209 protein-coding genes and 3 tRNA genes (2 of these 212 running past the window's edge) are annotated in these 225,957 nt (G+C 74.4%); 107 read left to right on the plus strand and 105 right to left on the minus strand.

Annotation, left to right across the window (positions count from 1 at the left end; genetic code table 11):
- Window positions 1–810, plus strand: partial view of an acyl-CoA dehydrogenase family protein gene (locus tag H505_RS0101150; protein WP_034516116.1) — the 3' end only. Its footprint begins 816 nt before the window's first position; 810 of the gene's 1,626 nt are visible here — the last part of the coding sequence; its start codon lies off the left edge, out of view; it ends in the stop codon at window positions 808–810.
- A 110-nt stretch (window positions 811–920) separates the two neighbouring features.
- Here H505_RS0101150 and H505_RS0101155 read toward each other — a convergent pair whose 3' ends face one another.
- Both H505_RS0101155 and H505_RS0101160 read right to left on the minus strand, forming a co-directional pair.
- On the minus strand, window positions 921–1,616 hold the full coding sequence (locus tag H505_RS0101155; RefSeq protein WP_026400491.1) for a response regulator transcription factor: 696 nt from the start codon (window positions 1,614–1,616) through the stop codon (window positions 921–923).
- Window positions 1,613–2,839: a sensor histidine kinase gene (locus tag H505_RS0101160; RefSeq protein WP_051299999.1), complete on the minus strand. Its 1,227-nt coding sequence runs from the start codon at window positions 2,837–2,839 to the stop codon at window positions 1,613–1,615. Before H505_RS0101160 ends, H505_RS0101155 begins: the two co-directional genes overlap by 4 nt.
- Before the next feature lie 239 nt (window positions 2,840–3,078).
- Between H505_RS0101160 and H505_RS39215 the strand changes: the two genes are divergently transcribed.
- Complete coding sequence (locus tag H505_RS39215; protein WP_034516118.1) at window positions 3,079–5,259, plus strand: MMPL family transporter; 2,181 nt, start codon at window positions 3,079–3,081, stop codon at window positions 5,257–5,259.
- A 234-nt stretch (window positions 5,260–5,493) separates the two neighbouring features.
- Window positions 5,494–6,666: an epoxide hydrolase family protein gene (locus tag H505_RS0101170; RefSeq protein WP_026400493.1), complete on the plus strand. Its 1,173-nt coding sequence runs from the start codon at window positions 5,494–5,496 to the stop codon at window positions 6,664–6,666.
- Here H505_RS0101170 and H505_RS0101175 read toward each other — a convergent pair whose 3' ends face one another.
- From H505_RS0101175 to H505_RS0101185, 3 genes are read right to left on the minus strand one after another with little or no spacing between them, the layout of a single operon-like run.
- Window positions 6,667–7,863 carry a hypothetical protein gene (locus H505_RS0101175; protein WP_026400494.1) on the minus strand — a complete coding sequence of 399 codons (1,197 nt, stop codon included), beginning with the start codon at window positions 7,861–7,863 and terminating at the stop codon, window positions 6,667–6,669. It abuts the gene before it with no gap.
- Window positions 7,860–8,708 (minus strand): phosphate/phosphite/phosphonate ABC transporter substrate-binding protein, encoded by an 849-nt coding sequence (locus H505_RS0101180; RefSeq protein WP_034516120.1) that lies wholly within the window; start codon window positions 8,706–8,708, stop codon window positions 7,860–7,862. The genes H505_RS0101175 and H505_RS0101180 overlap by 4 nt, the downstream gene beginning before the upstream one ends.
- Complete coding sequence (locus H505_RS0101185) at window positions 8,699–9,874, minus strand: acyl-CoA dehydrogenase family protein (protein ID WP_245592400.1); 1,176 nt, start codon at window positions 9,872–9,874, stop codon at window positions 8,699–8,701. Before H505_RS0101185 ends, H505_RS0101180 begins: the two co-directional genes overlap by 10 nt.
- A gap of 128 nt (window positions 9,875–10,002) precedes the next feature.
- Between H505_RS0101185 and H505_RS0101190 the strand changes: the two genes are divergently transcribed.
- From H505_RS0101190 to glgX, 5 genes are all read left to right on the plus strand, one after another.
- Complete coding sequence (locus tag H505_RS0101190; protein ID WP_026400497.1) at window positions 10,003–10,551, plus strand: DUF4262 domain-containing protein; 549 nt, start codon at window positions 10,003–10,005, stop codon at window positions 10,549–10,551.
- A 31-nt stretch (window positions 10,552–10,582) separates the two neighbouring features.
- Window positions 10,583–11,164 (plus strand): GNAT family N-acetyltransferase, encoded by a 582-nt coding sequence (locus H505_RS0101195; RefSeq protein WP_026400498.1) that lies wholly within the window; start codon window positions 10,583–10,585, stop codon window positions 11,162–11,164.
- A 284-nt stretch (window positions 11,165–11,448) separates the two neighbouring features.
- Window positions 11,449–12,051: a hypothetical protein gene (locus tag H505_RS0101200; protein WP_245592401.1), complete on the plus strand. Its 603-nt coding sequence runs from the start codon at window positions 11,449–11,451 to the stop codon at window positions 12,049–12,051.
- An 11-nt stretch (window positions 12,052–12,062) separates the two neighbouring features.
- Window positions 12,063–14,369, plus strand: coding sequence for an N-6 DNA methylase (locus H505_RS0101205; RefSeq protein ID WP_026400500.1), 2,307 nt, complete (start codon window positions 12,063–12,065; stop codon window positions 14,367–14,369).
- Window positions 14,370–14,481: 112 nt separating this feature from the next.
- The gene (gene glgX / locus H505_RS0101210; protein ID WP_026400501.1) at window positions 14,482–16,572 is read left to right on the plus strand and encodes a glycogen debranching protein GlgX; all 2,091 of its coding nucleotides are present in this window, start codon (window positions 14,482–14,484) and stop codon (window positions 16,570–16,572) included.
- 13 nt (window positions 16,573–16,585) lie between these two features.
- Here the strand turns inward: glgX and H505_RS0101215 are convergent, their stop codons facing one another.
- The gene (locus H505_RS0101215) at window positions 16,586–16,987 is read right to left on the minus strand and encodes a hypothetical protein (RefSeq protein WP_026400502.1); all 402 of its coding nucleotides are present in this window, start codon (window positions 16,985–16,987) and stop codon (window positions 16,586–16,588) included.
- A gap of 117 nt (window positions 16,988–17,104) precedes the next feature.
- Between H505_RS0101215 and H505_RS0101220 the strand changes: the two genes are divergently transcribed.
- Window positions 17,105–17,839 carry a pyrimidine reductase family protein gene (locus tag H505_RS0101220; protein ID WP_026400503.1) on the plus strand — a complete coding sequence of 245 codons (735 nt, stop codon included), beginning with the start codon at window positions 17,105–17,107 and terminating at the stop codon, window positions 17,837–17,839.
- Here H505_RS0101220 and H505_RS0101225 read toward each other — a convergent pair.
- Window positions 17,818–18,513, minus strand: coding sequence for a dihydrofolate reductase family protein (locus H505_RS0101225; protein WP_026400504.1), 696 nt, complete (start codon window positions 18,511–18,513; stop codon window positions 17,818–17,820). The two genes, H505_RS0101220 and H505_RS0101225, sit on opposite strands and share 22 nt — an antisense overlap.
- Before the next feature lie 62 nt (window positions 18,514–18,575).
- On the opposite strand from H505_RS0101225, the gene H505_RS0101230 reads away from it, so the two are divergent.
- The 3 genes from H505_RS0101230 to H505_RS0101240 all read left to right on the plus strand — a co-directional run bounded on the left by H505_RS0101230 (window position 18,576) and on the right by H505_RS0101240 (window position 22,183).
- Entirely contained in the window at window positions 18,576–19,667 is a 1,092-nt protein-coding gene (locus tag H505_RS0101230) for an ATP-dependent DNA ligase (protein WP_026400505.1), read from the plus strand.
- A 58-nt stretch (window positions 19,668–19,725) separates the two neighbouring features.
- Window positions 19,726–20,298 carry a TetR/AcrR family transcriptional regulator gene (locus tag H505_RS0101235; RefSeq protein WP_026400506.1) on the plus strand — a complete coding sequence of 191 codons (573 nt, stop codon included), beginning with the start codon at window positions 19,726–19,728 and terminating at the stop codon, window positions 20,296–20,298.
- A gap of 70 nt (window positions 20,299–20,368) precedes the next feature.
- Entirely contained in the window at window positions 20,369–22,183 is a 1,815-nt protein-coding gene (locus H505_RS0101240) for an alpha/beta fold hydrolase (RefSeq protein ID WP_026400507.1), read from the plus strand.
- 63 nt (window positions 22,184–22,246) lie between these two features.
- On the opposite strand, the gene H505_RS0101245 is transcribed toward H505_RS0101240, so the two are convergent.
- Window positions 22,247–23,926, minus strand: coding sequence for an alkaline phosphatase D family protein (locus tag H505_RS0101245; RefSeq protein WP_026400508.1), 1,680 nt, complete (start codon window positions 23,924–23,926; stop codon window positions 22,247–22,249).
- A 209-nt stretch (window positions 23,927–24,135) separates the two neighbouring features.
- Between H505_RS0101245 and H505_RS0101250 the strand changes: the two genes are divergently transcribed.
- Entirely contained in the window at window positions 24,136–26,526 is a 2,391-nt protein-coding gene (locus tag H505_RS0101250) for a HelD family protein (protein ID WP_026400509.1), read from the plus strand.
- 6 nt (window positions 26,527–26,532) lie between these two features.
- Here H505_RS0101250 and H505_RS0101255 read toward each other — a convergent pair whose 3' ends face one another.
- Window positions 26,533–27,240 (minus strand): FadR/GntR family transcriptional regulator, encoded by a 708-nt coding sequence (locus H505_RS0101255; RefSeq protein WP_026400510.1) that lies wholly within the window; start codon window positions 27,238–27,240, stop codon window positions 26,533–26,535.
- Between the two features lie 287 nt (window positions 27,241–27,527).
- Between H505_RS0101255 and leuA the strand changes: the two genes are divergently transcribed.
- Entirely contained in the window at window positions 27,528–29,213 is a 1,686-nt protein-coding gene (leuA, locus tag H505_RS0101260; protein ID WP_157432873.1) for a 2-isopropylmalate synthase, read from the plus strand.
- A gap of 210 nt (window positions 29,214–29,423) precedes the next feature.
- On the opposite strand, the gene H505_RS48660 is transcribed toward leuA, so the two are convergent.
- Window positions 29,424–29,678, minus strand: a complete 255-nt coding sequence (locus H505_RS48660; RefSeq protein WP_341849552.1) for a DUF4236 domain-containing protein — start codon at window positions 29,676–29,678, stop codon at window positions 29,424–29,426.
- Window positions 29,679–29,810: 132 nt separating this feature from the next.
- Here H505_RS48660 and H505_RS39220 point away from each other — a divergent pair, with 132 nt between their 5' ends.
- Window positions 29,811–31,775 (plus strand): Xaa-Pro dipeptidyl-peptidase, encoded by a 1,965-nt coding sequence (locus tag H505_RS39220; protein ID WP_034516122.1) that lies wholly within the window; start codon window positions 29,811–29,813, stop codon window positions 31,773–31,775.
- 71 nt (window positions 31,776–31,846) lie between these two features.
- Here the strand turns inward: H505_RS39220 and H505_RS0101275 are convergent, their stop codons facing one another.
- A complete protein-coding gene (locus H505_RS0101275) occupies window positions 31,847–32,929 on the minus strand; it encodes a DNA polymerase domain-containing protein (RefSeq protein WP_026400513.1) in 1,083 nt (360 codons plus the stop codon).
- 60 nt (window positions 32,930–32,989) lie between these two features.
- Between H505_RS0101275 and msrB the strand changes: the two genes are divergently transcribed.
- Both msrB and H505_RS0101285 read left to right on the plus strand, forming a co-directional pair.
- Window positions 32,990–33,391 carry a peptide-methionine (R)-S-oxide reductase MsrB gene (gene msrB / locus H505_RS0101280; protein ID WP_026400514.1) on the plus strand — a complete coding sequence of 134 codons (402 nt, stop codon included), beginning with the start codon at window positions 32,990–32,992 and terminating at the stop codon, window positions 33,389–33,391.
- 44 nt (window positions 33,392–33,435) lie between these two features.
- Entirely contained in the window at window positions 33,436–34,098 is a 663-nt protein-coding gene (locus H505_RS0101285; protein ID WP_281173397.1) for a TIGR04222 domain-containing membrane protein, read from the plus strand.
- A 52-nt stretch (window positions 34,099–34,150) separates the two neighbouring features.
- On the opposite strand, the gene hemQ is transcribed toward H505_RS0101285, so the two are convergent.
- Window positions 34,151–34,849, minus strand: a complete 699-nt coding sequence (hemQ, locus tag H505_RS0101290; RefSeq protein WP_026400516.1) for a hydrogen peroxide-dependent heme synthase — start codon at window positions 34,847–34,849, stop codon at window positions 34,151–34,153.
- Window positions 34,846–36,264: a protoporphyrinogen oxidase gene (gene hemG / locus H505_RS0101295; RefSeq protein WP_026400517.1), complete on the minus strand. Its 1,419-nt coding sequence runs from the start codon at window positions 36,262–36,264 to the stop codon at window positions 34,846–34,848. Before hemG ends, hemQ begins: the two co-directional genes overlap by 4 nt.
- Window positions 36,265–36,388: 124 nt before the next feature.
- Here hemG and H505_RS0101300 point away from each other — a divergent pair, with 124 nt between their 5' ends.
- Together H505_RS0101300 and H505_RS39225 are read left to right on the plus strand one after the other, a co-directional pair.
- A complete protein-coding gene (locus H505_RS0101300) occupies window positions 36,389–37,573 on the plus strand; it encodes a hypothetical protein (RefSeq protein ID WP_026400518.1) in 1,185 nt (394 codons plus the stop codon).
- A gap of 164 nt (window positions 37,574–37,737) precedes the next feature.
- Window positions 37,738–38,811 carry a DUF4349 domain-containing protein gene (locus tag H505_RS39225; protein WP_211238372.1) on the plus strand — a complete coding sequence of 358 codons (1,074 nt, stop codon included), beginning with the start codon at window positions 37,738–37,740 and terminating at the stop codon, window positions 38,809–38,811.
- A 12-nt stretch (window positions 38,812–38,823) separates the two neighbouring features.
- Here the strand turns inward: H505_RS39225 and hemE are convergent, their stop codons facing one another.
- Window positions 38,824–39,840 (minus strand): uroporphyrinogen decarboxylase, encoded by a 1,017-nt coding sequence (gene hemE, locus H505_RS0101310; protein WP_267898555.1) that lies wholly within the window; start codon window positions 39,838–39,840, stop codon window positions 38,824–38,826.
- Window positions 39,841–40,087: 247 nt separating this feature from the next.
- Between hemE and H505_RS39230 the strand changes: the two genes are divergently transcribed.
- The 3 genes from H505_RS39230 (at window position 40,088) to H505_RS39235 (ending at window position 42,504) form a co-directional block, all read left to right on the plus strand.
- Window positions 40,088–40,291, plus strand: a complete 204-nt coding sequence (locus H505_RS39230) for a hypothetical protein (RefSeq protein WP_064743435.1) — start codon at window positions 40,088–40,090, stop codon at window positions 40,289–40,291.
- Between the two features lie 136 nt (window positions 40,292–40,427).
- Window positions 40,428–40,994: a DUF3000 domain-containing protein gene (locus H505_RS0101325; RefSeq protein WP_026400520.1), complete on the plus strand. Its 567-nt coding sequence runs from the start codon at window positions 40,428–40,430 to the stop codon at window positions 40,992–40,994.
- A gap of 73 nt (window positions 40,995–41,067) precedes the next feature.
- Entirely contained in the window at window positions 41,068–42,504 is a 1,437-nt protein-coding gene (locus tag H505_RS39235; RefSeq protein ID WP_084549706.1) for a ribonuclease D, read from the plus strand.
- Between the two features lie 42 nt (window positions 42,505–42,546).
- Here H505_RS39235 and H505_RS0101335 read toward each other — a convergent pair whose 3' ends face one another.
- The 5 genes from H505_RS0101335 to H505_RS0101355 all read right to left on the minus strand — a co-directional run bounded on the left by H505_RS0101335 (window position 42,547) and on the right by H505_RS0101355 (window position 46,362).
- On the minus strand, window positions 42,547–42,909 hold the full coding sequence (locus H505_RS0101335) for a hypothetical protein (RefSeq protein WP_026400521.1): 363 nt from the start codon (window positions 42,907–42,909) through the stop codon (window positions 42,547–42,549).
- 63 nt (window positions 42,910–42,972) lie between these two features.
- Window positions 42,973–44,166, minus strand: coding sequence for an ABC transporter permease (locus H505_RS0101340; protein WP_026400522.1), 1,194 nt, complete (start codon window positions 44,164–44,166; stop codon window positions 42,973–42,975).
- Window positions 44,163–44,852, minus strand: a complete 690-nt coding sequence (locus tag H505_RS0101345) for an ABC transporter ATP-binding protein (protein WP_026400523.1) — start codon at window positions 44,850–44,852, stop codon at window positions 44,163–44,165. Before H505_RS0101345 ends, H505_RS0101340 begins: the two co-directional genes overlap by 4 nt.
- The gene (locus tag H505_RS0101350; protein WP_026400524.1) at window positions 44,849–45,883 is read right to left on the minus strand and encodes a peptidoglycan-binding protein; all 1,035 of its coding nucleotides are present in this window, start codon (window positions 45,881–45,883) and stop codon (window positions 44,849–44,851) included. The genes H505_RS0101345 and H505_RS0101350 overlap by 4 nt, the downstream gene beginning before the upstream one ends.
- Complete coding sequence (locus H505_RS0101355) at window positions 45,880–46,362, minus strand: hypothetical protein (protein WP_064743439.1); 483 nt, start codon at window positions 46,360–46,362, stop codon at window positions 45,880–45,882. Before H505_RS0101355 ends, H505_RS0101350 begins: the two co-directional genes overlap by 4 nt.
- A gap of 102 nt (window positions 46,363–46,464) precedes the next feature.
- Between H505_RS0101355 and H505_RS0101360 the strand changes: the two genes are divergently transcribed.
- Entirely contained in the window at window positions 46,465–47,412 is a 948-nt protein-coding gene (locus H505_RS0101360) for an aminoglycoside phosphotransferase family protein (RefSeq protein WP_026400526.1), read from the plus strand.
- Here H505_RS0101360 and H505_RS0101365 read toward each other — a convergent pair.
- On the minus strand, window positions 47,378–48,163 hold the full coding sequence (locus H505_RS0101365; RefSeq protein WP_026400527.1) for an MmyB family transcriptional regulator: 786 nt from the start codon (window positions 48,161–48,163) through the stop codon (window positions 47,378–47,380). The genes H505_RS0101360 and H505_RS0101365 overlap by 35 nt on opposite strands.
- An 87-nt stretch (window positions 48,164–48,250) precedes the next feature.
- Here H505_RS0101365 and H505_RS0101370 point away from each other — a divergent pair, with 87 nt between their 5' ends.
- Window positions 48,251–48,631, plus strand: a complete 381-nt coding sequence (locus tag H505_RS0101370; protein ID WP_026400528.1) for a nuclear transport factor 2 family protein — start codon at window positions 48,251–48,253, stop codon at window positions 48,629–48,631.
- On the opposite strand, the gene H505_RS0101375 is transcribed toward H505_RS0101370, so the two are convergent.
- Window positions 48,628–49,140 (minus strand): hypothetical protein, encoded by a 513-nt coding sequence (locus H505_RS0101375; RefSeq protein WP_026400529.1) that lies wholly within the window; start codon window positions 49,138–49,140, stop codon window positions 48,628–48,630. The two genes, H505_RS0101370 and H505_RS0101375, sit on opposite strands and share 4 nt — an antisense overlap.
- Before the next feature lie 66 nt (window positions 49,141–49,206).
- On the opposite strand from H505_RS0101375, the gene H505_RS0101380 reads away from it, so the two are divergent.
- The 8 genes from H505_RS0101380 to H505_RS0101415 all read left to right on the plus strand — a co-directional run bounded on the left by H505_RS0101380 (window position 49,207) and on the right by H505_RS0101415 (window position 58,183).
- Entirely contained in the window at window positions 49,207–49,443 is a 237-nt protein-coding gene (locus H505_RS0101380; protein ID WP_026400530.1) for a hypothetical protein, read from the plus strand.
- 25 nt (window positions 49,444–49,468) lie between these two features.
- A complete protein-coding gene (locus H505_RS0101385; RefSeq protein ID WP_026400531.1) occupies window positions 49,469–50,131 on the plus strand; it encodes a response regulator transcription factor in 663 nt (220 codons plus the stop codon).
- Window positions 50,128–51,276, plus strand: coding sequence for a sensor histidine kinase (locus H505_RS39240; RefSeq protein ID WP_245592402.1), 1,149 nt, complete (start codon window positions 50,128–50,130; stop codon window positions 51,274–51,276). Before H505_RS0101385 ends, H505_RS39240 begins: the two co-directional genes overlap by 4 nt.
- Before the next feature lie 181 nt (window positions 51,277–51,457).
- Window positions 51,458–52,660 (plus strand): thiolase family protein, encoded by a 1,203-nt coding sequence (locus tag H505_RS0101395; protein WP_026400532.1) that lies wholly within the window; start codon window positions 51,458–51,460, stop codon window positions 52,658–52,660.
- Entirely contained in the window at window positions 52,657–54,747 is a 2,091-nt protein-coding gene (locus tag H505_RS0101400) for a 3-hydroxyacyl-CoA dehydrogenase NAD-binding domain-containing protein (RefSeq protein ID WP_026400533.1), read from the plus strand. Before H505_RS0101395 ends, H505_RS0101400 begins: the two co-directional genes overlap by 4 nt.
- A 148-nt stretch (window positions 54,748–54,895) precedes the next feature.
- Window positions 54,896–56,377: an amino acid permease gene (locus H505_RS0101405; RefSeq protein WP_026400534.1), complete on the plus strand. Its 1,482-nt coding sequence runs from the start codon at window positions 54,896–54,898 to the stop codon at window positions 56,375–56,377.
- Between the two features lie 48 nt (window positions 56,378–56,425).
- Entirely contained in the window at window positions 56,426–57,781 is a 1,356-nt protein-coding gene (locus H505_RS0101410) for an FAD-dependent oxidoreductase (RefSeq protein ID WP_125616435.1), read from the plus strand.
- A 114-nt stretch (window positions 57,782–57,895) separates the two neighbouring features.
- Window positions 57,896–58,183: a hypothetical protein gene (locus H505_RS0101415; RefSeq protein WP_233617679.1), complete on the plus strand. Its 288-nt coding sequence runs from the start codon at window positions 57,896–57,898 to the stop codon at window positions 58,181–58,183.
- A gap of 640 nt (window positions 58,184–58,823) precedes the next feature.
- Here the strand turns inward: H505_RS0101415 and dxs are convergent.
- Window positions 58,824–60,743, minus strand: coding sequence for a 1-deoxy-D-xylulose-5-phosphate synthase (gene dxs / locus H505_RS0101420; protein ID WP_026400537.1), 1,920 nt, complete (start codon window positions 60,741–60,743; stop codon window positions 58,824–58,826).
- 365 nt (window positions 60,744–61,108) lie between these two features.
- On the opposite strand from dxs, the gene tnpB reads away from it, so the two are divergent.
- The 6 genes from tnpB to H505_RS0101450 all read left to right on the plus strand — a co-directional run bounded on the left by tnpB (window position 61,109) and on the right by H505_RS0101450 (window position 67,102).
- Complete coding sequence (gene tnpB, locus H505_RS39245) at window positions 61,109–62,482, plus strand: IS607 family element RNA-guided endonuclease TnpB (RefSeq protein ID WP_051300008.1); 1,374 nt, start codon at window positions 61,109–61,111, stop codon at window positions 62,480–62,482.
- Between the two features lie 192 nt (window positions 62,483–62,674).
- Window positions 62,675–63,253 (plus strand): isopentenyl-diphosphate Delta-isomerase, encoded by a 579-nt coding sequence (idi, locus tag H505_RS0101430; protein WP_026400538.1) that lies wholly within the window; start codon window positions 62,675–62,677, stop codon window positions 63,251–63,253.
- 111 nt (window positions 63,254–63,364) lie between these two features.
- A complete protein-coding gene (locus H505_RS0101435) occupies window positions 63,365–64,678 on the plus strand; it encodes an ABC transporter substrate-binding protein (protein WP_026400539.1) in 1,314 nt (437 codons plus the stop codon).
- On the plus strand, window positions 64,675–65,568 hold the full coding sequence (locus H505_RS0101440; RefSeq protein WP_245592403.1) for a carbohydrate ABC transporter permease: 894 nt from the start codon (window positions 64,675–64,677) through the stop codon (window positions 65,566–65,568). The genes H505_RS0101435 and H505_RS0101440 overlap by 4 nt, the downstream gene beginning before the upstream one ends.
- The gene (locus H505_RS0101445) at window positions 65,565–66,386 is read left to right on the plus strand and encodes a carbohydrate ABC transporter permease (RefSeq protein ID WP_425248237.1); all 822 of its coding nucleotides are present in this window, start codon (window positions 65,565–65,567) and stop codon (window positions 66,384–66,386) included. The genes H505_RS0101440 and H505_RS0101445 overlap by 4 nt, the downstream gene beginning before the upstream one ends.
- Before the next feature lie 242 nt (window positions 66,387–66,628).
- The gene (locus H505_RS0101450; protein ID WP_026400542.1) at window positions 66,629–67,102 is read left to right on the plus strand and encodes an ASCH domain-containing protein; all 474 of its coding nucleotides are present in this window, start codon (window positions 66,629–66,631) and stop codon (window positions 67,100–67,102) included.
- Here H505_RS0101450 and mug read toward each other — a convergent pair.
- Genes mug through H505_RS0101465 form a run of 3 tightly spaced genes read right to left on the minus strand, consistent with a single transcriptional unit; the run spans window position 67,099 to window position 69,353 of the window.
- On the minus strand, window positions 67,099–67,677 hold the full coding sequence (gene mug / locus H505_RS0101455) for a G/U mismatch-specific DNA glycosylase (protein WP_199747887.1): 579 nt from the start codon (window positions 67,675–67,677) through the stop codon (window positions 67,099–67,101). The two genes, H505_RS0101450 and mug, sit on opposite strands and share 4 nt — an antisense overlap.
- Window positions 67,677–68,393, minus strand: coding sequence for a sulfite exporter TauE/SafE family protein (locus H505_RS0101460; RefSeq protein ID WP_026400544.1), 717 nt, complete (start codon window positions 68,391–68,393; stop codon window positions 67,677–67,679). The genes mug and H505_RS0101460 overlap by 1 nt, the downstream gene beginning before the upstream one ends.
- An 18-nt stretch (window positions 68,394–68,411) precedes the next feature.
- The gene (locus H505_RS0101465; protein ID WP_034516129.1) at window positions 68,412–69,353 is read right to left on the minus strand and encodes an aldo/keto reductase; all 942 of its coding nucleotides are present in this window, start codon (window positions 69,351–69,353) and stop codon (window positions 68,412–68,414) included.
- Between the two features lie 69 nt (window positions 69,354–69,422).
- Between H505_RS0101465 and H505_RS0101475 the strand changes: the two genes are divergently transcribed.
- Window positions 69,423–70,043, plus strand: a complete 621-nt coding sequence (locus tag H505_RS0101475; RefSeq protein ID WP_026400545.1) for a LysE family translocator — start codon at window positions 69,423–69,425, stop codon at window positions 70,041–70,043.
- Window positions 70,044–70,055: 12 nt separating this feature from the next.
- On the opposite strand, the gene H505_RS0101480 is transcribed toward H505_RS0101475, so the two are convergent.
- From H505_RS0101480 to acnA, 5 genes are all read right to left on the minus strand, one after another.
- Window positions 70,056–70,715 (minus strand): response regulator, encoded by a 660-nt coding sequence (locus tag H505_RS0101480; RefSeq protein ID WP_026400546.1) that lies wholly within the window; start codon window positions 70,713–70,715, stop codon window positions 70,056–70,058.
- On the minus strand, window positions 70,712–71,959 hold the full coding sequence (locus H505_RS39250) for a sensor histidine kinase (RefSeq protein WP_051300010.1): 1,248 nt from the start codon (window positions 71,957–71,959) through the stop codon (window positions 70,712–70,714). Before H505_RS39250 ends, H505_RS0101480 begins: the two co-directional genes overlap by 4 nt.
- Window positions 71,960–71,987: 28 nt before the next feature.
- Window positions 71,988–72,794: an ABC transporter permease subunit gene (locus H505_RS39255; RefSeq protein WP_084549708.1), complete on the minus strand. Its 807-nt coding sequence runs from the start codon at window positions 72,792–72,794 to the stop codon at window positions 71,988–71,990.
- Entirely contained in the window at window positions 72,791–73,717 is a 927-nt protein-coding gene (locus tag H505_RS0101495) for an ATP-binding cassette domain-containing protein (RefSeq protein ID WP_026400547.1), read from the minus strand. The genes H505_RS39255 and H505_RS0101495 overlap by 4 nt, the downstream gene beginning before the upstream one ends.
- Window positions 73,718–73,948: 231 nt before the next feature.
- The gene (gene acnA / locus H505_RS0101500; protein WP_026400548.1) at window positions 73,949–76,714 is read right to left on the minus strand and encodes an aconitate hydratase AcnA; all 2,766 of its coding nucleotides are present in this window, start codon (window positions 76,712–76,714) and stop codon (window positions 73,949–73,951) included.
- Window positions 76,715–77,239: 525 nt separating this feature from the next.
- On the opposite strand from acnA, the gene H505_RS50870 reads away from it, so the two are divergent.
- Together H505_RS50870 and H505_RS0101515 are read left to right on the plus strand one after the other, a co-directional pair.
- Window positions 77,240–78,883: an alkaline phosphatase D family protein gene (locus tag H505_RS50870; RefSeq protein ID WP_051300012.1), complete on the plus strand. Its 1,644-nt coding sequence runs from the start codon at window positions 77,240–77,242 to the stop codon at window positions 78,881–78,883.
- A gap of 80 nt (window positions 78,884–78,963) precedes the next feature.
- Entirely contained in the window at window positions 78,964–79,290 is a 327-nt protein-coding gene (locus H505_RS0101515; protein WP_026400549.1) for a DUF4286 family protein, read from the plus strand.
- Between the two features lie 31 nt (window positions 79,291–79,321).
- Here the strand turns inward: H505_RS0101515 and H505_RS0101520 are convergent, their stop codons facing one another.
- On the minus strand, window positions 79,322–79,762 hold the full coding sequence (locus H505_RS0101520) for a hypothetical protein (RefSeq protein ID WP_026400550.1): 441 nt from the start codon (window positions 79,760–79,762) through the stop codon (window positions 79,322–79,324).
- Between the two features lie 132 nt (window positions 79,763–79,894).
- Here H505_RS0101520 and H505_RS0101525 point away from each other — a divergent pair, with 132 nt between their 5' ends.
- On the plus strand, window positions 79,895–80,467 hold the full coding sequence (locus tag H505_RS0101525; protein WP_026400551.1) for a dihydrofolate reductase family protein: 573 nt from the start codon (window positions 79,895–79,897) through the stop codon (window positions 80,465–80,467).
- Window positions 80,468–80,532: 65 nt separating this feature from the next.
- Here H505_RS0101525 and H505_RS39265 read toward each other — a convergent pair whose 3' ends face one another.
- The 3 genes from H505_RS39265 to H505_RS0101540 all read right to left on the minus strand — a co-directional run bounded on the left by H505_RS39265 (window position 80,533) and on the right by H505_RS0101540 (window position 84,365).
- Window positions 80,533–82,719, minus strand: a complete 2,187-nt coding sequence (locus H505_RS39265) for a DUF4132 domain-containing protein (RefSeq protein WP_157432854.1) — start codon at window positions 82,717–82,719, stop codon at window positions 80,533–80,535.
- Window positions 82,720–82,900: 181 nt separating this feature from the next.
- Window positions 82,901–83,878 (minus strand): hypothetical protein, encoded by a 978-nt coding sequence (locus tag H505_RS39270; protein ID WP_051300016.1) that lies wholly within the window; start codon window positions 83,876–83,878, stop codon window positions 82,901–82,903.
- A gap of 130 nt (window positions 83,879–84,008) precedes the next feature.
- The gene (locus H505_RS0101540) at window positions 84,009–84,365 is read right to left on the minus strand and encodes an ATP-binding protein (RefSeq protein WP_051300017.1); all 357 of its coding nucleotides are present in this window, start codon (window positions 84,363–84,365) and stop codon (window positions 84,009–84,011) included.
- A 141-nt stretch (window positions 84,366–84,506) separates the two neighbouring features.
- On the opposite strand from H505_RS0101540, the gene H505_RS0101545 reads away from it, so the two are divergent.
- From H505_RS0101545 to H505_RS39275, 3 genes are all read left to right on the plus strand, one after another.
- A complete protein-coding gene (locus H505_RS0101545; protein WP_084549709.1) occupies window positions 84,507–85,199 on the plus strand; it encodes a helix-turn-helix domain-containing protein in 693 nt (230 codons plus the stop codon).
- Window positions 85,200–85,287: 88 nt separating this feature from the next.
- Window positions 85,288–85,473 carry a DUF397 domain-containing protein gene (locus tag H505_RS48670; RefSeq protein WP_084549711.1) on the plus strand — a complete coding sequence of 62 codons (186 nt, stop codon included), beginning with the start codon at window positions 85,288–85,290 and terminating at the stop codon, window positions 85,471–85,473.
- A gap of 97 nt (window positions 85,474–85,570) precedes the next feature.
- The gene (locus H505_RS39275) at window positions 85,571–85,894 is read left to right on the plus strand and encodes a DUF397 domain-containing protein (RefSeq protein WP_034516133.1); all 324 of its coding nucleotides are present in this window, start codon (window positions 85,571–85,573) and stop codon (window positions 85,892–85,894) included.
- A gap of 111 nt (window positions 85,895–86,005) precedes the next feature.
- Here H505_RS39275 and H505_RS0101555 read toward each other — a convergent pair whose 3' ends face one another.
- Complete coding sequence (locus H505_RS0101555) at window positions 86,006–86,599, minus strand: DUF4333 domain-containing protein (RefSeq protein ID WP_233617676.1); 594 nt, start codon at window positions 86,597–86,599, stop codon at window positions 86,006–86,008.
- Window positions 86,600–86,822: 223 nt separating this feature from the next.
- On the minus strand, window positions 86,823–87,794 hold the full coding sequence (locus H505_RS0101560) for a hypothetical protein (RefSeq protein WP_026400555.1): 972 nt from the start codon (window positions 87,792–87,794) through the stop codon (window positions 86,823–86,825).
- 482 nt (window positions 87,795–88,276) lie between these two features.
- Here H505_RS0101560 and H505_RS0101565 point away from each other — a divergent pair, with 482 nt between their 5' ends.
- The 5 genes from H505_RS0101565 to H505_RS0101585 all read left to right on the plus strand — a co-directional run bounded on the left by H505_RS0101565 (window position 88,277) and on the right by H505_RS0101585 (window position 90,839).
- Window positions 88,277–88,795: a lytic polysaccharide monooxygenase auxiliary activity family 9 protein gene (locus tag H505_RS0101565; RefSeq protein WP_026400556.1), complete on the plus strand. Its 519-nt coding sequence runs from the start codon at window positions 88,277–88,279 to the stop codon at window positions 88,793–88,795.
- A 118-nt stretch (window positions 88,796–88,913) separates the two neighbouring features.
- Window positions 88,914–89,288, plus strand: a complete 375-nt coding sequence (locus H505_RS0101570) for a VOC family protein (RefSeq protein WP_026400557.1) — start codon at window positions 88,914–88,916, stop codon at window positions 89,286–89,288.
- A 109-nt stretch (window positions 89,289–89,397) separates the two neighbouring features.
- Complete coding sequence (locus tag H505_RS48675) at window positions 89,398–89,556, plus strand: ATP-binding cassette domain-containing protein (RefSeq protein WP_482146143.1); 159 nt, start codon at window positions 89,398–89,400, stop codon at window positions 89,554–89,556.
- 490 nt (window positions 89,557–90,046) lie between these two features.
- Window positions 90,047–90,421 (plus strand): helix-turn-helix domain-containing protein, encoded by a 375-nt coding sequence (locus tag H505_RS39280; protein WP_034516135.1) that lies wholly within the window; start codon window positions 90,047–90,049, stop codon window positions 90,419–90,421.
- Between the two features lie 55 nt (window positions 90,422–90,476).
- A complete protein-coding gene (locus H505_RS0101585) occupies window positions 90,477–90,839 on the plus strand; it encodes a hypothetical protein (RefSeq protein WP_026400558.1) in 363 nt (120 codons plus the stop codon).
- Between the two features lie 424 nt (window positions 90,840–91,263).
- On the opposite strand, the gene H505_RS0101590 is transcribed toward H505_RS0101585, so the two are convergent.
- Entirely contained in the window at window positions 91,264–91,899 is a 636-nt protein-coding gene (locus H505_RS0101590) for a DNA alkylation repair protein (RefSeq protein WP_211238384.1), read from the minus strand.
- 220 nt (window positions 91,900–92,119) lie between these two features.
- On the opposite strand from H505_RS0101590, the gene H505_RS0101595 reads away from it, so the two are divergent.
- Window positions 92,120–92,743 carry a TetR/AcrR family transcriptional regulator gene (locus tag H505_RS0101595; protein WP_026400560.1) on the plus strand — a complete coding sequence of 208 codons (624 nt, stop codon included), beginning with the start codon at window positions 92,120–92,122 and terminating at the stop codon, window positions 92,741–92,743.
- Between the two features lie 9 nt (window positions 92,744–92,752).
- Here H505_RS0101595 and H505_RS0101600 read toward each other — a convergent pair whose 3' ends face one another.
- Window positions 92,753–93,604: an SDR family NAD(P)-dependent oxidoreductase gene (locus H505_RS0101600; protein ID WP_026400561.1), complete on the minus strand. Its 852-nt coding sequence runs from the start codon at window positions 93,602–93,604 to the stop codon at window positions 92,753–92,755.
- Window positions 93,605–93,666: 62 nt separating this feature from the next.
- Here H505_RS0101600 and H505_RS0101605 point away from each other — a divergent pair, with 62 nt between their 5' ends.
- Window positions 93,667–94,257: a TetR family transcriptional regulator gene (locus H505_RS0101605; RefSeq protein WP_026400562.1), complete on the plus strand. Its 591-nt coding sequence runs from the start codon at window positions 93,667–93,669 to the stop codon at window positions 94,255–94,257.
- 101 nt (window positions 94,258–94,358) lie between these two features.
- On the opposite strand, the gene H505_RS0101610 is transcribed toward H505_RS0101605, so the two are convergent.
- The 3 genes from H505_RS0101610 to H505_RS0101620 form a co-directional block, all read right to left on the minus strand.
- Complete coding sequence (locus H505_RS0101610) at window positions 94,359–95,507, minus strand: NDMA-dependent alcohol dehydrogenase (RefSeq protein WP_026400563.1); 1,149 nt, start codon at window positions 95,505–95,507, stop codon at window positions 94,359–94,361.
- A gap of 161 nt (window positions 95,508–95,668) precedes the next feature.
- Window positions 95,669–95,851, minus strand: coding sequence for a hypothetical protein (locus tag H505_RS0101615; RefSeq protein WP_026400564.1), 183 nt, complete (start codon window positions 95,849–95,851; stop codon window positions 95,669–95,671).
- Between the two features lie 43 nt (window positions 95,852–95,894).
- Window positions 95,895–97,349, minus strand: coding sequence for a sialidase family protein (locus H505_RS0101620; RefSeq protein ID WP_026400565.1), 1,455 nt, complete (start codon window positions 97,347–97,349; stop codon window positions 95,895–95,897).
- 148 nt (window positions 97,350–97,497) lie between these two features.
- Between H505_RS0101620 and H505_RS0101625 the strand changes: the two genes are divergently transcribed.
- Window positions 97,498–98,010 carry a GNAT family N-acetyltransferase gene (locus H505_RS0101625; protein ID WP_026400566.1) on the plus strand — a complete coding sequence of 171 codons (513 nt, stop codon included), beginning with the start codon at window positions 97,498–97,500 and terminating at the stop codon, window positions 98,008–98,010.
- A gap of 12 nt (window positions 98,011–98,022) precedes the next feature.
- On the opposite strand, the gene H505_RS0101630 is transcribed toward H505_RS0101625, so the two are convergent.
- From H505_RS0101630 to H505_RS0101645, 4 genes are all read right to left on the minus strand, one after another.
- The gene (locus H505_RS0101630; protein ID WP_026400567.1) at window positions 98,023–98,994 is read right to left on the minus strand and encodes an Lrp/AsnC family transcriptional regulator; all 972 of its coding nucleotides are present in this window, start codon (window positions 98,992–98,994) and stop codon (window positions 98,023–98,025) included.
- Window positions 98,995–99,021: 27 nt separating this feature from the next.
- Window positions 99,022–100,587 (minus strand): MFS transporter, encoded by a 1,566-nt coding sequence (locus H505_RS39285; RefSeq protein WP_051300019.1) that lies wholly within the window; start codon window positions 100,585–100,587, stop codon window positions 99,022–99,024.
- A 177-nt stretch (window positions 100,588–100,764) separates the two neighbouring features.
- A complete protein-coding gene (locus tag H505_RS0101640) occupies window positions 100,765–101,592 on the minus strand; it encodes an ABC transporter permease (protein WP_026400568.1) in 828 nt (275 codons plus the stop codon).
- Window positions 101,589–102,581 carry a daunorubicin resistance protein DrrA family ABC transporter ATP-binding protein gene (locus H505_RS0101645; RefSeq protein ID WP_026400569.1) on the minus strand — a complete coding sequence of 331 codons (993 nt, stop codon included), beginning with the start codon at window positions 102,579–102,581 and terminating at the stop codon, window positions 101,589–101,591. Before H505_RS0101645 ends, H505_RS0101640 begins: the two co-directional genes overlap by 4 nt.
- A 146-nt stretch (window positions 102,582–102,727) precedes the next feature.
- On the opposite strand from H505_RS0101645, the gene H505_RS0101650 reads away from it, so the two are divergent.
- Window positions 102,728–103,492 carry a TetR/AcrR family transcriptional regulator gene (locus H505_RS0101650; protein ID WP_026400570.1) on the plus strand — a complete coding sequence of 255 codons (765 nt, stop codon included), beginning with the start codon at window positions 102,728–102,730 and terminating at the stop codon, window positions 103,490–103,492.
- Between the two features lie 14 nt (window positions 103,493–103,506).
- Here H505_RS0101650 and H505_RS0101655 read toward each other — a convergent pair whose 3' ends face one another.
- A complete protein-coding gene (locus H505_RS0101655; RefSeq protein WP_245592404.1) occupies window positions 103,507–104,484 on the minus strand; it encodes a GlxA family transcriptional regulator in 978 nt (325 codons plus the stop codon).
- A gap of 76 nt (window positions 104,485–104,560) precedes the next feature.
- On the opposite strand from H505_RS0101655, the gene H505_RS0101660 reads away from it, so the two are divergent.
- On the plus strand, window positions 104,561–104,965 hold the full coding sequence (locus tag H505_RS0101660; protein WP_026400572.1) for a cupin domain-containing protein: 405 nt from the start codon (window positions 104,561–104,563) through the stop codon (window positions 104,963–104,965).
- Between the two features lie 205 nt (window positions 104,966–105,170).
- Window positions 105,171–106,316: a glycosyltransferase gene (locus tag H505_RS0101665; protein ID WP_026400573.1), complete on the plus strand. Its 1,146-nt coding sequence runs from the start codon at window positions 105,171–105,173 to the stop codon at window positions 106,314–106,316.
- Here the strand turns inward: H505_RS0101665 and H505_RS0101670 are convergent.
- Window positions 106,303–106,905 carry a TetR/AcrR family transcriptional regulator gene (locus H505_RS0101670; protein WP_026400574.1) on the minus strand — a complete coding sequence of 201 codons (603 nt, stop codon included), beginning with the start codon at window positions 106,903–106,905 and terminating at the stop codon, window positions 106,303–106,305. The genes H505_RS0101665 and H505_RS0101670 overlap by 14 nt on opposite strands.
- Window positions 106,906–107,161: 256 nt before the next feature.
- Here H505_RS0101670 and H505_RS39290 point away from each other — a divergent pair, with 256 nt between their 5' ends.
- The 5 genes from H505_RS39290 (at window position 107,162) to H505_RS0101695 (ending at window position 113,024) form a co-directional block, all read left to right on the plus strand.
- Window positions 107,162–107,617, plus strand: a complete 456-nt coding sequence (locus H505_RS39290; protein ID WP_157432857.1) for a hypothetical protein — start codon at window positions 107,162–107,164, stop codon at window positions 107,615–107,617.
- Window positions 107,614–109,902 (plus strand): NACHT domain-containing protein, encoded by a 2,289-nt coding sequence (locus H505_RS0101680; RefSeq protein WP_026400575.1) that lies wholly within the window; start codon window positions 107,614–107,616, stop codon window positions 109,900–109,902. The genes H505_RS39290 and H505_RS0101680 overlap by 4 nt, the downstream gene beginning before the upstream one ends.
- Before the next feature lie 24 nt (window positions 109,903–109,926).
- Window positions 109,927–110,844, plus strand: coding sequence for an aminoglycoside phosphotransferase family protein (locus tag H505_RS39295; RefSeq protein WP_169528782.1), 918 nt, complete (start codon window positions 109,927–109,929; stop codon window positions 110,842–110,844).
- Between the two features lie 219 nt (window positions 110,845–111,063).
- The gene (locus H505_RS49630) at window positions 111,064–111,294 is read left to right on the plus strand and encodes a hypothetical protein (protein ID WP_157432858.1); all 231 of its coding nucleotides are present in this window, start codon (window positions 111,064–111,066) and stop codon (window positions 111,292–111,294) included.
- A complete protein-coding gene (locus tag H505_RS0101695; RefSeq protein ID WP_026400576.1) occupies window positions 111,291–113,024 on the plus strand; it encodes a glycoside hydrolase family 2 protein in 1,734 nt (577 codons plus the stop codon). Before H505_RS49630 ends, H505_RS0101695 begins: the two co-directional genes overlap by 4 nt.
- A gap of 3 nt (window positions 113,025–113,027) precedes the next feature.
- Here H505_RS0101695 and H505_RS0101700 read toward each other — a convergent pair whose 3' ends face one another.
- The gene (locus H505_RS0101700; protein ID WP_026400577.1) at window positions 113,028–114,011 is read right to left on the minus strand and encodes a DUF2804 domain-containing protein; all 984 of its coding nucleotides are present in this window, start codon (window positions 114,009–114,011) and stop codon (window positions 113,028–113,030) included.
- A 118-nt stretch (window positions 114,012–114,129) separates the two neighbouring features.
- Between H505_RS0101700 and hpnC the strand changes: the two genes are divergently transcribed.
- The 6 genes from hpnC to hpnH are packed head-to-tail and all read left to right on the plus strand — an operon-like array spanning window position 114,130 to window position 121,242.
- The gene (gene hpnC / locus H505_RS0101705; RefSeq protein WP_245592405.1) at window positions 114,130–114,993 is read left to right on the plus strand and encodes a squalene synthase HpnC; all 864 of its coding nucleotides are present in this window, start codon (window positions 114,130–114,132) and stop codon (window positions 114,991–114,993) included.
- A complete protein-coding gene (hpnD, locus tag H505_RS0101710) occupies window positions 114,990–115,907 on the plus strand; it encodes a presqualene diphosphate synthase HpnD (RefSeq protein ID WP_051300026.1) in 918 nt (305 codons plus the stop codon). Before hpnC ends, hpnD begins: the two co-directional genes overlap by 4 nt.
- On the plus strand, window positions 115,904–117,223 hold the full coding sequence (hpnE, locus tag H505_RS39300) for a hydroxysqualene dehydroxylase HpnE (protein WP_233617895.1): 1,320 nt from the start codon (window positions 115,904–115,906) through the stop codon (window positions 117,221–117,223). The genes hpnD and hpnE overlap by 4 nt, the downstream gene beginning before the upstream one ends.
- Window positions 117,220–118,299, plus strand: a complete 1,080-nt coding sequence (locus H505_RS0101720) for a polyprenyl synthetase family protein (protein WP_026400580.1) — start codon at window positions 117,220–117,222, stop codon at window positions 118,297–118,299. The genes hpnE and H505_RS0101720 overlap by 4 nt, the downstream gene beginning before the upstream one ends.
- Window positions 118,299–120,236, plus strand: coding sequence for a squalene--hopene cyclase (shc, locus tag H505_RS0101725; RefSeq protein WP_026400581.1), 1,938 nt, complete (start codon window positions 118,299–118,301; stop codon window positions 120,234–120,236). Before H505_RS0101720 ends, shc begins: the two co-directional genes overlap by 1 nt.
- Window position 120,237: 1 nt before the next feature.
- Window positions 120,238–121,242 (plus strand): adenosyl-hopene transferase HpnH, encoded by a 1,005-nt coding sequence (gene hpnH / locus H505_RS0101730; protein ID WP_026400582.1) that lies wholly within the window; start codon window positions 120,238–120,240, stop codon window positions 121,240–121,242.
- Window positions 121,243–121,359: 117 nt separating this feature from the next.
- Here hpnH and H505_RS47205 read toward each other — a convergent pair whose 3' ends face one another.
- Window positions 121,360–123,420, minus strand: coding sequence for a bifunctional phosphatase PAP2/O-acyltransferase family protein (locus tag H505_RS47205; protein ID WP_051300028.1), 2,061 nt, complete (start codon window positions 123,418–123,420; stop codon window positions 121,360–121,362).
- Window positions 123,421–123,659: 239 nt separating this feature from the next.
- Between H505_RS47205 and H505_RS39310 the strand changes: the two genes are divergently transcribed.
- From H505_RS39310 to H505_RS50480, 3 genes are all read left to right on the plus strand, one after another.
- The gene (locus tag H505_RS39310; protein WP_245592406.1) at window positions 123,660–124,316 is read left to right on the plus strand and encodes a PadR family transcriptional regulator; all 657 of its coding nucleotides are present in this window, start codon (window positions 123,660–123,662) and stop codon (window positions 124,314–124,316) included.
- The gene (locus tag H505_RS50875) at window positions 124,313–124,849 is read left to right on the plus strand and encodes a DUF1707 SHOCT-like domain-containing protein (RefSeq protein ID WP_051300033.1); all 537 of its coding nucleotides are present in this window, start codon (window positions 124,313–124,315) and stop codon (window positions 124,847–124,849) included. The genes H505_RS39310 and H505_RS50875 overlap by 4 nt, the downstream gene beginning before the upstream one ends.
- Before the next feature lie 266 nt (window positions 124,850–125,115).
- Window positions 125,116–125,292, plus strand: coding sequence for a hypothetical protein (locus tag H505_RS50480; protein WP_169528784.1), 177 nt, complete (start codon window positions 125,116–125,118; stop codon window positions 125,290–125,292).
- Here the strand turns inward: H505_RS50480 and eda are convergent.
- From eda to edd, 3 genes are read right to left on the minus strand one after another with little or no spacing between them, the layout of a single operon-like run.
- A complete protein-coding gene (gene eda / locus H505_RS0101760) occupies window positions 125,289–125,909 on the minus strand; it encodes a bifunctional 4-hydroxy-2-oxoglutarate aldolase/2-dehydro-3-deoxy-phosphogluconate aldolase (RefSeq protein WP_026400584.1) in 621 nt (206 codons plus the stop codon). The two genes, H505_RS50480 and eda, sit on opposite strands and share 4 nt — an antisense overlap.
- The gene (gene glk / locus H505_RS0101765) at window positions 125,906–126,892 is read right to left on the minus strand and encodes a glucokinase (RefSeq protein WP_026400585.1); all 987 of its coding nucleotides are present in this window, start codon (window positions 126,890–126,892) and stop codon (window positions 125,906–125,908) included. Before glk ends, eda begins: the two co-directional genes overlap by 4 nt.
- The gene (gene edd / locus H505_RS0101770; RefSeq protein ID WP_026400586.1) at window positions 126,889–128,706 is read right to left on the minus strand and encodes a phosphogluconate dehydratase; all 1,818 of its coding nucleotides are present in this window, start codon (window positions 128,704–128,706) and stop codon (window positions 126,889–126,891) included. The genes glk and edd overlap by 4 nt, the downstream gene beginning before the upstream one ends.
- A gap of 157 nt (window positions 128,707–128,863) precedes the next feature.
- Here edd and H505_RS0101775 point away from each other — a divergent pair, with 157 nt between their 5' ends.
- A complete protein-coding gene (locus tag H505_RS0101775; RefSeq protein WP_026400587.1) occupies window positions 128,864–129,976 on the plus strand; it encodes an ROK family transcriptional regulator in 1,113 nt (370 codons plus the stop codon).
- 13 nt (window positions 129,977–129,989) lie between these two features.
- On the opposite strand, the gene H505_RS0101780 is transcribed toward H505_RS0101775, so the two are convergent.
- Window positions 129,990–130,397 carry a hypothetical protein gene (locus H505_RS0101780; protein ID WP_026400588.1) on the minus strand — a complete coding sequence of 136 codons (408 nt, stop codon included), beginning with the start codon at window positions 130,395–130,397 and terminating at the stop codon, window positions 129,990–129,992.
- Window positions 130,397–130,951: a hypothetical protein gene (locus tag H505_RS0101785; protein WP_157432859.1), complete on the minus strand. Its 555-nt coding sequence runs from the start codon at window positions 130,949–130,951 to the stop codon at window positions 130,397–130,399. The genes H505_RS0101780 and H505_RS0101785 overlap by 1 nt, the downstream gene beginning before the upstream one ends.
- A gap of 349 nt (window positions 130,952–131,300) precedes the next feature.
- On the opposite strand from H505_RS0101785, the gene H505_RS39325 reads away from it, so the two are divergent.
- Together H505_RS39325 and H505_RS0101795 are read left to right on the plus strand one after the other, a co-directional pair.
- The gene (locus tag H505_RS39325; protein ID WP_051300035.1) at window positions 131,301–132,020 is read left to right on the plus strand and encodes a hypothetical protein; all 720 of its coding nucleotides are present in this window, start codon (window positions 131,301–131,303) and stop codon (window positions 132,018–132,020) included.
- Window positions 132,021–132,022: 2 nt separating this feature from the next.
- Window positions 132,023–133,018 (plus strand): J domain-containing protein, encoded by a 996-nt coding sequence (locus H505_RS0101795; RefSeq protein ID WP_026400590.1) that lies wholly within the window; start codon window positions 132,023–132,025, stop codon window positions 133,016–133,018.
- Window positions 133,019–133,052: 34 nt separating this feature from the next.
- On the opposite strand, the gene H505_RS0101800 is transcribed toward H505_RS0101795, so the two are convergent.
- The gene (locus H505_RS0101800) at window positions 133,053–133,922 is read right to left on the minus strand and encodes an alpha/beta fold hydrolase (protein ID WP_026400591.1); all 870 of its coding nucleotides are present in this window, start codon (window positions 133,920–133,922) and stop codon (window positions 133,053–133,055) included.
- Window positions 133,923–134,090: 168 nt separating this feature from the next.
- Here H505_RS0101800 and H505_RS0101805 point away from each other — a divergent pair, with 168 nt between their 5' ends.
- A complete protein-coding gene (locus tag H505_RS0101805; protein WP_026400592.1) occupies window positions 134,091–134,939 on the plus strand; it encodes a glycoside hydrolase family 26 protein in 849 nt (282 codons plus the stop codon).
- 49 nt (window positions 134,940–134,988) lie between these two features.
- Window positions 134,989–135,600 carry a hypothetical protein gene (locus H505_RS0101810; RefSeq protein ID WP_026400593.1) on the plus strand — a complete coding sequence of 204 codons (612 nt, stop codon included), beginning with the start codon at window positions 134,989–134,991 and terminating at the stop codon, window positions 135,598–135,600.
- Here the strand turns inward: H505_RS0101810 and H505_RS0101815 are convergent.
- Both H505_RS0101815 and H505_RS0101820 read right to left on the minus strand, forming a co-directional pair.
- On the minus strand, window positions 135,569–136,132 hold the full coding sequence (locus tag H505_RS0101815) for a DUF1349 domain-containing protein (protein ID WP_026400594.1): 564 nt from the start codon (window positions 136,130–136,132) through the stop codon (window positions 135,569–135,571). The genes H505_RS0101810 and H505_RS0101815 overlap by 32 nt on opposite strands.
- Before the next feature lie 28 nt (window positions 136,133–136,160).
- Window positions 136,161–137,159 (minus strand): oxygenase MpaB family protein, encoded by a 999-nt coding sequence (locus tag H505_RS0101820; RefSeq protein ID WP_026400595.1) that lies wholly within the window; start codon window positions 137,157–137,159, stop codon window positions 136,161–136,163.
- A gap of 83 nt (window positions 137,160–137,242) precedes the next feature.
- On the opposite strand from H505_RS0101820, the gene H505_RS39330 reads away from it, so the two are divergent.
- Window positions 137,243–137,851, plus strand: coding sequence for a TetR/AcrR family transcriptional regulator (locus H505_RS39330; RefSeq protein WP_034516145.1), 609 nt, complete (start codon window positions 137,243–137,245; stop codon window positions 137,849–137,851).
- A gap of 32 nt (window positions 137,852–137,883) precedes the next feature.
- Here H505_RS39330 and H505_RS0101830 read toward each other — a convergent pair whose 3' ends face one another.
- From H505_RS0101830 to H505_RS0101845, 4 genes are all read right to left on the minus strand, one after another.
- A complete protein-coding gene (locus H505_RS0101830; protein WP_034516148.1) occupies window positions 137,884–138,852 on the minus strand; it encodes an alpha/beta hydrolase in 969 nt (322 codons plus the stop codon).
- Window positions 138,853–138,911: 59 nt separating this feature from the next.
- A complete protein-coding gene (locus tag H505_RS0101835; RefSeq protein WP_026400597.1) occupies window positions 138,912–139,703 on the minus strand; it encodes a hypothetical protein in 792 nt (263 codons plus the stop codon).
- Between the two features lie 85 nt (window positions 139,704–139,788).
- Window positions 139,789–140,553, minus strand: a complete 765-nt coding sequence (locus H505_RS0101840) for a nucleotidyltransferase domain-containing protein (protein ID WP_026400598.1) — start codon at window positions 140,551–140,553, stop codon at window positions 139,789–139,791.
- Complete coding sequence (locus H505_RS0101845; protein ID WP_026400599.1) at window positions 140,547–141,233, minus strand: nucleotidyltransferase domain-containing protein; 687 nt, start codon at window positions 141,231–141,233, stop codon at window positions 140,547–140,549. Before H505_RS0101845 ends, H505_RS0101840 begins: the two co-directional genes overlap by 7 nt.
- 209 nt (window positions 141,234–141,442) lie before the next feature.
- On the opposite strand from H505_RS0101845, the gene H505_RS0101850 reads away from it, so the two are divergent.
- The 11 genes from H505_RS0101850 to H505_RS0101900 all read left to right on the plus strand — a co-directional run bounded on the left by H505_RS0101850 (window position 141,443) and on the right by H505_RS0101900 (window position 154,025).
- Window positions 141,443–142,747 carry an ABC transporter substrate-binding protein gene (locus tag H505_RS0101850; protein WP_034516150.1) on the plus strand — a complete coding sequence of 435 codons (1,305 nt, stop codon included), beginning with the start codon at window positions 141,443–141,445 and terminating at the stop codon, window positions 142,745–142,747.
- A 5-nt stretch (window positions 142,748–142,752) separates the two neighbouring features.
- A complete protein-coding gene (locus tag H505_RS39335; protein WP_064743454.1) occupies window positions 142,753–143,811 on the plus strand; it encodes a carbohydrate ABC transporter permease in 1,059 nt (352 codons plus the stop codon).
- On the plus strand, window positions 143,808–144,638 hold the full coding sequence (locus H505_RS0101860) for a carbohydrate ABC transporter permease (protein WP_026400601.1): 831 nt from the start codon (window positions 143,808–143,810) through the stop codon (window positions 144,636–144,638). The genes H505_RS39335 and H505_RS0101860 overlap by 4 nt, the downstream gene beginning before the upstream one ends.
- Window positions 144,639–144,696: 58 nt before the next feature.
- Window positions 144,697–146,334 carry a glycoside hydrolase family 13 protein gene (locus H505_RS0101865; RefSeq protein ID WP_026400602.1) on the plus strand — a complete coding sequence of 546 codons (1,638 nt, stop codon included), beginning with the start codon at window positions 144,697–144,699 and terminating at the stop codon, window positions 146,332–146,334.
- Between the two features lie 10 nt (window positions 146,335–146,344).
- A complete protein-coding gene (locus H505_RS39340; RefSeq protein WP_084549723.1) occupies window positions 146,345–147,448 on the plus strand; it encodes a LacI family DNA-binding transcriptional regulator in 1,104 nt (367 codons plus the stop codon).
- Between the two features lie 174 nt (window positions 147,449–147,622).
- On the plus strand, window positions 147,623–148,918 hold the full coding sequence (locus H505_RS0101875) for an ABC transporter substrate-binding protein (RefSeq protein WP_026400603.1): 1,296 nt from the start codon (window positions 147,623–147,625) through the stop codon (window positions 148,916–148,918).
- Between the two features lie 177 nt (window positions 148,919–149,095).
- Window positions 149,096–150,082 (plus strand): carbohydrate ABC transporter permease, encoded by a 987-nt coding sequence (locus H505_RS0101880; RefSeq protein ID WP_026400604.1) that lies wholly within the window; start codon window positions 149,096–149,098, stop codon window positions 150,080–150,082.
- A complete protein-coding gene (locus H505_RS0101885; protein WP_084549725.1) occupies window positions 150,079–150,969 on the plus strand; it encodes a carbohydrate ABC transporter permease in 891 nt (296 codons plus the stop codon). The genes H505_RS0101880 and H505_RS0101885 overlap by 4 nt, the downstream gene beginning before the upstream one ends.
- Window positions 150,966–152,396, plus strand: a complete 1,431-nt coding sequence (locus H505_RS0101890; protein ID WP_026400606.1) for a GH1 family beta-glucosidase — start codon at window positions 150,966–150,968, stop codon at window positions 152,394–152,396. Before H505_RS0101885 ends, H505_RS0101890 begins: the two co-directional genes overlap by 4 nt.
- A gap of 100 nt (window positions 152,397–152,496) precedes the next feature.
- Window positions 152,497–153,507 (plus strand): LacI family DNA-binding transcriptional regulator, encoded by a 1,011-nt coding sequence (locus tag H505_RS0101895; protein WP_026400607.1) that lies wholly within the window; start codon window positions 152,497–152,499, stop codon window positions 153,505–153,507.
- A gap of 35 nt (window positions 153,508–153,542) precedes the next feature.
- Window positions 153,543–154,025 (plus strand): nucleoside deaminase, encoded by a 483-nt coding sequence (locus H505_RS0101900; protein ID WP_026400608.1) that lies wholly within the window; start codon window positions 153,543–153,545, stop codon window positions 154,023–154,025.
- Window positions 154,026–154,028: 3 nt separating this feature from the next.
- On the opposite strand, the gene H505_RS39345 is transcribed toward H505_RS0101900, so the two are convergent.
- Window positions 154,029–154,304: an eL43 family ribosomal protein gene (locus tag H505_RS39345; RefSeq protein ID WP_034516152.1), complete on the minus strand. Its 276-nt coding sequence runs from the start codon at window positions 154,302–154,304 to the stop codon at window positions 154,029–154,031.
- 10 nt (window positions 154,305–154,314) lie between these two features.
- Window positions 154,315–156,396: a polymorphic toxin-type HINT domain-containing protein gene (locus tag H505_RS0101910; RefSeq protein ID WP_157432860.1), complete on the minus strand. Its 2,082-nt coding sequence runs from the start codon at window positions 156,394–156,396 to the stop codon at window positions 154,315–154,317.
- 484 nt (window positions 156,397–156,880) lie between these two features.
- Here H505_RS0101910 and H505_RS0101915 point away from each other — a divergent pair, with 484 nt between their 5' ends.
- Window positions 156,881–157,498 (plus strand): class I SAM-dependent methyltransferase, encoded by a 618-nt coding sequence (locus H505_RS0101915; RefSeq protein ID WP_026400610.1) that lies wholly within the window; start codon window positions 156,881–156,883, stop codon window positions 157,496–157,498.
- On the opposite strand, the gene H505_RS0101920 is transcribed toward H505_RS0101915, so the two are convergent.
- Window positions 157,473–160,649, minus strand: a complete 3,177-nt coding sequence (locus H505_RS0101920; protein WP_026400611.1) for an AfsR/SARP family transcriptional regulator — start codon at window positions 160,647–160,649, stop codon at window positions 157,473–157,475. The genes H505_RS0101915 and H505_RS0101920 overlap by 26 nt on opposite strands.
- Window positions 160,650–160,724: 75 nt before the next feature.
- Between H505_RS0101920 and H505_RS0101925 the strand changes: the two genes are divergently transcribed.
- Entirely contained in the window at window positions 160,725–161,630 is a 906-nt protein-coding gene (locus tag H505_RS0101925) for an NAD(P)-dependent oxidoreductase (RefSeq protein WP_064743442.1), read from the plus strand.
- Between the two features lie 85 nt (window positions 161,631–161,715).
- Here the strand turns inward: H505_RS0101925 and H505_RS0101930 are convergent, their stop codons facing one another.
- From H505_RS0101930 to H505_RS0101985, 12 genes are all read right to left on the minus strand, one after another.
- A complete protein-coding gene (locus H505_RS0101930; RefSeq protein WP_245592407.1) occupies window positions 161,716–164,691 on the minus strand; it encodes a glycoside hydrolase family 3 protein in 2,976 nt (991 codons plus the stop codon).
- Window positions 164,692–164,882: 191 nt separating this feature from the next.
- Window positions 164,883–165,890, minus strand: coding sequence for a LacI family DNA-binding transcriptional regulator (locus tag H505_RS0101935; RefSeq protein WP_026400614.1), 1,008 nt, complete (start codon window positions 165,888–165,890; stop codon window positions 164,883–164,885).
- Between the two features lie 11 nt (window positions 165,891–165,901).
- Complete coding sequence (locus H505_RS0101940; RefSeq protein WP_034516156.1) at window positions 165,902–167,293, minus strand: GH1 family beta-glucosidase; 1,392 nt, start codon at window positions 167,291–167,293, stop codon at window positions 165,902–165,904.
- Entirely contained in the window at window positions 167,293–169,629 is a 2,337-nt protein-coding gene (yicI, locus tag H505_RS0101945) for an alpha-xylosidase (protein ID WP_026400616.1), read from the minus strand. The genes H505_RS0101940 and yicI overlap by 1 nt, the downstream gene beginning before the upstream one ends.
- Before the next feature lie 2 nt (window positions 169,630–169,631).
- A complete protein-coding gene (locus H505_RS0101950; protein WP_233617521.1) occupies window positions 169,632–170,528 on the minus strand; it encodes a carbohydrate ABC transporter permease in 897 nt (298 codons plus the stop codon).
- Window positions 170,525–171,451: a carbohydrate ABC transporter permease gene (locus H505_RS0101955; RefSeq protein ID WP_026400618.1), complete on the minus strand. Its 927-nt coding sequence runs from the start codon at window positions 171,449–171,451 to the stop codon at window positions 170,525–170,527. Before H505_RS0101955 ends, H505_RS0101950 begins: the two co-directional genes overlap by 4 nt.
- Window positions 171,448–172,731 (minus strand): ABC transporter substrate-binding protein, encoded by a 1,284-nt coding sequence (locus H505_RS0101960; protein WP_026400619.1) that lies wholly within the window; start codon window positions 172,729–172,731, stop codon window positions 171,448–171,450. Before H505_RS0101960 ends, H505_RS0101955 begins: the two co-directional genes overlap by 4 nt.
- 237 nt (window positions 172,732–172,968) lie before the next feature.
- Window positions 172,969–174,336 carry a protein kinase domain-containing protein gene (locus H505_RS39350; protein WP_051300037.1) on the minus strand — a complete coding sequence of 456 codons (1,368 nt, stop codon included), beginning with the start codon at window positions 174,334–174,336 and terminating at the stop codon, window positions 172,969–172,971.
- A gap of 57 nt (window positions 174,337–174,393) precedes the next feature.
- Window positions 174,394–175,191 (minus strand): putative hydro-lyase, encoded by a 798-nt coding sequence (locus H505_RS0101970; RefSeq protein ID WP_026400620.1) that lies wholly within the window; start codon window positions 175,189–175,191, stop codon window positions 174,394–174,396.
- Window positions 175,188–176,078, minus strand: coding sequence for a 5-oxoprolinase subunit C family protein (locus H505_RS0101975; RefSeq protein ID WP_026400621.1), 891 nt, complete (start codon window positions 176,076–176,078; stop codon window positions 175,188–175,190). The genes H505_RS0101970 and H505_RS0101975 overlap by 4 nt, the downstream gene beginning before the upstream one ends.
- Window positions 176,075–176,701, minus strand: a complete 627-nt coding sequence (locus H505_RS0101980; protein ID WP_026400622.1) for a 5-oxoprolinase subunit B family protein — start codon at window positions 176,699–176,701, stop codon at window positions 176,075–176,077. The genes H505_RS0101975 and H505_RS0101980 overlap by 4 nt, the downstream gene beginning before the upstream one ends.
- Window positions 176,702–176,708: 7 nt before the next feature.
- On the minus strand, window positions 176,709–177,938 hold the full coding sequence (locus H505_RS0101985; RefSeq protein WP_026400623.1) for an NRAMP family divalent metal transporter: 1,230 nt from the start codon (window positions 177,936–177,938) through the stop codon (window positions 176,709–176,711).
- Between the two features lie 95 nt (window positions 177,939–178,033).
- Between H505_RS0101985 and H505_RS0101990 the strand changes: the two genes are divergently transcribed.
- A complete protein-coding gene (locus H505_RS0101990) occupies window positions 178,034–178,717 on the plus strand; it encodes a GntR family transcriptional regulator (RefSeq protein WP_026400624.1) in 684 nt (227 codons plus the stop codon).
- A gap of 25 nt (window positions 178,718–178,742) precedes the next feature.
- Here the strand turns inward: H505_RS0101990 and H505_RS0101995 are convergent, their stop codons facing one another.
- Window positions 178,743–179,375, minus strand: a complete 633-nt coding sequence (locus H505_RS0101995; RefSeq protein WP_026400625.1) for a GntR family transcriptional regulator — start codon at window positions 179,373–179,375, stop codon at window positions 178,743–178,745.
- Between the two features lie 170 nt (window positions 179,376–179,545).
- On the opposite strand from H505_RS0101995, the gene pdhA reads away from it, so the two are divergent.
- From pdhA to H505_RS0102020, 5 genes are all read left to right on the plus strand, one after another.
- The gene (pdhA, locus tag H505_RS0102000; protein WP_026400626.1) at window positions 179,546–180,700 is read left to right on the plus strand and encodes a pyruvate dehydrogenase (acetyl-transferring) E1 component subunit alpha; all 1,155 of its coding nucleotides are present in this window, start codon (window positions 179,546–179,548) and stop codon (window positions 180,698–180,700) included.
- A gap of 11 nt (window positions 180,701–180,711) precedes the next feature.
- A complete protein-coding gene (locus H505_RS0102005; RefSeq protein ID WP_026400627.1) occupies window positions 180,712–181,731 on the plus strand; it encodes an alpha-ketoacid dehydrogenase subunit beta in 1,020 nt (339 codons plus the stop codon).
- Entirely contained in the window at window positions 181,728–183,047 is a 1,320-nt protein-coding gene (locus H505_RS0102010) for a dihydrolipoamide acetyltransferase family protein (protein WP_026400628.1), read from the plus strand. The genes H505_RS0102005 and H505_RS0102010 overlap by 4 nt, the downstream gene beginning before the upstream one ends.
- Before the next feature lie 89 nt (window positions 183,048–183,136).
- Window positions 183,137–183,790, plus strand: a complete 654-nt coding sequence (gene pnuC / locus H505_RS0102015) for a nicotinamide riboside transporter PnuC (RefSeq protein ID WP_026400629.1) — start codon at window positions 183,137–183,139, stop codon at window positions 183,788–183,790.
- Window positions 183,787–184,902 carry an AAA family ATPase gene (locus H505_RS0102020; RefSeq protein ID WP_026400630.1) on the plus strand — a complete coding sequence of 372 codons (1,116 nt, stop codon included), beginning with the start codon at window positions 183,787–183,789 and terminating at the stop codon, window positions 184,900–184,902. Before pnuC ends, H505_RS0102020 begins: the two co-directional genes overlap by 4 nt.
- Here the strand turns inward: H505_RS0102020 and H505_RS0102025 are convergent.
- The 3 genes from H505_RS0102025 to H505_RS0102035 form a co-directional block, all read right to left on the minus strand.
- Window positions 184,899–185,201, minus strand: coding sequence for a hypothetical protein (locus tag H505_RS0102025; protein ID WP_026400631.1), 303 nt, complete (start codon window positions 185,199–185,201; stop codon window positions 184,899–184,901). The two genes, H505_RS0102020 and H505_RS0102025, sit on opposite strands and share 4 nt — an antisense overlap.
- Entirely contained in the window at window positions 185,198–185,494 is a 297-nt protein-coding gene (locus H505_RS0102030; protein WP_026400632.1) for a hypothetical protein, read from the minus strand. The genes H505_RS0102025 and H505_RS0102030 overlap by 4 nt, the downstream gene beginning before the upstream one ends.
- 88 nt (window positions 185,495–185,582) lie before the next feature.
- Window positions 185,583–186,641, minus strand: coding sequence for an ROK family transcriptional regulator (locus tag H505_RS0102035; RefSeq protein ID WP_026400633.1), 1,059 nt, complete (start codon window positions 186,639–186,641; stop codon window positions 185,583–185,585).
- A 107-nt stretch (window positions 186,642–186,748) separates the two neighbouring features.
- Between H505_RS0102035 and H505_RS0102040 the strand changes: the two genes are divergently transcribed.
- Complete coding sequence (locus tag H505_RS0102040; protein ID WP_026400634.1) at window positions 186,749–187,999, plus strand: Gfo/Idh/MocA family protein; 1,251 nt, start codon at window positions 186,749–186,751, stop codon at window positions 187,997–187,999.
- A complete protein-coding gene (locus tag H505_RS0102045) occupies window positions 187,996–189,276 on the plus strand; it encodes an ABC transporter substrate-binding protein (RefSeq protein ID WP_026400635.1) in 1,281 nt (426 codons plus the stop codon). The genes H505_RS0102040 and H505_RS0102045 overlap by 4 nt, the downstream gene beginning before the upstream one ends.
- Here H505_RS0102045 and H505_RS0102050 read toward each other — a convergent pair.
- Entirely contained in the window at window positions 189,257–190,207 is a 951-nt protein-coding gene (locus tag H505_RS0102050; protein WP_026400636.1) for a GlxA family transcriptional regulator, read from the minus strand. The genes H505_RS0102045 and H505_RS0102050 overlap by 20 nt on opposite strands.
- Before the next feature lie 122 nt (window positions 190,208–190,329).
- Here H505_RS0102050 and H505_RS50485 point away from each other — a divergent pair, with 122 nt between their 5' ends.
- The gene (locus tag H505_RS50485; protein ID WP_026400637.1) at window positions 190,330–191,244 is read left to right on the plus strand and encodes an NAD-dependent epimerase/dehydratase family protein; all 915 of its coding nucleotides are present in this window, start codon (window positions 190,330–190,332) and stop codon (window positions 191,242–191,244) included.
- Here the strand turns inward: H505_RS50485 and H505_RS0102060 are convergent.
- The 4 genes from H505_RS0102060 to H505_RS0102070 form a co-directional block, all read right to left on the minus strand.
- Window positions 191,235–193,190 (minus strand): glycoside hydrolase family 3 protein, encoded by a 1,956-nt coding sequence (locus tag H505_RS0102060; RefSeq protein ID WP_245592408.1) that lies wholly within the window; start codon window positions 193,188–193,190, stop codon window positions 191,235–191,237. The two genes, H505_RS50485 and H505_RS0102060, sit on opposite strands and share 10 nt — an antisense overlap.
- 107 nt (window positions 193,191–193,297) lie before the next feature.
- Window positions 193,298–193,372 (minus strand) — tRNA-His (locus H505_RS0102065).
- A gap of 19 nt (window positions 193,373–193,391) precedes the next feature.
- Window positions 193,392–193,464 (minus strand) — tRNA-Met (locus H505_RS49640).
- Between the two features lies 1 nt (window position 193,465).
- A tRNA-Ser gene (locus H505_RS0102070) sits at window positions 193,466–193,548 on the minus strand.
- Between the two features lie 348 nt (window positions 193,549–193,896).
- Here H505_RS0102070 and H505_RS0102075 point away from each other — a divergent pair.
- On the plus strand, window positions 193,897–194,217 hold the full coding sequence (locus tag H505_RS0102075; protein WP_026400639.1) for a hypothetical protein: 321 nt from the start codon (window positions 193,897–193,899) through the stop codon (window positions 194,215–194,217).
- A gap of 118 nt (window positions 194,218–194,335) precedes the next feature.
- Here the strand turns inward: H505_RS0102075 and H505_RS0102080 are convergent, their stop codons facing one another.
- Window positions 194,336–195,163, minus strand: a complete 828-nt coding sequence (locus H505_RS0102080) for an MBL fold metallo-hydrolase (protein ID WP_026400640.1) — start codon at window positions 195,161–195,163, stop codon at window positions 194,336–194,338.
- 94 nt (window positions 195,164–195,257) lie between these two features.
- Between H505_RS0102080 and H505_RS0102085 the strand changes: the two genes are divergently transcribed.
- From H505_RS0102085 to H505_RS0102100, 4 genes are all read left to right on the plus strand, one after another.
- The gene (locus H505_RS0102085) at window positions 195,258–195,785 is read left to right on the plus strand and encodes a DinB family protein (RefSeq protein WP_026400641.1); all 528 of its coding nucleotides are present in this window, start codon (window positions 195,258–195,260) and stop codon (window positions 195,783–195,785) included.
- Between the two features lie 29 nt (window positions 195,786–195,814).
- A complete protein-coding gene (locus H505_RS39355) occupies window positions 195,815–197,164 on the plus strand; it encodes an MFS transporter (RefSeq protein ID WP_281173401.1) in 1,350 nt (449 codons plus the stop codon).
- Window positions 197,165–197,172: 8 nt separating this feature from the next.
- Entirely contained in the window at window positions 197,173–198,105 is a 933-nt protein-coding gene (locus tag H505_RS39360; protein ID WP_084549729.1) for a phosphotransferase family protein, read from the plus strand.
- 68 nt (window positions 198,106–198,173) lie between these two features.
- On the plus strand, window positions 198,174–198,461 hold the full coding sequence (locus H505_RS0102100; protein WP_034516159.1) for a TFIIB-type zinc ribbon-containing protein: 288 nt from the start codon (window positions 198,174–198,176) through the stop codon (window positions 198,459–198,461).
- Between the two features lie 117 nt (window positions 198,462–198,578).
- Here the strand turns inward: H505_RS0102100 and H505_RS0102105 are convergent, their stop codons facing one another.
- From H505_RS0102105 to H505_RS39365, 3 genes are read right to left on the minus strand one after another with little or no spacing between them, the layout of a single operon-like run.
- Window positions 198,579–201,152, minus strand: a complete 2,574-nt coding sequence (locus tag H505_RS0102105) for a polynucleotide kinase-phosphatase (RefSeq protein ID WP_026400643.1) — start codon at window positions 201,150–201,152, stop codon at window positions 198,579–198,581.
- Window positions 201,149–202,630, minus strand: a complete 1,482-nt coding sequence (locus H505_RS0102110; protein WP_026400644.1) for a 3' terminal RNA ribose 2'-O-methyltransferase Hen1 — start codon at window positions 202,628–202,630, stop codon at window positions 201,149–201,151. The genes H505_RS0102105 and H505_RS0102110 overlap by 4 nt, the downstream gene beginning before the upstream one ends.
- Window positions 202,631–202,680: 50 nt before the next feature.
- Entirely contained in the window at window positions 202,681–203,808 is a 1,128-nt protein-coding gene (locus H505_RS39365; protein ID WP_051300039.1) for a DUF3152 domain-containing protein, read from the minus strand.
- A gap of 174 nt (window positions 203,809–203,982) precedes the next feature.
- Between H505_RS39365 and H505_RS0102120 the strand changes: the two genes are divergently transcribed.
- A complete protein-coding gene (locus tag H505_RS0102120; RefSeq protein WP_026400645.1) occupies window positions 203,983–204,813 on the plus strand; it encodes a TIGR02452 family protein in 831 nt (276 codons plus the stop codon).
- Window positions 204,814–204,900: 87 nt separating this feature from the next.
- Here H505_RS0102120 and H505_RS0102125 read toward each other — a convergent pair whose 3' ends face one another.
- From H505_RS0102125 to H505_RS0102165, 9 genes are all read right to left on the minus strand, one after another.
- The gene (locus tag H505_RS0102125) at window positions 204,901–205,827 is read right to left on the minus strand and encodes an LLM class F420-dependent oxidoreductase (protein ID WP_026400646.1); all 927 of its coding nucleotides are present in this window, start codon (window positions 205,825–205,827) and stop codon (window positions 204,901–204,903) included.
- Window positions 205,828–205,869: 42 nt separating this feature from the next.
- Window positions 205,870–207,165, minus strand: coding sequence for a sensor histidine kinase (locus H505_RS39370; protein WP_211238373.1), 1,296 nt, complete (start codon window positions 207,163–207,165; stop codon window positions 205,870–205,872).
- Window positions 207,165–207,869, minus strand: coding sequence for a response regulator transcription factor (locus H505_RS0102135; protein WP_026400647.1), 705 nt, complete (start codon window positions 207,867–207,869; stop codon window positions 207,165–207,167). The genes H505_RS39370 and H505_RS0102135 overlap by 1 nt, the downstream gene beginning before the upstream one ends.
- Before the next feature lie 41 nt (window positions 207,870–207,910).
- Complete coding sequence (locus tag H505_RS0102140; protein WP_084549730.1) at window positions 207,911–208,969, minus strand: S1C family serine protease; 1,059 nt, start codon at window positions 208,967–208,969, stop codon at window positions 207,911–207,913.
- 18 nt (window positions 208,970–208,987) lie between these two features.
- Complete coding sequence (locus tag H505_RS0102145; RefSeq protein WP_026400649.1) at window positions 208,988–209,935, minus strand: VWA domain-containing protein; 948 nt, start codon at window positions 209,933–209,935, stop codon at window positions 208,988–208,990.
- On the minus strand, window positions 209,932–210,879 hold the full coding sequence (locus tag H505_RS0102150; RefSeq protein WP_026400650.1) for a DUF58 domain-containing protein: 948 nt from the start codon (window positions 210,877–210,879) through the stop codon (window positions 209,932–209,934). The genes H505_RS0102145 and H505_RS0102150 overlap by 4 nt, the downstream gene beginning before the upstream one ends.
- Window positions 210,876–211,991, minus strand: a complete 1,116-nt coding sequence (locus H505_RS0102155) for an AAA family ATPase (RefSeq protein WP_026400651.1) — start codon at window positions 211,989–211,991, stop codon at window positions 210,876–210,878. The genes H505_RS0102150 and H505_RS0102155 overlap by 4 nt, the downstream gene beginning before the upstream one ends.
- Window positions 211,988–212,242 (minus strand): hypothetical protein, encoded by a 255-nt coding sequence (locus H505_RS0102160; RefSeq protein ID WP_026400652.1) that lies wholly within the window; start codon window positions 212,240–212,242, stop codon window positions 211,988–211,990. The genes H505_RS0102155 and H505_RS0102160 overlap by 4 nt, the downstream gene beginning before the upstream one ends.
- Before the next feature lie 75 nt (window positions 212,243–212,317).
- On the minus strand, window positions 212,318–212,797 hold the full coding sequence (locus H505_RS0102165; RefSeq protein ID WP_169528785.1) for a DUF11 domain-containing protein: 480 nt from the start codon (window positions 212,795–212,797) through the stop codon (window positions 212,318–212,320).
- Between the two features lie 252 nt (window positions 212,798–213,049).
- On the opposite strand from H505_RS0102165, the gene H505_RS47215 reads away from it, so the two are divergent.
- Window positions 213,050–214,057: a glycoside hydrolase domain-containing protein gene (locus H505_RS47215; protein ID WP_051300041.1), complete on the plus strand. Its 1,008-nt coding sequence runs from the start codon at window positions 213,050–213,052 to the stop codon at window positions 214,055–214,057.
- Window positions 214,058–214,127: 70 nt separating this feature from the next.
- Here the strand turns inward: H505_RS47215 and H505_RS0102175 are convergent, their stop codons facing one another.
- Genes H505_RS0102175 through H505_RS0102185 form a run of 3 tightly spaced genes read right to left on the minus strand, consistent with a single transcriptional unit; the run spans window position 214,128 to window position 218,773 of the window.
- Window positions 214,128–215,318: a GNAT family N-acetyltransferase gene (locus H505_RS0102175; RefSeq protein ID WP_211238374.1), complete on the minus strand. Its 1,191-nt coding sequence runs from the start codon at window positions 215,316–215,318 to the stop codon at window positions 214,128–214,130.
- A gap of 43 nt (window positions 215,319–215,361) precedes the next feature.
- Entirely contained in the window at window positions 215,362–216,723 is a 1,362-nt protein-coding gene (locus tag H505_RS0102180) for a class I SAM-dependent RNA methyltransferase (RefSeq protein ID WP_026400655.1), read from the minus strand.
- Entirely contained in the window at window positions 216,716–218,773 is a 2,058-nt protein-coding gene (locus H505_RS0102185; protein WP_026400656.1) for an APC family permease, read from the minus strand. Before H505_RS0102185 ends, H505_RS0102180 begins: the two co-directional genes overlap by 8 nt.
- 266 nt (window positions 218,774–219,039) lie before the next feature.
- On the opposite strand from H505_RS0102185, the gene H505_RS0102190 reads away from it, so the two are divergent.
- Both H505_RS0102190 and H505_RS0102195 read left to right on the plus strand, forming a co-directional pair.
- Window positions 219,040–219,705: a potassium channel family protein gene (locus tag H505_RS0102190; protein WP_026400657.1), complete on the plus strand. Its 666-nt coding sequence runs from the start codon at window positions 219,040–219,042 to the stop codon at window positions 219,703–219,705.
- On the plus strand, window positions 219,705–220,364 hold the full coding sequence (locus tag H505_RS0102195) for a potassium channel family protein (RefSeq protein ID WP_026400658.1): 660 nt from the start codon (window positions 219,705–219,707) through the stop codon (window positions 220,362–220,364). Before H505_RS0102190 ends, H505_RS0102195 begins: the two co-directional genes overlap by 1 nt.
- 2 nt (window positions 220,365–220,366) lie before the next feature.
- Here H505_RS0102195 and H505_RS39380 read toward each other — a convergent pair whose 3' ends face one another.
- The 4 genes from H505_RS39380 to H505_RS39390 all read right to left on the minus strand — a co-directional run.
- Window positions 220,367–221,086: a DUF3159 domain-containing protein gene (locus H505_RS39380; RefSeq protein WP_051300042.1), complete on the minus strand. Its 720-nt coding sequence runs from the start codon at window positions 221,084–221,086 to the stop codon at window positions 220,367–220,369.
- Window positions 221,087–221,108: 22 nt separating this feature from the next.
- On the minus strand, window positions 221,109–221,519 hold the full coding sequence (locus tag H505_RS0102205) for an OB-fold nucleic acid binding domain-containing protein (protein WP_026400659.1): 411 nt from the start codon (window positions 221,517–221,519) through the stop codon (window positions 221,109–221,111).
- Between the two features lie 146 nt (window positions 221,520–221,665).
- The gene (locus H505_RS39385) at window positions 221,666–222,007 is read right to left on the minus strand and encodes an SdpI family protein (protein ID WP_169528786.1); all 342 of its coding nucleotides are present in this window, start codon (window positions 222,005–222,007) and stop codon (window positions 221,666–221,668) included.
- A 20-nt stretch (window positions 222,008–222,027) separates the two neighbouring features.
- On the minus strand, window positions 222,028–225,957 hold the 3' portion of the coding sequence (locus tag H505_RS39390) for a HEAT repeat domain-containing protein (protein WP_051300045.1). Its footprint extends 213 nt past the window's final position; 3,930 of the gene's 4,143 nt are visible here — the last part of the coding sequence; the start codon falls outside the window, past its right edge; it ends in the stop codon at window positions 222,028–222,030.

The following is a 225,957-nucleotide window of genomic DNA, read 5'->3' on the forward strand; positions in this document are numbered from 1 at the left end:
CGCGTCGGGGACGAGGGGCGCGGCGTCCGCACCATCATCGAGATGGTGAACATGACCCGGCTGGACTGCGTGATCGGCGCGGCGGCCGGGATGCGGCACGGGGCGACGACGGCCGCGCACCACGCCGCGCACCGCGCCGCGTTCGGCCGCCCCCTGATCGACCAGCCGCTGATGCGCAACGTCCTGGCCGACCTCGCGATCGAGTCCGAGGCCGCCACGACCCTGATGCTGCGGCTCGCCGGGGCGACCGACCGGTCGGTGCGCGGCGACGAGGGCGAGGCGGCGGTCAAGCGGCTCGGCCTCGCGGTCGGCAAGTACTGGGTGTGCAAGCGCTGGCCCGCCCACGCCGCCGAGGCCCTGGAGTGCCTGGGCGGCAACGGCTACGTCGAAGAATCCGGAATGCCGCGCCTTTTCCGCGAATCTCCCCTCAACGGCATCTGGGAGGGCTCCGGCAACGTCGCGGCGCTCGATCTCCTCCGCGCCATTCTTCGCGAGCCGCACACGCTGGACGCGTTCTTCGACGAGGTCGGCCTCGCCGCCGGCGCCGACCGCCGCCTCGACGCCGCCGTCAAGGAGACGAAGGACGCCTTCGCCGACGCCGCGACGCTCGAATTCCGCGCCCGCCGCGTCGCCGAGCGCCTGGCCCTCGTGTTCCAGGCGTCCCTGCTGGTCAGGCACGGCCACCCGGCCGTGGCCGACGCCTTCTGCGCGTCCCGCCTCGCCGGCGACCGGGGCACCGCCTTCGGCACCCTCCCCCCGGGCCTCGACCTCGACCCCGTCATCGACCGCACCGTCCCGAAGATCGCCTGACCCCGCTGAGTTCGGCGAAGGCGGCCCAACGTGTCAGACCGGGGGCGATGCGGGGACGACGGTCATCTGCGGCCGGGCCGGCCGAGCGTGCTGCCGCGTCGTGCCGCGGGTCACACGTCGGGGGCGACCAGTCCCGTCTGGTAGGCGATGACGACCAGTTGGGCTCGGTCGCGTGCCCCGAGCTTCGCCATCGCGCGGCTGACGTGGGTGCGCGCGGTGGCCGGACTGATGACCAGTTCGGCGCCGATCTCCTGGTTGCTCAGGCCCCGTCCGATCAGCGTCAGCACTTGCCGTTCGCGGTCGGTGAGGAGCGCGAGGCGGTCCTCCGCCGCCTCGACGGCGGCGCGTCGGGCCGTGAACTGGCCGATGAGGCGTCTGGTGATCCGCGGTGCGAGCAGCGCTTCTCCCGCCGCGATCACTCGGACGGCGTGCAGGAGTTCGGCCGGTCCGGCGTCCTTGAGGAGGAAGCCGCTCGCCCCGGCCTGCAGAGCCTCGAAGACGTTGGCGTCGGTGTCGTAGGTGGTGAGGATGAGGATCCGGACGTCGTCGAGCCCGCGCATCCCGGTGATCTGGGCCGTGGCCCGGATCCCGTCGAGTCGCGGCATGCGGATGTCCATGAGGACGACGTCGGGGCGGGTGGCGCGGGCCAGTTCGACGGCTCGGGCGCCGTCGGCGGCCTCCGCGACCACGGTGATGTCGTCCTCGACGTCGATGAGCAGCCTGAACCCCGATCGCACAAGCCCTTCGTCGTCGGCGATCAGCACCTTGATCGGGTCGGTGGGCGGCGACGCGGAGAACGCGTTCACCGCCGCGGTCCCGTCGGCGCGAGGGGCAACCGGGCCGTCACCCGGAACCCTCCGCCCGGCGTGGGCTCGGCCTCGAACTCGCCGCCGAGCAGGCGGCAGCGCTCGCGCATGCCGAGGATTCCCCGGCCCGGCTCGGCCGGGCCGTTCGCGCCGCCGGACGGGCGGTCCGCGGCGTCGTCCCAGGATCCGGTCCTGCGGCCCTCATCGGTCACGCGGATCTCCAGAAGGTCGGCTCCCGGGTTCAGTGCGACCGTCACCCGGGTGGGGCCGACGTGCCGGATCACATTGGTGATCGACTCTTGCAGGATCCGGTAGGCGGCACTGTCCACGGTGCCGGGCAGCGGCGCCGCGGGCGGGGCCGACTCGACGGTGACGTCCAAACCGGCTTCGCGCGCCTTGGCCGCGAGTTCGCCGACCTGTTCCAGACCGGGGTTGGGTGTGCGGCCGCCGTCCTCGTCACGGAGCACGCCGAGGATGGCCCGCATCTCCTGCAGTGCCCGGGAACTGGTCTGCTCGATGGCCCGCAACGCGTCGCGCGCCCGTTCCGGCCGCTTGTCGAGCACGTGGGCGGTGACCCCGGACTGCACGTTGATGACGGCGATCGCGTGCGCGACGGTGTCGTGGACCTCGCGGGCGATGCGGAGCCGCTCGGCGTCGACCCGCGCGCGTGCCACCTCCTCGCGGGTCCGTTCGGCCAGTTCGGCGCGCGCCTGGGCTTCGGCCGCGATCACCCGGCGCGACCGTACGGACTCGCCGAGAGCCGCGCTCATGATGGACGCGCCGATGCGGAAGAACACCCAGCCGATGGCGGCGCGCGGCTCGATGTCGGCCGCGGTGTACAGCCATACGGCGGTCAGGACGGCGATACCCGCCCCTGCGGTCACCAGGGAGCGGCGGCCGTCGCCGTAGGCCGTGAGGGTGTACAGGGAGACGAAGAGCCCGAGCCAGCCGGGCCCGTCCGGGAAGTCGAGCGCGTAGTAGGCGAGGCTGGCGAGAGCGGCGGTGGCGAACACCGGCGCCGGCCACCGGCGGCGGACGGCCACGGCCAGCCCGCTCACCATCAGCAGCGCGTACCCGAGGTTTCCCAGGTCGGTGAGCGGGCGCGTGGCTCCTTCGTGGACGCGGGTGACCGTTCCCTGAACCTGCATCACGGTCACGAAGAGCGCGAGCAGCGTGTCGTGCGTGACCACACGCAAGGAGAACGACCCGGTGCGGCGTTCCATGTCGGGATCCTACTGAGATGTCGCGCGGGCGCCGCTGCGCTCAGATGCGCGACTCCGTACTCCGGCGGGCGTAGCGCGGTCCGAGCGCCGTACGTCCGATCGCGCACATGCCGCCGTCCGCTGACCGACGCGACGGCTGCCCCGGCGGCGCGACGATCGCCGCCATGAGCGATCACCCGTCCCCAAACCGCATCCGGTCCTCGGATCCCACGGAGCCGGAGGAAGGACCGGAGAACACGATGACGGCGGCCGAGACTCCCCGAACGGACGGCGGTCTCGCGGCGCCGGCCCGGTTCTGCTTTCGGCGCCGCCGCCTGGTTCTTCTCGTCTGGGTCGCCGGCGTCATCGCCGTGGCGTTCGCCGGCTTCGGCTACGGCGCCGCCCCCGACAACGATTTCTCCGGGGGAGACTCGCAGTCGGCCAAGGCGCAGAAGCTGATCGAGAAGCATTTCCCGGAGCGGCAAGGGGACACGCTGACCCTCGCGATCAAGGCCGAGAAGGGGATCGACGATCCCGCCGCCCGGCAGAAGATCGACGGGATCATCGCGCATCTCGCCGCCTCGCCCGTCACCGGACCCGTGGTCTCCCCGTACCGGGACGAGGACCTGGTGACCGAGGACCGCCGCATCGCCCGCACGACCATCCCGCTGAGCGACCAGGACGTAGAAAAGTCCCAGGTCAAACCCTTGGTCGACGTCGTCAAGGACGCCTCCGGCAACGGCGTCACGATGGGGCTGGGCGGTTACATGGCCGAGAAGGCCGAGACACCGCCGCAGGGTTCGGCCGAAAGCGTCGGCATCGCGGCCGCAGCGGTGATCCTGTTCATCGCCTTCGGGTCACTGGTGGCGATGGGCCTGCCGATCGTGACCGCGCTCATGGCGATCGCGGCCGGTCTCGCGCTGACGAAGCTGCTGGGGCACGCGGTCCCCGCACCGGACTTCACCGCGATCTTCGGTGCGATGATCGGCCTCGGCGTCGGCATCGACTACGCCCTGTTCATCGTGACCCGCTACAAGGACGCCCTCCGGGACGGCGACGGACCCGAGGGCGCCGCGGTGAAGGCCATCGCCACCGCCGGCCGCGCGGTGCTGTTCGCCGGCACGACCGTCGTCATCGCGTTGCTGGGCCTGCTCGTCATGGGACAGCGCCTGATGACCGGGGTGGCCGTCGCCACGTCGATCACCGTGCTGATCACCATGATCGCCGCGGTGACGCTGCTCCCCGCCTTCCTCGGCTTCACCGGACACAAGATCAACTCCCTGCGCCTCCCCCGTCGCCCGTCCCGCCGGGACAAGGACGCCGGCGCACCGTCCCGGAAGCGGCGCACGCTCGCCGAGCGCTGGGCCGGCGTGGTGCAGCGCAGGCCGCTGACCGCCGCCCTCCTCGCCGGCGCGAGCCTGCTGGTGCTGGCCGCACCCACGCTGTCGATGCGGTTGAGCCAGCCCGACGCCAGCGTCCAGCCCCGCGACAGGAGCAGCTACATCTCGCACGAGATCCTCTCCGAAGGCTTCGGCCCCGGCTACGGCGCACCCCTGGTCTTCGTCACCGAAACGGACGCCGAGGACGCCGACCTGCGTCCCGTCGTCGACGCGGTCGGCAAGACCGGCGGCATCGCGCACACCACACCGCCCCGGGCCGGCGAGGACGGGCGGGCCGCCACCTTCATGGCCTTCCCCACGACCGGATACCAGGACGAGGCCACCACCGACCTGGTGCACGAACTGCGCAACGAGGTGCTGCCCCGGACACCCGGCGGCGACCAGGTCCTCGTCGGCGGACCGAACGCCGCCACCATCGACGCCGCCGACGAGGCCGGCTCACGCCTGCCCCTGATGATCGCGGTCGTCATCGCGATGTCCATGGTGCTGCTCACCGCACTGGTCCGGTCGGTCACGATCGCGCTGCAGGCCGCGGTGATGAACCTGCTGTCGATCGGTGCCGCCTACGGCGTGGTGGTCGCGGTCGTGCAGTGGGGATGGCTCGGCCCCGCCCTCGGTTTCCCCGCCGCCATGCCGGTCACAACCTGGGTGCCGATGATGATGTTCCCGGTCCTGTTCGGGCTGTCGATGGACTACCAGGTCTTCCTGATCTCGCGGGTGCGGGAGGAGTACGAGCGGACGGGCGACACCCGTGAGGCCGTCGCCCGGGGACTGGCGCGGACCGCCAAGGTCATCACGGCCGCGGCCGCCATCATGATCGCCGTCTTCACCACCTCCCTGCTCGGCCCCGACCTCGCGGTCAAGCAAGGAGGCTTGGGCATGGCCGTCGCCGTGCTCATCGACGCCACCATCGTCCGGCTCGTCCTCGTCCCCGCCGTGATGGAACTGTTCGGCAAGGGCAACTGGTGGATGCCCGGGCGCGGCGCCGCGCGAAGGAGTCCGGCCTCCTCGACCGAGATCGGGCGAGGGATCCGCGTCTGAGCCCGCCCTCAGCCGCCGGCGTCCGCCTGCGGTGCCCTACGCTGATCTTGTGGTCGCTGCGCGACGACCTCGAGGAGCTGTACGGTGACCCGCTCGGCATCTGGCGCGCGTGGGCCGACGACGTCCGCGGGCACGGCATCGACTCCGGGTGGCCGAAGACGCTCCCGGCGCCGCCGCCCTCGACGGCTTCTTCGCGGCCCGCTGACCGCGTTCCCCCGATGACCAGGAGGTCGCATGCCCCGTCCGACCGGCGATGTGAGAGCGTTCGAGACCCGCGCGAGCGACGCCGACCTCGACGATCTGCGCGCGCGGCTGGCCGCGGCGCGGCTGCCGGAGGCCGAGACGGTCCATCGCGCCGCGCCCGGCCCCCGCCGATGGGACCAGGGCGTCCCCCTGGCCGACCTCGTCGACGTCGTCGACTACTGGCGCACCGGGTACGACTGGCGGTCGTTCGAAGAACGCCTCGGCCGCGTCGGCCAGTTCCGCACGACCATCGATGGTCTGGGGATCCACTTCCTGCACCGCCGGTCCGCCCGCCCCGACGCCGTACCGCTGATCCTGACGCACGGCTGGCCGGACAGCATCGTCCGGTTCATCGATGTGGTGGACGAGCTGGCGGCCCCGAAGGACGCGGACACGCCGGCGTTCCACGTCGTGGTCCCGTCGCTGCCGGGGTTCGGGTACAGCGACAAGCCGGCCTCCACCGGTTGGGGGACCGAGAAGATCGCGGCCGCCTGGGTGGAGCTGATGGAAAGGCTCGGCTACGGCAGGTTCGCGGCCCACGGCGGCGACTGGGGAGGCAACATCACCACGGTCCTCGGCGGCCGGTTCCCCGCGCACGTCATCGGCATCCACACGACGTTCGCGGAGGCGCCGCCCGGGTTGCCGACGGACGGGCTGACGGCGGACGAGCGCGCGTGGATCGACGAGACCCGCGATTTCTGGAGCCACCGCGCGGGATACGCGAAGCAGCAGGCGGCCCGACCGCAGACCATCGGCTACTCGCTCGTCGACTCGCCGGTCGGGCTGCTCGCCTGGATCCTCGACAAGTTCGCCGAGTGGTCGGACACCGAGGACAGCCCGTTCGAGACGATCTCCAAGGACCGCGTTCTCGACGACGTCACCCTCTACTGGCTGACGCGGACCGGCGCATCGGCGGCCCGCATCTACTACGAGAGCCACAACTCGCTCGATCCCGAACTCCGCGTGGACGTCCCGTCGGCGCTCACCATGTACCCCCGCGACGTCGAGAAGTGCCCGCGCCCCTGGGCACAGGAGCGGTACCGGCGGATCGTCCGATGGAACCGCCCCGGGAAGGGCGGGCATTTCCCGTCGCTGGAGGTCCCCGAGTATTTCGTCGAAGACCTGCAGGAGGGGCTCGCGGCGGTGCTCGCCGCCGATCGGTGACTACATGAAGTTGCGGGTGTGGAGGGCGGACAGCTCCGCCGCCTCGTCCGGCGGGAAGCCGAGGCGTTCCAGCCGGTGCCGCCGCCCCTCGTCCATCTCCTCCCGGAGCCGCCGCACCGCGCGGTGACCGGACGCGACCGCGGCGGGCGTCCACTCCCCCGCCGCGAGGACGACGAGCGCGTCGAACACGTCCGCGTTCAGCCCGGCCGTGTCGCGCAGCGCGTCGTGGCGCCGCTCGACGGCGCCGCGCAGCCGGCCGCGCAGCCCCGGGTCGAGCCTCGCGCGGTGCTCCAGGTGGGCGACGCCGAACGCGACGTGCCGCGCCTCGTCCTGCCGGGCCAGCCGGACGGCCGCGCGGGTGACGGGGTCGGGCGCGTGCCGGTCGAGGAACGACAGCAGGTTGAGGAACGCGCCCTCGCCGAGGACCGACAGCAGGAACGAGGCGAGCGAGAAGTCCGGTTCCGCGAGCAGCGTCGCGAGCGACGCGCGGCCGCCCGCCGAGGACGTGCCCATCTCCCCGCCGCGCAGCAGCGCCCGCCGGGTGAACACCTCCACGTGCCGCGCCTCGTCGGCCGCCTGGACGGCCAGCAGCTGCAGGACCTCCCGGAAGTGCGGGTGGACGCGGGCGAGCAGCCGCGCCGGGACGACCAGCGCCGCCTGCTCGTTCTCGACCAGGTACGTCATCACCTGGACGACCGCCCGCTCGACCTCGGCCGGGACGTCGAACTCGGCGTCCCACGGGACGGCCGCCGCGGGGTCCCACTGGGCGGACGCGGCGTGCGCGTAGAGGCGGGGGGCGACGTCGGCCCACACGACGTCGCGGTCGGCCAGGTCGCTGCCGAGCGGGGGGCCGCCCGGTTCGACGAGCGCCCCGCGCGCCGCGAGCCCCCAGCGGGGGTCGGGGCGCCGCGCGACGCCGCCGGGCGCCGGTGCGCCCGCCCGCTCGGCGCCCGCCCACCGGTCGAGGTCCGCCCGGCCCCGGACGATCCGGCCCCGGACGGGGGTGGCGGCCGGGTCCTCCGGCGGGGCGAAGCGGTGGCCTTCGGCGCGGCACCAGGCGGCCAGGTGGACGGTCAGGGCCGGGTCGGTGCCCGCGACGGCCAGTTCCTCCCCGGGCGCGAGACCGGACAGGGCGCGCCGGACGAGCAGGTGCGCGCCGCGCTCGAAGCCGAGTCCGCCCAGGTCGAGAGCCCTCACGGGGTGTAGCCGCGCGCGGTCACCCGTCCGTCCGCGTCGTAGAAGCCGGTCTCGTCGACGGCCCGCTCCAGCGCCGCGTAGCCGTCGTCGCGGCCGTCCTGCCATGCCTTGAGCCCTTCGAGGTCGAGCAGCGGGCGGGCGTCCGGGTCGGCGAAGCTCATCGACAGCAGCAGCCCGGCGAACCGCTCCGCGGCCCGCTCCGGCACCGAGTCGGACACCGTCAAGTTGCAGTGGTCGTAGGGCGGCGTCTGCGCGAGCACCCGGGTGCCTCCGGGCGGCAGGACGCCCTCGGTGCCGAACAGGAGGTGGTTCGCGTCGACCATGCAGGCGGCGGCGACCTCCCCGGACGCCAGCGCCCGGGCCGCGTCCCGCTCCCCGCCGATGTCGTCGCCGTGCAGGCCCGCGCCGGTGTCGAACCGGCGGACGTCGACGTCCGCCCCAGGGATCAGGCCGTGCGCCCGCAGGTGCGACAGCGGCAGCAGCGTGGCCTGCGGCGAGTCGGCGGCGCCGACCGCGACGGTCTCGCCCCGCAGGTCGGCGACGGACGCGAACGGCGAGCCCTCGCGCACGACGACCACCGAGGTGAGGTCGCGGTCGGTGTCCCGCATGACGAGCGGGCGCACGCGGCGGCCGCGGGCCTCGGCGAGGCGGCGGGCCCGGATCCAGGCGAGCGGCGAGTTCCACGCCGCGTGGATCCGGCCGAGGGCCAGGTCCTCGACCTGCCGCTCGTAGTTCGAGTACAGGACGAAGTCGAACGCGAACCCGCGCGCGGCGAGCCACGCCCGGAACCCGGTCCAGATCGTCACGACCTTCGGGTCGTAGGCGACCGCCCCCATCAGCAGCATCGGGTCTCCTCTCCGAACAGCGGCAGGCCGAGGCCCGCCCGGGCGACGAAGTCGTGCAGCGCCTCGGTCGTCGGCGCCATGACGCGGGAGGCGAGCGCGTCCCGGAAGCGGCGCTCGACGGGCGTGCCGCGGACGAACGCCGACCCGCCGCACAGCCGCAGCACCCCGTCGGCGACCTCCGCGGCCGCCTCCCCCGCGACGGCCTTGACCTGCAGGACCCGCAGCGTCGCGTCCGCGCGTCCGGTGCCGAGCGCGTCGAGGGTGTCGCGCAGGAACGCGCGGGCCCCGTCGACCCGGATGCGGAGCCGGGCGTAGGCGGCGCGGGCCCCGGGGTCGTCCGCGGGGGTCCGCCCGAGGTGCTCGTAGCGGGTGCCGGTCATGCGGTCGCGGGCGGCGTCCATCAGCGCCTCCATGACGCCGAGCGAGAACGCCCCGCCGAGCACGAGGAACGCCGGGAGCGCCGTGCCGAGCGCGATGTCGAGCCCGGCGCCGTCCGCGCCCAGCATCGCGCCGTGCGGGACCCGGACGCCGTCGGCGGTGACCGGGCTCGACGCGTTGCCGCGCAGGCCCAGCCCGTCGAACGGCCCGGCGACGGCCAGACCGGACGCGCCGGACGGCACGTGCCACAGCGTCATCGGGCCCTCCGCGGACAGCGGGCGGCTCGACCACACGTACCCGTCGGCCTCCCCGGCGGAGGTGACGAAGCTCTTGCGGGCGTCCAGCCGGACGTCCGGGCCCGCGGGGGACGCGGTGCCGAGCGGCGCCCAGAAGTGGCTGCGCGACCCGGTCTCGGAGAACGCGAGGGTGGTGAGGTGCTCGCCCGCGGCGATCGCGCGGCGGACGTCGTCCGGTCCGTGCGCCTCGAGCACCGCGGTCGCCGCGTAGTGCATGAGGACGACCATCGCCGTGGACCCGCACGCCCCGGCGATCCGCTCGACGACCCGGGCGGCGTCCGCGAGGCCGCGCCCCGCGCCGCCCGCCTCCGGGGCGCTCAGCAGGCCGAGGGCGCCCGCGGCGGCGAGCGCCGCCACGCCCTCGCGGGGGAACGCCCCGGACTCGTCCACCGCGGCGGCGTTCGGGGCGACCACCTCGGCGACCGCGGCGTCGATGCCGCGGTCGGGCGCCGCGTCGGCGGCGCGGGGTTCGGGCATGACGGCAGAGGTCACAGGATGCTCCCACGTGTCGGCGGGCCGCGGCGCATGATCATCGGCGGCCGTAGGGTGCTGTTCCTCCGTGCGCGCGGTTCAAACGGCTCGCCGCCCGCGGCGTCCGCGGGTCGCCGTAAGCTTGCGGCATGTCCGACGGTCCGCCCCCCTGCGCGTGCTTGCTCTGCCACGACTACGGCGACCGCGACCGGCTGGACAACTTCCTCCTCCGCACGATGGTCCACATCACCCAGTACGGGTGGAGCGTCGTGCTGCACCACGCGGACGACATCGGCCCCGGCTGGGCGTACACGATCGGGCTGTGGCACACCCACCGGGTGCCCGAACTGGCCATGTTCGGCGGCGACGTGTACGAGATGGAGGAGTCGCTGGACCTGCTCGGCCGGCGGTCCGCCGAGGGCCGCCCGCCCGCCGACGGCGAGCGCCGCGACGGCGTCGTCCGGGACGGGCCCGCCGGGATCCGCACCGTCGACCACCGCTGGTACGAGCCGCTGCTGCACGGCGCCGTCGCGTTCTACCGGCGGACGCCGCCGCCGTTCCTGCAGGTCCTGTGGCCGAACGCCGACGGCCTGTTCCCCTGGCAGCCCGGCACCGACCTTCCGTTCCGGCGCTCGCAGCCCTGGCTGTGGCTGTCCCCCGGCCAGCACTCCCCCGGCGTGTGGACCCGACGGCTCTGAGCGGGCACGGGGCGTGACGTAGGATCGCCGGGTGTACGGGCCGATCGCGGAGACCATCCGGACGCAGCGGCTCGTGCTGGAGCCGCCGGCGCCGCACCACGCCGACGAGATGGCCCCCGTCCTGGACGACCGCCGCCTGCACCGCTACATCGGCGGCGAGCCCCCGACCCGCGACGAGCTCCGCGACCGCTATGCGCGGCTGGCCGCCGGCCCGGCCCCGTTCCACCAGGAGTACTGGCTGTACTGGATCGTCCGCCGCGTCCGCGACGGCCGCGCCGTCGGCTACGTCCAGGCGACGGTGCGTCCGGCGCCGGGCCGCTACACCGTCGCGCCGTCCGCGTCGGGCTCGACGGTCACCCCGGCGCCGCCCGCCACGGTCGCGTCGGTCGCGTGGGTGATCGGCATGCCCTACCAGGGGTTCGGGTTCGCGACCGAGGCCGCCCGCGCCCTGCTCGGCTGGCTCCGCGACCGCGGCGTCGACGAGGTCGTCGCGCTGATCCACCCCGCGAACCGGCCGTCCGCCGCCGTCGCCGCCCGGCTCGGCCTGCACCCCACCGCCGAGACCGCCGACGACGAAACCGTCTGGCGCCTCCCTGGGACGGGCGAGGGTTAACAAAACACAGCATTGCCAATGCAGTTGCATTCGGTGGCGCGCCGAGGCTACGGTGAGATCACCAAGGCAGATCGCGGCCGCCGGCCTGCGCGTCAGGACGGCGGCGGACAAAGCTGTGCCCCGGGCGGCATGCGATGCAGAGGCGGACCCGGGGCTTCCGCCCGCAAGTGTAGCACCATTCCGTTCCATGCTCATGAGGCGAAAGGGCAGCCGTGAACAGCCGACCCCCGATCTGGCTCCACCGAGCGCTCTCCCCGGCCCGTTTTGCCCCCTACCTCAGCGCCGTGAACGGTGACGTGGACGCCGCCATGCGGCTCTACTGGTGGAACGTGGAGGTTTCGTCCGCTTTCTACGGCCCTCTTCACTGCCTGGAGATCGTGCTTCGCAACGCTCTGCACGAACGGCTCCGCGAGCGGTACGACCGCGACGCATGGTGGACCGCCGCACCGCTCGGAGCCGAAAGCCTCCGGAAGGTGGACCGAGCGAAGGAGAAGGCGCGTCGCAAACTGACCAGGGAGGGCTCCCGTACGCTGGTGCCCGACGACGTGGTGGCCGAACTGACCTTCGGCTTCTGGGTCGAACTGTTCAGCCGCCGAAACGACCGGAACTTCTGGGTGCCGACGCTGCACCGCGCCTTCACCGGTTACTCCGGCCGGCGCAACGTGCTCCACAGGGAGTTCCTTTCGATGGTCCTCTTCCGCAACCGGATCATGCACTACGAGCCGATCCACCACCGTGAACTCGATGAGGACCATCTGACGGTCTACCGACTCATGGGATACATCGAGCAGGATCTCGCCAAGAACGTGCAGCGGCTCGACCGCGTGCCCGCCGTGCTCGCCCGCAGGGGCGACGTCTGCGGCGGCGACGGCCGGTCGAGCTTCTGACGGAGTCGAGCATGATCGAGGCGGGCACGCTCGTATCGATGAGCGACATCGCGCAGCGGACCGGGGTGCGGCGTCCGGCCGTCTCCAACTGGAGGCGGCGGCACGCGAACTTCCCCGCCCCGGTCCGGCACTCCCCCGGAGAGTTGTTCGATGCCGCTCAGGTCGCCGACTGGCTGGACTCGCGGATGATCCCCGCCGGCAACGTCCGGCCGGACGAGCCGAGCGGCACCACGTTCGGCGACCGCTTCCGCGCGACCTTCGCACGCCCGGGCCGGGGCGGCGCAGCGGACGGCCCGCCCGCCGAGCCCCAGGCCGGCCCCCGTTCTCCGCATCGCTCCGGACGACCGCGCCGCCACGACCGGGCAGCGCGCGACGAGCGGGCGGGTCGCGAGATCACGGCGCGGCTCATGGAATGGACGAGGCCGCTGCGCACCCTCGGCGACCCGGCCGCCCACGTGGACGTTCTTCTGACGCTGCTCTACTTGCGGTCGGCCGACCCGCACGGGTGGGACGGCCTCGTGGAACGGTGGCGGGGGCATCGCCCGGTGTCCGTGAACGACCTGGAACACGGCCTCCACGAACGGCTGGCCGGCGATCCGGTACTCCTGCGCATGCTGTGGGAACCGCGGCGTTGGGCGGAGAGCCCTTTCATCGGCCCCCGGGAACTCCTCGCACTGATCGAACTCCTCGACAGGGAAACCGAACTGAGCGACAGGACGGTGGCGAGCGATGTCGCCACCGAGTTGCTGGAGCGGATCGCCGCCTGGGAGGGGCATCGCGGCGGCGAGTTCCATACCCCGGCGCCGGTCGCCGACCTCGTCGCGCGCCTTGTCGAGCCCGGCCCCGGAGAGCGCGTCCACGACCCTTGCTGCGGCACCGGTGACCTGCTGGTCGCGGCCGCCGCTCTTTCGCCCCCCGGTTCCGCCCCCGTCCTGAGCGGAAGCGCTCTCTCGCCGCGGCCGCTTCTGCGAGCAGGGCTCAACCTCGCCTTCCACGGTCTCCGAGCCGACCTCGCCCCGGACGCCCTCGGCCGCTTGCGAAGCGGCCCCGACTCCGCGGCCGCGTTCGATCGTGTCGTCTCCAATCCCCCCTTCGCCGTGCGGGACTGGACGGCGTCCGGCTCATCCTCATCCGGTAGGTGGCCGTACGGCGTTCCTCCCGAACGCAACGCGGACTTCGCCTGGCTCCAGCTCGTCGCCGGGTCGCTGTCCCCGCGAGGCCGCGCCGCGGTGGTCATGGCCCCCGGCACCACCTTCCGGGGAGGCCGGGAGCAAAAGATCCGGGAGGCGATGGTCAAGGACGGCGTCGTCTCCGGCGTGATCCTTCTCCCCCGGGCCCTGTTCCCGAACACCGGCATCGCCGTCACCGTATGGCTTCTGGAGAAGGGACGCAGACCAGGATCGGACGTTCTGCTCATCGACGCCGGCGACGTCGCCCCGGTCGACTTCGGCGAGATCGTCGACACGTACCGTGCCTGGCGGGCGGGTCACCGAACGAAGTGGAGCGTTCCGGCTCGTGCTTGTTCGGTGGTCGAGCTGCACGATGCCGATTACCGGCTCCATCCGCCCGCGCTCGTCGGCGCGCGGAAGGGCGGTCCCGCCGACCGCGAGCACGCCGACCACCTGGTCAACGGCGAGGCCATCGAGCGGATCCGGCGGCGGATCGCCCACCTCGACTCGGAGATCTTCCGGCGGCTTCCGACGGCGGCGAGGAATGCGGGCGGCCACGGCGCACCGGATGGGGTTACCCGCCCGCTCGGTGAACTGTGCCTGATCCGGATGGGCCCGCCCCGGATCGCCTCGGGGGCCGGCGACGGGGTCCCCCTCGTGACCGCCAAGCAGATCAAAGACCGTCGCATCCACGAGAAGGATCTGCAGTACGCCTCTCACCGGTTCGTCGAGACGTCTCCTCAGTACCGGCTGCGTTCCGGCGATATCGTCTGTGTCCGCACGGGAGCGATCAATCGTGCCGCCCTCGTGAGCACCGCTCACGAGGGGTGGGTGCTCGGGGGCGGCTGCCTGCTGCTGCGCCCGGGACCCGACGTGCGCCCCGGCTATCTTCTGCATTATCTGAACCACCCTCAGGCGGTCGACTGGGTGGTGCGCAGGGCGTCCGGCAGCGTCATGCCCACCATCAGCGTGCAGCAGCTCCGGAGACTCCCCGTGCCGCTGCCGCCGCCGGAGCGGCAGCAAGAGATCTGCGAGTTGCTCGACGCCATCGATGAGAAGGCCGCGCTGCACGCCGAGATCGTCCAGCGAACACGGGAACTGCACGGACGCGCTCTGACCGCGCTGCTCGGGGACACTCCGGCAGGATGACACTCTGATATCGGGCGGTGGCGGGCGGGGCGGACACGGGTAGGTCAGAATCGGCTGCGCGGTGGCGCGCGGGACGAGACGGCCGGGACGAGACGGCGGGGAGTGGGAGAGCATGCTGGAGGTCTGGCCCGGGGATCCGTACCCGCTGGGCGCCACCTGGGACGGCACGGGCACCAACTTCGCACTGTTCTCGGAGGTGGCGCGGCGGGTCGAGCTGTGCCTGTTCGACGAGCGGGGCCGCGAGACGCGGTACGAGCTGCCCGAGGTGGACGGGTTCGTCTGGCACGGGTACCTGCCGGGCGTCGGCCCCGGACGCCGGTACGGGTACCGGGTGCACGGGCCGTTCGACCCGCGCGAGGGGCACCGCTGCAACCCGGCGAAGCTGCTGCTGGACCCGTACGGGAAGGCCGTCGAGGGCAACGTGCGGTGGCACGAGTCGCTGTTCTCGTACCGCTTCACCGACCCGGACGTCCTCAACGAGGACGACAGCGCCCCCTACATGCCGAAGAACGTGGTGGTGAACCCGTTCTTCGACTGGGGCGACGACCGGCCGCCGCGCGTCCCGTACCACGAGAGCGTCATCTACGAGGCGCACGTCAAGGGCCTGACGCGGCTGCACCCGGGGATCCCGGAGGAGCAGCGCGGGACGTACGCGGGGCTGGCGCACCCGGTGATGATCGACCATCTGCTCGACCTCGGCGTGACGGCCGTCGAGCTGATGCCGGTGCACCAGTCGGTGCCCGAGCACGCGCTGGTCGCGCGGGGCCTCGACAACTACTGGGGCTACAACACGATCGGGTTCCTCGCGCCGCACAACTCCTACAGCTCGTCCGGGCAGCACGGCGAGCAGGTGCTGGAGTTCAAGGCGATGGTCCGCGCCCTGCACGAGGCGGGCATCGAGGTGATCCTGGACGTCGTCTACAACCACACCGCCGAGGGCGACCACCTGGGGCCCACGCTGTCGTTCCGCGGGATCGACAACGCGTCCTACTACCGGCTGCGCGACGACGACAAGCGCTACCACCTCGACTACACCGGCTGCGGGAACTCGCTGAACGTGCGGAGCCCGCACGCCCTGCAGCTCATCATGGACTCGCTGCGGTACTGGATCCTGGACATGCACGTGGACGGGTTCCGCTTCGACCTCGCTTCCGCGCTGGCCCGCGAGCTGCACGACGTCGACCGGCTCGCCGCGTTCTTCGACCTCGTCCAGCAGGACCCGGTCGTCTCGCAGGTGAAGCTGATCGCCGAACCGTGGGACGTGGGCGAGGGCGGCTACCAGGTGGGGAACTTCCCGCCGCTGTGGACCGAGTGGAACGGCAAGTACCGCGACACCGTCCGCGACTTCTGGCGCGGCTCGTACGCGACGATGCCGGAGTTCGCGTCCCGGCTGACCGGTTCGTCCGACCTGTACGAGCACAGCGCGCGGCGCCCGTTCGCGTCCGTCAACTTCGTGACGTGCCACGACGGGTTCACGCTGCACGACCTCGTCTCGTACGACCACAAGCACAACGAGGCGAACGGCGAGGACAACCGGGACGGCACCGACGACAACCGCTCGTGGAACTGCGGGCACGAGGGGCCCGCGCGAGACCCGGCCGTCCGGCGGCTGCGGGCCCGGCAGAAGCGCAACTTCCTGGCCACGCTGTTCCTGTCGCAGGGCGTGCCGATGCTGTCGCACGGCGACGAGCTGGGCCGCACCCAGCGGGGCAACAACAACGCCTACTGCCAGGACAACGAGCTCGCGTGGGTGCACTGGGACGACGCCGAGGACGTCGCGTTCGTCCGGTCCCTGTCGCGCCTGCGCCGCGACCACCCGGTGTTCCGGCGCCGCCGGTTCTTCACCGGGACCGGGACGGGCGCCGCCGCCGACATCGCCTGGCTCACCCCCGCCGGGGAGATCATGACCGACCAGGACTGGAACGTCGGGTTCGCGAAGTGCCTCGGGGTGTTCCTCAACGGCGACGCCATCACCGAACCCGACCGGCGCGGGCGCCGGGTCCGGGACGACTCGTTCCTCCTGCTGATCAACGCCGGTCCCGACCCGCAGGAGTTCACCCTCCCGAGGGCCGAGTACGGCGAACGGTGGGCCCCCACGCTGGACACCGCCGAGCCCGGCGGGGTCGGGGAGCGTCCGCTCGCCAAGGCCCGCGCGACCCTGAAGATCGCCGACCGGTCCCTGTCGGTGCTGCGGCGCGTCTAGCCGGGGCGAGGGGTCAGGGCGCGGCGGTCACCTCCATCGCGGTCAGGAACACCAGGACGACCGTCGCGACGGCCACCGCGCCGTGCACGGCCACGGCCGCCGCCGGGAACGCCTGCTCCGCGCCGCGCGCGTGCCTGCCCCGGCCGACGAGCCAGCGGGTGAACAGCAGGAAGCCCTGCATGACGACGACGATGAGCGCGGCGAACGCCCACCAGGCGTAGACCGGGTCCCCGGTGGCCAGGTGCCCGATCCAGAGCGCGAGGCCGCCTCCGGCGGCCAGCGGATGCCCCGCGACGGCGAGTCGCGGGAAGCGCGTCACCTTGGTCGCGAGCCCCCCGTTCGCGAACCAGGTGATCAGTAGGTACCCGCCCGCGAGTGCGGCGAGGACCCATGCTGCGAGCGCGGCGAACTCCACCCCCTGCTCCTTTCTGAGATTCTCATGTCCCCGACGGCAGTGTCGCCCCCGCATGACGCGGAAATGAGGAATTCGCACAGATTGCCGCTCGCGACCGTGTACTACCGTGAGATCCCTATGCGGCCACTGACGTCTTCTGCCGAGCCCGCCGACCTCGCCGAGCGGTACGCCTACCCGGCCGATCCCCCGCCCGGGGGGATGTGGCTGCGCGCCAACATGGTCGCCGGCCTCGACGGCGCCGCCCAGCGCGACGAGCGCAGCGGCGGCCTCGGCAACGCGGCCGACCGGCGGCTGTTCCTGCTGCTGCGCGGCCTCGCCGACGCGGTCGTCGTCGGCGCGGGGACCGTCCGCGCCGAGGGCTACGGGCCGGTCCGGCCCGTCCCCGAGTGGGACGGCGTGCGGGACGGACGTCCGCCGGTGCCGCCGCTCGTGATCGTCTCCCGCTCCCTCGGCCTGGACTTCGACGGCCCGGTGTTCACCGAGGCGCCCGTCCCGACGATCGTGCTGACCTGCGCGGACGCCGACCCGGACCGGCTGCGGACGGCCCGCGCGCACGCCGACGTGATCATCGCCGGGGAGCGGGCCCTCGACTTCGGCGTCGCGTTCCGGGCGCTCGCCGCGCGCGGCCACCGGCGGCTGCTGTGCGAGGGCGGCCCCGCCGTCCTCGGCCAGATCGCCGCCGCCGGCCTCCTCGACGAGCTGTGCCTGACGCTCAGCCCGATGCTGCTCGGCGGCGACGCGCTGCGGATCCTCGACGGCCCGAGCGTGCCCGACCCGGCGCGCTGGCGGCTCGCGGACGCCCTCACCGACGAGGACTACCTCTTCCTCCGCTACACCCGCGCCACCCGGTAGCGGACGAACAGCACGCCCTCGTCCAGGTACAGCGCCGCCGGCTCCAGCGGGATCTCGGCGGGCAGCGCGGCGAGCAGCGGCGTGCGCGGGCCGTGCAGCGCGGGGGCGATGTTGAGGCACAGCTCGTCGACCAGCGACGCGCGGAGCAGCGCGGTGGCGAGGCCGGGCCCGCCCTCGCAGAGCAGGCGCGGCCCCAGCTCGGCGTGCAGGAGCCGGACGGCCTCCGGCAGGTCGACGTCGTCCTCTCCGGCGGCGATCACGCGGATCCCGGACGGGACGTGCGCGCGCGCACGCTCGGTGGTGACGACCACGGTCGGGGTCTCGGCCTCGGTGAACAGCGGGAGCGTCCAGTCGAAGCCGAGCGAACGGCTCACGACCACGATGGGCGCGGGCGGGCCGCCCCGGCGCGCGCGCAGGTCGGAGCGGAGCCGCGCGGGGCCGAGCCGTCCCGTCCGGACGGTCCCGGCGCCGACGAGGATCGCGTCGGCGAGCGCCCGCAGGGTGCGGAACACCCGGAAGTCGGCCGCCCCGCCGAGCCCGTCCGTCCAGCCCTCGGCGTCGGTGACCGAGCCGTCCGCGCTCATCACCATGCCGACGCGCAGCCCGGGCGCGTCGCCGTACTCGGCGTAGGGGTCGGCGCCGTCGATCGCGGGTTCCGGCAGCAGGCGGCGCATGAGCCGCACGTTATCGGACCCCGGGCCCGCATACTGTCGGTGGCCGGGCGCAAGATGGGGGCATGGAGCTGCCGATCAGTCCGCCGTTCTCGCCGATGCTGGCCAAGGCGGTCAAGACCATGCCCCAGGGCGACCTGCTGTACGAGCCGAAGTGGGACGGCTTCCGCTGCATCGTCTTCCGGGACGGCGACGAGGTGGAGCTGTCGAGCCGCGGCGAGAAGCCGCTCACCCGGTACTTCCCCGAGCTGGTGGAGGCGGTGAAGCGGGAGCTGCCGGAGCGCTGCGTGGTGGACGGCGAGATCGTCATGCCGCGCGGTTCCCGGCTCGACTTCGACACGCTGCAGCAGCGCATCCACCCGGCCGCGTCCCGGATCAAGCTGCTGTCCGAGCAGACCCCGGCGTCGTTCGTGGCGTTCGACCTGCTCGCGCTCGGTGACGAGTCCTACCTGGAGGAGCCGCTCGGCGAGCGCCGCCGGCGGCTCGTCGAGGCCCTGGCCGGGGCGAACGCGCCGATCCACGTCACCCCCGCGTCCGACTCGTACGAGCTGGCGCTGCGCTGGTTCGACGAGTTCGAGGGCGCGGGCCTCGACGGCGTCATCGCCAAGCCGCGCGACCTGCCGTACGAGCCCGACAAGCGCGTCCAGTTCAAGATCAAGCACGAGCGCACCTGCGACTGCGTCGTCGCGGGCTTCCGCTGGCACAAGTCCGGGCCGATCGTCGGGTCGCTGCTGCTCGGCCTCTACAACGACAAGGGCCACCTGCAGCACGTGGGCGTGGCGGCGTCGTTCACGATGAAGCGGCGCGCGGAGCTCGTCGAGGAGCTCCAGCCGTACCGGATGGAGGACTACGACGGCCACCCGTGGGCGGAGTGGGCGCGGCAGACCGAGGCGACCGTCGACCGGATGCCGGGCGCGATCTCCCGCTGGACCGGCAAGAAGGACCTGTCGTGGGTCGCGCTGCGCCCCGAGCTGGTCGTGGAGGTGGCCTACGAGGCGATGGAGGGCGACCGGTTCCGGCACACCGCCCGCTTCCGCAACTGGCGCCCCGACCGGACGCCGGAGTCGTGCACGTACGAGCAGCTCGAGACGCCCGTCGCCTACGACCTGGACCAGATCCTCGGGGGCTCGGCGACCAGCCCCCGCGCCGACCGCTGAGGGCCGTCCGCCGGGGCGCCGGTGGACGAATTATGTAGACCGGTCTAGTATCCACCGCATGGCGGGCAGAGGGGACGCGACGCGGGCGCGGCTGATCGAGGCGGCGCGCGCGCTCGTCGAGGAGCGCGGGTACTTCGGCGCCGGGCTGAACGACGTCATCGCGGCCGCGAAGGCGCCGCGCGGCTCGCTGTACCACCACTTCCCCGGCGGCAAGGACCAGCTCGTCGCCGAGGCGCTCGCCGTCTCGGGACGGGAGGTCACCGAGCTGATCGCGGCGCTCGCCGAGGAGGCGCCCGGCACCGCCGGGCTGGTCGAGGCGGTGCTGGACGCGCTGGCGGACCGGATGGAGGCGGCCGGGTACGCCAAGGGCTGCCCGATCGCCGCGGTCGCCCTCGAGGCGGCGGCCGGCGACGGCGCGCTGCAGCGGGCGTGCGCGGACGTCTACCGCGGCTGGGAGCGCGCGCTCGCGGACCGCCTGGTCGCCGACGGCCGCTCCCCGGCCCGGGCCGGCGACCTCGCGGGGGCGCTGCTGGCGCTGATCGAGGGGGCGCTCGTCCTGGCGCGCGCGCAGCGCAGCCGGGCGCCCGTCGAACGGGCCCGGCGCGCCGTGCGGCCCCTGCTCGGCTCCTGACCCGCAGGCGGCGAAGGCGCCGCGCTTCGCATGCCCGCAAATTATGTAGATCGGTCTACTTGGAGGTGTCATGGCCACCGAACCCGACGCCCTCGTCGTCGGCGCCACCGGCCTCATCGGCCGCCGGCTGACGGCGGAGCTGCTCGGCCGCGGCCGGGCGGTCGCCGCGACCGTCCGCGGCGGACCGGCCCGCGCGGACGGCCTGCGCGCGTGGCTGCGCGAACGCGGCGCCGACGACCGGGCGCTCACGACCGTCGCGGCCGACGTCACCCGCCCCGGGCTCGCGCTGCCGCCCGCGGACGGCGACCGGCTCCGCGCCGTCCGGGACGTCTTCGGCACCGCGGCCGTCTACCGGTTCGGCCTCGGGCGGGACGAGGCGCGCCGCGCCAACGTCGACGGCGCGCTGCACGTCGCGCGGTGGGCCGCCGCGCTCCCGCGCCTGCGCCGCCTCGTCCACGTGTCCGGCTACCGCGTCGGCGCGGCGGACGCGCCCGTTCCCGCCGGGGAACTCGACGGCCTCTACCGGCGGTACGGCGCGTACGAGGCGTCGAAGCGCGAGGGGGACGCGGCGGTGCGCGCCTTCGCCGAGCAGGCGGGCGTGCCGCTGACCGTGGTCAACCCGTCCGGGGTGATCGGCCACTCGGTCACCGGCGAGGCGGGGCAGTACATCGGCCTCGCCGAACTCGTGGAGCGGCTGTGGACGGGACGGCTCCCGGCCCTCGCGGGCACGCGGCGCACGTTCGTCCCGGTCGTGGCCGTCGACCACCTCGCGCGCTTCATGGCGGCCGTGCCCGAGCACGACACGGGGCCGTACCGCGCCCACTGGGTCCTGGACGCCGCCACGCCGGAGCTGCCGGAGCTGATCGGCGACCTGGCGCGGCACCTCGGCGTGCGCGCACCGCGCGCGGTCGTCCCGGTCGGGCTGGTCCGGCGGCTGCCGCGCGCCCTGATCGGCGTCGATCCCGAGACGCTGCCGTTCCTGTCCGAGGACCGCTACGACACCGCGTCGGCCGACGCGCTCGCGGCGGCGGCCGGGCTCGCGCACCCGCCGGCGGCGGACGCCCTGCGCGCGTGGGCGGACCGGCTCGTCGCGGAGCGGTTCGGGCGCGCCGAGCCGCCGCTGCCGGGCGGGTTCCGCACGGTCGGCGGCGCCCGGACCTACGTCGCGGGCGACCGCCGCTCCCCCGCCCGCGTCCTGCTGCACGGCCTGCCGCTCGACGGCGAGAGCTGGCGGGGCGTCGCGGCCGAGCTGGACGGTCCGGCGCTGGTCGCCGACCTGCCGGGCCTCGGCCGCTCCGCCCCGGCGCCGGGCGCCCCGGACGCCTGGCTCGCGGACCTGCTGGCGCCGGTGCGGACCCGGCCGGTGGTCGTCGCGCACTCGGCCGCCGCCGGGCCCGCGCTCCGGTTCGCGCACGCCCGCCCGGAGCGGGTCGGAGCGCTCGTCCTGGTCTCGCCCTACTTCCTCCAGCGCCGCCCGGCCCCGCATCTGCGCGCCTCGGCGCTCGTCGGCCCGGCCCTGCGGACGGCCTCGCCCGCACGGCTCGGCCGGGTGCTGCTCGGCGGGGAGGCGCCGGACGGCCCGGCACTGCGGGCGCTGGAGGACGCGGCCGCGCAGCTGCGCCGCCCGGGGGTCGCGCGCCGCACGGCGCGGTGGCTCGCCCGCGCGCAGCGGCCGTCCGAGCGGGCGGCGCTGCGGTCGCTGGCGGAGTCCTGCCCGGTGCCGCTGCGGCTCGTGGCCGGGGAGGCCGACCCGCTCGTCGCGGCGGTGCCGGGCGTCCCGGTGACGGTCGTCCGCGGGGCCGGGCACCACCCGCAGCTCAGCCGTCCCGCCGAGGTGGCCGCCGCGATCGCGGAGGCCGCCGCGGAGGCCGTCCCGGCGGAGTGAGGGCGACCGGCCGGGCCCCGGGCGCGGTGCGCGGCGCCCGGGGGTCCGGCGGGAGACCGCGGGTCAGCGCACGGTCTCGTTCCGGATGGTCTCCTGGATCAGGTCCCGGTCGGACTTGACCGACATCTTGGGCGCGTCGAAGGGCCGCAGGTAGGTCTGCCGGACGCCCGGCACTTCGTCCTCGATCACGAAGGTGGCCTTCGTGGACGCCCGGGCCCCGTGGTCGCGGACGGTCGGGAGGGTCTTGAAGTCGGCCCGCATCTCGTGCTTGTCGATCTTGGTGAGCACGTAGCCGCGCTGGTTGTTGTAGAAGCGCAGGTGCGGGTTGATCTGCAGGAACGGGTGGTCGGCGGGGTCGGAGTCCGTCCCGTCGCCGCCGCTGGTGATGGACGTCGCGACGAGCTCGGAGCCGACGGCCGGCGCGTCCGGGTCGTCGTAGTCGAGCTTGAGGTCGCTCGCCCAGTGGGCGTGCACGTCGCCGGTGAGGACGACGGGGTTGCGCACCTTCCGGTCGAGCCAGCCCCGCGTGATGCGCTCGCGGGACGCGACGTAGCCGTCCCAGCCGTCCATCGAGGTGATCTTCGCGGGGCCGGCGTTGTTGTCGCGCTGCGCGAAGAAGACCTGCTGGCCGATGACGTCCCAGCGGGCGCGGGACGCGGCGAAGCCGTCCAGCAGCCACTTCTCCTGCTCCGCGCCGGTGATGGACCGCTTGGGGTCGGTGGCGGCCGGGCAGTCCTTGTAGCCGTCGCCGCAGCCCTGGTCGTCGCGGAACTGGCGGGTGTCGAGCATGTGGAAGTTGGCGAGCTTGCCCCAGCGGACGCGCCGGTAGATCTGGATGTCCGGGCCGTTCGGGACGGAGCGGCGGCGCAGCGGCATGTTCTCGTAGTACGCCTTGAAGGCGGCGATGCGGCGGCGGCGGAAGGCGGCCGGGTCGGGCGTGTCGGAGCCCGCCTCGGGCACGTCGTCGGCCCAGTTGTTCTCGACCTCGTGGTCGTCGAACACGACGAGCCAGGGCGCGGCGGCGTGCGCGGCCTGGAGGTCGGGGTCGGCCTTGTACTGGGCGTGCCGCTGCCGGTAGTTCGCCAGGGTGACGGTCTCGGGCCCCCGGTGGTCGCGGACGTTCCCGCCCGGGACCGTGTAGTCGTCGGGCTTGTACTCGTACTGGTAGTCGCCGAGGTGCAGGATCAGGTCGGGGTGCTCCTCCGCGAGCCGCCGGTACGCGGTGAAGTAGCCGTGCTCGTACTGGCTGCAGGAGACGAACGCCATGGCGAGCGCGGGGCCGAACGAGTCGGCGCGGGGCGCGGTGACCGTCCGCCCGACCGGGGAGACGTGGCCGCCGGCGCGGAACCGGTACCAGTAGTCGCGGCCGTGCCGCAGGCCGTCCAGTTCGACGTGGACGGAGTGGGCGTCCTCGGGGCGCGCGACGGCCGTGCCGCGCCGCTCGACCTTGCGGAACCGCTCGTCCCGCGCGACCTCCCACCGGACGTCCACGTTCCGGTTCGGCATGCCGCCGCGGCCGTCCTCGGCGAGGGGGTCGAGGGCGAGCCGGGTCCACAGGACGAACCCGTCGGGCGCGGGGTCGCCGGACGCGACGCCGAGGGTGAACGGGTCGCCGGACGCGCGCCGGGGGCGCGACGCGGCGTGGGCGGTGCCCGGGAGGGCGGAGACGGCGGCGGCCGTCCCGACGGCGAGTCCGGTGGTGACGAGGAAGGAACGCCGGTCGAGCTGGGGCGCGTCGGCCATGGGGAGCGACCTTTCGGAGAAGTCCGGCAGCGATCGCCGGTCAGCCTCGCGAAGGTCGGTGACGGAAGGGCACCGGGAAGGTGACGCACCGCGCAACGAAGGTGATCTTTTCGGAAGATCATCCGCAAAGGACGCGCAGGGATGCTAGGGTAGCGGGTTACGTGCGGACACAGATAACCCACCCCTACACATAGGAGTGTACCTAACACATGGAGACCCGTCAATCCAGCGTTGTCAAATCCGCCGGCACCACCGACGGGGACGCGGCGCGGCGCGCGGCCGTCCGGGCGGAGCAGGAGCACGTCGACCGCCTCTACGGGCGGCTCGACGCCGAGCGCGCCAAGGCCGAGGCCGCGCTGCGCGAGGGGCCGGCGGCGGGCGGCGGGAGCGCGTTCCAGGCGCGGCTGGAGAGCGCCGTCGCCACCGACGAGGCCGCCCGCAGGCTCGCGCGGCTGGCGGGCGTGGAGGACGGGCTGTGCTTCGGCCGGATCGACCACCGCGCCGACGGCGACGAGCCGGGCGACACGTTCTACATCGGCCGGATCGGGCTGCGCGACGAGGACCACGAGCCCCTGCTCATCGACTGGCGCGCCGCCGCCGCGCGCCCGTTCTACACCGCGACGTCCGGGGCGCCCGGCACCCTCGCGCGCCGCCGCCACCTGCACCTGCGGCGCCGCGAGGTCGCCCGGCTGGACGACGAGGTGTTCGACCTCGACGGGCTGGCGGAGTCGGAGCGCCGCACGCTCGTCGGGGAGGCCGCGCTGCTCGCGACGCTGCGCCGCGGCCGGACCGGGCGGATGAGCGACGTCGTCGCCACCATCCAGCAGGAGCAGGACGAGGTGATCCGGGCGGGCCTGCACGGTGTGCTCGTCGTGCAGGGCGGTCCCGGCACCGGCAAGACCGTCGCGGCGCTGCACCGCGCCGCGTTCCTGCTCTACACGCACCGCGACGTGCTCGAACGCCGCGGCGTCCTGGTCGTCGGCCCGAACGCGACGTTCCTGCGGTACATCGAGCAGGTCCTCCCGGGGCTCGGCGAGACCGACGTCGTCCTCGCCACGGTCGGCGAGCTGTTCCCGGGGACGCGCGCGACCGCGGCCGACCGGCCGGACGTCGCGGTGGTGAAGGGCGATCCGCGGATGGCCGACCTCGTCGCGGAGGCCGTCCGGGACCGGCAGCGCGCCCCGGAGGACGGGCTCCGGGTGGAAACCGACGGCATGGTGCTGAAGGCGTCCGCCGAAGACTGCGCGCGCGCCCGCGACCGTGCGCGCGCGCTGCGCGTGCCTCACAACGTGCAGCGGCGCCGGTTCGTCCACGACCTGCTGGAAGCGCTCGCGCTGAACCGGGCCGAGCAGTACGAGCGGATGGTCGACGAGCCGCTGGAGCAGATGATCCGCGAGGGCGGGCTGCCCGGGTGGCTGCGGGAGCTGATGGAGGAGGCGGAGGACGAGCCGCTGATGGACGAGGCCGACCTGCGGCTGGCGAAGGAGGCGCTGTGGCACGACCCGGCCGTCCGGTCGGCGATCAACGCGCTGTGGCCCGAGCTGACGCCGCAGCGCCTCCTGTCCGGCCTGTTCGCCGACCCGGACGCCCTGGCCCGCATCGGCGGTCGCGCGGGCCTGCGGCCGGACGAGGCCGCACTGCTGCACCGCCCGCCCGCGGCCGAGTGGACGGTCTCGGACGTCCCGCTGCTGGACGAGGCCGCCGAATGGCTCGGCGTCGACGACACGGCCGACCGGGCCCGCGCCCGCGCCGCCGCCGCGGCCCGCGCGGAGGAGGAGCGGTACGCCCGCGAGGTCCTGGAGACCCGGGACGAGTCGGGCCTGCTGAACGCCGCCGACGTGATCGACGCGGCCGGGCTCGCCGGGCGGCACCACCAGGACGGCCCGCCGCTCACCACCGCTCAGCGCGCGACCGCCGACCGGGAGTGGGCGTACGGGCACGTCATCGTGGACGAGGCGCAGGAGCTGTCGGCGATGGCGTGGCGGACGATCATGCGGCGGGTCCCGACCCGCTCCCTCACCGTCGTCGGCGACATCGCGCAGACGGGCAGCGCCGCCGGGGCCGCGTCGTGGGGGCAGATGCTCGACCCCTACGTGCCGGGCCGGTGGCGGGAGCAGCGCCTCATGGTCAACTACCGGACCCCGGCGGCGATCATGCGGGTCGCCGCGGAGGTGCTCGCCGCGGTCGACCCGGGGCAGACGCCGCCCGAGTCCGTGCGCGACGACGAGGCGCCGCCCCGCGCGGTCGACCTCCCGGTGAGCGGGCTGCCCGCCCTGGTCGAGGAGGAGCTGGACGCCATCGGCGAGGGCCGCCTCGCGGTGATCGTCTCCGCGGCGCGGCACGCCGCCGTCCGGGCCGTCCTGCCCGGCGCGGCCGCCGGCGCGACCCCGGCCGCCCTCGACTCCCCCGCCGTGGTGCTGACCACCGAGGAGGCGAAGGGCCTGGAGTTCGACGCGGTCGTCCTGGTCGACCCCGCGGGGATCCTGGACGGTTCCCCGAAGGGCGGTCAGGACCTGTACGTCGCCCTCACCCGCGCGACCCGCCGCCTCACGGTCGTCCACGCGGGCGACCTGCCGCCCGTCCTGGCGTCCCTCGGGTGAGCGGGGTCAGCGGCGGCGCAGGCCCGCCAGGGTCTGCTCCATCTCCGCGGCGATGACCTCGGCCGCCGCCGCCGGGTCGCGGTCGCGCACGGCCGCGACCAGCGCGGCGTGCGCGTCCCGTCCGTGGTCGAGGTCGTGGCGGGCCACGTCCACCAGGGCCGTCAGGTCCAGCAGCCCCTCGCGCAGGACCGGGACGAACTCGGCGAACAGGTCGACGAGCACCGGATTGTGCGCGGCCCGGACGATCGCGGCGTGCAGCGCGATGTCGGCGTCGATGAACGCCTCGACGGCCGGGCCCGCGGCGCCCGGGGCGGGCCGGGCGGCGTCGCGCTCGGCGAGGGCCCGCTCGATGGCGTCGAGGTCGGCGTCGGTGCGGCGCGCCGCGGCCAGCTCGGCGGCGCGGCCCTCGATCATCTCGCGGATCTCGTAGACGTCGGCGACGGACGCGCGGCGCAGCCGGGTCCGCCAGTCCTCGTCGGGCTCGGCGGCGAGGACGAACACGCCCGCGCCCTGCCGCGCCTGCACCAGTCCCGCGCCGGCGAGGGCGCGCAGCGCCTCCCGCACGGTCGACCGGCCCACGCCCAGTTCCCTGGCGAGCGTCGTCTCGCCGGGGAGCCGGGTGCCGACCGGCCAGGTCCCGTCCGCGATCTGCTCGCGCAGCCGCTGCGCGGCCTGCTCGACGAGCGGGCTGGGACGGAGCGGGCCGAGCGGCATGCGGATCCTTCCGGGACGCGGGACCGGACCACGGTAGCGCGACCCCAACTTGTCTGAGGACCTGACATGTTGCTAGAGTGCCCGGCATGGCGTGGCAGCCCCTTCTTCTCGGCCGCCGCGGCGGGGCCTGATCCGACCGGCACCCCGCCGCGGGGTCCGGTGCTGCCGGTCGTCCGACCGGCGACATCAGGAGACATCCCGTGACCCACGCCTTCCCGACACTCCGGACGCCCAGCGGCCCCGTCCCCGCCGGCGCGCCGTTCTGGAACCCGCAGCGCGGCAGCACCATGCCCTCGCACCGCTACCGCTCCGTCCACGACCGCGAGCCCTCGCCCGTCCCGGACGTCGAGCGCACCTGGCCGTCCCGCCGCCTGACCGAACCGCCGCTCTGGGTGCCGGTCGACCTGCGCGACGGCAACCAGGCCCTCGCCGAACCCATGGACCCCGACCGCAAGGCCCGCATGTTCGCCCTGTTCGTCGCCATGGGCTTCAAGGAGATCGAGGTCGGCTACCCGTCCGCGAGCGCCACCGACTTCGCGTTCGTCCGCCGGCTCGCCGAGACCGGCGTCCCGGACGACGTCACCCCCGTCGTGTTCACGCCCGCCCGCCGCGACCTCATCGAGCGGACCTTCGCCTCCATCGAGGGCCTGCCCCGCGCGGTCGTCCACCTGTACACCGCGACCGGCCCCGCCTGGCGCGAGGTCGTCCTCCGCGAGGACCGGGACGGCGTGCGCCGGATGATCCTGGACGGCGCGGCGGACGTGGCGCGCCTCGCCGGCCCCGGCGTCCGGTTCGAGTTCTCCCCCGAGACGTTCAACTTCACCGAGCCCGACTTCGCGCTGGAGGTGTGCGACGCCGTCACGGACCTGTGGGACGCCTCCCCCGACCGTCCGGTCGTCCTGAACCTGCCCGCGACCGTCGAGATCGCGACCCCGAACGTGTACGCCGACCAGATCGAGTACATGCACCGGAACGTGGGCCGCCGCGACGCCGTCATCCTCTCCGTGCACCCGCACAACGACCGCGGGACCGGCGTCGCGTGCGCCGAACTGGCGATGCTGGCGGGCGCCCAGCGCGTCGAGGGCTGCCTGTTCGGCAACGGCGAGCGCACCGGCAACGTCGACCTCGTCACCCTCGCGCTGAACCTGCACGCCCAGGGCATCGACCCGCGCCTCGACCTGTCCGACATCGACGAGATCCGCCGGACGGTCGAGCACTGCAACCGCCTGCCCGTCCACGAGCGCCACCCCTACGGCAGCGACCTCGTCCACACCGCGTTCTCGGGCACGCACCAGGACGCCATCGCGAAGGGCATGGAACACCACGCGAAGCGCGCCGCCGACCTGGGCGTCCCGCCCGAGCAGGCCCCCTGGGACGTCCCGTACCTGCCGATCGACCCCGCCGACGTGGGCCGCGGGTACGAGGCCGTCATCCGGGTGAACAGCCAGTCGGGCAAGGGCGGCATCGCCTACCTGCTGCGCACCGGGTACGGCCTGGAGCTGCCGCGCCGCCTGCAGATCGAGTTCTCCCGGGTGGTGCAGCGGGCCGCCGACGGCAGCGGCGAGGAGGTGACCGCCGAGCAGCTGTGGGACCTGTTCCGCGCCGAGTACCTCGACCGCGCCGGCCCCGTCTCCGTCACCGGCTGGCGCACCGCCCACACCGGCCCCGCCCGGCACGACTTCGCCGGCACCGTCGCGGTGGACGGCCGCGCCGGCGAGCACACCGGCACCGGCAACGGCCCGATCGACGCGCTCACCGGCGCGCTGGCCGCCGCCGGGGTGGCGGTGGACGTCCTCCGGTTCGCCGAGCACTCGACCGACGCGACCGCGCCCGGCGGCGGCTCCCCCGCCGTCGCCTACGCCGAGTGCCGCGTCGACGGCGTCGTCCGCTGGGGTGCCGGACGCGACACCTCGGTCCTCGCCGCGTCCGTCCAGGCCGTCCTGTCGGCGGTGAACCGCGCCAAGACGGCATAGCGGGAACGCCCGGCACGACGAACGGGCCGGCGTGCGGAGCGCGCCGGCCCGGGTGTCCGAGGCCGTCCCTCACATGGCCGATCTCGCCGGTCTCCGGCAGGCCCTTGAACTTCTGCAGCTCCGTCCTCGCTTCCCTGAGGACGGCGTTCGGGCCGTGCGGCGGCTCCGCGGGGTCGCGGAGCCGCCGCACGGCGTCGCCCGCGGGCGCCGTCAGCGGCGGTGGGTGCGGGTGCGGCGGCGCAGGGGGCGGCGCCAGGAGAGGCCGGTGCCGGGGATACGGAGGGTCAGGTAGCGGTGGCCGTGCGCGGAGCGGGTGTAGCGGGCGCCGCGGGCGCCGACGCTGTGGCCGACTCCGCGCCTCGACAGATTGAGCCGGAAGGGTCCGAGCCGGATCGATTTTCGGTAATGCCATCCCATGGCGGCGGGTTTCCCCTTCCGCGCGGCCTTGCACCTCGGGTTCCGCATCGGACGGCCGGACGCAAGGGCAGGACATGACCAAAATTGCGGAGAGTTGGCAGATCACCGCTCTTTACCTCATGCCGCGCGTTCGGGAACGTGTGCTCCGGTAGAGATCATTCCCACTCCCGGAGGTGCGGGTTGGCCAGCAGACCCTTGAGGCGGCGGACGGCCGCGATCGCCGTGCTGACCGGCGCGGCGCTCGCCGCGGGCGGCGGGACGGCGCTCGCCCGGACGGCGCCCGAGATCGCGGTGGAGGACGGCGTGACGCAGCCTGTCTTCTCCTACGAGGACGCCATCCGCGAGCACGTGTACGTGCAGACGCAGGTCGACAGCGACCGCGACGGCGAACTCGACCGCGTCAACGTCGACATCGTCCGGCCGCGGGAGACCGAGCAGGGCCTCAAGGTCCCCGTGATCATGGACGAGAGCCCGTACTACGACAACTCGGGACGCGGCAACGAGGGCGAGCGCAAGTCCTACGCCGAGAACGGCGACCCGCTGAAGTTCCCGCTGTTCTACGACAACTACTTCGTCCCCCGCGGGTACGCGTTCCTGGCCGTGGACATGGTCGGGACGACCCGGTCCGACGGCTGCCCGGTGAGCGGCGGGCCGTCGGACGTGCTGGGCGGCAAGGCGGTCGTCGACTGGCTGAACGGGCGCGCGAAGGCGTTCCGCGCGGACGGCACCCCGGTCGCGGCCGACTGGACGACCGGCAGCACCGCGATGATCGGCAAGTCGTACGACGGGACGCTCGCGAACGGGGTCGCGGCGACGGGCGTCGAGGGGCTGGAGACGATCGTCCCGATCGCGGCGATCAGCGGCTGGTACAACTACAGCCGGATGAACGGCGTGAAGTACTGGACGGACGAGCAGCCGTGGCTCGCGGGCTACGTCGACACCGACCCGCCGGAGAAGTGCGCCGCCGTGAACGCGGACCTCGACGCGGGCGAGGACGACGCGACGGGCAACTACAACGCCTACTGGAAGACGACGGACTACCGGCACGGGACGGTCGGGCGGGCGAGCAAGGTGCGCGCCAGCGTGTTCGCGATCCACGGCGTGAACGACCTGAACGTCAAGGACGACCACTTCTCGCTGTGGTGGGAGGAGCTCGCGCAGCACGGCGTCGAGCGGAAGGTGTGGCTGACGCAGCGCGGGCACGTCGACCCGTTCGACTTCCGCCGCGACCACTGGGTGCGGACGCTGCACCGCTGGTTCGACCACGAGCTGCACGGCATCGACAACGGGATCACCGACGAGCCGCGCGCCGACATCGAGGTCGGGCCGGACGAGTGGATCACGCAGGACGACTGGCCGTCGCGGGACGGCGAGACGGTGATCCTGCGGCCCCGCGCCGACGGGACGCTCGCGGAGCAGCGGACCCCGAAGGGCGACACCGCGACGTTCGCCGACGCGGCGGGCCCCGAGGGGAACGGGTACTCCGAGGGCGCGATGGTCGAGGACCCGACGGCCGACCGGCCGTACCGGGCCGCGTTCGTGTCGGGCCCGCTGCCGAACACCGGGCGCCTGTCGGGCACCCCGGACGTCCGGCTGCGCGTCAAGCTGGACCGGCCGACCGCGAACGTCACGGCGCTGCTCGTCGACTACGGGACGGCCGAGCGCGTCGACCACCTCGGCCGCGGCGAGGGCATCGAGACGCTGGACACCGAGAGCTGCCACGGGGCGAGCACCGCGTTCGACGACGCGTGCTACAAGGAGACGCGGGTGACCACGGCGACGTCGCCGGTCAACGTGATCGCGCGCGGCTGGCTGGACGTGCAGAACCACGACTCGCTGAGCGCCCCCGAGCCGCTGACGCCCGGCGAGTTCGAGAGCATCCGCTGGGAGACGCTGAGCCAGGAGTACGTCCTGAAGAAGGGGCACCGGCTCGGGCTGGTGCTGGCCGGAACGGACGCCGACTACACCACCGAGACGCCCACGGGCGCGGCGGTGACCGTGGACCTGGCGTCCAGCTCGATCCGGTTCCCGGTGGTGGAGCTGGACGAGGACGCTCCGGTGAACCTCGGCGTCCCGCGGCCGACCTCGGTGTGGCGCGGGCCGGCCGAGGTCAGCCTGCCGGTGCCGGAGCGCCGGTTCTTCTGACCTGCCGCCGCACCGCGTGACGCGTCCACCGCGTGACGCGAGGCCGTCGCCCCCTTCCGGGGGCGGCGGCCTCACTTGTTGTCGGTGTCCTTGCTGGGCTGGACGCGCTTGGGCTCGCCGGGCATCTTCGGATAGTTCGGCGGGTACGGCATGTCGCCGAGGCCGTGGTCGTTCTCGTCGCGGTCGGCCAGTTCGAGCAGGGGCTCCAGCGAGAACGCGGCGTCGTCGATGGCGGCGTGCAGGTCGCCGACCTTAGCGAACCGTTCGGGCATCGTCGCGATGGTGAGGTCGCGCGGGTCGACGTCGCCCAGCTCATCCCAGGTGACGGGCGCCGAGACGGGCGCGTGCGGGGCCGGGCGGACGCTGTAGGCCGAGGCGATCGTGCGGTCGCGGGCGTTCTGGTTGAAGTCGATGAAGATCTGCTCGCCGCGCTCCTCCTTCCACCAGCGGGTGGTCACCTGGGTCGGGGCGCGCCGCTCGACCTCGCGGCCGAACGCGAGCGCGGCCCGCCGCACCTCGGTGAACGTCCAGCGCGGCTCGATCCGGATGTAGATGTGCACGCCGGACTTCCCGGACGTCTTGACGTAGCCGGTGTAGCCGAGCTCGCCGAGCACGTCGCGGGCGGGGCCGAGCGCGACCCGCACGGCGTCGGCGAAGTCGGTGCCCGGCTGCGGGTCGAGGTCGATGCGCAGCTCGTCCGGGTGGTCGACGTCGCCCTTGCGGACGGGCCAGGGGTGGAACGTCAGCGTGCCGAGGTTGGCGGCCCAGGCGATCACGGCGACCTCGGACGGGCACACCTCGTCGGCGTACCGGCCGCTGGGGAACTTGATCCGCGCGGTGGGCACCCAGTCGGGCGCGCCCTTGGGGATGCGCTTCTGGTAGAACGCGTCGGACTTGCCCGCGCCCATGCCCGCCTGGCCGCGGGCGTAGTCCTCCCGGGTGGCCATCTTGGCCCCCTCGAAGACACCGGCGGGCCAGCGTTCCAGCGTGGTCGGCCGGTCGCGGGTGGCGCGCAGGATCCCCTCCCCCACGGCCAGGTAGTACTCCACCAGCTGCCGCTTGGTGTAACCGTGCTGCGGGAAGTACGGCTTGTCGGGATTGGACACCTTGACGAGCCGATCCCCGACCGGGATCTCGATGAAGGGCGAGGCCATAGGTGCACGTTAACCCAGGGGTGCGACATTCCCCCGGAGGCGCCGGGTACGTTCGAGGGCATGGAGAAGATCCGCAAGAGCGAGGACGAGTGGCGGGCCGAGCTGTCGGCCGAGGAGTACCACGTGCTCCGGGAGGCGGGCACCGAGAAGCCGTTCACCGGTGAGTACACCGACACGAAGACCGTCGGCGTCTACCGGTGCCGCGCCTGCGGCACCGAGCTGTTCCGGTCGGAGACCAAGTTCGAGAGCCACTGCGGCTGGCCGTCGTTCTTCGCGCCCGCCGACTCGGACGCGGTCGTCCTGCGCGAGGACCGGTCCCTGGGCATGGTCCGCACCGAGGTGCTGTGCGCGACGTGCGACTCGCACCTCGGGCACGTGTTCCACGGGGAGGGCTACGGCACCCCGACCGACGACCGCTACTGCATCAACTCGATCTCGCTGACCCTCGAGCCCGCCGAGTAACGCCGGTCGGCGCGGCCGGGCGAATTCCGGCAAACCCCCCGAGCGTGCCGCGCGTCCAAGAGGCGACGGCACGCCCTGAGGGGGTCCCCATGCACGGTCCCTACGAGATCGCGTTCCTGTCCGGCCGCCAGAAGCGCGTCGTGCAGACGGCGCTGCTGGCGCTGTACGAGCGGGGCGTCGTCCGGGTGTCCCGGCTGACGCACCGCGTCGACACCGCCGTCCGCGAGGACGACGACGCCCCCGCGCTCCACCCGGTGGAGGCGGCGCTGCTGAAGAAGGTGCCGCGCACCGGAACGCCGCTGGCCGACCTGCTCGTCTTCGCCGGGACGGCCGACGCGGTGTGGGACGTCTGCGACGCCCTGATCGACGGCGGGCTGCTGGGCGCGGGGTTCCCGCGCCGGCTCCGGCCGACGCGCGAGGGCCGCGCCGTCCTGGCGGCCGCGCGGCGGGGCGTCCTGCCCGGTTTCCCGCCCGGCGGGACGTCCGCGGACGTCGGGCGGCTCGCCGCGCTCGGGCCGTCCGCCGTCGAGGACGCCAAGATGCGCGCGGTGCTCTGCGAGCCGCCCCCGAAGCGGGTGCGCCTCTCGCGCGGCGGTTTCCGCTCGCGCGGGTGGAACGGTCTCGACCCCGCGTCGGTCGACCTGCGGTACGGCCACGGCGGCGACCCCGGCGGCGACGACTCCGGCGGCGGGGGCGGCGCCCCCTGACGGCCGGTCCTGACGGCCGGTCCCGGCGGGCGGCCGCCGGGCGCCGGCGGCCCTACGGGAGGGACGCGATGAGCTCGCCCAGCGGCTTGCGGCGGCCCGTGTAGAACGGGATCTCCTCACGCGTGTGCAGGCGGGCCTTCGCGCCGCGCAGGTGCCGCATGAGGTCGACGATCCGGTGCAGTTCGTCGGCCTCGAAGGCGAGCATCCACTCGAAGTCGCCGAGCGCGAACGCCGAGACGGTGTTCGCGCGGACGTCCGGGTAGTCGCGGGCCATCTTGCCGTGCTCGGCGAGCATGGCGCGGCGCTCCTCGTCCGGCAGCAGGTACCACTCCAGGGACCGGACGAACGGGTACACGCACACGTACGCGCGGGGCTCCTCGTCGGCGAGGAACGCGGGGATGTGGCTCTTGTTGAACTCGGCCGGGCGGTGCAGCGCCATCTGCGACCAGACGGGCTCGCTCGCGCGGCCCATGGCGGTGCGGCGGAACCGGCCGTAGACCTCCTGGAGGTCGTCGGAGCTCGGCGCGTGCCACCAGAACATGTAGTCGGCGTCGGCGCGGAGCCCGGCGACGTCGTAGAGGCCGCGGGTGGTGACGTCCTTGCGGGCCGCCTGGTCCAGGAGGTCCTGCACCTCGGCGGCGTCCTTCTCGGCGATCTCGCCCGGGCGCGCCACCCGGAAGACCGACCACATGGTGTAGCGGATCTGCTTGTTCAGGTCGCGGGCCTTCGGCTTCGCCGCGGACTCGGTCATCTCGCTGCTCCTTCTCGACTGCGCAGGTGGTCCAGCACCCGGTCGGCCGCCGCGCGCGCCGTGGCGAGGCACGCGGGGACGCCGAGGCCGTCGTAGGCCGCGCCCGCGACGGCCAGCCCGGGCTGCGCGGCGACCGCCGCGCGGACCCGGGCGACGCGGTCGGCGTGGCCGACGTTGTACTGCGGGAGCCCGCCGCCCCAGCGGGTCACCCGGGTGGCGGCGGGCACGTCGGCGGCGCCGCAGGTCGCGGCCAGCTCCGCCGTCGCCGCCGCGATCAGCTCCTCGTCGGTCCGCTGCAGGGTGTGCTCCTCGCCGAACCGGCCGAGGGAGCACCGCACGGCGACGAGGCCGGGCTCGCGGTCGCGCAGGTGGGGCCATTTCACGGAGCTGAACGTCACGGCCTTCACCCCGTTGGTGTTCTCCACGGCCGGGACGAGGTAGCCGCTGCCCGCCGGGAGCGACGGGAACGCCGCGACGGGGTAGACGAGGGTGACGATCGCCATGCTCGCGTACTCGATCCCGGCGAGCGCGCTCGCGGCGGCGGGCACGTCGGGCTCCAGCAGCCGCGCGGCGGGCGCGGCCGGGACCGCGACCACCACCGCGTCGGCGTCCAGGGCCTCGGGCGCCCGCGCGGGCCCGACCGTGAGGCGCCAGCCGTCCGGGCGGCGCCGCAGCTCGCGGACCATCGCGCCGGTGCGGACGGTGCCGCCCGCGGCGGCCAGGTCGTCGGCGACCAGCCCGGGCAGCGCGCCGAGGCCGCCGGGGAGGCTGGCGAAGACGGGGCCGGGGTCCTTCGGGGCGGCGTCGCGGACGCTCTGCACCGCGTCGATCAGCGACCGGTGGGACCGCGCGGCGGCGGCGACGGCCGGCATCGTCGCCTCGAACGACAGCAGCTCGGTGCGGCCCGCGTAGACGCCGCCGAGCAGCGGCTCGACGAGCCGGTCGACGACCTCGGAGCCGACGCGGGCGCCGATGTAGTCGGCGACGGACACGTCGGCGCCGAGCGGCGTCTCGGGCAGGACGCGGTCGAGGGGCACCCGGGCGAGCCCGGCCGGGGACAGCACCTGCGCCGCGGCGAGCGCCTTGAGGTCGGAGGGGACGCCCATCACCTGGCCGGACGGGATGGGGCGGAGCGCGCCGCGGCTGCGGATGCCCGACGAGGTGGTGCCGGGGTGCACCAGATCGTCGGTGCGGCCGAGTTCGCGGAGGAGGCCGAGGCCCTCGGGACGGCGCGCGAGCATCGACTCGGCGCCCTCGTCGACCGGGAGCCCGGCGATCTCGCCGACGCGCAGCTTTCCGCCGATCCGGGGGGAGCCCTCCAGCACGGTCGTCCGGACGCCCGCACGGGCGAGGAGGCGTGCTGCGGCGAGGCCCGCGATGCCGCCTCCGATGACGACGGCATGGGACGTGGTCATGTCTCCACCTTTCCAGACGCCCCGCCGGATCGTGCACCGGGGCGCCCGCTGCGGGGCCGGGCCGTGCCCGTTTTGTGCCCCGGATGACAAGCGGACGACACTCCGCCAGTGAATACTGGCACCCATGGACTTCCGGATCTTCCTCCGCCGCACGGGCGCGGGCGTCGGCGCGCTGTGCACCGGCCTCGCGCTGGCCGTGCCCCCGGCCGCCGCCGCCCCCGCCGTGCCCGCCGCCCCCGCCGCGGCGGCCGGTGCCGCCGCCGAGACCGTCGGGCTCTCCTCCGTCGGACTCCCGTTCTTCTGGCCCAACAACTACCTGTACGGCCTCGCCGCCGCTTCCCCCGACAGCGTCTGGATCAGCGGCGTCCAGGGCGAGCTCGTCGTGCCCGGCCCCATCCCCGGCACGGGCCGGACCGTCCCCGGCAACCCGGTGGTGCGCCGCTGGACGGGCGACCGCTGGGTCGAGTACGACCTCGGCGGCCTGTCCCGCCGCGGCACCATCACCGGCGTGCACACCGCCGGGCCGGAGGACGTCTGGATCAACGGCACCCGCTACCTGGACGGGTCGGCCTGGGAGGGCTACCCCAGCGAGCCGTACGTCGCCCGCTTCACCGGGACCGCCTTCACGGAGGTCGACCTCCCGGAGGGCGCGACCTCCGCCGGGCTCCGGGTGCGGGGCTCGGACGTCTGGCTGCTGAGCGACGGCGGCGTCTACCGCCGGACGGGCGACGCGTGGACGCACGTGGCGCCGCCGGCCTTCGAGCCGAACGCGCTGGGCTCCATCGACATCCGCGCGGACGGCGACATGTGGGCGCTGGGCCGCGACCGGCGCGGCGACGGGACGGTCGCGCGCCGCTTCGACGGCCGCGCGTGGCACGACGTCCCGATCGAGCAGCCCCCGGGATCGGCGTCGCTGACGAGCGTGCTCGGGGTGTCGCCCACCGAGGCGTGGGCCGTCGGCACCAACCGCCGCACGTCCCCCGCCACGCCCGTCATCATGCGCTGGGACGGCGCCTCCTGGACGAACGTGGAGCCGCCCGCGGGCCTCAACGAGCTGGACGAGCTCGTTGAGGGACCGGACGGCACCGTCTGGGCCCAGGGCCACTCCCTGCACGAGCCCGCCGAGCCCGGGCTGCTGCGCCTCGCCGGCGGGACGTGGGAGCGGGTGCGGACGACCCCGGCGCCGAACCGGGACAACTTCAACGGGCGGGCGCTGGCCTTCGTCCCGGGCACCGGCGACCTGTGGCTGCTGGGGACCGTCGACATCGGCGGGCCGATGGTGCTGACCGGCCGGGCCGCGGGCCGCTGACCGGCCGGCCCGCCCGGGTCGCGGCCGGCCCGGCGGGGGCGCCGGCCGTGACCCGGGCGTGCCCGGTTCGTGCCCGGATCGCGACGCGCCCCGCGGAACGGTGATCTGCGCCACCCCGTCGAAGCCGCATGCGGATCGCGAGAAGCGTCAGGCAAGCGACATTCGTGGTGGTCACTCTGCTCCTGGCCGGGCTGCTCGCCGGCTGCTCGGGCGGGAGCGACACGGCGGGCTCCGCGCCCGCCGAGGCCCGCGACGAGGGGACCCGGCAGGGCGGCGGCGCCGCCCCGCAGAAGGAACGGCACACCTCCGGCGGCGAGGAGGACGGCGGGACCGGCGGGGAGCGGGGCGCCCGCGGGTCGGACGCGAAGCTGCCGTCCGCGGCCCGCGCCGTCGTCTACACGTCCGAGCTCAGGGTGCGCGCGGACGACGTGGAGAAGGCCGCGGGCAGGACCAAGCAGCTCGCCGCGGCGGCGGGCGGGTACGTGGGGCGCGAGTCGGCGAGCAGCAGCCCGCCGCGCGCGGAGATCACCCTGCGGGTCCCCGCGGACCGCTACGCGGACCTGCTGGCGCGGCTGGGTTCGGAGCTGGGCGAGAAGCTGTCGCTGACGCAGGAGGCGGAGGACGTCACGGCGGAGGTCGCCGACGTGGAGAGCCGCGTCCGGTCGGCGGAGGCCACGCTCGCGTCGTTCCGCAAGCTGCTGGAGCGCGCCGACTCCCTCGACGAGATCATGAAGCTGGAGGACGAGATCTCCGACCGGGAGTCGGACCTGGAGTCGCTGCAGGCCCGGCACAAGGCCCTCCAGGAGAGCACCAGCTACGCGACCCTCACCGTCACCCTGGTCGGCAAGGCCGAGCCGAAGGCCGAGCCCGAGAAGGAGGAGGCGGGCGGCTTCCTCGGCGGCCTGCGGGACGGTTGGGACGCGTTCAGCACGTTCGCCGGCGGGCTCGCGACCATGCTCGGCTGGCTGCTGCCGTTCCTCGTCACGCTCGCGGTCTTGGCCGTCCCGGTCTACCTGCTCCGGCACCGCCTGCGCGCGCGGTTCCGCGCGTGGTTCCGCGCGCTGGCGAACCCGAGCGGGCCTCTCGCGCCCGCGCCGCACGTCCCGGGCGCCCCGCACGTCCCGGGCGGCGCGCCGGGTGCCCCGGGTCCGGGTGCCCCGGGTCCGGGCGTCCCGCCGTCGCAGCCGTCCGGCCCGCCGCCCTCGGGCGACACCGGCGGCACCGGCGGGAAGCCCTGACCGGTGCGGACGTCAGGAAAGGCGTTCCGCGCTCGCCTCGTGGACCAGGTCCGCGAGCCGGGCCAGGACGTCGGGATTCGTCGACGGCAGCACGCCGTGCCCGAGGTTGAAGATATGCCCCTCCGCCGTGCGGCCGCGGGCGAGGACGTCGCGCGCGCGCTCCTCGACCGTCTCCCACGGGGCGAACAGGATCGCCGGGTCGAGGTTGCCCTGGAGGGCCTTGCCGGGCTCGACGCGGCCGACGGCCTCGTCCAGCGGCACCCGCCAGTCGACGCCGACGACGTCCGCGCCCGCCTCGCCCATCGGGCCGAGCAGCTCGCCGGTGCCGACGCCGAAGTGGATGCGCGGGACGCCCAGCGGCTCCATCGCCGCGAAGATGCGGCGGGTGTGCGGCAGCACCGACGCGCGGTAGTCCTGCTCGGCGACCGCCCCCACCCAGGAGTCGAACAGCTGGACGGCGCTCGCGCCCGCGGCGACCTGGATCTTCAGGAACTCGATCGTGAGGTCGGCGAGCCGCTCCATGAGGGCGGACCACAGCTCGGGCTCGCCGTACATCATGGCCTTGGTGCGCTCGTGGTTCTTGGACGGGCCGCCCTCGATCAGGTACGAGGCGAGCGTGAACGGGCCGCCCGCGAAGCCGATCAGCGGCGTGCCGCCCAGCTCGCCGACGAGGCCCGCGACGGCCTCGCTCACGTACGGGACGTCGTCCGGTTCGAGCGGGCGGAGCGCGCCCAGGTCCGCCGCGTCCCGGATCGGGTCGGCGATCACCGGGCCGACGCCCGGCTTGATGTCGAGGTCCACGCCGATCGCCCGGAGCGGCACCATGATGTCGCTGAAGAAGATCGCGGCGTCCACGGCGTACCGGCGCACCGGCTGCATCGTGATCTCGACGATCATGTCGGGCCGGGTGCAGGACTCCAGCATCGGCACGCCTTCGCGCACCCGCAGGTACTCCGGCAGCGACCGTCCCGCCTGCCGCATGAACCACACCGGCGTGTGCTCGACGGGCAGGCGGCGGCAGGCGCGCAGGAACGGGCTCTCGTTGGCAACCACGTCTGAGATGGTCCCACGAAACCCGTACGGCCACGCACCGGCCCCGCACTCCGGCGGAGCGCGTAGAGTCCGGCGCGGCGACGCGCGTACGCCCGGCGGGCGCATGAAGTTCCGGACACGCCGAGCGAAGTCCCGCATTCTGTCGGCGGCTCGTGCCAACGTGATCCGTGTCATAGGTGAGGGAGGTTCCCCCTTGTACTGCTCCACCTGCGGTGATGAACGTATGTTCGAGCAGCCGCCGTGTCCCGACGGGCACGGCCCCGACTGTCCGGAGCGCGCGTGCGTCGACTGCGGTACGGCCGTCCTGGTCGGTCCCGACCCGGCCCCCGATCCCGCGCGCGCCCGCGACGACGCCCCCTCCCGCCCGTCCGCCCGCCGCACCGCCGGCGCGTCCGGCGGCGGCGCCTCCACGCGGACCGCGGCCTGACCGGCCCGGCCCCCGAAACGAAACAACCTGTGCTGTGCCTGTTCCCCCTCCATCTCCGCCCGTCGCCGCGCGCGGCGGCCACCCGATCCGGCGTCGCCTTCCGGACGCCCGCCCGCACGCCCCGGCCGGTGCGCCCGTGACGCCGCCCGCCTTCCAGCGGGTCCTCGACACGTTCCGCGAGATCCTCGAGGCCCCGGCCGTCCGGCCGGAGCTCGACCTCGAGGACATGCCCGCCCCGCAGCGGCTCGCGCCGCACGCGGCGGCGCTGTCCGGCAGCGTCTACCGCGACGACGACACCGAGGTCGCCACCGGGCGGCTCATCGTCCTGTACGACCCGGAGGGCCAGGACGGCTGGACGAACGGGTTCCGCGTCGTCGCCTACATCCGCGCCGACCTCGAGCCCGACATCGCCGCGGACGAGCTGATCGGCTCCGTCGCGTGGGACTGGCTGCTCGAGGCCCTCGAACCGGTCGGCTACGCGGGCGTGTCCGGGACGATCACCCGTGCGGTCTCCGAGAGCTTCGGCGACAAGCACGGCGAGCCGTCCACCACCGAACTCGAACTGCGCGCCTCGTGGTCCCCGACCGGCGACGACGTGGCCGGTCACGTCGCCGCGTGGATCGAGGTCATGTGCACGACGGCGGGCCTGCCGCCCACCGGAGTCGCCGCGCTGCCGGGCGGACCCGGCGGCGGAGGCGGCTGAGCGACGTACGGTAGGGGGCGTGAGCACAGCGTCCGAAACCGAGGCGGCGGGGGAGAACACGGAAATCGTGGGAATGTCCGAGACGCGCGCCACCGGCCCCGACGGTGGTTCCGGCGCGCGGAAGGCGGCCGGGAGCGTTCCAGACCCCACCGGGGGCGACCCGCCCGCCACCGATGCGTCCGCCGTCCCCGGCGTCTCCGGCGCCGTGGCGACCGGCACCGAGACGTCCGGAGCCGGGGCTTCCGGCGCCGGGACCGGCGGCGGCGAAGCGTCGAAAGGGCCTCCCGAAGGCGCGCCGGCGGCCGTCCCGCTGCTGGAGCCGCGCGAGGGCGTCCCGCCCGTCGTGGCCGACGCCGCCGAGCTGGAACGCGTCATCGCCGCGTTCGCCGCCGGGCACGGCCCGGTCGCGGTCGACGCCGAGCGCGCGTCCGGCTACCGGTACGGGCAGCGCGCCTACCTGGTCCAGCTCCGCCGCGCCGGGGCCGGCACCGCGCTGATCGACCCGGTGGCCTGCCCCGACCTGTCCGGGCTGGACGCCGCGCTCGCCGACGCCGAGATCGTCCTGCACGCCGCCAACCAGGACCTGCCGTGCCTCGCCGAGGTCGGGCTCGTCCCCCGGCGGCTGTTCGACACCGAGCTGGCCGGGCGCCTGCTCGGCTACCCCCGGGTCGGGCTCGGCTCCATGGTCGAGAACGTGCTCGGCTTCCTGCTGGAGAAGGGGTACTCGGCGGCCGACTGGTCCAGCCGCCCCCTCCCCGAGGACTGGCTGCGCTACGCGGCGCTGGACGTCGAGCTGCTCGTCGAGCTGCGCGACGCCCTGCACGGCGAGCTGGCGGCGGCCGGGAAGCTCGAATGGGCGCTGGAGGAGTTCGCGGCGATCCTCGCGACGCCGCCGAAGCCGCCGCGCGCCGACCCGTGGCGGCGCACGTCCGGGATCCACCGGATCCGCAACCGGCGGGCGCTCGCGATCGTCCGGTCCGTGTGGGAGATGCGCGACAAGATCGCGCGGGAGCGGGACCTGTCCCCCGGCCGGGTGCTGCAGGACGCCGCCATCATCGAGCTCGCGCAGCAGGCCCCGCAGACGCTCGCCGACCTGCAGGCCCTCCCCGCCATGCGGGGCCGCGCCGCCCGGCGGCACCAGTCGGCGTGGCTGCGCGCCGTCTCCCGCGCCCGCGAGCTGCCCGACCGGCGGCTGCCCGCCGCGAACGTCCCCGGCGACGGCCCCCCGCCCGCGCACCGCTGGGCCGACCGCGACCCCGAGGCCGCGAAGCGGCTCACCGCCGCGCGCGCCGTCGTCGCCGGCCTCGCCGAGGACAACTCGATGCCCGCGGAGAACCTGCTGCAGCCCGACGTGGTCCGGCGCCTCGCGTGGACGCCGCCGGACGAGCCGTCCGCGTCGGTGGTCGGCGCGGAGCTGCGGCGGCTCGGGGCGCGCCGCTGGCAGGCGGCGCTCACCGCGCAGCCGATCGCGCGCGCGTTCCTGCGGCTGGAGACCAAAGGCGATCTGTGACGTCCGCCGGCGCCCTCCCCGGCCGCGCGCCGGGGAGGGCCGCTACAGGTCGGGGAGGGGGTCGCGCGGCAGGCTGTCGCGGTCGAAGACCTCCGCGTCGGCCGCGTTGACCACGGCGATGTACTCGTCGTCGATCTCGAACTGGCCGCCGGCGAACATGAACGACGCGCCGTCCCCCGTCTCCACCGGCCCGATGCGGGTGCCGCGCGGGTAGCCGCCCCACACGCTCTTCGGCTTGGTGCGGCTCAGCGCGCCCGTCGTGATCACCGAGATGCGGTCGTCGGTGACGACGAAGATGAATCCGGCGCCGCCGCCGTGGCTCTGCGCCGGGAAGATGTAGCGGATCTCCCCGTCGATTCCCAGGAAGTCGCGGCAGGTCTTGCGAAGGGGGCCTGGCACGGGCATGGCGGTCGGGACACCTCCCCGGGGGCGGGACGTCGTCGGCGATCCCAATCATGCCCCGACTCGTCACGCCGTGGCCAGCGCCTCCGTCGGCGACGACCGCGCCGCCCGCATCGCCGGATACAGCCCCGCCGCCGCGCCGACCAGCAGCGTCGCCGCGAACGCGCCGCCGAGCGCCCAGCCCGGCACGACCGGCGGCCACCCCCGGACGAGCGCGAACCCCGCGGTGACCGCCGCGCCGAGGACCGTCCCGGCCGCCCCGCCGACCCCCGACAGCAGCAGCGACTCGGTGAGGAACTGCGCCCGCACCTGCCCCCGCGTCGCGCCCAGCGACCGCCGCAGCCCGATCTCGCGGCGCCGCTCCAGCACCGAGATCACCATCGTGTTCGCGACCCCCACGCCGCCGACGAGCAGCGCCACCGCCCCGAGGCCCAGCAGCAGCCCGGTGAACGCCCCCGCCGCCGCGGCCTTCGCCTCCAGCGCGTCCGACGGGCGGCTCACCCGCACCTGCTCCGGGTGCCGGGGGTCGGCCGTCCGCGCGAGGGCGTCCCGGACGTCCGGCACCGCCCCGTCCGCCGCCCGCGCGTAGACCGTCGTCGGGTGCCCGTCGAATCCGAGGTACCGTTCCGCCGCGGCCCACCCGACGAGCACCGACCGGTCGATCTCCGGGGCGAGTTCCGCGGGCGCCAGCACCCCGAGGACCGCGAAGTCCCGGCCGCCGATCCGCACCTGCGCGCCGGGCCGGTCGACGCCGAGCCGCCGCGCCGCCTCCGCCCCGAGCACCGCCCCCGGGTACCGGGCGGTCGCGCCGTCCAGCGCCCGTCCCGTCTCCGTCCGGACCCGCAGCGTCCCGGGCAGCCCGGCCGTCGCGGCCTGCACGGCGATCCCGTGCGTGACCTCCTCGGGGATCGCGGTCGTCCGCCGGACGGTCGCGTCCACCGCGCCCGTCGCGGCGACCGACGTGACGCCCTCGATCCGGCCCGCCATGCCCGGCGCCGCCCGGGGAAGCCGCGCCTGCTCCCCGAACAGGGTCTCGCCGGGCCCGGCCGTCAGCAGGTTCGTGCCGAGCCGGTCCAGGCGCCGCAGCAGGTCCTCCTGCCCGGACGCGGAGATGCCGATCACCGCGGTCATCGCGGCGATGCCGAGGGCGACGCCGAGCGCCGACAGCACCGCCCGTCCCGCCCGCGCCCGCAGCCCGGCGAGGGCCGTGCGCCCCACGTCCGCGGGCGCGAGCCGCGCCGGCCGCGGCCCGCCGCTCATCGGACGCCCCCGCGGTCCGCGCGCTCGTCCGCGACGACGCGGCCGTCGCGGACGCGGACCCGGCGGGGCATCCGCGCGGCGACCTCCGGGTCGTGCGTGACGACCGCGACCGTCGTCCCGCCCCGCGCCAGGTCGTCCAGCAGCGCCAGCGCGCCGGCGCCCGCCGCGCTGTCGAGGCTGCCGGTGGGTTCGTCCGCGAGCAGCAGGTCCGGCTCGCCGACCACGGCGCGCGCCACCGCCACCCGCTGCCGCTCCCCGCCCGACAGCTCGTGCGGCCGGTGCCCGATCCGCGCGCCGAGCCCCACCCGTTCCAGGGCCGCCCGCGCCCGCTCCCGCCGCTCCGCCCGCCGCACCCCGGCGTACAGCAGGCCGTCGGCGACGTTGTCGAGCGCCGGCACGCCGTCGGCGAGGTGGAACCGCTGGAACACGAACCCGATATGGCCCGCCCGGAGCGCCGACAGCTCCCGGTCCGACAGCCCCGCGACGTCGTGCCCGGCGATCCGCACCGTCCCGGCCGTCGGCCGGTCGAGCGTCCCGATCACGTGCAGCAGCGTCGACTTGCCCGACCCGGACGGCCCCGCGATCGCGGTCGCCGACCCCGCGGCGATCACCAGGTCGACGCCCCGCAGCGCGGCGACCCCGCCCGGGTACTCCTTCACCACCCCGGAAAGCTCCACGATGTTCATCCGGCGGGCACCCCCACCCGCACGCCGTCCGCGAGGCCCTTCCCGGCGACCTCGACGCGACCGCCGCCGAACGCTCCGACCGCCACCGGCACGACCCGGGAGCCGGCGCCCTCCACGACCTCGACCCCGAACCCGCCGTCCCGCAGCGCCAGCAGCGCCTCGACCGGCACCGACAGGACGTCCTCGCGCCGTTCGGCCACGAGCTCCACGCTCACCGGCGCCTCGTCGAACCGGCCGTCGTACTCCACGGCGATCTCGACGTCCACCGTGGTCGGCGCGTCCGGCCCGCCGGTCTCGGCGACCGCGCCGACGTCGGCGATCACGCCCTCGACGCTCGTCCCGCCCGGGAGGTCCACGGTGGCCTTCGCGCCCTTCTCCGCGAGGTCCTGCCGGTCGGCGTCCAGGTCCACGTGCACCACGCGTTCCGTGCCGGACACGGTGAGGACGGGCTGCCCCGGCGACGCCCGGCCGCCCTCGGGCGCCTTCGCCTCCCGGACGAGGACGGCCCCGGCCTGGAACACCACCTGCGACGGATCGACCGTCCCGGTCACCTGGAGGTTCCGCTCGTCCTGCCAATCCCGGACCGCGTCCGCGGTGGCCGCGGTGAAGTCGCCGTCCACGGTCATCCCGTCCCCGTGGCCGAGCGCCTTCAGGTTCTCCTCCAGCGCGCGGACGTCCTTGCCCGCGCTGCCCTGCCCGAGGGCCCGGTACATGGGGGCCTTCCCGTACATCAGCGTCACCGGACGCCCGTCGATCGCCACGAGCGTCTCCCCGCGCCCGATCTCCGCGCCCCGCGCGGGCGTCCACGTGACGACGCCGCTCGCCGCCGTCCACACGTTCCGGACGCCCGCGTAGGTGAGCGTCCCGTCCACGGACTCGGTGTCGACCAGATCGCCCCGCTGCACGGGCGCCGTCGCGGGCGGGCCCGTCCGTCCCGCCCGGGCCGGCTCGTCCCCGGCCGCCCAGACGGCGGCGCCCGCGGCGACGCCCACGCCGACGACCGCGCCCGCCGCGACCGCGGCGCGCCTCACCGCCCGGTCCCCGGGAGGACCTTCTCGCACGCCTCGCGCGCCCGGTCGAGCCGCTCCGGGTCGATGTCCCCCTCGGGCAGCCGCACCGTCCCGTCCGGCGCGGGATCGGGCATGCCGACGCCGTTCTCCCGCATGCACCGCGCGAACTCCACGTACCGGTCGCGCACCTCCGGGTCCTTCAGGTCCGGCAGCACTCCCCCGGCCTGCAGCAGCGACCGGCACTTCTCGAGCGCCTTCTCCGGCTTCTCCCCGCCGGCGTTCTTCCGGAGCATCCGCGCGTCCTGCTCCCCGGACCCGGGATCGGGCACGTCGACCCCGTTCTCCCGCATGCACCGCGCGAACTCGAGCTTCGCGTCCTCCGCGGCCATCGACCCGGCCGGCGACGCCCCCGCCCCCGCCGCGTCCCCGCCGCCGCACCCGGCGAGCCCCACCACGATCGGCACGGCCGCCGCCACGGCCCACACCACTCGACGTCCCATGGCACCCTTCCCGCCGAAGCACCCTGCCCCGACGGCAGCCATGGGACAGCCCGAGGGGTTAAACCCGCGTTAGCGGCGGCCGGGTCCGCGTAGGGTGCTCGGATGATCGAGGTACCGGACGCTTTCGCGCGGGGGACGGTCGAACGCGAGGGGGCGGCCGGGGCGGCGTGGCTCGCCGACCTGCCCGGGATCGTCGAGGAGCTGCTGGAGAGCCGGGGCTGCGTGCCGGACGGCGCGGCGACGCACGGACGCGTCGCGGTGGTCGTCCCGGTGAAACGGGACGCGGGGACCGCGGTGCTGAAGGTGTCGTTCCCCCACCCCGGCAACGTGCACGAGCCGGACGCGCTCGCCGTGTGGAACGGCCGGGGCGCCGTGCACCTGCACGAACGCGACGACGCGCGGTTCGCGATGCTGCTCGAACGGGCCCGGACGTCGACGCTCGCGGAGGTCGAGGACGACGACGAGGTCGCGGCGGTCGGGGGGCGGCTCGCGCGGCGGCTGGCCGTCCCGGCGCGGCCCGGCCTGCCGCGGCTGCGCGACCGGGCGGACGAGTGGGAGGCGCTGCTGCGCGAGGACGCCGCGGAGCTGCCGCACACGATGCCGCGCGCGGTCGTGGACGCCGCGGTCGCGACCGTCCGGGAACTGGGGCGCGACCAGCCGGACACGCTCGTCCACGGCGATCTGCACGCGGGGAACGTCCTGCGGGCCGAGCGGGAGCCGTGGCTGGCGGTCGATCCGAAGGGCGTCGTGGGCGACCCCGCCTACGACGGCGGCACGCTGCTCATGGCGCGCGGACTGTCGATGCTGGCGGCGGACGATCCCCACCGGGCCGTGCGCCGGTTCCTGGACGTCTTCGCCGAGGCCGCGGAACTCGATCGGGTGCGCGTCCGGCGCTGGGCGCAGCTCCACGCCGTCCAGGCCGCGTTCCACGGCCGCCGCCACGGGTTCGGGATCGCCCGCGGCGGCCCGTCGCTGGAGCGCCTCACGGGGTTCGCGGACCGGCTGGCCGAGTCGCTCACCGGTCCGGCGGGGGCGTCCCGAGGGCGGTGAGGTGGGCGGCGGTCTCGTCGTCGGCCGGGTAGTAGGACTCGATCGCCACCTCGGCCAGCGTGATGTCCATCGGGGTGCCGAAGGTGGTGGTGGTCGAGAAGAGCCGCAGCTCCCGGCCGCCGAGGCGGACGATCATCGGGAGGACGGCGTCGGAGTCGGTCGACCGGCCCGCGTCGTCGGGGCGCTCGTCCGCGAGCAGCTCCCGGTAGAGCGCGGCGAGCTCGGGGTCGGGCGCGGCGGCGAGCTGGCGCCCGATCCGGGAGCGGAACGTCGCGCGCACGTCGGCGACGTTGACGACCATGCCCGCGAGGCCGCGCGGGTCGAGGCCCAGCCGGACGAGGTTGACCGGGGGGCGCAGGAGGTCGGGGGCGACGTGCGCGAAGAACGCGTCGACGGCGCGGTTGGTCAGGACGATGTTCCAGCGGCGGTCGAAGACGAGCGCCGGGTACGGTTCGTGCGCGCGGAGCACCCGCGCGACCGCGTCGCGGGCCGCCGACAGGGCGCCGTCGTCGAGGGGGCGTTCGGGGTGGCGGGGGGCGTGGCCCGCGGCGAGCAGCAGCGTGTTGCGCTCGCGGAGCGGGACGTCGAGGTGCTCGGCGAGCCGGAGGACCATTTCGGCGCTCGGCTTCGACCTGCCGGTCTCGACGAGGCTGACGTGCCGGGCCGAGACCCCGGCGGCGAGCGCGAGGTCGAGCTGGCTGATGCGGCGGCGGTGCCGCCAGTGGCGAAGCAGCGCCCCGACCGTGTGCATGGTCGATGAGGGTACCCACCGCGGCGCCGGACGCAATGAAATGCCATTTCATCGACAATCGGCGCGGCCGCCGAAAAACTGCCGCCCATGACCACGGAGAACAAGGAACTCGTCCAGCGGGCGCTCACGGAACTGATCGGGACGGGCGATGTCGAGGCGCTCGGGAAATACCTGGCGGACGGCTTCGTCCACCGCCGGCCGGACGCGACGTCGTCGACGAAGGACGAATGGCTCGCGAACGTGCGGGCGGCGCTGGCGCCGCTCGCGGGGATGGAGGTCGAGACGCGGCACGTGCTGGCGGACGGCGACCACATCGTGATGCACTCGCGGCGCCGGCTCCCGGACGGGCCGGAGATCACGGTCGTCGACATCTGGCGCATCGAGGACGGACTGATCGCCGAAGGCTGGGAGATCATCGAGCCCACGGCACGGGCCACGGCGAACCTGACGTGGTGGGACCCGTCCTAGGGCGCGAGGGCGTCCCGGGCGGCCCCACGAAACTCTACGACCGCCCGGTACAGGACGCGTTCGCGTTCGGCGGCCGTCGCGAGGTCCGCAGGCCTGCGGGACGCGTCGCCGGCGCGGGCGTCGTCCACGAGGCGCCGCACCACCTGCGAGAGGTCGCGGGACGCGTGCTCGATGCGGTCGACGGCGTCCGCGATGGACGGCGGCCCCTCCAGCAGGACGATCTCCACGGTGCGGTGGACGTTGCGGGCGAGGTCGACGAAGCGGTGCAGCCGCTCGTCGACGTCCCGCAGGTCGGGGTCGTCGCGGCCGAGGGCCTCGCGGACGGCGTCCAGGGCGACGTCGCGGTCGTACAGGGCGGTGAGGTAGGCGGCGTAGGCGGCGCGGCGCTGCTCGCGGCTCCACTGGTTCCGCTGGAGGCGCGCCTGGACCCTGCCGTTGACGAAGGCCGCGGCGAGGGTGGCGGAGGCGCCGATCCCGGTGCCGATCAACGCGGCGATGCCCGCGTCCATGCGCCTCCCTCCCACCGGCGGCGGAACGCCTTAACCCTATGAACATATCGCCTATGCCATTCCCGGGTGCTCTATCTGCTTTTCGGGGTCTATGTCGCCGTGCGGTCGGAGTGGGCGGCGCTCTCCCGCCTGGACGATCCGCCGACGGTCCTGCTCGCGGGCGCCGTCGTGGTGGTCTCCCACCTGCTCGGCCAGGTCGCCTACCCCTCGGATCCGTCGGTGCTCGGGTCGGCCGTCGAGAGCCGGGACCGGGAAGTGGCGCTGGAAATCCACCGGTTCCGGGCAGCGCTTATCCGGGTTTAACGCGCCGGGCGGCATGCTCGCGGGCATGCGGGTTCTGATCGTCGAGGACGAGCGGGTGCTGGCGGACGCGATCGCCGAGGGGCTGCGCGAGGAGGCGATCGCCGTCGACGTGGCCTACGACGGGGACGCCGCGCTGGAGCGGGCGTCGTACCACGAGTACGACGTGGTCGTGCTCGACCGGGACCTTCCGGCGGTGCACGGCGACGACGTCTGCCGGGAGATCGTCGCGCGGAGTTACGCGGGGCGGATCCTGATGCTGACGGCGTCCGGGGACGTCGGGGACCGGGTGGACGGGCTGGCGCTGGGGGCGGACGACTACCTGCCGAAGCCGTTCGTGTTCGGCGAGCTGGTCGCGCGGGTGCGGGCGCTGGCGCGGCGGTCGGGTCCGCCGGTGCCGCCCGTCCTGGAGGGGCGGGGCATCCGGCTGGACCCGCACCGGCGGCGGGTGGAGCGGGACGGGCGGGAGCTGCGGCTCACGAACAAGGAGTTCGCGGTGCTGGAGGAGCTGCTGCGGGCCGGGGGCGGGGTGGTGAGCGCGGAGCGGCTGCTGGAGCGGGCGTGGGACGAGAACATCGACCCGTTCAGCAACATCGTGCGGGTGACGATGGCGACGCTGCGGCGGAAGCTGGGGGCGCCGCCGGTGATCGAGACGGTGACCGGCGCCGGGTACCGGCTGGAGGCGCGGTGAGGCCGCGGCTGAGCGTCCGGACGCGGCTGACGCTGGTGTACGGGTCGCTGTTCCTGGTGACGTCGGCGGTGCTGGTCGGGGTCATGTACCTGATGACCGTGCGGAGCATGGACTCGGGGTTCGCCCTGGAGGACGACCCGGTGGTGACCGCCGCCGACCTGCGGGCGCTGTCGGAGGGCGACCGGGTCGAGGCGCTGATGGGGCTGCGGGAACGGGCCGAGGAGGCGCTCGCGGCCCGCCGGGCGAACGTGCTGGAGCGGCTGCTGGAGGGCGCGCTGGTCACGATGGGGGTGCTCGGCGTCGTCGCGGTGGCGATCGGGTACGTGGTCGCGGGGCGGATGCTGCGGCCGATCCACACGGTGACGGCGACGGCGCGGCGGCTGTCGGAGAGCACCCTGTACGAGCGGATCGGGCTGGCGGGCCCGCAGGACGAGATCAAGGACCTGGCGGACACGTTCGACGGGATGCTCGACCGGCTGCACCGGGCGTTCGACGCGCAGCGGCGGTTCGTCGCGAACGCGTCGCACGAGCTGCGGACGCCGCTGACGATCAACCGGACGGTGCTGGAGGTCGCGCTGGCGAGCCGACGGCACCCGCCGGAGACGAAGGCGCTGGCGGACGTGCTGCTGGGCAACACGGCGCGGCACGAGCGGCTGATCGACGGGTTGCTGCTGCTGGCGCGGTCGGAGCGGGAGCCGACGGCGCCCGCGGAGGTCGATCTGGCGGACGTGGCGCGGGGCGCCCTCGGCCAGGTCGACCGGGAGGTCGACGCGCGGCTGGCGCCGGCGCCGGTCGCCGGGGACCCGGTGCTGCTCGAGCGGTGCGTGGGGAACCTGCTGGAGAACGCGGTGAAGTACAACGTGCCGGACGGGCGGGTGTGGGTGCGGACGGGGACGGACGGGGGGCGGCCGTTCGTGCGGGTGGAGAACACGGGGCGGGCCGTGCCGGAGTACGAGGTCGAGCGGATCTTCGAGCCGTTCCGGCGGCTGCGGGCGGACCGGGTGGGGTCGGCGGACGGCGCGGGCCTCGGGCTGTCGATCGTGCGGGCGGTGGTGACCGCGCACGGGGGCGCGGTCGAGACGGTGCCGCGGCCGGAGGGCGGGCTGTCGGTCACGGTTCGGCTGCCCGCGCGGCCGCCGCGCTGACGACCGTGCGCGCGGGTCCGGGTGCGGGGCGCGTGTTCAAGGCTCTGTCCTGCGGATACGTCTCCGGGTGGTAATGATCGGCATCGTGCTCGGGGCCGTCGGCGCCGGCCACCCGGATCAGTAGTTACTGACGAGTAGCATTGGGTGCGACCACCGAGCCTGAACCAGGGAGGGCGCACCCGTGCCTCGCACCGCACGCGACGTCGTTTTCGTCGACGGCGTACGCACGCCGTTCGGCAAGGCCGGCCCCAAGGGCCTGTACGCGGAGACCCGGGCGGACGACCTGGTCGTCCGCGCGATCCGCGAGCTGCTGCGCCGCAACCCGTCCCTCCCGCCGGAGCGGGTGGACGAGGTCGCGATCGCCGCCACCACCCAGACCGGCGACCAGGGCCTGACCATCGGGCGGTCCGCCGCCGTGCTGGCCGGACTGCCCAAGAGCGTCCCGGGCTACGCCATCGACCGGATGTGCGCGGGCGCGATGACCGCCGTGACGACGTCCGGCGCGGGCATCTCGTTCGGCTCCTACGACGTCGCCATCGCGGGCGGCGTCGAGCACATGGGCCGGCACCCGATGGGCGAGGGCGTCGACCCGAACCCGCGGTTCCTCGCCGACAAGCTCGTCGACCCGTCCGCCCTGGTCATGGGCTCCACCGCGGAGAACCTGCACGACCGGTACCCGCAGATCACCAAGGAGCGCGCGGACGCCTACGCCGTGCGCAGCCAGCGGAAGGTCGCCGCCGCGTACGAGGCCGGGAAGATCCAGCCGGACCTGGTGCCGACGGCCGTCCGGTCGGCGGAGCACGGCTGGGGCCTCGCGACGCAGGACGAGCCGCCGCGCCCCGGCACCACGATGGAGAGCCTCGCCGCGCTGAAGACGCCGTTCCGCGTGCACGGCAACGTGACGGCGGGCAACGCCGCCGGGCTGAACGACGGCGCGACCGCGTGCCTGCTGGCCGCCGAGGACGTCGCCCGCGAGCTGGGCCTCACGCCGAAGATGCGGCTCGTCGACTTCTCGTTCGCGGGCGTGGAGCCCGAGGTGATGGGCGTCGGGCCCGTCCCGGCGACCGAGCGGCTGCTGGCCCGCAACGCGATGACCATGGACGACATCGGCCTCATCGAGATCAACGAGGCGTTCGCCGTGCAGGTGCTCGCGTTCCTGGACCACTTCAAGATCGCCGACGACGACCCGCGGGTGAACCCGTGGGGCGGCGCGATCGCGCTCGGCCACCCGCTGGCGTCGTCCGGCGTCCGCCTGATGAACCAGCTCGCGCGGCTGTTCGAGGAGCGGACGGACGTCCGCTACGGGCTGACCACGATGTGCGTGGGCATGGGCATGGGCGGGACCGTCCTCTGGGAGAACGCGAACTGGGAGGGCGCCAAGTGAGCGCGAACATCAAGGACATCTTCGCCGACGAGGTCGTCACGCACGCCCGCGTCCGCGACGTGGCGCTCCCGCACGGGGCGGGCACCCTCGCGCTGATCACGCTCGACAACGGGCACGACCACACCAAGCCCAACACGTTCGGCCCGAACGGGCTCGCCGAACTGGACGCGGCGATCGACGCGGTCGCGGCCCGCGACGACATCGCGGCGGTCGGCGTCACCGGCAAGCCGTTCATCTTCGCGGTCGGCGCCGACCTCAAGGGCGTGCCGCTCATCGGCAGCCGCGAGGACGCGCTGGCCATCGGCAAGCTGGGCCACGACGTGTTCCGGCGGCTCGGCGAACTGGACGTCCCGTCGTTCGCCTACTACAACGGCGCGGCGATGGGCGGCGGCGTCGAAGTCGGCCTGCACTGCACCTACCGGACGATTTCGGCGGGCGTCCCGGCGTTCGCGCTGCCGGAGGCGTTCCTCGGCCTGGTGCCGGGCTGGGGCGGCACCTACCTGCTGCCGAACCTGATCGGCGCGGAGAAGGCGCTCAAGGTCGTCATCGACAACCCGCTCGCGCAGAACCGGATGCTGAAGGCGCGGCAGGCGTACGAGCTGGGCATCGCGGACGCGATCTTCGACTCGGCCGACTTCCTCGAGGAGTCGCTCACCTGGACGGCGCGGGTGCTGAAGGGCGACATCGTCGTCGACCGTCCCGCCGTCGACACCGGCAAGGCGTGGGACGACGCCATCGCGGCCGCCCGCTGGAACCTCGAGGGCAAGCTGCACGGCGCGGCGCCGTCGTTCACCCGGGCGCTCGACCTGGTCGCCGCCGCCAAGGACCGGACGCGCGACGAGGGCTTCGCCGCCGAGGACGAGGCGCTCGCCGACCTCATCATGAGCGACGAGCTGCGCGCCGGCCTGTACGCGTTCGACCTGACGCAGAAGCGCGCGAAGCGGCCCGCCGGGGCGCCCGACAAGGCGCTCGCCCGCCCCGTCACCAAGGTCGGCGTCGTCGGCGCCGGACTGATGGCCTCGCAGCTCGCGCTGCTGTTCGCGCGCCGCCTGGAGGTCCCGGTCGTCCTGACCGACCTCGACCGGGAGCGCCTGGACAAGGGCGTCGCGTACGCGCACGGGGAGATCGACAAGCTGCTCGGCAAGGGCCGCGTCTCCCCCGACCAGGCCAACCGCCTCAAGGCGCTGATCACCGGGTCGCTCACCAAGGACGCCTTCGCCGACGCCGACTTCGTCATCGAGGCGGTGTTCGAGGAGATGTCGGTCAAGCAGAAGGTGTTCGCCGAGCTGGAGGACCACGTGTCCCCCGACTGCGTGCTCGCGACCAACACCTCCTCGCTGTCGGTGACGGAGATGGCGTCGAAGCTGCGGCACCCGGAGCGGGTCGTCGGCTTCCACTTCTTCAACCCGGTCGCCGTCCTGCCGCTGCTGGAGATCGTCCGGGGCGACCGGACGGACGACGCCGCGCTCGCCACCGCGTTCGCCACCGGCAAGAAGCTCAAGAAGTCGTGCGTGCTGGTGAAGGACGCCCCGGCGTTCGTCGTCAACCGCGTCCTGCTGCGGCTGCTCGCGGAGATCGTCCGGGCCGTCGACGAGGGCACCCCGATCGAGACCGCCGAGCGGGCCGCCGCGCCGCTCGGGCTGCCGATGCCGCCGTTCGTCCTGATGGGGCTGGTCGGCCCGGCCATCGCGCTGCACGTCAACGAGACGCTGCACGGCGCGTTCCCGGACCGGTTCCCGCTCTCGGAGAACCTCGCGAAGATGGTCGCGGCCGGCAAGTCCGGCGTGTACCGGCCGGACTTCACGCTCGACCCCGAGGTCGTGGAGATCTTCGCGGGCGGCACGTCGCCGTCCACCGAGGAGCAGGTCCTCGCCCGGGCGCTGGACGCGCTCGCCGACGAGATCCGGATCATGCTGGACGAGGGCGTCGTCGCGGCGCCCGAGGACATCGACCTGTGCATGATCCTCGGCGCGGGCTGGCCGTTCCACCTCGGCGGCATCACCCCGTACCTGGACCGCGCGGGCGTCTCCGAGCGCGTCACCGGGCGCCGGTTCCTCGAGCCGGGCACGGCCTCGCTGCCCCGCTGACCCGGAAGAGGCGTCCCGAACACGCTTCGGGACGCCTCTTTCCCGGCATTCCGCCACGTCACGGGCATTCCCCGGTTTCGGCTGATCATAATTCGCGATCGAGCGGGCATAGCCCCGGCGACGGTCGGACCGCCCCGGGGAGCCGAGCATGAACCTGCTGCGCAAGAAATCGGTCGAGCAGTCGATCCGCGACACCGAGGATCCGGAGCACAGCCTCCGGCGGGGCCTGTCGGCCCTCGACCTCGTCGTGTTCGGCGTCGGCGTCATCATCGGCACCGGCATCTTCGTGCTCACCGGCGTCGTCGCCCGCAACAACGCCGGCCCCGCGGTCGCGCTCTCCTTCATCTTCGCCGCCGTCGTCTGCGGCCTCGCCGCGCTCTGCTACGCCGAGTTCTCCTCGACCGTCCCGGTCGCCGGCTCCGCCTACACGTTCTCCTACGCCACCCTCGGCGAGTTCCCCGCGTGGATCATCGGCTGGGACCTCATCCTCGAACTGACGCTCGCCGCCGCCGTCGTCTCCGTCGGCTGGTCCGGCTACTTCGCGTCCCTGCTCGGCGACGCGGGCGTCGACATCCCCGAGTCGATCGCCGCGCCGCCGGGCGAGGGCGGCGTCGTCAACGTCCCCGCCATCGCGCTCGTCCTCGCCGTCACCGTGCTGCTCGTCCTCGGCATCAAGGTGTCGTCGCGGGTCAACGCCGTGGTCGTCGCCATCAAGGTCACGATCGTCCTGCTGGTCATCTTCGCCGGGCTGTTCTACATCAAGGGCGACAACTACGACCCGTTCATCCCGCCGTCGGAGTCGTCCCCCGAAGTGTCCGGCGCCGACGCGCCGCTGATGCAGGTGATCTTCGGCATCACCCCGGTCAACTTCGGCTGGCTCGGCATCTTCTCCGCCATCGCCGTCGTCTTCTTCGCCTACATCGGCTTCGACATCGTCGCGACCACCGCCGAGGAGGCCCGCCGCCCCCAGCGGGACCTGCCGATCGGGCTGATCGGGTCCCTCGTCATCACGGCGATCCTGTACGCGGCCGTCTCCGCCGTCGTCGTCGGCATGCAGAACTACAAGGAACTGCACGTCGACGCGCCGCTGTCCGACGCGTTCGCGCAGAACGGCGCGACCGCCTACGCCACGATCATCAACATCGGCGCGGTCGTCGGGCTCACGTCCGTCGTGCTCATCCTCCTGCTCGGGCAGAGCCGCGTGTTCTTCTCGATGAGCCGCGACGGCCTGCTGCCCCCGTTCCTGTCCAGCGTGCACCCGCGCTACAAGACGCCGTACCGCTCGACGATCCTGATGGGCGTCGTCGCCGCCGTCATCGCCGGGTTCATCCCGCTCACCGAACTCGCGACGCTCGTCAACATCGGGACCCTGTTCGCGTTCGTCGTCGTCTCGCTGAGCGTCCCGATCCTGCGCCGCACCCGGCCCGACCTGCCGCGCGCCTTCCGGACGCCGCTCGTCCCGCTCGTCCCGATCCTGTCGGTGATCGCCTGCCTGTTCGTGATGATCAACCTGCCGCTGGAGACCTGGTACCGGTTCCTGGCGTGGATGGCGATCGGCCTCGTCGTCTACTTCCTCTACGGCCGCAAGCACAGCCGCCTCGGTAAAAACCCAGCCGAACCGGTCAAGTGACCCGTCTCACGGTGTTCAATGAATGAGACGGTGTGCACAATGGCCCGCATGGCTTCCCCTGTGCGAGTCGCGGTGATCGGATCCGGCCCCGCGGGCATCTACGCCGCCGAGGCCCTGGTGAAACAGGCCGACGGCGACGTCCGGGTCGACGTGTTCGACCGCCTGCCGACGCCCTACGGGCTCGTCCGCTACGGGGTCGCCCCCGACCACACGTCCATCAAGGCGATCGCGAACTACCTGCAGCGGGTGCTGGAGAACCCCGCCGTCCGGTTCTTCGGCTGCGTCGAGCTGGGCCGCGACATCACCCGCGCCGACCTGCTCGGCTGCTACGACGCCGTCGTCTACGCGACCGGCGCGATGGTCGACCGCCAGCTGCGGATCCCCGGCGAGGACCTGCCCGGCAGCGTCGCCGCCACCGACTTCGTCAACTGGTACTGCGGGCACCCCGACGCCGCCGACCACGCGTTCGACCTGTCCGTCGAGGAGGTCGCGGTCATCGGCGTCGGGAACGTCGCCGTCGACGTCGTCCGCATCCTCGCCAAGACGTCGGACGAACTCCGCGCGACCGACGTGCCCGAGCACGTCATCGAGGCCCTGTCCCGCAGCCGCGTCCGCCGCGTCCACATGATCGGCCGGCGGGGCCCGGCGCAGGCGAAGTTCACCACGAAGGAGGCGCGCGAGCTCGGCGAGCTCGCCAACGCCGGCATCCACGTCGACCCCGCCGACATGGAGCTCGACCCCGCGAGCGCCGAACTCGCCGAGACCGACCGCAAGGTGCGCGGCAACATCAAGGTGCTCGACGCGTGGACGGCCGAGCCGCCGGCCCGCCCCCGCCGCATCGACGTCCGGTTCTGGCGCGCCCCCGTCGAGATCCTCGGCACCGACCGCGTCGAGGGCCTCCGGCTCGAGCGGACCCACCTGGACGAGAACGGCCGCGTCACCGGGACGGGCGAGCACGAGACGCTCCCCGTCGGGATGGTGCTGCGCTCGGTCGGCTACCAGAGCGTCCCGCTGGACGGCGTCCCGTTCGACGAACGCTCCTTCGTCGTCCCCAACGAGGGCGGCCGGATCATCGGCCCGGACGGCGCGCGGGTCCCCCGCGAGTACGTCACCGGCTGGATCAAGCGCGGCCCGAGCGGCGTCGTCGGCACGAACAAGTCCGACGCCGCCGAGACCGTCCGCAACCTCCTCGCCGACCTGCCCGCCGACCGCACCGCGCCCGAGCACACCGTCGAGGAGCTCCTCGAGTCCCGCGGGCTGCCCGTCGTCACGTACGCCGACTGGCTCAATCTGGACGCCGCCGAAATCGCCCTCGCCCGAAGCCTCGACCGCGGCGACCGGGTGAAACTCGGCCGCTGGGAGGCGATGACGACCGCCTGCCGCAACAAACCGTCCGCCGGGTAGTGACGGGAGAGTGACGGGGGCGCTACGGTGCCGCCTGTGACCGGCGGTCCAGAACTGTACGGGTTCCCCCCACCCGAGTCTGTGCCCGACCTCGGGTGGCTAGGTCCCGACTACGTGTCCGTACTCGTGCATGACCTGACGCGAGGGCTCCTCCGCCAGGATCCCCGCACGTCCGTGATGGGCGTCCGCTGCGAGGGCGCCCCCGACCTGCGTCCGGCGGTGGACCACGCGGGCGTCATCCGCGCCCACGACGCCTGCTTCCCGCTCCAGGTCTACGTCCAGGACGGCGCCGGCCGCCTCTGGGTCTTACGCGGCCGCTGGACGTACGCGGGCCGCGAGCTGGGCACCGCGGCCGCGTCCGTCCGCCACTTCTGGCAACTCCACTCCGCCGAAGGCGGCTGACCCCACCCCAAGCGCGACCGCAGGACGCCCCCGTCCGAAGGCCGCACAACACTCAACGCGGAAGACACCGCCCCAAGCACGACCGGAAGGCGCCCCGCCCGGAGGCCGCGCGACACCGTCCCGAACTCGCACAGAACCGCCCCCCCTCGACGCGGAGCACATCTCCCCCGCAATGCACACGGCACCGACGGCGAACCCGCCCCCGGACGGCACCACCCACCAGCACGACCGCAGAGCGCCCGGCGCCCGAAGGCCCGCACGACCCGCACGGACCGACGGCACCCCCACCAGCGCGGCCGCAGGGCGCCCCGCGCCCGGAGGCCGCGCAACCCATCCCGAACCCGCACAGCACCGGCGGCACACCCGACGCGCAGCACGCACCCCAGCGCGGCCGCAGGGCGCCCAGCGCCCGGAGACCGCGCAACGGTGTCCCGGGCCCGGACGGGGCGGCGGCACACGCGACGCGGGACGCACCCCGGCACGGCCGTAGGGCGCCCGGCGCCCGGAGGGCACGCAGCGGTGTCCCGGGCCCGGACGGGGGCGGGCGGCACACGCGAAACGGGGGCGCTCCCCCGGCGCGGCCGTAGGGCGCCCGGCGCCCGGAGGGCGCGCTACGTCGGCCGGGGCCCCGGCCCGGGGGTCAGTCGGTGGTGGGGGCGGGTTCGTGGTCCTCCAGGGAGGAGAGGCGGGCGACCGACTCGGTGATGTCGCGGGCGAGGGACTGGGGGGTGAGGCCGATGTCGGCGAGGATCTCGTTGCGGGACGCGTGGTCGAGGAACTCCTGGGGGATGCCGAACGTGCGGAGGGGCACGTCGACCTCGGCGTCGCGGAGGAGGCGGGCGACGGCGTCGCCGACGGCGCCGGTACGGCCGTTGTCCTCGGCGACGGCGACGAGCGCGTGGTCGCGGGCGAGGTCGAGCAGGGCGGGGTCGAGGGGCTTGACCCAGCGGGGGTCGACGACCGTGACGCCGATGCCCTGCGCGGCGATGAGGTTCGCGGCCTCCACCGCGGGGGTGGCCATCGAGCCGACGGCGACGAGGAGGACGCGGGTGCCGTTGGAGCCGTCGTGGCGGGCGAGGACGTCCATGTCGCCGGCCTTGTCGACGGCTTCGATGTCGTCGGCGGCGGGGCCCTTCGGGTAGCGGATCGCGGTGGGGCCGTCTGTGACGGCGACGCACTCGCGGAGGAGTTCGCGGAGGCGCGCGCCGTCGCGGGGGACGGCCATGCGCAGGCCCGGGACGATCTGGAGGATCGACATGTCCCACATGCCGTTGTGGCTGGCGCCGTCGTCGCCGGTGACGCCGGACCGGTCCAACGCGAACGTGACGGGCTGCCGGTGCAGCGCGGTGTCCATCAGGACCTGGTCGAACGCGCGGTTGAGGAACGTGGCGTACACGGCGACGACCGGGTGGAGGCCGCCCATGGCGAGGCCCGTCGCGGACGTCACGGCGTGCTGCTCGGCGATCCCGACGTCGTAGACGCGGTCGGGGAACGCCTCGGCGAACGGCGCGAGGCCCGTCGGGTACAGCATCGCGGCGGTGATGGCGACGACGTCGCGGCGCTCGCGGCCGATCGCGACCATCTCCTCGCCGAACACCTTGGTCCAGGCGGTGCCGCCCTTCTTGGGGAGGAACTTGCCGGTCTCGGGGTCGAACGCCCCGCCGCCGTGCATGCAGTCCTCGGTGTCGTTCTCGGCGGGCGCGTAGCCGCGGCCCTTGGTGGTGATGCAGTGCACGATGACCGGGCGGCCGAAGCCGCGGGCGCGGCGGAGCGCCTTCTCGACGGCGTCCTCGTCGTGCCCGTCGATGGGGCCGACGTACTTCATGCCGAGGTCCTCGAACATGGCCTGCGGCTGCAGGACGTCCTTGAGGCCCTTCTTGATGCCGTGCAGCGTCTCGTAGGCCATGGAGCCGACGACGGGCGCGCGGGGCACGGTCTTCTTGATGAGGTCGAGCGCCTGCTCGTAGCCCTGCGTGACGCGCAGGTCGGCGAGGTGCCCGGCGAGGCCGCCGATGGTGGGCGAGTAGGAGCGGCCGTTGTCGTTGACGACGATGATGACCGGGCGGTCGGCGGCGCCGGCGATGTTGTTGAGCGCCTCCCAGCACATGCCGCCGGTGAGGGCGCCGTCGCCGACGACGGCGACGACCGCGCGGTCGTCCTCGCCGCGGAGCTGGAACGCCTTGGCGAACCCGTCGGCGTACGACAGGGCGGTGGAGGCGTGGGAGTTCTCGATGATGTCGTGCTCGGACTCGGCGGCGCTCGGGTAGCCGGAGAGGCCGCCGCGGCGGCGGAGCTTCTCGAAGTCGTGCCGGCCGGTGAGCAGCTTGTGGACGTAGGCCTGGTGGCCCGTGTCGAAGAGAATTTTGTCTTTGGGCGACTCGAAGACCCGGTGCAGCGCGATCGTCAGTTCGACGGCGCCGAGGTTCGGACCCAGGTGACCGCCGGTCTTGGACACCGCGTGGACGAGGAACTCGCGGATCTCCTCCGCGAGCCGAGACAGCTGAGCGGCGTCCAGTCGCTTGAGGTCGTCGGGGTCCTTGATCGACTCCAGCAGGCTCACGCGATTTCAACTCCTCATGGGGGACGACGGGCTCCCCTGGCTCGAACCGTTCCGAGTCTAATCCCGGTTCGATCGTGACATGCCGGAGGGAGTCTCCCCCGCGGGTGCGAAACCGCTCACCAAAGGTGAGCTCCCCGAGGCGAACGGCCTATCCGCGTGGGGGGGACGGCGTCTGCCCCACCTGCCGCACTCTTCCGCAACGTCCGACAACGATCCTCACAGCTCGATTGCACGTTCGAATTCGACCACCTAAAGTATCCATCATGTCGCAGTGCGTTAGGACTGGAAGGAACGGCCGGGCAGCGGCCGAGCCCCCCGCCCGACCTGACGGCCTGACGGTCTACCGGTCGACGGGTCGGCCTCACATGAGCGACCGGCCCGGCGACGACCGGAACCACACGGGCGGGCGCCGGGGATTCGAACCCGCCCCGGGGTGCGTGCTGCAGGCGTACGTGTTCGTGTTGGACCCGGGCGTCGAGGCCGAGCGGGCTCTGGAGATGCAGTGCGGTGCAGCACGGTTCGCGTTCAACTGGGCGCTGAGCCGGGTGAAGGCCAACCAGGATCAGCGAGAAGCCGAACGCTCATACGGCATCACCGGAACCGACCTCACCCCGTCGGCGAGTTGGTCGCCCTACACCCTGCGCAAAGCTTTCAACCAGGTCAAAGACCAAGTGGCACCCTGGTGGAGGGAATGTTCCAAGGAGGCGTACAACACCGGATTCGCCGGTGCGGCTACGGCCTTGAGGAACTGGGACGATTCCCGCAAGGGGCGGCGGAAGGGACCCAGGGCGGGGTTTCCCAAGTTCAAGACCAAGCGGCGTACGGTCCCCTCATGCCGGTTCACCACCGGCACCATCCGGGTCGAGGACCGTCGGCATGTCACTCTCCCCCGCGTAGGCACGATCCGCACGCATGAGAGCACCCGTAAGCTCGACCGGCGTCTGGTCAACGGGTCGGCCCGGATTTTGTCAGCGACGGTTTCGCATCGGCGGGGACGGTGGCAGGTCTCGTTCCACTGCGAAGTCCAACGCGCCCGCCGTGAACCCGCCAGGCCGGACGCGGTGGCGGGAGTGGATCTGGGGGTGGCCAAGTGGGTGGTGATCGCCGACTCCGAGGGACATGTCCGCACGATCGTCGGCCCCCGCCACCTCGACTACGCCCGACATCGCCTTCGCCGGGCCGGCCGGACCGCCGCCCGCCGCCGGGGTCCGGCCGTCCGCGACCCCGCCACCGGCACGTTCGTCCGGCGGGCCCCCTCCCGGCGGTGGGTCAAAGCGCAACAGAAGTTGGGACGTATCCATCTTCGAGTGGCGAACCTGCGGCGGGACGCGGTGCACAAGCTCACCACGAGCCTGGTCCGCGAGTACGGGACAGTGGTGGTCGAGGACCTGAACGTGGCGGGTATGTTGCGCAACCGGCGGCTGGCACGCCGCATCGCCGATGGGTCTTTCGGCGAGATCCGCCGCCAGTTGACGTACAAGACCGGCTGGAACGGCGGGACTCTGGTGGTAGCGGACCGGTGGTTCCCCTCCTCAAAGCTCTGCTCGGGCTGCGGTGCGGTGAAAGCCAAGCTGTCGCTGCACACCCGGGTTCACCGCTGCGACGAATGCGGCTTGACCTTGGACCGAGACGTCAATGCCGCGCTCAACCTCGCCGCCCTGGCGGGACGCATGGCGGGTGCCGGAGTGGCCGGACACCCGGGGCCGCAGGGCCCGAACGCTCGCGGAGCCAGTCCGTAAGACCCGCGACCATGCCGGTCCAAGCCGGGATGGCGGGGCAGGTGGCGCAACACCCTCTGCAGGGGAAGGAAACGAGCACCGTCCTCAAGACACCGACACTCTTCGAGTGCGATGAAACTGTGACGGACCTCCCGATCGGAAACGCCCGGGATGCTGGGAAACACCGAACTCAAGCAACGGTAGGAAGAACTCATGGTCGAGGAAGAGATTGTGCTGCTCAACGCGGACGACGAGGCCGTGGGGGCGGCCCCGAAGGTCGCGAGCCACCATAGCGAGACGCCCTACCACCTGGCTTTTTCATGCTATGTGGTGGACACGGACGGTCGCGTACTGATCACCCAACGCGCGCTCGACAAGCGCACGTTCCCGGGGGTGTGGACGGGGAGCTGCTGCGGGCACCCGGCTCCCGGGGAGAAGCTGCGGGACGCGGTGCAGCGCAGGCTGCGGGACGAACTGGGCATCGGGAGCGCGTCGCTGACGTCCGTCCTGCCGGGCTTCCGGTACCGGGCGGTCGCCGAGGACGGGACGGTCGAGCACGAGCGGTGCCCGGTGGTGCGGGCGACGGTCGCGCCGGGCGGGGCCGTCGCGCCGAACCCGGAGGAGGTGGAGGCCGCGGAGTGGTGGTCGTGGGACCGCTGCCTGGAGCTGACGGCGCGGCCGGAGTCGTCGCCGTGGTACCGGCTGCAGATGGCGGAGCTGGCGCCGCTGGGCGCGCCGCTCGACTGGCCGGACGCGGGGGCGGGTCCGCTGCCGCCCGCCGTCGGCTGGTGACCCGCCGCCCGTCCAGGCCGACGTAACCGCGCGGTCACTGTTCTGTACGGGTGTTGACGGTGTTGATCACCGAGCAGACGCTTGTTTTTCGGGCGACCGAAGGGACGGGCGATGTTCGGACGTACTCGAAGGAACGCCTCCGGCCGGAGCCGGACGACGTCGTTCGCCGCGGCCGCGCTGGCCGGCGTGCTGGCCCTCGCGGGCTGCGGCGGCGACGGCGGCTCGGACGACAGCTCCGAGGTCGAGGTGTTCTCGTGGTGGACGGGGCCGGGCGAGGCCGAGGGGCTGACCGCGCTGCAAGCCCTCTTCGAGAAGCAGAACCCGGGAACGGAGTTCGTCAACGCGGCCATCGCCGGCGGGTCCGGCACGCAGGCCAAGGCGGTGCTCTCGAGCCGGCTCCAGAACCGCAAGCCGCCGGACTCGTTCCAGGGGCACGCGGGCGCCGAGCTGCTCGACTACATCAAGGCCGGGCAGATCGAGCCGCTGAACGACTTCTACGACGAGAACGGGCTGCGGGACGTCTACCCGAAGCAGCTCCTCGACCAGATCACCTACAAGGGCAGCATCTACTCGGTCCCGGTGAACATCCATCGGTCCAACGTCCTCTGGTACAACCCGGGCATCCTGGAGGACGCCGGGGTCGACGGGCCGCCGGAGTCGATCGACGCGTTCATCGAGGCGCTGAAGGCGGTCGACGCCGAGACCGACAAGGTGCCGCTGTCGCTCGGCGCGCAGTGGACGGCCGACCACCTGCTGGAGAACGTCCTGCTGGGCTCGCTCGGCCCGGATGCGTACAACGCGCTGTGGCAGCCGGGGGCGAACTGGGACACCCCGGCGGTCGGGGCGGCCCTCGACGACTTCGCCGAGATCATGAAGTACACGACGGCGGAGGCCGCGTCGACGGACTGGCAGGGCGCCGCGAAGGCCGTCGTGGACGGGCGCGCCGCGTTCAACATCATGGGCGACTGGGCGTACGGCTACTTCGTGAACCCGGCGCCGAACGGGCTGGCGAAGAAGGAAGGCACGGACTTCGGCCACGCGCCCGCGCCCGGCACCGACGGCACGTACATGTGGCTGTCGGACAGCTTCACCCTTCCTGAGAACGCGCCCCACCGCGGCGGCGCCCTGGCCTGGCTGAAGACCGTGTCCAGCAAGGAGGGCCAGGACGCGTTCAACCCGAAGAAGGGCTCGATCCCGGCGCGCACGGACGGCGACGAGTCGCTCTACAAGGGCTACCTCGGAGACGCCTTCGCGGAGTGGAGCAAGCCGGACGTCAAGCTCGCGGGCTCGTTCTGGCACGGCGTGACGGCGAACAACAAGTGGCACACCGACATCGACACGGCGGTCGGGCTGTTCCTCCAGCACAAGGACCCGGCGAAGCTCCGGCAGGCGCTGGTGCAGGCGGCGCGGAACAGCGGGCAGTGAGGGCGCGCCGCGTCCGGCGGTGGCTGCCGGGGCTGCTGCTGGTCTCGCCGTCCATCGTGGCGATCGGCCTGTTCGTCTACGGGCTGATCTTCTGGAACACGAGGGTCGCGCTGAGCGGCAAGCACGACGAGGTGTCCCCGCTCGGGTTCGACGGCGGGCGGAACTTCGTCGACCTGTGGGACCAGCCGAGCTGGCCGGGCGCGGTGCGCAACGCGCTGGTGTTCACGGCGGTGTTCGTGCTGGGCGCCCTGCTGCTCGGCGCGTTCCTCGCGTTCCTGATGGACAAGGGCGTCCGCGCGGAGGCGTCGTTCCGGGTCGTCTACCTGTTCCCGATGGCGGTGTCGTTCATCGCCGCGGGCGTGGTGTGGCGGTGGCTGCTGAACCCGGCGCCCGCGGAGCGGGCCGTCGGGCTCAACCAGCTGTTCCACGACGCCGGGCTGGGGGCGCTGGCGAACACGTGGTGGCAGCATCCCGACTGGGGCATGGCCGCGATGGCGCTCCCGGCGGTGTGGCAGATGTCCGGTTACGTCATGGCGCTGTACCTGGCGGGGTTCCGCGGCGTCCCCGAGGAGCTGCGCGAGGCGGCCCGGGTGGACGGCGCGTCCGAGTGGAAGGTGTACCGCTACGTCGTGTTCCCGCAGCTCCGCCCGGTGACGCTGTCGGCGCTGATCATCCTCGGGCACATCTCGCTGAAGGTGTTCGACCTGATCATGGCGATCGCGGGCAAGCAGATCATCACCTACGTCCCGGCGGTCGCCGCCTATGTCGAGATCTTCGACCGGCACGACCCGGCGAACGGCGCGACGATCGCCGCGTACCTGCTGGTCGCGGTCGCCGTGCTCGTCGTCCCGTACCTGGTGTGGACGGTCCGGCAGGAGCGGGCCCGGTGAGCCGCGCGCTCCGGTTCGGCCGCCCGGCCGTCCTGCTGGTGTTCGTCGTGCTGTTCCTGATGCCGGCGTACGTCCTGCTCGTCACCAGCTTCAAGCCGCTGCAGGAGGCCGGGCCCGCGACCGCGTGGAACCTGCCCGAGCAGTGGAGCGTGTCCGGCTGGACGGCCGCGTGGGACGAGCTGCGCCCGGGCATCCTGAACAGCTTCCGGATCGCGGTCCCGGGCGCGGCGATCGCGGCCGTGCTGGGGTCGCTGAACGGCTACGTGCTGTCGAAGTGGCGGTTCCCCGGGTCCGAGGCGGTCTTCACGCTGTTCCTGTTCGGGATGTTCATCCCGTACCAGGCCGTCATGATCCCGCTGGCGGGCCTGCTCACCGAGATGCAGATCGTCGGGACGATCCGGGGCCTGGTCCTCGTGCACGTCGTCTACGGCATCCCGATCTGCACGCTGATCTTCCGCAACTACTACGTGTCGATCCCGGACGAGCTGATCGAGGCGGCGCGCGTGGACGGCGCGGGGATGCTGCGCACGTACGCGTCGGTCGTGCTGCCGCTGTCGGCGCCCGCGTTCGCCGTGACGCTGATCTGGCAGTTCACGTCGATCTGGAACGACTTCCTGTTCGCCGTCTTCCTCGGCGCGCCCGACTCGTGGCCCGTCACGGTGATGCTGAACAACACGGCGGGTTCGGGCGCGGTCGCCGTCCAGTACAACGTGCAGATGGCGTCGGCGCTGCTGGCGTCGCTGCCGACGATCCTCGTCTACCTGCTGCTGGGGCGGTTCTTCATGCGGGGGCTCATGGCGGGCGCGCTCAAGGGCTGAATGTGGACTCGGAGACGGATCGCCCGGTGCGGCTTTGTCACTCGCACACAGTTGTTCCGTCAACCACTTTACGAACTCGCGCGTCGTACAGATGATCGGGATGGATCGGGAATGAGCGAACCGCTCACCTCCTCCGTTGGCGCAACCGCCCCGATGCGCCTAGCCTCTCGGGCATTGCCGCGCGGCGTCCCCGCCGGAGACGATGCCGGAGACGGAGACGGTCGAGCACTGGAGGTGACCGCGTGCAGGCGATAAGTGTTCAGCAGCCCTGGGCGTTCGCGATCGCGCGCGGCGGCAAGAGCGTCTCGAACCAGGGCGCGCCGACCGCCTACCGCGGGCCGCTGCTGATCCACGCGTCCATGCGGGTCGACCTGTCGGCGTGCGACTCCCCGCTCGTGCAGGCCGCCGGGTGGGACCCGCGGGACCCGCTCGCCGCGATCGGCGCGGCCATCGCCGTCGCCGACCTCGCCGCCGTCTGCTCCGCGACCGTCGGCCCGGCCGGCGGCCCGTCCGGACGGCCGCGCGGCGGCGCGGACGCGTGCGCGTGCGGCCCGTGGGCCGAGCCGGGCAGGCACCACTGGCACCTGGCGGACGTCCGGGCGCTGCCCCGGCCGATCGTCGCGCTCGGCCGCACCGACCTGTGGGAGCCGTCGGCGTCGCTCGTCGCCGAGGTCGAGACGATGCTCACGGCGGCCGCGGCGAACCCGGCCGGTTAGCCCGCGCCGGCGGCTTCGTCGGCGGCCGCGTCGGCGGCTTCGCGGAGGCGGGCGAACTCGCCCGCGATCCGGTCGAGGGACCAGCTCGCGTTGAGGCCGCTCGGGTTCGGCAGCACCCACACGCGGGCGGAACCGAACAGGTCGTCCTGCGGGCCGATCTCCGTGCGCGGACGTCCGAACGCGGTGCGGTAGGCGGTGACGCCCGCGACCGCGAGGTAGGCGGGGCGGTACCGGTCGACGAGGGCCCGCAGGCGGCGGCCGCCGTCGCGGAGCTCGTCGGCGGTCAGCTCGTCGGCGCGGGCCGTGGTGCGCTGCGCGAGGTTGGTGATGCCGAGGCCGAACGCGGGCAGCAGGTGCTGCTCGGACGGGTCGAGGAGCCGGTCGGTGAAGCCGGAGCGGTGCAGCGCGGGCCAGAAGCGGTTGCCCGGACGGGCGAAGTGGTGGCCGGTCGCGCCGGAGTACAGGCCGGGGTTGATGCCGCTGAACAGCACGCGGAGCGCGCCGCCGGGGGCGGGCAGGACGTCGGGGATGACACGGTCGCGGGCGGCCTCCAGATCGGCCTTCGTCGGGCGCATCACATCAGATTACGGACGATCAGCAGCATCGCGGACGCGCCGACGACGGCCAGCAGCGCGCGGCGGAGGCGCCCGGCGTCCAGGTAGCGGCGGAGCGGGGCCGCCGCGAGGAACCCGGCCAGGACGAACGGGACGAGCGCGCACCCGGCGGCGACCTGCTCGCCGGGGAGCCGCCCGAACGCGGCGAGGGTCGCCAGCGACAGCAGGCACCCGCCGACGAAGAACAGCGCGAGGGTGGCGCGGACCCGGGGGCCGCTCTCGCGCTGGTACAGCAGCGCCATCGGCGGGCCGCCGATGCCGGACGCGGTGCCGGCGGTGCCCGCGACGACGCCCGCGGCGGTCAGCGTGCGGCGGTTGCGCGGCACGTCCCGCGTCCAGGCGGTGGCGGCGAGCGCGGCCAGCACGAAGAGACCGACGGCGACGCCGAGGGCGCGGGCGGGCACGGCGGCCACCAGCCACACCCCGAGCGGCGTCCCGGCGGCGCGGCCGCCGAACGCCCAGCCGAGGCCGCGCAGTTCGACGTGCCGGGCCTCGTGCGCGAGGGTCGCCAGGGGCAGGACGGCCGCGACCACCAGGATCGCGCCCGGCATCAGCGACGGGTACAGCATCGTCACGACCGGGGTGGCGACCAGGCCGACGCCGAGGCCGACGCTGCCCTGCACGATCGCGCCGAGCAGCGCCGCCGCTCCCCCGATGATCAAGAAATCGGGATTCACGCCGTGGAACGATACAAGTCAGGCGGACGCCTCGGTGAGGCGGCTCAGCTGGTCCTCGGTGAGCACGGTGCCCGGGACGTCCAGCAGCGGCGGGAGCTGCTCCATCGTGCGGGCGCTGGCGATGGGCGCGACGACGGTCGGCTGGGCGGCCAGCCACGCGAGCGCGACGGTCGCGTGGGACTTGCCCGACTCCTGGGCGACCTCGTCGAGGGCCTGGAGCACTCTGCGTCCGCGCTCGGTCTCCAGGTGCTTCGCCGCCTTCCCGGCGCGCGCGCTGTCGACCTCGGTGTCCGGACGGTACTTGCCCGTGAGGAACCCGGAGGCGAGGCCGTAGTACGGCATGCAGGCCAGGCCGTGCCGCCGGGCGATGTCGCGCCGGGGCCCCTCGTAGGTGTCGCGGGACACGAGGTTGTAGTGCGGCTGGATGCCGACGTACTTGGCCGTCCCCTCCCGCTCGCTGAACTCCAGGGACGCCTCCAGCCGGTCGAGCCCGATGTTCGACACGGCGATCTGCCGGACCTTCCCGGCCCGCACCAGGCCGTCCAGCGCCGTCATGATCTCCTCGACGGGCACGGACTCGTCGTCGAAGTGCGTGTAGTAGAGGTCGATGCGGTCGGTGCGCAGCCGCCGCAGCGAGTCCTCCGCCGCCGCCTCGATGTTCGCCGCGGAGAGCCCCTCCCGCCGCGGGTGCCTGCCGACCTTGGTCGCGATGACGATGTCGTCGCGGGTGCCGCGCGCCGCCGTCCACTCCCCGATGATCTCCTCCGACTCGCCGCCGCTGTTCCCGGGCGCGGAGGCCATGTAGGAGTCGGCGGTGTCGATGAAGGTGCCGCCGGACGCCGCGTAGGCGTCCAGGATCTGGAAGGAGGTGTCGCGGTCGGCCGTCCAGCCGAACACGTTGCCGCCGAGGCACAGCCCCGAGACGTCCAGGTCGCCGATCTTCTTCGTGGTGTCAGCCATGCCTGCGATGTAACCGTGCGGGCGGCGACGATGCCCGCGCGACCCGCGGATCGTTGGCAGAATGTCGGAATGCTCAGCGCATGTCTGGCCTTCGCGGCCGTCGCCGCCCTGGTCACGATCACGCCCGGCCTGGACACGATGCTGGTGCTGCGCACCACCGTCGCGGGCGGGCGCCGGGCGGGGCTCCTCGCCGCGGCGGGCATCGCGTCCGGGCTGCTGTGCTGGGGCGCGGCGAGCGCGGCGGGGCTGACGGCGCTGCTGGCGGCGTCCCGGTTCGCGTTCGACGTGCTGCGCATCGCGGGCGCCTGCTACCTGCTGTGGCTCGGCGGGCAGGCGCTCTGGCGGGCCCGCCGGAAGGCCGGCGCGGGCGGGGACGTCCCGGAGCCGCAGCCCGCGGGCGCCGCCGCGTACCGCACCGGGCTCGTCACGAACCTGCTCAACCCGAAGATCGGCGTGTTCTACATGAGCCTGCTGCCGCAGTTCCTCCCCGCGGACGCCCCGGTGTTCGGCACGAGCATGCTGTTCGCCGTCATCCACATCGCCGAGGGGCTCGCGTGGTGCGCCCTGCTCGTGTGCGCCGCGGGCGCCGCGCGCCGCACGCTCGCGCGCCCGTCCGTGAAGCGCCGCCTCCAGCAGGTCACCGGGGTCGCGTTCATCGGCTTCGGGCTGCGCCTCGCCGCCGGCCACTGAGGTGCCGGACGGTCAGCGCGCCTCGGGCCCCGGCCGGACGAGGCCGGTCTCGTAGGCGTGGACGACCGCCTGGGTGCGGTCGCGCAGGTCGAGCTTGGCGAGGATGTTGCTGACGTGCGTCTTCACGGTCTGCTCGGCCAGCACCAGCCGCGCGGCGATCTCGGCGTTCGACAGGCCGTGCGCGACGAGCGTCAGCACCTCGGTCTCCCGCCCGGTGAGCCGCCCGAGCCGCTCGCGGCGGGGGGCGCGGGGCCCCCCGAGCCGGGTGAACTCGGCGATCAGCCGCCGGGTGACCGACGGCGCCAGCAGCGCCTCCCCGGCCGCCACGACCCGCACCGCCTCGGCCAGCGCCCCGGCGGACGCCTTCTTCAGCAGGAACCCGGCGGCGCCCGCGCGCAGCGCCCCGTACACGTACTCGTCCAGGTCGAACGTCGTGAGGACGATGACCCGGGTCGTCGCGGAGATCCGCCGGGTCGCCTCCAGCCCGTCCATGCCGGGCATGCGGACGTCCATCAGGACGACGTCCGGCGCCAGCTCGGCGGTCTTCGCGACGGCCTCGCGCCCGTCGGCGGCCTCGCCGACCACCTCGATGCCGGGCTGCGCGCCGAGCAGCACCGAGAACCCCTCGCGGACCATGTCCTGGTCGTCGGCGAGCAGCACCCTGACGGTCACCGGGGACCCTCCTTTCCCGCCGGGAGCACGGCGGTCACCGTGAAGCCGCCGTCCGGGCGCGGGCCCGCGGCGAGCTCGCCGCCCAGCATCGCGGCCCGTTCCCGCATCCCCAGTATCCCGTGGCCGGTGCGGCCCGCCGGCGGCGCCGGCGGCCGCGCGGGCGGGCCGTTGTCGACCGTCAGCTCGACGCGGTCCGGGCGGTGGGCGACCGCGACCCGGGCGGCGGCGCCCGGCGCGTGCCGCAGGACGTTGCTCAGCGCCTCCTGCACGATCCGGTACGCCGACACCTCCAGCGCGGGCGTCGTCGCGGGCCGCGGCCCCGACACCCGCAGCTCGACGTCCAGGCCGGCCGCGCGGAGGCCGTCGACGAGGCCGTCCAGTCCGTCCAGGGTGGGCTGCGGCGCCGCGTCGGCGGCCGGGCCCGCCGGGCCGTCGCCCTCCCGGAGCAGGCCGAGGACGCGGTGCAGTTCGTCGATCGCCTCCAGCGCGTTCTCGCGGATGACGGTGAAGCTGCGCGCGAGCTCGTCCGGCACGTCCGGCACCCGGTAGGGGGCGGCCTCGGCCTGGACGGCGACGACGGACATGTGGTGCGCGACCACGTCGTGCAGTTCCCGCGCGATCCGGGCGCGCTCCTCCAGCAGCGCGCGCCGCTGCCGCTCCCGCGCGAGCCCGCGCAGCGCGTCGCCCCTCCCCCGCAGGGCCGCCGCCGCCAGCAGCACCGTGCCGGACACGAACAGCACCTCGGTGAGGCTCGGGAACTCGTCGCGGCCGGGCAGCGCGACCGCCAGGGCGGCCGCGACGGCGCCGGTGAGCACCCACATCAGCGCCGCCACGCGCGCGGGCACCCGCAGCGCGACCAGGGCGAGCACCGCCAGGTGCACCGACAGGCTCGGCCCCGCCCACAGCGGCCCGCCGTCCGGGCGGGCGGACGCGGCGGCGAGCGCGGTCACCGCCACCAGCGCGAGCGACAGCCACCAGGCGGCCATCGGCCGGACCACGCACACCGCCAGCGCCGACGCGTGGACGACGCCCAGCGCCGCCGCCCACCCGTTCGGCACCGCGTAGTCGGTGAGCAGGATGTGCCAGGACGACCCGGCGAGCACGGCCGCGGCCCCGAACACCAGCGCGTGCGGCAGCCAGGCCGCGAACCGGGGCCGGGACGGGACGTCCAGCGGCAGCAGCGCGGGACCGGCGGCCGGGGAGAGGTCCCGCCACACGTTCCGCACGACCGACCCGACCGTCATCGCAGCTCCCGTCCGTCCGTCAGATCCGTCACGCGTCCCGGCGCCTCAGCACGACGGTAGCCGCCGCGAGCAGGACGCCCGCCGCGGCCAGCAGCAGACCCAGCGACGGCCACCCGCCGAGGCTCCCGACGGCCTCCGCCGAGGCGTCCGACGTCTGCGACAGCTTCTGCAGCGCCGCCGCGGGCGACGCGCCGGCGATCCACCGCTCCAGGTCGCCGAACAGCGGCGCCACCAGCGACGGCACCAGGACCAGGCAGACGCCCGCGGTGACGGCGCCCGCCGCGTGCCGCAGCAGCGCGCCCAGCGCCAGCCCGAGCAGCGCGGTCGCCGCGTGGCAGAGGGCCACGCCGATCAGTGCGGGCATCGGGCGCCCGGTCGCGTACCCCTCGCCGGACAGCATCACCGTCCCGACGCCGAACGCGGCCGTGCACGACGCCAGCGCGAGCACGAACGCGACGGCCGCGACGACGACCGCCTTCGCCGCCAGCACGGCGCCCCGCCCGGGGAGCGCGGCGAACGTCGCCCGGATCATGCCGGTGCCGTACTCGCCGGAGATCGCCAGCGTCCCGAACACGGCCGCCGCGAGCTGGCCGAGCAGCGCCCCCGTGAGGCTGCCGCCCAAGACCGTGTCGTCCGGCCGGAGGCTGCCGGTCGCGCCGACGAAGACGGCCAGGGCGGGGACGAGCAGCGCCATCGCCGCAGGCGTCCACACGGTCGCCCGGACGGTCCGGGCCTTCGTCCACTCGGCGCGGACGGCCCGCCCGAACCCCGCGAGCGTCCCGCCCTCCGTCCGGCCCGCCGCGGCGGCCGCCGTCCCGTCCGCCGTCCCGGTCATCGGGCCGTCGCCTCCTCGCCCCGTCCCGTCCCGCGGTACTCGGCCTCGGTCAGCCCCAGGTAGACCTCTTCGAGCGACGAGCGCTCCGGCCGCAGCTCGTGCAGTTCGGCGCCCGCCCGCGCGGCGATCGCGCCGACCTCGGGCGCCGCGAGCCCGGCCACGTGCCAGCCGCCGTCCGGCCGGGGCCGCACCCGCCCGCGGGCCGCCTCCAGCGCGGCCCGCAGCCGCGGCCCGTCCGGGGACGCCACCACGGCCGCGTCCCGCGCGTGGCGGTCGATGAACGCGCGGACGGTCGTGTCGGCCAGCAGCCGCCCGCCGCCGATCACGACGAGCCGGTCGGCGGTCTGCTCCATCTCGCTCATCAGATGGCTCGACAGCAGCACGGTGCGGCCCTCGTCGGCGAGCCCCCGCAGCAGCCCGCGCACCCACCGGATCCCCTCGGTGTCCAGGCCGTTGACCGGTTCGTCCAGGATCAGCACTTCGGGGTCGCCGAGCAGCGCGCCCGCGATGCCGAGCCGCTGCGCCATCCCGAGCGAGAACCCGCCGACCCGCCGACCGGACGCGGCGCCGCCCAGCCCGACCAGGTCGAGCACCTCCCGGACGCGGGCGCGGCCGATGCCGTTGCCGTGCGCCTGCCACAGCAGGTGGTCGTGCGCCGAGCGGCCGGGGTGGGCGGCGCGGGCGTCGAGGAGGGCGCCGACCGTCCGCATCGGCTCGCGCAGCCGCCGGTACTCCCGCCCGGCGACCAGGGCGCGCCCGGACGCCGGCGCGTCCAGGCCCATGATCATCCTGATGGTGGTGGACTTGCCCGCGCCGTTCGGGCCGAGGAACCCCGTGACGGTGCCGGGCCGCACCGTGAACGACAGCCGGTCGACGGCCGTCCGGCCCCCGAAGCGCTTGACCAGCTCGCGCACCTCGATCATGCGCCCTCCCTCCGCGGCCTCGCGGCCGCCGCAGAAGGAATCCTGCGCCACGGCCGCGGAGGGCGCCTCCCTCCTGGGAGCCGACCTCGCGTCTAGCTCCGGAGTACTAGAGCCCGCGGACGCGGAACGGGCCGCCTCCCGGAGGAGGCGGCCCGTCCGTGCGGCCCGTCCGTGCGGCCCGTCCGTGCGGCCCGTCCGTGCGGCCCGTCCGTGCGGGCCGGGCCGATCGCGTTACTTGCGGAGGAGGCTCCGCAGGACGTACTGGAGGATGCCGCCGTTGCGGTAGTAGTCCGCCTCGCCGGGGGTGTCGATGCGGACGACGGCCGTGAACTCCTTGCCGTCCGCCTTCACCGTGACCTCCTCGGGGACGCCGCCCTCGTTGAGCGCGGTGACGCCGGTGATGTCGAACGTCTCGGTGCCGGTCAGCCCGAGCGACTCGGCCGACTCGCCCTCCTTGAACTGCAGCGGCAGGACGCCGAGGCCGATCAGGTTCGAGCGGTGGATCCGCTCGTAGGACTGGGCGATGACGGCGCGGACGCCGAGCAGCGCGGTGCCCTTCGCGGCCCAGTCGCGGGACGAGCCGGAGCCGTACTCCTTGCCCGCGATGACGACGAGCGGGGTGCCCTGCGCGGCGTAGTTCTGCGCGGCGTCGTAGATGAAGGACTGCGGCGCGTCCTCCTGGGTGAAGTCGCGGGTGTAGCCGCCCTCGACGTCGTCCAGGAGCTGGTTGCGCAGCCGGATGTTGGCGAACGTGCCGCGGATCATCACCTCGTGGTTGCCGCGGCGCGAGCCGTAGGAGTTGAAGTCCTTCACCGCGACGCCGTTGTCCTGCAGGTACTGCGCGGCGGGCGTGCCGACCTTGATCGCCCCGGCCGGGGAGATGTGGTCGGTGGTGACCGAGTCGCCCAGCTTCGCCAGGACGCGGGCGCCGTGGATGTCGGCGACCGGCTCCGGCTCGGCGGCCATCCCGTCGAAGTACGGGGCCTTCCGGACGTACGTGGACGCCGGGTCCCACTCGAACAGGTCGCCCGTCGGGATGTCGAGGCCGCGCCACCGGTCGTCGCCCTTGAAGACGTCGGCGTAGCTGCTGGTGAACATGTCCTGGCCGATGGACGACTCGACGATCGCGGCGACGTCCTCCGGCGCGGGCCAGATGTCGCGCAGGTAGACCGGGCCGTCGGTGCCGTCGGCGATCGGGTCGTTGAGGATGTCGATGTCCATCGTCCCGGCGAGGGCGTAGGCGATGACCAGCGGCGGGGACGCGAGGTAGTTCATCTTCACGTCCGGGCTGATGCGGCCCTCGAAGTTCCGGTTGCCGGACAGGACGGCCGTGACCGCGAGGTCGTTGTCGTTGACCGCCCGGGAGATCTCCGGCTGCAGCGGGCCGGTGTTGCCGATGCAGGTCGTGCAGCCGTACCCGACCAGGTTGTACCCGATCTTGTCGAGGTAGGGGGTGAGGCCCGCGCGCTCGAAGTAGTCGGTGACGACCTGCGAGCCGGGGGCCAGCGAGGTCTTCACCCACGGCTTGCGGGTGAGGCCCTTCTCGACCGCGTTCTTGGCCAGCAGCGCCGCGCCGACCATGACGTACGGGTTCGAGGTGTTGGTGCAGGAGGTGATGGCCGCGACGGCGACGTGCCCGTGGTCGAGCTCGAAGGTCGTGCCGTCCTCCAGGGTGACCTGGACGGGGTTGTGCGGGCGGGACGCGCCGTTGGTGGCGTGCTCGCGGGGCTTGTCGCCGTTGCCGCTGCGGCTGATCGCCGGCGAGTCGGACGCGGGGAACGACTCGTTGGACGCCTCGTCGGCCGGGCCCTGGACGCTGCTGACGTAGTTCTGGACGTCGCGGCGCCAGGTCTCCTTGGCCTCCGACACGGCGATGCGGTCCTGCGGGCGCTTCGGGCCGGCCAGCGACGGGACGACCGTCGACAGGTCGAGCTCGAGGTACTCGGAGAACTCCGGCTCGACCGACGGGTCGAGCCACATGCCCTGCTCCTTGGCGTACGCCTCGACGAGCGCGATCTGCTCCTCGCTGCGGCCGGTGAGGCGCAGGTACTTCGTCGTCTCCTGGTCGATCGGGAAGATCGCGCAGGTGGAGCCGAACTCGGGGCTCATGTTGCCGATCGTGGCGCGGTTGGCCAGCGGCAGCGCGGCGACGCCCTCGCCGTAGAACTCGACGAACTTGCCGACGACGCCGTGCTCGCGGAGCATCTCGGTGATCGTGAGCACGAGGTCGGTGGCGGTCGTCCCGGCCGGCAGCTCGCCGGTCAGCTTGAAGCCGACGACGCGCGGGATGAGCATCGAGATCGGCTGGCCGAGCATCGCGGCCTCGGCCTCGATGCCGCCGACGCCCCAGCCGAGGACGCCGATGCCGTTCTCCATCGTGGTGTGCGAGTCGGTGCCGACGCACGTGTCGGGGTAGGCGACGCCGTTGCGGTCGAACACGACGCGGGCCAGGTGCTCGATGTTCACCTGGTGGACGATGCCGGTGCCGGGCGGCACGACCTTGAACTCGTCGAAGGCCGTCTGGCCCCAGCGCAGGAACTGGTAGCGCTCCTTGTTGCGCTCGTACTCGACCTGCACGTTGCGCTCGAACGCGTCCGGCGAGCCGAAGTAGTCGACGATGACGGAGTGGTCGATGACCATCTCGGCCGGCGCCAGCGGGTTGATCTTGGAGGCGTCGCCGCCGAGGTCGCGGACGGCCTCGCGCATCGTCGCCAGGTCCACCACGCAGGGCACGCCGGTGAAGTCCTGCATGATCACCCGCGCGGGGGTGAACTGGATCTCCTTGCTCGGCTGCGCCTTGGCGTCCCACCCCGCGAGCGCGCGGATGTGGTCGGCGGTGACGTTCGCGCCGTCCTCGGTGCGCAGCAGGTTCTCCAGCAGCACCTTGAGGCTGTACGGGAGACGTGCCGAGCCCTCGACGGCGTCCAGCCGGTAGATGTCGTACGACTTGTCGCCCACCTGAAGCTTGCTCAGGCTGCCGAAGCTGTTCGCGGACACGGACTCCTCCTCCGTCGTCACCGCGCGTCCGGTCCGGGACATGAGCGCGCGGCGCTGTCTTCTCAGTTCGTCGAAATCCCGTCCCCGTGACCCGCGTCGCCCGGGCGGGACGGAAAGCTCATCTCCCCTGATCCTGCCTTAGCCCGGCCATCGGCCGGGAATCGGGGCGGCCCAACTTCGACAAGATTTCTCTCGACGTCAAGCTAACTCCAATTTATCTCGATATCGAGTTACTTGCACATCGAGCCTCCGGCGCGGCCCGCGCAGCGCCGCCGACCTCCCCGAAAGCGCACCGAACCCCCGACGGCGGGCACCCCTCGCCCCGCCGCACCCAGCAGGCCGACCTCGCCGCGCCGGGAGGAGATCGGCGCCGGACTCCTCCCGTACCCGTCCTCCTGGGGCCGCGAACCGGCCCGCCACTCCATGATCGTTCTCTGATCATCACCGGTTGGGCCGCCGGACGGCCGCCGTCCACTCCGGGGAGCCAGGATCCTCTGCGGCCCCCCGCCTCCCCGGAGTACGCGCATGAGCCCGGCCCTGCCCCCGCCCACCCGCCGCACGTTCCTCGCGATGACCGGCGTCAGCGCCGCCGCCTTCGCGCTCGGCACCGGACAGGCCGCCGCCGGCGAGACCGTGGGCGGCAGGGTCCCGTCCGACCCGTTCGCGCTGGGCGTCGCGTCCGGCGACCCGCTGCCCGACGGCGTCGTCCTGTGGACCCGGCTCGCCCCGGACCCGCTCGCCCCGGACCCGCTCGCCCCGGACGGGCACGGCGGCATGCCGGCGCGCCCGTACTCGGTCCGGTACGAGGTGGCCGAGGACGCGTCGTTCCGCCGCGTCGTGCGGCGCGGGCAGGCCGTCGCGACGCCCGAGCCGGCGCACTCCGTCCACGCGGAGGTCCGCGGCCTGCGCCCCGGCCGGGAGTACTTCTACCGGTTCCGCGCGGGCTCGGAGCTGAGCCCGGTCGGCCGCACCCGGACCGCGCCCGACCACCGGACGACGCCGTCCGGGCTGCGGTTCGCGACCGCGTCGTGCGCGGCCTGGTACCACGGGCACTTCACGGCGTACGAGCACATGGCGGCGGAAGACCTCGACCTCGTCCTGTTCCTCGGCGACTACATCTACGAGTACGGCATCACCGCGGACAACCTGTGGCGCGGGGGCGTCCCGCTGCCCGCCGCGGAGCACGCCGTCGAGACCGAGACGCTCGAGCAGTACCGGCTGCGCTACTCGCTCTTCAAGAGCGACCCGAACCTCCAGGCCGCGCACGCGAACGCGCCCTGGCTCATCACCACCGACGACCACGAGGTGCAGAACAACTACGCCGACGACTGGTCGGAGAAGGGCGTCCCGCCGGACGACTTCCTGCGCCGCCGCGCCGTCGCCTACCGCGCCCTCTACGAGAACCAGCCGCTGGTCTACGGCGCGCGCTCGTCCCGGTTCGAGACCGGGCCCGACACCCTCGTCGGCAAGAGCGTCTACGGGTCGTTCGTCCACGACCGGATGGGCGGCGCGCGGCAGGACTGGCACTACCGCGTCGTCACGGTGGACGCCTCGGGCCGCCGCAGCCGTCCCTCCGCGGCGCTGCGGGCGCACAGCACCGAGTCGGTGACCGTGTCCGGCACGGCGCTCGCCACCGTCGGCGGGTTCGACCACCGGTCGCTGGAGCCGGCGCTCGCGCCCAACGGCTACGCCCGGTACCGCGACCGGTTCGATCTTCGCCCGCCGACCGGTCGCGAACATCATTCTCAGTTTTCGAGAATACGGATACCATCCGAGCGGACCCGCCGGCCGGTCGGCACTGTCCGCGCATATAGCATCCGGTCGGAGCCACGCGATTGGAGTACGCGCATGTCCGCGAAGTCGATCCTGCACGTTGTCACCCGGCCCGCGAGCCCGGAGGTGGCCGACGAGTACAACCGCTGGTACGAGGACGTCCACATCCCCGAGGTCCTGGCGCTCGACGGCTTCGTCTCCGCGCGCCGCTACGCCCCCACCAAGGACGGCGACCCGTACGTCGCGGTGTACGACATCGAGGGCGACGCCAAGGCGGCCGTGAAGCGGCTGAACGCGGCCATGGGCGACGGGTCCATGAACCTTTCGGACAAGATCCAGCTCGACCCGCCGCCGCAGATGCACGTCCTCGAACTCGTCAAGGAGCTCGACGCCTGACCGGCTCCCTCCCCGGCGCGGACGCCGCCGGCGGCACCGCCCGCCCGGCGTCCGGCCGGGGCCGCGATCGGAGGACGCGCATGCCGAAGAGGACGATCCTGCACGTGGAGTCCGGGCCGGCGGGCCCGGATGTCGCGGACGAGTACAACCGCTGGTACGACGAGGTGCACATCCCCGAGATGCTGGCGATCGAGGGCATCGTCGCCGCGCGCCGCTACGCGCCCGTCGACGGCGACACCTACATCGCCCACTACGAGATCGAAGGCGATCCCGAGGCCGCCATGGCGCGGCTGCGGGCCGCCGCGGCCGACGGCGCCATGCGCCTGTCCGGCACCGCCCGGACGGACCCGCCGGCGCGGATGCTCCTCATGGAACTCGTCGTCGACCGGGCCGCCCCGCCCGCGTGACCGCCCCGTCCCCGGACGGGCCGGACGCCCGTCAGAGCTCGTAGTCCTCCGCGAGGTCGTCCCACGGCAGATCCACCACCGCGGCCGTCACGGACTCGACGGTCGGACCGGCGATGTCGTCTTGGAACCAGACCACGTCGAGCCACGACCGGTGGAGGACCTCATCGAGGTCCGCGGCGATGCGCGACGAGTCGAAGAAGCCGACGCAGCACACCGGCGGGAGCACTTCCACCGGGCCGAAGGACAGGGGCCTCTCGTCCGGGTAGGGGTTCGTGCGCGGCGGGTCGATCAGATGGACGGGCGGCGCCGTGCGGTACCGGAACTCGCGGCGCTCGCCCAATGACGTCAGTATCCGATCGTTCATCGAAGGGTTCGGGTAGCCCTCCAGCAGACCGCCGTACGTGGAATGGATCTGCAACCGGTCCAAGCCGATCTCACGACCCGAACCGAGCCGTATGCGCGCCAACGTCATGATCCGCTCATGGCACCGCGATGCTCCGCCGAACCCGGCTTCCCGCGCTTCGGGATTTGTCGGTGGCGGTTGGTAGCACTGCCTCAGCGGGCACCGATGGAGTGACCGACGGCTCACGTGGCAGGAGTTCCCATGCGCACCCTGATCAGCACCGCGTTCGTCTCGCTCGACGGGGTCATGGAGGCCCCCGGCGGCGAGCCCGGCTACCGCAACTCCGGCTGGACGGTGAAGGACGTCGACTTCGTCGAGGACGCCTACGAGCTCAAGGCCCGCGAGCAGGAGGAGGCGGCCGCGATGATGCTGGGGCGGGTCAGCTACGAGGCGTTCTCCGCCGTCTGGCCGTCGATGACCGCCGAGTTCCCCCGCTACAACACCATGCCGAAGTACGTCGTCTCCACGACGCTCGCCGAGGACGACCTGGTCGGCGATTGGGGCGACATCACGATCCTGCGGTCCCTCGACGACGTGGCGGAGCTGAAGAAGACCGACGGCGGGCCGATCATCGTCCACGGCAGCGCGCGGCTGAACCGGAGCCTCGCCGACGCCGGGCTGATCGACCGCTACCACCTGCTGGTGTTCCCGCTGCTGCTCGGCGCCGGGAAGCGCCTGTTCAGCGACACCGACAAGGACACGCAGAAGCTGCGGCTCGTCGAGCACGAGGTCTACTCCAACGGCATCCAGAAGAACATCTTCGACGTCGTGTGAAGGGGAGCCGTGCGAGTCGGCGTCGCGCGGGCCGCGGGCGGCATTCGGCCCGCGGCCCGCGGCGGCTACTCCAGCGTCGCGAGGTCGACCAGGACCTCTGAGACGATCACGGGGTCGAGGTCGCCGAGGAGCGGGGCGGCCGGGTCCTCGACGCCGTCTCCCGCCCACCACCAGGCGTCGAGGCCGGTGACGACCTGCACGCGCCGGATCCGCTGCTCGGGGTAGTAACCCGGCTCGCCCGCCGCGATGCCCGGGTCGAGCTCCACCGCGAGGTACGCCTTCTCCCCGACCGGCCGGAAGATTCCCGGCTCGATCCCGCTCTCCTGCGGGGACGTCCGCTCCCAGCCGTGCCGCGCCAGCCGCAGCACCGCCCCGAACGGCACCGTGCGGCCCTCGAACCGGACCAGCCGCCGCGCGGCCCGCTCCCGCTCGTCCGGCACCGCCACCGGACGTCCGAGCTGCGGGAACGGCTGCAGGATCCCGTAGTCGGCGAACACCTCCGACCACGCCGGGACGTCGAGGTGCAGCGGGTGCGCGACGCCGACCGACACGTCCGCCGGGAGGGTGTACACGTCGTCCCGGACGGTCGCGAAGGTGCCGTCCTCGGCGACGCGGAACGCGTCGGCGTCGGCCGTCCAGACCAGCCGGGCCGCGAGGTGCCGCATCAGCGGGTGCCCCGCCACGAACGTCCGGAACTCCTCCGCCGTCCAGCGGCGGCCGGTCGCCATCGCCGCCTCCAGCCGGACGATCTGGTCGGCGGCGACCGTGCGGGCGTCCTTCTTCAGCGCGGCGAACCGCCGGTGCGCGGCGGGCGCCAGCTCGGGGTCGTCCTTCGCGCCCGGCTTGGGGAGCGTCTTGCGAAGCTTGCCGCTTTCATCCGTCACATACGGTTTGAGCTGCTCGTCGAAGCCGACGGTGAACCGGCGCGGGCCGTAGTCCAGCGTCAGCGTCCCGTCCGGGCCGAGGCCGAGGTCCGGGACGAGCCGGTCGGCGAGTTGCCCCTCGGTGAGGCCGCGCCGCCGCGCCGCGTCCAGCAGCGCGAGCCGCGCGTCCTCGCGGGCCCCGCCCGGGAACGACCGGCGCGTCATGAGGTTCAACTGCTCCAGCGCGGCGTCGGTGCCGATCCGCGCGAGAACCTCCACCACCTGGTCGGCCTTGGCGCGCTTGCGCGCCGCGGTCCACTCCCGGACGAGCGGCGCCGCGGACCGCGCCGTCCCGTCGTCCCCGAGGTCGCCCAGCCGGGTCAGCACCCAGCCGTGGCCGTTCGGCTCGTCCGCGGCGCGCCACGCCTCGAAAACCGCCCAGGCGAGTTCCGGGAGCCCGGTGCACGCCGCGCGGACGCCGTCCAGATCGGGCTCCGGGAGCATCAGCAGCTTGACGAGGTTGCCGAACGCGGCGTCGTCCAGGGCGCCCGCGGCGGTCGCCGGGCGGGGCAGCGACGCGGCGTCCAGCCAGCGCGGGATACGCGGCTCCTTGACCGGGACGACGGGCCCCCCGGCGGCCACCAGCTCCGCCACCGCGCCCGCCGCCGCCTCGCCGTGGACGCGCGCCGCCTCGACGACCGCGTCCCGGCCGTACTGCTCCGCGACCAGCCGCAGCCCGGCCGCGGCCCGGTCCCGCGCCGCACGGGCCGTGCCGAGCGCGTCCGGGACGAGGTAGGGGACGGCGTCCGGCCCGTGCCGCAGCAGCCACCGCCGCGCGGTCTCGCCCGCCTTCTTGAGCCGGACGAGCCAGTCGGCCATCAGCCGCGCGACCTCGGCGTCGAGGTAGGGAAGCAGCGCCTCGCCGAGGTCCGCGGGGCGCTTCCGGGCCGCCCGGAGCACCAGATCGCGCACCCGCACGCCGAAGTGGGCGACGAGCGGCGTCATCTCGTAGTCGCCGAGTCCGTCCAGGTTGGGGGTGCCGTACGGGGACGGCTCGTCGGCGCGTTCCAGCCACAGCGGGAGCAGGTCGCCGAACGCCCGCTCCGGGCCGATCACCAGCTCCTTCGCCTGGTGGCGGAAGTCCGTCTCGCCCGACAGGAACCGCTCGCGAGCGTCGTCCCAGAACGGATGATCGTCCGGGCGCTTCACGAATACCAGCAGCGAAGCCCGCTCGCGCCAGCCGTCCTGCTCGTTCTCCTCCCACCTGAGCGGGCCGGGCTCCGGCGGAGTCAGGCCGGGGACGGGGGCCGGAGCGGTCGCGGCGCCGCGCGCCCGTGACCAGGGCGGTTCGGCGAGCACGCGCGGGAGAGCGGGGGGAAGATCGTCCATGGCGCCCACCGTAGGGGCGGGCACCGACAGCGGCCGGCCCCGCACCCAGCGACAGGCGGCCGGTCTCCCCACCGCCGCCGATGGCGATAGAACGTGCTCTTCCACGAGCCGTCCAGCCCAGCGCCGTCGCCGAGCGAGGTGATCGGCGTGCCCGATCGGTTCCCGCCCGTCCGCCCGACGTTCAGTGCGCGGCGGTCCCGCGGTAGCCGATGGGCCCTTCGTTGACGCGCTGGTAGTAGCCGAGGAAGCCCGCGGCGCCCGGCTCGAACGCGACGGACCCCGAGTTCTCCCGCTGGTCGCGCCAGGTGATCCGCTCCACCGGCGCGCCGCCGTCCGCCACGAGCAGCCGCAGCTCGCCGGAGGTGTGCCAGCGGCCGCCCCAGCCCTCCTGCGTGCGGAACCGGTGCAGCGGAGCGCCCTGGACGCCGTCCGGGTACTCCCAGCGGTCCGCGAGGCGGCCCCGGAACTCGGCCAGCCCGCCGTCCGGGTCGCGGCGGTAGCCGTGGAAGTCGGTCATCGCCGACTGGAAGCTGATCGCCGCCTCCGCCCCGTCCGCGGCGCGCCACGACACCTGCGCGGGCAGCGCCTCCTCACCGCGGTCGATGTGGACCAGCAGCCTGCCCGCGGGCGTCCAGCCGGGCGCCCCCGAGGCCGAGCCGTGCGCCTGCCGTTCGGTGGTGAACGCGAACACCGAACGCCGCGCGGACGCCGCGGCGAGCGCCCGCTCCGACCGGTCCCGCTCGTAGACGGAGTCGACGGTGATCCGGTACAGCCACAGCATCGTGCGGGCGTCCACGCCGCTGCGCACCTGCACCTGGTTCCGTCCCGGCCGCAGCCACCGGCCCGGGACGGCGAACACGCAGGTCTGCGGCAGGTCCCCGCCGCCGGGGATCGTCATCTGCGCCACCAGCGGCTCGCCGTTGACGAGGATGCTCAGCGGCGCGTACCCCGGCGACGGCCCCATCTTGGACACGAGCGCCGTCACCTTGAGCGTCGCCTCCAGGATCTCCTCGCCCTCCTCCACCGCGAACACGAACCCGACGGACCCGCCCGCTTCGAGCTTGAGGTGGCTCCCGCCGAACACGCAGCCGCGGTACTCCGCCTCGCCGTTGGCCAGCAGTGCGGGATCGCTGGAGAAGTCGGCGAACGTGGGCTGCATGGGGCGCTCCTCGGAGACGGCGGCGACGATCGGTCCCGAGGATCATTCAGCATCAGGACGACATCCGCGGCGTCGGTCGCGCTCCCGCCGCTCGCCGGGAACGCCCGGTGCAGGACGGGGAAAATGTCGGTCACCCGTCCTCCTCGGGCAGCAGCGCCCACACGACCTTGCCGCCGCCCGCGACCGGCTGCGCGCCCCAGTCCTTCACGAGCGCCCCGAGCATCGCGAGGCCCCGCCCGTCCTCGCTCAGGACGCCGACGTCCCGCACCTCCGGCATCGCGTCGCACGCGTCCAGCACCTCCACGACCGTCCCCCGGTCCGCGAGCATGAGCCGGACGGTCGCCGTCGCGCTGCCCGTGTGCCGGACGACGTTCGTGACCAGCTCCGACACGACGACCTTCGCGATGTACGCGTCCCGCCCCCACGCCCCGAGCGTGTCCCCCACCCAGTCGCGAGCGGTCTTCACCGCTCCCACGTCCGCCGGCACGACGATCGACGCCGGAATCCCACGGTGACCACCTCCGAATTCAGTGACTCACCGCACAGATTCCACTCCGAGGCGTAGCGTGACCGGCAAAGCGCTGCAACACACTCAATCTGGTGTCAGGCAGTTCCAGGAAGGTGTCACATGGCTACTCGAAGGCCGACCCCGCATACCCGGACATTCGGCGCGCAAGTCGGCCGCCTTCGCCAAGAAAGCGGCCTCTCGCGGCTGGAACTCGCCGAACGCATGGCGGTCAGCCGGAGCTACATAGCTCAGGTCGAGAACGGCACCACGCGATGCCGCCAAGACTTCGCCGAGCGCCTCGACGACGCACTGGCGACGGGCGGCACCTTAAGCGATGCCTGGACGAAGCTTTTGCAGTCCTCGCCGTACCCGAAGTTCTTCGCCGACTTCCCTGAAGCCGAAGCTTCAGCCGCGCTACTGCGCGTCTACCACGAGACCTTCGTCTACGGTCTGTTTCAGATCGAGGAGTACGCCCGGACGCTGCTGCCCGCAGACAAAGATTTCGAGGGGCGCATGCGTAGACAGGCAATCTTGAAGCGGAGAGACGATCCCCCGACCGTGTGCGCCATCCTCGGCGAGTCGGTCTTGCACAGGGAGGTCGGCGGTCCTCAAGTGATGCGCAAACAGCTCAATTTCCTGGTGGAGGTGTCGCACTGGGATAACGTCGCACTGCAGATCGCACCCACGGCCTACTATCGCGGTGTCAGCGGATCTTTCGACCTCCTCTCTCAAGCGTCCGGCGAGGAGTTGCTCCACCTGGAGACCTCCAGAGGAGGCATCACGTCGAGCGAGCGAAGCGAAGCGATATCTTAGGGATCGCTACGGCGTTCACGCTCCTGCAGGCGCAAGCGCTGAACGTCAGCGAGTCGCGCGAAACCATACGGAAGGTTGCGTTGGAGCGATGGAACAGCCCACCTTAAAGTGGCGGAAAGCTCGTCAGAGCAACGACCACGGCGGTTCCTGTGTGGAGTTGGCGGGACTAGCGGACGGCGTGGGAGTGCGGGACTCCAAGGACCCGGACGGCCCCAGGCTCGTTCTCAACCGCAGTGCCTTCCGCACGCTCTTGAACGAACTCAAGCAGCGCTGAACCCACGCCCCGGCCGCACCCGGCCGGGGCTCTGGCCCCACCCCCATGTCCCGCTTACGCTCGACTCATCGTCGGCAACTCGCGAGGACGGGCCAGCATGGACCCCATCACCTGGCGCAAAGCCACCCCAAGCAATGAGCACGGCGGCAGTTGCGGCGAAGTCGCCCGCATCTCCCCTGAGCAGTGGCGCGTGTCCCACTACAGCGACGACAAGGGCGGCGCTTGCGTGGAGGTCGCGCGCATCGCCCCCGGCCAGTGGCGTAAGGCTGAGCAGAGCAACGACCAGGGCCACGAGTGCGCGGAGCTGGCAGCGTTGTCGGGCGGCGTGGGCGTACGGGACTCCAAGGACCCGGACGGCCCCAAGCTCGTCCTGAACCGCAACGCCTTCCGCTCCCTCGTGAACGAACTCAAGCAACGCTGAGCGTTGGCCCCGGCCGCACTCGGCCGCCGAGGTTAGATCGTTGGCGGCCGTGACGACGGAGGGCCGGTCGGGTCGCTGAGGGCCCGACCGGCCTCGCACGCAAGGTCGACGTCAGCCGCCGTTCGGGCTGTTGTCGACCTTGAAGTTCATCTGGACTTTACCGCCGTTGACCGACGTCACGGTGGCCGTCACGCCGTACTGCTTGCCGTCCGCGGCGAGCTGGCATCGCACGGTGGCGCCCACCCGGGCCGCGAGGTCCTGACGGCAGATGAAGGCGTCAGGCTGCTGGCCCACCTGGGCCGCCAGGGCGGCTTTGCCCTGGCGGGCGACCTCCGCCTTGTCCACCGTCCCCGCCCCGCCACCGGAACTCGGCACATCGGTGGGCTGGACGGGCTGAGTGGAAGGCGCGGCGGACGGGGCGCCCCCGGGAGCGTCGTCGACCTTGAAGCCCATCTTCACGTTGTCGCCGTCGACCGCGGTCGCGGTCGCCGTCATGCCCAGCTTTCTGCCGTCCACCGTGAGTTCACAGCGTACGGTCGCCCCCACCTCTGCTTTGAGGTCGTCTTTGCAGGTGACGTCGTCGGGCTCTCGCCCGACCTGCTCCCCCAGAGCCGTTGCGGCTTGCTTGGCGACCTCGTCCTTGCTCACCGCTTCCGAGCCGCCCACGCTGAATGAACAGCCTGCGGCGAACAGCGCCGCCAGCATTCCCGCTGCGGCTCGATGGGCCATCCGGCTCCGTGTTGCTTGGCGCATTGGCCCCTCTTTGCTACTTGTGCGTCGTTTGTCCAGCTTGGACGCGACCGTGGATCCTCCGGTTCCGCGGCGATCTTCACTTCCGTCGCCCCCGTCCCGCCGATCCGGCCTTCCTCGCAGCGACTCCGCCGCAGCGGTGGCCCTCACCGAAGACGGGGGCCTCCCCGGCGGGCGGTCAGTTGATGACGAGCATTCGGATGAGGACCAGGGCGATGGCGGCGTCGCGCCACAACGGCGATGTCTCCGGTTCGACTCGCAGTACCCACCGGCCCCGTTTCTTGGCGGCGGTGGCGACCGGCCTGCCGGCGGCGTCGGACAGCCCGAGCGTCAACACGTTGCGGCCCTCGACCGGCCCGGCGAATGCGATGACGGTGCCGGCGCCGTCCAGCAGGCGGTACGCGTGAGCCCGCCCGGGATCGGTGCGGACCAGGATCGACGGGGCGCCCGACGGGGCCAGCAGCACATGCTCGGGATGCAGGCCACGGTCCGAACGGTGCTCCACATGCATCAGCGGCCGTCCGGCGGTGTCCGCGATCGTCTCGAACCGGTGCAGGCTTTCCCTCGAGGCCAGTGCGGGCTGCGCGCGGTCCGTGCGGGGACGGCCCGGCAGCTCCAGGTAACGGTGGCCGGGCGGGGGCTCCGGCCCGATACCGACGGGGACGGCGTACGAGGAGCCGTCGGGGCGGCGCACCCCGTCCCGCGACGAGATTACGAAAATGTCGCCCGGTGCGGCCTGCAGGGCCTCGGAGAGTTTCCGGGCGGGCAGCACGTACCTGCGGCGAACCCAGGCGAACACCGTGATCGGGATCAGTGTCAGGGCCCCGGTCACCACCGGAAGCGGCCACGCGCGGTCCCACCCGTTCGCGTAAGGGCCCATGGGCCCGATGCGCACCGGAACGGTCTCCTCACGCTGTTCGCCGCTCAGCCCGTAGATCTGGCCCGCACCGCGTTCGCCGTCCCCGGTGCGCCAGGTGCCGTGGCAGGTCACCCCGGTGAACCGCCCCGACCCGTGCCGCTCGCACCGTTCAACGGTGGCGGAGGCCCGCTCGCCGTACGCGAACGTGTACGCGTAAACGGCCGGCCAGAAACCCCACACGGCGAAGACGGCGACGAGGGAACAGGTGAAGAGATGGCGGCGCATGGCCATCTGACGTGGTCAAAGGGGTGTGGGTTCACCGGAGTATGCGGGGAGGGAGGGCCGTTCTGGGCGCGGTGGCGTAGGACGGAGGTCCTCGCCCGCGCCGCCGACCTGATCCTCGACCGGTAGGGGCCGCGGGCATATGTCGCCGACGGTCCGGTGGGGCCGTTGTCGGTTCTTCACGTTTTCCCGGACGGCCCGTCGCCGGTTCGGTCGCCGATCTGCACTGGTCGATCCGGGCGTCCGCCGCGGATACGGCGGGGTATTGACCGCCGCCGGGGGCCCGGATTAGCGTCCCGAGAAACCGATAGGAAAGTTTCCTATCCACTGGAGATCCGATGGCCCGCTCCCCTCCGCCGCCGGTGGACGCGGCCGCGCCCGATCGGACGCCGCGGCCCGCACCGTCGGTCACGTCCCCGCCCCGCGCCACGGCGCTCCCAACCTCCGTGACGCGGCGGAAAGCCACCCCTCGCAAGACAAGGACCCCCCGCATGAAGAAATCGACACGCAGGTTCACGGCCGTCGCGGCCGGGATCGGCATCGCCCCGCTCGTCGCGGTCGTCCCGGCGAGTTCGGCGTTCGCCCACGGCTACGTCTCCGCCCCGATGAGCCGCCAGGCGCAGTGCGCGGCCGGGATCGTCGACTGCGGCCCCATCAAGTGGGAGCCGCAGAGCGTCGAAGGGCCGAAGGGGCTGCGCAGCTGCAGCGGCGGCAACGCGCGCTTCGCCGAACTCGACGACGACGGCAGGCCGTGGCAGGCCGCGAGCGTCGGCCGCACGACCACGTTCACCTGGACGTTCACCGCGCGGCACCGCACCTCGACCTACGAGTACTACGTCGGCGGACGGCGGGTCGCGGTCGTCGACGGCCACGGTCAGCAGCCGCCCGCCACCGTGACCCACACGGTCGACCTCGGCGGCGTGAGCGGACGGCAGAAGGTGCTCGCGGTGTGGAACGTCGCCGACACCGCCAACGCCTTCTACGCCTGCATCGACGTGAACGTGCGGTGACGCCCGGTTCCGGCGCCCGGTGGGCGACCGGGCGCCGGAGCCCGCGGAACCACGCACCGGCGGCCGTCCGCAGGGAAAGAGATTGCGTGCGGGGAATCGGCTGGGGTAAGCACGGCTCATGGCCTGCCGCATCACAGAACTCGTGTTGGACTGCCGCGACCCCGAGGAACTCGCCCGATTCTGGTGCGAGGTGCTCGGCTACGTGGAGCTGGACAAGGAGGACGGCGTCATCGAGATCGGCCCGCCGGAGGGAACCGGCGACCGACTGCCCACCCTGGTCCTGAGCCGCAGCGACGATCCCCGCAGGGGCAAGCTGCCGCTGCACCTCGACGTCAACGCCACCGACCGCGACCAGGACGCCGAACTCGAACGCCTCCTCGCCGTCGGCGCGCGGCACGCCGACGTCGGCCAGACCGGCGACGAGTCGTGGCACGTCCTCGCGGACCCGGAGGGGAACGAGTTCTGCCTGCTCCGGCGCCGCGTCGACGGGTAGCGCGACCGATCGTCGGGCGGGCGTCCACCGATCGGCGGACGCGCGGATCCACCGTCGCGGCCGCCTCGCGGGCGATCCCGGCAGCCGCGCCCGGCGCGATGCTCGGGGCATGGAACCACGACGGCCCGCCGCGCTCACCGCCACCGGCCTCCGCAAAGCGTTCGGCGACCACGTCGCGGTCGACGACGTCGACCTGACGGTGCCCGCCGGATCGTTCTACGGCCTGGTCGGCCCGAACGGCGCGGGCAAGACTGTCGCCGGATTGTGACACTTCTTCCTGCTCGGCGGGGGTTTCTCCCGGCGAGGGCTTAACCCTACGGGGCGCGACTGCGCGGTGACTGAGGGGCGGTCTGCTAGCCTCGCTCGGCTCCGGGCGCCGCTTGCGGCTGCCCGCCGACCGCCCGGGAGCAGACCGCCTAGGAGTCCTCGGACAGCGCCGTGCAGTCGCGCCCCGAGCGCACGCTGAGCCACAGAATCCCCGACCACGCGCCTAGAGCAGTCCGCGGGACGGTCGTCACCCGGCTGGACATGATCGCACGTAGTTTGCAAGCAGAGCCCTACGCCGGAGGCGGGTCGTTATAAGGGGTGGGGGTCGGGGTTGGGTGGGAATCAAAACATCAGCGTGGCGCACGTGGCGAGCCACGCACCCCTGCGATGAGCGGGCGTTCAGGTGGGGCGCTTGCTCCGCTTGCCTCCTGTCTTGATCGGTTATGACCGGGTGTGGTCGGGGGCTGGCGGCACACGGGAACGGGGTGCGAATGGGCGAGGTGCGGGTGACCTTCAACGGTCCTCAGCGGTTCGACGCGGTGACGGTCACCGAGATGACGGTTCAGGCCGATCAACTGGTGTCGCTGCATCGCGGTCAGCAGGTGCTGAATGTGACGGCGGAATCGGTGCGGACGCTGGAGACCGGGGATGGTGCGGGCGGGCGGCTGGAGCGGCTGCGGACCAAGCATCCCAATCACGGCAAGCCGTGGACGGCGGACGAAGACGCGCAATTGACGGCGCGTTTTCGTGCTGGTGCGCGTCCGGCGGAGCTGGCGGAGGAGTTCGGGCGTAGTCGCGGGGCGGTGCGGTCGGCACTGCTGCGGCTGGGCTTGGTGGAGCGGGCTGCTCCTGAGCGGCCGGTCTAATGCGGTCTTGGTCGTTTCGGGAGGGGTCCCGCAGCGAGATGAATATGCTTCCGCCATGTCGTCGCCGGACAAAAAACTCAGGCCGCCGCCCAGCGTGATCGCTGTCGTGGTGATCTTTTCGATTCCCGCCGCTCTGATCTTCGTCTTTATAGTCGCGATGGTGGTTTTCGCGATTATCGACCGAGAGCCGGGTGTGCTGTTGTTCGCTGTGATGGGGCTCGTCGTGGGGCTCTTTCCGGGGATGGTGGCGCATGGGCTCTGGCGGGGCTACCGGGGTTCTAGGACATGGGCACTGGTTGTGGGCGTGTTGAGTGTGCCGCTGGGGATCGCGATCCTGCTGCTGATGACGACCAGGCCAGCAAAGGAGTGGTTCGGTCTGCCGACGTCGACGGATGTGCGCTTCCCGCAGAGTGATTAGCCAGGCGTGGTGTAGGGGTGCTGAGCACCTGGCGCTCGCATCCTGTCTGCGGGCTGATCATGACCTCGGCGTAAGCGCGGCTGCCGGTCGCGTAACTCGCGCGGTTCGCTGATGAGGAGCGGGCCGGGGTGCGCTGGGTGCGCGTGGCGGCGGGCGGGTCGGCGGGAGGGTCGTCACGGCGTCGGAGGGCCGACCGAGTGGGGTAGGGGCCCCGCTCGGTTCGTGCCCGTCCGTGCATCTACGACAAGCTCGGCGTGCGCGACCGCGCCGCCGCCGTCGGCGAGGCGTACCGCCGCGGCCTGCTCGGCTGACGCGCCGGCGCGTCAGCCGTCGAGCGGCCCGCGGCTCGGCGGTGTGCCGGTCCGGGCGTCCGCCGGGGCTCGTCAGGAAAGCGACGGCGGCCGCGCGCCGCTGCGGGGCGCGGTCACCGGCGGCTCACCATCGCGTTGATCCAGACGGGCGCGTAGGGGGACGTGCAGCCCGGGGAGGTCGGGTAGTCCTTGAGCACCTCCAGGCGCTCGCCGATGCCGATCGCGCGGGCGCGGTGCTCGGCGTGCTCGATGCCGATGTGGCTCAGGCACTCGTTCATCGCCCACTGCAGGCGCTCCGGGGCGTCCTTCATCTCCGCCTCGATGACGTCGAGCAGGCCGGGCAGGTCGAGGCCCTCCGGCTTCTTCCGGACGCGCTCGCCGGTCAGCGCCCACCCGGCGCTCGCGACGACGGGGTCCGGGTCGGCGAGCCAGGCCGGGCGCAGCTCCTCCGCGTGCCGGCTCTTCTTCACGACGTAGTTCACGAGCCAGTCGTGCACCTTCGGGGTGCGCGCCTCGCGCAGCATGGCGTCCAGCTCGGCGCGCTCGAACGCCTTGGGGCGGCAGACCAGCAGCGCCAGCAACCGCGCCGCCGTGTCGCCCGTCGCCCAGAGTCCGCGCGCGAGATCCTGCTGCGACTTCACCCGCTTCGCGATGGCGCGCAGCGCGCCCAGGTTCACGCCGTGATCGTCGCCGTGCCGCTCGTTCACCGCGCGGATCCTCGGGTCCTCGAGCGCGGCCAGCTCGGCCATCACCCCGGTCAGCGTCGCCTCGGCCACCGCGGCCTCCCGTCCGTTCGCGTGCGGTCCCAGCCTACGGTCCGGTACGCGGCGGGGGGCTCTCGGCGGCCCACGCGGTAGAAGTGCACGCGCGAGTTGGCGGTGACGTCCGCCCGGTGCGCGCCAACGACTTCGTTGCGTCGCGTACGCATCGGGACGAACGCAGGCCGTTCGGGTGCGACACAATTGACGGGTGCCTAGAACGGTGGACAGGGAGGCGCGCCGCCGCGACGTCGCGGACGCGCTGTTCCGCATCGCCGCGCGGCAGGGGCTGGGCGGCGTCAGCATGCGCACGGTCGCCGCCGAGGCGGGCTTCTCCCTCGGGGCGGTGCAGCGCTACTTCACGACCAAGGAGGAGATGCTCCGGTTCGCGTTCGACCAGGCGGTCGCGGCCGCCCGTGCGCGGCTGGCCCGGGTCCCGGGCGGCACCGGCGGCGACTCCGTCCCCGACCTGCTCCGACGTGCACTGCTGGCGTTCCTCCCGGCGGACGAGCGGGGCCTGACCGAGGCCCGCATCTGGGCCGCGTTCTACGCCGAGGCCGTCGTCCGCCCGTCCTTCGCCGAGGCGCTCGACGAGATCGACGCCGAGGCGCGCGCGAACCTCCGGGCGGCCTTCGCCCGCGGGCAGGAGGCCGGCGGCTTCCCGCGCGACCGCTCCCCCGAGGAGCTGGCCGACCTGGTCCTCGTCCTGCTGGACGGCCTGTGGTGGAACGCCGTGCGGCGGCCCGCCGGGGTGCCGCCCGCCGCGCAGCGCAGCATCGTCGACACGGCGGTCGCGCTGCTCACCGCGTCCCCCCGGCAGACCGCCCCGCACTGACGCCCGGGTTCAGGGCGCGACGCCGCCGAGGCGGGCGCACAGCTCCCAGACGGCGTCGCAGGCGCGCTCGTCCAGGACGCTCGCCGGCCACGGCACGCGCCTCGCCTTCGCGTCGACGTAGACGCCGCTCACACCCTCCATCTCCGGGCTGGACGCCAGGTGGACGCTCGACCGCGCGGCCTTGGCGATGTCGTTCAGCAGCCGGGGCCCGAGCAGCCGGAGAACGGGGACGACCGGCCGGTAGGCGTACGGGAACGCGGCGGAGGTCGTCGCCCGGTTGCCGGGCGTGTAGGCGTGCCCGGGGTAGGCGACGTTGACGCTGACGCCGTCCACGGCGGCGAAGCGGCGGCTCATCGCCATCACCGCGGTCTTCGCGTGGTTGTACTGGGAGAACGTCCAACCCAGGTAGCGCTTCTCCCCCTGGAGGTTGCCCGGGTCGAGCGGGCCGCCGGGGATGCCGCCGGTGAGGTTGACGACGCGCGCGGCGGGGGCGGCGCGCAGCAGCGGCAGCAGCAGGCACGTCAGCGTGTAGGGCGCGAGGACGTTCGCCGCGAACGTCGTCTCGACGCCGTCCGCGGTGAGCGTGCGCGGCGCGGTCATGCCGCCGAGGTTGTTGACGAGCACGTCGAGCCGGTCGTGCCGGGCGCGCACCTCGGCGGCGAGGGCGCGCAGGCCCGCGAGCGTCGACAGGTCCGCGGTCACCGCGGCGGCCGAGGGGCCGAGCTCGCGGGCGGCGGCGTCCGCACGGTCCCGGTCGCGGCCGACCAGGACCACCCGCGCCCCCAGCGCGGCGAGGCTCCGGGCCGTCTCCTTGCCGATCCCGCCGGTGCTTCCCGTCACCAGGACGGTCTTGCCGTTCATCGCACTCTCCTTGTCACCGAGTGACATGTTTGTCTTAGCATGCCATGAAGTATCCTCGGTGCGTGAGCGGGGAGCGGGTTTCGGGACTGCGGGAACGGACGCGGCGCGCGGTGCGGGCCGAGCTGGCGGAGCTGGCGATCGGGCTGTTCGTCGAGCGCGGCTACGAGGAGACGAAGGTCGAGGACGTCGCGGCGGCGGCGGGGCTGTCGAAGCGCAGCTTCTTCCGCTACTTCCCGTCCAAGGAGGACGTCGTGTTCGGCGACGTCGAGGAACTGGCCGACGAGGTCGCCGCGGCCGTCCGGGCGCGTCCGGCGGAGGAGCCGCCGTGGACGGTGCTGCGGATCGTCCTGCGCGAGCGGGAGGAGCACATCCACGCCGCGCAGCGGGATCCGGCGGTGCTGCGGCTCATCGAGTCGACGCCCGCGCTGCGCGCGCGCCTGCACCAGCGGCGGGACGCCATGCGGGGGCGGATCGCCGCCGCGCTGCGCGAGCGGCCGGGGGCCGGGCTCGACGCGTTCGCCGCCGACCTGCTCACCGGGTGCGCGGGCGCCGCACTGGACGCCGCGGGCCGGGAGTGGCTCCGTCGCGGCGGCGACGTCGACCGCGGCGAGCTGGTCGACCGGGCGTTCGCCGCCCTGGCGCCCGTCCCCTGACGGCGGCGGCGCGCGGGGGGGCGGAAAGGGCGATCCCCCGGTCGCCGGAGGCCGGCGGCCGGGGGATCGGCGGGGCGCCCATGCGGGGCGGGCGGCCCGGATCAGTACACGATCACGCCGCGGAGGTTCTTGCCGTCGAGCATGTCCTGGTAGCCCTGGTTGATCTCGTCGAGCGTGTAGGTGTTGGTCATCAGCTCGTCGAGCTTCAGCTTCCCGTCCTCGTACAGGCGCAGCAGGCGCGTGATGTCGCGGCGCGGGTTGGAGTTGCCGAAGATGCAGCCCACCAGTTCCTTGCGCTGCATCGCCAGGTCGAACAGGTTGAGCTTGACGTCCTCCTGGACGATCGGCGCGACCGCCGTCACGACGCCGCGGCCGCCCTTGGCGACCATCCCCATCATCGGCTGGACGAGCTCGCCGGTGGCGACGCCGGTCGTGAGGATGACCTTGTCGGCGTTCGCGCCCCAGGTCATCTCCGCCAGCTTGGCCGCGGCCTCCTCCATGGACGACGCCGCGTGCGTCGCGCCGAAGGTCTCCACGGCGGCCTGGGCCTTCCAGGCGACCGGGTCGACGGCGATGACGTGCCGGGCGCCCGCCATCGCCGCGCCCTGCACGGCGTTCATCCCGATGCCGCCGAGGCCGATCACCACGACGGTCTCCCCCGCCTGGACGTTCGCGGCGTTGACGGCCGAACCCCATCCGGTGGTGACGCCGCAGCCGAGGAGCGCCGCCTTGTCCAGCGGGATCCACGGGTCGATCTTGATGCAGGACGCCTCGTTCACCACGGTGTACGGGGCGAACGTGCCGGTCAGGCACATGGTCCCGAGGTCCTCGCCCTTGGCGGAGTGGTGCCGCGACGTGTTGTCGCTGATCTGCCGCCCGCCGAGCAGGATGGACCCGTAGTCGCACAGGTGCTGGCGTCCCATGGCGCACGACGGGCACCGCCCGCAGGACGGGATGAACGACAGGACGACGTGGTCGCCCTCCTGCAGGGACGTGACGCCGGGGCCGACCTCGACGACCTCGCCGGCGCCCTCGTGCCCGCCGACGCACGGGAACTGGCTCCAGCCCATCAGCTCGGCGATCTCGGGGTCGAGGACCATGTCACCGGTGCGCAGGTGCTCGTCGGAGTGGCACAGCCCCGCCGCCGTGAGCTTGACCTTGACCTCTCCCGCCTTCGGATCATCGAGCTCGATGGTCTCCACACTCCAGTCGGTGCGGGGTTCCCTCAAGATTGCCGCTCGCGTCTGCACTGGCGCCTCCTCCGATCCGGGCCCTCTGACCGACGCGCCGGGCGCGGGGCCACGGCGCCCCCGGTAACTAGACGCTTATGACTTTAGCGAATTTTGCCTAGAATGTCGTTCGGTCGTACACTAGAATTGGATTATCTTCGAGCCCCGTTATGACCCGGTGGTCATACGCCTCGCGCGAGCCGGTCCGCCAGGCCGTCCGGGACGAGCGCGTGCTCGGCGATCAGCTCGGCCAGGTGAGGGTACTCCCCCGCGGGCGGCGCGTCGAGGATGTCCCCCGCGACGTCCTCCACCTCGCCCTCGGCCTGGAACGGCAGGCCCGACTCGGTCAGCACGAAGCCGTGCACGGCCTGACCGGCCGCCCGGCCCGGCGGGCCGGGCGGGCGGGCGCTACCGCGTCGTCCGGACGAACGCGGCGGCGCGGCCCGGCGCGTCCGGCTCGGCCCACGCGCTCACGAACGCGCCGCCCGCCGCGACCAGCCCCATCTGCTCGCCGAGGAAGTACCCGCGCGGGCTCGCCTCGTCCGGGATGCGCGGGGCCTTCCGCATGTCGAAGGACGCTTCGGTCAGCCGCGTCTCCCGCCACGCCGCCGCCGGGTCCGCGCAGGACCCCGTCCGGGCGGGGCGGCACGTCGCCAGCCAGCGGTCGGTGCGCAGCGGCGCCGCGGCGTCGTCGTGGCGGAAGTCGGAGTAGGAGACCGCGACGGTCCCCCGGCGGCCCACCTCGACGGAGACCGTGAACGCCTGCCGGTTCGGAACCGGCACGGACGCGGGCGTCCGGTTCGCCTGCACGGGCTCCGACCAGGTGCGGCCGCCGTCGCCGGACGAGACCAGCGCCACGCCGTCGGCCGCGCCGCCGTTGAACCGCGCGTCCTGCCAGGCGGCGTACAGCCGCCCGGTGCGCCGGTCGACGGCGACGTCGGACAGGATGCTCGTCGTGTGCGAGACGTCCTCGCCCGACACCGGGTCCCGGATGAGGACCGTCGTGTCCATGTCGCCCACCTTCCGCGGCGCCGACCACGTCTCGCCGCCGTCCGCGGACCGCACGACCTGCACGGTGTACTCCGTCAGCCCCGGGCCGCCGCCGAACCGGACGTGCGTGTGGAAGTCCAGCAGCGTGCCGTCGTTCAGCGCGACCAGCCGGTGCCCCGTCACCATCGTCCCCTCGGCGGACGCCACGGTCACGCGGGGCGCCCCCCACGTCCGTCCGCCGTCGGCGCTGCGGGCGATCCAGCCGTCGTTGCTCGTCCGCGCCTCCGCCGGGAAGCGGGCGCCGGCCACGTACAGGACGTCCGGGTCGCGGGGGTCGGCGACGGCCCCGCTGCCGTACACGCCGCCCCGCGCGGGGTCGTCCTCGTGCGCGACGAGCGCCGGGCGCGTCCACGTCCGGCCCCCGTCGTCGGAGCGGACCGACAGCGCCGCGGACTCCGCGTAGTCGTCGGTGACGACCCCGCCCGTCACGACGAGCCCGCCGTCGCGGGTGAACGTCACCGCCGGGTCGTCCACGTAGTCGAAGCGCCCGCCGGAGCAGCGGGTGAGGCCGGGCACGACGGACCGCGTCCAGGTGCGGCCGCCGTCGCGGGAGACGGCGACGACCGCGCCGCGGTGGCGGTCCTGCGGCCACACGGCGGCGAGGCGGCGGGGGTCCGACGGGTCGGCCGCCAGGGCGGGCTCGACGGCCCCGGCGGCCATCTTCCCGTCGATCGCGCCCGCGGCGCAGCCGGCGAACGGGCTCGGGCCGGACAGCCGTTCCGGGCCGGGCCCCCGCACGGCGGCCGCGGCCGTCCCGGACAGGGCCAGCGCCGGGGCCAGGAGGGCGGTGAGGACGAGCGGCAGAGGTCGCATGGTCGACTCCTTCCGAAAGGGTGCGGCCATCGTCCGCAGCCGGCACCGCCCCGGTCGTCCCCCGCCCGGCGCAACCGCCCGTACCCCGCCGGGCGCACCCCGGACCCGCGGCCGTACGCCGACCGCCGGCCACGTATCGTTACGGTCCATGACCGAGTTGCGGGGCGCGTCCGTCGTGCTGCGCCCGACCGTCGCGGAGGACGTCCCGGCACTGGCGGCCGTCCGCGCCCGGCCCGAGGTGCGCGCCCGGTGGGGCGGCGGCGACGACCTGGAGGCCGACGTCGCGGCCGACCTGCGGGACCCGGACCTCACGCTGTTCACCGTCCTGCTGGACGACCGGATCGTCGGCATGGTCCAGTGGTACGCCGAGGACGACCCGGACTACCGGCACGCGGGCATCGACCTGTTCCTCGACCCCGCCGTCCACGGCCGGGGCCTCGGCACCGACACCGTCCGCACGATCGCCCGGCACCTCGTCGACGACCGCGGCTTCCACCGCCTCGTCATCGACCCGGCCGCCGACAACGCCCCCGCCGTCCGCTGCTACGCGAAGGTCGGCTTCCGGCCGGTCGGCGTCATGCGGCAGTACGAGCGCGGCCCCGACGGCACCTGGCACGACTGCCTCCTGATGGACCTCCTGGCGGACGAGCTCGTCCGCTGAACCGCGAAAGCGTCAGTACGCGGGCCAGGTGAGGTCCTTGACGCGGCGGAGGGTGAGGGTCGTCTCCACCGACCCGACACCGGTCAGCGCGCCGAGCCGCTCGCTGAGATAGCGGTACAGGTCGGCGGTGGTGCGGCACAGCACCAGCACGGCGAGGTTGGCCCGGCCGGTGACCGCGGCGGCGAACCGCACCTCGCGGTGCTCCGCCACCGCCCGTCCCGTCTCGGCGAGCGCGTGCGGGGCGACCGTCAGCCAGCACATCGCCTCCACCGCCTGCCCGAGCGGCTCCCGGTCGTACTCGACGGCGAAGTACAGGACGCCCGTGGAGCGCAGCGCCTCCAGGCGCCGCGCGACCACGGCGGCGGACAGGCCGGTGGCGGCCCGCAGCTCGCCGATCCCGGCGCGGCCGTCCCGCCGCAGCGCGGCGAGCAGCGCCTCGTCGGACGCGTCCAGGGCGACCGGGCCCGCGGCGGGCGCGGCGGGCGGCGGGCGCAGCGCGGCCTCCTCGGCGGGGGTGAGCGCGTCGGTCTTGCGGAGCCAGCCCATCGGGCCGCCGAAGAACGGGTGCAGGATGCAGTGGGCGCTGACCGAGGTGACGCGCGGGGTGCGCTGCAGGCGCTCCAGCAGCAGCTCGTCCCGCTCGCGGCGGCTGCGCGGCAGCATCGCGCACATCACCTCGGTGCCGCCGGACAGCAGGTCGACGTACTGGGTGTCGGGGCGCCGCGCGAGCGCCGCCGCCAGCCGCTCCGCCACGTTGGGGGTGCAGCCCAGCCGGACGATCCACGCGTCGCGGCCCAGCCGCGCGTCGTCGGCGACGCCCGTCACCCGGAGCCCCGCCGCGGTCCGCAGCCGCCGGAACCGGCGGGCGACGGTCTGGTCGGAGACGCCCAGCGCCTCCCCGATGCGGCTGAACGGCGCGCGGCCGTCCAGTTCGAGTGCCTGGAGGAGCTTGCGGTCGAGCGCGTCGACCTCCTGGGACGCCATGGCCCTCCTGGACGGGAAACGGGCAGGTCACACGGCCGCGTCGGCCTGCTGGACGGTCTCATCGTAGGCCGGGCGCGGACGGCGCAGCAGGACGGCCGCGGCCGCGGCCGCGACGACCAGCAGGACCGCCGAGACCGTCAGGCACAGCCGCAGGCCGCCGAGGAACGCCTCCGCCACCGCGCCCAGCACGGGCCCGGTGTCGGCGCCGAGGTCGAGCCGCGCCGCCGCGCCGAGCCCGCCCGCCTCCACGGCGGCCTCGACCTGCTCGGCCCGCGCGCCGGTCACGCCCGCCGCGGCGAGCCGGCCGGGCAGCTCCCCGGTCGCCCGGACGGTCAGCAGCGCGCCGAGCACGGCCGGGCCGAGCGCGGCGCCGAGCTGCCGGAACGCGTTGTTGCCCGCGGCGGCCATGCCCGCCTGCCGCAGCGGCACCGCGGCGACGGCGGTGCCGGTGATGCACGGGAACGCGATGCCGAGGCCCAGGCCCAGCAGCGCGAGGCGCCAGGCCACCGACCAGAACGACGTGTCGACGCCGACCGCGGTCAGCGCCAGCAGCGCCGCCGCCGCCAGCAGCATGCCCGCCGTGATGAGGACGGACGCCGGCACGTGCCGCATCACCCGTCCCATCACGACGCCCAGCACCATCGACACCACGTTGACGATGACCATGCGGACCCCGGACTCCAGCACGCCGAGCCCCTGCACCATGCCGAAGTACAGGCTCAGGACGAAGAAGAACCCGATCAGCCCGAGGAAACCGATCATCGCGACGAGCGCGGACCCGGTGAACGCGGGGCTGCGGAACAGCGACAGGTCCAGCATCGGTGCCGCGCCGCGCCGCTCGATCACGACGAACGCGGCGGCCGACACGGCGGCGAGCGCCAGCGCGGCGATCGTCCGGGGGTGCGCGAACGACTCCGCGCCGCCCTCGATCACCCCGTACACCAGGGCGGTGATCGCCACCGCGGCGGTCGCCTGGCCCGGCCAGTCGAGGCCGCGGGCCTCCCGGACGCGGGACTCGTCCAGCAGGCGGGCGGCGGCCGCCATGGCGGCGAGCGCCACCGGGATCGTCGGCGCGAAGATCCACCGCCAGTCCGCCACCCGCAGCAGCGTCCCCGCGACCAGCGGGCCCACCACCATCGCGCCCATCATGCAGGCCGTCCACAGGCCGATGTACCGGCCGCGCTCGCGCGGATCGGGCACGGCGTGGCCGATCAGCGCGAGCGTCACCGGCAGCAGCGCGGCGGCGCCCGCCCCGGCCAGCGCCTGCCCGGCCCACAGCACCTGGACGGACGGCGCGCACAGCGCGACCAGGGCGCCGAGCGCGCACAGCGCCAGGCCCGCCTGGTAGACCTTCTTGCGGCCGTGCACGTCGCCGAACACGCCCGCGGTGAGGATCAGCGCCGCGACCGGCAGGACGAACGCGTCCTGCACCCAGGCGAGCTGCGCGGTGGAGGCGTGCAGCGCCCGCTGGATCTCCGGCAGGCTCACCGCGACGGTCGTCACCGGCAGGTAGGCGACGAAGACCCCGGCGCAGGCGGGCGCGATCACGGCGCCCGCCGCGCGCCGTCCGGTCCCCCGACTCGAAACGTTCAACGAACCCTCCCGGGCGGCGCGCCGCGCCGCGGTCGACGTGTGACCGCGTCACTCTGCCGGGCGCCGCCTCCCGCCGGTGAACCGGCGGGCCGGGCGCCGGGGAGATCCGACACCCGGGGCCGGTTCGTCCGGGATTTTCGACACCGGCGGCGGGACGCCGGAGGGCCGCGCCGCCTCCTACCGGCTGAGGTTCTGGTAGCGGCGGACGGCCAGGGGCAGGAAGACCGCCGTGATGACGATCGGCCAGACGATCGCCATCAGCAGGGCGTTCTGCTCGATCCAGGTGTCGCCGACCGCCGCCGGGTTGCCGAACAGCTCGCGGGCGGCGGTCACCGTCGACGAGACGGGGTTCCACATCGCGACCGCGCCCAGCCAGTCCGGCATGAGGGACGGCGCGACGAACGCGCTCGAGATCATCGCGAACGGGAACGCCACCGCGAACAGGCTCCCGGCGGCCTCCTCGTTCGGGATCAGCAGGCCCAGCAGGATGCCGATCCAGATCAGCCCGAAGCGCAGCAGCAGGAACAGGCCGAACGCGGCGAAGGTCGGGAGGAGCCCGCCGTCGGCGCGCCACCCGATCGCCAGCGCCGTCAGGAACAGCACGAGCAGGTCGAGGCACGCGCCGATGAGGTCGCCGACGCCGCGTCCGGTGACGACCGCGGACGGCGCCATCGGCATCGACCGGAACCGGTCGGTGACGCCGCGGGTGTTCTCGTACACGACGGCGTACGCGGTGTTCATGAACCCCATCGCCATCGTCATGCCGAACATCCCCGGCATGAGGAACTCGCGGTAGTCGCCCCCGCCGGGGACCGACATCGCGCTGCCGAACACGTACCCGAACAGCAGCACCGAGACGATCGGGAAGCCGAGCTGCCAGGCGATGTTGCTCGGCTGCCGGACGTAGTGGGTGAGGCCCCGCAGGACGATCGTCCAGCAGTCCGCGAAGGCCCAGTAGAGCCGGTCGCCGAGGGTCTCGTCGGCGGTCCTGTCCCGGACGCTCACGTCCGCGCCCCTTCCTTCGTCGTCGTGGTCCCGGTCTCGCTCTCGTCGTCGGCCGGGTGCCCCGTGAGCCGCAGGAACACCTCGTCCAGCGTGGGCCGCCGCAGCCCGATGTCGGCCACCGCGACGCCGTCGTCCTGCAGGGTCCGGGCGGCCTCGGTCAGCGCGGCCACCCCGTCGGCCACCGGCGCGTGCACCCGCGCCGTCGCCGGCTCGACGCCCGGCTCGGCGGCGGTGACGCGGGCGACGACGGCCGCCGCCGCGGGCAGGTCCGCGGGGTCGCGCACCACCACCTCGATCCGGTCCGCGCCGACGAGCCGCTTCAGCCCGTCCGGGGTGTCGTCGGCGATGACCCGCCCCCGGTCGAGGACCGCGATGCGCCCGGCGAGCCGGTCGGCCTCGTCCAGGTACTGGGTCGTGAGCAGGACGGTCGTGCCCTGCTCGACCAGGGACCGCACCGAGTGCCAGACCTCGTTGCGGGCGCGGGGGTCGAGCCCGGTGGTGGGCTCGTCGAGGAACAGGACGTCCGGCGCGAGGATCATCGCGGCGGCGAGGTCGAGGCGGCGGCGCATCCCGCCGCTGTACTCCTTGATCCCCTTGTCGGCGGCCTCGACCAGGTCGAACCGCTCCAGCAGCTCGTCGGCCCGCGCCGCCGCCCGGGCGCGCCCCAGGTGGAACAGGCGGCCGAACATGCGCAGGTTCTGCCGTCCCGTCAGGACCTCGTCCAGCGCGGCGTGCTGCCCCGCCAGCCCGATCCGGCGCCGCACCCGCCGGGGGTGCGCGGCGACGTCGACCCCGGCGACCTCGGCCCGGCCGCCGGTCGGGCGGACGAGCGTGGTCAGGATGCGCACGGCGGTGGTCTTCCCGGCCCCGTTCGGCCCGAGCAGGCCGTAGACGGTGCCCGCCGGCACCGCGAGGTCGAAGCCGTCGAGCGCGCGTTTGTCTCCGTAGTGCTTGCGGACCCCCTCGCAGAGGATCGCGTTCTCCGGCATGCTTTCTCCCGCCACTTCGCGTATCACGTACGCTAATTTGCGTACACAATACTCGAAGGGTTCGGCGACGCAACCGGTTTTCGCGCGGCCCGGAGCGGTAGCGTCGGTCCCCGGCAGCACCGCACACGGGAAGAGCAGGACGAACGATGACGACCGCCCACGGCGACCACAGCGACCCCGAGCGCAGCCTGAAGCTGCTGTGGGACGACCGCGCCCGGCCGCCCCGCGGACGTCCGCCCGCGCTCACCCTCGACGCGATCGTCGCCGCCGCCGTGGCCACCGCCGACGAGCTGGCCGGCACCGAGGGCCTCCAAGCCCTCACCATGCGCGCCATCGCCGCCCGCCTAGGCGTCGGCACGATGTCGCTCTACCGCTACGTCCCGGGCAAGGCCGAACTCCTGGACCTCATGCTCGACCGCGTCATCGCCGACTACGAGCCCGACCCGGACGACGGCGGCCGCGGCTGGCGCGAGGTCCTCGCGGCCGAGGCCCGCCACCGGTGGCGGCTGTGCATGGACCACCCCTGGTACCCGTTCGTCGACCAGAGCCGCTCGATCCTCGGGCCCAACTCGCTGCGCGGCCTCGACCGCGTCCTCGGCCTGCTCCGGCGCCGCGGCATCGAGGACCGGTCGCTGATGATGATGGTCGGCGCGCAGAGCGACTACGTGATGGGCGTGGCCCGCAGCTACCTCAACGAGCGCCGCGCCGTGGAGCGCACCGGCCTCAGCGCCGAGGAATTCTGGGCCGCGCAGGCGCCCACCCTGGAGAAGGCGATGCTCAGCGGCCGCTTCCCGACCATGGCCGCCCTCGACGAGGACACCTTCGGCTGGTCCTACGAGGAGCTCTTCGAGTTCGGCCTGAACCGCCTGCACGACGGCTTCGAGTCCTACTTCGACGAGCACGCGGACTGACGCCGCGCCTCGCCTCAGGCGGGCCGCCCCCGCGACACCGCGAGCGCGGCCGGTTCGGCGCGGGCGTACCGGTCGCGGTACGCCGACGGGGCGAGGCCGGTGTGCCGCCGCATCTGGGCGCGCAGGTTCGCGGACGTGCCGAGGCCGCTCGCACGCGCGACCGCGTCCAGGCCCGGTTCGCCGCGCTCGATGAGGCGGCAGGCCAGCGCGACCCGCTCCGCGGTGAGCCACGCGAGCGGGGTGGTGCCGAGCTCGGCCCGGAAGCGGCGGTGCAGCGTGGCCGGGCTGACCGCCGCGCGCGCCGCCAGGCCCGCCACGGTGAGCGGGCGGTCGAGCCGCTCGCGCGCCCAGGCCAGGACGGGCGCGAGCGACGCGTCCGGGACGTCCGGGAGCGCGCGCTCGACGAACTGGCGCTGGCCGCCGTCGCGGTGGCCGGCGAACACCAGCCGGCGGCTCACCGCGTTCGCGACCTCCGCGCCGTGGTCGCGGCGCACCACGTGCAGGCACAGGTCGAGGGCGGCGGCGCTGCCCGCGGACGTCAGCACGTCGCCGTCGTCGACGAACAGGACGTCCGGCTCGAGGCGCACGTCCGGGAACCGGGCGCGGAGCGCGTCGGCCCAGCGCCAGTGGGCGGTGGCGCGGCGGCCGTCGAGGACGCCCGCGGCGGCGAGGACGAACGCGCCGGTGCACAGCCCGACGAGGCGCGCGCCCCGCGCCGCGGCCCGGCGGACGGCGGCGAGCACGGCCGGCGCGGGCTCGGCCTCGGGATCCGGCCGGTTCGGGACGATCACGGTGTCCGCCCGGTCGGCGGCGTCCAGGTCCGGGATGCCGGACATCGTGAAGAACTCCTCGTGCATCACGGCCCGGCCGCCGGGAGCGCAGAGCGTGAAGTCGTACCACGGCCGCCCCAGCTCGGGACGGCGCAGGCCGAACAGCTCGGTCACCACGCCCAGCTCGAACGGGTTCGACCCGGCGTCGACGATCATCGCCACGCGATGCGAGGATCCTTGCGGCATACGCCATTTCTAGCACTCACGCGGGAGCCCCGCCGAACGGCAGGGTGATCGCATGAACGACCGACCCATCGACCTGCACGCCGCGCTCCGCACCTTCGAGGAGCTGTGGAGCCCCCGCATCGTCACGCGCGTGAACGACTACGACGTCCGCGTCGCCAAGGTCCACGGCGACCACGTCTGGCACGCGCACGACGACACCGACGAGTTCTTCCTCGTGCTCGACGGCGAACTCGCGATCGCCCTCCGCGAGGCGGGCGCCGAACGGACGGTCGTCCTGCCGAAGGGCGCGGTGTTCGTCGTCCCGCGCGGCGTCGAGCACCGCCCGTCCGCGCCCGGCGGCGCCTCGATCCTGCTGTTCGAGCCGTCCGGCACCCTCAGCGTCGGCGACCGCCACGACGACGTCCCCGCCCACGTCGACGCCACCACCGGCCACACCCTCCGCACCCCCACCGGCTGACCCGCCCCTCCGCCCGGCCGCTCCGCCTGGACTGACCGCGGCCCGACCGCCGAGGCAAGGCAGGCTCGGCGAGACCGGCCGCCCGGGCACCCGCCGCCGGGGAGGGACCCCAGAAGCCGCTCGAACCCGCTCGAAACCGGCGGGCGCGGCCGTGTGCCGCGGGCGGGTCCTTGGCCGGGGCGGTGCGGCGTGCGACGCTGCGGCGGTGGAGATCCTGGACGTCCTCGCGCTCGCGGCGCTCGCCGGGTGGGCCTATCTCGCCGCAGGTCACGGCGGGTTCTGGCGCACGGGACCGACCGCCCCGGAGGGGCCGGAACCGGACGCGTGGCCGGACGTCGCGGCGGTGGTGCCCGCGCGCGACGAGGCGGCGGTCCTGCCGGAGACGCTGCCGACCCTGCTCGCGCAGCGCTACCCCGGCCGCTTCCGGGTGGTGCTGGTCGACGACGGGAGCACCGACGGGACGGCCGGCGCCGCGCGGCGGCTCGCCGCGGGGGCGGCGGTGCGGCTGGACGTGGTCCGGGCGGCCGAGCGTCCGGACGGCTGGGCGGGCAAGGTGTGGGCGATGCGGGAGGGGCTCCGCGCGGCGGGCCGCCCGGAGTTCGTCCTGTTCACCGACGCCGACATCGCCTGCGCGCCCGGGACCGTGGAGCGGCTCGTGCGGGCCGCCGGGGACGGGCGCGACCTGGTGTCGCGGATGGCGGTGCTCGGCACCCGCACCCCGTGGGAGCGGGCGCTCGTCCCGGCGTTCGTGTACTTCTTCGCGCTGCTGTACCCGTTCCGCCGCGTCGGCCGCCCCGGGGCGCGGACGGCGGCCGCCGCGGGCGGCTGCATGCTGGTGCGCCGGGCCGTGCTGGAGCGGGCGGGCGGGCTCGACGCGATCCGCGGCGCGCTGATCGACGACGTGGCGCTGGGGCGGCTGGTGAAGCGGGCGGGCGGCCGGTGCCGCCTCGACCTCGACCGGGACGTCGTCAGCCGGCGGCGCTACCCGCGCCCCACCGACCTGTGGGACATGGTCGCGCGCAGCGCCTACCACCAGCTCCGCTACTCCCCCGCGCTGCTGGCGGGCACGGTGCTGGGCCTGCTGCTGCTGTTCGCGGTCCCGCCCGCCGCCGCGGCGGCCGGGGTCCTCGCGGGCGACCCGGCGGCGGCCGTCCCCGGGGCCGCCGCGTGGACGGTCATGGCGGGCACGTACGCGCCGATGCTGCGCCACCACGGGCTCTCGCCGCTGCGCGCCCCGCTGCTCCCGCTGGTCGCGGTGGCGTACGCGGCCATGACCGTCGACTCGGCGCGCCGGCACCGCGCGGGGCGCGGCGGCGCCTGGAAGGGACGGGTCGCCGTCAGGACGCGGTGAGCATCGCGATCGCGGTGTCGATCACGCCGCGCTGCGCGGTCAGCGGGGCGCCGGGCGGGCGGCGGACCGCGCTCCACCACAGGCCGTCCAGCAGGACGAGGATCAGCTCGGCCAGCTCCTCGGGGGGCCGGTCGGCCGGGAGTTCGCCCGCCCGCTGGGCCAGCGCGATCGCGGTGCGCAGGTTCGCGCGGGCCTCGGCGTCGAGTTCGTTGAGAGCGTCGGCGAACGCGGGCCGGACCGCGGCCTCGGCGTGGAACGCCGCCCAGATCCGCGCTTCGGCGAGGCGGCCCTCGTCGGCCGGCAGGTAGGCGAGCATCGCCCGGCGCAGCTCCTCGGGGAACGCCCGGCCGCCGGGCGCGGCCCGGATCGCGGCGAGCCGCTCCCGCGCGGCGTCCGCCGCCTGTTCGAACGCGAACCGCAGCATCTCGTCCTTGGTCTGGAAGTAGCGCTGCACCGCGCCGAGCGAGAATCCCGCTTCGGTCGCGACCGTCCGCATGCTGACGCCGTCCAGCCCTTCCCGCGCGGCGATGCGGAACAGTGCGTCCGCGACGACGCGGCGGCGGGCCTGCTTGTCCACCGTCCTCGGCACGTCCCCATTCTGCCGCACCCAAGGAGGGATAATTGCGGCGGCGCGTTCGCATTGGCCTTCCCGGTTTCGCGGTGATCGGCCGACCCGGGGCCCCGTCCGCGCTGATGGGCGCGCCCCCGCGCATGTCTCCGCCGTGGCCGCCGCCCGCGGACCGCCCTTTTCGGCGCCTTGACACGTGGTTTTCGGCCATTACAGATCGAGCCGTTCGGGGCGGGCCGGCGTTGTATCTTGTGGGTCCTGAAGATTGGGGTCTGCTATGCGCCGAGTGGTGGGGTCGCGGGCCGTTCTCGTGGTGACGGGCGTGCTCGTGCTGGGGGCAGGCGGGCTCTTTCTCGCGAAGGGCCTCGACGACGCGGACAAGCTGGGCAGCGTCATCGCGGCGGTGGCCGCGATCGCGGGCCTGGGCCTGACCGCGGCGGGGATGCTGCGCCGCGGCGGGACGTCCGGCGGGGACGGCCCGGGCGGGGAACCCCCGGACGGTGTCGCCGTGCACGGATCGGTCGTCGGCGGGTCGGTCGCCAACGTGGGCCGGGTCGGCGGGAGCGTCCGGCTGGGCGGTTCGCGGTCCTCGCGGGGCCGCCCGCCGCGGGACGCCGCGGAGCCCGCGGACGGCGCGGCGGCGGACCGGACCTCGGTGCGCGGGTCCCGGGTCGACGGCGACGTGTTCCAGGCCGGGTCCGTCGACGGCGATCTGGAGACGCGTCCCGAGTGAGCGACCGTCCGAACCGCGGCCGGCGGCGCCGGGCCTCCCGTGCGGCGAGGCCCGAGGCGCGGCTGTCCCTCGAAGGGGCGACCGTCCAGGGCGACGCGCTGGTGGTCGGCTACGTGGGCGGCGACGTCGTCGTCGGGGCGGCGCCGGAGGCCCGGACGGACGCGGCGGTGGGGCGGCTCGCGAACGAGGTGCGGCACCGGTGGACGGCCGAGTCGACGATCCTTTTCCGGCGCGCCCCCGAGCGGCTGCGGCTGGCCTGGGCGAGCACGGGCCGCCCCGTCCAGCCCACCGGGGCCGCGCGGGACGACCTGCGGGGCGACGTCTCCGAACTGGCCGAGCGGTTCCGCGGGTTGCCGGTGCGGCACCTGGTCGTGCTGGGCGCGGCGGGCGCGGGCAAGACCGTGCTGGCGGTCCGGCTGCTGCTCGACCTGGTGGACCCGGACGACCCGCGCGAGCCGGTCCCCGTCCTGCTGCCGCTGTCGTCGTGGACGCCGGAGCCGTCGCTGGACGACTGGATGGCGGGGCGCCTCGCGGAGGACCATCCGTGGCTCGCCCCGGAGACCGCGGCGCACCTCCTCCGGGCGCGGAAGGTGATGCCCGTCCTGGACGGCCTCGACGAGCTCGCGCCGCACCTGCGGGCCACGCTGGTGGAGCGCGTCGACAGGTGGACCGACGACGACCGGCCGCTCGTCCTCACCTGCCGGGGCCACGAGTACGAGGAGACCGTCGGGACGAGCGGCAGCCCGCTGAGCCGGGCGCCCGTCGTGGAGATCGGCGACGTCGAGGCCGAGGACGCCGCCGCCTACCTGCGGGCCGCCGCGATCGACGGCGACGTCCGCTGGGAGCCGCTGCTCGCCCGGCTGGTGGACGACCCGGAGGGGCCGGTCGGGAAGGCGCTGTCCACGCCGCTCATGGTGGAGCTGCTCCGCACGGCCTACCTGTCCCCCGCGACCGACCCGGCGGAACTGCTGGACGCGGAGCGGTTCCCGTCCCGGGAGGCGGTGGAGGAGCACCTGATCGACCGGTTCGTCCCGGCCGTCTACGCGCCGGCGCAGCGGCCCGCGTACCGGGCCGACCGGGCGCGGCGGTGGCTGGGCTTCCTCGCCCGGCGGATGCGGCGGCACGGCACGGCGGACCTGTCCTGGGGGGAGATCTGGACGCTCCCGTCGGCGCTGCTGCTGACGGTGCCGTTCGCGCTGGCCGGCGGGCTGGTGTTCGGGTCGATGTTCGGCGCGGGCCGGGGCCTCGTCGCCGCCGCGTGGTTCGCGCTGGTCGCCGCCGGGTCCCTGGTCCCGGGCGCGACGGCGGCGCTCGCCGGCGGGCGGGACCTGACGGACCCGGTGGCGCTGCTGCGGCGGCTGCGCGGCGGCTCGGCGGGGTGGGCGCTGCTGGTGGCGGTCGCCGCCGGGCTGCTCATCGGGACGTGGTTCGGCGCGGGGCTGGACGCGAGCGCGGCCAAGACGGCCGGGTACGCGCTGGGGCTGGCGGCGATGTTCGCCGTCGGGGCGCTGGCGAGCACCGCCTGGGGCACGTTCGTCCTGTCCCGGACGTGGTTCGCGCTGATCGGGCGGCTGCCGTTCGGGCTGGTCGGCTTCCTCCGGGACGCGCACGAGCGCGGCGCGCTGCGCCAGGTGGGGGCGGTCTACCAGTTCCGGCACGCGCTGCTGCGCGACCGGTTGGGCGCCGACGCCGTCCTCCGCGAGCCGGAGCCGGAGCGGGCCGCGGGCCGCGGGCTCCCGCCCCGGTCGGTCCCCGCCGCGCGGGTCGGGCTGCAGGTGGCGGGGGTCCTGCTGGCCACCGTCCTGCTGACCGCGCCGCTGTCGTCGGCGTCGCTGCGCTACCGGTCCGGCGACCGGCCCGCCGAGACCGTCGAGACGTCGGCTCCGGACGTGCAGGGGACGTACGTCACGGTGCGCTTCCAGAACTGGACGCTGCCGCCCGGGGCGACCCGGACGACGGAGTTCGCGGTGGAGGACGGCGACGAACGGCTCCCCCTCGGCGAGCTGTCCAGCATCCTCGACCTGCCGGGGGCCTGCACCGGCGCCGCCGTCGAGTTCACCGCCGCCGCCGGGGGCCGCACGGTGACGCGCGTCGTGCTCCGCAGGCACCTGCTCCGCCTCGACTCCGACACCGTGCGCAGCGACGACTTCCCCGACGACGCCCGGTCCCTGACCGTCTCCCTCAAGCGCCTGGACGATGCCGACTGCACGGTCACGCTCTCCTGGCAGGAGCCCCACGTGGCCTACGACCACCTGCTGAACGTCCGCGAGTTCCTGCGCTCCTGAATGCGGGCGCGTTCCCTCCCCGTGATGGCAGGCTGGACGATCGTGGACGAACTCGCGCGGAACGCCGTGAACACGTGGGGCGATGTGGGCAGGCGGTGGCTGGACCGACTGCCGCGGCTGGTGAAGGAGGTCGCGCGCGACTGGGGGCTGGACGTCGGGGAGCCGTTCGTCCTGAGCTACCACTGGGTCGCGGCCGTCCGGCGGGAGGACGGGACGGCGGCGGTGCTGAAGCTCGGGCCGGCCGAACCGGGGCACCTGGCGCACGAGGCCGCCGCGCTCGAGGGTTTCGGCGGGCGCGGCGCGGTGCGGCTGCTCGCGTACGACGCGGAGCGCGGGGCGCTGCTGCTGGAGCGGGCCGAGCCGGGGACGATGCTGCGGGACCTGGTGCCGGAGCGCGACGGCGACGCGACGGCCGCGCTCGTCGAGGTCATGCGGCGGCTGCACCGGCCCGCGCCGCCGGACTGCGGGCTCCCGGCGGTCGAGGCGGAGGGCGCCGCGTTCGCCGGGCACCTGCGCCGGTACCCCGGGGACGATCCGCTGCCGCGGGACCTGGTGGAGCGGGCCGGGCGGCTGTTCGGCGAACTGTGCGCGGACTCGGACGAGCGGTTCGTCCTGCACGGGGACCTGCACCACGACAACGTCCTGCGGGGCGGCCGGGAGCCGTGGCTGGCGATCGACCCGCACGGCCTCGTGGGCGACCGCGGCTACGAGATCGGGCCCGTGCTGTACAACCCCGATCCCGGGGAGCGGGACGAGCGGCTGGTCGACCTCGTGCCCGCGCGGCTGGAGCGGCTCGCGGACGGGCTCGGGATGCCGCCGGAGCGGGCCGCGGCGTGGGGTTTCGCGTCGTGCGTGCTGTCGGAGGTGTGGGAGGCGCAGGGCGGCGAGCCGGGCGGCCGGGCGCTGGACGTGGCGCGCCTGCTGCTGCCGAGACTGTCCTGAACGCGAGGTGAACGAACGCTGTACGGTTCGCCCCGTGATGCGGGAGAACGACGTTCGGCTCGGCCGCCGGGTCCGGACGATGCCGGTCCTCCTCGGACTCGTCATGCTGACCGCCACGGTGACGGCGGGTTCGGGTGGCTTGATCGCGTGTTCGCCGAGCCGCCCTTCACCCGCTCCTAGAATCGAGCCATGCTCCCCGCATGGCGGCGCCGGTAAGAGGTGCGCCGAGCGGCTCGGCCGCTCGGCGCCCCCACCGCAGGCCAGTACCTGCGCATCGAGGGGTACGCGGTGGTGCCGGCCGTGGTGCTGACGGGCGCGTCGGCGGTGACGGGCGCGGGACTGGTGCTGATGTCGGGGATCTTCCTGGGCGCGGCGGCGGTGCCGGTGCTGATCGTCCCGCCGGTGCCGGCGCTGCGGCGGGGCGCGCGGACGAGGGAGACGGTGGGATGACGCTGACGACGCCGTGGGGCGAGGAGCTCGATCCGGACGAGGTGCTGCCGGAGTATCCGCGGCCGCAGCTGGTCCGGGGCGGGTACCTGAACCTGAACGGCCGCTGGGAGTACGCGTTCGCGCCGGACGAGCCGGACGCCTTCGACGGCGAGATCATCGTGCCGTTCTCCCCCGAGGCGCCGCTGTCGGGCGTGAACCGGCGGCTGCCGCCCGGCGACACGCTCTGGTACCGGCGGGAGTTCACGCCGCCGGACGGGGCGGGCGGGCGGGTGCTGCTGCACTTCGGCGCCGTCGACCAGTGGTGCCGGGTGACGGTGAACGGCGCCGAGGCGGGGACGCACGACGGCGGCTACCTGCCGTTCGCGTTCGACGTCACCGGGCTGCTCCGCGACGGCGGGGCGCCGAACACGCTCGTCGTCGAGGTGCGCGACCCGTCCGACACCGGCGACCGGGGGCGGGGCAAGCAGCGGCTGGAGCGCGGCGGCATCTGGTACACGCCGCAGTCGGGCATCTGGCAGACGGTGTGGGCGGAGCGGGTGCCCGACCTGCACGTGGAGCGGCTGACGCTCGTCCCGCACCTGGACGACTCGTGCGTCGAGGTCACCGTCCACGCCGCGGGCGGCGAGGCCCGGGTGGCGGTGGACGCGGACGGACGGACGGTGGCGCGCGCCCAAGCGCCTGCGGGGACACCGGTACGGATACCGTTGGACGACGTCCGCGAATGGACGCCCGAGGACCCGTTCCTTTACGACGTCACCGTCGAACTGGGCGACGACATCGTGCGGAGCTACTTCGGCATGCGTTCGTTCGGGGTCGGCCCGGACGAGAACGGGGTCCCGCGCCTTCTCCTCAACGGGCGCCCGTACTTCCACGCGGGCGTCCTCGACCAGGGGTACTGGCCGGACGGGCTGTACACGGCGCCGTCCGACGCGGCCCTGGTGCACGACATCGCGACGATGAAGCGGCTCGGGTTCACGATGCTGCGCAAGCACATCAAGGTGGAGCCGCTGCGCTGGTACCACCACTGCGACCGCCTCGGCGTCCTCGTCTGGCAGGACTGCGTGAACGGCGGCGACCCGTACCGCCCCGAGATCGTGACGGCCCCGGCGTTCCTGCCCGTCCGGCTGGACGACTCCGGCGACCGGGGGCACCGGCGGTTCGGGCGGGCGGACGCGGCGGCGCGCGAGCGGTTCCGGGAGGAGCTGCGCGGGACCGTCGAGCACCTGCGGAACGTCGTGAGCATCGCGGTGTGGGTGCCGTTCAACGAGGGCTGGGGGCAGTTCGACGCGGCGGACGTCGCCCGGGAGGTGGCGGAGCTCGACCCGACGCGGACCGTCGACCACGCGAGCGGATGGCACGACCAGGGCGGCGGCGACCTGCGGAGCCTGCACGTCTACTTCCGCCGGTTCCGGGTGCCGCGGCGGCGCGACGGCCGGGTGCTGGTGCTGTCGGAGTACGGCGGGTACAACCTGCGGGTCGACGGGCACGCGTGGAACGACGAGGACTTCGGCTACCGGCGGTTCCACGACGCGGCGCGGCTCGGCGGGGCGTTCGCGCGGCTGCACGCGCGGGAGATCGTCCCGGCGATCCCGCGCGGGCTGAGCGCGACGGTGTACACGCAGCTGTCGGACGTCGAGGACGAGCTGAACGGGCTGCTCACCTACGACCGGCGGGTGTGCAAGCTGCCGGAGCGGCTCGTGCGCGGCGTGAACCGGCGGCTCCGGCTGTAGGCGTCACCAGCGCTGGCGGGCCTCCTCGGCCCAGCCGGTGAGGCCGTCGAGGTCGATCCAGGCGCCGTCGTCGGTGCGGGCGCGGCCGGTGAACGTGCCGAAGCACTGGTGGGTCTCGCTGCCGACGACGCCCAGTTCGGTCTTCGCGACCTTCTCGTGGAACGGGTGGAATTCGGCCTGCACGCGCGGGCCGGTGATCGTCCAGGGGCGGAGCCAGTCGGTGCGGTCGTAGTCCCAGTCGAGCTCGTCGCCGATCTTGTGCAGGCGGCCGTTCACGAACAGGGCGTTCTCCGTCATGCCGGTGCCGTCGGTCCACTGGCCGCCGAACTGCAGGGCGAGGCCGGGCGCCGCGGCGGCCGCCCAGTTCCACGTCATCCGGTACGGCCACTTGCCGCGCCCGTGGTCGAGGACGGCGAACGCGTCGCCGGCCTTCACCTCGACGGCGCCGGACGGCAGCCGCAGCGTACCGTGGACGGGCCGGCCCACGTCCTTCACCGTGTACTGGAAGCGGTTCGCGGTCCACGGGACGACGACGCCGAGCGACTCGTGCCCGTCCGGCACCGGCACCGTGAGGTCGAGGTCGACGCCGATGGCGGGCGCGACGGCCCGCAGCCGGGTGCCGTCCCGCTCCTCGCGGGTGCCGACCGCGACGCCGCCGCCGCGCACGGACGCGGTGCCGGTGCCGCTGCGGTCGGGGAAGGACGCGCCGCGCGCGAACGGGACGACCGCGTCCCGGGCCAGTTCCTCGCCGGTCTCGCGGTCGAGGACGTACACGCCGTGGACGCCCGCGTAGTCGAGCGAGGACGCGACGAGCCCCACGATGTGGTGCGGCGTGACGATCCCCCAGTACTCCCACCGCTTGGCGCGGCCCCAGCCGCGCAGGTTGGCGCGGTGCAGGGGGCGGCGCGTCCAGCCGACGGCGGCGGGGTTCAGCCGCCCGTCGGGCAGGCAGAGGTCGACGGGCCGGACGATCTCTCGCTCGCGCATCCCCCGAGGCTATCGGGGTCGCCGCGGGCCCGGTCACCCGGTCCGACACGCGCACGATTCACCAAGTCCATACCTTGATCAGAGTTTTTCGGGTGCCGTGCGCGCTCATCTCACAGTGGTGATCACTGATTCGTCCTGGAACGCCGAGGAGCACGACCGGGCGCTGGCCGGGCTCGCGGCGCGGGAGAACTTCCCGGTGGCGGCGCGGCTGCTGCCCCGGCGGCACCGGGCCGATCTGCTGGCGGTGTACGGGTTCGCCCGGCTCGTCGACGACATCGGGGACGAGGCGCCGGAGGAGCAGCGGGGCAAGCTGCTGCAACTGGTGGACGACGACCTGGACCGGGTGTACGCGGGCGTCGCGCCCGAACTGCCGCAGCTCCGCAGGCTGGCGCGGACCGTCCGCGCGCGGGCCGTCCCGCAGGACCCGTTCCGCCGGATCGTCCAGGCGAACCGGCAGGACCAGACCGTCCACCGGTACGAGACGTGGGACGAGCTGGTCGCGTACTGCCGGCTCTCGGCGGACCCGGTGGGCCGGATCGTCCTGCACGTGTTCGGCGCGGACGGCCGGGGGCTGGAGGAGGCGTCCGACCGGGTCTGCACGGCGCTGCAGGTGATCGAGCACTGCCAGGACGTCGGGGAGGACTTCCGGCGCGGCCGGGTGTACCTGCCGGCGGCGGACCTGCGGCGGTTCGGCTGCACGGACGGCGACCTGGGGCGGACGAGGACGCCGACGCGGCTGCGGGGCGTCGTGGCGCTGGAGGCGGCACGGGCCCGCGACCTGCTGGACCGGGGGGCGCCGCCGCTGATGGCGGGGCTGTCGGGGTGGGCGCGGTTCGCCGTGGCGGGATACGTGGCCGGGGGCCGCGCGGCGCTCGGCGGGCTGGCGCGGGGCCGCTACGACGTCCTGTCGGGGGCGCCGCGTCCGCGCCGGGCCGCGCTGGCGGCCGGTTGGGCACGCGCATTGGGGAGGGGTGAGCGATGACGGTCTCGGAGGCGTGCGAGCGGTCCGAGCGTGTGGTGGAGGCGTATCGGCACTGCGAGCGGGTGGTGCGCGAGGAGGCCCGCAACTTCGGCTACGGGATCCGGCTGATGCCCGTCCCGAAGCGGCGGGCGATGAGCGCCGTCTACGCGTTCGCGCGGGGGGTCGACGACATCGGGGACGGGCCGGAGCCGGCGTGCGTGCGGCTCGACCTGCTGGACCGGTCGCGGGGCCGGATCGCGGCGGTGCGGGACGTCCTGGAGCGGCGGGCGGACGCGGCGGTGCTGGAGGGGCACCCGGTGCTGACGGCGCTCGCGGACGCGGCGGCCCGCTACCCGATCCCGCTGGAGGCGTTCGACGAGCTGATCGACGGCTGCGAGAGCGACGTGCGCGGCGCGGACTACGAGACGTTCGACGACCTGCTGGGGTACTGCCGGCAGGTGGCGGGGACGGTCGGCCGGCTGTCGCTCGCGATCTTCGGGTCGCAGGGGCGGCTGCGCGCGGAGGCGCTCGCGGACTCCCTCGGCATCGCGTTACAGCTCACCAACATCCTGCGGGACCTGCGCGAGGACCGGCTCGCGGGGCGCATCTACGTGCCGACCGAGGACCTGAAGCGGTTCGACTGCACGCTGGACCTGGACGACTCCGGCATGTTCGTCGACCCGCCGTGGCGGTTGAACGAGCTGGTGGCGTTCCAGGCGGATCGCGCGCGGACCTGGTACGCGGAGGGCATGCGGCTGCTTCCGCTGCTGGACCGCCGCAGCGCGGCCTGCACCGCCGCCATGGCCGGGATCTACCGGCGGCTGCTGGAGAACATCGCGGCGCGGCCCGCGACCGCGCTGAACACCCGGGCGTCCCTGCCGACGTGGCAGAAGGCGGTCGTGGCGGCGCGCGCGCTGACGGGGGTGGAGCGGTGAGCGTGGTGATCGTGGGCGGCGGCCTCGCCGGCATCAGCGCGGCGATCGCGCTGCGGGAGGCGGGCGTCCCGGTGACGCTGCTGGAGGCGCGGCCGTGGCTGGGCGGCGCGACGCACTCGTTCGAGCGCGGCGAGTTGAGCGTCGACAACGGGCAGCACGTGTTCCTGCGCTGCTGCACCGCGTACCAGGGGCTGCTGCAGCGGCTCGGCGCCGACCACCTCGTGGACGTCCAGGACCGGTTCGACGTGACGGTGCTGCGGCCCGGCGCGGCGGCGGCGCGGCTGACGCGGTCGCGGCTGCCGGGCCCGCTGCACCTGCTGCCCGCGCTGGCGGGCTACCCGCACCTGGCGCCCGGCGAGCGGCTGCGGGCGATGCGGGGGGCGGCGGCGCTGCGGCGGCTCGACCCGGAGGACGCGCGGCTCGACCGGATCGCGGCCGGGCCGTGGCTGGCGGCGCGGGGGCAGTCCCGGTGGGCGCGCGAGGCGCTGTGGGGGCTGTTCATCACGGCGGCGCTCAACGCGGAGGTGGACGACGCCGCGCTGGGGCTGTCGGCGCTGGTGTGCCGCCGCGCGCTGTTCGGCCGCGCGGACGCCGCCGACATCGGCGTCCCGGTCGTCCCGCTGGAGGAGCTGCACGGCGGCCCGGCGCTGCGCCGCATCGCCGAGATGGGCGGCACGGTCCGGCTGAAGGCGAAGGTCGAGGCGGTCACCGCCGACCCGAAGGTCGTGGTGGACGGCGTCCCGATCGCGGCGGACGCGGTGATCGTCGCGGTGCCGCACGACGCGGCGGCGAAGGTGCTGCCCGCGGAGGCGCTGCCGGACCCGCTGCGCTGGCGGGAGCTGGACTCGAGCCCGATCGTCAACGTGCACGTCGTCTACGACCGTCCGGTCATGGGCGAGCCGTTCGCCGCGGCGGTGGGCTCGCCCGTCCAGTGGGTCTTCGACCGGACGGGAGTGAGCGGCCTGCGGGACGGCCAGTACCTGGCGGTCTCGCTGTCGGCCGCCGACCGCTGGATCGACCGGCCGACCGCGGAGCTGCGCGACCGGTTCGTCCCGGAGCTGGCGCGGCTGCTGCCCGCCGCGCGGGACGCCCGGGTGCGGGAGCTGTTCGTGACGCGGGAGCGGCGCGCGACGTTCCGGCAGCGTCCCGGCAGCGGGGCGGTGCGCCCGGCGGCCGCCACGAGGGCCCCGGGCCTGTTCCTGGCCGGCGCGTGGACCGACACGGGCTGGCCCGACACCATGGAGGGCGCAGTGCGCAGCGGCCTGACCGCCGCTCGGCTGGTCCGCCGCCACCTGGAGGGGGTGAGGGACCGGTGACGACCGTTCCGGTCTCGATGACCGATGTCCGGGGGCTGGTCGACGGGGCGCTGCGCGCCGCGGTCGGCCGCCTCGATCCGCGCACCTACCGGGTCGCGGCCTACCATCTCGGCTGGGCCGACGCGGAGGGGCACCCGCGGGCGGCCCCGGCGGGCAAGGCGCTGCGGCCCGCGCTGGCGCTGCTGTCGGCGCGGGCGGCGGGCGCGCCGCAGGAGGGCGCGCTGCCGGCCGCGGTCGCCGTGGAGCTGACGCACGCGTTCTCGCTGCTGCACGACGACATCATGGACGGCGACCGCACCCGCCGGCACCGGCCGGCGGCGTGGGCGGTGTTCGGCGAGGCCGACGCGATCCTCGCGGGCGACGCGCTGCTGTCGCTGGCGGGCGAGGTGCTGCTGGAGGCGCCCGGGCAGGGCTCGGGCCGCGCGGCGCGCTCCCTCGCGGCCGCGACGCGGCGGCTCATCGGCGGGCAGGCCCGCGACCTGGAGTTCGAGTCGCGCCGCACCGTCGGCCTGGACGAGTGCGTGGCGATGGCGTCGGACAAGACGGCCGCGCTGCTGGCGTGCTCGTGCGCGATCGGCGCCGTCCTGGACGGGGCGCCCGAGCCGCTGTGCACCGCGCTCGCCGAGTTCGGCGCCGACCTCGGCATCGCGTTCCAGCTCGTCGACGACCTGCTCGGCATCTGGGGCGACCCGAAGGTCACCGGCAAGCCCGCGCTGTCGGACCTGCGGTCGCGCAAGCTGTCGCTGCCGGTCGTGGCCGCGCTGAACGCCGGGACGCCGCAGTCCGAGCGGCTCGCCGGCCTGTACGCGGCGCCGCCCGGCGCGGACGACGCCGACGGGGAGGCGGCCCGCGACGCGGCCCGCGACGTCGCCGACGACGCGGCCGACGCGGAGCTCGCCCGGCTGGAGGAGATGGCGCGGCTCGTCGAGGCGTCCGGCGGGCGGGCCTGGGCCGAGGCGGAGGCGGGCCGCCGCGTCGAGCGCGCCGCCGCCCGGATCGCGTCGGCGGGCCTGCCCGCCGCGGTCCGCGAGGAGTTCCTGCACATCGCCGACTTCGTCACAGGACGGGATCACTGATGACGACGACAGAACCGACGGAAAGCACCGGAACGGCACCGAAGACCACGACGAAGACGAAGCAGAAGTCGGCGGCGGCGGCCGCGGCGGTGCGGACGCCCGCCGAGGCGCTCGCCGCCGCCCGCGACCGCCTGCTCGCCCTCCAGTCCCCCGAGGGCTGGTGGAAGGGCGAGCTCCAGACGAACGTCACGATGGACGCCGAGGACCTGCTGCTGCGCGAGTTCCTCGGCGTCCGCACCGCGGACGACACGCGGGAGGCGGCCCGCTGGATCCGCTCGCAGCAGACCGCGGACGGCACGTGGGCGACCTTCCACGGCGGCCCGTCCGACCTGTCCACCACCGTCGAGGCGTACGTGGCGCTGCGGCTCGCCGGGGACGCCCCCGACGAGCCGCACATGGAGCGGGCGTCCGCGTACGTCCGGGCGAACGGCGGGGTGCCCGCGACGCGGGTGTTCACGAGGTTCTGGCTGGCGATGTTCGGCGAGTGGTCCTGGGACGACCTGCCGGTGCTGCCGCCGGAGCTGGTGTTCCTGCCGCGCTGGTTCCCGCTGAACGTGTACGACTTCGCGTGCTGGGCGCGGCAGACGATCGTCCCGCTGACGGTCGTCGGGTCGCTGCGTCCCGTCCGGCCGCTGCCGTTCGACCTGCCGGAGCTGCGGGCCGCGCGCACCGCGCGTCCGTCCGGGCGGCGGGGGCTGCCGGGCTGGGACGAGGCGTTCCGGGCGCTCGACCGGGCGCTGCACGTGTACGAGCGGCGCCCCGTCCGGGGGCTGCGGGACGCGGCGCTGCGCCGCGCCGGCGAGTGGATCATCGCGCGGCAGGAGGCGGACGGCTGCTGGGGCGGCATCCAGCCGCCGTGGGTGTACTCGCTGATCGCGCTGCACCTGCTCGGCTACCGCAACGACCACCCGATCATGAAGCGGGGGCTCGCGGGCCTGGAGCGGTTCACGATCCGCGACGGCGAGGGCCGCCGCCTGGAGGCGTGCCAGTCGCCCGTGTGGGACACGGTCCTGGCGATGAACGCGCTCGCCGACGCGGGCGTCCCCGGCGACGACCCGGCGCAGCGGCGCGCCGCCGCGTGGGTGCTCGGCGAGGAGGTCCACGGGCCCGGCGACTGGTCGGTGCGGCGCCCGGGGCTGCCGCCCGGCGGGTGGGCGTTCGAGTTCGACAACGACGTCTACCCCGACACCGACGACACCGCCGAGGCGATCCTCGCGCTCGACCGCGTCGGGTTCCCGGACGCCGAGCCCGCGATCGAGCGGGCCGTCCGCTGGATGGCGGGGATGGCGTCGAAGGACGGCGGGTTCGCCGCGTTCGACGCCGACAACACCCGCGGGCTGTGCCGGCGGCTGCCGTTCTGCGACTTCGGCGAGGTCATCGACCCGCCGTCCGCCGACGTCACCGCGCACGTCGTCGAGGCCCTCGCCCGGCGCGGCATGGCCGACTCGCTCACCGTGAAGCGCGCCGTGGTGTGGCTGCTGAAGGCGCAGGAGCGGGACGGCTCGTGGTTCGGCCGCTGGGGCGCCAACCACGTGTACGGGACGGGCGCCGTGGTGCCCGCGCTGATCGCGGCGGGCGTCCGGCCGGAGAAGCCCGCGATCCGCCGCGCCGTCCGGTGGCTGGAGCGCCACCAGCGGGCCGACGGCGGCTGGGGCGAGGACCTGCGCTCCTACGACGACCCGGGATGGATCGGGCGCGGCGCGTCGACGCCGTCGCAGACCGCGTGGGCGCTGCTGGCCCTGCTCGCCGCCGGCGAGCGCGGCGCGGCCGTCGACCGCGGCGTCCGCTGGCTGGTCGACCGGCAGCGGCCGGACGGCACGTGGGACGAGGACCACTTCACCGGCACCGGATTCCCCGGCGACTTCTACATCAACTACCACCTGTACCGGCTGGTGTTCCCCGTCAGCGCGCTCGGCCGGTACGTCCGGGAGACCTGACATGGGCATGCCACTCCGCCAGAGCCTGCGCGTCGGCGGGTACGTCCTCAAGAACAAGCTGGCCCGGCGGGACAGGTTCCCGCTGCTGCTCGAACTGGAGCCGCTGTTCGCCTGCAACCTCGCGTGCGCCGGGTGCGGCAAGATCCAGCACCCGGCGGACGTCCTCAAGCAGCGGATGCCGGTCGAGCAGGCGCTGGCCGCCGTCCGCGAGTGCGGCGCGCCGATGGTGTCGATCGCCGGCGGCGAACCGCTCATGCACCCGAAGATCGGCGAGCTGGTCGGCGAGCTGGTCCGGATGCGGCGGTACGTGTTCCTGTGCACGAACGCCGCGCTCATCCCGCGGAAGATCGACCGGTTCGAGCCGTCGCCGTACTTCGCGTGGGCCGTGCACATCGACGGGCTCCGCGAACGGCACGACGCGTCCGTCTGCAAGGACGGCGTGTTCGACGAGGCCGTCGCCGCCATCAGGATGTGCAAGGAGCGCGGGTTCCGGGTCACGACGAACACGACCGTGTTCAACACCGACACCCCGCAGACCGTCATCGAGGTGCTGAACTACCTCAACGACGACCTGGGCGTCGACCAGATGATGATCTCGCCGGCCTACGCGTACGAGAAGGCGCCCGACCAGGAGCACTTCCTCGGCGTCCAGGAGACCCGGTCGCTGTTCCAGAAGGCGTTCGCGAACGGCAACCGGAAGCGCTGGCGGTTCAACCACTCGCCGCTGTTCCTCGACTTCCTGGAGGGGAAGGTCGACTTCCCCTGCACGGCGTGGGCGATCCCGTCGTACTCGCTCAAGGGCTGGCAGCGTCCCTGCTACCTGATGGACGACGGGTACGCCGAGACGTACCGGGAGCTGCTCGAGGACACCGACTGGGACGCCTACGGCCGCGGCCGCGACCCGCGCTGCGCGAACTGCATGGCGCACTGCGGCTACGAGCCGACGTCGGTGTTCGCGACGATGGGCTCGCTGAAGGAGTCGCTCCGCGCCATGCGCGCCGTCTGACGCACCGGCGCGCCCGAACGAGGCCCCGCCCCGGACCGGACGACCGGTCCCGGGGCGGGGCCTTCTCGCTCGTCCGCCGGAAGCGAAGCCCGGGGGGGCGGGCCCGCGCGGCGGGGCTCACCCGAGACGCGGCTCGGGTTCGGGGGGTTCGGGTGCGGGGGGCTCGGATTCGGGGGGTTCGGGCGCGGGGGGCGGAGAGGCGGCGAGCGGGGCGGCGGCACGGAGGTCGTCGATGACGGCGCCGATCGCGGCGGTGAGGGCGTCGGCGTCGTCGACCAGGCCCGGGTCGAGCGAGACGCCGAAGCACAGCTCCCGGGAGACGCCGAGCGCGGCGACGGCGAGGGGCGCGCCGGGCGCGAGCGGGACGACCGGGTAGACGGCGGCGAGCGGGGCGCCCGCCAGGCGCAGCGGGCCGCCCGGCCCCGGCAGGCTCGACACGATGCCCTGCAGGAAGCGCTCGCTGTAGGCGGCGCGGGCGAACCGGGCGTGCAGCGGCACCGGCATCAGCCGGGCCGCCTGGCGCATCACGAACCACGCGGCCAGCGCGCGGGTCCCCGACCGCAGCACCTTGCAGCGGCGGGCGATGTCGGCGAGCCGCGCGGTCTCGGGCATCGCGCCGATCGGCAGGTCGACCATGACGGCGCTGGTGTGGTTGCCCTCCATCGCGCCGCCGGGCGCCCGCATCATCAGCGGGACGGCGACGCGGCAGGTGCCGCGCCCGTCCGCGCCGGGGGGGGCGGCGCGGTGCAGGGCGCCCGCGACCGCGCACAGCACCACGTCCGTCACGCGGACGCCGTGCCGCCGGGACACGTCCCGGACGAGGTCGAGCGGCAGGTGCAGGGTGCCGAAGCGGCGCTCGGGGGTGCCGGCGGCGGGCAGCCGGGCGGGCGGGGCCACGTCGATCGCGAGCTGGCCGAGGCCGACCGCGGTGCCGACGGCCGCGGTGAGCGCCGTCCGGACGCGGCCGCGGCGCGGCCCGGCGGGGGCCGGGTCCTGCGGCGGCTCCATCAGCGCGGCGGCCTGCGCGACGACGCCGACGCCGTCCGCGACGACGTGGTGCATGAGGAACACGACGGCGGTGCGGCCCGGTTCGGCGCCGCGCACCAGCAGCATCCGCCACAGCGGCCGGTCGCGGGGGAACGGCTCGGCCTGCACGCGGGCGATCACCTCGCGCAGCCCGTCCATGCCGTCGACGCGCAGTTCGGTGACGTGCCAGTCCCAGTCGACGGCCGGCTGGTCGCGCCAGACGGGCCGCCGCCAGCGCCCGGCGCCGTGCGGGCGCTGCCGGAACCGGGGCAGCCGGTCCATCCGCTCGGCGACGAGCCGGATCAGGTCGGCGCGGTGCAGCGGGTCGCGGGACGTGTCCAGCATGATGACGCCGCCGGTGTGCTGCGGCGCCCGCTCGGTCTCGACGGCGAGGAAGAACGCGTCCGGGGCGCGGACGCGCTCGGCCGACGGGCGCGCGAGCCGCTCGGCGGCGTACACCGACACGGCCACGAGCGGGACGGCGGCGAGCGCGTCCACCACGAAGTGGTTCGCGGTCGCCATGATCACGTACCCGGTCACGATGATGTGGACGGTGTTGACGGCCTGCACCGACCGGTGCGCCTTCACGCGCGCGAGCTCGACGCCGACCCACAGCGTCCACGCCATGTGCAGGGACGGCAGCGCGGCGAACCGGTCGGCGTGCTCGACCAGCGGCGAGCCCCACGACCCCCAGGTGCCGCCGAGCCGGACGGTGTCGACGAAGCCGAGGTCGGGCATCAGCCGGGGCGGCATCACCGGGTACAGCGCGAAGCACGCGAGCGCGATGACGTTGAGCAGGACGAACGCGGTGCGGGCCGTCCGGTACCGGTCGGGGTGGCGCACGAACAGCCAGACGAGCAGCGCCAGGGCGCTCGCCACGTAGGTGATCGCGTACTCGTAGTTGGCCAGGACCCGGACGAGGGACTGGTCCGCGAGCCACTCGTTGAGGGTGAGCTCCACGTCGAGGCGCAGCGCCCGCTCGATGTCGTACAGCGTCTCCCCGTGTGCGCGCGCGAGCCGCGTCCGAGGCTCTTCGGGCAGCATCGCCACGAGCAGGTACAGCGCGAACAGCGCGAGCCCCAGCAGCACCTCGCCGAAGGCGTGGGCGCGGGCGGCGCCGCCCCGGGTCAGGACCGCATCGCGCGCCGTCACGGCTCCGTCTGTCCCCATCGTCCCCCCACAATCCGCCTGTTACCCAGGTTTTCCGAGGTCAGACGGCCGTGACCGGAATCGGGGATCTTGTCCGCCGGCGGGCCCGGACGGACGACCGGGCGGGCCGGCGCGGGATTCCGCGGGAACGAACTGGCCGTACCGTACGTCTTCGATATATCGTTGTCGTATCGCGAGAGCTCAAAGAGAGATCTCAGAAGGCGGTGAAGAACATGCGTCACATGCACGGAGGACCGTGGGGCAGGGGCGGCATGCCGGGCTTCGGCCCGCTGTTCGGCGGCGGGCCCGGGCCCGGCCCGTGGGGTCCGCCCGGCTTCGGTCCCGGCGGGCCCGGCGGCCCCGGTCCGCGCCCGCCGTGGGCGCACGGCCGGCGCGGCGGCCCGTGGGGCCGCGGGGCCAAGGCCCGCAAGGGCAACGTCCGCGCGGCGATCCTCACGCTGCTCGCCGAGGAGCCGCGCAACGGCTACCAGATCATCCAGGAGATCGCCGAGCGCAGCGAGCACGCCTGGCGGCCCAGCCCGGGCGCCGTCTACCCGGCCCTTCAGCAGCTCGCCGACGAGGGGCTGATCGCCGGTGAGGAGGCCGGCGGCCGCCGCGCCTACCGGCTCACCGACGCGGGCCGCGCCCACGTCGAGGAGCACGCCGACGACCTGCGCGAGCCGTGGGCGGCGATGTCGTGGGACTTCGGCGAGGGCGTGCCCGAGCTGTTCAAGCAGGCCGCGCAGACGGGAGCCGCGGTCATGCAGGTCGTCCACTCGGGCCGCCCCGAGCAGCTCGACCGGGCGCGGGACGTCCTGTCCCGGGCGCGCCGCGACCTGTACCGGATCCTCGCCGACGACGCCGACCCGGGCCCGGACGCAGCGGAGGAGGGGCCGTGAGCGACACGACCCGCACCGGCGACCCACGCACCGGAACGCCGCTCGACGGGCTGCGCATCGGCGACACCGAGCGGGACGCGGTCGTGGTCGCGCTGCACGACCACTTCGCCGCGGGCCGGCTCGACCGCGGGGAGCTCGACGAGCGCATGGACGCCGCGCTGGCCGCGAAGACGCGCGGCGACCTGCGCGCGCTCGTCCGGGACCTGCCGCCGCCGCACGGCCTCCCCGAGGCCGCGGAGGACCGGCCCCGCCCCGCGCCCGTCCCCGGGCGGGTGCCGTGGGGCCACCCCGGCCTGATGCACGCGGACCCGCACCGCATGCACCGGCAACGCATGCACGAGCACCGCATGCACTGGCACAGGCACGCGCACGGGCACGGGCCGCCGTCCCCGGCGTTCCCGCTGCTGCTCGGCGTGTTCCTCGTCCTGACGTTCACGGTCGGCGCGGGCACGGGCCTCCTCGCCGTCCTCGGGATCGCGATGGCGGTGTGGCTCGCGCGGGCGGTCCGCGTCGCCGCGACCCTCCGGCGCTAGCGTCAGGCGGCCGAAAGGGGGTGCAGGGGGCCGGGACGGCGTCGCGGAGCGCGCAGCCCCAGGTCGACGATCGGGTTGCCGCGCCCACCGCGCCGGACGCAGGTCAGCAGGCGGCGCGGCGGCGACGTGCCGACCGGCGGGACCCGGACGGCCCCCTCCACCGGCCCGCCGGCCAGCCGCGCGGAACCCCGCGCGGCGAATATTGCACGGTGTCATGCGGAAATGTGAAATAGACGGCAACGATCGTGGCTGCGCAGACTGCCGTCATGACTCAGTGCAGCACGGAACCACGCCCCACGATCGTCTCCCGGCACCTCACCAGCGACGGCCTCGTCGTGTGGACGCGCTGCTCCTGCGGGCGCCTGCGCATGGACCTCGTGCCGGACGGGCCCGGCGAATCGCGCCTGTCCGCCGGGCCCTGCCCGCACCCGCCCTCCGGCTAGCGGAGGGCGGCGGCCTCGGCGGCGAGCCCGCGGATCCGGTCCCAGTCGCCGGACCGGACGGCGTCCGCCGGGGTCAGCCACGTCCCGCCGACGCACCCGACGTTCGGCAGCGCGAGGTAGTCGGCGGCGTTGCCGGGCTGCACCCCGCCGGTCGGGCAGAACCGGACCTGCGGGAGCGGCCCGTTCAGCGCCTTCAGGTACGGGATGCCGCCGGCGGGCTCGGCCGGGAAGAACTTCATCGCGGTGACGCCCGCCTCGAGCAGCGCGATCGCCTCTGAGGCGGTCGCGGCGCCCGGCAGGAACGGCAGGCCCGTCGCGGCCATCGCGGTCTGGAGGCGCTCGGTGCAGCCGGGGCTGACCAGGAAGCGGGCGCCCGCGGCGGCCGAGCGCTCGGCGTCGTCCGGGCGGACGACCGTTCCGGCGCCGACGACCGCGTCCGGGACCTCCGTCGCGATCCGCGTGATCGCCTCGATCGCGGCCGGCGTCCGCAGCGTCACCTCGATCGCCGGCAGGCCGCCCGCGACGAGCGCGCGCGCCAGCGGCACGGCGGCGTCGGCGTCGTCCAGGACGACGACGGGGATGACGGGCGCGAGGTCGAACAGGTCTTCGGCGTTCAAGCGGTCTCCAAGGGTCGTGCGGGTTCGGGAGCGGTCTGCGCCAGCCGCAGGGCGGCGCCGACCAGCGCCGGTCCGGGGTGGACGATCAGTGCCGTCGGGATCGCGCGCAGGTACCCCTCGACGGGGGGCTTCCCCTCGAACCGGGCGCGGAACGCGCTCTCCTTCAGGACGTCGGCGATGCGCGGCAGGATCCCGCCGCCGAGGTAGACGCCGCCCGTCGCGCCGATCGTCAGTGCGACGTTGCCGGCGAGCGAGCCGAGCAGCCCGCAGAACATCGCGAGGGTCTGCGCGCAGCGGGCGTCCGCCTTGCGCTCGACGATCTGCGCGGGCGTCACCGGCTCGGCCCGGACCCCGTCGATGATCGCGAGGTAGCGGTGGATGCGGGCGAGGCCGTCCCCCGACAGCAGGAACTCGGCGGTCGCGGCGCCGCGCTCGGCGCGCAGCAGCCGGACGACCTCGACCTCCCGGTCGGTCCCGGCGGGCGCGTCGACCTGGCCGCCCTCCCCCGGCAGCGGCAGCCAGCCGCCGCCCGGCGCCGGGACGAGCCCGCCGACGCCGAGGCCGGTGCCGGGGCCGACGACCGCGAGCGGGCCGTCCGCCGCCGGGTACCGGTCGCCGACCGGGACCAGGTCGTCGGCGGCCAGCCGGGGCAGCGACATCGCGAGGCCCGCGAAGTCGTTGACGATCTCCAGGTGCGGCAGGCCGAGGCGTTCGCGCACGTCCTCGGGGGTGCCGACGGGCCAGTTCGCGTTCGTCAGGTGGAACGTCCCGCCGGTGACGGGCCCCGCGACCGCCAGGCACGCGGCGGACGGCCGCACGCCCGGGGCGTGCCGGGACAGGTACGCCGCCGCGGCGTCCGCGAGGTCGGCGTGCTCGCGGGTGGGCAGCGCGCGGACGTCGCGGGGCGCGCCGTCCAGGCCGTCCACGAGCGCGAACCGCGCGTTCGTCCCGCCGATGTCGCCGACGAGCCAGGGAGCGCTCACCGGAACACCCCGGCGCCGCGCTCCGCCGGGCCGACCGCCGCGCGGAAGGCCGCGAACAGCTCGCGTCCGGTGCCCCACCCGCGGTCGGGGTCGGGCACGCCCCCCTCCGGCTCCCGCGCGGCGAACTCCTCGTCGGGCACCAGCACCTCGAGCAGGCCCTTGTCGGCGTCGAGCCGGACGACGTCGCCGTCCCGGACGCGCGCGAGCGGGCCGCCCGCGGCCGCCTCGGGCGACGCGTGGATCGCGGCGGGCACGGCCCCCGACGCGCCCGACAGCCGCCCGTCCGTCACCAGCGCGACCTTGTGGCCGCGATCCTGCAGGACGCCGAGCGGCGTGATCAGCCGGTGCAGTTCGGGCATCCCGTCGGCGCGCGGGCCCTGCAGCCGGACGACCGCGACGACGTCCCGGTCGAGCTCTCCCGCGGCGAACGCGTCCTGCAACCGCTCCTGCGACTCGAAGACCCGTGCCGGGGCCTCGACCGCCCGGTGCTCGGGCCGGACCGCGGACACCTTGACCACCGCGCGGCCCAGGTTGCCGCGGACCGTCCGCAGGCCGCCGTGCGTGTCGAACGGCTCCGCGACGGGGCGCAGGACGGCCGGGTCGCCCGTGGCGGCGGGGCCGTCCTCCCAGACGACGCGGCCGCCGTCGAGCCGCGGCACCTTCCGGTACTCGGCGAGGGTGGCGCCGCCGACCGTGCGGGCGTCCTCGTGCAGCAGCCCGGCGTCGATCAGCTCGCCGATGAGGAACGCGGTGCCGCCCGCGGCGTGGAAGTGGTTGATGTCGGCCGTGCCGGACGGGTACAGCTGCGTGAGCATCGGGGTGACCTGCGACAGCTCGTCGAAGTCGTCCCAGGTCAGCTCGATGCCGGCGGCGGCGGCCATCGCGGGCAGGTGCAGCGTGTGGTTCGTGGAGCCGCCGGTCGCGAGCAGCGCGACGATCGCGTTGGCGAACGCGCGCTCGTCCAGCATCTCGCCGACCGGGGTGTACTCGTCGGCGAGGTCGGTGATCTGCAGGACGCGGCGCCCGGCGGCGGCGGTGAGCCCCTCGCGCAGGTCGGTGCCCGGCGGGACGAAGCTCGCGCCCGGCAGGTGCAGGCCCATGACCTCCATGAGGAGCTGGTTGGAGTTCGCGGTGCCGTAGAAGGTGCAGGTGCCCGGCGAGTGGTAGGACGCGGCCTCCGCGGCGAGCAGCTCGTCGCGGCCGATCTCCCCGGCGGCGTAGCGCTTGCGGACCTTCGCCTTCTCCGCGTTCGGCAGCCCGGACGCCATCGGCCCGGCGGGCACGAGGACCGCAGGCAGGTGCCCGAACGACAGCGCGCCGATCACGAGCCCGGGGACGATCTTGTCGCAGACCCCGAGCAGCAGCATGCCGTCGAACATGTCGTGCGAGAGGGCCACCGCCGTCGCCATCGCCACCACGTCCCGGCTGAACAGCGACAGCTCCATGCCCGCGCGGCCCTGCGTGATGCCGTCGCACATGGCCGGGACGCCGCCCGCGAACTGCGCGGTGCCGCCCGCCCGGCGGATCGCGGCCTTCAGGACGTCCGGGTAGTCCTTGAGCGGCTGGTGCGCCGACAGCATGTCGTTGTAGGACGACACGATCGCGATGTTCGGCGTGACGTCGCCGCGCAGCCACAGCTTGTCCTGGACGCCGCACGCCGCGAAGCCGTGCGCGAGGTTCGCGCACCCCATGCCGCCGCGCACCGGGCCCTCCGTACGGGCGTCGCGGATCCGGCCCAGGTACTCCTCGCGGCGGTCGGCGCTCCGCTCCGCGATGCGCCGCGTCACCTCTGCCAGCACGGGATGCACAGCCATTCGATGCTCCAGACGGGGGGATGGACAGGGGAAGCCCGTTTCGCAAACTATCGAGACATAAGCTGTCCGCACAACCCACTTAGAAAGTCTGACTTACAAAAGTCTCCGAGGTTTCACCAACTGGACGCACCGAAGACCCGCGTGCTTGACTGGCCGGATGCCCGTCACCCCGGCCACGACCGGCGACGTGCTCCGCCTCATCCGCGAGCACGGCGTCGACACCCGCGCGGACATCGCGCGCCACACCGGACTGTCGCGTCCCACCGTGGCGTCCCGCGTCGCCGACCTCATCGGCCGCGGCCTCGTGGTGGAGCGCGCCGACGGGCCGTCCACCGGCGGCCGTCCCCCCGCCCGCCTGCGGTTCCACGCGGCCGGCGGGGCGGTCTTGGTCGCCAACCTCGGCCAGTCCCGCGGGCAGCTCGCCGTCTGCGACCTCGCCGGGACGATCCTCGCCCGCGCCGACGGGCCCCCGGCCGACGTCTCCCCCGACACCACCATCCCGAACCTGCTCGACCTGTGGTGCGCGCTCCTCAAGGACGCGGGCGTCCCGGCCGAAGCCGTCCGGGGCGTCGGCCTCGGCGTCCCGGACGCCGTCGAGCACGTCGCGGGCCGCTGGGACGCCGTCGAGATCGGCCCGCGCGTCCGCGCGCGGTTCGACGTCCCCGCCTACCTCGACAACGAGGTCAACGCGGCCGCGCTCGGCGAGCACCAGGCGCACCCGGGCGTGGACGACCTGCTGTTCGTGAAGATCTCCACCGGCATCGGCGCCGCGATCATCGCGGGCGGCGCCATCCAGCGCGGCGCGCTGGGCGCGGCCGGGGAGATCGCGCACGTGCCCGTCCCGACCGAGACCGAGCGGCCGTGCCGCTGCGGCAACGTCAACTGCGTCGAGGCGGTCGCGGGCGGCGCCGCGCTGCTCGCCCGCTCGCCCGCCGCCGACCTGCCCGCCCTCGCCGCGCTGGCCCGCGCCGGCGACCCCGCCACCGTCGCGCTGCTGCGCGACGCGGGCCGCCGCATCGGCGAGGTCGTCGCCACCGCCGTCAACCTGCTGAACCCCGCGGTCGTCGTGCTCGGCGGCGACCTCGTCGGCGCGGACGAACCGCTCATCGCGGGCCTGCGGGAGATCGTCTACCGCCGCGCCACGGGCCTGGCCACCCGCAGCCTGCGCATCGAGCCCGCCCGCCTCGGCGAGACCGCCGGCCTGACCGGCTGCGCCGCGATGGTCCTCGGCAAGATCCTCTCCCCCACCGCCGTCGACGCCGCGACCTGAGCGGCGGCCGCCGTCAGGGCGCTTCGGCGTCCGGCCGGCCGGCGTCCCAGCGCAGGCCGGACTCCGTTCCCGCCTCCGCCGGCGGCCGGGGCGCCCGGTCGACGAACCATTCGGGGCGGCCGAGGCGGTCGCGCCGGACGCCGACGGCCGCGGTGCGGTTGCGGCCCTCGGGGTCGACCGAGTCCAGCTCTTCCTCGATGTGCGTCTCGATCAGCTCCAGCGGGGACAGTCCCGCCTCGGCGGCGTCGTGCCGCAGCGCGTCGGCGTACTCCGCCAGGACGTCCTCGGGGAGGACGAGTCGTGGCCGCCGGTGGAGCGGCCGCCCGGCGCGGGCGGTCACCTCGTAGACGCCGGGCGCCGCCCCGGTGACGGTGTACCCGAGGCGGCGGAGCCGGGCGACGAGGCCGGCGGCCACGTCCATCAGCAGTGCGACCCGGACGGGTAGCTCGTGATGATGTTGTTGCCGCTCCCGACGACCATCTTGAAGATCTGCTTGCGCACGACCTGATTGGTCCGGATGTTCCGGAGGTACAGGACCCGCGAGTAGCACGACTTTCCGCCGCTGTGCTTCGACCTGTCGGGATCGGAGGTGTTGTGGCTCATCGCGAGGTCGGCGATGTCCCGCCAATTCTGGTACGTCCCGGCCGCCATGCGCTCGAAGTCGCCCCTGTGGCGCCACAGAATGTGCCGGTACCCCCAAGTCGGGGACGAACTGTGCTTCGGGCCGCCGCAGCGCAGCGCGAAGTCGACGACGCGGTTCTTGGTGAACAACCGCACCAGCTTCTGCGGGTCGGTGCTGCGCCCGCAGGCGCCCCACGGCGGCGCCGCCTGCACCTGGACCCGCCCCGCCTCCGATGCCGGGCTCGCCGCCCACACCAGCCGATCGTCCGACGAAGGCGCGGCCTGCGCCGGCGCCGCACCGGCCGTGCCGACAATGGCGGCGACGACGGACGCGCACAAGAGTTTGGCTCGCATGCGCGACATCGTATATTGCACTCCCTGCCATTCGACACCCACTTTCCGCTGCACTCGCAAAACGTGGGGATAAGTGAGTTTCCAAGCAAGTCGAATGGGAACAAAATAATAAATCCAGGCAATGTCGCTAGAAATACGTCGATCACCGTCGACCGCCGGCCGTCCGGCTCGTCGCCGGCCTCGCCTCCGCGAGGGGCCGTCCGCGGGGCGGCTTCGCCCGCGAGGCGACCGGCACGGCCCGCGCCCCCGGCCGATCCCGGCCGGGACCGCTCCGGTAACTTCATCGACGTCCCCGCCCCGTTCGCATTAACCTGATCAAGCAGTGTCACAACGAGGTCAGGGGCGGTGCATGGACTCGTTCTTCCCGGCGGTGCCGTCGGGCTCCGGCACTCCCGCGGCACGAGGCGGCGGCGGCCTCACCGGGCGCGCCGCGCCCGGTGTCCACCGGCCGGGCGAGATGTCGCTCGGCGGCGACGGCACCCGCACGCAGCACTGGGAGAGCATCGGCCCCCGCACCCGCCAGCGCCTGGCCGAACTGTCGGGCACCGCCATTGACTGGTTCGCCAACGTCGACGGGTCGAGCGGTGACGGCCGCAGCTACGCCGTCACCTTCGGGGAGTCGGGCCTGTCGATCGCCGAGCCCCGCGTGAACACCGACCACCGCCCGGTCTACGCGATCTCGTCCTTCCAGTTCGCGCCGGGCTCCCTGCGGCACGTCCAGGTGCACCACCGTCCCGGGCCCCGCGCGGCCGGGCCGTCCGCCCCCGGGGAGGCGCCCCCGGACCTCGGCCTGACCCGCCTGGCCCGCGGCGTGCTCGGCAACCTGCCGCCGCAGGCGCAGGAACTGCTCCAGGCCCCCTTCCTCTCCGGCCGGCAGGTCCAGAGCAACGACTGGTACTACCAGGGGTTCGAGCACCGCTTCGACGTCTTCTTCTTCTACCTGGCCGGCGCGAAGGACGTGACGGTCGCTGCCGGATCCATGATCGTCCCGGCGGGTCACACCCCCGCCACCGCGCACTGGACGCTCACCTGCTACCGGGCCTCGGTGGCACGAAGGATCGGCCGCTGACCTTGTCCACCCTGTTCGGCGAACTGCAGGGCAACGACGCCTACGAGATCCTGGGCGTCCGCCCGGACGCCTCGGCGGACGAGATCCGGCGGGCCTGGCGGAAGCAGGCGAGCGCGCACCACCCCGACCGGGTCACCGACCCGGAGGCCAAGGCCGCGGCCGAGGACCGCCTCCGCCTGATCAACGCCGCCCGCGACGTCCTCACCACCCGGCGCGCGGCCTACGACGGCGCGCGCCGCGGCCCCGCGGCGGACCGCCCGGAGGCGGACGGCCCCGGCGTCCACGACCCGTGGGAGGAGGCCGAGGAGGTCGCCGAGGACCCCTGGGACACCGCCGCGCCCGGGACGCCCGCCACCGGAGCGCCGAACGATCCGTGGGCGGGCGCGTACGCGGGACGCCGCCCCCCGCCGCCTCCCTACCCGCCGCCCCCGTACCCGCCGCCGCCCGGGTTCGCGCCGCCGCCGAACTCCGACGACCCGTACTCCCCGCAGCCGCCGAACGTCCCGCACCCCCCGCCGCCGCCCCGCGCTCCGCGCTCCAAGCTCGGTCCGGACTCCCGCTTCGCCCTCGGATGCGCGGGCCTCGCCGCCACGTTCTGGTTCGGGGTGCTGGCGGTCGGCGTCTACGGCGCTTTCCTGTCGCCCGACGACGCCCCCGATCCCCCGCCGCCGATCCCCGCCGATCTCGCCGGGACCTGGACCGGAAAGATCACGGAGAAGGGCGGGAAGGAGGGCGGCTGGAAGGCGAAGTTCGTCCTCAGGAAAGGCGAGCAGGGCGGCAAGGCGACCTACCGGGACGGGAAGTGCACCGGCTCGTTCGTCACGGTCTCCTACCGGGAGGGGATCCTGACGCTGGACACCACGTTCCCCGCCGACAAGCCCGACTGCGACGGCGGCGACGTCCGCCTGAGCCTCCGCGACGACGGCAGGCTCGACGCCGTCTACCCTCCGGCCGGAGAGCGGAAGGTCGAGGCGGCCGGCAAGCTCCGCCGCAAATGACCCCTCATACCGGTCCGCGCGGGTGAGGGGGCCGTCAGCGGGCGGTGTCGAGGACCTCGTGCAGCTTGCGGGCGAACTCCTCCGGCTTGCCCGTCTGGCCGAACTCGCCGCCGAGGAAGCCGCCGTGGTGGCTCGGGAACACCGTCGCCCGCCGACCGAGCAGTTCGGCCGTCGCCACCGCGGAGCGCCCGGTGAAGACGCCGTCCGACTCCTCGCCGACGGCGATGACGATCCGGGTCGGCGCGGCGGCCAGCGCCGCGGCGTCGGGCCGGTAGCCGCTGACCGCCCAGGACCGGTCGGACAGGAGCGGGTCGTCGCGGGAGCCGTCGTCCTCGGCCGGCATCCCGAACGCGGCGGGGTCCGGCGCGGGCTGCGCGAAGTACTCCTCGGTGAACTCGCCCCGCCAGGACGTCATCGCGATGAACGCCGCCATCCCGGCGCCCCAGCCCTTGGCCTGGTAGGCGTCCCGGATGCCCGCCCGCGCGCGCTCGGCGGCCTCGGCGTCGGGCACCACCGACAGGAGCGGCGGCTCGTGCGCCACCAGGGTCGCCACGTCGCCGGGGTGGGCCGTCACGAGGGCGAGCGCGGTCACCGCGCCGCCGCTGCTGGCGAACATCTCGACCGGGCCCGCGCCGAGCGCCTCGATGAGGGCGTGCAGGTCCGCGGCCTGGACCTCCGCCGCGTGGTCGTCCCGGCCGTCCTTGCGGACGCTGCGGCCCAGGCCGCGCGGGTCGTAGGTGACCACGGTGCGCTCGGGGAAGAGGGCCGCCAGGGTGGTGAAGCCGGCGGCGTCCATGGGGTGGCCGATCATGACGAGCGGCGGACGCCCGTCCGCGGGCGGCAGCGGACCGCGGACGTCGTAGACGAGGTCGGCCCCGGGCGTCTGAAGTGTCTGCGTCTCCATGCCCGTACCGACTCCGCCCGCGCCGGAAACTCATCGTGGCGCGCCCCCGATTCGCCGCGCCTTTTCCGGCCGGACGGGAGAAAGATCTACCATGCGCGCCTTTGGATGACGTCTGCTTTGTTGTCCGGGATGGGTATTACCTGATCAGGCGGCGACCAAGGCGGTGCGATGGCGGAAGAGCGCGACGCGATCCTGTGGGGCGCCGCGGGCGACGATCTCGCGGGATCGGACTTTCCGCGCTTGGACGAACGGTACGGCCCGCTGGGGATCCGGCGCGTCTACCAGCGGCCGCGCGACGGCGTCCCGCGGACGTGGGCGGCGTCGAACGCCGCCGCGGACGTGGGGGAACGGGCGAGCTGCTGGTCCGGGAAGCCGGACATGCGGGCCGTCGCGTCCGGAACGCTGGACGAGCGGATCCGCGGATTCCTGCGCAGCATCCCGAAACAGCACCTCGCATTCGTCACCATTTGGCATGAACCGGACGCGAAACTGAAGAACGGCACTTTCTCGCTGTCCACCTACCGGGCGGGATTCCGCCGGTTCTGCCGGCTGGTCAAGCAGGTGCAGGACGACGGATGGGCGCGGCTGCACACGGTGCAGATCGTCACGACGTGGGCCGGGACGAATCCGGCGAAGGGGCGCACGTACGCGGACATGTGGCCCGGGGACGGCCTGGTCGACTGCTACGGCGCGGACGGCTACTCCCACGTCGGGTCGGCGGAGTCGCTGTGGGGTCCGGCGGTCGCGTTCGCCCGGTCGCGCGGCGTCCCGTGGTGCGTCCCCGAGATCGGTTACGGCGACCGGGGGACGCGGGACGCGGCGTGGATGGACGACCAGGTCGCGTACCTGGCCTCGACCGCGGCGGGCGGACGGCACACGCGGTGCGCCTTCGCGTGCTGGTTCGACACCGCCGGGCCGATCTCGCGCCCCACCCCGGGCGGCGACCGGGCGTGGATCGCCGCGGCGCGGCGGGCGTCGCGGGAGTACCGCTACGACCACACCCGCTTCGTCCTCTAGGACCTCTTAGAATCGGCCTGCCCGATTTCTCCCTTCATGGAGGTCCCGCGTGCGGTCCGCTCGTCCCGTCCTGCTGCGCGGCGGCCTCCTGATCGGCGGGACGCTCCTGGGGCTGGTGCTGGTCTACGCGGCCCGCCTGTGGTGGGGGACGACGGCTTCGGCGATCGCGGCCGTGCTCGGGATGATCGCCAACGCCTGGGCGCTGGGCTACCTCTACGCGAGCGGGCGGTCGTTCCGGTTCTCGGGCGTGCCGCTCGGCTGCGGCATGCTGGCCCTGTTCCTCATGTACGTGGTGGGCGCCTCCGCCGCGCGGGACATCGCGCTGCTCCGGGTCGGGACCGATATCGACGCGGTCGTGGACCGGACCTGGACGACGAAAGGCCGCGGTTTCCCCCAGCACCACTGCACGCTGCGCCGGACCGACGGCACCCCGATCGAGCGGGCGATGGACAGCGCCTGCGACGGCCGCGAGCCCGGCGACGTCATCCCGGTCGTGCTCGACCGGCGCGGACGGCTCGCGCCGGTGGCCGGCTCGAAGTCCGACATGTCCGCCACGGGAGAGCTTCAGGTCATAGCGGGCGCCGGTCTGGTGATCCTGGTGTCGGTCGCGCTCGCCGCCCGCCCCGCCGCTAGGGGTGCAGGGCCTCGTCCGGGGCGGTGAAGGCGGCGCCGGTGAAGCGGACGGTCAGGCCGGCGCGTTCGGGGGCGCAGCAGTAGAGGCCCGCGCGGGCCGGAACGCCCGCGGGGAAGGGCGCGAGGCGGATCATCCGCCACGGCTCGCCGCCCGCGCGGGCCCGCACGGTGACGGCGTCGCCGCTGCGGCTCGCGCGGACCGTCACCTCGCGGCCCGCCCAGTCGACGGGCGCCGACGACCAGTCCGACAGCCCCGCGGTGACGACCGCGCCGAGCTGCATCGCCCCGTCGCAGTACTCGAGCCCGGCCTTGATCCAGGTCGCCTCGTCGATCCGGACGAGCAGCCCCGCCTGGTCGAACTGCCGGTCGTAGTCGGCGACGAACGACACCTCGACCGCGGCTTCGGGGCCGAAGGGCGCGAGGAGGGCGTGCCCGCCGTCCCGGTCGTAGCCGTACGAGGTCGTCCGCCAGAAGTCGCTGCCCCGCGCGGCCGTCACGCGCAGCCCGCGACCGTCCTCGGCGGCCTCGACCGGGGGGTTGAGCCATACACCATCGATCATTCCCGGAACGCTAGCCGAGGCTCCGGCGTCAGGCCATCGCCTCGACCTCCTCGCGGGTGAGGACGGGGTCGGGCGCGGCGGGCGCGGTGGACTCGACGGGCGCGGCGGTGACGCCCTTCGCCACCCGCGCCTCGGCCTCGCGGTACTCGCGGATGGGGCCGGTGGCCTCGTGCAGCCCGTTGATCGCGGCCCACAAGGCGGCGCGGCGGGCGCGGAGGGCGAGCGGGTTCGGGGAGCGGTGGAGCACCAGCTTGCGCGCCCACTCGGGGAGCATGTCGCGGGCGGCCCAGTCCATGAACGGGCTGCCCGGCTCCCACGGCTTGGCCTCGCCGCCGCGGAGGTTCGGGCCGGTCTGGAACGCCTTGATCGGGGTGACGGCGAGGCGCGGGAGGTAGGACTCGAGGCATTCGAGGGTCTCGGCCTTGGTGGCGGGCAGGTCGGTGCCGCCGAGGGCCTCGCCGACGCGGACGAACTCGCGGTAGTAGCGGTCGATGTCGCGCAGGGGGCGCCGGTGGTAGCGCTCGTGGGCGGTCGCGAGGCCCCAGACGACGGTGGCGTAGTTCCACCGGAGCCATTCGGGGTCGTCGGCGTCGTAGGCCAGCCCGTCGGGGCGGGTGCCCTTGACGGTGTGGTGCATGGCGCGGACGGTGCGGGCGAGGCGCTCGGCCGTCTCGGTGGAGCCGTAGGCGGTCCCGATGAAGAACGACACGGAGTGGCCGAGCCGGACGGTCGCGCCGTGGACGTCGATGTTCCCCGTCGGGATGCCGTTCTTGTCCCGCTCGGGGATGCGCGAGTGGTCGTAGGCCATCCAGGAGATGCTCGGGTCGAGGCCCTCGATGTAGGCGGCGCCGACCAGGCCCAGGATGAGGGTCGGCAGGTGGGAGTGCACGTACCAGACGGCACTGCCGGGCCCGAACCAGCCGGGGTCCCCTTCGGGGCCGGCGAAGTCGAGGCCCTTGAAGAACTTCGCGCGGATGTCGGCGTCGAACGCCTGCTCGAACTTGGCGGCGATGAGGTTGCTCGGCATGCCGGGGGGCTCCATTCTGGATACGTCTGTAGCCAGAATAAGTGTCCGGTTACGCCCGTGTCCAGACTTGGTAGCGTGCTGCCATGACGACCCGGTGGGCGGGCGTCCCCGCGTCCAGGCGCAGGGACGAGCGCCGCGACATGCTCGTGCGGGCCGCGTTCGTCCTGTTCGGCGCGGACGGCGAGGCGGGGCTGAGCGTCCGCGCCGTGTGCCGGGAGGCCGCGCTCCACACGCGGTACTTCTACGAGAACTTCGCCGACACCGGCGAGCTGCTCGCGGCGGTCTACGACCGGCAGGCCGAGGCGCTCGGGGACGTGCTGGCGCGCGCGGTGGAGGAGGCCGGCCCGGACGCGGAGGCCCGCACCCGCGCGGGCGTCCGCAACGTGCTCCGGTTCATCAGCGACGACCCGCGGCGGGGGCGCGTCCTGTTCGCCGAGGTGCCCGGCAACGACGCGCTGGCCGCGCGGCGGCGGGCGGCGGAGACCGCGCTGCTGGACGGGCTGGTGGCGATGGGCCCGCGCGAGGACCCGACCGTGGTGATCGCGGCGACCATGTTCACCGGCGCCATGATCGAGCTGGCCCGGCAGTGGGCGGACGGGCGGCTCGGCGGCGACCTCGACGCGGTCGTCGACGCGGCGGCCGAGCTGGCGACGGCCCTGCACGCGAAGGCCGTGGAGCGCCTCGCGCGGTGACGCCGGACGGCGCCGGGCAGCGTCAGGCGGCGTCAGGCGGCGCGCGCCGCCTCCGGGGACGTGGCGCGGCGGGCGAACCGGCCGACCTCGGCGATGGCGGCGTGGCCCTCGCGGGAGAGGTCGGCGAAGACCTGGAAGACGTGCATCTGCCCCTCCCAGATCTGCAGCGTGCACGGGACGCCGGCGGCGCCGAGGCGCTCGGCCATCAGGTGCGCGTCGCAGCACAGCACCTCGATGGAGCCGACCTGGATCAGGACGGGCGGCAGCTCGCGGAGGTCGGCGTGCAGCGGGCACAGCAGCGGGTCGGTCGGCTCGACGTCCGGGAAGACGGTCCGCACCATGTCGGCGAGGCGGCGCGCGGGGATGAACGGGTCGAGGGGCTCGTTGGCGTGCGCGATCCGCGCCTCGAGGTCGAGGTCGAGGAACGGCGACAGGCCGGCGATCCCGGCCGGGCGGGGCAGCCCGTCGCGGCGGGCGTGCAGGGCGGCGGCGAACGCGAGGTAGCCGCCCGCCGAGTCGCCGGCGATCACGATGCTCCGGGGGTCGACGCCGCGGTCGAGCAGCCACCGGTAGGCGTCGACGCAGTCGCGGATGGACGTCGCGATGGGCACCTTCGGCTGCATGCGGTAGGCGACCGAGAGGACCGGCATGCCGGCCGCCTGGGAGATCCGGGCGATCATCCGCCGGTGGGTGCGCAGGCCGCAGGCGACGAACCCGCCGCCGTGGAAGTAGAGGATCACGCGCCGGGGGTCGGCGGGCACCCCGCGGCCCCGGATCTGCTCGGCGGCGCAGCCGAGGCCCCGCACCGGGACGACCTCCGTGCCGCGCGGCGCGGGCAGGAGGGTGCCCGCGAGCTCGATCAGTCCGGCGAACCGGAGGGTGAGCGGCGTCCAGGGCAGCCGTGCGACGAACGGCCGCACGAACCGGCGCATCAGCGCGCCGAGCAGCCGTGCGCCCCGCCCGCAGCCGGGCCGCTCCTCCACCACCGGTGCGATCGCCATCCGTACCTCCCGCCGGTCCGGCGGCAGGCTACCCAAGTAAGCGCCCGGTTACAAGTGGGTCAGCGGGCGGGCAGCGCCAGCAGGTCGAGGTGCCGGACCTCCACGGCGAGGTCGCCGTTGGCGCAGTCGGCGAGGCGGCGGCGCAGGTAGGCGGGGGCGTCGGCGGCGAGCGCCGGGCGGTGCTCGACGGCGTCGGCGACCCGGTCGCGCAGCCACCGGGCGATCAGCACGGAGCGGGCGGGCCCCAGCCGCCACGGGCTCGACCGGGTGTGGACGGTCGCGCCGCGGCGGGCGAACGCGTCGGCGGCGGCGAACGCGGCGTCCGTCCCGAGCAGGCCGCCGCGGCGGCGGTGGGCGGCGGCCGCGGCGGCGAACTCGGTGTCGAGGGGGTCGGCCGGGTCGAGCCGGACGCGGCCGATCGGGGTCAGGGTGAGCAGCGCGGGACGGCACGCGGCGCCCGCGAGCGCGTCGACCTCGGCCGCGGTGAGCCGGTGCAGCAGGTGGCAGGCGGCGAGGACGGACGCGCCCACGACGTCGGCCGCCCGCAGGTCGGCGAGGTCGCCCGCGCGCGTCTCGACGGTGGCGGGGGTCCCGTCGGCGCACGCGTAGGTCCGTCCGGCGGCGCGGGCGAGGGCGGCGGGATCGGCGTCCTGCAGGATCCAGTGCTGCGGGCCGCGCAGCCGGGGCGCGAGCCACCGGGCGAGGCCGCCGTCCCCGCAGGACGCGTTCCACACGGTGACGGGACGGTCCGGCGGCAGCTCCGCGCGCAGGACGTCGAGCAGCGAGCCGGCGCGGGCGGCGGCGTCCGCGGGCTCGCGCAGGTCGGCCCAGGACGGGCTGGCCACGGTCATGACGGCTCCCTTCGCGGACGGCTCCCCCGTGCCGTCCGCGAAGGAAGATCCCCTGGTCGGCGGTGTCGCAACCCCACCGGAAGGTTCAGCTGTGGTATAGCCCGTCCAGGCGGGTCCGGACGACCAGGTCGTGCAGCGCCCGGCCCGCCTTCGGCCGCTCGGGAAGGGCGCTGCGGTCGCGCTCCTCCTCCAGCAGCGCGGTGAGGGCGTCGACGTCGGAGCGCAGGACGGACCGGTCGGGCGCGCCGGGCGGGAGGCCCGCGTGCTCGGCGTCGCGCTTGGCGGCGACGAGGTCGGGCACGTACGGCGGCGCGTCGCCGAGCAGCTTCGTCAGGTCGGTCTCGAGCTCGCCCGCGCGCATGAGGTGCACGCCCGTGAGGAGCGTCCGGAACACGTAGAGCAGGGGCTTGAGCTCGTCGCGGTTCTCGAACATGCGCCACTGGCTCCGCGCGAACCCGAGGTAGTGGCCCGCGTGCCGGGAGGTGAGCAGGCCCGGGAGGTGCCCGCGCAGCTCGGCGTGCAGCGGCGACGTCTCGACGACGAGGGGCGAGGCGAGCTGCTCGAGCGCGTGGCCGTTCGGCTTCAGCAGCATGCCGCAGAACTTCGCGAGGTCGTAGGTGACGATGTCGGCCTCGACGCCGCCGTGCTCCCACTGCTCCGTGCACTGCTGCCGTCCGGTGTACAGGCCGATGACCTCGTCGAGGGGCAGCAGGTGGACGCCGCGCAGGTCGACGTCGGAGTCGCGGGACGCGAAGCCGTAGATGTGCGATCCGCTGATCGTGAGGAACGCGCGGGGGTAGGGGTGCTCGGCGGTGAAGCGGTCGAGCAGGCCGTCGGGGAGGTTCACCATGCGAGGCTCCTTCGGCGGACGGAGACGACGAGGTCTTCGACGCGGTCGCGGTCGGGGAGGTCGGGCAGCGGGCTCGCTTCGAGGGCGCCCGCCATGCGGGACGTCAGCTCGGCGCGCCACGCGTCGACCTCGTCCCACGGCAGCTCGCCCCGCTTGACGGCGAGGAGGCGGTCGCGCAGGTCGCCGACCTCGACGCGCGGCACGCCGGTGCGGACGAGGTGCAGGCCGCCGTCCAGCAGGCGCAGCATGTGCATCACGTGCTTCCAGTTCGGTTCGCCGCCCTTGCGCAAGTCGCCTTGCAACTTGCGGAACTGGCTGTCGGCGTAGCGGAGGAACGTGCGGTGCGCGCGGCGCGACAGGAAGGCCGTGCGGACGGCCAGCAGCTCCTCGCCGATCGGGGTGACGCGCTCGACGAGCGGCGACCAGAGGCACTCCAGGACGGTCGGGTTCGCGGCCAGCGCCAGCTCGCAGAACCGTTCGAGCTCCCAGGAGAACTGCTCGGGCAGGGGGCCGTCCAGGTGGGTGGGCGGCTTGTCGAAACGCCAGTACAGCGGCGCGGGCGCGACGAACACGCCGCGCCGGTCGACGTCGCTGGCGCCGGTGGCGAGGCCGTACGCGCGCGAGCCGGTCACCACGGACAGGATCGTGTGGTCGCGGACGAGCCGCAGGTCGGTGCTCACCGGACGAAGCCTGGCGCAACGGGCGCGCCGCGTCGACCCGTTTCCGGCGGCCCCTGCAAGCCGGTTACAGATCGGACACGAGCTTGCTGAAACTTTCTGCAAGCTATTTACGCTCATGAAACCCGTTGCTAATGTCCCCGATCAATCCCCCCATCCACGGAACGGCGGGACGGCGGCCGGCACGGCCCGTCTCGCGAATGGAGGACCCCATGCGGCGCATCCCCCGGATCGGCGGCGCGGTCGTCGGCGCCGTCCTCGCGCTCTCGCTGGCCGGCTGCGGCGGCGACGACGGCGACGGCTCGTCCGGCACCTCGGCGGCCGACCTGCAGGGCCGCGGCCCGATCACGTTCGTCACCGGCAAGGACCGCTCCGGCAACCTGCAGAAGCAGGTGGACGGCTGGAACGCCGAGCACCCGGACGAGAAGGTGCGGATCATCGAGCTGCCGGACGAGCCGAACGAGCAGCGCCAGCAGATGATCCAGAACGCGACGACCAAGTCGGACGCGTACACGGTGCTCAACCTCGACGTCGTCTGGACGGCGGAGTTCGCGGCCAACCGGTGGCTGACCGAGCTGCCCGAGGACAAGATCGACCTGTCGAAGATGCTGCCCGCGACGATCAAGACGGGGCAGTACCGCGACCGGCTGTACGCCGTGCCGTCGACGTCCGACGCGGGGATGCTGTACTACCGCGAGGACCTGCTGGAGAAGGCCGGGATCTCCGAGCCGCCGAAGACGTACCAGCAGATGTGGGACGCCTGCGAGAAGGTCGAGGACCTCGACGAGGCGAAGGACATCGACTGCTTCTTCACCGAGGTCAACAAGAGCGAGAGCATGACGATCTCGATGGTGGAGGCCGTCGGGAGCGCGGGCGGCGCGCTCATCGGCCCGGACGGCAAGCCCGCGGTGAACACCCCGCAGGCGAAGCAGGGCCTGGAGTTCCTGGTGAAGGCGTACGCCGACGGCCGGATGCCGAAGTCGGCGATCACGCTCGACACCGAGGGCGGGCGCCGCTACTTCCAGGACGGCAAGCTGGTGTTCCAGCGGCAGTGGCCCTACCAGTACTCGCTGGCGAACGAGGACGACGGCTCGTCGAAGGTCGCCGGGAAGTTCGCCGTCGCGCCGCTGCCCGGACCGGACGGCCCGGGCGTCTCCAACCTCGGCGGGCACAACCTCGCGGTCTCCGCGTTCGCGAAGAACAAGGCGACCGGCCTCGACTTCATCCGCTACCTCACCGGAGCGCAGGCGCAGCGCGACAACCTGCTGGCCACCTCGCAGGCCCCGACCATCGCCGCGCTCTACGACGACCCCGAGCTGGTGAAGAAGTTCCCGTACCTGCCGGTGCTGAAGTCCGCGATCGAGAACGCCACGCCGCGTCCCGTCGCGGTCAAGTACGGCGACGTGACCGCCGCGATCCAGGAGGCCGGGTACTCGGCCGTCACCGGTGACGCGCCGGTCGACAAGGCCCTCGCCGACCTGCAGGGCAAGCTCGAGACGCTCACCGCGCGGCAGTGACCCGCATGACCACGACGCACGACGAGCGGTCCGCCGCGGCGCACGCCGCGGCGGCTCCGCCGCGCACGCGCAAGGCCCGCGGCGGCGCCGCGAGCGCCGAGCGGCGGCTCGCCGCGCTGCTGCTGTCCCCCACCCTGCTCGTGCTGGCCCTGGTCATCGGCTACCCGGTGCTGGCCGGGTTCCGCGAGTCGCTGTTCGCGCGCGGCGAGGGCCTGGACGAGGACGGCTTCGTCGTCGAGGGGACGCGCTTCGTCGGCTTCGACAACTACACCGCGGTCTTCGGCGGCGACGCGGCCGACGCCTTCTGGAACGCGTTCGGCAACACGACGTTCTTCACGTTCACGACCGTGGTCCTGGAGACCGTGATCGGCGTCGGGATGGCGCTGATCATGCACCAGGCGTTCCGCGGGCGCGCGTTCGTCCGCGCCAGCATCCTGGTGCCGTGGGCGATCCCGACCGCGATCTCCGGCCTGCTGTGGCGGTGGATCTTCCAGGCGGACGGCGCCGCGAACGCGGTCCTGCGGCAGCAGATCCTGTGGACCGCCGACGGTTTCCCCGCCAAGCTCGCGGTGATCATCGCCGAGGTGTGGAAGACGTCGCCGTTCATCGGGCTGCTGGTGCTCGCGGGCCTGCAGATGATCCCCCGGGACGTCTACGAGGCGGCCCGCGTGGACGGCGCGGGCGCGCTGCAGCAGTTCCGCAGCATCACGCTGCCGCTGGTGAAGCCGGCGCTGCTGGTCGCGGTGCTGTTCCGGATGCTGGACGTGCTGCGCATGTTCGACCTCCCGGCCGTCCTCATCGGCGTCAACCAGGACTCGGTGGAGACGCTCACGATGATCGCCTGGTTCGAGGCGTCCAATCTGCGGTACGGGTCGGCGGCGGCGTACGCGACGATCCTGTTCGCCTACATCGCCCTGATCGCGTACCTGTTCGTGAAGCTGCTCGGCGCCGACATCATCGGCGAGGCCCGCGAGCGGACCCGCCGGGAGAAGCGGCGGAGGAGACCCGGCCCGAAGGCGGCCCGGCGGACGGCGGGCCCGGACGAGAAGGCGGTGGCCCCATGACCGGCTCCCGGACCCGGCGGATCCTGTCGTACGCCGGCATCGCGGCCGTGGCCGTCTACTGCCTCGCGCCGTTCTACTGGATGACGATCTCGGCGTTCCGCCGCCCGCAGGACCAGTTCGACAACTCGATCGTCCCGACGCGCTGGTCGGTCGAGAACTTCTCCGCGGTGTTCCGCGGCGACAACGGGTTCGGCCGGGCGCTGCTCAACAGCGTCGTCGTGGCCGGCTGCACCACCGTGCTCACCCTGATCGTCGGCGTGTTCACCGCGTACGCCCTGGCCCGGCTGCGGTTCCGGTTCAAGAACGCGCTGCTCGGGCTCATCATCGCGACGACGATGTTCCCCGGAATCTCCCAGCTCGTTCCGTTGCTGAAACTCTTCACCGACATCGGTTGGATCAACACCTACCAGGCGATGATCGTGCCGAGCCTCGGCTTCGCGCTGCCGCTGTCGATCTGGCTGCTGACCGCGTTCTTCCGGCAGCTCCCGTTCGAGCTGGAGCAGGCGGCCATGGTGGACGGCTGCACGCGCGGCCAGGCGTTCCGCAAGATCATCGTCCCGCTGGCGGCGCCCGGGGTGTTCACCACGGCGATCCTGACGTTCATCGCCGCGTGGAACGAATTCCTCATCGCGCTGTCGATGGTGAACGAGAAGGACATGCAGACCGCCACGGTGGCGATCTCGAAGTTCACCGGCGTGTCCGGCTTCGACCAGCCGTTCGGCACCCAGATGGCGGCGGGCGTCATCGTGACCGTCCCGCTCATCGTCGTCGTGCTGGTCTTCCAGCGCCGGATCGTCGCCGGGCTCACCGCCGGCGGCGTCAAGTGAAGACCGGTCACGGGACGACCGTGACAGACCGACCTCGCTCCCGACACGAAGGACGTTCATGACGCAGCACACCCTCGCCGTCCCCGCGCCCCGGGACGGCGCCGAGAACGCCGCACGCTGGTGGCGGGACGCCGTCATCTACCAGGTGTACGTGCGCAGCTTCGCCGACGCCGACGGCGACGGCGTCGGCGACCTCCCGGGCGTCCGGAACCGGCTGCCCTACCTGGCCGCGCTCGGCGTGGACGCGCTGTGGCTCACCCCGTTCTACGTCTCCCCCATGGCCGACTTCGGCTACGACGTCGCCGACTACCGGGACGTCGACCCGCTGTTCGGCACCCTCGACGACGCCCGCGCGCTGATCGCCGACGCGCACGCGCACAACCTGCGGATCATCGTCGACGTCGTGCCGAACCACACCTCCGACCGGCACGCCTGGTTCCGGGCCGCCCTCGGCGCCGAGCCCGGTTCGCCCGAGCGCGCCCGGTACGTCTTCCGGGACGGCCGCGGCCCGGACGGCGCCGAACCGCCCAACGACTGGGAGTCGGTGTTCGGCGGCCCCGCCTGGACGCGGGTCCCCGACGGGCAGTGGTACCTGCACCTGTTCGCGTCCGAGCAGCCCGACCTGAACTGGGAGAACCCCGAGGTCCACGCGGAGTTCGCCGACATCCTGAAGTTCTGGCTCGACCTCGGCGTGGACGGCTTCCGCATCGACGTCGCGCACGGCATGGCGAAGGCCCCCGGGCTGCCCGACGTCGGCCACCCGAACCAGGTCGAGATGCTCGGCACGGCCGTCCTGCCGTACTTCGACCAGGACCCGGTGCACGACATCCACCGCGCGTGGCGGCGGCTGCTCGACTCCTACGGCGGCGAGCGCATCGCGGTCGCCGAGGCGTGGGCCCCGACCCCCGAGCGCCTCGCCGCCTACACCCGTCCGGACGAGCTCCACCAGGCGTTCAACTTCCACTACCTGACGGCGCCGTGGGACGCGGCCGCGCTGCGGGAGGTCGTGGACGAGTCGCTGCGCACCGCCGAGGCCGTCGGCGCGCCCGCGACCTGGGTGCTGTCGAACCACGACGTGAAGCGGCACGTCACCCGGTACGGCGGCGGCGAGACGGGGCTCCGCCGGGCCCGCGCCGCGGCGCTGCTCACCCTCGCGCTGCCCGGCTCCGCGTACGTCTACCAGGGCGAGGAGCTGGGCCTCCCCGAGGTCCTCGACCTGCCGGAGGAGTTCCTCCAGGACCCGCAGCGGCTCCGCGGCGAGGGCCAGGGCCGGGACGGCTGCCGGGTGCCGATGCCGTGGGCCGGGGACGAGCCGCCGTTCGGCTTCGGCTCCGGCGAGTCCTCTTGGCTGCCGATCCCGCCGTCCTGGCACTCTCTCACCGTCGCCGCGCAGGAGGCCGACGCGGACTCGATGCTCGCCCTCTACCGGGACGCGCTACGCGTCCGCCGCGAGCACCCGGCGCTCGGCGACGGCCGCCTCCGCTGGCTCGACGGCCCCGCCGGCACGCTGTCGTTCGTCCGGGACGAGCCCGGCGGCGGGCGCGCGTTCGGCTGCACGGTCAACACGTCCGGCCGGACGGTCCGCGTCCCCGCCCCGGGCGCGCCGCTGCTGGCCAGCGGACCCGTCCGGGTCGGCGGCGCGGAGGCCGAACTCCCCCCGGACACCGCGCTGTGGTGGGACATCGAGGAGCGCTAACTTGAGACCCATGACGACACGCCTGGCTGACATCGCGGCCCACGCCGGAGTGAGCGAGGCGACGGTGAGCCGGGTGCTGAACGGCAAGCCGGGCGTGTCCCCGACCACGCGCCAGGCGGTGCTGACCGCCCTGGACGTGCTCGGCTACGAGCGCCCGGCCCGGCTGCGCCAGCACCGGGCCGGGCTGATCGGGCTGATCATCCCGGAGCTGACCAACCCGATCTTCCCCGCGTTCGCCGAGGTCATCGAGAGCGCGCTGGCCCGGCACGGGTACATGGCGGTGCTGTGCTCGCAGGCGCCGGGCGGCGTCGCCGAGGACGACTACATCGAGATGCTGCTGGAGCGCGGCGTCGCCGGGATCATCTTCGTCAACGGCCTGCACGCCAACGCCAACTCCGACCGGGCGCGGTACGCGCGGCTGCTGGAGAAGGCGCTGCCGATCGTCCTGGTGAACGGGTACCGCGACGACATCGACGCGCCGTTCATCTCCAACGACGACGTCGCCTCGATGGAGGCGGCGGTCGGGCACCTCGCCGCGATGGGCCACCGCCGGATCGGGCTGGCGATCGGGCAGGACGTGTACGTCCCGACGCGGCGCAAGACCGAGGGGTTCCGGCGCGGGATGGCCGCGCACACCGGCCTGCCCGCGGACGAGGTCGACGCCCTGGTCGTCAACACCATGTACACGGTGGAGGGCGGGCAGGCCGCGGCGGCCCGGCTGCTGGACGAGGGCTGCACGGCGATCTGCGGCGGCAACGACATCATGGCGCTGGGCGCGATCCGGGCCGCGCGGGCGCGCGGCCTGCGGGTGCCCGAGGACGTGTCGGTCACCGGCATGGACGACTCGCTGCTGACGGCCTACCTGGACCCGCCGCTGACCACCGTCCGGCAGTCGGTGCGGGAGATGTCGATGGCGGCGGTGAGCACGGTGCTCGGCGAGATCGGCGGCGACCGCGCGCCGCGCACCGAGCTGCTGTACCGGCCGGAACTGGTCGTGCGCCGCTCGACGGCGCCCGCGCCCGCGGCCCGGCGGGCGGCGGTCCCCGGACCGGCGGCCGAGCCCGCGCCGGAGGCCGTCCGCGGGGCCGTCCACCAGCCCGTTCCCGAAGGTTAGGCGGCCCGTCGGGCCGGCGCGGGCGGCGCCGGACCCGGCGTTCAGGGCCCGGGGCGGCCGGGCCCGCGCCGATAACGGTTCAGTCTCGGACGTTGACAGTGACCGGGGTCACCGTCTTTGCTTCGTGGGAGCGCTCCCACACACGAGGTACATCACAACGGGAAGGGGTCCGCGATGAGGGCCAGCATGCGGCGCGGACTGAGCACGGCGGTGGCCGCGTTGCTCGTCGGCGGCCTCGCCGTCGCCTGCGGCGGAGACGACTCCGGCGGCGACGGCAAGGTCGAGCTGACCGTCGACGTCTTCGGCGAGCCGGGCTACGAAGAGCTGTACAAGCAGTACGAGGCGTCCCACCCGAACGTCACGATCAAGCAGCGCAAGGTGTCCAGCCTGGACGACTTCAAGCCGCGCATCCAGCAGTGGATGGCGACCGGAAGCGGCGCGGGCGACGTCGTCATGCTGGAGGAGGGCATCCTGCCCCTCTACATGCAGCAGGCGAACAAGTTCGTCAACCTCTTCGACCACGGCGGCAAGGAGCTCGAGCAGAACTTCGTGTCGTGGAAGTGGCAGGCCGGCGTCTCCCCGGACGGCAAGCAGCTCGTCGGCCTCGGCACCGACGTCGGCGCGCTCGCCATGTGCTACCGCACGGACCTGTTCGAGAAGGCCGGGCTGCCGACGGAGCGCGACGAGGTCTCGGAGCTGTGGCCCACCTGGGACGAGTACCTCAAGGTCGGCCAGGACTTCCAGTCGAAGGTGAAGGACACCAAGTGGCTGGACGGCCCGACGGCCATCTGGCGCGTCACCGTCCTGCAGCAGGCCGGCGCGGGCCCCGGCCACAGCTACTTCGACAAGGAGAACAACCTGGTCTTCGCCACCAACCCGGCGGTGAAGTCCTCGTTCGACACGGCGCTGAAGTTCGAGCAGAACAAGCTCACCGCCGACATGTCGATCTTCACGCCGCCGTGGCAGACCGCCCTGAAGCGCGACACGTTCGCGACCGTGCCGTGCCCGTCCTGGATGCTCGGGGGCATCAAGGAGTTCTCCGGTGACTTCGGCGAGGGCAAGTGGGACGTCGCCAAGGTGCCGGGCGGCAGCGGCTACTGGGGCGGCTCGTGGCTGGCCGTGCCGAAGCAGACCGACCACGCGAAGGAGGCCGCCGAGCTCGCCAAGTTCCTGACCTCGCCCGAGGGCCAGATCGGCGCGTTCAAGGCCGCGAACGTCTTCCCGTCCTCGCCGCAGGCCGCGAAGGACCCGGCGGTGGCGGACGCCAAGGACCCGTACTTCAACGACGCCCCGGTCGGCCAGATCTTCGGCGAGATGGTGGCGCAGGCCAAGCCCGTCTACCTCGGCCCGAAGAACGAGGACGTGCGGCAGGCCGTGGAGAACGTCCTGATCAGCGTCGGGCAGGGCAAGGTCCCGGCCGGCGAGGCGTGGAGCAAGTCCGTCGAGGAGGCGGAGAAGTCCGCCCGGTGACGCCGGTCCGGCGCTGACCTCCGCGTCGCGCCGGACGGCCGAACCCCCTCGTCCCCCTTCCCACTGGCCAGGCGGTGGCGCCGTGCCTCACCTCCCGTGCGGCGCCACCGCCTCACTCATGTCCCAGATCTCCGCCCCGGCCCCTCCCCGGGCGGAGCCGCCCCCGAAAGGAGGCGCATGACCACCGATCTGCGCGCCGGCCGGAAACCCTCCCGGCCCGCGCCGGGCGACGCCGGCCGCCGTCCACGCCCGACCTGGCGGGGCCGGCTGGCCAAACTCGACGTGAAGGCCGCTCCCTACGCCTTCATCTCGCCCTTCTACATCGTCTTCCTGATCTTCGGCCTGTTCCCGCTCGGCTTCACGCTGTGGGTGTCGCTGCACGACTGGGGCCTCGCCTCGGGCACCCGCGAATGGGTCGGCCTCGACAACTACGACTACCTGCTGACCGACGCCGACTTCTGGCACGCGACGGTCAACACCCTCGGGATCTTCGTGCTCGCGACGGTCCCGCAGCTCCTCATCGCCCTGTTCATCGCGAACGCGCTGAACCGGCGGATCCGGATGCCCACGCTGTTCCGGATCGGGATGGTGGCGCCGCTGGTCACCTCGACGGCCGCCGTGTCGATCGTGTTCACCCAGATGTTCGACACCGACTGGGGCATGATCAACTGGGCGCTCGGCCTGGTCGGCGTCGACCCGATCGACTGGAGCGCCAGCCGCGGCTGGTCCTGGGTCGCGATCGCCGCGATGGTCAACTGGCGCTGGATCGGCTACAACGCGCTGATCTACCTGGCCGCCATGCAGTCCATCCCGCGCGACCTCTACGAGGCGGCCGCGATCGACGGCGCGTCCCGGCTCCGCCAGTTCTGGCAGATCACGGTGCCGATGCTGCGCCCGACGATCATCTTCACGGTGATCATCTCGACGATCGGCGGCCTGCAGCTCTTCACCGAGCCCGTGCTGTTCAGCGTCCGGACCCCGAACAACATGGACGGCGGCGCGCTGCACCAGTTCCAGACGATCACGATGTACATGTACGACAACGCCTTCGGCTCGGACCGGTACGGCTACGGCGCCGCGGTCGCCTGGGCGCTGTTCATGATGATCATCGTGTTCTCCCTGATCAACTTCCTGATCGTGCGACGCACGGGAGGCACCAAGTGACGACCCTCCTCGCGGGCCCCGGGCAGCCCGGCAAGCACGCCCGTCCGAGCGGGCGGCTGCGCGGACTCTGGGAGGCCAGCCCGCTCACCTATGTGGCGCTGATCGTCGCGGTCGCCCTGTCGCTGTTCCCGATCTACTGGATGATCGTCGTCGCGACGCGCACCAACGACGTCGTCTCCGCCGTGCCGCCGCCGCTGCTGCCCGGCGGCGAGGCCGGCGACAACGTCGGGCGGCTGTTCGACAACCCCGACGCCTACTTCGCGCAGGGCCTGCTGAACTCCGCGATCGCCTCCACCGTGGTGACGGTCTCGACGGTGTTCTTCGCGTCCCTCGCCGGGTTCGCGTTCGCCAAGCTGCGCTTCAAGGGCAAGAACGCGCTGCTGCTGATCATCATCGCGACGATGATGATCCCGGTCCAGATGGGCATCATCCCGCTCTACATGATCATGGTGGAGCTGGGGTGGCAGAACCAGCTGCAGGCGGTGATCGTGCCGTTCCTGGTCACCGGGTTCGGCGTGTTCATGATGCGGCAGTACGCGTCCCAGGCCATCCCGGACGAGCTGATCGAGGCGGCCCGCGTCGACGGCTGCAGCACGTTCGGCATCTACTGGCGGGTCGTGCTGCCCGCGCTGCGCCCGGCGGCCGGGGTGCTCGGCCTGCTCACGTTCATGCAGACCTGGAACGAGTTCATGTGGCCGCTCGCGGTGCTCGCCCCGGACAACCCCACCGTGCAGCTGTCGATCAACAACCTGGCGAACGCCTACTTCGACGACTACACGCTCATGTTCGCCGGGACCTCCGTGGCGGTGCTGCCGCTGCTCGTCGTGTTCATCGTGTTCGGCCGCCAGATCATCGGCGGAATCATGGAAGGTGCTGTGAAGGCGTGACCTCGCTACAGGACGACACCGGTGCGGCCGCGGCCGCTCTGTTCCCGACCGGGTTCCGCTGGGGCGCGGCCACGGCCGCCTTCCAGATCGAGGGCGCCGCGGCCGAGGGCGGGCGCGGCCCGTCCATCTGGGACACGTTCTGCCGGACGCCCGGCAAGGTCCTGAACGGCGACACCGGCGACGTGGCCGTGGACCACTACCACCGCTTCCGCGAGGACGTCGCGCTGATGGCCGACCTCGGGCTGACCGCGTACCGGTTCTCGATCTCCTGGCCGCGCGTCCAGCCGGACGGCGCGGGGCCCGCCAACCGGGAGGGGCTCGACTTCTACCGGCGGCTCGTGGACGCGCTGCTGGAGGCGGGCGTCGAGCCGTGGCCGACGCTGTACCACTGGGACCTCCCGCAGCCGCTGGAGGACGCGGGCGGCTGGCCGGAGCGGGAGACCGCGCACCGGTTCGCCGAGTACGCCGCGCACGTCCACGGCGCGCTCGGCGACCGGGTGCGGAACTGGATGACGGTGAACGAGCCGTGGTGCGGCGCGTTCCTCGGCTACGCGTCCGGGGACCACGCGCCCGGCCGCCGCGAGCCGTCCGCGGCGCTGCTCGCGGCGCACCACATGCTGCTCGGGCACGGGCTCGCGGTGGAGGCGATGCGGGCGCAGCACCCGGACAACCGGTTCGGCGCGGCCGTCAACCTGTACGCGGTCTCGCCCGCGACCGACCACGAGGCGGACGTGGACGCGGCCCGCCGGATCGACGGCCTGCAGAACCGGCTGTTCCTGGACCCGCTGCTGCTCGGCCGCTACCCCGAGGACGTCCTCGCGGACACGGCCGAGCACGGGTTCGACCCGTCCGACGAGGACCTGCGGACGATCCACCGGCCGCTCGACCAGCTCGGCATCAACTACTACACGCGGCACACGGTCGCGGGGACGCCGGGCGAGGCGGCGCAGACGGCGTCGTCGCCGTTCTCCACGTACTCCCCGTGGGTCGGCAGCGAGCACGTCCGGTTCGTCCCGGGGGGACGCCCCGTGACCGGGATGGGCTGGGAGATCGACGAGCGCGGCCTGTACGAGGTGCTGGCGCGGGTGCACCGCGAGTACCCGGCCGTCCCGCTGTACATCACCGAGAACGGGGCGGGCTACGACGAGGCGCCGGACGGCGATGGCACGGTCCAGGACGCGGAGCGGATCGCGTACATCGACGCGCACCTGCGCGCCTGCCACGACGCGATCGCCGAAGGCGTCCCGCTGCGGGGCTACTTCACGTGGTCGCTGCTGGATAATTTCGAGTGGGCCTGGGGCTACACGAAGCGCTTCGGGCTGGTGCACGTGGACTACGCCACGCAGCGGCGCGTTCCGAAGGCGAGCGCCCGCTGGTACGCGGACGTGATCCGGCGGGGCGGGCCGGCCGGACGGGCGTCCGGCTGACCTCCCCGGACTCGGGGCGCGAACGACGGGTCCGGCGCGCCGGACCCGCACGGACGGCCGGTTCCGGCCGTCCGATCGGACTGGACGGAGGGGGAGCCGGATGACGGGCAGGAGCACGCGGCCCACATTGGAGGAGGTCGCGGCGCGGGCCGGGGTGGGCCGCGGCACGGTCTCCCGGGTGATCAACGGCTCGCCGCGGGTCAGCGCGCAGGCCCGCGCGGCCGTGCTGGCGGCGATCGACGAGCTGGGGTACGTGCCGAACCGCGCGGCCCGCACGCTCGTCACCCGCCGCACCGACACGGTGGCGCTGGTGGTGGCCGAGTCCGACCAGCGGCTGTTCGGCGAGCCGTACTTCGCGGGGATCATCCGCGGGATCGGCAACGGGCTCGCCGACACCGGCCTGCAGCTCCTGCTCGCCATGGCCCGCTCCCCCGCCGAGTACGCGCGGCTGGAGAACTACCTCACCCCGCAGCACGTGGACGGGGTGCTGCTGACGTCGCTGCACGCGGAGGACCCGCTGCCCGCGAAGCTCGAGGCGGCGGGCGTCCCGACGGTGCTCGGCGGCCGCCCGCCGGGGGTGTCGCCGGTCAGCTACGTGGACGTCGACAACCGCAGCGGCGCGCGGGAGGCCGTCGGGCACCTGATCAGCGGCGGGCGGCGGCGGATCGCGACGATCGCGGGCCCGCAGGACATGGGCGCCGGCATCGACCGGCTCACCGGCTACCGGGACGCGCTCGCCGAAGCCGGGCTGCCCGAGTGCGTCGCGTTCGGCGACTTCGGGGAGGCGAGCGGCATCACCGCCGCGGAGGAGCTGCTCGCGCGCGAGCCGGAGCTGGACGCGGTGTTCGCCGCGGACGACCCGATGGCGCTGGGCGCGCTGCGGGTGCTGCACCGGATGGGCCGCCGGGTCCCCGACGACGTCGCGGTGATCGGGTTCGACGACTCGGCGGCCGCGCCGCTGGCCGATCCCCCGCTGTCGAGCGTCCACCAGTCGCTGGAGGAGATGGGCGTGGAGATGGCGCGGCTGCTGGTGTCGCGGATCCGCGGCGAGACGGTCGCGGAGCCGGTGGTCATCCTGAAGCCGCATCTGGTGCTGCGCGACAGCGCCTGACCTGGGCGGACGCGGGCGCGCGTAAGATCATCGGCATGGCCTACGAACCGACTCCGGAAGAGATGTCCCATCTGCGCCGCTGCGTGGAGCTGGCCGCGGAGGCCCTCGCGGACGGCGACGAGCCGTTCGGCTCGGTGCTGGTCTCGGGGTCGGGCGAGGTCCTGGCCGAGGACCGCAACCGGGTCGCCGGCGGCGACCGCACCCGGCACCCCGAGTTCGAGCTGGCCCGCTGGGCGGCGGCGCACATGGCGCCGGACGAGCGGGCCGCCGCGACCGTGTTCACGTCCGGGGAGCACTGCCCGATGTGCGCGGCGGCGCACGGCTGGGTGGGCCTCGGCCGGATCGTGTACGCGGCGTCGTCCGCGCAGCTCACCGGGTGGCTCGCGGAGCGCGGGCTGCCGCCGGGGCCGGTGCGTCCGATCCCCGCCGGGGAGGTGGCGCCGGGCGTCCGCGTCGAGGGCCCGGTCGCCGCGCTGGAGGCCGAGGTCCGCGAGCTGCACGCCCGCGCCCGCGGCTGAGCGCTACCCGTCGAAGGGCTCGATCTGCTCCCAGTCGGGGACGGAGTCCGCGTCGACGTAGGGTTCGACGATCTGGAGCAGGTTGCCGTCGGGCGGCGCGAGGATCTCGTCCATCTCCGCGTCGGGCGTCCCGAGGCTCCTGCCGCGGCCGGTCCGGTCGCGGCGGAACCAGATCGCGTCGCATTCCTCGCAGACCCAGACCGGCACCCCGGTCCGTTTCACGCGGTACCGCCGGACGAGTCCGGCCCGGCAGTTGCCGCAGAGGTACTCGTCGGCCAACGCCCCTCCCTCAGAACGGCACCGGGTGGGCCGTGAGGATATTACCGGTGTCCTCTTCCACGATGATCCGCACGGCTTTCTCGCCCTGGGTGCCGACCACCCGGTTCATCGGGATCACGTACTCGTCGGTGCCGTTCCGCGTCGTCTTCGTGCCGGACGCCCTGATTTCCCAGGCGTCGTCAATCAGCCGGAACAGCTCCCGGCCGTGCGTGTTGAAGCGGCTGTGCACCGTCTTCGACGGGTCGACCGGGGCGCGGTCGCCGTGGGCCTGGATGTGCCGCAGCCGGTGGCCGTGCCGCGATCCCGGGCGGTAGACCAGCTTGGCGGGCGACCTCATCGCGCCGTTCCCCCAGGGGATCATGTTGAAGCAGTTCGCGTTGTGCACGAGCACGTGCGCGCCGCCCGTCCGGACGTGGTAGGTGTGGGCGTCCGCGACGGTGAGGTTGTGGACGCGCCGGTCGCGGACGGTCCGGTGCTCGACGGCGGCGACCCGGACGTCCGCGCCGGTGCCGGTGCGCAGCCGCATGCCGGGCTTCAGCGCGCCGGCGTCGACCCACCGGCCGGGGCCGCCGGCGACCCGGAAGGGGTGGGCGGCGGTGGCGACGACGGTCCCGGCCTCGGTTCCGGGCCCGGCGGCGGTGGTGATGCGGACCAGGTCCTTGGGTCCGCCGCTCGCGGGGGTGGCCACGACTGCCCCGGGGCCGGTCTCCCCGGTCTCCGGGTCCGCGGCGAGGACGGCGTCGCCGATGCGCACGTCCTCGATGGCCTTCGTGCGGCCGTCCGCCATGAGGACCCGCGTGCCGGGGACGAAGCTGTTCGTCCCGGTGCACTTGGCGAGGTCCCGGTCCAGGTTCACGCGTTCGACGAGCCGCTTCACCTCGACCGCGGCCAGCGCGCGGGCGCTGATCACCGTGTTGGCGCGGAAGGGGATGCGGTACCTGACCGGCCGGCCGCCCTGGGCTCTCGACTGCGCCATGGCCCGCGCGCGGTGCTGCGCGTTGACCGAGGTGAACACCGCCCCGGCGCCCGGGTTGGAGCAGCTCAGGGTGCCGGACACGCCGCCGCCGGCGACCGGGAAGGTGCGGCTGTCGCTGGTGCACCGGCCGGCGGACCGCCCGTCGATGGAGAACGTCGCGGTCATCACGGCGGTGACGTTGCCGCCGGCGATGCGGGCCCGGGCCGCGCTGGTGAGGGTGCCGGTGAAGCTCTTGTTGGCCGTGCAGCCCCCGGACCCGCAGTTGACGCTCCCCGACGCGCCGAGCGTGAAGGTGATGCCCGCGTCGGTCGCGTTCTCCAGCCGCCCGACCTGCTTCTCCAGCGTGTCGTACATCTCGGTGGCCTCGGCCCCGGTGACCGGGGCGAGGTCGAATCCGCCGGACCCGCCGTCCAGGGGCGCCGCGGCGGGCAGCACCCCGCTCCTGACCGGCTCCTTTCTCGCGGGCCCGTCGACGGGTTCCAGGCGCAGCACCCGGTGCGGTGCCTGCCGGGTGATGAGCAGCCGTCCCGCCGGGGTGTTGACGGCCTTCGCGGGCTTGCCGTCCACGGCGGCCGACGCAGAGTCCTCGGGCTGCGGCACGTCGCCCGCCTTCCGCAGCGCCCGGGACAGGTCGTCCGCCAGCACCGGCGGTGCCGGGGTGCCGTCGAGCACCTCGGCGATCCGCCCGGCGGCGCCCTCGGCCCCGATCGTCCATCCCTCGGACGATCCGGTGCCCCCGGCCGCGCCGGACCCGCCGCGCGTGAACGTCTTCCCGGAGACCTGCAGGACGTTCGGTTCGCCGCCGTCCGCGTCCGAACCGGCGGCGCCGAACTTGTCCCCGGACGCGGTGACCGTGATGTCCTGCGGCGTCCCGGCTGCGGCGTCGGTCCGGTAGCGCAGGCCGGGGGCCTGGGAGAGGTCGGCGAGGGCCTGCTCGAAGGGGCGCAGGTCCCGAGCGGCGATGGTCGCGCCGGAGCGGTCGACGACGACCGCGACCGTCAGACCGGCCGCCAGCACCATGACCAGCGCCGCGACCGTGCCGAGCAGCAGCGCCCGCTGCGCCGTCCCCAGCATCCGCAACTGCGGCACCAGCCGCATCGGCACCTGCCCCGGCACGGGCCGCCCCCCGCCCCCCGCAGAGGGCAGCGTCGGCACCCCTTGGAAAGGCCAGGACGCCGGGCCGGAGGGCGGTGGGGACTTGGCCGGTGAGGGTGGCGGGGTGTCGTCAATGCGGGGGTTTTCCCCGGCGGGCCTTGCCTCGTCGTGGTCCGGATGTGACATGGCATCCCCTGCGTCGCTCGCCCACGCCGGATCACCGATCGCACGCCGGGCGGGCCGTGCCCTGGCGCGGGCATGGCCGATCCCGGCTTCCGGTTCCCCGGCACCGCCGGGGAGAAGTCTCCAATAGACAGTGGTGTCTGTAAAGCCGTTCGGAAGAGTCCCAGGTCGCGGGCGGGGCGGTCGGGTCGCGCGCCCGGAGCGGCGCACAGGGCGCATCGGGGTACGCATCGGTCACAGGTTTGCCGGTACGGCAAACGGGTTTGCCTGAAGCGGTGTCCGTTGCCGAAGATGCGGGCACCGCACCGACAGGAGGTACCCGATGAGCAACGAGACCGAGGAGTTCTGGGAGGAGCTCTACCGCGCCCGCGACCGGGTGTGGAGCGGCAACCCGAACCCCGTGCTGGTGAGCGTGGTCGAGCCGCTGGAGCCGGGCGCCGCGCTCGACCTCGGCTGCGGTGAGGGCGCCGACGCGATCTGGCTCGCCCGCCGCGGCTGGAGCGTGACGGCCGTGGACGTCTCCACCGTCGCCCTCGGCCGCGCGGCGGCGCACGCGAAGGAGGAGGGGGTCGAGGCGCGCGTCGCGTTCGAGCGGCACGACCTCGGGCACAGCTTCCCCGCGGGCTCGTACGACCTCGTGTCGGCGCAGTTCCTGCAGTCCCCGCTGGACTGGCCGCGCGCCGAGATCCTGCGGTCGGCGGCCGCCGCCGTCGCGCCCGGCGGGCTGCTGCTGATCGTCGAGCACGCCGCCGCGCCGCCGTGGTCGGACCACCACGACCACCGGTTCCCCACGGCCGACGAGACGTTCGCCGACCTCGCGCTCGACGCGTCCGCGTGGACGACCGAGCGGTGCGGCGTCCACGAGCGCGAGGCGACCGGGCCCGACGGGCAGGCCGGCGTCCTGCTCGACAACGTCATCGCGGTCCGCCGCACGGGCTGACGCCGGGCTCGGCGGCCGCGCCGCCCGCCGGGTCCAGGGCCCGGCGGGCGGCGGCGGCGATCCGGTCGACGTCGCCGCGCTCCGCGGGCGGCAGCGGCAGGCCGACGGACTCGCGCGCGGCGGCGGCCTCGCCGAGCAGCCGGACGGCCTCCGCGGCGCGGCCGTCGAGGACGTGCGCGCCCGCGAGTCCTTCGAGCCCGCGGGCGAGCGCCCGCGGATCGCCGGTCCGGCGGGCGTACCGCAGGCCCTCCCGGTGCAGCGCCAGCGCCTCGGCGGCGGCACCGCGCAGCTCGGCGATGAACCCGAGCTCGGCCAGGATGAACGCGGTTCCGAGGTCGCCCTCCCAGCGGCGGCACCAGTCGAGCCAGCGGCGCAGGCGCGCCTCGGCCTCGTCCAGCCGGCCCCGCCGGCGCGCCACCATGCCGAGCCCGGTCTCGGCGAACTCCTCGCCGCGCCGGTAGGAGTGCGCCGCCGCCAGCCGCCCGGCGCGCCGGTGCAGGTCCTCGGCGCTTTCGAGGTCGCCGGTGAGCAGGGCGGTCCGGCCGAGGCGCGCCAGGGTGTCCGCCGCGTCGTTCCACAGCCGCAGTTCCTCGGCGCGGCCGAGCGCCTCCCGGCGCAGGCGCCCGGCGGTCGCGTAGTCGCCGGCGAACTCGGCCAGATCGGCCAGGACGCACGCGGCGCGCGACTCGCCCCACCGGTCGCCGAGCTCGCGGAACACCGCCAGGGCGCCTTCCGCGTCGCCGCGCGCCCGGTCCGGCTCGCCCAGGCCCGCCAGCACCTCGGCGCGGACGGTGCGCGCGGCGGCCGCGCCCCACCGGTCGCCGTGGGCCCGGAACCGCGCGAGCGCCCGGTCGGCGAGGCCGAGCGTCGCCCGGGCGTCACCGAAACCGACCCTGCTCAACGCGAGGAACCACCGTGCGCGGGCGACGCCCGGCGGGTCGCTCTCCGCAGCCGCGTGCTCCGCGGGCCCGGCCGGCTCCCCGGTGGACCGGGGCGGCGCGGCGAGACCGTCCGGAAGCAGCAGCGAGATCCCGGCGCGCCACATCCGGGCCGCCGCCCGCAGGTGCGCGGCCCCGCCGGCGGTGAGGGCGAGATCGAACGAGCGGCGCGCCTCGGCGAACCGGCCGCGCAGGAACCAGTACCAGCCGAGCGCGTTCACCAGCCGCAGCGCCGGGTCGCCCGGCCCGCGGCGGACGGCGTGCTCCAGCGCGGCGCGCAGCCCCGCCGCCTCGGCGTCCAGCCGATCGAGCCACTCCCGCTGCCGGTGCCCGCGCAGCCGCGGCTCGGCGCGCTCGGCGAACTCCAGGAGCCGGGCGAGGTGGCGTTCGCGGACGGCCTCCCGCTCCCCGGACTCGGCGAGCCGCTCGTTCGCGTAGGCCGCCACCGACTCCAGCAGCCGGTACCGGCCGTCCCGGTGCACCACCAGGGAGCGGTCGACGAGCCTGCCGAGCAGGTCGAGGACGTCCGCGGCGCGCACTCCCCCGTCCGTCCCGTCCGCGCAGACCGCCTCGGCCGTCTCCAGCGTGCAGCCGCCCGCGCACACGGCCAGGCGGCGCAGCACGACCCGTTCGGCGTCGGTCAGCAGGCCCCAGCTCCAGTCGATCACCGCGCGCAGCGTGCGCTGCCGCGCCGGGGCGTCGCGGACGCCCGCCGTCAGCACCCGGAACCGGTCGTCCAGCCGGGCGGCGAGATCGTGCACGTCCAGCACGCGGACGCGGGTGGCCGCCAGTTCGAGCGCGAGGGGGATCCCGTCGAGGCGCCGGCAGATCGCCGCGACCGCCGCCGCGTTGCCCGGCCCCAGCGCGAAGCCGGGCGCGGCGGCCGTCGCGCGCTCCACGAACAGCCGAACGGCGCTCGACCGCTCCGGCCCGGCGGCGTCCGGCTCGGGTAGGTCGAGCGGCGGCACCGGCCACAGCCGCTCGCCGCCGATCGCCAGCGGCTCGCGGCCGGTGGCGAGCAGCCGCACGTCCGGCGCCGCCCGCAGCAGGCGCGCCGCCAGCGCGGCCACCGGCTCCACCACGTGCTCGCAGTTGTCGAGCACGAGCAGCATCCGGCGTCCCGCGACGGCGTCGGCGATCCGCTCCGCCGGGGGGCGCGCGCCCGCCCGGGCGGCGTCGCGCAGTTCCAGGCTCGCGGCGACGGCCTCGCCCGCCTCGGCGCCGGTGCGGGCCTCGGCGAGCTCCACCAGCCGGACGCCGTCCGGGAAGTCCCCGGCCCGCCGCGCCGCCACCTCCAGCGCCAGCCGGGTCTTGCCGACGCCGCCCGGCCCGGTCAGCGTCACCAGCCGCGCGGAATCCAGCAGCTCGCCCACCCGGCGCACCTCGCCCTCTCGGCCGACCAGGCCGGTGGGCGGGACGGGCAGGTCGCCGCGGGGCCGGGGCGCGGGCGCGGCGGCCGGGAGCAGCGCCGGGTCCCGGCGGAGGATCGCCTCGTACAGGCCGGACGCCCCGGGACCGGGGTCGAGCCCGAGTTCGTCGCGGAGCCGGTCGCGCAGGTCGCCGAGGCTCGCCAGGGCGTCCCCCTGGCGCCCGGCCCGGTACAGGGCGAGGGCGTGCAGTGTCCGCAGCCGCTCCCGGAAGGGATGCGCCGCGACGGCTTCGGCCAGGTCGCCCGCGGCCGCCCCGTGCTCGCCCAGTTCGAGGCGGGCTTCGGCGAGGTCCTCCAGCGCCGCCAGGCGCCGCTCCTCGAGCCGCGCCGCCTCCCCCTGGACGAACGCCGCGTCGGCGAAGTCGGCGAAGGCCGCCGTGCCGTGCCACGTCCCGAGCGCCTCGGCGAGCAGCCGCGCCCGCGCGCCCGGGTCGCCGGCCGTCCGGGCCCGGCGCAGCAGTTCCTCGAACCGCCCGGCGTCCACCGCGTCGTCCGCCACCTGCAGCAGGTAGCCCGGCGGGCGGGACACCAGCAGGCCGCGTCCCCCGGGCTCGGCCTCCTCCAGGACCCGCCGCAGCAGCGACACCTTCGACCGGACGGTGCGGACGCCGCCGGCGGGGGGCGCGTCGCCCCACAGGTCGTCGAGGAGCCGGTCCGCCGATACGACGTGCCCGCGCCGCGCCAGCAGACCCGCCAGCAGGGCCCGCACCCTGGTCTCGCGGACGCGGACGAGGCGGCCGTCCGCCGTCCGCACCTCCAGCGGCCCCAACACCCCGAAACGCACCCGCTCACGCTACCGATACGGCGACCGCAACTTTTCCGGAGACGGACCGGAACCCGCCCCGGCCAGGCTCGTGCCATGACCGACGCACATACCAACGAACTTGCCGACGAACTCGCCAACGAATCCGCCCGGGAGTCCGTGACCGTCATCGGGCTGGGGCTGATGGGCCGCGCCCTGGCGTCCGCGCTCCTGGCCGCGGGGCACCCGACGACCGTCTGGAACCGCACGGCCGCCAAGGCCGACGACCTGGTCGCGCGGGGCGCGACGCTCGCGCCCACCGTCGGCGACGCCGTCCGGGACGGCTCGCTGATCATCGTCTGCCTCGCCGACGCGGACGCGGTCCGCGAGGCCGTCGGCCCGCACCGGGCGGGCCTGGCCGGCCGGACCCTGGTCAACCTCACCTCCGGCACCGCCGAGGAGGCCCGCGAGATCGCCGGCTGGACGGCCGACCGGCTGGACGGCGCGATCATGGCCACCCCCGAGGTGATCGGCCGGCCGGAGGCGTTCCTGCTGTACAGCGGCTCCCCGGACGCGTTCGAGAAGCACCGGGAGACCCTCGGGCGGCTCGGCAGCGCGACCTTCTTCGGCGCCGATCCCGGCCTGGCGTCGCTGTACGACGTCGCGCTGCTCGGCATCATGTGGGGAACGCTGAACGCCTTCCTGCACGGCTCGGCGCTGCTGGGCGCCGCCGGGGTGAAGGCGAGCGACTTCGCGCCGTTCGCCGTGCAGTGGGTCTCGAGCGTGTCCGGGTTCGCCACCGCCTACGCCGCGCAGATCGACCGTGGCGGCTACCCCGCCGAGGACGCCTCCCTCGACACCCATATCGCGACGATGAAGTACCTGGTGCGGGAGAGCGCGGCCGCGGGCATCGACACCGACTGGCCGGCCCGCATCCAGGCCCTCGCGGAGCGCGCCGTCCAGGCGGGCCACGCGGGGGCGAGCTACGCGAGCCTCATCGAGGTCTTCCGCGGCCGCGCCTGAGCGGTACCGGACCCGCCGACGGGCGGGGGTGCCCGCCCCGGGGTCGCCCGGGGCGGGCTGCGCCCGCTGCGCCGCGGGGCGCGGACTACTCCAGCGTGAACCCGCTCAGGCGGGCCTCGCCGCGGAACACCAGGTAGACGTCCTGCCTGCCGTGGGCCCGCCGCAGGTCGGCGGTGACCTCCCTGTAGGCGTAGACGCCGCCGGTGGCCGGCACGTCGAGGGTGCCGACGCGGCGGCCGTCCGGCGAACCGAGCCGCACCTCGATCGCGGTGGCGGCGGTCCCGGCGACGCGGGCGGTGATCCGCCCGGCGCCGCGGCCGAGGTCGGCGTCCTCGAACGCGATCCAGGCGCCCGCGGCGCCGGCGACGACGTCGCCGTCCGCCTTGGTCTCGTCGGCCAGGACGGCGCCGTCGTGGTCGTCGAAGTCGGCGGCGCGGGTCGGCGCGGACAGGTCGCGGGCCGGGATCCGCTCGCCCCGGACCTCGATCCTCGCCCGCTGCCGGACGTCGCCGGACGACGCGCCGACCAGCACGTCGTGCCCGGCGCGCTCGACGGCCCACCGGTTCCGCGTGACGTCCCAGAACGCCAGGTCGGACGCCTTGACCTCGAGCGTCACCCGCTTCGTCTGCCCCGGCGCCAGCTCGACCTTGGCGAAGTCGCGCAGCTCCTTCACCGGCTGCTTCACCCGCGACTTCCGCTGGCGGGTGTAGAGCTGGACGACCTCCTCGCCGGTGCGCTTCCCGGTGTTGGTGACCGGGACGGTGACCTCGATCGTGCCGTCGGCGCCCATCGAGTGACGGCTCAGCTTCGGCTTCCCGTAGCGGAACGTCGTGTAGGAGAGCCCGTACCCGAACGCGTACAGGGGGTCGCCCTTGAAGTACTGGTACGTGCGGTCGTGCTCGATGATGTCGTATTCGAGGATGCTCGGGAGCTGCTTCTCCGACCGGTACCAGGTCTGCGGCAGCTTGCCGGACGGGTTCTCGTCGCCGAACAGGACGTCGGCGAGCGCGTTGCCCGTCTCGGCGCCGGCGTGGCTCGTCCACAGGATCGCCGGGACGTTCGCGTCCGCCCAGGTCAGCGTGGTCGGGTAGCTGTTCTCCACGACGACGACCGTGTTCGGGTTCGCCTTCCGGACGGCCTTGACCAGCTCCAGCTGCCCCTCGGCGAGGCCCATCGCGGTGCGGTCGTGGTCCTCGCGGCCGTTGATGAACGGCATGCTGCCGACCACGACGACCGCGGTGTCCGCCCGCTTCGCGGCGGCCACGGCGGACTCGGTGCCGCTGCCGACGACCTCCTTGGCGAGCGGGGTGGCGTCGGCCTTGGCCGCGAGGGCGAGCGTCCCGTCGTCCAGCACCTTCACGTACGGGTCGGCCGGGTTCTCGTACCCGGCGTAGCGCAGCAGCACGGTGCCGCCGGACTGCTCCTCCAGCGCGAACATCTGCTGGACGAACCAGCCGTTCGGCTGCGCCTGGCTGTTGGAGAAGTTCGATCCCCAGTCGTGGCGGCCGACGGTCTTGCCGTTGGCGACGCTGCGCAGCGTGACGATGCCCTGGCCCCAGTCGAACACGTCGAACTGGGCGGTGGCGTCCGGGGTGGTCGGGCCCGTCTTGAGGACGGCCCCGTCGGCGCCGGTGCCGCCCGCGACGTACTCGCCGGTCCGGACGTCCTTGAGCGCGATGCGGTCGACGCCCTCGCTGGTGGTGACGTTCTCCGCGCCGGCCTTGGCGCGGACGCCGTCCACCGGGGTGACCTCGTAGGGGAGGGCGCCGGAGTACCAGTCGGTGTAGAGGGTGTCGGACAGCGGGCCGACGACGGCGACCTTGTCCCCGGCGGCGACGGGCAGCGCCTTCTTCTCGTTCTTGAGCAGCACCATCTGCTCGACGGCGGCCTTGCGGGCCAGCGCGCGGTGCTCGGGGCTGTCCACGACCTCCATGCCGATGCCGGCGTGCGGGCCGCCGTCGGGGTCGAACTCGCCGAGCCGCACCCGGATGTTCAGGATGTGGCCGACGGCCTCGTCGATGTCGGCCTCGGTGAGCAGGCCCCGGTCGAGGGCCGTCCTGACCGAGTCGATCGTCGTGGCCGAGTTCGTGTCGTCGACCGTGAAGCTGTCCACGCCCGCCTTGAGGGTGGCGGCGTTCGCGGTGGGCAGGTCGGGGAAGTAGTTCTGCGAGCCGATGAGGTTGTTCGGGCCGCCCGCGTCGGTGACGTTGAACAGCGTCTCGTCCGTCCACGACCGGACGAGCCCGGCGGCGTCCGGCGTGACCGTCGCGGGACGGCCGTTCACCTTGTTGTACGCCGTCATGATGCCGGTGACCGCCTCGTTGGAGACCGGCATCCGGAACGGCGCCTCGTAGTACTCCTTCTTCGTGCGCGGCCGCAGGGAGGAGGACGTCTCGGTGCGCTTGTACTCGTTGTTGTTCGCGAGGTAGTGCTTGAGGACGGGCGCCGTCTTGAGGCGGTCCGGATCGTCGCCGCGCATGCCGCGGCCGTAGGCGGTCGCGAGCAGGCCGGTGAGCAGCGGGTCCTCGGAGTAGCCCTCCTCGTTGCGGCCCCAGCGCGGGTCGCGCAGCAGGTTCACGACCGGCGCCCACAGCTGCAGGCCCCAGACGTCCGGGTTCTCGCCGTGGTGGCCGCGGGCCTCGTCGCCGACGACGGAGCCGACCTCCTTCAGCAGCGCCGGGTCCCAGGTGGCGCCGAGGCCGACGGACTGCGGGAACACCGTCGCCTTCGCGGTGCGGACGGCGCCGCCCGCGTGGACGTCGGTGGTCCAGGCGAGCCCGTGCAGGGCCTCGGTCCCGGTCTTGAACCGGCCGATGCCCAGGCGCGGGACCGGCGCCTGGTACTGGTGCAGCAGCCCGAGCTTCTCGTCGAGCGTGAGCCGGCCCAGCAGGTCGTCGACGCGGGCGGCGACGGGCAGGCCGGGGTCGCGGAACGGGAGGCCGTCGCGGGCCGCCGCCGGGGCCGCGTGGAGGAGCGGCGCCGCGAGCGCGGCGGCCAGGACGAGGGTCAGCGGCCGGCTGCGCCGGCCGGGGGAACGGGGTCTGCTTCGGCTGAGCTTCAACCTTGCTCCTTGGGTGGACTCGCCCCCGATGATCGGTTTGTCGAAGCGCTTCGACGATGAGCGCCCGGAAAGCCCCCTTTCTGGTGGACGGTGCGGAACGGTCGGGCGGACCGGGCCGGGCCGGGACCGGCCGGTGCGGACCGGCCGGTGCGGGACGGCCGGTGCGGGACGGGCGGTGCGGGACGGGCGGGTCAGCGGGCGGCGGTGCCGCTGCTGGCGCGCGGCGTCAGCGTCGGCGGCAGCAGCGTCGCCGCCGGGACCGGCTCGCCCTCCAGCTTGGCCATGAGCAGCTCGACGGCCCGGCCGCCCACCTCCTCGGCCGGGATCGCGACCGACGACAGCGGCGTCTCGGCGTGCTCGGCCACCTCGTCCGGGCAGATCGCGACGACCGACACGTCCTCGGGCACGCGGCGGCCCTCGGCGCGCAGCGCCCGGACGACCGTGTCGACGACCGGCTCGTTGTGCACGAGGATCCCGGTGAGGTCCGGGCGCTCCCGCAGCAGCCGTCCGACCAGGTCCTTCGCCGCGTCCGCGCTCGCCTCGCACGGGTGGACGCCGCCGGCCATGCCGTGCTCGCGGACCGCCTCGGCGAACCCGTCGGTGACCCGCCGCGCGAAGCCGGTCTCCCGCGCGTACACCTCCGGCGGGGAGCCGATCATCGCGACCTCGCGGTGCCCGAGCGCCGCCAGGTGCCGGGCGCAGGCCGCGCCCGCCGCGTGGAAGTCGAGGTCGATGCAGGTCAGGTCGTCGGCGTCGGCGGGGAACCCGATGAGCACGCTCGGCCGGTCGAGGGACCGCAGCAGCGGCACCCGCGGGTCGCGCATCTGCACGTCCATGACGATGAGCGCGTCGACGAGCGCGCTGTCGGCGACGCGGCGCAGCCCGTCCTCGCCCTCCTCCTGGGTGAGCAGCAGGACGTCGTGGTCGTGCCGGCGCGCGGCCGTGACGACCGACGTCGCGAACCGCATCACGACGGGCACCGCGACGCCGCTGCGCAGCGGCAGCATCAGCGCGACGACGTTGGAGCGGCTGCTGGCGAGGGCGCGGGCCCCGGCGTGCGGGCGGTAGCCGAGCTCCCGGATGCTGGCGCGGACGCGCCGCCGGGTCTCCTCCGAGATCGAGCGCTTGCCGCTCAGCACGTAGGAGACGGTGCTCGGCGACACGCCCGCGTGCCGCGCCACATCGGTGATCTTGACCACGGACCGTCCCGTCACTCCGCCGACCGGGAAGCGTCGATCGTAGCCCCGTGCGCCGCGATCGCGTCGCGGTACCAGAACGCGCTGTCCTTCCACGTGCGCTCGCCCGTCGGGTAGTCGACGCGGATGAGGCCGAAGCGCTTCGAGTAGCCGTAGGCCCATTCGAAGTTGTCGAGCAGCGACCAGGCGAAGTAGCCGCGGACGTCGGCGCCGCCGTCGATCGCGCGCCCGACGGCGGCGATGTGGTCCCGCAGGTAGGCGACGCGGCGCCCGTCCCGGACGCCGCCGTCCGCGGCGGCCTCGTCGTCGAACGCGGCGCCGTTCTCGGTCACCATCAGCGGCGTGCCCGGGTACTCGCGGTGCAGCCGCAGGAGGAGCTCCTCCATGCCGGTCGCGTCGATCGGCCAGCCCATCGCCGTGTACGGGCCGGGCTGCTCGGCGAACTCGACGTCCTCGCAGCCGACGAACGGCGTCGCCGCCCCCTGCCGGTGCCCGTCGGCGTGCTCGCGCGGCGACGTCCCGTCCCAGGTCCGGACGAGCGTCGGCGAGTAGTAGTTCACGCCGAGGACGTCCAGCGGCGCGGCGACGGCGTCCTCGTCGCCGTCGCGCACGAACGACCAGTCGGTCAGCCCGGCGGTGTCGTCCCGCAGGTCGGCGGGGTAGCCGCGGCCGAGCATCGGGTCGAGGAACACCCGGTTCGACACGGCGTCGACCCGCCGGACGACCTCGTCCTCGCCGCGCAGGTGGTGCAGGTTCAGCGTGACGGAGTGCTGCGCGGACGGCGACACCGTCCCGCGCAGCGCCCGGTTCGCCAGCCCGTGCCCCAGGTTGAGGTGGTGCGCGGCTTTCAGCGCGTCCACGGGGTCGGTGCGGCCGGGGGCGTGCACGCCGGACGCGTAGCCGAGGAACGCCGAGCACCACGGCTCGTTCAGCGTCGTCCAGGTGTGGACGCGGTCGCCGAGGGCCCGCCCCATGTGCTCGGCGTAGTCGGCGAACCGGTGCGCGGTGTCGCGCGCGGGCCAGCCGCCGGCGTCCTCGAGCTCCTGCGGGAGGTCCCAGTGGTAGAGGGTCGCGACGGGCGCGATGCCGTGGTCGAGCAGCTCGTCCACCAGGCGCGAGTAGAAGTCGATGCCCTTCGGGTTCGGCGCTCCGCCGGGCAGCACGCGCGACCAGGAGATCGAGAACCGGTACGCGCCGACGCCGAGCCGGGCCATCGCCGCGACGTCCTCGCGCCACCGGTGGTAGTGGTCGGTGGCGACGTCGCCCGTGTCCCCGTTCAGGACCTTGCCCGGGGTGCGGCTGAACACGTCCCAGACGGACGGCGCGCGGCCGTCCTCGGCCGCCGCCCCCTCGATCTGGTAGGACGCCGTCGCCGTGCCCCAGAGGAAGCCTTCGGGAAATCCCATCAGTCCTGCCCTTCTTCCAGCGTGATGACGACTTCGTCCGCGGCCGCCTCGACGCGCACGCCCTGCGGGTGCGCGGCGGCCGTGCCGCCCTCGACGGCGGCGGCGCGGGCGTTGACGAGCAGGACGCTCCACGCGCCCGCGCCCGACGCGGCCACCCGGACGGCCGAGCCGTCGCGTTCGGTGGTGAACACCGCGTCCCCGACCCGCGTGACGACCCGCGCGCCGTCCCCGAGGCCTTCGCGGGGCTCGTACACCCGCAGCGTGACGCCGTCCGCGTGGTCGTAGTCCGGACGGTCGCCGACCGCGCCCTCGGGGACCACCGCGCCCGGACGCACCAGCAGCGGGAGGCTGTCGAACCCGTGCGTCTCCCGCACCCAGCGGCCGCCCGCGACCCGCTCGCCCGTCGCGAAGTGCGTCCACACGCCGTCCGGCACGTAGTACGCGACCGTCCCGTCCTGCGCGAACACGGGGGCGACGAGGAGGTCGTCGCCGAGCATGTACTGCCGTTCGAGGTGCGTGCAGGCGGGGTCGTCCGGGAACTCCAGGACCATCGCGCGCATCATCGGCAGGCCCCCCTCGTACGCCTGCCGCGCGGCCCCCGCCAGGTACGGCATCAGCCGCATCTTCAACTCCGTGAAGGCGCGCAGGACGTCGACGGACTCCTCGTCGAACAGCCACGGCACCCGGTAGGAGTGGCTGCCGTGCAGGCGGCTGTGCGACGACAGCATCCCGAACGCGATCCACCGCTTGAACAGCGCGGGGTCGGGCGTGCCCTCGAACCCGCCGATGTCGTGGCTCCAGTACCCGAACCCGGTCATGCCGAGCGACAGGCCGCCGCGCAGGCTCTCCCCCATCGCCTCGAACGTCGACTCGCAGTCGCCGCCCCAGTGCACCGGGAACCGCTGCCCGCCCACGGTGGCCGACCGGGCGAACACCACCGCGTCGTCCTCGCCGCGCCTCTTCTGCAGCAGCTCGAACACGGTCTTGTTGTAGAGGTACGTGTAGTAGTTGTGCGCGCGCTCCGGGTCGGACCCGTCGTGGTACACGACGTCCGTGGGGATCCGCTCGCCGAAGTCGGTCTTGAAGCAGTCGACGCCCATCTCCAGCAGCGCGTCCAGCTTCGCCGCGTACCACTCGCGGGCCTCGGGGTTGGTGAAGTCGACGACCGCGAGGCCCGGCTGCCACTTGTCCCACTGCCACACGTCCCCGTCCGGGCGCGTCAGCAGGTAGCCGTTCGCGCGCCCCTCCTCGAACAGCGGCGACCGCTGCCCGATGTACGGGTTGATCCACACGCAGATCCGCAGGCCGCGCTCCTTCAGCCGCCGCAGCATCCCCGGCGGGTCGGGGAACACGCGCGGGTCCCACTCGAAGTCGCACCACTGGTACTCGCGCATCCAGAAGCAGTCGAAGTGGAACACGCTGAGCGGCAGGCCCCGCTCGGCCATCCCGTCGATGAACGACGTGACGGTCGCCTCGTCGTAGGACGTCGTGAACGACGTCGACAGCCACAGCCCGAACGACCAGTCGGGCAGTTTCGCCGGGCGCCCGGTCAGCGCCGTGTACTTGCGCAGGATGTCGCGCGGCGTCGGGCCGTAGATGACGAAGTACCGCATCGACTGACCCTCGACGCTGAACGACGTCCGCGTCACGACCTCCGACGCCACCTCGAAGGACACGCGTCCCGGATGGTCGACGAACACCCCGTAGCCCGCGTTCGTCAGGTAGAACGGCGCGTTCTTGTACGCCTGCTCGCTGGCCGTGCCGCCGTCGGCGTTCCACACGTCCACCGACTGCCCGTTGCGCGCCAGCGGGCCGAACCGCTCGCCGAGCCCGTACACGACGTGGTCGACGCCGAGGTCGAGCTGCTCGCGGACGTAGTGCCGGCGGCCCTCGGGCCAGCGGTCGTCGGTCTCGATGACGGCCGCGGCCTTCGGGGCGCTGCCGGTGAGCCGCCGCCCGTCCGCGAGGAAGTCGACGCCCCACGTCCCGTCCCGCCGGACCCGCACGGTGAGCGCGCCGGACGTCAGCGTCGCCGCGTCCCCGCCCTCCGGGGCCTCGACGACCACGTCGGGCGACGCGTCCGCCAGCGCGAACGCCGGCCCGCGGGCCCGCTCCCCCGCGAAGTGCGTGAGCGTCACGCCGATGACGTCCGGCATCGGCGACGTCGCCGTCACCGTCACCACCGGGCCCTTGAGCAGGTCGCCGCGGTGCCGGATCCGCTGGACGGGCGCGTGCACGGTGAGCGAGTCCGGCCCGGCGTCGACGTCGAGGACCTCCACCGGATGACTCGCGTGCACACCTTCGCGCATCATCCAGTAGCCGTCGCTGAACTTCATTGCTACTTCACTGCTCCTGCCGTGAGACCGCGCGACAGCGTGCGCTGGAAGACGAGGAAGAAGAGGACGGTCGGGAGCAGGCCGAGCAGCGAGGCGGCGCTGGACATCGTGGCGTCCATCATCCGCTGGCCCTGCAGGACGCCGAGCGCGACCGAGACCGTCTGGTTGTCGTTGGAGATGAGGAAGACCATGGGGATCAGGAACTCGTTCCAGGTCCACACGAAGAAGAAGACCATCAGCACCATCAGCGTCGGCCGGACCACCGGGACCACGACCCGCCACAGAATCTGGAACCGTCCGGCGCCGTCGATGCGGGCCGCCTCCAGCAGCGGGCGCGGGAACGCCGACAGCACCGACGACAGCAGGTAGGTGCCGAACGCGCTCTGGATCACCGTGAACACGATGATCACCGCGATGCGGGTGTCGTAGAGGCCGAACTCCTTGGACAGGTAGTACAGCGGGTAGACCAGCGCCTCCTGCGGCAGCGTGTTCGCCAGCAGCAGCAGGACGAGCACCCACATGCGCCCCTTGATGCGCCCGATCCCGAGCGCGTACGCGTTCAGGACGGACAGCAGCACCGCGAGGACCGCGACCGAGCCGCTGATCACGGCGCTGTTGACCAGCACCTGCCCGAAGTCGGTCCGCTCCCAGAACGCGCGGACGCCGTCCAGGTCGACGCCCTCCGGCAGCGCGAGCGGGCCGTTGGCCGAGTACTCCTGCGGGGTCTTCAGCGCGTTGGCCAGCACGACCGCGAACGGGATCAGCATGATCCCCGCCATCGCGACCAGCGCGACCAGCACCGCGTAGGCGCCCGGGCCGCGGCGGCGGCGCCGGCGCCCGGACGCGTCCGGGCGGGCCCCGGCCGGCGTGCCGGCCCGCTTGGTGAGCGTCGCGGTCACCGGTCCTCCCCTTCCAGCTCGCGTCCCTGCGCGCGCAGGAAGACGACGGTCAGCGCGATGATCACGAGGGTCAGCACGGTCGCGATCGCCGAGCCGTAGCCCACGTCCTGCTTCTCGAAGAAGTTGACGTAGGAGTAGTAGGACGGCACGTTCGTCGACCCGCCCGGACCGCCCTTGGTGAGGACGAAGATCTGCGGGAACGCCTTCAGCGCGGCGATCGTCGTCCACAGCAGCACCACGAAGATCTCCGGGCGGATCTGCGGGACGGTGACGTGCCAGAAGCGGCGCGCCCACGACGCCCCGTCGATCTCCGCCGCCTCGTACAGCGACGGGTCGACCCGCTGCAGGCCCGACATGAAGATCACCAGCGGGAACCCGATCTGCGTCCACACCATGACGGCCAGGACGGACCAGAGCGCGGTGTCCGGGTCGCCGAGCCAGTTCTGCGCGAGGGAGCCGAGCCCGACCGCCTCCAGCAGCGCGTTGACCGCGCCGTCGTCGGGGGCGAGCAGCCAGCTCCACACCACGCCCGCGATGACGACCGGCAGCACCTGCGGCAGGTAGATGCAGGCGCGCAGGACGGCCGCGGTGCGGGACCCGAAGTGCCGGTCGATCAGGTCGGTCAGCGCGCCGGCGAGGACCAGCCCGATCACCGTCGGGACGATCGCCATCCCGAGGATCACGAGGACGTTGTTGCGGAACGAGGACCAGAACCGCTCGTCCCCCATCAGCTTCTCGTAGTTCTCCAGGCCCACCCACTCGGGGCTGCCGACGCCCGACCAGTCGGTGAAGCTCGTCCCGATGTTCATCAGGAACGGGACGCCGATGACGCCGGTGAACAGCAGCAGCCCGGGCAGCAGGTAGGGGAGGTAGGCGAGCCGGCCGCCGAGGCCGCCGGCCCGCCCGGACGTCCGCCCGCTCATTCCGGCAGGCCGTCCTCATAGGCGGTCTGCAGGGTGGAGAGGGCCTCCTTCGGGTCCTCGCCGTTCATGATCTGCTGCGTCTGCGCGACCAGGGCGTCGTAGAAGCCCGCCACCGGCCAGTCCGGGTAGTAGGCGAGCTTGCCGCCCTCGGCCAGCTCGTTGAAGTCCGCGATGAGCCGCTTCGACTTCTCGTCGGTGATCGCGCCCGGGTCGGCCGCGATCGGGATGCCGCCCGCGTTGCCGAGCTGGTTCTGGATGTGCTTCTGCAGCGTGATGTTGATGAAGTCGTAGGCGAGCTCCTTGTTCTCGGAGCTCTCCGGGACGACCCACAGGTTGCCGCTGGAGCCGAGCGTGAACTTCGCCTCGGGCCACACGAACGTGCCCCAGTCGAACTTCGACTCGGCGTTGACGCGGCCGAACCACCAGCTCCCGGAGAACATCATCGGGTACTCGCCCTTCATGAAGGCGACCCCGGCCTCCTCGGCCTTCTGCCCGACGGTGTTCTTGTCGACGTAACCCTTGCCGACCCACTCCTTGAACGTCGTCGCGCCGTGCGTCCACGCCGGGTCGGTGAAGTCGACCGGGCCGGTGTAGCGCTGCAGGCTGTCGATCCAGGTGCGGTCGGCCCGCGCCAGGGCGTGCTGGTAGACGAACTGGTGCGCCATGTACTCGGCGCCCGCGTTGGTCAGCGGCGTGACGCCCTTGGCGACGAACGCGTCGAGCGCCTCGGTGAACTCGGCCATCGTGGTCGGGACCTCGACGCCGTGCTCCTCGAACAGCTCCTTGTTGTAGTACACCATGACGTACTCGGCGTAGTTCGGGACGCCGAACCACTTCTCGCCGCCCATGACGCCCTTGTCGTCGTACTTGGCGGTGACGGCGACGTTCGGGTCGATCAGCTTGTCCCAGCCCCGCTCGGCCACCTCGGCCGTCATGTCGGTGAGGAGGCCCTGCTTGGACAGCGCCCCGGCCGTGGCGTTGCCCTTGTTGTACTCCATGATGTCGGGGGCGTCGTCGGAGTTCAGGACCATCGAGGCGGTCTTCTGGATCTGCTCGAAGCCCTTCTCCTCGAACTCGACCTTGACGCCCGGGTGGGTCTTCTCGAACTCCTTGATCGCCGCGTTCCACGCGACGCCCATGGCGCTGTCGGGGGACTCGTAGTGCCAGAGCCTGAGGACGTTCGGGTCGGACTCGGCGTCGCCGCCGCCGCAGCCCGCGAGCGCGAGGGCGCTCGCGGCCACCGCCGCGAGCAGGGCCGCGCCCCTGCCTGCCTTCATCATGGGGGTTCCTCCGGGGGTGGGACGGAGCCGGTGTCCGGGTGAGCGGACGTCCGGGGGTGGGGTGTGGGGGTGTACGCGTTCCAATCGAAGCGCTTCGACTCGTGCGTCGAAGCGCTTCGATTGCCGGGGATGCTAGCCCGAGGGCGGGCGCCGCACAATAGGTTGCCCCCACCCGATTTCCTGATCACCTCCGTGACCTGCACAAACAGGTTGGGAGCGCTCCCAACTCGGGCGGGCTCAGCGGCAGCGCGAGCCGTTCAGCACGAACCCCTCGGGCGTCCCGCCTCCCCCGGCGCCGCTCCCGAGGAAGCCGAACTCGACCGTGCCGCCCGCCGGGATCGACCGGTTCCAGTCCGCGGGCGTGACCGTCACCGCGGGGCCGTCCTGCACCGGCGTCCCGTTCCACAGCTGCGCGACGGACTGCCCGTCGGGCAGCTCGAAACCGAGCCGCCAGCCGTCGATCGGGCCGTCGCCGAGGTTGGTGATACGCACCGTCGCCTGGAACCCCTCCGGCCACGTCCCGTCGACCCGGTACGCGACCTCGCACGCCGCGCCCTGCGCGACGGCCGGCGGCCCGCCGTCCGTCCCGGCCGGGGGCGCGCCGCCCGCCGGCGGGTCGTCCGGCGACAGCGCCGCCAGCAGCACCGCCACCAGCGCCACCGCGCCCGCCACCGCGCCCGCGATGGCGAACGGCCGGCGGGCCGACGCGGGCCCGTCGGCAAGGCCGTCCGTGAGCCCGTCCGCGGGGGTGGCCGGGTCGGGGCCCGGGAGCGGGTCGTCGAGGACGCGGGTCCGGTCGTGCCGCCCCGGCCCGGGCGGCGGGGCCGGGGCGTCGGGCGGCACGCGGACGAGCCGGACGCCCGCGACCGCGGCGAGCGCGCGGGCCGCCTCCGCCGCGCCCGGCCGGGCGCCGGGGCGCGGATCGGCGCAGCGGCGGCACAGCGCGGCGAGGTCCGCGGGCACGTCGGCGGGCAGGTCCGCCGCCTCGGGCGGGCCGCCGGTGAGCGCCTGCCGGAGCACGACGCCGAGCGAGAACACGTCCGCGGCCGGGGACGGCGGCGCGCCCGCCGGCAGCTCGGGAGCGGTGTAGGCCGGGGTGCCGAGGACCGGCCCGCCCGCACCGTCCGGCCCGGTGAAGGCGATGCCGAAGTCGAGCACCTTCACCGCGACCGGCGTGAGGAAGACGTTCGCGGGCTTGATGTCGCGGTGCACGACCCCGGCCGCGTGGGCGGCGGCGAGGGCGTCCGCGATGACCGCGCACACCTCGGCCGCCTCCCGCCACGGCAGCGGTCCGCGCGCCAGCCGGTCGGCGAGGGTCTCCCCGTCGAGCAGCTCCATCACGACGTACGGGACGCCGCGGTGCTCGCCGTAGTCGTGCACGCCGGTGATGTTCGGGTGCACGAGCCCGGCGGCGGCCCGCGCCTCCCGCCGCAGCCGCCGGGTGAACTCGTCCGGCCACCCGTCGCGGGGCACCTTGACGGCGACCGGGCGGTCGAGGACCAGGTCGTGGGCGCGCCACACGGTGGCCATGCCGCCGCTGCCGAGGAGCCCCTCGATGCGGTAGCGCTCCCCCGGCAGGTCGCCCGGCCCCACGGTCTCCGGCATGCCCGCAGCCTATGCCAGCAGGGATCCCGCCTCGCGGAGGCGGGATCGCGGGGCGGGTCAGGGGACCAGGTAGTCGGTGTCGCGCGCGTCGGTGATCGCCATGTGCCCGGGGGCGTGGCCGATCGCGAACTTGGGCCGGGACGCCGTCACGGCGGCCTGCGGGGTGACGCCGCACGCCCAGAACACCGGGATCTCGTCCGCCCGCACCTCGACGGGGTCGCCGTAGTCGGGGCGGCCGAGGTCGGTGATGCCGAGCTCGGCGGGGTCGCCCACGTGCACGGGGGCGCCGTGGACGGACGGGTAGCGGGCGGTGACGCGGACGGCGTCGGCGACCCGCGCGGCGGGCACCGGGCGCATCGACACGACGAGCGGGCCGCCGAACTCGCCCGCGCGCCTGCACGTCCGGTCCGTCCGGTACATCGGGACGTTCACGCCCTGCTCGACGTGCCGGATCGGGACGCCCGCGTCGCCGAGCGCCGCCTCGAACGTGAAGCTGCAGCCGATCAGGAAGGACACGAGGTCGTCGCGCCAGTACTCGGTGGCGTCGGTGACCTCGGCGACCGGTTCGCCGTCCTCGTACACGAGGTAGCCGGGCAGGTCGGTGCGCAGGTCGCCGGGGAAGATCGGCGCGGAGACCGCGCCGGGGTCGGTGACCTCGAGCAGCGGGCACGGCTTCGGGTTGCGCTGCGCGAACAGCAGCAGGTCGTACGCCTGGTCGCGGGGGACGGCGATGAGGTTCGCCTGCGTCCGTCCCGCGCACCAGCCGGCGGTGGGGACGCGCAGCCCGGCGCGGAACAGCGCGCGGGCCTGGCCGGGGGTCAGGGCCTTCGGGTCGAGGGGGGCGGTCTGGGTCATGGCGACTCCTGCCTGAGGTCCGGTGCGGGGACGGGACGGAACCGGAGCCGCTGCCCGGGGCGGGCCTGGGCGGCGCGCCCCACGTCGGCGGCGGCGACGACGGCGATGACCGGGTAGCCGCCGGTCAGCGGGTGGTCGGCGAGGAACAGCACGGGACGCCCGGACGGCGGGACCTGCAGCGCCCCGGTCACCGTCCCCTCGCTGGGTAGCTCGCCGCGATCCGCGTGCTTCAAACGCGGTCCGTCCAGCCGCATCCCGACGCGGTCGGTCTCGCTGGTGACCTCGAACGCGCCGCCGAACAGCGCGTCGAGGGCGCCGGGGGCGAACCAGTCGTCCCGCGGCCCCGGGACGGCGCGCAGCTCGACGGTCCCCGCGGGCGGCGGCGGAACGGGCAGGACGTCCAGCAGCGGCGCAGCGTCCGGGGGCGGGCCGACGGGCAGGACGGCGCCGGGTGCGAGCGGCGCCGGGCCGAGGCCCGACAGCGTGTCGGTGGCGCGGGAGCCGAGGACGGGCGGGACGGCGACGCCGCCGCGGACCGCGAGGTAGCTGCGCAGCCCGGTCGGCGGCACGCCGAGCCGCAGCTCCGCGCCGTCCGGGACGTGCAGGACGGCGTTCGGCGGGGCGGGGCGGCCGTCCAGGACGAGCGGGGCGGGGGCGCCGGTGACGGCCGCGAACACGCCGCCGCGGCTGCGGACCCGCAGGCCGCCGAGGGTGACCTCGATCGCCGCGGCGCCCTCGGGGTTGCCGAGCGCGCGGTTCGCGAGCCGCAGGGACGCGGGGTCGGCGGCCCCGGACGTCCCGACGCCGAGCGCCGCGTGGCCGCGGCGGCCGAGGTCCTGCACGGTGGCGAGCGGGCCGGTCGCGAGGACGTCCAGGAGCCGCTTCACCGCGCCGCCCCGCTCTCCGGGGCCGCCTCGACGAACCGCACCCGCACGCCCGGCCGCAGCAGGGCGGGCGGGTCGCGGTCGAGGTCCCACAGCGGCACCCGGGTGGACCCGATGAGCTGCCAGCCGCCGGGCGACTCGGCGGGGTAGACGCCGCTGAACCGCCCGGCGAGGCCGACCGCGCCCGCCGGGACGCGCACCCGCGGGACCGCCCGGCGCGGGACGTCCAGCCGGGGGTCGCCGCCGTCGAGGTAGCCGAAGCCGGGCGCGAACCCGGTGAAGGCGACCCGCCAGGGCGCGGCGGCGTGCGCGGCCGCGACCTCGCGGGGCGTCAGCCCGGTCAGCCGGGCGACCTCGGGCAGGTCGGGGCCGTCGTAGGTCACGGGGATCTCCACGGTGCCGGCGGTCCCGGCCGCCGCGCCGGGCCGCGCGGTGCGCACGGCGCCGGCGACGGCGGCCGGGTCCGCGCCGCGGTCGAGCAGGAGGGTGAGGGTGCGGGCCGCCGGGACGATGTCGGCGACGCCGGGCGGCGGGGCCGCGGCCAGGGCCGCGTACAGGCCCAGCATCTCCGGCAGGCCGGGGAGTTCGACCAGGAGGGCGGCGTCGCCGCTCGGCAGGATCCGCACCCGCGCCTCACGCCCAGAGTTCGTCGAGGCCGGACAGCGAGTTCCAGCCGAGGTACAGGGACAGCAGCCAGGCGGCGATGCCCAGCGCGAGCAGCCACTTCGGGAACCGGTACCCGCCGAGCAGGTCGCGGCGGCGCGCCGCCACCCACAGCAGGACGGCGAGCCCGAACGGCAGGATCAGCCCGTTGAGGGCGCCCGCGAGCACCAGCAGCTTGGCGGGGGCGGTCCCGATCGCCAGGTAGATCACCGTGGAGACCGCGATGAACCCGACGACGAACCAGTTGCGGTACTTCTCGACGACGGACCAGAACGACACCAGGAACGACACCGACGTGTACGACGCGCCGATCACCGAGGTGATCGCGGCGGACCACATGATCAGGCCGAACACGCGGAGCCCCGCCTCCCCGGCGGCGTGCTCGAACGCCGACGGCGCCGGGTTGGCCTCCGCGAGCTTCGCGCCGCCCGCGACGACGCCGAGCACCGCGAGGAACAGCAGGACCCGCATCAGGCCGGTGACCAGGATGCCGGTGACCGCGCTGCGGTTGATGCGGGAGACGTGCTCCGGCCCGGTGATCCCGGACTCGATCATCCGGTGCGCGCCCGCGTAGGTGATGTACCCGCCGACGGTCCCGCCGATCAGCGTGGTGATGATGAGGAAGTCGACCTCCTCGGGGGCGGCGGCCTGCACGAGGGCGTCCCCGAGGGGCGGGTCGGACACGATCGCGACGTACAGCGTCATCAGGATCATCACGCCGCCGAGCACCACGACGATCCGGTCCATCGCGATCCCCGCGCGCTTGCTCAGGAAGATCGCGACGGCGACGAGCGCCGAGAGCGCTCCGCCGATCTTGACGTCCAGGCCGAACAGCGCGTTCAGGCCGAGCGCCGTCCCGGCGACGTTGCCGATGTTGAACACGAGGCCGCCGAAGACGTCCAGTGCCGCCAGGGCGTAGCCGCCGCCGGGCACGACGCGGTTGCCGAGGTCCTGGGCGCGCCTGCCCGAGACCCCGACGACGCGCCACACGTTGAGCTGGATCGCGATGTCCACCAGCACGGACACGAGGATGGCGAAGGCCATCGCGGCGCCGAGCTGGGCGGTGAACACCGTGGTCTGGGTGATGAATCCGGGGCCGATGGCGCTGGTGGCCATCAGGAACATGGCGCCGATGAGCGCGCCACGCCGGGATCGGTCCGGCGGGGCGGGGGTGGCGTCCACGCTGGTGGAGTCGGTCATGATCGGGCCCTTCGGGGGTACGACTTTCCGCAAGCGTAAGGATTGTTCAACAATCCAGCAATCCCCTTGTGGACCCATTCCGCTAAGCTGATCCCGTGACGTGGCTCGATGACATCGCGGCGGCCCGCCACGGACTGGACCGCTCGAGCACCGCCGCACGGGTCGCCGACCTGCTCCGCGACCAGATCACCGACGGCGCGCTCGTCCCCGGCGCCCGCCTCCCCGAAGAGGACCTGTGCCGCGCCGTGAAGGTCTCGCGCAACACGATGCGCGAGGCGTTCCGGCTGCTCGTCCAGGAGCGCCTGCTGGTGCACGAGTTCAACCGCGGCGTGTTCGTCCGCCGCGTCGGCGCCGACGGGCTGTCCGACCTGTACCGGGTGCGGCGGATCCTGGAGTGCGAGGGCGTCCGGTGCGCCCCCGCGGCCGGGCGGGAGGCGGTCGACCGCGTGCGGGAGGCCGTCGAGGACGGCGAGGCCGCCGCCGCCGCGGGCCGCTGGCCGGACGTCGGCACCGCCGACATCCGCTTCCACCGGGCCGTCGCGGCGCTCGTCGGGAGCCCGCGGGTCGACGAGATGATCCGCCACCTGATGGCGGAGATGCGCCTGGTGTTCCACGAGATGGGGTCGCCGCGCGAGTTCCACGAGCCGTACCTTGCCCGCAACCGGCGGATGTACGACCTGCTGGCGGCCGGCGAGCACGAGGCGGCCGAGCGGGAACTGCGCTCCTACCTGGACGACGCGGAGGCCCAGCTCATCCGGGCCTACCGCGAGAAGGAGTGACCGGCCCCCACGGTGCGCCGCCCGTTCACGGCGCGTAGTTCATGACGTGGTCGTGCAGCATGCGCGGAGCCTCGGGGTCGCGCCGCCGGAACGCCTCGATCAGCTCGGCGTGCTCGGCCGACTTGGAGTAGATCTCCGTCTGGTGCAGGCGCAGCGACAGCGTCGTCCACAGCTCGATGCCGAGGCCCTCCCACACCGACACCAGCAGCCGGTTGCCGGCCGTCTCGACGATCTCCCGGTGGAACGCGATGCTCAGCCGCATCTGCGCGTGCAGGTCGCCGTCCCGCGCGGCCTCCGCGAGCCGCCGGTTGTGCTCCTCGAGGGCGTCCAGCCGCTCGCCGATGTGCGGGAGCGCCAGCTCGACGGCCGTCCGCTCGAGGCCGGCCCGCACCGGGAAGATCTCGGCGAGGTCGCGTTCGGTGAAGTCGCGGACGCGCGCGCCCCGGTTCGGCAGCGACTCGATCAGCCGCTGCGCCTCGAGCTGCCGGAGCGCCTCGCGCACCGGCCCCTGGCTCACGCCCAGCTCGGACGCGATGCGCCGCTCGACGATGCGCTCCCCCGGCTCCCAGCGGCCGGCGCTGATGCCCTCCACGATGAACTCGCGGATCTGATCGGCGAGACCGGTGCGGAGCAGCTGGGCGGGAGTGGGCGCGTTCACGGTACTGCATCGTAGTCCTACGCCCGGTAAGTAAAGCTTGACCGGGGGGCCGTCCGGCGGCGGGGTAAGCGGGTCTTGACGAGGTAGAATATGATCGATCATAGATCAATGATGATCGGTGAGCGTCGTGGCGATCCTACGGCGTTACCCCCGAGTTAGGAAGGTCGCCGATGGCTGAGACGACCAGGTCGGCCGGCACCGCCGCCCCGGCCCGCACCCGCAGGACGCGCGGCGCCAAGGCGTCCGGGCGCCAGACCGCCCCCGAGACGGCGGCCGCGCCGGACGCGGACGCGCCGACCGGCACCGTCGGCCCGGACACCGACGCGGAGACGCTCATCGGCTACTACCGGCAGATGCTGCTGATCCGCCGGTTCGAGGAGCGGGCCGCGCGCGCGTACACCGAGGCGAAGATCGGGGGCTACTGCCACCTGAACCTCGGTGAGGAGGCCACGGTCGTCGGGCTGATGGCCGCGCTGCGGCCCACCGACTACCTGTTCACGAACTACCGCGAGCACGGCTACGCGATCGCCAAGGGCATCGGCCCCGACCGCGTCATGGCCGAGCTGTACGGCCGCTCCACCGGCGTGTCCAAGGGCTGGGGCGGGTCCATGCACATGTTCGACACCGAGGCGCGGCTGCTCGGCGGCTACGGCATCGTCGGCGGGCAGCTCCCGCTCGCCGCGGGCGCCGCGCTCGCCGTCAGCTACCGGGGCGGCGACGACGTCGTCATGTGCCAGATGGGCGACGGGACGACCGCGATCGGCGCGTTCCACGAGGCGCTCAACATCGCGGGCCTGTGGGACCTCCCCGCCGTGTTCGTCGTGATCAACAACGGGCTGGGCATGGGGACCACGGTGGAGAACTCCTCGGCCGAGCCGGAGCTGTACAAGCGCGGCGCCGCCTACCGGATGGAGTCCGCCCGCGTCGACGGGACGGACGTCGTCGCCGTGCGGGACGCCGCGGTGCTCGCGGTCGAGAAGGCCCGCGCGGAGAGCCGCCCCTACCTGCTGGAGACGATCAGCCCCCGGCTGAAGGGCCACTCGGTCGTCGACCCGGCCCGGTACCGGTCGAAGGAGGAGAGGGAGTCCCTCAAGGCCGCCGACCCGCTGGCCCGCATGGCGCTGGACCTCGCCGACCGGGGCATCCTGTCCCACGACGCGCGGGACGCGCTGGACGCCGAGGTCACCGCCGAGGTCGACGCCGCCGCGGCGTTCGCCGACGAGAGCCCCGCGCCGGACGTCTCCACCCTGTTCGACTACACCTACGCCACCCCGGTCCCGGGCGAGCTGCGCCGCCTGCCCGCGGACCCCGTATTCAGTTCCTGAGGAGCCGTCCGATGGCAACCGTCACCTACCGCCAGGCCCTCCGGGACACGCTCCGCGCCGAGATGATCAGGGACGAGAACGTCTTCCTGATGGGCGAGGAGATCGGGCTGTTCGAGGGCTCGTACAAGATCACCGAGGGGCTGCTGAAGGAGTTCGGGCCGCGCCGGGTGCGCGACACCCCGATCGCCGAGGAGGGGTTCGTCGGCGCCGCGATCGGCGCCGCCATGCTGGGCCTGCGCCCGGTCGTGGAGGTCATGACGATCAACTTCTCGCTGCTGGCGCTCGACCAGATCGTCAACCACGCGGCGAAGATCTACGGGATGTTCGGCGGGCAGGCCAGCGTCCCGATGGTCATCCGCACCCCGGGCGGCGGCGGGCAGCAGCTCGGCGCCACCCACTCGCAGAACGTCGAGCTGTTCTACTCGTTCATCCCGGGCCTGAAGGTCGTCGCGCCGAGCACGCCCGCCGAGGCGTCCGCCATGCTCAAGGCCGCGATCCGCGACGACGACCCGGTGCTGTTCCTGGAGAACCTCGCCCTCTACAACACCAAGGGCGAGCTGCCCGCCGCGGTCGAGGACGTCGCGCCCGGGCAGATCGGCCGCGCGGCCGTCACCCGCCCCGGCACCGACATCACGCTGATCGGCTACTCCCGGATGGCGCGCGTCGCCGCCGAGGTCGCCGAGACCCTCGCCGGCGAGGGGATCTCCGCCGAGGTCGTCGACCTGCGCAGCCTGCGCCCGCTGGACCGCGCGACGATCGTGGAGTCCGTCCGCAAGACGGGCTGCGCCGTCGTCGCCGAGGACGACTGGCTGACCTACGGCATCGGCGCCGAGATCGCCGCCACCATCCAGGAGGGCGCCTTCGACTGGCTGGACGCGCCGGTGCGGCGCGTCGCGATGGCCGAGGTGCCGCTCCCCTACGCCAAGTCCCTGGAGTCGGCGGCGCTGCCGTCCGCCGGGTCCCTGCTCACCGCCGCCCGCGACACCCTCCGCGCGACCGGCCGGCTCGCCGCCCTGGAGACCGCTTCATGACCGAGATCCTCATGCCCCGCCTCTCCGACACGATGGAGGAGGGCGTCATCAGTTCCTGGCAGAAGCAGCCGGGCGACGAGATCGCGGTCGGCGACGTCCTGGTGGACATCGAGACCGACAAGGCGGTCATGGAGTACGAAGCCTACGAGGCCGGCGTGCTCGAGAAGATCCTCGTCGGGGAGGGCGAGACGGCGGCGATCGGCGCGCCGATCGCGGTCGTGGTGCCGAAGGGCGCGGCGTCCGGCGCCGCCCCGGCGGCCGAGCCGGCGCCCGAGGCGAAGGCCGAACCGAAGGCCGAACCGGAGGCGGAGCCGGAGCCCGCGGCGGAGCCGGAGCCCGCGCCGAAGACCGAGGCCGCGCCCGCTCCGGCGGCGAAGCCGGAGGCGCCCGCCCCGGCGCCGCGGCGGACGGGCGCGTCCCGCCCGCCCGCGTCGCCGCTCGCGCGGCGGCTGGCCCGCGACCACGGCATCGACCTGGCCGCGCTGTCCGGTTCGGGCCCCGGCGGACGGATCGTCCGCGCCGACATCGAGGCCGCGGTCCGCTCCGGCGGCGCCGCGCCGCAGCAGGCGCCCGCCGCCGCGGCCCCGGCCGCCGCGCCGTCCGCGCCCGCGGCCGCGTCCCGGGCCGACGACCCGGACGTCGAGGCCGTGCCGCTGAACCGGTTCCGCAAGGTCGCGGCCCGGCGGCTCACCGAGAGCAAGCAGAACGCGCCGCACTTCTACCTCAACCGCGAGGTGGACGCCGATGCCCTCGTCGCGTTCCGCCGGACGGTCAACGAGGCGCTCGCCCCGGCCAAGGTCAGCGTGAACGACCTGGTCGTCAAGGCGTGCGCGACGGCGCTGCGCGAGCACCCGGCCGTCAACGTCTCCTACACGGAGGAGAGCCTCCTCTTCCACAAGCGCGTGCACGTCGGCGTGGCCGTCGCGGTCGAGGACGGCCTGGTCGTCCCGGTCGTCCGGGACGCCGACCGCAAGAGCGTGTCGGAGATCGGCCGCGAGACCCGGGAGCTGGCCGGGCGGGCGCGCGACGGCAAGCTGTCGGCGAACGACATGAGCGGCGGGACGTTCAGCGTCAGCAACCTCGGCATGTTCGGCGTCGACTCGTTCTCCGCGGTGATCAACCCGCCGGAGGCGGCGATCCTCGCCGTGGGCGCCGTCCGGGACGAGCCGGTGGTGCGGGACGGCCAGGTCGTCCCGGGCAAGCGGATGGCGGTGACGCTGTCGGTGGACCACCGGGCGTGCGACGGCGCGACGGCCGCCGCGTTCCTGGCGCGGCTGGCGGAGCTGCTGGAGAACCCGCTGCTCATCGTGGCCTGACGGGCGGCCCGCCGCTCGGCCGGCGGTCCGGTCCCGCCCGGGTTCCCCGGACGGGACCGGACCGCCGGTGATATGCGAAGATCGCGGTCATGGCGGTGAACGTTCCCCTGGGTCCGCTGCTCGACCCGGCCTTCCACCTCGGCTCGGTCCCGACCACGTGGGCGGAGCTGCTCGGTTTCGCGACGGGCGCGGTCAACGTGTGGCTGGTCGTCCGGCAGAACATCATGAACTGGCCGATCGGCATCGCCAACGTCGTCCTGCTCGGCCTGGTCTTCCTCGACGGCGGGCTGTACGCCGACGCGGGGCTGCAGATCGTCTACATCGGGCTGCAGGCGTACGGCTGGTGGGTGTGGCTGTACGGCGGCGAGGGCCGCGACGCCCTGCCCGTCCGGCGCACGACCCGCGCCGAGTGGGCGGCGCTGCTCGCGGCCGGCGCGGCCGGGACCGCCGCGATCACCTGGCTGCTGACGGCGTTCACCGACTCGACCGTCCCGTTCTGGGACGCGCTGACGACGGCCCTGTCGCTGATGGCGATCTACGGGCAGTCGCGCAAGCTGCTCGAGTCGTGGTGGATCTGGATCATCGCCGACCTCGTGTACATCCCGCTGTACTTCCACAAGGACCTGAAGCTGACGAGCGCCCTCTACATCGTCTTCCTGTCGCTGTGCGTGGCCGGCCTCACCGCCTGGTACCGGGACTGGCGGGGCACCGGACGCGCGGAGCCCGCCCCGGCGGCCGCATGACGTACGAGCACGGCCTCGTCATCGGCAAGTTCTACCCGCCGCACGCGGGGCACCACCATCTGATCGACACCGCCGCCGCGGCGTGCGCCCGGGTGAGCGTGGTCGTCGCGGCGTCCAGCGTCGAGAGCGTCCCCCTCGCACTGCGGACGGCGTGGCTGCGGGAGGCGCACCGGCAGCCGAACGTCGAGGTCGTCCCGGTCGTGGACGACGCCGAGATCGACTACGAGTCCGACGCGGCGTGGTCGGCGCACGTCGCCGCGTTCCGCGCGGGGCTCGCGCTCCGCTCGGGGCTCGGCGTCAACGTCCCGCCGGTCGACGCGGTGTTCAGCTCCGAGCCCTACGGGCCCGAGCTCGCCGCGCGGTTCTCCGCCGCGCACGTCCCGGTGGACCCGCCGCGGGAGCGGTTCCCCGTCAGCGGGACGGCCGTCCGCGCCGACCCGGCCGGGAACTGGCAGTGGCTGTCCCCGCCCGTCCGCGCGTACCTGGCCCGCCGGGTGGTGGTGGTCGGCGCGGAATCGAGCGGCACCACCACGCTGGCGCGCGCGCTGGCCGCGCACTACGCCGAACGCGGCGGCGTGTGGGCGGCGACCCGGTGGGTGCCCGAGTACGGCCGCACCTACACCGAGGAGAAGCTCGCCGCCGCGCGCCGGGAGGCCGGCGACGCGTCGCTGTGGCTGGACGACCTGGTGTGGGAGTCCGCCGAGTTCACGCGGATCGCCGAGCGGCACGCCGCGCTGGAGGACGCCGCCGCCCGGTCGGGCTCGCCGCTGCTCGTCTGCGACACCGACGCGTTCGCGACGGCCGTGTGGCACGAGCGCTACGTCGGCGGCCCGGCGCCCGACGTCGAGGCCGTCCACGAGCGCGTCCCGCACCACCTGTGGATCCTCACCGATCCGGCGGGCGTCCCGTTCGTGCAGGACGGCTGGCGCGACGGCGAGTCGGTCCGGACGTGGATGGCGGACCGGTTCCGGGAGGAGCTGAAGCGGCGCGGCCTCCCCCACGTCGCGGTCACCGGCCCCCACGAGGAGCGCCTGGCCGCCGCGGTCGCCGCGGCCGACGGCCTCCTCGCCGAGCCCTGGCCGTTCGCGGCTCCCCTGACCGCCCGGGGCTAACCGGCCCAGACGAGGTCGGCGACGTAGAACTCCTTGATGTCGGCGAGGACGAGGTACTCGATGCAGGCCGCGGTGCCGGGCGCGCTGTGGGTGTAGTGGACGCCGACGCCGTCGAGGGGGCGGCCCGGCGGCGGCAGGCCCGCGTCGACGGCGGTGCCGCCGTGCCGGGCGAGGTCGCAGAGGAAGTCGACCAGATCGTCCCGGATGGGCGGCGGCACGGACTCGAGCACGTCGGCCGCGACCTCCGAGCAGTAGACGGTCCAGCCGCTCTTCTCCCGTCGCGGCGCTCCGGCGGTCACCCGCGGGGGCGGGGACCGCGGCGCGCGGCGATGTCGTCGAGGGCGACGGCGCCCCGCCGGTCGAGGGCGCGGGCGCGGCGCCGCTCCCGGTCGGGCAGCTGGTCGAGCATCGCCTCGGCGTACCAGCCGGACAGGACGTCGTCGAGTTCGCGGCCCTGCTCGGCGCCGCGGACCTCGGCGATGAACGCGGCGCGCTTCTCGCGGGACAGGTGCGCGCCGATGCCGTCGATGGTGCGCGGGATGCGGTGCACCCGCCCGTGGTGGCGCGGGGGTTCGGCCGGCATGGCGCTCATCGGACTCCCCTCCGTCGGTCCCGGAGACGCTACCGCGCGCCGCCGACATCGCCTCCCATGATGGCCGGGGCGGGGCGCGGGCGTCCGGTCAACGCGCCGGGTCGAGGGAGAACAGGTCCTCGTCGACGCGGTCGAGGGCGAGCCGGACGGCGCCGAGGCTCACCGACTCGTCCCCGAGCGGGGACGCCTCGACGCGGACGGGCCGCAGGCAGAGCGGGCCGACGTGCGCGGCGAGTTCGGCGACGAGGGGCCCGCCGGGACGCACGAGGGGCCCGCCGACGACGATCGTCTCGGGGTCGAGGGCGAGGGCCATCGCGGCGACGCCGCGCGCCATCCGGGCGGCCACCCGCCCGACGGGTTCGGCGGCGAGGGCGGCCGCGGTGTCGCGGAGGCCCAGTTCGGGCAGCATGCCGATCTCCCCGGCCGCGCCGCTGCCGCGGTGCAGGCGGCCGCCGATGAGGACGCCGACGCCGGTGTGCAGGCCCGCGTGGACGCACACGACGTCGTCCGCGTCGCGCGCGGCGCCGCGCCACCGCTCGGCGAGCGCGGCGAGGTTGGCGTCGTTCTCGACCAGGACGGGGCAGGCGAAGGAGCGGGCCAGCTCGCGGCCGAGGGGCACCCCCGCCCAGCCGGGGACGACCGTGCAGGACGCGACGGTGCCGGACGGGTCGACGACGCCGGGGGTCCCGGCGGCGACCGCGCGCAGCGAGCGGCGCGCGACCCGGGCGGCGGCCAGGCACGTCTTGACGGCGGCGCGCACCGCCGCGATCCGCTCCGCGGGCGGGGCGTCCGGCGGCAGGTCGGCGCGGTGGCCGCCGGCGACGTCCCCGGCGAGGTCGGCGACCAGCAGCCGCACCCGGTGCGCGTCGATCTCGAAACCGAGGACGTGGCCGGCCTCGGCGCGGAAGCGGTAGCGGCGGGCGGGGCGGCCGAGCCCCGCCCCGTGCCGGGGCGCGACCTCGGCGACGAGCCCGCGGGCGGCGAGCTCGCCGAGCACGCCCTCGGCGGTGGGGCGCGACACCCCGACCCGCTCGGCGAGCCCGGACAGCGTGAACTCGCCGCCGGCGCGGAGCACGCGGAGCGTCGCGGCGGAGTTGAGGCGGCGCAGCACCGAGGGGTCTGCCCCGTGCGAAGGCGGTCGGGTCACGTCGCCCCTTGACAGCGGTCGGTGGACGGTCGACTTTGTGAAAGAAGATTGCGTAACGCCGGTCGGATGGCGGCGGGTCGAATATACCCAGCTCGGAGGGCGTGGCGATGGACGACGGGGGCCCTGCGGTCGCGGTGGCCGGAGCCGGTCTGCGGGGCGCCGGGTACGCGGCGCGGATCCGGCGGGGCGGACGGGCACGGATCGTCGCCGTGGCCGAGCCCGATCCCGTCCGGCGGGAGCGGTTCGCGGCCGAGCACGGGATCCCGCCGGAGCGCCGGTATCCCGGCTGGCGGGAGATGGCGGACGCGGGCCGCGTCGCCGACGGCGTGATCGTCGCGACGCAGGACGCCGAGCACGCCGGGCCCGCGGTCGCGTTCGCCGGGCTGGGCTGCCACGTCCTGCTGGAGAAGCCGATGGCGCCGTCGGAGGCGGAGGCCCGGCGCGTCGCGGACGCGGTCGAGCGGGCGGGCGTGATGCTCGCCGTGTGCCACGTCCTGCGCTACACCCCCTACACCCGGGCGGTGCGGGGGCTGATCGCGGCGGGACGGATCGGGACGCCGCTCAGCGTGCAGCATCTCGAACCGGTCGGGTGGTGGCACCACGCGCACTCGTACGTGCGCGGCAACTGGCGGCGGGAGGACGAGTCGGGGCCGATGCTGCTGACGAAGTCGTGCCACGACCTCGACTGGCTCGTCCACGTGATGGGCGAGGCCCCGGCGCGGGTGTCGTCGTTCGGGCGGCTGTCGCACTTCCGCCCGGAGAACCGGCCCGAGGGGGCCGCCGACCGCTGCCTCGACTGCGCGGCCGAGCCGCGCTGCGCGTACTCGGCGCCGCGCCTGTACCTGGGCGGGCTGCGGCGGGGCGAGGAGTGGCCGCTCGGCGCGGTCACCGGCGAGCGCACCGAGGAGGGCGTCCTGCGGGCGCTGCGGGACGGCCCGTACGGGCGGTGCGTGTACGCGTGCGACAACGACGTCGTCGACCACCAGGTGGTGAACATGGAGTTCCCGTCCGGGGCGACGGGGGTGTTCACGATGACGGCGTTCACCCCGGCCGCGCAGCGGCGGACGCGCGTGTTCGGGACGTCCGGGTCGATCGAGGGCGACGGCGCGAGCATCGCGGTGCACGACTTCGTCACCGGCGGGACGGAGGTGCTGCGGCCGGGCGGGGACGCCGGCGGGCACGGCGGCGGCGACGACGCGCTCGCGGACGCGTTCGCCGAGGCGCTGGCCACCGGGGACCCGTCCCGGCTGGGCACCGGCGCCGCCGAGAGCCTCGCCTCCCACCGGGTCGTGTGGGCCGCCGAGCGGGCGCGCCGCGACGGCACGGTCGTCGACCTCGGCGCGGGCGGTGCGCCGTGAAGGCCGGGCGGGCGGGCGCCGCGGTCGCGCTCGTCCCGGCGCTCCTCCTCGTGCTGGGGGCCTGTTCCGGGGGGTCGGGCGGGTCCGGGACGAACGACGGGCGCGGGCCCATCACGTTCGCGACCGGCAAGGACCTCACGCGGACGGTCCAGCGGCTCGCCGACGGCTGGAACCGGGCCCGCCCGGACGAGCGGGTCCGGATCGTGGAGCTTCCCGAGGACGGCGACCGGGCGCGGCAGCAGCTCGTCCAGAACATGCGGATCGAGTCGGACGCCTACGACGTGGTGCGGCTCGACGCCGTGTGGACGGCCGAGTTCGCCGCGCACCGCTGGATCGTGCCGCTGCCGGACGGGCTCGTCGACACCGGCACGTTCGTCCCGGCGTCCCTGGAGACCGGGAAGTACCGGGGCAGGCTGTACGCGGCGCCGTGGCTGACCGGCACGGGCGTCCTATACTACCGGACGGACCTGCTGGAGAAGGTCGGGTTCGACGCGCCCCCGGCGACGTGGGCGCGGATGCGCGAGCAGTGCGCCGCGGTGCGGAGGCTGCCCGAAGGCGGGGACGTCGGCTGCTACGCGGGCCAGCACGGCAAGTACGAGGGGCTGACGGTCAACTACGCGGAGGCGGTGCAGTCGGCGGGCGGCGCGGTGTTCGACGCGTCCGGGAGGCCCGCGGTGGACACGCCCGCGGCCAAGGCCGGTCTGCGGTTCCTCGTCGAGTCGTTCGAAAACGGGACGATTCCGGCGAAGGCCGCCACGTTCATGGAGGAGGACGGCCGCCGCGCCTTCCAGGAGGGCGACCTCGTCTTCCACCGCAACTGGGCGTACGTGTACGCGCTCGCGGCGGCCGGCGACGGGTCGTCCGCGGTGGAGGGGAGGTTCGACGTCGCGCCGATCCCCGGGCTGGACGGGCCGGGCTCGGGCACCCTCGGCGGCAACAACCTCGCGGTGTCGGCGTTCTCCCGCCACCAGGCGACCGCCCGCGACTTCGTCGCGCACATCGTCGGGCCGGAGGTCCAGCGCGAGTACGGGCGCGCGCAGTCGTTCCCGCTGTCGCTCGCGGCGCTCTACGACGACCCCGGGATGGTCGAGCGGTACCCGTACCTGCCGGTGCTGGAGGAGGGCCTGCGGACCGCGCGGCCGCGGCCCGCCGTCGTCCGCTACAACGAGGTGTCGGCCGCGATCCAGGACCACGTCGCCGCCGCCGTCGCCGGCGACACGACCGTCGACCGGGCCGCCGCCGACCTCCAGGCGGCCCTCACCGCACTGACGGGCTGACCCGGTTCCGGTACTCCGACGGCGGCACGCCCGTCCGGCGGACGACGTGCGCGCGGAGCGAGTCGGCGCTGCCCAGGCCCGTGAGGCGCGCCACCCGGTCCATCGGCAGCCGCGTCGTCTCCAGCAGCTCGCAGGCCCGGTCGACCCGCCGGTGCAGCAGCCACCGCAGCGGGCTGAGGCCGGTCTCCGCGCGGAAGCGGCGGGAGAGCGTGCGGGTGCTGACCCGGGCGTGCCGGGCCAGGTCGGCGAGCGACAGCGGCTCGGCGAGCCGCTCCAGCGCCCACGCGCGGGTCGCGGCCAGCGACGCGTCCGGCTCGGCGGGCACCGGGTCGTCCACCACCTGCACCTGGTCGCCGGGGCGCGGCGGCGCCGCCACGGTCAGCCGCGCGATCTCGGCGGCCGCCGCGGCGCCCCGGTCCGTCCGCACGATGTGCAGGCACAGCTCGATCCCGGCGGCCGCACCGGCCGAGGTCAGCACAGGGCCGTCCGCCTCGTACAGGACGTCCGGCAGCACGGTCGCCGCGGGGAACCGCTCGGCGAGCGCGGCGGTCAGGCCCCAGTGCGTGGTGGCGCGGCGGCCGTCCAGCAGGCCCGCCTCGCCGAGCACGAACACGCCCGTGCAGATCGCCGCGACGCGCGCCCCGGCGGACGCCGCGCCGCGCACCGCCCGCAGGACCCGCGCGTCCACGTCGGCGCGCCCTCCCCCGCCCACGACGAGGACCGTCCCGGCGCCCGCCGCGGCGTCCAGCCCGTGCGGCGCGACGACGTCGAGACCGCCCACCGTCTCCAGCGGGACGCCCGGCTCGGCCGCGCACACGCGCAGCTCGTAGCCCGGCCCGGCGCCGAACACCATGTGCGGGATGGTGACGTCGAACGCCATCACCGGCGGCACCACGACGACCGCGACCGTGTGCGCCTCCACTGCGCGCATTGGCGAGAACCTCCGGAGGGTTGGCGAGCGGACCCCTGACGCCGCGCCCGCGGCGGCCCGCACCATGGTCAAGCCGCGGCCGGAGCGCCCTGTTCCCGGCCGCCGTGACCCCAGGGAGAACCATGCCTTTCCACCTCATCGTCGGCCGGGGCGCCACCGCCTCGGCCACCGCGCGCCTCCTCGCCGACGGCGGCGACCGCGTCCGGATGGTGTCGCGCAGCGGCGCCGGACCCGACCACCCCGGCGTCGAGCGGATCGCGCTGGACGCGACCGACGCCGACGCCCTGTCCCGCGCCGCCGAGGGCGCCGCCACCGTCGTCAACACCGCCGCCCCCGCCTACACCACCTGGCCGGAGGCGCTGCCGCCGCTGTTCGACGCGATGCTCACGGCCGCCGAGCGGTCCGGCGGGAACTACGTCATGCTCGGCAACCTGTACGGGTACGGCCCGGTCGACGGGACGCTCACCGAGGAGCACCCGCTCGCGGCGGCCGGCCCCAAGGGACGGGTCCGCGCGCGGATGTGGCTCCGCGCGAAGGAGGCCCACGACGCCGGCCGCGTCCGCGCCGCCGAGGTCCGCGCCGGGCAGTTCCTCGGCGCCGGCGCGTACTCGATCTTCTCGCTGCTCGTGCTGCCCAAGGTGCTCGCCGGACGCCTCGCCCTCGTGCCCGCCGCACCGGACGTCCCGCACCCCTTCACGGCCGTCGGCGACGCCGCCCGCGCCCTCGTCGCCGTCGCCCGCTCCGCGGACGGCTGGGGCCGCGCCTGGCACGCCCCGGTGATCACGGCGTCCGTGCGGGAGGCCGCCGGACGGCTGGCCGCGCTGGCCGGCGCGCCCGAGCCGCGCCTCGCGTCCATGACCGACCGCGAACTCACCCTCCTCGGCCTCGGCGACCCCTTCTGGGAGGAGCTCTGGGAGACCGACCACATGGCGCGCCGCCCGCTCTCCGTCGACGCCTCCGCCCTCGCCGAGCGGTTCGGCGTCGAGGCGTCGCCGCTGGACGGCGTCCTCGAGGAGATGCTTCCGGCCTACTCGTAGCCGAGGCCGTAGCCGAACGGGAACAGCGGCTTCTTGCCGTCGCCCCGGTTGATCGGCTGCTGGCGCGAGTCGGACGGCCACGTGACCGGGAGCCGGCCGGTGGGCGCGGTCTCGCCGAACAGGACGTCCGCGACGCCCGCGCCCTCGGTGCCCGGCAGCCACGACGCGACCAGGGCGTCCCAGCCGGACAGCCGCCCCGCGACGTCGAGCGGGCGGCCCGACACCAGGACGACGATGACCGGGACGTCGGCGGCCCGCAGGCGCTCGATGGTCTTCACGTCGGCCTCGTCCAGTCCCAGGTCGCCGGTGCGGTCGCCGTGGTACTCGGCGTACGGGTCCTCGCCGACCACGGCGATCGCCGCGTCGTAGGAGTCGTCGACGCCGCTGCCGTCGGCGCTGTAGACGACCTCCGTGTCGGAGTCGGCGACCCGGCGGACGCCCTCCAGGATCGTCGTGCCGGGGGTGGTGTCGCCCGGTTCGCCCTGCCAGGTGACCGTCCAGCCGCCGGACTGGCGGCCGATGTCGTCCGCGCTGCGGCCCGCGACGAGGATCTTGTCGTCGGTGGCGCCGAGCGGCAGGACGTCCCCGGAGTTCTTCAGCAGCACCTGCGACTTCGCCACCGCCCGGCGGGCGAGGGCGCGGTGGGCGGCGCCGCCCACCGCGCCCAGCAGGCGGCGGTCCGCCATCGGCCGCTCGAACAGGCCCAGCTCGAACTTCTTCGTCAGGATCCGCCGGTTCGCGTCGTCGATCCGCGCCAGGGGCACGTCGCCCTCCCGCACCTCGGCGCGCAGGTAGCGGATGAACTTCTTCCACTCCTCCGGCACCATCACGACGTCGATGCCCGCGTTGATCGCCTTGGCGACCTCGTCGCGGGTGAAGCCCGGCTCGCCGTCGATCTGGTCGACGCCGTTGTAGTCGGAGACGACGAACCCGCCGAACCCCAGCTCGCCCTTCAGCACCTCGGTGATCAGGTACCGGTGCTCGTGCAGCTTCACGCCGTTCCACGAGCTGTACGACACCATGACCGAGCCGACGCCGCGCCGGACGGCCTCGCGGAACGGCGGCAGGTGGATCTCGCGGAGCCGCTCCTCGGAGACCCGCGCGTCGCCGCGGTCGTCGCCGCCCTGCGTCGCGCCGTCCCCGAGGTAGTGCTTCGCGGTCGCCAGGACGGACGCCGGCCCGGCGCCGAGCCGCTCGCCCTGCAAGCCGTCGATCATCGTGGTCATCGCCGAGGGCAGGCCCGGCACCTCGCCGAACGACTCGTACGTCCGTCCCCAGCGGTCGTTGCGGACCACGCAGACGCACGGCGCGAAGTTCCAGTCGACGCCGGTGGCCGCCATCTCCCGCGCGGTCGCGGCCCCGATCTCCCGGACGAGCCCGGGGTCGCGGGCCGCGCCGAGCCCGATGTTGTGCGGGAAGATCGTCGCGCCGACGACGTTGTTGTGGCCGTGGACGGCGTCCACGCCGTACATCAGCGGGACGCGCAGGGGCGCGGCGAGCGCGGCCTTCTGCAGCCCGTCGTACATGTCCGCCCAGCTCTCGGGGGTGTTCGGCGCGGGCGCCGAACCGCCGCTCGACAGCACCGAGCCGATCCGGTGCTCGGTGATCTCGGCGGGCCGGATGTACCGGCGCTCGGGCTGGGTCATCTGCCCGAGCTTGTCGTCGAGGCTCATCCGCGCCAGCAGGTCGTCCACGCGCCGCGCGACCGGCAGCTTCGGGTCGAGGTACGGGAGGGGGTCCGCGTCCCCGGCCGCGGTGAGCACCGCCGCGTCCCGGCCGCCCGCGCCCGTCCCGTCCGTCCGGTCCGTGCCGCCGGCGGCGCGCGCGTCGATGCGCGCGGAGCCGCCGCCGGTGCCGATCGCGAGCGCGGCGAGCATGCCGAGGGCCAGGACGCGGTGCCGGGCGCGGACGGTCCGCCGCGTCGCCTTCCCCGAGGAGCAGTACATGCGGCGAAGCGTTTCCGCGGACGATCAATCTCAACGCAACCGAATGCCACCACCTGGGCAATATCTGACGGTGCCGACCGGATGAATGCCAACAATCCGGACATTCAGGGCGACCGCCCGGTATCGAACCGAGGACCTCCGGGACCACAACCCGGCGTGCAGACCACCACACCACGGACGCCACGCCCCCTACCGGGGCAATGCCGGATGCAGGAATCGAACCTACCTATAGCGACTTATGAGATCGCCGAATGCACCAGCATTCCTATCCGGCGCGGAGGGTGCGGGATTCGAACTCGCGCAGGTGACCCTGACCACGGCTTAGCAAGCCGGTGCCTTACCGCTCGGCCAACCCTCCGGGAAAACAAAAGACCGCCCGTGGTCTGCGGGCGGTCGACGGACGAACGTGCTCGTCACGTCCCTCCGAGGCTCCCGAGACCGGGGTGGCTGCGGCTGTGCATTCGGTGTCGGCGCATCGCTTTCTCCCCTCCCGCTCTCGTTCGCTTGCACACCCATGATGCCCCCGCGCCATTGCTGACGCAAGCCTTTTCTGGGACGCCCCCGGAACTGCGGAGCCGCCTTTTTCCCGGCACGCGCCGCCCCGCCCGGCGGCGCGGAATGTGTCACCGGTCACCGTGACCGGGGCGGCGGCGCGGAAGCGTGGCGGCGGGCGCGCCTTAGGATGTGCACGGAAGGCGGTGGACGTTTGGACGAGCGCGGCAGGGGAACGTGCGGCGACCCGATCGACTACCCGCCCGTCGGCTGCCTCTACGAGGTGCGCTACACGCTCGGCCCGCACGGCGCGGGCACCGTGCAGTTCCCCGACGAGTTCGCGCTGGGCCGCTGGTTCACCGCGATGGCCGCCGAGGGCCTGTTCGCCCCGGAGGACTTCACCGTCCCGGACGAGGACGGCCGCAACGGCTACCGGATCTTCTGCGTCACCGGCGGCGGCGGCCGCACGGAGATCAGCTACTTCCATCCGCGGCTCGTCCGGGGCCGGATCGAGGGCCGCCGGCGCCGCCGCTGAGCCCGTCCCCCGCCGCGCCGGTGCCGCGTCTGGAGGGGGTCCTGGAGCGGCTCGGCGAGCACGGCGAGACCGACTCCCGCATCGTGCTGTCCACCGCGTACGACGGGCGGCGGGCGGGTCAGCCGGGCGCGCGGGCGCTGATCCGGCTCCGCGGGACGATCGGGACCGTGCCGCCGCGCTCGACGCTGCGGAGGCGGGCGTCCATGCCGCGCCGGTGGAGTTCGCCCTCGAAGTCCGACAGCGGCGACTTGAACACGGTGTAGTCGTCGTAGTGGACGGGCACGACGGTGGCGCAGCCGGACGTGCTGAGCCAGCGGGCGCCCTGCCGTCCGTCCATCGTGACGGTGAGCAGGCCGAGCAGCTTCGTTCCGCCCAGGTGGACGACGCCCGCGTCGATCCGCGGGTACCTGCGGGCGATCTCGGCGACGGCGTCGTGCATGAGCGTGTCGCCGCTGATGTACATGCGGAGTTCGGGGTCGCCGGCGCGCGGGCCGAACTCCAGCAGGGCGCCCATGACGGGCGGCAGGGCGTGCCGCAGCGGGCCGGGCGCGTGCCGTCCGGGCATCGCGGTGACGGTGACGCGGTGGTCGCCCTTGACGAGCGGCTGGCCCTCCCAGGTCCGCAGGCCGACGGCCTCCCGGAAGCCGCGGCCGTTCAGCGTCCGGGCGGCGGCGCCGGTGGTGAGGACGGGCAGGCCGCGGTCGAGGTGCCTTTCGGCGACGGGGTCCCAGTGGTCGTCGTGCAGGTGGGACAGGACGACGGCGTCGACGGCGGGCAGGTCGTCCACGGTGATCGCGGGGTCGCGGAGGCGTTCGCTGGAGAGGCCGTAGCCGAGGTACGCGCGGTCGCCGCGGCGCAGGAAGTTCGGATCGGTGAGCAGCGTGAACGGCCCGTACCGGATGATGGTCGTGGCGTTCCCGATGAAGGTCAGTGTCGCGTCGGGCATGGTTCCCCCTGCGATGGCGAGCCCGTTCCGGCAGGCGCACCCCCTACCCGGATATGTGCCTGCATACCGGGATCTACTCCGACATAGTGGAACCATGACGTGGACCGCTCCCACCGTGACCCGCTCCCATCCCTGGGCCGACCACCTGACCGGCGACGAGCGCTCGCTCGCCGACGCCTGGCTCGACCACCACCGCGAGACGCTGCTGTGGAAGTGCGCCGGGCTGACGGCGGAGCAGCTCAAGCTGCGCTGCGTCGAGCCGTCCGAGCTGTCGCTGCTGGGGCTCGTCCGGCACATGGCGGAGGTCGAGCGCGACTGGTTCCGGACGCGGTTCGCCGGGGAGAAGGTCGAGTACCTGTACGTGTCGGACGACGACCTCGTGGCGGAGTTCCGGGTCGAGGACGCCGACGCGGAGGCCGACCTGGCCGTGTACACCGCGGAGATCGAGGCGTGCCGGCGGGCGACGGCGGGCCGGTCCCTCGACGAGACCTACCTCGACCCGCGGCGCGGCGAGGAGATGAGCCTGCGCTGGGTGTACTGGTCGATGGTGGAGGAGTACGCGCGCCACAACGGCCACGCGGACCTGCTGCGCGAGCGCATCGACGGGAGCACGGGGCACTGAGGGGCAACGCGATCGTCCTGGGCGTCGTCCTGCTCTCGTCGTTCACGTTCCCGCTGACGATCACGGGGGCGTCGGTGGCGCTGCCGGACATCCGGGACGACCTCGGCGCCGGGCTGACCGCGTCGCAGTGGGTGATCACCGGGTACAACGCGTGCTTCGCGAGCTTCCTGGTCGCGATGGGCTCGCTCGCGGACGTCGCGGGCCGGCGGCGCATCTTCATCGGCGGCGTGGCCCTGTTCTGCGCGACGGGCCTCGCCGCGGCGGCGTCCCGGGACGTGCTGACGCTGAACGCGGTGCGGGCGCTCGGCGGCGTGGGCGCCGCGGCGGCCGCGACGGGCGGGTCGGCGATCCTGGCGGCGACGTTCCACGGGGCGGCGCGGACGCGGGCGTTCGGGGCGCTCGGGACCGTGCTCGGCATGGGCCTGGCGTTCGGGCCGACGGTCGGCGGGCTGCTGGTGGAGACGCTGGGCTGGCGGGCCGCGTTCGGGGTGCCGGCGGCCGTCGCGGGGCTGGTGCTGGTGCTCGTCCCGGTGCTGCCCGGGGCGCGGGGCGACGCCGGACGGCGCATCGACTGGGCGGGCGCGGGGCTGTTCACGGCCGCGCTGCTGGCGCTGATCACCTCGATCGTGGAGGGCGGCGAGCGCGGGTTCGGCGGCCCGCTCGTGCTGGGCGGCTTCGCGGCGGCGGGGGCGCTGGCGGCGGCGTTCGTCGCGGTGGAGCGGCGCGCGGACGACCCGATGTTCGAGCTCGGGCTGCTCGCGAACCCGAAGTTCTCGTCGTACGCGGTGGCGGCGGGGTCGATCGTGTTCGTGCTGGTGCCGCTGCTGGTGTACCTGCCGTCGTACCTGATCGCCGTGGTGGGGCTGGACGCGGGCGAGGCGGGCGTGTGGCTGCTGATGCTGACGGCGCCGACCGTGGTGCTGCCGATGGCCGGGACGGCGCTCGCCAAGCGGCTCCCGGCGGGCGCCGTGGTGGCCGGGTCGGTGGCGGTGACGGGCGTGGGCGCGCTGCTGCTGGTGACGATCGGGCCGGGCAGCACGCCGTGGGCGCTGGCCGTGCCGCTGGCGCTGACCGGGGCCGGGTTCGGGCTGTCCACCGGGCTGCTGGACGGCCTGGCGGTGACGGTCGTGCGGCCGGAGCAGGCCGGGACGGCGGCCGGGATGTTCTCGACGGCGCGGCTGGCCACCGAGACCGTCGGGATCGCGGTGGTGGGCGCGGCGCTCGCGGCGCTCAGCGGGGACCGGCTGACCGGGTCGCACTACACCGACGCGCTGCGGATCGTCTGCGCGGCGCTGGCGCTGTTCGCGGCGGCCGCGACCGCGTGCGTCCTCGGGCTGTCACGCAAACCTGTCGGGCACGGTGCGGCGCCGGGTGGTTGACTGTCCGGGTGCAGACCGAAACCCCCCAGTCAGCTCCGGCCGCCCGGTCCGCGCTGTTCGCCCGGCTCGTCGAGATCGGCGGCGGCCCGCCGGACGCGGCGGCCGCGGCGGCCGCGGCGGTGACGCTCTACGACCGGCACGGCGTGCTGGTGGTGCGGGTCGGCGACGTCGCGGTCAAGGCGCACCAGCCCGACCGGGAGCTCGGGCCGGAGTTCGCCGACCGGATCCGGCTGGCGGCGGCGCTGCCGCACATCCTGCTGGGCCCGGCCGGGCCTCCGGTCGACGCGGACGGCCGGACGGTGACCGTCGCGCCCTACGGGGAGCCGGTGGACCCGGCGCGGGACCTGCCGTGGGAGGAGGGCGCGCGGCTGCTCGCCGCGCTGCACCGGGTGCCCGTCCCGGCCGGCGCGCCGTCCTGGGGGCGTCCGGAGCGGGTCGCGCGGCTGGTCGGGCGGCTCGGGGCGGGACCGGCGGAGGACGCGGTGCGGCGCGCGTTCGCCGGGCTGCCCGCGTGGATCCGCGGCGAGGGCGCCGAGCCGCCGCGCGCCCGGGAGTGCGTCGTGCACGGCGACTGGCACCTCGGGCAGATGGTCCGCGCGCGGGACGGCTGGCGCCTCATCGACATCGAGGACCTGGGCCGCGGCGACCCCGCCTGGGACCTCGCGCGCCCTGCGGCGCTGTACTGCGCCGGCGTGCTGGACCCGGCCGAGTGGGAGCGGTTCCTCGGCGCCTACCGGGACGCCGGGGGCCCGGCGGTCCCGCCGGACGGCGACCCGTGGGCGGCCCTGGACATACCCGCGCGAAGTTTGGCGATCCAGATCGCCGCGACGTGCGTCCAATCCGCGAGGAAGGGCGATCGACCGCTGGACGGACCCGAGGAGGCGATGGTCGACGCCTGCAGGAGAATGGCCTGCATCGAAATCGGCGGAGAACCGGCATGACGTGACGGGGAACCTGCCCTAGATTTAGCCTCTACCTGGGGTTCCATAACGGAAGGGATGACAACGCGATGCACTGCCCTAAGTGCCGTGGCGTGATGCGGACCTACACCCGGAGCGGCGTTCACATCGAACAGTGTGACGCGTGCCGGGGCATTTTCCTCGACTACGGCGAGCTGGAGGCCCTCAGCCAGATGGAGGCCCAGTACCGGGCCGCGCCGCCGGCCGCGCCGGCCGCGCCCGCGACCCCGGGGTGGAGCGCGCCGGCGGCGGCGCCGCAGGTGCACCACCACCACCATGGCGCGCACCACCACCGCCCCTACGGCGGCAGCGTGTTCCACATGCTGTTCTCCACCTGACGCCCGCGCACGGCGACGGCCGTGCGGCCCGCTCCTCAGGGGAGCGGCGACCGCACGGCCGCTTTTTCGCGCCCGCCTTCCCGTGCCGCCTTCCGTGCCCGCCGGCCGTGCCCGCCGTCAGAGGCGGGGGTCGACCGGCTCCGACTCCAGCGCCAGCACCGCGAAGACGGCCTGGTGCACCCGCCACAGCGGCTCCCGGCCGGTGAGCCGGTCGAGCGCCTCCAGGCCGAGCGCGTGCTCCCGCATCGCGAGGGACCGCTTGCGGCCGAGCGACCGGCCGCGCAGCCGCTCCAGGTTCTCCGGCTCGGTGTAGTCCGGGCCGTAGATGATCCGCAGGTACTCGCGGCCCCGGCACTTGGTCCCCGGCTGGATCTTGACGTCGGCGGGGAACGGGCCGAGCGGCTTGACGACCATGCCCTCGCCGCCCGCCGCGGTCAGCTTCTCCCACCACTCGGCGACGGCGGCGTCCGCGTCCGGCGCGGTCAGGTCGGCGACCAGCGAACCGGTCCGCCGCACGAACCCCGTCGGGTCGGCGTCCGCGAGCCGCCCGGCGACCTCCATGTGCCAGTCGTGGTCGCGGGCGGTCGCCCATGCCCGGTCCTCCCCCGCCAGGACCTGGAACGGCGCGATGCCGAGGCCGCCGAGCCCGTCCGCGTCCACGTCCCAGCAGTAGCGGGCGTACGCGTCGCGGAACCGGGCGGCGTTCGCGGCGCGCCGGTCGACGTGCCCGCGCAGCCCGCCGACGTCGAGGCCGCGGCGCTCGGCGCGGGCCAGCAGGTCCGCCGCCACCGGCAGGGACGCGCGGGCGGCGGCGCCGGTCGCCGCGTACTGGGTGCGGATGAGGTCCATCGCCTTCGCCGACCACGGCAGCAGCTCGCAGTCCAGGACGAGCCAGCCGGTGCCGAGCTCGTCCCACAGCCCGGCGGCGCCGATCGCGGCGCGCAGCCGCGCCAGCGCCGCGTCCGTCCGGGCGGGGTCGCGGAAGAACGCGCGGCCGGTGCGGGTGTACAGGGCGCCGGCCGTCCCGTCGTTCACGCCGAACCGCGCGGCGGCGACGGACGCGTCGCGGCACACCACCGCGACCGCCCGCGAGCCCATGTGCTTCTCCTCGCACACCACCCGCAGGACGCCCTTGTCGCGGTAGGCGGCGAGCGCCTCCGCCGGGTGCTCCAGGTGGCCGGGCAGCGCCGACGTCTCCGCGGGCGCCATCGTCGGCGGCAGGTAGACGAGCCAGCGCGGGTCGACCGCGAACCGGCTCATCACCTCCAGCGCCGCGAGGGCGTTCTCCTCCCGGACGGTGACGCGGCCCATCAGCCGCGTCTGGACGCCCGTGTTGTCCATGACGTCCTTGATCTGCAGGAAGTCGCTCTCGCGCTGCCCGCCGGCTCCGGTCCCGGACGGCGGCGCCGCCAGCGGCCGGACGGGCGCGTACCAGGTGTCGCGCGCCGGGACGGAGAACAGCTCGCGCTCGGGGTAGCGGAGGGCGGTGAGCCGGCCGCCGAACACCGCGCCGGTGTCGAGGCAGATCGTGTTGTTGATCCACTCGGCGTCCGGGACCGGGGTGTGCCCGTACACGACCATGGCCTCGCCGCGGTAGTCGCGCGCCCACGGGTACCGGACGGGCAGCCCGTACTCGTCCGTCTCGCCCGTGGTGTCGCCGTAGAGGGCGAACGACCGGACGCGTCCGGACGCGCGGCCGTGGTAGTCCTCCTTCAGTCCCGCGTGGGCGACGACGAGCCTGCCGCCGTCCAGGACGTAGTGGCTGATGAGTCCGTCCATGAACCGCAGGGCGTCGGCGCGGAACTCCTCGGGCTCGCGGGCGAGCTGCTCCAGCGACTCGGCGAGGCCGTGCGCGACCCGCACCTTCCGGCCGCGCAGCGCCTTGGCGAGCTTCGCCTCGTGGTTCCCGGACACGCACAGCGCCTGCCCGGCCGCCACCATGCCCATCGCGAGCCGCAGGACGCCCGGGGTGTCGGGGCCGCGGTCGACGAGGTCGCCGACGAACACGGCCGTCCGCCCGCCCGGGTGGTTCGCGCCGACCGCGCGGCCTTCGGCGTCGTGCTCGATCTCGTAGCCGAGCCCGGCGAGGAGGTCCTCCAGTTCGGCGCGGCAGCCGTGCACGTCGCCGATGACGTCGAACGGCCCGGTCAGCTCCCGCCGGTCGTTCCACGGCTTCTCGTACGTGACGACGGCGGCGTCGATCTCCTCGACGCCGTTCAGCACGTACGCGCGGCGGAACTCGCGGCCGAGCGACCGCAGGCCGCGGCGCAGCTCGCGGCGCTGCCGCGGCAGGACGTGCGCGGGCAGGTCCGCGCGGTCGGGCCGGGCGGCGTTGCGCGCGGCGGCGACGCCCTCCGGCACGTCCAGCACGATCGCCGCCGCGAGCACGTCGTGCTCCTTCGCCAGCGCGAGAAGCTGCTGCCGTGCCTTGACCTGCACGTTCGTGGCGTCCACGACGGTCAGCAGGCCGCGCCGCAGCCGCTTGCCGACGATGTAGTGCAGCAGGTCGAACGCGTCGCCGGTGGCCGACTGGTCGTTCTCGTCGTCGGAGACGACGCCGCGGCAGAAGTCGGACGACACGATCTGGGTCGGCGTGAAGTGCTTGCGGGCGAAGTGCGACTTCCCGGAGCCGGACACGCCGACCAGCACGACGAGGCCCATCGCGGGAAGCCGGATCTCACGGCCGGTCATCGGGTGAACACTCCCATCTGCGTCGGGGCGCCGACCTCGGGGTCGTCGTCGCCGACCGGTACGTGCCGGACGCGGTAGCCGTGCGCGGCGGCGACCCGGTCGGCCCACGCGCGGAACTCGGCGCGCGTCCACTCGAACCGGTGGTCGGGGTGCCGCATCGCGCCGGGCGCCATGCCCTCGTAGCGGACGTTGTGCTCGGCGTTCGGCGTCGTCACCACGACGACGCGGGGCGCGGCGTGCCCGAACACCACCTTCTCGACGGCGCCGAGGCGCGGCGGGTCGATGTGCTCGACGACCTCCATCAGCACCGCCGCGTCGTACCCGCCGAACCGGTCGTCGGCGTAGGTGAGGGCGCCCTGGAACAGGTCGCCGACCCGCTCGCGGTGGCGGGACGGGCCGGGCCGGTCGAGCCGCAGCCGCCGCCGCGCGTGCTCGACGGCGCGGAACGACACGTCCGCCCCGGCGACCCGCGCGACCGCGCCGTCCTTCAGCAGCCGCGCGAGCAGCTTGCCCGAGCCGCAGCCGAGGTCGATGACGCTGCCCGCGTCCTCCTCGCGCAGCGCGTCCGCCACCGCGCGGATCCGCCGCTCGGCGAGCGGGAGCGGCCGCTCCTCCGCCGCCGCCTCCGCGCCGTCGCCGCTCCCCGCGGTCTCGCCGGTCGCGCCGGTCTCGCCGGTCTCGCCGGTGTCGGTCGCCGGTTCCTCGTCGATCTCGACGGGGTCGAGCGCGTCGTCGGGCGCGCCCTCCGCGTCGGCCAGCCGGCCCAGCGCGGCCCGGACGAGCGCGCGGCGGTTCGCCAGGTAGCGGCGGGTGATCGGGCCGCGGTCGGGGTGCGTCGCGAGCCACCCCTCCCCCGCCCGGACCAGCTTGTCCACCTCGTCGGACGCCACCCAGTAGTGCTTGGCGTCGTCCAGGACGGGCAGCAGCACGTACAGCTGGTTCAGCGCGTCGGCGAGCCGGACGGTCCCGGTCAGCGTGAGGGTCACGTACCGGGAGTCGCCCCAGGAGGGGAACTCGGGGTCGAGCGGGACCGGTTCGGCCGACACGTCCCACCCGAGCGGCCGGAAGAACCGCTCGGCCTGCCCCCGGCCGCCGCGGCACGGCAGCGCCGGGAGCGCGATCTCCAGCGGGATCGGCGCCTCCGCCAGGTCCGGGCGGGCGTCGCAGCGCCCGCGCATCGCCGTGCGGAACACCTGCGCCATCGCCGACGCGAGCAGCGACGACGCCGCGTACGGGCGGTCGTTGACGAACTGGCCGAGGGAGAAGTCCGGCGTGCCTCTGCCGCGCGTGCGGACGAGCCGGACCGGGTCGACGTCGAGCAGCAGCGCCGCCGTGCAGCGCCGCTCGTCCGCCTCGGGGTAGAAGACGTGCGCCGTCCCGTACGCCTGGTCGAACGCCTGCACCCGGTCCGGGTGCTTGTGCAGCAGGAAGCCCAGATCGCTCGCCGGGCTCAGGGTCGTGGTGATCGTCAGAAGCACCCGCCAAGTGTGGCCCACCGGGGGTGAGCTCCCGCATCCCCTTTTTCCGGTCAGGGCACGGCCGGGCCCTTGATGTACGCGCCGTTCTCGTCGAAGGGCCAGGGGTTCGCCACGCAGCCCTTCAGCCCGTAGATCTGCTGCATCATCACCGGCGCCGGCTCGCCCTTGCCGCCGCACGTCATGTGCCCGAAGCCGAGCCGGTGCCCGACCTCGTGGTTGATGGTCAGCGCGTGGTACTCGTGCGGGCGTCCCTTGTAGTACTTCGTCAGCAGCAGCCAGCGCTTGAGGTTCACGACGACCTGCTTGCCGGCGCGGCAGTTGACCTCGCCTTCGGTGTCCATCCCGTAGGCGGCGCACAGCTTGTCGGTCGTCGCCGGCGAGGACAGCTTCACGACGAACTCGTGCGCTCCGGAGTCGACGCGCTGGAACGCCCACTTGCCCTGGGCCGTCCAGCCGCGCGGATCGCCGAGGATGCCGTCGACCTCCTCGGCGAAGTCGTTCACGTCCTGCTTGAGGCCGCCCTCCACCGCGACCATGTACCGCATGACCTTGGTGCCCTCCCCGGTCACCCCGGCCCCTTCGGCGACGGTGAACTTCCCGGTGCCTTTCCGCGGGATGTACGGCGGCGCGGTGGTCGTCGGGGCGGCGCTGGGCGCCGCGCTCGCCGACGCCTTCGCCCCGCCCTCGCCGCTCGGGTGCGGCGCGGCCGACGCGGAGTCCGTCCCGCCCGGGTACCAGGCGACGAGCGCGGCGATGCCGAGGACGGCCGCCAGGACGAGCGCGACGCCGCCGACGGCCAGGCCGACGGCCCGGTTGCGGCGGGCCCCCGCGAACGCCCGGTCGAGTTCGTCCTCGAACCCCTCGGTCGTCGCCGGGCCGGGCGGGTCGTCGGACGTCGGTCCGGCGGGGTGCGCGCGCCGCCGGGACGGCCGTCCCCGCCTCGGCCCCGGCGGGCCGTCCGGTGCCTGCTCGTACGCGTGCGGGTCCGCGGGCGGGAAGGGCGGCCGCGGCGCCGGATCGTGCTGCGGCGGGTACCCGTGAGCCTGCTCGAACGGGTGCCCCGGGGCCTGGCCCGGCGGGTACGGGGGTTGCGGTCCGGCCTGATGCGGAGGTTGTGTTCCGGCGTCCCCGGAAGGTCGCTGGGGACGGCGGCGGGAGCGAGATCGTGGACGTTGCATAGCGTGCTCAGCATGGCAGATCCCGCCCGACAAAGGTGATCATTTTGTGACAATTCGCAGGTCAAGGGCCTACGTTACGTTTCTCACGGCTTCCCGGTGGTCACGGACGGTAGGCCGCCCGGCGCGAAAAGCGTTTGCGGACCGCCCGCCCGGACCGTGACAATCCGGGGCATCATGAGCAGACACCCACGGCGTTCCGTCGCGCAGGAGACCGTCGCGATCATCGAGCGGGGCGAGTACCGTGCCCCGTCCGGGCGCACCGTCCCGGTCGCCGCGAGCATCGAGCGGGCCAGGCGCGGCACCGTCCTGTACCGGCCCGACGACCTGGACGCCCTCCTGCGGAAGGCCGCGGACGAGCCCGCCGGCGCGGGCACCCGCATCGAGGTCACCGAGGAGACGACGCTCGCCGCCGCCCGGCGGCTCGTCGCCCCGGACGCCGTCCCGCTCGCGCTGAACTTCGCGTCCGCGAAGAACCCCGGCGGCGGCTTCCTCAACGGCGCGCACGCCCAGGAGGAGGGCCTCGCCCGGTCGTCCGGGCTGTACGCGTCGCTGACCTCGGCGCAGCAGTACTACGCCTTCCACCGCGAGCAGCGCGACCTGCTGTACAGCGACCACATGATCTACTCGCCGGGCGTCCCGGTGTTCCGCGACGACCGGGGCGTCCTGCTGGAGGAACCCTACGAGGTCGCGTTCCTGACGTCCCCGGCCCCGAACCGGGGCGCGATCCGCGACCCGGAGAAGATCGCCGAGTTGCCGCGGGTTTTGGACGTCCGCGCCCGCAAGGTGCTCGCGGCGGCGCTCGCCAACGGGCACCGGCGCATCGTGCTGGGGGCGTGGGGCTGCGGGGTGTTCCGCAACGACCCGGCCGAGGTCGCCGAGACGTTCGCCCGCGCGCTGCGGCCGGGCGGCCCGTTCGCCGACCGGTTCGAGCACGTCGTGTTCGCCGTGTGGGACACCGCCCCGGGCGCCCCGAGGCACGTCGCCTTCCAGCGCGTGTTCGGCTGACCCGGCGGGGAGGAGCGCCCTCCCCGCCGGGCCGCCGGCGCCCCGGTAGAGCTCGCCGGTCAGAGCTCGCCGGTCAGAGCTTGCCGGTCAGAGCTTGCCCATCACCTCGGCGGCGATCAGCTCCAGGTGCTCCAGGTCGGACAGGTCGAGCACCTGGAGGTAGAGCCGCTCGGCGCCCAGCTCGCCGAACCGGCCGATCTTGTCGACGAGCTCCTGCGGGGTGCCCGCCAGGCCGTTCTCCCGCAGCTCCTCGGGCTCCCGCCCGATCGCGTCCGCGCGGCGCCGCACCTCGGCCTCGTCCCGCCCGCAGCACACCACCTGCGCGGCCGAGTACACCATCGGCCGGGTCCGGCCCGCGTCCCGGACGGCCGCCCGGACGCGCTCGAACGCCGCGCCCGTGTCGTCGAGCCGGTGGAACGGCACGTTGTACTCGTCGGCGTACGTCGCGGCGAGGCGCGGGGTGCGCTTCGCGCCGAACCCGCCGACCAGCACCGGCGGGCCGCCGGCCTGCGCGGGCTTCGGCAGCGCGGGCGAGTCGGTGAGCGTGTAGTGGTCGCCGCTGAACGAGAACGTCTCGCCGGACGGCGTCCCCCACAGCCCCTTGCAGATCTGGAGCTGCTCCTCGAGCTTCTCGAACCGCTCGTTCAGGCTGGGGAACGGGATGCCGTAGTGGGCGTGCTCCTCCTCGAACCAGCCGGTGCCGAGGCCGAAGTCGACGCGGCCGCCGCTCATCTGGTCGACCTGCGCGACGGAGATCGCCAGCGGGCCGGGCAGGCGGAACGTCGCGGCCGTCACCAGCGTGCCCAGGCGGATCCGGCTCGTCTCGCGCGCGAGGGCGCCGAGCGTGACCCACGAGTCGGTCGGGCCCGGCTCGCCCGTCACGTCGCCCATCTTGGTGTAGTGGTCCGAACGGAAGAAGGCGTCGAAACCGAGGTCCTCGGCCGCCTTCGCGACGGTCAGCAGTGTCTCGTAGCTCGCCCCCTGCTGGGGCTCGGTGAAGATCCGTAGACGCATGACTCCATCCTCGTACCCGGGCGGCGGTGCTCGCACCGCGGGTCAGCCGGAGGGCGGCGAACCGGACGGGGAGTCGGGCCCGGAGCCGAGCGGGGAGTCGAGGGGGTTCCTCTCGGGCGGTGCCGCGCTCCGCGGGCCGCTCCCCTCGCTCGGGAACCACAGGACGAACGTGCTCCCCTCGCCCTCCGCGGAGAACAGCCGGACGTGCCCGTGGTGCGTCTCCACGATCTGCCGGACGATCGCGAGCCCCAGGCCCGTGCGGCGGTCGCCCGTCCGGCGGTCGTGGTCGCGCGTCCGGCGGTCCTGCGCGCCCCGGTAGAACCGGTCGAAGACGCGGTCCTGCTCGTGCGGCGCCAGCCCGGGGCCGGTGTCGGCGACCGCCGCCCACAGCCAGCCGCCGGACGCCCCGGCCCCGACCGTGATCACCGACCCCTCGGGCGCCAGCCGCACCGCGTTCGACAGCAGGTTCCCGACGGCGCGGCGCAGCGCGTCGTGGTCGCCGATCAGCACGAGGCCGTCCCGGATCCGGTGCTCCAGGGCCAGCCGCCGGACGGACGCGAGCGAGCCGAACTCCTCGGCGGCCTCCCGCGCCACGACCGCGAGGTCGACGTCGGTGTCCTCCAGCGCGGGCGCCGAGCGGCGGGCCGTGGCCAGCAGGTCCTCCACGAGCCGCGTCATGCGGGTGGTCGCGCGGTCGACGACGTCCACGGCGCGGCGCCGGTCGGGCTCGTCGGCGTCCGGCGCGCTGAGCACGGTGTCGAGGTTCGCGCGGATGATCGCGAGCGGGCTGCGCAGCTCGTGCGACGCGTCGTCGATCAGCCGCCGCTGCGACTGGAACGCGCTGTCGAGGCGGTCGAGCATCGAGTCGACGGTGTCGGCGAGCTCGCGCAGCTCGTCGCGCGGCCCGGACAGCCGGATGCGGCGGGACAGGTCGGTGGCCTGGATCTCCTCGGCGGCGCGGGCGATGGCGCGGACCGGTTTCAGCGCCCGGCCCGCCAGCACCCAGCCGATGCCGAGGCTGGCGACCAGCAGCCCGCCGAGCGTCCCGAGCGAGTAGTTGCGCAGGGTGCGGCGCGTCTCGTAGTTGACGGCCTCCTCCACCTGCTGCACCTTGACGACCTCCACGTCGCCGAGCCGCACGCCGCCGACGTACTTCTGCGCCTGGTAGGTCTCGGTGATCGGCTGCGCCTCGGTGCTGCGGACGACCGCGAGGTAGGTCCCGCCGAGGACGAGCGCGGTCACGGCGAACAGCAGCGTCGAGTACAGCACGGTCAGCCGGAACCGGATCGACTGGGCGAACCCGGGCAGCGGCGGGCGCCGCATCCGGAACGCGGGCATCACGCCTCCCCTCGCGTGGCGTCGCGGAGGCGGTAGCCGTGCCGGACGACCGTCTCGATCAGCGGGTCCTCGCCGTCCCCGGCGAGCTTGCGGCGCAGCGTCCCGACCGTCACCCGCACGGTGTTGGTGAACGGGTCGGCGTTCTCGTCCCACACGTGCTCGAGGAGGTCCTCGGGCGACACGACCTGGCCGGGGCGGCTCATCAGGTACCGCAGCACCGCGAACTCCTTCGGGGAGAGGTTCAGCCGCCGCCCGGCGCGGGACGCCTCGCGGCGGCCGGTGTCGAGCCGCAGCTCGCCGACCGTCCACACCGCCGACCCGCCGCCGCTGTCGCGCCGCAGCAGCGCCCGCACCCGCGCCAGCAGCTCCGGGAACGCGAACGGCTTGACCAGGTAGTCGTCCGCGCCCTCGTCCAGGCCGCGGACCCGGTCGGCGAGCCGGTCCCGCGCGGTCAGCATGAGGATCCGCAGGTCGGGGCCGCTCTCGCCGTCCAGCTCCCCGGCCCGGACGGCCCGGCACAGGTCGAACCCGTCGCCGTCCGGCAGGTTCAGGTCCAGGATCATCAGGTCGTAGGACGCCGCGTACAGCTTCTGCGACGCCTCGTCCACGTCGTACGCCACGTCCACCGCGTAGTCCGCACGGACCAGGCCGTACCGGAGCGCCTCGACGAGGTCCTCCTCGTCCTCCACCACGAGCACTCGCATGGCGTGACGCTATCCTCCCCCGCTTCCTCGTTCGCCCCGGTTCAGCCGACGATGCGGCGGACGCCGTCCACCGCCCGGTCCGCCGGGATCGCGAACCCGATGCCGATCGACCCGCCGCCGCGCACCGTCGCGATGGCGGTGTTCACCCCGATGACCTCGCCGCGCGCGTTCACCAGCGGCCCGCCCGAGTTGCCCGGGTTGATGGACGCGTCGGTCTGCAACGCGATCTGCCGTTCGCGGGGGCCGAGCCGCACCTCGCGGCGCGGCGCGCTGACGACCCCGGCGGTGACCGTCCCGGCCAGCCCGAGCGGCGACCCGATCGCCAGCACCGGGTCCCCGACCCGCGCGTCGGCGGACCGGCCGAACGTCAGCGGGGGCGGCGCCTCGGACGCCGGGACGGCCAGCACGGCGAGGTCGTTCGCGGTGTCGGAGCCGACGACGCGCGCGTCCAGCCGCCGCCGGTCCGGGAGCACCACGGTGACGTCGTCGCTCCCGCCCACGACGTGCGCGTTCGTCAGGACGTGCCCGGCCCCGTCGATCACGAAGCCCGACCCGCCGCTCCTCCCGCCGCCCGACGCGGCCTCGATCTGGACGACGCTCGGCAGGACGCGCGCCGCGACCCCGCTGAGGTCGCCCGCGCCGTCCACCGGCCCGGCCGCCGACTGCGTGACGACCGACGCCCCGCCGTCCCGCACGAGCACGGCCCCGGCCGTCCCCGCCAGCGCGCCGGTGACGGCCGCGGCGGCGATCGCCGTCACGACCACCCCGCGCGGGCGCCGTCCCGGCCGGCCCGCCCGCCCGGGCGGCGGCGCGACCGGCGGGACGGCCTGCGGCCACGCCGCCGCGGGCCGCACGGCCGGCGGCGGCTGCGGCGGCGCGAAGTCCGGCCCGTGCGGTTCGCCCAACCCGATGCGGCCGTCCCCCGCACGCCGCCAGCCCACCCCGCCGCCGTGGCCGTCGTCGCCGTACCCGGTTGCGCCGTAGCCGTAGCCGGTCGCGCCGTGGCCCGTGGCGCCGTGGCCGTCGTCGTGGTCGCCGGTGGGGTCGTGCTCGGCGTGGCGGGGGCCGGTGTCGCCGTGTCTCGTGTCGCCGTGTCTCATGTCGACTCCCTCGTGGGATCAGGGGATGCGGGAGAACCAGAGCAGCGACGTCAGCGCCGCGATGCACGCGGCGACCAGGCCCGCCCCGACGAACCAGGCCCAGATCTCGCGCTGCTCGACGCGGTACCCGACCGTGCTGCCGATGTCCGCGTAGACCTGCCGCAGCTCGTCGCCGCTGGCGGCCTCGTAGAACCCGCCGCCGGTCTCCTGCGCGAGCCGCTCCAGCGCGGGCCCGTCCACCGGCACCGGCAGCGGCGTCCCGTTCTGGTAGATGACGCCCTCGGCGGTGCCGTACGCGATCGTCGAGACCGGCACCCCGGACTGCACGGCGCGCCGCGCCGCCTCCTCCGGCGTGCGCCCGGCGGTGTTCGTGCCGTCGGACAGCAGGACCACGTGCGCGGGCGGGGCCTCCTCGCCGAACTGCGCCCCGAAGTCGGAGACCGCCTGCAGCGAGGCGAACACGCCCTCGCCGATCGCGGTGCGCGGGCCGAGCGCCAGCCCGTCGATGCCGGACCGGACGGCGCGCCGGTCGGTCGTCGGCGGCACCGTCACCGACGCCGACCCGGCGAACGCGACGAGCCCGACGTTGAACCGGCCGGGCAGGCCGTCGAGGAACGCGCGGGCGGCGCGCTGCGCCGCCGTCAGCCGGTCCGGCTCGACGTCCTCCGCCTCCATCGAGCTGGACACGTCCACCGCCAGCATGATCGTCGCCTGCTCGCGCGGCACCCGGACGTCCGCCGCCGGGCGCGCGAACCCGGTGACGAGCAGGCCCATCATCAGCAGGAACGCCGCCGCCGGGACGTGCCGCCGCCAGCCGGGCCGCAGCGGCGCGACCTTCTCCAGCAGCGCGAGGTTGGTGAACCGGGCCGCGTACCGGCCGCGCCGCAGCTGCATCACGACGTACGCGGCGGCGAGCCCGGCGAGCGCGACCGCCAGGAGCAGCCGCTCGGGCGACAGGAACGTCACGACGCGCCTCCCGGGACCGGGCCGGGCGCCGCCGCGGCGAGGCGCCGCTGCGCCAGCACGTGCCGGGCGATGTCGCGCACCCAGTCGCCGTCGGTGCGCAGCCGCAGGTGCGCGGCGCCCGCCCGCCGCAGCCCCGCCGCGACCGCGGCGCGCTGCTCCAGGGCCGCCGCCGCGTACCGCTCCCGCAGCCGGCGGCTCGCCGTCGGCACGTCCCGCCGCCGCCCCGACTCCGGGTCGACGACCGTGAGGACCCCGACGTCCGGCAGCGTCAGCTCGCGCGGGTCGACAACCTCGACCGCGAGGACCTGGTGGTGCACCGCCAGCAGCCGCAGCGGACGCTCCCAGCTCTCCGGGGGCTCCAGGAAGTCGGACACGACGACCGCGAGGCCGCGGCGGGTCCCGGCCGTGCGGCGCAGCAGGTCCGCGCCCGCGCCGAGGTACCGGCCGTCCGGGGCGTCCTGCGGGGTGCGGGGCGCGTCCAGCAGCACCCGCAGCAGCGCGAGCAGGTGCGGGCGGCCGGTCCGGGGCGGGACGAGCCGCGCCCCCGCGCCCCCGACGACCTGCGCGCCGATCCGGTTGCCGGCGCGGTCGGTGAGGAACCCGACGGCCGCGACCGCCGCCACCGCCAGGTCGCGCTTCTCGACCCGCCCGGTGCCGAAGTCCATGCTCGCGGTCGCGTCGACCAGCGCCCACGTCTCCAGCTCCCGGTCGGCGACGCGGTCCCGCACGTGCGGCGCGGCCGTCCGGGCCGTCAGCGACCAGTCCATCGCGCGGACGTCGTCGCCCGGGGCGTACGCGCGCCCCTCCGCCGGCTCGGAGCCGGGGCCCGGCACCAGGCCGAGGTGGTCGCCCTGCAGCAGCCCGTCGAGCCGCCGCACGATGACGATCTCCAGCCGGCGCAGCGCCTGCTCGGGCGCGAGGCCGCGCAGTCGGGGAGCCGTCACGCCGCCCGACCCCCCTCCGCCCCGCCGGGGCCCGGCGCGCCGGTCCCGCCGGTCCCGCCGAGCCCGTCCGTGCCGGGGTCGCCGTCGCGGGGCGCCAGCCGCGGCTGCGGGACGACCGCCGCGATCCGCTCGACGATCGCGCGGGGCGGCACCTCGTCGGCGAGCGCGTCGAACGACGGGACGAGCCGGTGCGCGAGGACGTCCCCGCACAGGTCGCGGACGTCCGCGGGCAGCACGTAGTCGCGGCCGCGCAGCAGCGCGAGCGCCCGCCCGGCGGCGACGAGGCCGAGGGTCCCGCGCGGGCCCGCCCCGTAGGTGAGCAGCCGCGCCAGTTCGGGCGCCCCGTACCGGGCCGGGTCCCGGGTGGCGCCGATCAGCCGCACCGCGTACCGGGCGACCTCGTCGTGCACGAACACCCGGTCGGCCGCGCGCCGCAGCTCCGCGAGCCGCGGCGGGTCCAGCAGGCGGGACGCCGCGGGCGGGTCGACGCTCATCCGGTACAGGATCGCCAACTCCTCCTCCTCGGAGGGGTAGCCGACGTCGATCTTCAGCAGGAACCGGTCGCGCTGCGCCTCCGGGAGCCGGTACACGCCCTCGGACTCGACGGGGTTCTGCGTCGCCAGGACCAGGAACGGGTCCGGCACCGCGAGCGTCCGGCCGCCGATGCTGACCTGCCGCTCGCCCATCACCTCGAGCAGCGCCGACTGCACCTTCGCGGGCGCCCGGTTGATCTCGTCCGCCAGCACCACGTTCGCCATCACCGGGCCCGGCTCGACGTCGAACGCCTCCTCCGACGGCCGGTAGATGCGCGTCCCGACGATGTCGGACGGCACGAGGTCGGGGGTGAACTGGAGCCGGGCGAACGAGCCGCCGACCACCGTCGCGAGGGTCTGCGCGGCGAGCGTCTTCGCGACGCCCGGCACCCCCTCCAGCAGGCAGTGGCCGCCCGCCAGGACCGCGACGAGCATCCGCTCGACCATGCGGTCCTGCCCGACGATGACCCGCTTGGTCTCGAACAGGAGCCGTTCCGTCAGCGCCGCCGCCTCCGGGCCGCCCGCCCCGGGCGGCCCGCCCGGGCCCCGCGGGGCCCGGGCGGTGTCGCGGAGGCTCACCGGGGGTCCGCGGCCGGCGACGTGCCGCCCTTGTCCGGGCAGTCCTTCCCGCCGGCGGACGCCCCGTCCCCGGGCGCGGCCGCGTACCCGGCCGGCACCGCGCCCGCCGGGTCGGCGTGCTCGACGATGCGCAGCTCCGTGCGCGGCGCGTCGCCCGTCCCCGCGAAGGCCATCCCGCCGGCGGCGAACGCGGCCGCCCCGGCCGCGCCCGCCGCCACCAACGTGATCTTGATGCGCCTGGTGAGCGTCATGCTCGTCCCTCCGTTCGTCCCGGGCCCGTCCGGACCCGACGGGGACGATCACAACAGGGCGCGGCGAAAGCGGGCTTAAAGAACCGCGGCCTCCGCGCGGGACGCCCCGGCGACCCGGACCGCCGGGAAGTCCCGGGCGGCGCGCACCTTCCCCCAGGTCACGACGCCGCGCGGCGCGATCTCGCGCTTCGGCAGGGCCCGCGCCGACACCTTCGCCCGGAAGGACCCCGCCGCCTTCCGGCCCGGCTTCACCTTGCCGAGGTCGCAGACGACCTTGCGCTTCGCCGCCTCGCACCCCTTGCCGGACACGAACTCCAGCGACGCGGGCAGCGTCGTCCGGAACACCGCGCGCGCCGCCTTCCGCCCGCCCCGCGGCGTGACCGTGAACGACCACGTGTACGTGCCGCCGGGCGCGACCTCCGGCGCGGGCGCGTCCGTCCCGAGCGCCACGCTCCGCTTCTTCTGCGGCTTCGGCCCGGCCGCCGCCGGCGCCGGCGCGGCCACCGCCAGCGGCACCGCCGCCAGCACCGCCACCGCACCCCTGATTCTGCTCACGATGTTCCCCCTGACCTGCGAGCCTGCATGATCAGCTCCGTTGTAAGCGATCACCGTCCCGGCGCCTAGCGTCAGGTCGGCGTGTCGCCACCGTCGGCGACGTGGCCGGAGGACGCCCCTTACCTGGGAGCAACCTCCGGATTAGGCTGCGACGAAACGGACGGACCCTGTTGAATCGACCTGTTGAATCGACCTGTTGAACCCGGTGAATCCATCGTTGACCGCGTGCTCCCGCACCCATGGAGGGATCACATGGCCGTCTTCGGCGTCGACTACGGCTGGGGCCGTCCCGGCGTCGCCGTGCTCAAGAGCGCCGGGGCCGACTTCGCCTGCCGCTACGTGTCGCACGACAGGACCGGCAAGAACCTGACCCGGGCCGAGGCCGAGGCGCTGTCCGCCGCCGGGATCCGGCTCGTCGTCGTCTGGGAGACCAGCGCCGCCCGCGCGCTCGACGGCCGCGACGCCGGCGCCGCCGACGCCCGCGACGCCGCCGCGCGGGCCGCCGACTGCGGCATGCCCGGCGACCGCCCGATCTACTTCGCCGTGGACTTCGACGCGTCCGCCGACCAGCAGCCCGAGATCGACGCGTACTTCGACGGCGTCGCGTCCGTGCTCGGCCGCGGCCGGACCGGGATGTACGGCGGGTACGGGCCGGTCAGCCGCGCCTTCGACGCCGGCAAGATCGCCTACGGGTGGCAGACGCACGCGTGGTCGGACGGCCGGTGGGACGGGCGCGCGCAACTGCGGCAGTACAGCAGCGGGCACACGCTCAGCAACGTGTCGGTCGACTACAACCGCGCGGTCGCCGACGACTACGGGCAGTGGCTCGTCGGGGCGTCGCCCGACGCCCCCGGCTACGTGTCGGTCGGCGCCGCCGCCCAGCCGCTCCCGCCCGCCGCGTGGACGACCGTGCGCTGGAACGCCGACCGCGCCGACCGCCGGGACCGGGACCGCGGCGGGCCGAGCATCCTGCGCGGCCCCGCCCGCTACGCGCTGACCGCGTCCGTGACCGTCGCCGGCGTCTCCCCCGGCACCCTGCTGCGGGCCCGAGCGATCGAGGTGCACGAGGACGACAGCGCGAAGTTCGATGCCGGGCCCGTCCACGAGCTCACCGCGTCCCGCGCCGACGTCCACGTCCTGTACGCGCTGCCCGCCGACACCGTCGCGGGCGGACGCCGCGTCCGGTTCCAAATCGTCCAGCACGGCGCCGCGGAGGCCACCCTCACCGGCGGCAGCGCCAAGCTGCTGTTCTGGCGATGAGCCCCGCGGCCGGGGCTCGCCGCACACGCCTCGTCCGGGAGCGCCGCCGTGAGCGGTGCGGCCGGCGGGCTCAGAAGTTGTCGCCGGTGTAGGGCGCGAACGGGACCGCGAGCGCGGCATCGAGGCGCGCCGCCGCGCCGGGCGTCCGCTCGGCGACCGTTCCGACGCGGACCAGCGTCCGCACCGGCGTGCCGCCCAGGTAGACGGCGCCCAGCTCCGCGACGTCCAGCACCAGGTCGGGCGCCGCGTCGGTCCGCGCGCAGTCGGGCGCCGCGCCGGTGGTGAGCCGCCACCGGCCGCGGTTGCCGGGGAGCCGCTCGTCCGCGACGTCCAGGACGAACGCGTCCTCGGCGGCCCACGACCGGGCGCGCAGCGCCGCCGGGACGTCGATCAGCCGGAGCCACAGCGCCGCCGCGTCCCGCGTCACCGTGACCTGGTCGGGGTCGGCGGCCATGTGGAGCAGGAGGTCGTCCACCGGCCGCTCCGGCGCGACGATCGTCCGGGTGAGGTCGATCGACGCGAGGTACCGCCAGAGCGCCGCCTCGACCTGCGGCGTCCCCGCCGCCATGTCGTACAGCCGGACGGTCCGCTCGTGCGTCCGGTAGACGGCGTACCCGTCCGGATGCACGACGATGCGCGGCTCGGTGAACCGCGGGTACGCGTGGTCCACGGGCGCCACCGTCCGCCGCAGCCACCACTGCTCGTCGCGCGCCAGCCCGCCCGGCCGCCGCGCCAGCTCCCGCTCGTACAGCGGGCCGAGGACCTCCGGGGCCCGCTCCCGGTCGAGCAGCCGCAGCGGGCGGTCGTCCGGGACGGTGCGGAGCCCGAGCGGCCGCGACGTGTCGACCTCGAACCCGATCCTGCGGTTCGCGACCCCGAACCCGTACCGTCCGTAGATCGCCCCCTGGGACGCCCACAGCGCCGCCACGGGACGTCCGGCGGCCGCCGCGTCCGCGTGCATCCGGTCGATCATCGAGCTGAGGACGCCGCGCCGCCGGTGCGTCGGCAGCACCCCGACGAACGTGACGGCCGCGCAGTCCAGCGCCCCGCCCGGCACCGAGAGCCGCTGCGGCACGACGCCCAGCTGCCCGGCGAGGACGTCCGGCTCGGCCCCGGTGATGTCGTAGGCCCCGATGCGCTCCATCCCCAGCACCCAGGCGCGCAGGGCGTCGCGGTCGCCGAACCGCAGGTGGAACACGGTCGCGGCGAGGTCGAGCATGCGGTCCGCGTCGTCCTGGGGAACGTTCCTGAGTTCGATCACAGACCCCACGCTATGCACCGCCGCAACCCGTTTTCCGGGCGGGTCAGCCTCGGACGAGGGTGGCGAGGAGCTCCACGTGGCGGGTCATCGGGAAGGCGTCGAAGGCGCGCAGGGTGTCGAGCGTCCAGCCGCGTTCGCCGAAGTAGGCGAGGTCGCGGGCCAGGGTCGCGGGGTCGCACGACACGTAGGCGATCTTGCGTCCGGCGAGCCGGGTGATGTGCTCGACGACGTCGCGGCCCGCGCCGGTGCGGGGCGGGTCGAGGACGACCAGGTCGGCGCGGCGCACGCGGGAGCCGCCCTGGTGGCCGGTGCCGCCGCGCTTGTTCTGCGTGCGGGACGAGGCGTCGGCGCGGCCGAACTCCAGCTCGGCGATGATCTCCTCGACGGGGCCGCGCTCGATCGACACGTTCGGCAGGTCGCGCAGGTTGAACCGGGCGTCGCGGACGGCCTGCCCGTCGGACTCGACGCCGACGACGAGGCCGTCCCGGCCGATCCGGTCGGCGAGGACGCCGGCGAACAGGCCGACGCCGCAGTACAGGTCGAGGGCGATGTCGCCGGGCTTGGGTTCGAGGGCGTCCAGGACGGCGTCGGCGAGCAGCTGCGCGGCGCCCGGGTGCACCTGCCAGAAGCCGCTGCCGCTGACCTGGAACAGCCGCCCGGAGACGGACTCGCGGACGTACGGGAGGGCCGCGCCGGGCTCGGGCTTGCCGCGGACGAGCCGGACGGGCACGTCGAGGCGCGGCACCCGGATCTTGCGGCGGTCGCGGCCCCGCAGGACGACGAGGCGGTCGCCGGTGGCGGCGGACACGACGCCCTCGACGCCGGACGCGCCGGGCCAGCGCTTGCGCTCGATGCCCATCAGCTCGACGCCGGGGTGCGCGATCAGGCACTCGTCGATCGGCTCGATGTCGTGCGAGCGGTGCTTGCGCAGCCCGACGGTGCCGCCGGACACGGCGAACTGGACGCGGGTGCGCCAGCCGAGGCCCGGCGGGGGGACCAGGCCGGCGTCGGTGTCGCCGTCCACCGGGTACGGGACCTCCTCGACGACGACCGTGCGGGTGATCCCCGCGAGGCGGCGCAGCTGCTCCTCGACGACGGACGCCTTGAGCGCGCGCTGGGCCGGGAGGGAGGCGTGCTGCCAGTCGCAGCCGCCGCAGCGGCCGGGGCCCGCGAACGGGCACGGCGGCTCGACCCGGTCCGGGGACGCCTCGATGATGTCGACGGCGTCGGCCCGCAGGTAGTTCTTGGCGCGCTCGGTGACGCGGGCCCGCACCCGCTCGCCCGGCAGGGCGTGCCGGACGAAGACGACGCGGCCCTCGTACCGGGCGACGCAGAATCCGCCGTTGGCGACGTCGCCGACCTGCAGTTCGAGGACGTCGGGGACCTCGGGCTCCGTTTCACTCACGGTCGGACACACTACCGCCGCCCGGGGGTGGTCCGGTCCGCGGCGAGGACTTCGGGGCGGGGCGCGGCGGGCGCCGCGACGCGCCGGGCCCCGGCGGTTCGACGCGTCCCCTGAGCCGGTCGGACGAGCGGAGCTGCCAGGGGACGCTCGTCACCATCACGCCCTGCTGGAACAGCAGCCGGCCCTTGAGCCGCAGCGCGCTCTGGTTGTGCAGGAGGTGCTCCCACCAGTGGCCGACGACGTACTCGGGGATGAAGACGGTGACGACGTCGCGGGGGCTCTTGCGGCGGACGCCCTTCACGTACGACAGCACGGGCCGGGTGATCTCCCGGTACGGCGAGTCGAGGATCTTCAGGGTGACGGGGATGTCGAGGGCGTCCCACTCGGCCTGCAGGCGGCGCGACGCCTCGGCGTCCACCGCGACGGTGACGGCCTCGAGGGTGGACGGGCGCGTCGCGCGGGCGTACGCGAGGGCCCGCAGCGTCGGCTTGTGGATGGTGGACACGAGGACGATCGCGTGGTTGCGGGCGGGCAGCGCGACGTCCTCGCCGGACGGCACGAGCTCCTCGGCGACCCGGTCGTAGTGCTTGCGGATCGCCTTCATCAGCAGGAACAGCAGCGGCATCGCGATGCACACGATGTAGGCGCCGAGGGTGAACTTCGTGGACAGCACGACGATCAGGACGATGCCGGTGAGGGTGGCGCCGAACGCGTTGATGGCGCGGGACGTCTTCATGTGGCGGCGCCGCACCGGGTCCTTCTGCGCGGCGAGCAGCCGGTTCCAGTGCTTGACCATGCCGATCTGGCTGACCGTGAACGAGACGAACACGCCGACGGTGTAGAGCGGGATCAGCTTGCTGACGGACGCGTCGTAGGCGTAGATCAGCAGCCCGGCCATGGTCGCCAGGATGATGATGCCGTTGCTGTAGGCGAGCCGGTCGCCGCGGGTGTGGAGCTGGCGCGGCAGGTACCGGTTCTGCGCGAGCACCGACCCGAGGACGGGGAAGCCGTTGAACGCGGTGTTGGCCGCGAGGAACAGGATCAGCGCGGTCATGGTGGTGACCAGCACGAACCCGGGCGTGAAGTTGCTGAAGACGGTGTCGGCGACCTGCGCGATGACGGGGTCGGGGTGCTCGACCGTCTCGCCGGTGGACGGGTCGACCATGCGGACGCCCTGGTCGCCTTCGGCGAACTTGGCGTCGGTGACGAACGCGAACGCGGTCACGCCGCCGAACAGCGTCGCCCCGATGAGGCCGAGCATGAGCAGCGTCCTGGCGGCGTTGTCGCCCTTCGGTTTGCGGAACGCGGGGACGCCGTTGCTGATCGCCTCGACGCCGGTGAGGGCGGCGCAGCCGGAGGAGAACGCGCGCAGCAGCAGGAAGACGAGCGCGAACCCGGTGACGCCCGCCTCGGAGCCGACGAGTTCGTAGCCGGCGGACTCGGCGCGCAGCTCGGTGCCGGTGATCAGCCGCATGGAGCCCCACAGCAGCATCCCGAACACGGCGAACATGAACAGGTAGGTGGGGACGGCGAACGCGACGCCCGCCTCGCGCAGGCCGCGCAGGTTCCCGATCGTCAGCAGGATGACGATGCCGATCGCGACGGCGACCTCGTGGGGGCGGATGAACTCCAGCAGCGCCCCGAGGTTCTCCACGCCGGACGACACCGACACCGCGACCGTCAGGACGTAGTCGACCAGGAGGGCGCTGGCGACGACGACGCCCCAGTTGCCGCCCAGGTTGGCGGTGGCGACCTCGAAGTCGCCGCCGCCGCTCTGGTAGGCCCGGACGTTCTGCCGGTAGGAGGCCACGACCGTGATCAGGATGACGATGACGCCCGCGGCGATCCACGGGGTGTAGCCGTACATGACCAGGCCGCCCGCCCCGAGGGCCAGAAGGATCTCCTGGGGCGCGTACGCCACCGACGACAGGGCGTCGCTGGCGAAGACGGGGAGCGCGATGCGCTTGCGGAGCAGCTGCTCGTGCTGCTGCCTGCTCTGCAGGGCGCGGCCCAGCAGCAACCGCTTCGCCAGGTCGGGAGCCTTCGACACGCAACGAGACTCTAGCCGTTGCGGGCGGCCCCGTTCCGGTGCGCCCCCGCCCACTGCGGAACCGGCGGCGAACACGCCGTGACCTGCCGGAAGCCCCGCCCGGCTAGTACTCCACCGGGCGGATGTGTAGGTTTGCCGTCCGGCAGGGATCATTCAGTGAGGAAGCGATCCTCGGGGTGCGGCACGGCGTCGGCGGCGCAGCGGCGACTGCCGCCCACCGCGCGGGGGCGCAGGGGCGCGTCCCCTGGTGAACAGAAGGAACGGCCGTGCATATCGTGATCATGGGGTGCGGGCGGGTCGGCTCGACGCTCGCCCACATCTTGGAGGAGAGGGGCCACTCGGTGGCCATCATCGACCAGAACCCGGAGGCGTTCCGCCGGCTGCGCAGCGGGTTCCGGGGACGCCGGATCACCGGGTTCGGGTTCGACCGCGATGTGATCGCCGAGGCGGGCATCGAGCGGGCGTCCGCGTTCGTGGCCGTCAGCAGCGGCGACAACTCCAACATCATCTCCGCGCGGGTGGCGCGCGAGACGTTCGGTGTCGACAACGTCGTCGCCCGCATCTACGACCCGCGCCGCGCCGAGGTCTACCAGCGGCTCGGCATCCCCACCGTCGCGACCGTCCGGTGGACCGCCGACCAGATCCTGCGCCGCCTGCTGCCCGAGGGCGCCGAACCGCTGTGGCGCGACCCGAGCGGCGGGGTCGTCCTCGCCGAGCTGGAGGCCGGGGAGCTGTGGGTCGGCGAGAAGGTCGCGGCGCTGGAGGAGCACGCCCGCACCCGGGTGGCGTTCCTGTCGCGGATGGGCGAGGCGCTCGTGCCCGCGGGCGACACGGTCGTCCAGGACGGCGACGTCGTGCACGTCATGGCGGCCGCGGACGACCTGGAGCGGATCAACGCCGCGGTGGCGGCGCGGGACGGGGAGGACGCCTGATGCGGGTCGCGATCGCGGGGGCGGGCGCGGTGGGCCGCTCCATCGCGCAGGAGCTGCTGGAGAACGGGCACGAGGTGCTCCTGATCGACAAGAGTCCCAAGGCCATCAAGGTGGAGATGGTGCCGCGCGCCGAGTGGCTGCTGGCGGACGCCTGCGAGATCTCCGCGCTGGACGACGCGGCTCTCGAACGCTGCCAGGTGGTGGTGGCGTCGTCGGGGGACGACAAGGTCAACCTGGTGGTGTCGCTGCTCGCGAAGACCGAGTACGGGGTGCCGCGGGTGGTGGCGCGCATCAACCACCCGAACAACGAGTGGCTGTTCAACGAGTCGTGGGGCGTGGACGTGGCCGTCTCCACGCCGCGGCTGCTGTCGGCGCTCGTCGAGGAGGCCGTCAGCGTCGGCGACCTGGTGCGGCTGATGACGTTCCGGCAGGGCGAGGCGAACCTGGTGGAGCTGACCCTGCCGGAGGACGCGCCGCTCGGCGGCCAGCGGGTCGGGTCGGTGGACTGGCCGCGCGACACCGCGCTGGTGGCGATCCTGCGCGAGGGCCGGGTGCTGGTGCCGTCCGCCGACGACACCCTCGAACCGGGCGACGAGCTGATGTTCGTCGCCAGCCAGGACGTCGAGGACGACCTCGCCGAGCTGCTCGGCGGCCGCTGACGCTACGTCCGGGGGCGCTCGATCGGCGTGCGCCCCCGGGCGAGCAGCCACGCCATCGCGGCGAGCGAGGCGACCTGCAGCGGCCACCCCATGCCGATCTTCGCGGCGCCGAGCAGGCCGCTCTGGTCGCCCGCCGCGATGTAGATCGGGTACTGGACGGCGACGCGCAGCACGCACGGCAGCACCAGCAGCCACGTCAGCCGGGAGCACAGCTTCACGATGCCGGGGTCGGACCGCCAGGCGGTCGGGTCGCCGGTGACCGAGCCGATGATGAACCCGACGGCGGGCCACCGGGCGAGGATCGAGAACGTCAGGCCGACCGCGTAGGCGGCGTTCAGCATGATCCCGGGCAGGAACGCGTCCTCGGCGTCGCCCGACCGCAGCGCGAAGAACGCCGCGATCGCGATGCCGAGGAGGCTGTTGAGGACGAACTGCGGGTTGGACCGCTGCGCGATCCGGACGAGGAGCAGCACCACGGCCGCGCCGATCCCCGCGAACACCGCCGTCCTGACCTCGTCCAGCAGCACGTACGTCAGGGTGAACGCGGTGACCGGGGCGGCGGCCTCCAGCATGCCGCGCACGCCCCCGAGCGCCTTGCTCAGCTGAGCCCGGACGGCCGCCTCGACGGTGTCGTGGGCGTCGCGCGGCTTCGCCTCCGCCTTCGCCTCCGGGGTCTCGGGGGTCTCGGCGGCGCCGTCCCGGCCCGCTCGCACTTCGCTCACGTGTCTCCCGGCCGCGGCGGCCTCACGAGCCGCCGCGCAGCTCGTAGCGCGGATTGAACATCGTCTTGCGCCCGTCCTGGAGGCTGACCAGCCCCTCGGCGCGGAGCCGGCGACCGGGGTCGATCCCGGCGATCTTGCGGCGGCCGAGCCAGACCAGCGTGATCACGTCGGTCCCGTCGTACAGTTCGGCTTCCAGGGCGGGGGCGCCGCCGCGCGGACGCAGCGTCACGGTACGTAGGGTACCCGCCACGCAGTGCCGCTTGCGCGAGCCGCAGTCGGTGATCGGCGTCGCGCCCTCGTCGCCGCGCTCCTTGCGCAACTCCTCGGCCTCGAGTTCCGCCTTGCCCGCCGTCATCCGGCGCAGGAAGCGCTTGAGCCCGCCCCGGCCGCGCTCCTGCGCGGCCTCCGGTGTGCGGGCCGAAACCTCGTCCATACGACGAAGCGTATGGCATCCCGGGGCGAATCGGACCCCCGCCGTCGAGTGAACCACCAGGGACCGAACCGAGCATTCCGTCCCTTCGCCGTGAACCGCCCGGCGCCGCGCCCGACCGGTCGTCCGTCCGAGCCCGGGCGGGGGGTTCAGAGGGTGCGGTTGTTCAGCGCGCGCAGGCCGGTGACGGTGCCGAGCACGGTGAGGACGAGCGCGAGGCCGGTGCCGACCCCGATGGTGACCGCGGACGCGGTCGGGTCCGGAACGGCCAGCGCGACCACGCCCGAGAGGGCGAGCAGCAGCCCGCCGGCGATCATCCACGGCTGGGCGCCCCGGTGCGCGATCCTCCAGGACTCCTCGTCGGCCATGGTCCGCTTGGTGCGGATGCCCGCGAAGGCGTTCCGGCCGATCCGCCCCGTCGCGGTGAGCCTGCCGATCACGATGACCAGCACCCCGGCCAACGCGACCACGAGTTCGCCCAAAATATCCATAGAGTCCCCTTTCCCTTTCATTATCGCTCAGGGGCGGGCGTCCGCCCGTCCCGGATGCGGCCGATGACCTCCGCGTAGAACCGGCGCCGGTCGGGGCGGGCGCGGCCCTCGGCGTGCCGCAGGTCCGGGATCGCCCGCTCGCCCAGCCGGACGAGCGCGTCCCGCGCGTCCCGCGCGACCACCGGCCGCGGATGGTCCAGCAGCGCGATGAGGCCGGGGACCGCGGGCGCCCACTCCGCGTGGGCCAGCGTCCGGATCGCCGTCAGGACCACGTCGGAGTCGCGGTCCTCCAGCAGCGCGACCGTCCGGTCCAGGTACTCCTCCCGGGGCAGGACCCGCCGCGCCGCCCGGAGCGCCTGCAGCCTGATCCTGCGCTCCCGGTGGCCCAGCAGCTCGGCGAGCAGCCCCGCCAGCTCGGGGTCGGGCGTCCGAGCCCCTTCCACGAGGCGGGCGAGCGCCCGCCGGACGTCCGGCACCGCGCCCTCGCGCGCCCGCGCGAGCAGCTCCGCCCGCGTCGGTTCGGGCGGCGGGTCCCGCCGCTCGCGCAGCGCCGCGAGCGCCTCCGCGTCCCGCCGCGCCGCGCCCGGCGGCCGGAACGGCCCGTCGACGAGGTCGAGCCGGTCCGCGAGGTCGCCGCGCCCGTCCGCCCGGAGCCGCTCGACGGTCCGCGCGAGCACGGGCGTCCGCAGCACCGGGCGTCCGGCGACGAGGTCGAGCAGCCCCCACTCTCCCGCCTCGACCCGGCTCTCGATCGCCCCGGCCACGAGATCGGCGGGCGCGCGCCGCAACGCCGCCCGGGCCCCCGCGCGCACCCCGGCCCCGCCGTGCTCCCACGCCTCGACGAGCACCGGGACGAACCCGCCGATCCCGTCCGCGTCCAGACACCCCACGACCCGCACGAACCGTTCGAGGGCCGCCGCGTCGGCCGAGCGGCGCGACGGCCGCACGGATGCCCCCTCTCCCGGGAGGTCCAGGAGGGTGCCGGCGAGCCGGGGCGTGACCTCGATGTCGAGGCGTCCGTCCAGGTAGGCGTGCAGGACGGGAAGCCGCACAGCGGGCTCGGGACGGTCGAGGAGCAGCCTCGCGGCGGTCGCGCGCTGCTCGGCCGTCCCGTCCTCCAGCATGCGCAGCAGCCGTTCGCGCTGGACCGCCGACCACGGCTGGTCGAGGTCGTCCGGGTGCGGCGTCCGCTCCGCGCGCGTCCGCCGGGCCTCCTCGCCGATCGTCCAGGCCGGGACGCCGAGCGGCTGGAGGGCGAGCATCCAGTCGAGCAGCTCGTCCCGCGCCTCGGGCGCCGCCGCCGGGAACACCTCGATCAACGCGCCCAGCCACTCCCGCGACGACCGGCCCGGTGCTTGCCCGGCGGTCGCACGCAGCCGCCGGACGGCATCGGCGGAGCGACCGGCATCACGCAACCTCGCCACAAGCCCGGCCGGCGCGTCGAGGCCCGGGCCGTCCCCCACCGCACGCCCGCTGCCCGCAGCCCCCGCGACCGCCCCGGCGGGCTCGTTGCGCGGCGGCTCGCAGGACCGGGAGGGGGTCGCCGCGCGGCCCCCCGAAGGCGCGGCACGGCCACCCGAAGCCGCGGGGGCCGACGCGGCGGGGTCCTCCGCCCGCGGCTCGCGGGGCGGGCGGGCGAACGCTTCGCGCAGGAGTGCGGTTTCGGCTTCCGCGGGGTTCTCGCCGTGGCGGGCGGCGGCGAGGGCCCGGCGGAGTTCGCCGCCGGTCGGGGCGTCGCCGCAGCGGTGCAGGAGGACGAACACGTCGCGGCTCGGGGGCAGGGTGTGCAGGCGGGCGGCGAGGGCGCGGCGGCCGGCGGGGCCCGTGCGGGGGATCACCGCGGCGAGCAGGTCGAGCAGGCGGGTCCGGGCGCACCCGTCGAGGTGCGGGACGGCGTCGGCGAGGGAGCGCGCGGACGTCGCGAAGCACGCGAGTTCGGCGTCCGTCCACGGGGGCCCGCAGAGGGCCAGGACGAACCGGAGGACGGACGCGCCGGGATCGCCGGAGGCGGCGAGGCCGAGCCAGTGCGGCAGCATGGCGCGGAGCGCGGACTGGTCGGCGGCGCGGGGCGTCTCGGCCGTCACGGCGCGGCGGGCGACCTCGGGCGCCCAGCCGTGCTCGGCGAGCCACGCGGCCGGATGCTCGCCCGTCCTCCGCAGGACCGACAGCAGGCGGGTGCGGGCGCGGGCGTCGTCCGTCCCGTCGGCCGCCGCCCGGACGGTCGCGGCGAACGCGCCGCGCAGGGTCGCGCGCAGGGCGCCGACGAGGGCGTGGCGGAACCCGGGGTTGTCGTGGCGGGCCAGCCAGGCGAGGAGGGCGGGGACGGCTTCGGGCGCGCGCACGGCCGACAGCGCCCCCGCGGCCGTCTTCTTCACGTTCATGTTCGGGTGGTCGAGGCAGGCCGCGATGGCCGGGGCGGCCCAGGCCGCGTTCGCCTCCTCCAGCGCGAGGAGCGCGTGCCGGACGGTCTGCGGGTCCTCGGCGCGGGTCAGCGGGACCAGGCTCGCCGAGAGCGCGCGGGCGTCCCGGCCGGCGAGCAGCCTGATCGCCTTCTTGCGGACGTGCGGGTCCCGGTGCCGCAGCAGCCGGTGCACCCGGGGCCGGACGGGGCGCCCGCAGCCGCACGGAAGGTCGAGCAGGATCGCCTGCTCGGCGGCGGTGAGGCCCGGACGGTCGAGGAGGTCCAGGGCGAGGTCGGTGACGAGGCCGTGCCCGGCCTCGCGTTCGGTCGCGGCGTCCAGCAGGCGGCGGGGGCGGATCGCGCCGCGCCGGTGCAGCCGCGCGCCGAGGCCGCGGACGGCGTCCACGACGTCGGGCGGGACGGTGGGCTCGGGGCCGTCGCCCCGGGCGGCGGCCAGATCGGCGACGACGCGCAGGAGGAGGTCGGCGATGGCGGGGAGGGACGTCGCGTCGCCGTTGCGGGCGAGGCGGCACAGCGCGTCGGCGGGGTCGCCGGGGTCGGGGTGCGCGGCGAGGACGGCGAGTTCGCGCGGGTCGGGACCGCCGAGGTCGTCGGCGACGCGGCGGGGCAGGTCGCGGGGGTCGAGCCGGTCGAGCAGCGCGCGGCGGCGGGCGGGATCGGCGGTGAGGTGCCACAGGATCTCGAGGGCGCGGTGGCGGTGCGGCCGCAGGTGGGGGGCGACCGCGCCGCCGTCGAGGCCGAGTCCCGCCCACAGGGCGTCGGCGGTGCGGGCGCCGCCGACGGCCTCGAGGGCGTCGAGCGCGGCGGCGGGCGCGCCGGGCAGCAGCGCGAGGACCGTCTCCTCGGCCGGGACGTGCCGCAGGTCGCGGATCGCCCGCAGGTACGGGACGGGGTCGGCGGCGCGGCGCGCGAGGGCGGTGACGGCGCCGCCCGCGTCCAGGCCGGGGGCGCCCTGGGCGTCGAGCGCCACGAGGATCTCGAGCCGCCGCGCCGCGTCGCCGTCCGCGCGGGTCAGCTCCCGCAGGGCGGCGCGGCGCGCGGTGTACAGGACGATCGCGACGTCCTCGGCGGGGATCCGCCGGTCGGCGAGCGCGAGGCGGACCACGGACGGGACGTCGCGGTCGCGCGGGAAGCGGCCGCGCCGGTGCAGGCCGGTCAGGCAGGCGACGGCGGGGGCGGCGAGCAGCTCCGGGTCGGTGCACGCGAGGGCGAGCAGGTCGGACACGTCGTCGCGGTCGGCGAGGCCGCCGAGCAGTTCGAGCGCCCGCCGCCGCACGGCGGGGGCCCGGCCGGGGTCGGCGGCGGCGTCCCGCACGAGGTCGCGGTGGCCGTGCCGGGCCGCGGCCTCGAGCGCGGCGCCGTCCGGTCCGGACGCGAGCAGCCGGAGGACGCGGCCGCGCGGCAGGGGGTCCAGGACGGCCCAGGGTTCGGCGAGCTCGCGCAGCGCGGCGGGGACGTCGGCGGCGAGGTCCGCGACGAGCGCGCGCGCAGGGGCGGGCGGCAGCAGGCCGGCGTGCAGGGCCTCCCG

Source organism: Actinomadura rifamycini DSM 43936, from assembly GCF_000425065.1.
Classification (GTDB): domain Bacteria; phylum Actinomycetota; class Actinomycetes; order Streptosporangiales; family Streptosporangiaceae; genus Spirillospora; species Spirillospora rifamycini.

What these genes read in the sequence shown, in the direction of transcription:
- H505_RS0101160 (WP_051299999.1), bottom strand. Translation starts at nt 2,839, where the DNA reads ATGGAACGCCGCACCGGGTCGTTCTCCTTGCGTGTGGTCACGCACGAC.
- H505_RS39215 (WP_034516118.1), top strand. Translation starts at nt 3,079, where the DNA reads ATGACGGCGGCCGAGACTCCCCGAACGGACGGCGGTCTCGCGGCGCCG.
- H505_RS0101170 (WP_026400493.1), top strand. Translation starts at nt 5,494, where the DNA reads ATGCCCCGTCCGACCGGCGATGTGAGAGCGTTCGAGACCCGCGCGAGC.
- H505_RS0101180 (WP_034516120.1), bottom strand. Translation starts at nt 8,708, where the DNA reads ATGCTGCTGATGGGGGCGGTCGCCTACGACCCGAAGGTCGTGACGATC.
- H505_RS0101190 (WP_026400497.1), top strand. Translation starts at nt 10,003, where the DNA reads ATGTCCGACGGTCCGCCCCCCTGCGCGTGCTTGCTCTGCCACGACTAC.
- H505_RS0101205 (WP_026400500.1), top strand. Translation starts at nt 12,063, where the DNA reads ATGATCGAGGCGGGCACGCTCGTATCGATGAGCGACATCGCGCAGCGG.
- glgX (WP_026400501.1), top strand. Translation starts at nt 14,482, where the DNA reads ATGCTGGAGGTCTGGCCCGGGGATCCGTACCCGCTGGGCGCCACCTGG.
- H505_RS0101220 (WP_026400503.1), top strand. Translation starts at nt 17,105, where the DNA reads ATGCGGCCACTGACGTCTTCTGCCGAGCCCGCCGACCTCGCCGAGCGG.
- H505_RS0101225 (WP_026400504.1), bottom strand. Translation starts at nt 18,513, where the DNA reads ATGCGCCGCCTGCTGCCGGAACCCGCGATCGACGGCGCCGACCCCTAC.
- H505_RS0101230 (WP_026400505.1), top strand. Translation starts at nt 18,576, where the DNA reads ATGGAGCTGCCGATCAGTCCGCCGTTCTCGCCGATGCTGGCCAAGGCG.
- H505_RS0101235 (WP_026400506.1), top strand. Translation starts at nt 19,726, where the DNA reads ATGGCGGGCAGAGGGGACGCGACGCGGGCGCGGCTGATCGAGGCGGCG.
- H505_RS0101240 (WP_026400507.1), top strand. Translation starts at nt 20,369, where the DNA reads ATGGCCACCGAACCCGACGCCCTCGTCGTCGGCGCCACCGGCCTCATC.
- H505_RS0101245 (WP_026400508.1), bottom strand. Translation starts at nt 23,926, where the DNA reads ATGGCCGACGCGCCCCAGCTCGACCGGCGTTCCTTCCTCGTCACCACC.
- H505_RS0101250 (WP_026400509.1), top strand. Translation starts at nt 24,136, where the DNA reads ATGGAGACCCGTCAATCCAGCGTTGTCAAATCCGCCGGCACCACCGAC.
- H505_RS0101255 (WP_026400510.1), bottom strand. Translation starts at nt 27,240, where the DNA reads ATGCCGCTCGGCCCGCTCCGTCCCAGCCCGCTCGTCGAGCAGGCCGCG.
- leuA (WP_157432873.1), top strand. Translation starts at nt 27,528, where the DNA reads ATGCCCTCGCACCGCTACCGCTCCGTCCACGACCGCGAGCCCTCGCCC.
- H505_RS48660 (WP_341849552.1), bottom strand. Translation starts at nt 29,678, where the DNA reads ATGCGGAACCCGAGGTGCAAGGCCGCGCGGAAGGGGAAACCCGCCGCC.
- H505_RS0101275 (WP_026400513.1), bottom strand. Translation starts at nt 32,929, where the DNA reads ATGGCCTCGCCCTTCATCGAGATCCCGGTCGGGGATCGGCTCGTCAAG.
- msrB (WP_026400514.1), top strand. Translation starts at nt 32,990, where the DNA reads ATGGAGAAGATCCGCAAGAGCGAGGACGAGTGGCGGGCCGAGCTGTCG.
- hemQ (WP_026400516.1), bottom strand. Translation starts at nt 34,849, where the DNA reads ATGACCGAGTCCGCGGCGAAGCCGAAGGCCCGCGACCTGAACAAGCAG.
- hemG (WP_026400517.1), bottom strand. Translation starts at nt 36,264, where the DNA reads ATGACCACGTCCCATGCCGTCGTCATCGGAGGCGGCATCGCGGGCCTC.
- H505_RS0101300 (WP_026400518.1), top strand. Translation starts at nt 36,389, where the DNA reads ATGGACTTCCGGATCTTCCTCCGCCGCACGGGCGCGGGCGTCGGCGCG.
- H505_RS39230 (WP_064743435.1), top strand. Translation starts at nt 40,088, where the DNA reads ATGTTCGAGCAGCCGCCGTGTCCCGACGGGCACGGCCCCGACTGTCCG.
- H505_RS39235 (WP_084549706.1), top strand. Translation starts at nt 41,068, where the DNA reads ATGTCCGAGACGCGCGCCACCGGCCCCGACGGTGGTTCCGGCGCGCGG.
- H505_RS0101335 (WP_026400521.1), bottom strand. Translation starts at nt 42,909, where the DNA reads ATGCCCGTGCCAGGCCCCCTTCGCAAGACCTGCCGCGACTTCCTGGGA.
- H505_RS0101340 (WP_026400522.1), bottom strand. Translation starts at nt 44,166, where the DNA reads ATGAGCGGCGGGCCGCGGCCGGCGCGGCTCGCGCCCGCGGACGTGGGG.
- H505_RS0101345 (WP_026400523.1), bottom strand. Translation starts at nt 44,852, where the DNA reads ATGAACATCGTGGAGCTTTCCGGGGTGGTGAAGGAGTACCCGGGCGGG.
- H505_RS0101355 (WP_064743439.1), bottom strand. Translation starts at nt 46,362, where the DNA reads ATGGGACGTCGAGTGGTGTGGGCCGTGGCGGCGGCCGTGCCGATCGTG.
- H505_RS0101360 (WP_026400526.1), top strand. Translation starts at nt 46,465, where the DNA reads ATGATCGAGGTACCGGACGCTTTCGCGCGGGGGACGGTCGAACGCGAG.
- H505_RS0101365 (WP_026400527.1), bottom strand. Translation starts at nt 48,163, where the DNA reads ATGCACACGGTCGGGGCGCTGCTTCGCCACTGGCGGCACCGCCGCCGC.
- H505_RS0101370 (WP_026400528.1), top strand. Translation starts at nt 48,251, where the DNA reads ATGACCACGGAGAACAAGGAACTCGTCCAGCGGGCGCTCACGGAACTG.
- H505_RS0101375 (WP_026400529.1), bottom strand. Translation starts at nt 49,140, where the DNA reads ATGGACGCGGGCATCGCCGCGTTGATCGGCACCGGGATCGGCGCCTCC.
- H505_RS0101385 (WP_026400531.1), top strand. Translation starts at nt 49,469, where the DNA reads ATGCGGGTTCTGATCGTCGAGGACGAGCGGGTGCTGGCGGACGCGATC.
- H505_RS0101405 (WP_026400534.1), top strand. Translation starts at nt 54,896, where the DNA reads ATGAACCTGCTGCGCAAGAAATCGGTCGAGCAGTCGATCCGCGACACC.
- H505_RS0101410 (WP_125616435.1), top strand. Translation starts at nt 56,426, where the DNA reads ATGGCTTCCCCTGTGCGAGTCGCGGTGATCGGATCCGGCCCCGCGGGC.
- tnpB (WP_051300008.1), top strand. Translation starts at nt 61,109, where the DNA reads ATGAGCGACCGGCCCGGCGACGACCGGAACCACACGGGCGGGCGCCGG.
- idi (WP_026400538.1), top strand. Translation starts at nt 62,675, where the DNA reads ATGGTCGAGGAAGAGATTGTGCTGCTCAACGCGGACGACGAGGCCGTG.
- H505_RS0101435 (WP_026400539.1), top strand. Translation starts at nt 63,365, where the DNA reads ATGTTCGGACGTACTCGAAGGAACGCCTCCGGCCGGAGCCGGACGACG.
- mug (WP_199747887.1), bottom strand. Translation starts at nt 67,677, where the DNA reads ATGCGCCCGACGAAGGCCGATCTGGAGGCCGCCCGCGACCGTGTCATC.
- H505_RS0101465 (WP_034516129.1), bottom strand. Translation starts at nt 69,353, where the DNA reads ATGGCTGACACCACGAAGAAGATCGGCGACCTGGACGTCTCGGGGCTG.
- H505_RS0101475 (WP_026400545.1), top strand. Translation starts at nt 69,423, where the DNA reads ATGCTCAGCGCATGTCTGGCCTTCGCGGCCGTCGCCGCCCTGGTCACG.
- H505_RS39250 (WP_051300010.1), bottom strand. Translation starts at nt 71,959, where the DNA reads ATGACGGTCGGGTCGGTCGTGCGGAACGTGTGGCGGGACCTCTCCCCG.
- H505_RS39255 (WP_084549708.1), bottom strand. Translation starts at nt 72,794, where the DNA reads ATGACCGGGACGGCGGACGGGACGGCGGCCGCCGCGGCGGGCCGGACG.
- H505_RS0101495 (WP_026400547.1), bottom strand. Translation starts at nt 73,717, where the DNA reads ATGATCGAGGTGCGCGAGCTGGTCAAGCGCTTCGGGGGCCGGACGGCC.
- H505_RS50870 (WP_051300012.1), top strand. Translation starts at nt 77,240, where the DNA reads ATGAGCCCGGCCCTGCCCCCGCCCACCCGCCGCACGTTCCTCGCGATG.
- H505_RS0101515 (WP_026400549.1), top strand. Translation starts at nt 78,964, where the DNA reads ATGCCGAAGAGGACGATCCTGCACGTGGAGTCCGGGCCGGCGGGCCCG.
- H505_RS0101520 (WP_026400550.1), bottom strand. Translation starts at nt 79,762, where the DNA reads ATGACGTTGGCGCGCATACGGCTCGGTTCGGGTCGTGAGATCGGCTTG.
- H505_RS0101525 (WP_026400551.1), top strand. Translation starts at nt 79,895, where the DNA reads ATGCGCACCCTGATCAGCACCGCGTTCGTCTCGCTCGACGGGGTCATG.
- H505_RS39265 (WP_157432854.1), bottom strand. Translation starts at nt 82,719, where the DNA reads ATGGACGATCTTCCCCCCGCTCTCCCGCGCGTGCTCGCCGAACCGCCC.
- H505_RS39270 (WP_051300016.1), bottom strand. Translation starts at nt 83,878, where the DNA reads ATGCAGCCCACGTTCGCCGACTTCTCCAGCGATCCCGCACTGCTGGCC.
- H505_RS0101545 (WP_084549709.1), top strand. Translation starts at nt 84,507, where the DNA reads ATGGCTACTCGAAGGCCGACCCCGCATACCCGGACATTCGGCGCGCAA.
- H505_RS48670 (WP_084549711.1), top strand. Translation starts at nt 85,288, where the DNA reads ATGGAACAGCCCACCTTAAAGTGGCGGAAAGCTCGTCAGAGCAACGAC.
- H505_RS39275 (WP_034516133.1), top strand. Translation starts at nt 85,571, where the DNA reads ATGGACCCCATCACCTGGCGCAAAGCCACCCCAAGCAATGAGCACGGC.
- H505_RS0101555 (WP_233617676.1), bottom strand. Translation starts at nt 86,599, where the DNA reads ATGCTGGCGGCGCTGTTCGCCGCAGGCTGTTCATTCAGCGTGGGCGGC.
- H505_RS0101560 (WP_026400555.1), bottom strand. Translation starts at nt 87,794, where the DNA reads ATGGCCATGCGCCGCCATCTCTTCACCTGTTCCCTCGTCGCCGTCTTC.
- H505_RS0101565 (WP_026400556.1), top strand. Translation starts at nt 88,277, where the DNA reads ATGAAGAAATCGACACGCAGGTTCACGGCCGTCGCGGCCGGGATCGGC.
- H505_RS0101570 (WP_026400557.1), top strand. Translation starts at nt 88,914, where the DNA reads ATGGCCTGCCGCATCACAGAACTCGTGTTGGACTGCCGCGACCCCGAG.
- H505_RS48675 (WP_482146143.1), top strand. Translation starts at nt 89,398, where the DNA reads ATGGAACCACGACGGCCCGCCGCGCTCACCGCCACCGGCCTCCGCAAA.
- H505_RS39280 (WP_034516135.1), top strand. Translation starts at nt 90,047, where the DNA reads ATGGGCGAGGTGCGGGTGACCTTCAACGGTCCTCAGCGGTTCGACGCG.
- H505_RS0101585 (WP_026400558.1), top strand. Translation starts at nt 90,477, where the DNA reads ATGTCGTCGCCGGACAAAAAACTCAGGCCGCCGCCCAGCGTGATCGCT.
- H505_RS0101590 (WP_211238384.1), bottom strand. Translation starts at nt 91,899, where the DNA reads ATGGCCGAGCTGGCCGCGCTCGAGGACCCGAGGATCCGCGCGGTGAAC.
- H505_RS0101600 (WP_026400561.1), bottom strand. Translation starts at nt 93,604, where the DNA reads ATGAACGGCAAGACCGTCCTGGTGACGGGAAGCACCGGCGGGATCGGC.
- H505_RS0101620 (WP_026400565.1), bottom strand. Translation starts at nt 97,349, where the DNA reads ATGCGACCTCTGCCGCTCGTCCTCACCGCCCTCCTGGCCCCGGCGCTG.
- H505_RS0101625 (WP_026400566.1), top strand. Translation starts at nt 97,498, where the DNA reads ATGACCGAGTTGCGGGGCGCGTCCGTCGTGCTGCGCCCGACCGTCGCG.
- H505_RS0101630 (WP_026400567.1), bottom strand. Translation starts at nt 98,994, where the DNA reads ATGGCGTCCCAGGAGGTCGACGCGCTCGACCGCAAGCTCCTCCAGGCA.
- H505_RS0101645 (WP_026400569.1), bottom strand. Translation starts at nt 102,581, where the DNA reads ATGCCGGAGAACGCGATCCTCTGCGAGGGGGTCCGCAAGCACTACGGA.
- H505_RS0101650 (WP_026400570.1), top strand. Translation starts at nt 102,728, where the DNA reads ATGACGACCGCCCACGGCGACCACAGCGACCCCGAGCGCAGCCTGAAG.
- H505_RS0101660 (WP_026400572.1), top strand. Translation starts at nt 104,561, where the DNA reads ATGAACGACCGACCCATCGACCTGCACGCCGCGCTCCGCACCTTCGAG.
- H505_RS39290 (WP_157432857.1), top strand. Translation starts at nt 107,162, where the DNA reads ATGCGCCGAGTGGTGGGGTCGCGGGCCGTTCTCGTGGTGACGGGCGTG.
- H505_RS39295 (WP_169528782.1), top strand. Translation starts at nt 109,927, where the DNA reads ATGGCAGGCTGGACGATCGTGGACGAACTCGCGCGGAACGCCGTGAAC.
- H505_RS0101695 (WP_026400576.1), top strand. Translation starts at nt 111,291, where the DNA reads ATGACGCTGACGACGCCGTGGGGCGAGGAGCTCGATCCGGACGAGGTG.
- H505_RS0101700 (WP_026400577.1), bottom strand. Translation starts at nt 114,011, where the DNA reads ATGCGCGAGCGAGAGATCGTCCGGCCCGTCGACCTCTGCCTGCCCGAC.
- hpnD (WP_051300026.1), top strand. Translation starts at nt 114,990, where the DNA reads ATGACGGTCTCGGAGGCGTGCGAGCGGTCCGAGCGTGTGGTGGAGGCG.
- shc (WP_026400581.1), top strand. Translation starts at nt 118,299, where the DNA reads ATGACGACGACAGAACCGACGGAAAGCACCGGAACGGCACCGAAGACC.
- hpnH (WP_026400582.1), top strand. Translation starts at nt 120,238, where the DNA reads ATGGGCATGCCACTCCGCCAGAGCCTGCGCGTCGGCGGGTACGTCCTC.
- H505_RS39310 (WP_245592406.1), top strand. Translation starts at nt 123,660, where the DNA reads ATGCACGGAGGACCGTGGGGCAGGGGCGGCATGCCGGGCTTCGGCCCG.
- H505_RS50480 (WP_169528784.1), top strand. Translation starts at nt 125,116, where the DNA reads ATGACTCAGTGCAGCACGGAACCACGCCCCACGATCGTCTCCCGGCAC.
- edd (WP_026400586.1), bottom strand. Translation starts at nt 128,706, where the DNA reads ATGGCTGTGCATCCCGTGCTGGCAGAGGTGACGCGGCGCATCGCGGAG.
- H505_RS0101775 (WP_026400587.1), top strand. Translation starts at nt 128,864, where the DNA reads ATGCCCGTCACCCCGGCCACGACCGGCGACGTGCTCCGCCTCATCCGC.
- H505_RS0101780 (WP_026400588.1), bottom strand. Translation starts at nt 130,397, where the DNA reads ATGGACGTGGCCGCCGGCCTCGTCGCCCGGCTCCGCCGCCTCGGGTAC.
- H505_RS0101785 (WP_157432859.1), bottom strand. Translation starts at nt 130,951, where the DNA reads ATGCGAGCCAAACTCTTGTGCGCGTCCGTCGTCGCCGCCATTGTCGGC.
- H505_RS39325 (WP_051300035.1), top strand. Translation starts at nt 131,301, where the DNA reads ATGGACTCGTTCTTCCCGGCGGTGCCGTCGGGCTCCGGCACTCCCGCG.
- H505_RS0101800 (WP_026400591.1), bottom strand. Translation starts at nt 133,922, where the DNA reads ATGGAGACGCAGACACTTCAGACGCCCGGGGCCGACCTCGTCTACGAC.
- H505_RS0101805 (WP_026400592.1), top strand. Translation starts at nt 134,091, where the DNA reads ATGGCGGAAGAGCGCGACGCGATCCTGTGGGGCGCCGCGGGCGACGAT.
- H505_RS0101815 (WP_026400594.1), bottom strand. Translation starts at nt 136,132, where the DNA reads ATGATCGATGGTGTATGGCTCAACCCCCCGGTCGAGGCCGCCGAGGAC.
- H505_RS0101820 (WP_026400595.1), bottom strand. Translation starts at nt 137,159, where the DNA reads ATGCCGAGCAACCTCATCGCCGCCAAGTTCGAGCAGGCGTTCGACGCC.
- H505_RS39330 (WP_034516145.1), top strand. Translation starts at nt 137,243, where the DNA reads ATGACGACCCGGTGGGCGGGCGTCCCCGCGTCCAGGCGCAGGGACGAG.
- H505_RS0101830 (WP_034516148.1), bottom strand. Translation starts at nt 138,852, where the DNA reads ATGGCGATCGCACCGGTGGTGGAGGAGCGGCCCGGCTGCGGGCGGGGC.
- H505_RS0101835 (WP_026400597.1), bottom strand. Translation starts at nt 139,703, where the DNA reads ATGACCGTGGCCAGCCCGTCCTGGGCCGACCTGCGCGAGCCCGCGGAC.
- H505_RS0101840 (WP_026400598.1), bottom strand. Translation starts at nt 140,553, where the DNA reads ATGGTGAACCTCCCCGACGGCCTGCTCGACCGCTTCACCGCCGAGCAC.
- H505_RS0101850 (WP_034516150.1), top strand. Translation starts at nt 141,443, where the DNA reads ATGCGGCGCATCCCCCGGATCGGCGGCGCGGTCGTCGGCGCCGTCCTC.
- H505_RS39335 (WP_064743454.1), top strand. Translation starts at nt 142,753, where the DNA reads ATGACCACGACGCACGACGAGCGGTCCGCCGCGGCGCACGCCGCGGCG.
- H505_RS0101860 (WP_026400601.1), top strand. Translation starts at nt 143,808, where the DNA reads ATGACCGGCTCCCGGACCCGGCGGATCCTGTCGTACGCCGGCATCGCG.
- H505_RS0101865 (WP_026400602.1), top strand. Translation starts at nt 144,697, where the DNA reads ATGACGCAGCACACCCTCGCCGTCCCCGCGCCCCGGGACGGCGCCGAG.
- H505_RS39340 (WP_084549723.1), top strand. Translation starts at nt 146,345, where the DNA reads ATGACGACACGCCTGGCTGACATCGCGGCCCACGCCGGAGTGAGCGAG.
- H505_RS0101875 (WP_026400603.1), top strand. Translation starts at nt 147,623, where the DNA reads ATGAGGGCCAGCATGCGGCGCGGACTGAGCACGGCGGTGGCCGCGTTG.
- H505_RS0101880 (WP_026400604.1), top strand. Translation starts at nt 149,096, where the DNA reads ATGACCACCGATCTGCGCGCCGGCCGGAAACCCTCCCGGCCCGCGCCG.
- H505_RS0101895 (WP_026400607.1), top strand. Translation starts at nt 152,497, where the DNA reads ATGACGGGCAGGAGCACGCGGCCCACATTGGAGGAGGTCGCGGCGCGG.
- H505_RS0101900 (WP_026400608.1), top strand. Translation starts at nt 153,543, where the DNA reads ATGGCCTACGAACCGACTCCGGAAGAGATGTCCCATCTGCGCCGCTGC.
- H505_RS0101915 (WP_026400610.1), top strand. Translation starts at nt 156,881, where the DNA reads ATGAGCAACGAGACCGAGGAGTTCTGGGAGGAGCTCTACCGCGCCCGC.
- H505_RS0101925 (WP_064743442.1), top strand. Translation starts at nt 160,725, where the DNA reads ATGACCGACGCACATACCAACGAACTTGCCGACGAACTCGCCAACGAA.
- H505_RS0101940 (WP_034516156.1), bottom strand. Translation starts at nt 167,293, where the DNA reads ATGGGATTTCCCGAAGGCTTCCTCTGGGGCACGGCGACGGCGTCCTAC.
- yicI (WP_026400616.1), bottom strand. Translation starts at nt 169,629, where the DNA reads ATGAAGTTCAGCGACGGCTACTGGATGATGCGCGAAGGTGTGCACGCG.
- H505_RS0101955 (WP_026400618.1), bottom strand. Translation starts at nt 171,451, where the DNA reads ATGAGCGGGCGGACGTCCGGGCGGGCCGGCGGCCTCGGCGGCCGGCTC.
- H505_RS0101960 (WP_026400619.1), bottom strand. Translation starts at nt 172,731, where the DNA reads ATGATGAAGGCAGGCAGGGGCGCGGCCCTGCTCGCGGCGGTGGCCGCG.
- H505_RS39350 (WP_051300037.1), bottom strand. Translation starts at nt 174,336, where the DNA reads ATGCCGGAGACCGTGGGGCCGGGCGACCTGCCGGGGGAGCGCTACCGC.
- H505_RS0101970 (WP_026400620.1), bottom strand. Translation starts at nt 175,191, where the DNA reads ATGACCCAGACCGCCCCCCTCGACCCGAAGGCCCTGACCCCCGGCCAG.
- H505_RS0101985 (WP_026400623.1), bottom strand. Translation starts at nt 177,938, where the DNA reads ATGACCGACTCCACCAGCGTGGACGCCACCCCCGCCCCGCCGGACCGA.
- pdhA (WP_026400626.1), top strand. Translation starts at nt 179,546, where the DNA reads ATGGCTGAGACGACCAGGTCGGCCGGCACCGCCGCCCCGGCCCGCACC.
- H505_RS0102005 (WP_026400627.1), top strand. Translation starts at nt 180,712, where the DNA reads ATGGCAACCGTCACCTACCGCCAGGCCCTCCGGGACACGCTCCGCGCC.
- H505_RS0102010 (WP_026400628.1), top strand. Translation starts at nt 181,728, where the DNA reads ATGACCGAGATCCTCATGCCCCGCCTCTCCGACACGATGGAGGAGGGC.
- pnuC (WP_026400629.1), top strand. Translation starts at nt 183,137, where the DNA reads ATGGCGGTGAACGTTCCCCTGGGTCCGCTGCTCGACCCGGCCTTCCAC.
- H505_RS0102020 (WP_026400630.1), top strand. Translation starts at nt 183,787, where the DNA reads ATGACGTACGAGCACGGCCTCGTCATCGGCAAGTTCTACCCGCCGCAC.
- H505_RS0102030 (WP_026400632.1), bottom strand. Translation starts at nt 185,494, where the DNA reads ATGAGCGCCATGCCGGCCGAACCCCCGCGCCACCACGGGCGGGTGCAC.
- H505_RS0102040 (WP_026400634.1), top strand. Translation starts at nt 186,749, where the DNA reads ATGGACGACGGGGGCCCTGCGGTCGCGGTGGCCGGAGCCGGTCTGCGG.
- H505_RS0102050 (WP_026400636.1), bottom strand. Translation starts at nt 190,207, where the DNA reads ATGCGCGCAGTGGAGGCGCACACGGTCGCGGTCGTCGTGGTGCCGCCG.
- H505_RS50485 (WP_026400637.1), top strand. Translation starts at nt 190,330, where the DNA reads ATGCCTTTCCACCTCATCGTCGGCCGGGGCGCCACCGCCTCGGCCACC.
- H505_RS0102060 (WP_245592408.1), bottom strand. Translation starts at nt 193,190, where the DNA reads ATGTACTGCTCCTCGGGGAAGGCGACGCGGCGGACCGTCCGCGCCCGG.
- H505_RS0102080 (WP_026400640.1), bottom strand. Translation starts at nt 195,163, where the DNA reads ATGCCCGACGCGACACTGACCTTCATCGGGAACGCCACGACCATCATC.
- H505_RS0102085 (WP_026400641.1), top strand. Translation starts at nt 195,258, where the DNA reads ATGACGTGGACCGCTCCCACCGTGACCCGCTCCCATCCCTGGGCCGAC.
- H505_RS0102100 (WP_034516159.1), top strand. Translation starts at nt 198,174, where the DNA reads ATGCACTGCCCTAAGTGCCGTGGCGTGATGCGGACCTACACCCGGAGC.
- H505_RS0102105 (WP_026400643.1), bottom strand. Translation starts at nt 201,152, where the DNA reads ATGACCGGCCGTGAGATCCGGCTTCCCGCGATGGGCCTCGTCGTGCTG.
- H505_RS39365 (WP_051300039.1), bottom strand. Translation starts at nt 203,808, where the DNA reads ATGCAACGTCCACGATCTCGCTCCCGCCGCCGTCCCCAGCGACCTTCC.
- H505_RS0102120 (WP_026400645.1), top strand. Translation starts at nt 203,983, where the DNA reads ATGAGCAGACACCCACGGCGTTCCGTCGCGCAGGAGACCGTCGCGATC.
- H505_RS0102125 (WP_026400646.1), bottom strand. Translation starts at nt 205,827, where the DNA reads ATGCGTCTACGGATCTTCACCGAGCCCCAGCAGGGGGCGAGCTACGAG.
- H505_RS39370 (WP_211238373.1), bottom strand. Translation starts at nt 207,165, where the DNA reads ATGCCCGCGTTCCGGATGCGGCGCCCGCCGCTGCCCGGGTTCGCCCAG.
- H505_RS0102135 (WP_026400647.1), bottom strand. Translation starts at nt 207,869, where the DNA reads ATGCGAGTGCTCGTGGTGGAGGACGAGGAGGACCTCGTCGAGGCGCTC.
- H505_RS0102140 (WP_084549730.1), bottom strand. Translation starts at nt 208,969, where the DNA reads ATGAGACACGGCGACACGAGACACGGCGACACCGGCCCCCGCCACGCC.
- H505_RS0102160 (WP_026400652.1), bottom strand. Translation starts at nt 212,242, where the DNA reads ATGACGCTCACCAGGCGCATCAAGATCACGTTGGTGGCGGCGGGCGCG.
- H505_RS47215 (WP_051300041.1), top strand. Translation starts at nt 213,050, where the DNA reads ATGGCCGTCTTCGGCGTCGACTACGGCTGGGGCCGTCCCGGCGTCGCC.
- H505_RS0102195 (WP_026400658.1), top strand. Translation starts at nt 219,705, where the DNA reads ATGCGGGTCGCGATCGCGGGGGCGGGCGCGGTGGGCCGCTCCATCGCG.
- H505_RS0102205 (WP_026400659.1), bottom strand. Translation starts at nt 221,519, where the DNA reads ATGGACGAGGTTTCGGCCCGCACACCGGAGGCCGCGCAGGAGCGCGGC.
- H505_RS39385 (WP_169528786.1), bottom strand. Translation starts at nt 222,007, where the DNA reads ATGGATATTTTGGGCGAACTCGTGGTCGCGTTGGCCGGGGTGCTGGTC.